Here is a 229,971-nt window from a genome sequence, read left to right on the forward strand (position 1 = left end):
CCGGCGCACTGCGCAACAGCACCAACCCCACCATGCTGGACGCCGGTTACAAGGTGAATGTCATCCCCGGCTCGGCCACGGCGCACATCGACGGCCGGCTGCTGCCCGGCACCGAGGAGGAGTTCGCCGCCACCCTGGACCGGCTCACCGGCCCCGACGTGGCCTGGGAGTACTACCACCACGAGCCGGCTCTGCAAGCCCCCGTGGACACCCCGGCGTTCGCCGTCCTGCGCGAGGCGCTGCTGCACTTCGACCCCGGCGCGCACGTCATCCCGTACTGCATGTACGGCGGCACCGACGCCAAGCAGTTCTCCCGGCTCGGCATCCAGGGCTACGGCTTCATGCCGCTGCGGCTGCCGGAAGGCTTCGACTACCAGGCGATGTTCCACGGCGTGGACGAGCGGGTCCCCGTCGACGCCCTGCACTTCGGCACCCGCGTCCTTGACCGTACGCTGCTCGCCCTCTAGGAGGCCGCACCATGGCGCACGACCGTTACGGAACCTGGCCCTCGCCCATCGACGCCGCCCTGGTCGCCGCCCATGACGGCAAGCCCGAGTATCTGGGCGCCGTCGGCGAGGAGCTGTGGTGGACGGCGCCGCGCCCCGCCGAGGGCGGCCGGCGGGCCCTGGTGCGGCTCCGCCCGGACAGTGGCGGGGTCACCGAGACGGTGCTGCCCGCGCCGTGGAACGCCCGCAACCGGGTCATCGAGTACGGCGGCCACCCGTGGGCCGGCATCGCCCGGCCCACCGGCGGGCCGCTGGTGGTCTTCACCGACTACGGCGACCAGCGGGTGTACGCGCTGGAACCGGACGCCCCCGGCGGGCCGGTGCCGCGCCCGCTGACCCCGGCGGGGGGCGCGGGAGGCGCCGGGCGTGAGCTGCGCTGGTGCGATCTGCGCCCGCACCCCGAGCGGGGCGAGGTGTGGGCGGTGCTGGAGGAGCACGGCGCGGACGGAGCGGACGGCGCGGTGCGCCGGGTGCCGGTCGCCATACCCCTGGACGGCTCGGCCGCCACCGACCCGGCCGCGCTGCGCGAACTCGCCCCGGCCGGACACCGTTTCCTCTCCTGCCCCCGGCTCTCCCCGGACGGCCGCCGCGCGGTGTGGCTGGCCTGGGACCACCCCCGGATGCCGTGGGAGGGCACCGAGCTGAAGATCGCCGACCTCGGCGCGGACGGGCGGCTGAGCGGGGTACGCACCCTGGCCGGCGGCCCCGACGAGGCCATCGCGCAGGCCGAATGGGCCCTGGACGGCACCCTGTTGGCCACCACCGACCGTACCGGCTGGTGGAATCTCCACCGCATCGACCCGGACACCGGGGCGGCCGATCACCTGTGCGCGCGGCAGGAGGAGTTCGCCGAGGGGCTGTGGCGGATCGGCTGGCGCTGGTTCGCCCCGCTGGACGGCGGGCTGATCGCCGTTCTGCACGGCAGGGGCGGGTTGCGTCTGGGCATCCTGGACCCGGCGAGCGGTGAACTCGCGGACGCCCCCGGTGCCTGGGGCGAATGGGCGCCGGCGCTGGCCGTGCAGGGCAGCCGGGTCACCGGCATCGCGGCCGGGCCGCACACCGGCTGGGAGATCGTGCAGTTGGACACCGCCACCGGACGCACCCGGGTGCTGGCCGAACGCCACCATGATGCCGTCGATCCCGGCTACTACCCGCGGCCGGCGGCCCGTACGTTCACCGGCCAGGACGGGCGGGAGATCCACGCCACCGTTTACCCGCCCACCCATCCGCACACCACCGCCCCGCCGCCGGACGAGGAACTGCCCCCGTACGTCATCTGGGCGCACGGCGGCCCCACCTCCCGCGCCCCGGTCGTCCTGGACCTGGAGATCGCCTACTTCACCTCGCGCGGCATCGGTGTGGCCGAGGTCAACTACGGCGGCTCCACCGGCTTCGGCCGCGCCTACCGCGAGCGGCTGCGCGAACAGTGGGGCGTGGTGGACGTGGCCGACTGCGCCGCCGTCGCCCGCGCGCTGGCGGCCGAGGGCAGCGCCGACCCGCGCCGGCTCGCCATCCGCGGCGGCAGCGCCGGCGGCTGGACCGCCGCCGCCTCCCTCACCTGCGCCGACACCGCCGGCCTGTACCGCTGCGGCACCATCAGCTATCCGATCCTGGACCTGGCGAGCTGGACCGGGCCCGGCACCCACGACTTCGAGTCCCGCTATCTCGACTCGCTCATCGGCCCGCTGGAGAAAGTCCCCGAGCGCTATCACGACCGCTCCCCGGTGCACCGGGCGGACCGGATCGCGGTGCCGTTCCTGCTGCTGCAAGGACTTGACGACGTGATCTGCCCGCCCGAACAGGCCGACCGGCTGCTGGCCGCGCTCGCCGAACGCGAGGGCCCCACCGTGCCGCACGCCTACCTCACCTTCCCCGGCGAGGGCCACGGCTTCCGCCGCGCGGACACGATCAGCCGCGCCGTCGAGTCCGAACTGGCCCTGTATCTGACGGCCTTCGACATCTCCCACCCGGCCGCCCCCGTACTGGAGCTGCGCTCATGACCCCCATACCGCCCCCCGAGGCACCCCAGGAGCCCGGGAAGCACCTGCGGGATCCGCGTGAATTGCTGCTCGGCTATCTCGACCACTACCGGGAGGTGGTGCCGGCGAAGGTGGCCGGGTTGCCGGAGGAGGAGATGCGCCGCTCCCGGCTGCCCTCGGGGTGGAGCCCGGTGGAGCTGATCTGGCATCTGGCGCATGTCGAGCGGCGCTGGCTGCGCTGGGGTTTCCTGGGGGAGGAGGTGGACCGGCCGTGGGCGGACTGGGGGCGCGGGCCGGGGGACGAGGAGGAGCGCTGGGCGGTGCCGGAGGGGGTGAGTACCGCCGAGGTACTGGAGACCTATCACCGGTATGTGGCCGATTCCCGGGCGATCACGGCGGACGCCGCGCTCAGTGATGTGGCGGTCGGCGGCGGGCGGTTCGGTCCGGCGAACGAGGCGCCGGCGCTGAGCTGGATCCTCTTCCACCTGCTCCAGGAGTACGCCCGGCACGCCGGTCACCTGGATGTCGTACGTGAGCTGGCGGACGGTGTCACGGGAGAGTAGCGAACCGGGACAAGTCGGACTACGGTGGAGGGAACGCCGCGATGGGCTCCGATCGCGTGCCCGCGTGGTGAGTACGCGAACGCGAATGCAAAGGAGTCCCCGCCATGACCACCGCCGCGGACATCATGAGCCAGGGTGCCCAGTGCATCCCCATGACCGAGACCCTGGACCGCGCCGCCCAGCTGATGCGCGAGCTGAAGGTCGGCGCGCTGCCGGTCTGCGACGCGGACGACCGGATGCAGGGCATCATCACCGACCGCGACATCGTCGTGAAGTGCATAGCCGCCGGCCACGACCCCTCCCGGGTACGGGCCGGTGATCTGTGCGAGGGCACCCCGCGCTGGATCTCCGCCGATGCCAGTGCCGAGGACGTGCTGAGCGAGATGGAGACCCACCAGATCCGCCGGCTGCCGGTCGTCGACGGCAGCAAGAATCTGGTGGGCATGATCAGCGAGGCCGATGTGGCCAGGACCCTGGACGACAGCCAGGTCGCCGGGTTCGCCGGCCGGGTCTACGCCGCCTCCTGAGCCCCCGGGCGCCCGCCCGCCGCCGTACCCCCGCCGCGCCGCTCGACGGGCGGGCGGCGGCGGGCGCCGCCATGCTGGGGCCATGGCATCCAGTTCGAAACCCCAGAAGGCCAGCGGCAGCACCCCGCTCGGGGACTTCTTCACCCCCGGCCGGATCCTCGCCCTGCTGGTCGCCGTGCTCGCGCTGGTCTTCATCTTCGAGAACACCCGCAAGACGAAGATCCGGCTGCTGATCCCCGAGGTCGTCATGCCGCTGTGGGTGGCCCTGCTGGCCACCGGCCTGATCGGGCTGTTCCTCGGCATGTATCTGGTGCACCGCAGAAGATAAACCCCCAGGGCCCTCTTTCACCCGACTGGGTGACCGTGTTCCATGGTCATCGCAGCGCCGGTCGCCCGGCCGGGGGTGAGGGGAGCGAGGGGACCCATGACAGGGACAGGAACCGGAAGCGCGGCCGGACCCGGCACCGGACCCGGGACCGGACCCGGGACCGGACCCGGGACCGGACCCGGCACCGGGAGCGCCACCACCATCCGCCGCGGCACGCTCACCCTCCCCGCCGCCCCGCTGGGCCCGCCCAACCCGCTGCCGCCGCTGTTCCCGCTGGACGAGACGCACCGCCTCGCCCCCGCCGAACTCGCCGCGCTGCCGCCCGACGCCGCCCGGCAGGCCACGTACGCGCCCCTCACCTCCGTGCTGCCCACCCCGCTGCACGACGGGTACGGCCGCACCCGGGCCACCACCGGGATCGCGACCCTCGTCATCGAGAACGACCGGCTGCGCGCCACCGTGCTGCCCGGCTGGGGCGGCCGTATCCACTCGCTGTTCCACAAGCCCACCGGCCGCGAACTCCTCTACACCAACCCGGTGCTGCAACCGGCCAACTTCGCCCTCAACGGCGCCTGGTTCTCCGGCGGCATCGAATGGAACATCGGCGCCACCGGCCACACCACCTTGTCCTGCGCCCCACTGCACGCCGCCGCCGTCCCCGCCCCCGACGGCGGGCAACTGCTGCGGCTGTGGGAGTGGGAGCGGCTGCGCGACACCCCCTTCCAGGTCGACCTGTGGCTGCCCGCCGACTCCGACTTCCTCTACGTCGCCGTTCGCATCCGCAACCCACAGGACACCGGCACGCCCATCTACTGGTGGTCCAACACCGCCGTCCCCGAACACCCCGGCACCCGGGTCCTGGTCCCCGCCGAGGAAGCCTGGCACTTCGGCTACGAGCGCCGGCTGCGCCGCGTCCCCGTCCCCGGCGCCCCGGACGGCCCCGACCGCACCCGCCCGGCCCACGGTGACCACCACCCCGCCGACTTCTTCTACGACGTGCCCGCCCCGGCCCGTAAATGGATCGCCGCCCTCGACGACGACGGCCACGGCCTCGTCCAGACCTCCACCGCCGCCCTCCGGGGCCGCAAGCTGTTCGTGTGGGGCACCGGCCCCGGCGGGCGCCGCTGGCAACGGTGGCTCACCGAGCCCGGCACCACCGGCTACGCCGAGATCCAGGCCGGCCTCGCCCGTACCCAGCTCGAACACCTCCCGCTCCCGCCCGGCGAGGACATCAGCTGGCTGGAGGCGTACGGCCCGCTCACCGCCGACCCCGCCCGCACCCACGGCGCCGACTGGGCCGCCGCCCGCGCCCACACCGAGCAGGCGCTGGCCGCCGCGCTGCCCGCCGCCACCCTCGACGCCGCCTACGCCGCCTGGCGCCCGCACGCCGACCTCGACCCCGCCGAGCCGCTGCACACCGGCAGCGGCTGGGGCGCCCTCGAAGTCGCCCGGGGTGGCTACGAACTGCCCGGCACCCCCTTCGACCCCGCCGCGCTCGGCCCCGAACAGCGCCCCTGGCTGGAGCTCCTGGACACCGGCCGGCTCCCCGGCCACGCGCTGCCCGCCGCCCCGCCCGGGCCCACCCTGGTCTCCCGCGCCTGGCGCGAGAAGCTCGAATGCGCCGCCCCCGGCGTGCCGCTGACCGACTACCACCTGGGCATCGCGCAGTGGCACGCCGGCGACCTGGCGCAGGCCGTCCGCAGCTGGGAACGCTCCCTGGCGGCCGGCCCCAGCCCCTGGCCGCTGCGCGCCCTCGCCGTCGCCGATGCCCGCGCCGGGCACCCCACCCGGGCCGCCGAACGGGCCCTGACCGCCGCCGAACTCGCCCTAGCCCTCGCCGCCGCCGAATCCGCGATCCCCGAGCCCGCGCTGGCCGCCCTCGCCACCGAAGCGGTCACCGCCCTGCTGACCGCCGGCCGCCCGGACGCCGCCCGCGCCCTGCTGGAACGCCTGCCCGCCCCCGTACGCGCCCGGGGCCGGCTGCGGCTGCTGGCCGCCCGCGCCGAACTCGCCCTCGGCCACCGCGACGCCGCCCGCGCCGTCTTCGCCGAGAACTTCGAGATCCCCGATCTGCGGGAGGGCGAGGAATCCCTGCACACCACCTGGGCCGCCCTCACCGACGAGCCGCTGCCCGCCCACTACGACTTCCGGATGCGCCCCGGGCAGTGACCCGCGAGCGGCCCGGGAAGCGACCCCAAGAGCCCTCCGCGGCCCGCCCGGATCACGCCTGAACGACCGTACGGGCACGGTCCGCCGGACCGTACGGGCCCGAAACGGGCACCACCCGCGCCCGTGCGGGCGTCCGCCCGGAGCACGGAAAGCGCTGTCCGCGCACGGCCCGAAGCAGACATCACCCTGATCGAACGGGCACAACCGGGCACGAAAACCCGAACACCTGGTCTGTTCCACGCCCCGTTCCCAACGGTAGAACTCTCCAAGCGGCCCGAACGGGCAGCAACAGCAGAGCAGCTGTGCGGGTAAGGAGCGTGGACGTCAATGACCGCTGAGGAACGCCAGCGCGCCATCGTCGGCGCGGCACGCCGCGCGGGCTCCGTCGAAGTGGGCGCCCTCGCCGAAGAACTCGGCGTCGCCAAGGAGACCGTACGCCGCGACCTGCGCGCCCTGGAGGCCCACGGACTGCTGCGCCGCACCCACGGCGGCGCCTACCCCGTGGAGAGCGCGGGCTTCGAGACCACCCTCGCCTTCCGCTCCACCATGCACGTCCCCGAGAAACGGCGCATCGCCGCAGCAGCCGCCGAACTCACCGGCGAGGCCGAGACCATCTTCATCGACGAGGGCTACACCCCCCAGCTCATCGCCGAATCCCTGCCCAGGGACCGCACCCTGACCGTCGTCACCGCCTCCCTGGCCATCGCCGGCACCCTCGCCACCGTGCCCGGCTTCAATGTCCTGCTGCTCGGCGGCCGGGTGCGCGGCGGCACCCTGGCCACCGTCGACCACTGGACCACCCGGATGCTGTCCGGCTTCGTCATCGACCTGGCGTTCATCGGCGCCAACGGCATCTCCCGCGAACACGGCCTCACCACCCCCGACCCGGCCGTCAGCGAAGTCAAACAGCAGGCCGTACGCGCCTCCCGGCGGCGGGTGTTCGCCGGCGTGCACACCAAGTTCGGTGCCGCCAGCTTCTGCCGCTTCGCGTCCGTCACCGATCTGGATGTGATCGTCACCAGCACCAGCCTGTCCACCGCCGAGGCCCACCGCTACACCCTCCTCGGCCCGCAGGTCATCCGCGTCTGAGCAAGCCCCTTTCTCTCGCCCCACGCCCCCCAGCGGGCGGTGCAACGCCGCACGCCCGGAACCACCAGGAGTACCGACCATGCGCCGCAGTCAGAGCCGACGCGCCATCCGTACCGCAGCCGCCGTCACCACGGCCGGCGCCCTCCTCGCCGCCTGCGCCGGAGCCGGGGGAGGCTCCGGCTCCGGCGGCGGCGAGAGCATCAACGTACTGATGGTCAACAACCCGCAGATGACCCAGCTGCAACGCCTCACCGCCGAGCACTTCACCAAGGACACCGGAATCACGGTGAACTTCACCGTTCTCCCGGAGAACGAGGTCCGCGACAAGATCAGCCAGGACTTCGCCAACCAGGCCGGCCAGTACGACGTCGCCACCATCAGCAACTACGAGACGTCCATCTACGCCCGCAACGGCTGGCTCCACGAGCTGGACCCCTACCTGCGCGACGACACCGACTACGACGTCCAGGACATCCTCACCCCCATCCAGCTCTCCCTCACCGGCGAGGACGGCAAGCTCTACGCCCAGCCCTTCTACGGCGAATCGTCCTTCCTGATGTACCGCACCGACGTCTTCGAGGAGCACGGGCTGACCATGCCCGAGCGCCCCACCTGGACCGAGGTCGCCGACCTCGCCGCCCAGGTCGACGAGGCCGAGGACTCCATGAAGGGCATCTGCCTGCGCGGCCTGCCCGGCTGGGGCGAGGTCATCGCCCCGCTCACCACCGTCGTCAACACCTTCGGCGGCACCTGGTTCACCGAGGACTGGCAGGCCCAGCTGGACTCGCCCGAGTTCACCGAGGCCACCCAGTTCTACGTCGATCTCGTCCGCAACCACGGCGAGGCCGGCGCCGCCCAGGCCGGCTACGCCGAGTGCCTGAACAACATGGTCCAGGGCAACACCGCCATGTGGTACGACGCCACCGCCGGCGCCGGCTCCCTGGAGGCCGACGACTCCCCGGTGGCCGGCAACATCGGCTATGTGCCCGCCCCCGTCGAGCAGACCGCCTCCTCCGGCTGGCTCTACACCTGGGCCTGGGGCATCCAGGCGGCCTCCAAGAAATCCGACACCGCCTGGGAGTTCATCTCCTGGGCATCCGGCAAGGAGTACGAGCAGCTCGTCGGCGAGACCGTCGGCTGGTCCGACGTCCCGGCCGGCAAGCGCGCCTCCACCTACGAGAACGCCGACTACCAGGAGCAGGCCGCCGCGTTCTACCAGGTGACCCACGACGCCATCGCCGAGGCCGACCCGGTCAACCCCGGTGTCCAGCCCCGCCCGGTGCCCGGCGTCCAGTTCGTCACCATCCCCGAGTTCGCCGACCTGGGCACCAAGGTCTCCCAGGAGATCAGCGCCGCGATCGCCGGCCGGCAGAGCGTCGAGGACGCCCTCGCCAAGTCCCAGAGCCTGGCCGACGCGGTCGCCGAGGAGTACCGCAACCGATGACCGACGCACCGACCGCCCAGCAGGCGGCGGTGGCGCCTTCGCCCGGGCCCAGCACCCGGGCGAAGGCATGGGCCACCCGCGCCCCGCTGCTGCCCGCCCTGATCTTCATGATCGTGGTCACCCAGCTGCCCTTCGTGGCCACGCTGGTGATCTCCCTGTTCGACTGGAACGCCCTCTACCCCGACGACCGTTCCTTCAACGGCCTCGGCAACTTCTCCACCGTGCTGTCCGACGACGCCCTGCGCTCATCGGTCACCACCACCGTGCTGCTCACCGCCTCCGTGGTGCTCATCAGCCTGCTGCTCGGGCTCGCCATCGCCCTGCTGCTGGACCGCAAGTTCCGCGGCCGGGGCCTGGTGCGCACCATGATGATCACCCCGTTCCTGCTGGTGCCGGTGGCCGCCGCCCTGATGTGGAAGCACGTCCTGTACAACCCGGAGTACGGGCTGCTCAACGGCACGCTGGCCTGGCTCGGCGACCTGCTGGGCTTCACCCCGCCGCAGCCCGACTGGATCTCGGAGATGCCGCTGCCGGCGGTGGCGGTGTCGCTGATCTGGCAGTGGACCCCGTTCATGACGCTGATCCTGCTGGCCGGCCTCCAGAGCCGCCCGCTGGAGCAGTACGAGGCGGCCCGCCTCGACGGCGCGAGCGGCTGGCAGCTCTTCCGCTATCTGACGCTGCCGCATCTGCGCCGCTATCTGGAGCTGGGGGCGCTGCTCGGCTCCATCTACATCGTCCAGAACTTCGACGCGGTGTTCACCATCACCCGGGGCGGCCTGGGCACGGCGAACCTGCCGTACGCGATCTACGAGGAGTTCTACCAGGCGCAGGACTACGGGGTGGCCTCGGCGGCCGGCGTGCTGGTGGTCATCGGCTCGCTGATCATCGCCATGTTCGCGCTGCGCGTGGTGTCCTCGCTCTTCCGCGAGGAGGGAAGCCGAGCATGAGCACGACGACAACCGCACCGACCCCGCCGACCACCGGCGGGCCCGTACGGAAGCCGGCGGCCACGACCGTACGCCGCCCCTCGCGGGTCCGGTCGGCGATCCCGGCGTTCCTGGCCTGGCTGGCCGGGCTGATCTTCTTCCTCCCGGTGGCCTGGATGGTGCTCACCTCCTTCCACTCGGAGTCGGACGCCGCCAGCAACCCGCCGGCGCTGACCGCGCCGCTGACGCTCGACAGCTACCGGGAGTTCTTCAGCTCGGAGGGCGCCAGCCCGTGGCCGCCGCTGATCAACTCGCTCACCGCGTCGGTCGCCTCCACGCTGCTGGTGCTGCTGCTGGCGCTGCCGGCTGCGTACGCGCTGTCGATCCGCCCCGTGAAGGGGTGGCGGGACGCGATGTTCTTCTTCCTGTCCACGAAGATGCTGCCGGCCATCGCCGGGCTGCTGCCGCTGTTCCTGTTCGCCAAGAACATCGGCTTCCTGGACAACATCTGGCTGCTGGTCCTGCTCTACACCTCGATGAACCTGCCGATCGCGGTGTGGATGCTCCAGTCCTTCCTCGCCGAGGTGCCGCCCTCGCTCATCGAGGCGGCGCAGATCGACGGCGCGCGACTGCCGGCCATCCTGCTGCGCGTGGTGGGCCCCGTGGTGCTGCCCGGTATCGCCGCCACCTCGCTGATCTGCTTCATCTTCAGCTGGAACGAGATGCTGTTCGCCCGGGTGCTCACCGGCGTCACCGCCCAGACCGCCCCGGTGTTCCTCACCAGCTTCATCACCAGTCAGGGCCTGTTCCTGGCCCAGGTGTCGGCCGCGTCCCTCGCCATCTCCCTGCCGGTGCTCGCCGCCGGTTTCGCCGCCCAGGACAAGCTGGTCCAGGGCCTGTCGCTAGGAGCAGTCAAGTGAAAGCCGCACTGATCGAGTCCGTGGGCAAGGTCTCCCTGACCACCATCCCCGACCCCACCCCGGGGCCGCGCGATGTGGTGGTGAAGGTCGCCGCCTGCGGGCTGTGCGGCACCGATCTGCACATTCTCCAGGGCGAGTTCGCCCCGACGCTGCCGATCGTGCCGGGGCACGAGTTCGCGGGCGAGGTCGTCGGCACCGGCAAGGACGTCACCGAGGTCGTCATCGGCGACCGGGTGGCGGTGGACCCCTCGCTGTACTGCTACGAGTGCCGCCCCTGCCGCAGCGGGCATGCCAACATGTGCGAGCGCTGGGGCGCCATCGGCGTGTCGGTGCCGGGCGGCGCGGCCGAGTACGCGGTGGCGCCGGTCGCCAACTGCGTCAAGCTGCCCGAACACGTCCGCACCCAGGACGCGGCGCTGATCGAGCCGCTGTCCTGCGCGGTGCGCGGCTACGACGTGATGAACTCGGTGCTCGGCGCCCGGGTGCTGATCTACGGCTCGGGCACCATGGGCCTGATGATGCTGGAGCTGGCCAAGCGGACGGGGGCGAGCGGCGTGGACATCGTCGACATCAACCCGGACCGGCTGGCCACCGCCCGCACCCTGGGCGTCAGCGCGGCGGCCGGTTCGGCGGACGAACTGGACCGGCCGCAGGGCTGGGAGATCGTCATCGACGCGACCGGCAACGCCGCCGCCATCCAGGACGGTCTGGGGCGGGTGGCGAAGGCCGGCACCTTCCTCCAGTTCGGCGTCGCGGACTACGCGACCAAGGTCACCATCGAGCCGTACAAGATCTACAACCAGGAGATCACCATCACCGGCTCGATGGCGGTACTGCACAGCTACGAGCGGGCCGCCGACCTGTTCGCGAGCGGCGTCCTGGACCCGGAGGTCTTCATCAGCGACCGGCTGCCGCTGGACCAGTACCCGCAGGCGCTGGACCAGTTCGCGAAGGGCATCGGCCGCAAGATCGTGGTGACCCCGTAGCCGGGTAACGGGCTGGACGCCGGAACATGGAGCCGCGACCCTCGGCCATGGAGGGGCGCGGCTCCGCGCGGTTGACTGACCGGCATGGCAATCCTGGCGGCGGCCCTGCTGGCCGCGACCCTGGTGCTGGCGGCCTGCGTGGCCGGCGTGTTCTTCGCCTTCTCGGTGGCGGTCATGCCCGGCCTGAACGCCCTCGACCCGGCCCAGTCGGTGGCGGCGATGCAGAGCGTCAACGAACGCATCCTCAACCCGCTCTTCCTGGGCGCCTTCGTGGGCGCCCCGTTGCTGGCCGCCCTCACCGGGGTGCTGCTGCTGACGATGGGGGAGCGGGGCGCGGCGCTGGCGCTGTTCGCGGCGACGGGGGCGTACGTGCTCGGCGCGTTCGCCCCCACCGCGATCGTCAACGTCCCCCTGAACGACGCCCTGGCGGCGGTCGGCACCCCCGCCTCGGCGGAGCAGGCGGCCCTGCTGTGGGCCGACTACGCCCCCCGCTGGACCACCTGGAACACCACCCGCGCCGCCTTCGCCGCCCTCACCGTGCTGCTGACGGCGCTCGGCCTGTATCTGTGGGCCCGCGCGCGCGGCAGGGGTTAGGACCGTCTGATGGATCCCGCCCGGCCCGCGATGCCTGGCACCGGAGGCGCCCCCCAGGCGCTCAAGGGCCTGGGGCGCCTCGCCTCGCTCTTGCCTTGGCCTGGGGGCGGTAGGGGCGGGTGCGTTTGTGGGCAATCCCTGCGGCGTGCAGTGTTCCGCGCCAGGCCGGCCCATCGCTTGGCGGTGGTGGGTGGGACCTGGAAGCGTTCGGCCGCGTGTCGTGGAGGCCGCCCGTCGCGCACCACGCGGCTTTCCGGTCCCGCCGGGAGGAACGCGGGGTTCGGCGGATCTCGGACGATGGAACACGAGACCCGCGAGCAGGCCGGCTTGGTGAGGACCGCGAGTGGGCGGGCCGAGGCCGGGCGAGGTGTGGTCAGGCTCCGGTGAGGGCACGGCAGGTGTCCATGAGTGCCTGGGTGGTCGCGGTGTCCAGGGCGATCGGCGCGCGCTGCTCGAAGCGGCCGGGCCTGCCCCAGTAGAGCGGGGACTGCCAGGTGTCGCTCCGGGTGGCTTCGACGACATTGTGCGCGGCGGTCTCGACGGAGTCGAACATGATCGGGCCGAGGACCTTGGCGCCGGCCCGCATGTACCAGGGTGCGGAGCGCATGATGTCGGTCTTGACGGCGCCCGCGTTGATCACCCCGGCCGCGAGGCCCGGTTCGGTGTGGGTGAGGTGGGCGGCGTAGTGGTGGTTGCCGAGCTGTACCGGCTTGCGGTCGCGGTTGAAGTTGAAGGCCGGGAACTCGGGGAAGCGGGCGAAGTCGGCCTCTTCGGTCGGCGCGACCGCGGCGGTCATCAGCAGCGCGAGGGGGCGCTCGGCACGGCGCAGCGCGGGCAGGAGGAGTTGGGTGAGGTGGTAGCGCGAGAGGTAGTTGATCGCGAAGAACGGGTGGAGCCCGTCGGCGGTGCGGCTCTCGGCCATGGTGAGCACGCCGGTGGTGTGGATGAGGGCATTGAGGTTCGCGTGTTTGTCGAGGATGCGGCGCGCGGCGTTGCGGACGCCGTCGTGCGTGGACAGATCTGCTGCGATGAATGACGCGCGGCTGGCGGCGGCGCCGAATGAGGCGAGAGCTGCTTCGCCCTTGCGCGGGTCGCGGCCGAGTATGACGAGGCGGTGGCCGTCGGCGAGGAGGGTGGCGGCGGCCTGGCGGCCGATGCCGCTGTTGCCGCCGGCGATGACGATGGTCTTCATGGTGCTCCGCAACAATTGGGGGCGGGCGGCCCCGGACCCGGCCGGCGCCGCCCGTGGTCGGTGAGACGGTCTCAGGCGCCGATGACGTGCTCGGCCTGGTCGCGGCTGGTGTGCAGGTTCCAGTAGTCGAGGGCGATCTCGTCGGGCGCACGGTGCGGAACACCCTCGGGGGCCTGGGCGCCGATCATGAGGTTGATGGCGACGTTGGCCACGTAAATGCCGTGCTCGGCAAGGGTGTTGTGGAGGTTGAGAGCCCAGTTGCGCTGTCCGGCCTGGGCGATGTTGGTGTCAGCGAGCATCGGATACGGGGTGATGGCGCCGCCGCCGGTGGTGAACAGCACGGTGCCGGAGCGGGCTTCGAGCATCCCGGGCAGCACGGCCTGTACGGCGGCGACGGCCCCGTACAGCAGACTGCCGATCTGCGGGCGCAGGGTGTCGAGGGTGACGTCCTTGGGCGCGGTCATGGTCAGGCCCGCGTGCGGCGAGAACTCCAGCACGTCGATCTTCCCGAACCGGGTCATCGCGCTCTGCAGCGCGCCGGCGAGCTGGGCCGGGTCGGCGACGTCGGCGGCGAAGCCCTCCGCGGCGACCCCGGTTTCGGCGAGCTCGGCTACCAGGGCGTCGAGCTTGTCTTTGCTGCGGGAGATCAGGGCGACGTCGTAGCCGTGGCCGCCGAAGACCTTGGCGATGGACAGACCGAGGCCGGGACCGGCACCGACGATGGCGATGGTGGGCATGGCAAAGCTCCTTGCGGTGGAGGCGGGACCCCGACCGGAGGGCCGGGTGAAAGTTCGGGGGTGCACGTGGGCGGGACTCAGTCCCGGTCCGCCCGCGGCGTGGCGCCGGGCGGCGCCCAGTCCGTGGGGCACGGCGCGTCGAGCGCGCCGAGGATGCGCTGGGAGACGGCGCCGAGCTGCCGCTGCTGCGCCTTGGTCAGTGGGTCGAAGACCAAGCGGCGCACCGCGTCGACATGACTGGGGGCGGCGACGGTGACTTTCTCCATGCCGTCGTCGGTGAGCGTGGCCAGAGTGGCACGCCCGTCGGACGGGTCGGGGCGGCGCCGCACCCAGCCACGCTTCTGCAACCGGATGACGACGTTGGAGAGCCGGGAGAGCGTGCTGCCCGCGTACTGGGCGAGTTCGCTCATCCGCAGGGTGCGCTCCGGTGCCATCGACAGGGCGGACAGCACCACGTACTCGAAGTGGGCGATGCCCGCGTCGTGCTGCATCCGTGCCTCAAGGGCGGCCGGGAGCTGGGTCAGCACGTAGGCGAACGCGTACCACTGCTGCTGCTCATCAGGGTCGAGCCAGCGCGGCTCGGAGGTGTCCGGTGCGTCTTCCATGCCGCCAATGTACTCCAAGCATGGAACAAAAGGCGAGCCGATTTACTCATAGCTTGAAGTGAATGTGCGATACGGTTGCTCCATGCTTGAAGTTACTGAATGGAGGGGCCAGACACGATGAACGTCTTCTTGTGGATCGTCGCGGGCCTGTTGGCCGTGGTGTTCCTGATGTCCGGGGCGATGAAGCTGAGCCGCTCGCCGCAGCAACTGGCCGCCTCCGGCCTCGGCTGGACAGCAGACTTCGCAGCCGCACCGGTCAAGGCCATCGGCGCCCTTGAGGTCCTCGCCGCCATCGGCCTGATCCTGCCGCCACTCGTCAACGTCGCGGAGGTCCTGGTGCCACTGGCGGCCACGGGCCTTGGCGTGCTGATGCTCGGCGCGGCCGTCACACACGGCCGCCGCAAGGAGCCCGGGATGATCACCGTCAACGTCGTCCTGCTGGCCCTCGCCGCCGTTCTCGCCTGGGGCCGCTTCGGCCCGCACGCCCTCTGACCCCTGCGCGATGACCACCGGCCCGCCCTGAACGCGGGCCGCGAACCGAAAAGGAACAGCAATGCTCTCCGAGGAGAACAACGGTGTCATCACCACCGACGCGCAGGTCGCCGCGTTGCAGGCCATCCTGGCGGCCCACGGCCAACCGGCCACGGATGTCCTGGCCGGTGCCGATGCGGGCCGCGAACCCGCCACGGGCGTCTCCCCGCAGACGACCGAGGGGCCCTACTACGTGTCCGCCGACGGCGAGGGGCGGCAGCGGGTGGACATCGCCGAGGGCCGCCCCGGTGTTCCGCTCCAGCTGAGGATCACCGTGGTCGACGCCGACCAGGGTGCACCGGTCCAGGGCGCCGAGGCCGACGTATGGCACTGCGACGCGCTCGGCTACTACTCCGGGCACCTCGCTCACGACCCGGACACGCTGCCGACCATGAACAAGTCCGGCCACGTCCCGCCTACCGACGCCTCACGCTTCCTGCGCGGCACCCAGCACACGGACACCGACGGAACAGCCGGCTTCGACACCATCTATCCGGGCTGGTACTTCACCCGCAGCATCCACATCCACCTCAAGGTCCGCATCGACGGCGGGGAGGTGTACACCGGGCAGCTGTACCTGCCGGAGGAGTACAACAAGGCCATTGAGGCGTTCCCGCCCTACAACCAGCACATCACGCTGGAGCGGCTGCCCAACGCCGATGACCTCGTCTACCGGTCCGCCGGCGGCAAGGACCTGCTCCTGCACGTACAACCGGTGGTACCTGGTCATCTGCAGGACGGACTCATCGCGTCATACAGCGTGACCGTCGCCTCTTTCTGAGAGTCTGCCGTGCCGCCCCGCTCTTGCCGGCGTGGCGGCACGGCCCGGCGGTAACCGCTCCTGACCTCTGTGCGCAGAACACCTAGCGCAGGAGCAGCCCCCGCAGCCGCCCGGCGATCTCGGCCGGGGCCTCCTCCGCCATGAAGTGCCCGAAGCCGACCGTCTCGTGCCGCAGATCCGCCGCCCAGGCGCCCCACAGCGCCGCCGCGTCGAAGCCCAGCGCCGCACCCCAGTCCTGCTGGAGCACGGTCACCGGCATCCGCAGCCGGTTCCCCGCCGCCAGGTCGGCCCGGTCGTGGTCGATGTCGGCGCCCGCGGAGGCCCGGTAGTCGGCCACGATGGAGTCCACCGAGGCACGGCAGGCACTGAGGTACGCGCCCCGTACCTCGTCCGGGATCGCCGCCGGATCATGCGCCCAGCTGTCGAGGAAATGCCCGAAGAACGCGTCCGGGGCGGCGCCGATCAGCCGCTCCGGCAGCCCCGGCGGCTGGGCCATCAAGAAGAGATGGAACCCGATCGCGGCCGTCACCCCGTGCATGACCTCCCACATGTCCAGGGTCGGCAGCACGTCCAGACAGGCCAGATGCGTGATGGCGCCGGGGTGATCGAGCCCGGCCCGGAAAGCGACCAGCGCGCCACGGTCGTGCCCCGCCAGCGCGAAGCGGTCATGGCCCAGCGCCCCGGCCAGGGCGACCACATCGGCGGCCATGGCGCGCTTGGCGTAGTCGCCGCCGGCCGGCTTGTCGCTGTCCCCGTACCCGCGCAGATCGGGGCAGATGACGGTGTGATCGGCCGCCAGATCGGCGGCGACATGCCGCCACATCAGATGCGTCTGCGGGAACCCGTGCAGCAGCACGATCGGCGGCCCCGAGCCGCCGGTGGCCACGTTCAGCGCCACCCCGTCCGCGACCGTCACCCGCCGGTACGCGAACCCCTCGATGACCACACCCGCCATGTCACTCACCGTCACTCACTCTTTCGCTGGGAAGGGAAGGAACCCGACGTCGCCACCCTCCCCCGCGCGAATGAGCAGCCGATGAGTACGGTGACAGGGTGCGGGTGGACTTCTCGGTACTGGGGCCGGTCACGGCCCGCGACGGCGCCGGGCACCCGATCGACCTCAAGGGGCCCGCGCACCGCGCCGTCCTCGCCCGGCTGATCGTCGCCCGCCGCCGCGTCGTTCCCGTCCCGCGCCTGGTGGCCGACCTGTGGGAGGAACCGCCGGCCGGCGCCGTCCCGGCCCTGCGGACCTTCGTGGCCGCCCTGCGCCGCGCCCTGGAGCCGGACCGCCCGCCCCGCACCCCGGCCCGGCTGCTGGTCACCGAGGGCCCCGGGTACGCGCTGCGCGCCGACCCCGAGTCCGTCGACGCCCGGCGCTTCGAGGCCGCCGTCGCCGCGGCCACCGGCCCGGCCGCCCTGACCCGGGCCCTCGACCTGTGGCACGGCCCCGCCTACGCCGACTTCGCCGACGCGCCCTGGGCCCGTGCCGAACGCTCCCGGCTCGGCGAACTGCGACTGCACACGATCGAACGCCGCGCCGGCCTGCTGCTGGACGCCGGACACGCCGCCGAGGCGATCCCCGACCTGGACGCCCACACCACCGAGCACCCCTGGCGCGAGGACGCCTGGCGGCTGCTGGCGCTCGCCCTCTACCGCACCGGCCGCCAGGGCGACGCGCTGGCCGTGCTGCGCCGCGCCCGTACGCTGCTGGTCGAGCAGTTGGGCGTGGACCCGGGCCCGGCGCTGCGCCGGCTGGAGGCGGACATCCTCGCCCAGGCCGGGCAGCTGGACGGGGCGGACCCGGTGGCAGAGGTGTGGGAACGGGCGGCGGCGGCGTACGACCGTACGGTGGCCGGCGGTTCCCGGGCCCGGCTGGAGTCGACGGTCGGGCTGCTGCGCGAGCTGGCGGTGACCGGGGGCGGCGGCCTGCGGGAAGCCCGCAGCCATCGGGTCGCGGCCATCGCGGCGGCGGAGGAACTGGGCGACCCGGAGCTGACGGCGCGGGTGATCGGCGCGTACGACGTCCCCGCGATCTGGACCCGCGTCGATGACCCGGAGCAGGCCGCCCAGGTGGTCGCGGCGGCCGAACGCACCCTGGCCGCCCTGCCGCCCGGCACGCATCCGGCGGCCCGGGCCCGGCTGCTGGCCACCGTCGCCGTAGAAGTGCGCGGCACGGCGGAGGAACGCGGCCGGCGCGCCGCCCGGGAATCGGTGGAGCTGGCGCGTGATCTGGGCGATGCCCGGCTGCTCGCCTTCGCCCTCAACGGCCGGTTCATGCAGACCTTTGAGCGGGCGGGCCTGGCCGCGCGGCGGGACGAGACCGGCGCCGAGCTGATCGCGCTCGCGCAACGCCACGGGCTGCCGAACGACGAGATCCTCGGCCGGCTGATCCGCCTGCAATCGGGGTGCGCGCGGGGCGACTTCGCGGCGGCCGACGAACACGCGGCGGCGGCCGACCGGCTGGCGGAACGCCATGACCGGCCGCTGGTCGGCGTGTTCACCCAGTGGTACGCGGCGCTGAAGCTGGCCGAGACCGGCCCCGTACCGGAGGCGGCGGCGGCCTACCGGGCGGCGGCGGCCCGGCTCCCCGGGGCCGGCATGCCCGGGCTGGCCCGGGGCCTGCTCCCGCTGGCCCTGCTGACCCTGCGCGTCCGGCACGGCCTGCCCCTGGACGCGGGGGAGGGGACGGACTGGGGCCCGTACGCACCGTGGACCCGCCCCCTGCTCCTGCTGGCCCGGGAGCGCCGCACCGAAGCCGCCGCCGCGCTCCGTACCCTCCCGCCGCCGCCCCGCGATCTGCTGTACGAGGCGATGTGGTGCCTGACGGCGACGGCCGCCGAGACACTCGGCGACCGCCCCACGCTCCACCGGGCCCGCCACGAACTCGCCCCCGCCGCCGGTGAACTGGCGGGCGCGGGCAGCGGGCTGCTCACCCTGGGCCCGGTGGCCGACTACCTCTGACCGGCCCGCCAGGCCGCGCTCTGGGTCCGCGCCAGGTCTACGAGGTCGCCGAGCGCAACATTGAAGTCGGCGACATGCAGTCCGGAGAAGGAGGTCCGGGCGGAGGCCGGGAAGTGCGACAGGTCGCCGCTGATCTGGAGCCATTCGGCGCTGCCGGACGCGTCACCGGTACGGGCGCAGGCCCCGCTGATCGCGTCCGGATGGTGGGCGAACCCGGTGGGCAGCCGCGGCAGATCGTACCCGGCCAGGGGAATGCCGAGATGCCCGTTGGGGAAGAGCAGGTTCCCGCCCACCAACTGCCGTGTGGGCATGAGGAGATCGAGCGGTACGGGCACGTCCTGGGCCCGGTCCTGGAGCAGCGCGGCCGGGTTGACGCACACCAGCCGGTGCCCGGGCTGAACACCCGCCGCGACGACGGCGGGTACGGTGCCGTCCGGCTGGGCGAAGGAGAGATAGGACACGACGCACCCCACGGGAACGGGCGCGCCGCTCGCCCGCTCGCACACCGGGATGGTGTCGAACGTGCCGCCGGTGGCCGCGCCCTGCGGAACCTGGACGCCACCGCCGAGCAGCATGGCACCGATCAGGTGGTCCCGTACCTCCGGCCGGTGGTCGAACTCCCGCTGGAGCAGATCGGTGGCGGCGGCGGTCCCCTGCGAGTGCCCCAGCAGGATCACCCCGCGCCGCTCCCCGGTGGCCGGGTCGGTGTTGTGGTGCTGCCAGTACTCGTCCCACGCCTGCCGGATGTCGAGGAAGCCGGTGGACAGATCGGCGCCGTCCGGGCTGAGGATCGCGCCGAGGGCGAGCTGCGGCAGGGCGACCTGCCGGTAGACGGGGACGAACATCCGGCACACCTCGGCGAACCTGGCCGCCTGGGTGAGGGTCACGGCCTGGTGCACGTCGCCGCGCACGGGCGGCAGGGAGCCGATCTGGAGCAGGGGGTTGGGCAGCAGATCAACGGTCGGATAGATGTAGAAGCAGTCCACGGCGGGTGCTTCGGTCACCTCGAACGGCTCCCGCCCGTCCGGGCCGGTGGCGTCCAGCAGCCGGGTCGCGCCGCTGGGATACCGCGTCACCAGTTCGGTGCCACCACCGGTCGGCGTCCCGTCCGCCGCCTGCCCGCAGGCGTTGGCGGGCATCCCCGGCAGACAGAGCCAGACTGTTGTGTTGAGCGGCTGTACGAGGCCGGCCGCACCGGCGTCCGCCCGAGCCCCGGGGGTGAGCGCCAGCAGCAGCACCCCGATGATCCCGGACACCCATAAGGCCGACCTCCGGCATATGCCAAAAAGCATGCGATTCCTCCCGATCGACGAAAGGCGTACCTTCCCGCCACCGGGACCGCATATCCCTGATGAACCGTCAGCGCACCTGTGATGGTGGGCGTCGGCTCACCACCATCAGGAGAACGGCGATCAGCAGCAGCACGCTGCCGGTCAGAGTCCCGAACTGGCGGAGGTCGGGATCGTCGGCCGCCAGCAGCAGGGCCGCCTGCGAGGCCAGGGCGAAAGCGGCCAGCAACTGCGCCCACCCGAAGAGCCGGGGCCGGAGGACCGGCCGCCGGTTCCCGGGAACGATCCACCCCCGGGTGATGGCCGCCACCCCCGAGGCGACGAAGAGCAGAGCCACCAGGCCCAGAGGTATGGCTATGTAGAGCTTCACGACTTCTCCCCGCACACCGGACCCACGCCGGACACCCGCGTGATCATGTCACCCCCGGATGACGACGGGCACCTGCCGTTGCCGCGCGGCCTCACATCCGGGATTTCAGCACGTCGACCTCACAGCCCGGCGCGAACGGGTCGAAGCCGTGCTCGACCAGCCAGCGAACCCCCAGCAGGCTTCGCAACGACCACCACGCTCGGATCACGTCGAGGTCGACGTCGATGCCGTAACCGGCGATGACGTCGTCAAGGTGCTCCTGGTGTCCGAGCGTCAAGGTGGCCAGGTCGAACAGGGCATCGCCCCGGCCCGCCTCGGACCAGTCGATGATGCCGGTGACCTCGTCGCCGTCGACGAAGACGTGATCGATCTGTAGGTCGCCGTGCGTGAACACCGGAGTCCACGACCGGAGCGCGGCCTCGGCGAGCCGGCGGTTGCGGGTGACCAGGTCAGCGGGCAGGACACCGTTCGTCACGAGCGACTCGCACTCGCCGTCGAGTTCCGCCACCAACTCGTCAGGACCCCGGCGGCGCCGGCCGGCCCAGGGCGGCAACGGCGCCTCGTGCAGCTTCCGGATGGCGGCACCCGCCGCGGCCCACGCCGCCGCCGACGCGGTCGACGGCTCACCGAGACGGCCGAGCGCGGTCCCCGGCACGGCGGCGATCGCCAGCACGGGCGGCTTGCGCCACAGCACCATCGGTGTCGGGACAGGCGCGAGAGACATCGCCTCGACCTCGACGTCGATGCGCGCCTGATCGGCGTCCACCTTCAGGAACACATCACCGACACGCAGAGTCGCACGCTCGGAATGGGCGACGACGACTTTGACCTCATCCATGGGTGACCAGTATCCCGGGAACGATCGCCGACATCGCCGGGTTTCCGCGTGCGATGACGCGGCTGACCGCGTCCCGCTACCCAGCAGCCTCCAGGTCAAGCCCACCACGTCCTCAGCCCGGGGCAACCACGGCCAGCCGACTGATGAACCCACCCCGACACAACCGCCCGAACGCCGCCCGTACGTCCTCCGGTACGGGCTGGCTGATGAGGAAGCCCTGTTCGGGATAGATCATCAGCCGCTGGAGGGTGCCCACCAGCATGTCGATGACCAGCCGTTCGTCGCCGATGGACGCCACGTAGGCGTCGTACGTCAAGGGCGCGGACGCGCTGACGAACTCGACCTCCGGCCAGATCTTCCGCGCGGTGGCGTACGCGCGCCGCTCCTCGTACGGCTTGCTGATCAGCAGCGCCGATGAGACGTTGATGCCGGCATCGACGAGTGCGGCCCGCGAGAAGGAGATGTTCTCCCCGGTGTTGGACGCACGGGGCTCCACGAGGATCGCCCCCTCCGGAACCCCGAGCTCGATCGCCCGCTCCCGGTAGTGCACGGCCTCCCCACGCGGCATGCGCGCCCGCGTGGTCGGACTGTTCCCCCCGGTGAACAACACCACTGACGCCAGCCCCCGCCGATACATCCCCGCAGCGACGTCCGCGACCCCGATGTCATGACTCCCGAGCCCGACAACCACATCACACGGCCGTGGCTCATGCCCTAAGCGGTGATACCCCCATACGAGCTGGGCATCAGCCCGATCCGCCACCGAGATCATCCGCTGCCTTTCGCTGCTCAGATCCGCCCGGCGCGGATGTCCGCGACGAACGCCGACCACTGGGCGGAGCCGAAGGTGATGGTCGCGCCGTGGGGGTTCTTGCTGTCCCGGACGGGCAGGACGCCGGGGTGGCCGTCCGACACCTCAAGGCAGTCGCCGCCGTCCTGGTTGCTGTAGCTGGAGCGGCGCCATGTCGCGGCGCGGAGCTTGTGGGTTCGCTGTGGTGTCGCCATCGCACCGATTGTGGCCCTCGACGTCGCTGAGGGCCACAGGCTCGCTGCGCTATCAGAAGCGTCCGGCGCGGATCTGAGCCACGAAGGCCATCCATTCGGTGTTCCCGAAGATGATGGCGGGGCCGTTGGGGTTCTTGCTGTCCCGGACAGGGAGGATGCCGAGCTGGCCGTCTGCCACCTCAACACACTGCCCGCCATCTTGGTTGCTGTAGCTGGACCTGCGCCAAGTCGCGAAGCTCAAGTCGATTCGGGGGGAACGCATGGGAAGTCCTCCAACAACTGCTCAATGAACGCCACTGATTCCCGTGGCGACCACGCTAGGTCTCGCAGGCGATCGTAGGCCAGCCGCAGATGCTCAACCTCCCGGGCATCTTCGATCATCTCGCCGGAGTATCCCGTTTCTGTGTAGGCCACCGATCGCCCATTGGGCAGCCACATCAACATGGTGTCCGTGTTGGTGAGCCCATGGAAGCCAACAGCCATCGGAAGTACCTGAATCACTACGTGAGGCAGTCGGGTCATGTCCAGCAGGTGGGAGAGCAGAACCCGCCAGTCCTCCGCGTCCCGCAATGGCCTCCGCAACACGGACTCGTCCAGGATGGTCCGGAAGTCGGTCGGGTCGTCCCGGCTCAGAATCTCCTGACGGCTCATCCGGGCCGCGACCTGCTCCTCCAGATCGCCCTGCTTCCGCGATCGCGCCGCGCGCAGCAAGTCACGTGCGTACGCTTCCGTCTGAAGCAACCCGGGCAGATTGCTGACCGCGTAGTGTCGCATCACCGTGGCCTTCGCCTCCAGCTGCATGTAGCGCTGGTACTTGTCCCGGAACGCGCTGTCCCGGGCCAGCTCCCGTAGTTGGGACAGGTGGGGGGCCGTGCCGTAGAGGTCGTCCAGGGCGCGGATGACCTCGGGGCTGCCGAGGGTCTTGCCCGTCTCCATCTCGTGCAGGTACGTGTGATCGAACCGCACCTTCTGGCTCAGCTCGCGGTAGGACCAGCCTCGGTCGGCGCGCAGCCGCGCCTGTTCCTCCGCCAGCATCCTGCTGGCGGACGGTTTCCCCTGGTGGCCTGAAAACTGCTTCCTCGGTGGCATGGAAGTGCTCACTTCCCGTCGATGATTGCCGACTCCCGACAGCGATTCCCTGGTCACGGTAGGTGTTGCGGCGGCAAGCTGATGCTCGTTCAGCCCAACTCCCCACGAAAGGGTCATCATTCATGACATCGGAATCGGTCACCTCGGGCCGTATGGCCACGGCTGATCTCAGAGCGTCACGGGAGGCCGCGCAGAGTGCTGTTGACGAGCTTCAGGACGCGCTTGCCGCGCGTGGGGTGACGTTGCCGTCGTTGCAGGTGGATCTGCATACGTTCACCGGGTCGTCGGTGCGGCCCCTGGTCAGTCTGGGGCGGTGCACGCCCGAGGTGGCGCGGGCGTTGGCCGCCGAGGTGCGGCGGGGGGCGTCGTGAGCCGGGAGGGGGAGCGGGTGGTGCGGCAGTTGCGGGAGTTGCTCGCGTTGCTGGATGTTCCGCCGGTGTCCGTACAGGAGGTCAAGATCGGGACAGCCCCGCCGGTGATCAACATCCTCGGGATGCGGATGGGGGCCGCGCGGCGGTTGGGGGGTCAGTTGCTCGCGGGGGCCGTCCGGCGGCCGATGCTGGCGGGGATGGTGCTGTGGAGTGACCGGCAGGACTGTGTGGGTGAGGTGATGTTCGCCGGCGCGTACGGGCTGACCCTGGACCTGCGGTCCATCGGTGATCCCGATTATCAGTGGCGGTCGGACACCGCCGACCTGCGGCCGGCCCGGTTGCACGAGATCGACCGGGCCCGGGGGTTGTCGTGACCACGACCCCGTGCCGGCATCCGAAGCTGGTGAGGTGCCCGGAGGGGCGGCGGTGCAAGATCTGCGGGCGGCTGGTCTACATGAAGGGGACGGCCACCCTGCTTCTGGCTGGCGGTGCTGGTCGGGTCGTTCGTGCTGCTGGTGGTGCGGACCGCCGGTGTCAGGTGAGTTGAGGGCCGGTCCCCGCGCGGGGACCGGCCCGTCCCTCACGTGAGGTGGCGGATCCGGCGCAGGGCCAGGAACACCAGCAGGGCGGTGAGGGCGAGGAAGAGGCCCGTTTCGATGGTCTGGAAGATCCAGAAGCGGTCACCGGGCTGGTACAGCACCCAGTTGTACGAGCCGGGGCCGAGCCCCTGGGACTCCAGGCCGCTCATGCAGGAGTCGAGTTCTCCCTCGGGGGCGCAGTTCACCGACAGGCCGTCCAGTACGAGGTTGCCGTCTGCGTCGCGCAGGCCCTGGCTGATGACCCAGTCGCCGGCGGCCGGGTTGGGTCCCTCGGTGCTAGCCAGGTCGAACGTGAGTGTCTTGGCCGGCATGAAGCGTTCGCGCAGCAGGGTCTCGACGCCGATGCGTACGGCGGCGAAGCCCGCCAGGGAGACGGCCATGGCGGGCAGCACCCGGCGGAAGAGCGTACCGGCGAAGATGCCCAGGGCCACCGCGAACAGGGTGTAGCCGATCGGCGCGATGCCCTGGACGTCGAACCAGATGTAGCCGAGCCGTCCGCCGCCGTTGGCGGCCAGCGGCTCGTGCCACCAGGACACTCCCAGCGCGTACGCCACCGCGAGGAGCGTGGTGACGGCGCCCACCAGCCCGAACTTGACGAGCGCCCAGCGCAGTCGGCTGACGCCCTGGGTCCAGACGAACCGGTGGGTGCCGTGCTCGATCTCGCGGGCGATCAGCGGCGCGCCGAAGAACAGACCCACCAGCAGCGGCAGGATGACGAAGAGGATGCCGACGAACGACAGAGAATTGAACTCGTTGTGGAACTGCATGCTCAGCGGACCGCAGCTCTCCGCCCGCGTGTTGGCGCCGGGCGAGTCGCTGCCCATGGCGGCGAGGCAGTCCGCCAGGCCGGAGTCGTGGAAGGCGTTGTGCATCCGCAGGCCGGTGGGGAGCATGATCGCGGCGAGTACGGCGAGCCCCGCCACGGCGTACAGGAACTGCTTGTGGTGCTGCTTCCAGGCGAGCCAGATCATGCGGTCGCTCCCGTCGCGATGTGGGCCAGGATCACGTCTTCGAGGGTGACCTCATGCTGGGTCCAGGCCGGATCGGCGATGGGGCCGGTACCGGGCCGGGTGCGGACGAGCATCGTGGACTGGCGGTCGGTGTGGCGGGCGTTGAGGACCTGTGCCACGCCGGGCGGGAGGGCGTCCGTCTCCGTACGGGGGCCGACCAGCGTGCGGTGCTGGTCGAGCAGGTCGTCGATGGCGCCGGTCAGTTGGACGTGCGCCTTGCGCAGCACGATCAGGTAGTCGCAGGTCCGTTCCAGGTCGGCGACCAGGTGCGAGGACAGCAGCACGGTGGTGTCGCTCTCGCTGACCACGCCCATCAGGGTCTGCATGAACTCGCGGCGGGCGAGCGGGTCCAGGGCGGCGACCGGTTCGTCGAGGAGCAGCAGCCGAGGGCGCTTGGCCAGGGCCAGCGCGAGGGCCACCTGGGCGCGCTGGCCGCCGGAGAGTTTGCCGACGGGGCGGCCGGGTGGGATGTCGAGTTGGGCGATGCGGTCGCGGGCGAAGGCGGCGTCCCAGCGGCGGGTGTTGAGTTTGCCGCCCAGTGTGATGAGATCGGTGGCGCTGAACTCGCGGTAGAGCGGGGTGTCCTGGGCGACGAAGCCGATGTCGGGCAGGACGTCGGCGTTCTGGTGCGGGGTGCGGCCGAAGACGCGTACCTCGCCGGCGTCGGGGCGCAGCAGGCCCACGGCCAGGTGCAGCAGGGTGGATTTGCCGGCCCCGTTCGGGCCGACCAGCCCGGCTATCCGGCCGGCCGGGAGCCGGACGGTGCAGTCCTCCAGCGCCCAGGCGCGTCGGTAGCGCTTCCCGAGGGCGCTGGTGGCCAGCGCGATGTCGTCGTCTGTCATGAGGCGGTGTCCTTGGGTGGCGATGGCGGCGGCGCCGTGTCGGGTGTCGCGCGCAGGGTGGTGTCGATGAGAGCGGCGATGTCGTCGTGGCCGAGGCCGGCGGCCCGCGCCTTGTGCAGCCAGCCGACCAGGTCCGCGCGCAGTTCGGCGTGGTGGGCCACGGAGGGGCCGGCCAGCGTACGGACGAGGAAGGTGCCCACGCCCGGGCGGCCTTCGGCCAGCCCCTCCAGTTCGAGTTCGCGGTACGCCTTCAAGACCGTGTTCGGGTTGATCGCCAGCGACTGGGCCACCTGCCGTACCCGGGGCAGCTGATCGCCGGGCTGGGCCATGCCGACCCGGAGCGCCTGCTTCACCTGCAACACCAGCTGCATGTAGGTGGCCACTCGCGAGCGGCCGTCGAGCACGAACTCGATCACGTCTTCTCCCATTGTCTTACGACAGTAAGACAGCATTCTCGTGACGGACTGATGTGTCAAGTCTGTATGTCCTACGACACTAAGACAGCTCGCGCGCCCCTGCGCGCCCCTGCGCACCCCGCGCACTCACACCCGGCACAGCGCCTCACCGTTGAGCACCGCGAACCAGCCGTCCGGCGCCCCGCCCCACTCGCGCCACGCCGCCGCGATCCGCTCCAGATCGGCCCGGGTGGCGTACCCGCCGGCGACGGCGCGGTCGGCGTACGAGGAGGCGGTGGTACGTTCCGCCCACAGCTCGCTCCACCAGGTACGCTCCTGCGCGGTCGCGAACGTCCAGGCCGTCGCCGAGGAACGGATGTCCCCGTCCGCGAAGCCCGCCCCCCGGGCCCAGGACAGCAGCCGGCGGCCCGCGTCCGGCTCGCCGCCGTTGGACCGCGCCACCCTCCGGTACAGCGCCAGCCACTCCTCCAGGCCCGGCACCCGCGGATACCAGGTCATCGCCGCGTAGTCGGCGTCCCGTACCGCCACCACCCCGCCCGGCCGGGTCACCCGGCGCATCTCGCGCAGCGCCGTCACCGGGTCCGGCAGATGCTGCAACACCTGGTGTGCGTGGACCACGTCGAAGGAGCCGTCCCCGTACCCCAGCCGCAGCGCGTCGCCCGTCTCGAAGCGGATGCCAGCCGCCACGCCGCGCGCCTCCGCCGCCGCCCGCGCCTGCTTCAGCACGCCGGCCGCCGCGTCCAGTCCGATCACCTCGCCGCCGCTGCCCGGTGTCGCCACCCGGGCCGCCAGATCGGCGGTGATGGTGCCGGGACCGCAGCCCACGTCCAGCAGCCGCTGGCCGGGCCGCAGCTCGGGCAGCAGATAGCCGGCCGAGTTCTCGGCGGTGCGCCAGCGGTGCGAGCGCAGGACGGAGTCGTGGTGGCCGTGGGTGTACGTCGCGTCGTTCGGCATCGTCATGGCGGCAGTCTGCTCGCCGTCTCGAATAGTGAGCAATATCCATCCGAAATGTGGACGAGGTGTCTGCCGCTTCACCATGACGGACCACCGGAATTGCCGTCCCCGGCCACCTCACCCTGTATGGAGACAGCACCCGGGAGGCCCCGTATGACCGAACCGCACGCCCCCGCCCAGCGCGCCCCGCGCCCGCTGGGCGAACGCCGCACCTGGCCGCGCAGCTTCACGGACCGGCTCACCAGCCCCCGCCCCGGGCTCACCGCCCTGCTGCGCGCCGCCCGGGCGAACGGAGGGCTGCGGCCGGGCCCCGACGCCCTGCGGCAGACCGCCGATCTGCCCTACGCCCCGGCACCGCTGCCCGAGGCCGACCCGGGCGCCCTCGCCGTCACCTGGGCCGGACACGCCAGCTGGGTGATCCGCATCGGCGGCCTCACCGTGCTCACCGACCCCGTGTGGTCGCGCAAGATCCTCGGCACCCCGGCCCGCGTCACCCCGCCCGGGGTGGCCTGGGAGGACCTGCCGCCCGTCGACGCCGTCGTCATCTCCCACAACCACTACGACCACCTCGACGCGCCCACCCTCAAGCGGCTGCCCCGCGCCACGCCCCTGTTTGTACCGGCCGCGCTCGCCCCCTGGTGCCGGCGGCGCGGATTCATCCGGGTCACCGAGCTGGACTGGTGGGAGGCCGCCGAACTGCCCGCGCCGGACGGCCGGGCCGCCGCCGTACGGTTCGACTTCGTCCCCGCGCACCACTGGTCGCGGCGCGGCCTGGCCGACACCTGCCGCACCCTGTGGGGCGGCTGGGTGCTCACCGCCCGCACCGGGCGGCGGGTGTACTTCGCGGGGGACACCGGCTACGGGCACTGGTTCACCGAGATCGGCGCCCGCTACCCGGGGATCGATCTGGCGCTGCTGCCCATCGGGGCGTACGCGCCGCGCCGGCTCCAGCAGCCCGTGCACACCGATCCGGAGGAGGCCGTCGCCGCCTGCCAGGACGTCGGTGCCACCCGGATGGCCCCCATGCACTGGGGCACCTTTCTGCTCTCCTCCGAGCCGCCGCTGGAGCCGCTGGACCGGGTGCGCGCCGCCTGGGCCGCGGCCGGCCGGCCACGCCAGGACCTGTGGGACCTCCCGATCGGCGCCTCCCGTGTCCTGGAGGAGGGCGCCCGGGAGGCGCGCGGTTTCTAGCCGACGCACTTACGGCCGGGGGGAGTTCGCTTCCGGCTCAGCTTCCGGCTGCGCTTCCGCGCCGCGTGCGACGTCCAGCAGGGATTCGGCCGCGGCGCGCATGCGGTGCTTGCGCAGGTCCAGGACCGGGGACCGGTTCGACAGGCCGTGGGCCGCCAGCAGGTTCATCAGGGACCAGATCACGTCGGGGCGTCCGGTCAGGGGGAGTTCGCGGCCGTCGGGGGTGATGACCTTGGCCTCGGAGGTTCCGGCGAGGAGGTTGGTACGGGGCCAGTCCACGATGTACGACCGGCTGCCCGGTTCGGCGTAGAGGACGACGTCCCGGGTGCGGTGCAGGACCGCGAGGTAGTTCAACGGCACCGTCAGCCGGCGGGCCGCGTCGAACGGGGGTGTGCCGTCGGCGGGATGGACGCGCAGCACGGTGTCGAGGACCGGGCCGTGGTCCTGGAAGGTGGTCCTGCCCCGCATCTGGAGGAACCGGCCGCGCACCAGCACGCCGCCGCGGCGCGACCAGCGGCGTCCGACCGAGCCGAACGCCGCCGCGTCGCCCGGGAGATCGTCGACGATCCACCGGGACTCCTCGCCCGGTTCGGTCACCGGCGCCCGGTCCTCGGGGAAGGACCGGTCCTGATCGGCGGCGGCGAGATAACCGGCGGCCGTACGGTCGTCCAGCCGGCGCAGGTCGATGGTGTCGCCGGTCATCTCGACGCCGCCGGCCGCCCGCGAGACCCGCATCTGGCGCAGCAGGCGGACGGGGCGCCGGGTCACATCGGCCGTCCGGCCTTCGAGGTCGATCACCCGCAGGGTACGGGTGCCCGCCAGCATGGCGCTGGAGGGCCACCGGTGGGTGATGGTGGCGGGGACGGTGGGGGAGACGAGGACGGCCAGCCGGCCCGCCGTGACGGCGGACAGGCACAGGGCCGGTACGCGCCACTCGCCGGTGGTCTCGAACTCACCCGCGCCGCCGGCCTCCTCGTGGTCGTACACGCGCAGCTTCATCCGGATCAGCGGCGTGAACTCGTCGGGGGTGTAGTCGCCGTAGTGGGTGGTGTAGGTGGCCTCGCCGTCGGGGCTGTAGTGCGCCAGGGACGCCTCCAGGACGTCCGCCCGCACCAGCCGTGCCTGCGGGTGGCTCTTGGGGGGCGTGGGTGCCCACATCACGAAGGTGTCGTCCCCGTAGGAGACGCCGTCGTCCGCCGCCCGGTCCCGGCGGGTGATCCGGGGGAACGCGCTCCGCGCGCTCTTGCGGGCCGAGAAGGGGATGACGGCCGTCCAGACCAGCCCGACGACGAGGGCGATCCAGGCCCAGTTCTCGCCCTCCTGCCAGGCGGTCCAGGCCACGGCCAGGGCGATCGGGCCCGGAATGCAGCAGATCGTGGCGAATATCAACTGTCCCGTCAGCACACTGGTATAGCTCCGCATGGCCCCCGCCTCATCCTCGTTCCGCCGGCGCGTCCGCCCGCCCGCTGAGCGAGAACATAACCCGCGCTGATCCCGATGGATACGGGTTGCCCGCCACCAGCCATCGGGATCACCGCCGGATGTGCCGCCGGGCGCGGCCGGGCGCGGCCGGCGCGCCGCCCGGGCTCAGCCGGCGCCGGTCTGCCGCGACCGCTCCCGCACTGTCACCCGGCCCCCCGCGATCCGGGCCACCCGCTCCGCCCCACGGGCGATCGCGCTGTCGTGAGTGACCATCACGAAGGTCAGTCCCAGCTCCCGCCACTGGGTCTCCAGCACCTCCATCACCTCGTCCCGGGTGGACTCGTCCAGATTGCCGGTCGGTTCGTCCGCCAGCAGGACGCGGGGACGCTTGGCCAGTGCCCGGGCGATCGCCACCCGCTGCTGCTGGCCGCCGGACAGCTCGCCGGGCAGATGCCCCATCCGTTCCGCCAGGCCCACCGACTCCAGGGCCTCGGCAGCCCGTTGCCGGCGCTCGGCGGCGCCGAGACCGAGCGGGGCCAGTGCCGTCTCCACGTTCTCCCGTGCCGAGAGGGTGGGGATCAGATTGAAGCTCTGGAAGACGAAGCCGATCTGCTCCGCTCGCAGCCGGGTCAGCTTCGCCTCGGACAGGCCGGTCAGATCGGTGCCGTCCAGCACCACCGACCCGCCGGTCGCCCGGTCGAGTCCGCCGAGCAGTTGGAGGAAGGTGGACTTGCCGCCTCCGGTGGGCCCCTGGACGACGAGCCTGCCGCCGGTGGGGACCGTCAGTGACACCCCGTCCAGGGCGGCGACGGTGGACTTGCCGCGCCGGTAGTGCTTGGTGACATCGGTGAGTTCGTACATGGTCGGGCCTCCGTCAGGCGCAGGGGTCGTCAGGCGATGCGCCGCAGCGCGTCGGCGGGGCGCAGCCGGGCGGCGCGCCAGGCGGCGAAGGCACCGGCGGTCAATCCGCCCGCCACCGCCAGGGTTACGGCCAGCAGCAGCATGGACAGGCTCACCGGGGCGGTCAGCCCGATGTCCAGGGATTGCGCTCCGGCGGCGGCGTCACCGCCGATGCCGCCGGGCCCCATCGGCCCGCCCGGGCCGCCCGGCATCCCGCCGCCGGCCCCACCGCCGGTACTGGTGATCTCCGCGGTGAGCCCCGGCCGGATCCAGGTGATGACGCGGGTGACGGCGAGGCCGAGGGCCAGGCCCAGGGCGCCTCCGGCCAGTCCGGTCACCAGGGACTCGCTCATCACCTGCCGGGTGACCCGGCCCCGGCTCCAGCCGAGCGCCTTGAGGGTGCCGATCTCCCGGATCCGCCGGTTGACGGCGGAGGTGGCCAGCATCCCGGCCACCAGGAACGCGGTGAGCAGCACCAGATACGACAGCCACCGGCCCACCCCCTCGGCGAGATCGGCGGAGGTGGCCAGCGAGCCGGACACCTGATCGGCCAGATCGTCGGCGGTGGTGACCTCGGTGCCCGTCACCTGTTCGCCGATGGCGGTACTGATGGCGTCCAGTTGCTGGGAGTCGGCGGCCTGGACGTAGACCTTGCTGACCACGTCCTCGTTGCCGGAGAGGGTCTGGGCGGTGGCCAGCGGCAGATAGACGTCGGCGGCCGGGTCCCCCGAGGGGGTGGTGAACAGGCCGATGACCTCGAAGTCGGTGCCCTTGACGGTGAGGGTGTCGCCGACGCCCAGTTCCTCCTGGGCGGCGTAGTCGGCGGTCAGCAGGACGGCCTGGGCGTCCGTCTCGTCCGCGGTGAACGTACGGCCCTCGGTGAGTTCGACGGTGCTGAGCGGCCCGATGCCGGGCTTGCCGACGTCGGCGCCGAAGAGCGTGTACTGGTTGAGCCCGAACGCCGCTCCGCCACCGCCGATCTCCGGCCGGTCCGAGCCGCCGTCGCCGGGCGGCCCGCCGGGGGTGGCCCCGGATGCGGCGCCGCCCTCAAGGAACTCGCCAGGTTCGAAGCTGCCGTTGATCCCGATCAGCCGCAGCCCGAGTCCGCCGGCCGCTTCCGACACGCCGTCGATGCCGGCGATCCGCGTCACGTCGTCGGCGGCCAGACCGTCCGTCATGCCGTCGAGGACCAGCAGATCGCTGCTCTGCTCCTCGCCGGCCGCGGCGTCGAACTCGAACCGGGGCATCCGGCCGCCGCCGTCCTCGCCGCGCTGCTGCGGATCGAAGGTCTTGCTCACGGTGATGTCGGTGCCGATGCCGTACAGCGAGGCCACTGCCTCGTCCTGGGCCTTGCGCATGCCGGCCGAGACCGAGTTGACGATGAGGACCAGGGCGATGCCCAGGGCAAGTCCCGAGGCGATGACGAGATGTACCTTGCCACGGCGCGTCATCTCGCGTCGGAGATACGTGAGGATCATGCCCGGCAAGCTAGGTACGACGCATGAGTCAGGTCTGAGGATTGTATGAGAGGAAGATGAGGAAGGGCGGGGGATCAGGCTCCCCGGCAGCGGTGGGGGTCAGCCGGTGGGTGGCGTCAGGCCCAGGGAGCGGATCAGATCCAGCATGTCCGCCCGGTACAGGGCGGCGGGCCGGTGGGAGACCGCGCGGAGATGGCCGTGGATCTCCAGCGCCACCAGGCCGTGCATCCGGCCCCACACGCGCAGCGCCAGCGCGGCGGCGGCGGGGGGCACTTCGCCGCTCTCGTCCTGGAGCTTCGCCAGGAACTCGGGCGGGAAGTCCGACCAGGTGACGTCGTCCGGCTGGAGGTGGCGGGCGTACGGCCAGGCGTCGGCCACCAGCCGGGTGAGCCCGCCGCAGATCCGCCGGGACGCCCGCTCCACGGGGCCGTCCTCGGGCGGTTGATAGCCGGGTACGGGGTCGCCGTAGAAGAGCCGGAACCCTTCGGGGTTGGCCAGCGCCCACTCGCGCATGGCCAGCGCCCAGGCGAGCAGCCGGCCGCCCGCGTCGCCGGGCGGCACCGCGTCGCGGGCGGCCTCCACGGTGTCGGCGAGGTCGCCGGCGATGCCGCCGGTGAGGTCGGTGATCAGGTCGTCGCGGGTGGCGAAGTAGCTGTAGATGGCCCGGGGGGTCATGCCCATCTCGCGGGCGATGCCGCGCAGCGAGATCGCCCCGGGGCCGCCCTCGGCCATCTGGGCCAGCGCGATCGTCTTGATCTCCCGGGTGGTGTCGGCCCGCAGCCGCTCCCGGCGGCTCATGGTCGTGGTCTGCTCGCTCACCTTGACAGGTTACAGCGGTGTATTAGTCTTCGGCGAAGTAAAAGTACACGCCGTGTAGTAAATGCCCAGCGAAGAGGTACGCCCATGCCCGCCTATGTGATCGTCGATGTCCAACTGCTGGACGACGAGCTGTCCCGGCAAGCAGCCCTCGCCTACAGCGAGGTGGCCATCCCCTCGATCCTCGACCACGGTGGCCGCTACCTCGTCGGCGGACCCACCCCCGAGGCCGTCGAGGGAACCTGGGACTCCTCCCGGCTGATCATCCTCGAATTCCCGGACCTGGACCGGATCAGGCAGTGGTACGACTCACCCGCCTACACCCGCGCCCGCGAGATCCGCAAGGACGCCATGCACCTGCGCGTCCTCTTCGCCGAAGGCGCCGGCCAACTCCCCGCTCCGCAGAGCCCCGAGCAGCGCGCAGCCGCCGCGACGGCCGCTGAACGGGAGTCCCGGGACCAGGCGCGAGAGCCGGACGAGCGGCCGGCGGCCGTCGACCCGAGCGGGCGCGATGGCCACCGGCAGAGACCCGATCCGGGCGCCGCCGCGTGGTGACCGGTGGCCGCGTGGCCGACGGTCGCCAACCGGCGCGGACCCCGAACCGGTCCGCCACCGGTACGACGGCACCACCGGTCACACCGCCGCGCCGGGTGAGCGGCGCCCGCCGGTATCAACGCCCCCGGGAAGCCGCCGCCCGCCGCCACAGCGGCGGCGTGATCGCGAACAGCAGCGCCAGCACCACCGCCGCCAGCACCCCCTGCCAGGCATGCGGGAACAGCGCCCCGCCCAGCAGACCGATCAGCTGATACGTCGCCGCCCACGCCAGCGCCGCCGGGAAACACCCGCGCAGATACGCCGCCAGCGGCATCCGCGCCAGCAGCGCCGCCAGCATCACCGGGATCCGCCCCGCCGGCACCAGCCGGGACACCACCAGCACCACCGTGCCGCGCTCCGCCAGCTGCCGCTGCGCCCGCCGCACCGCTCCCGGCGCGGCCTGCTCCCGGAGCCGACCCAGCCAGCGCGAGCCGCCCCGCCCCAGCGCGTACAGCAGCGTGTCCCCGCCGAACGCCGCCAGCGACGCCACCGCGAACACCAGCGCCGAGAACACCACCGGATCGCTGTGATGGAACGCCACCGCCCCCGCCGAGCTGACCAGCGCGCCCGTCGGTATCACCGGCACCAGCGACCCCACCAGAACCAGCAGAAACAGCGACGGCAGCCCGATCGCCTGCTCGGTGCTCTCCGGAGCCACCACCCCGGGCGTCGCCGCCAGCGGTATCAGCGGCATCAGCGGAGCCTGGCTCACTCCGCCCCCGCCACCCGCACCGGCACCCGTACCCGCTCCCCGTGCCCCAGCAGATGCACCCGCACCCCCGGCGCCAGCCGCGCCGCGTGCCGTACGAACTCGTCGCCCGGCGCGTGGAACTCATGCGGTCGCACCCCCGCGAGACCCAGCGGCCAGAACGTCCCGAAGTGCACCGGCACCGCGTGCCCGGGCCGCAGCCGGGCCAGCGCCCGCGCCGCCCGCTCCGCGTTCAGATGACCGTGCCCAAGACCCGGACCCCAGCCACCCACCGGCAGCAGCGCGGTGTCCACCGGACCCGTCTCCCGCGCCATCCCCTCGAAGAGCCCGGTGTCGCCCGCGTAGTACGTACGCGACTCGCCCTCCACCACATAGCCCAGCGCCGACACCCGGCGCGGCCCCACCGGCAGCCGCCGCCCGTCGTGCGCCGCCGGCACCGCCCGGATCGTCACCGGACCGAACGGCAGCGACTCACCCGGCGTCATCTCGTACACCGGCAGCCGCGCCGCCAGCCGCCGCAGCCCCGGCACCGCCCGCACCGCGCCGCGCGGCAGCACCAGCGGGGTGCCGTACGCCAGCCGCGCCAGCGACCGCAGATGCAGATGATCCGCGTGCAGATGCGACACCAGCACCACATCGGCCAGCAGCGCACCGGCAGGCGGCGCAGCCCCGCGCCGCCGCCACAGATGGGCGCAGCGCCGGGTCACCAGCGGATCGGTCAGCACCGCCACCCCGGAGTCCCGGATGGTGGCGGTGGCGTGGCCCCACCAGGTGATATCCACCGGCACAGGAACTCCTCCCACCCGTCCGGACGTACTTCCGTTACCGGAAGCCTACGTGTGTTTGCCCGGTGACGTCCGCCCGGTACGCACCGGCCACCCGGGCAGGATGGACGGCACGGAAGCGGTACGGAAGCGGCATCAGCGGCACGAGCGACGGGAGGGCCCGGAGGTGGCAGGGGTACGGAGCGGGGGCGCGGCGCTGCTGCGGGTGCTCGCGGTGTGGGCCGTCAGCGCCGCCACCATGGTGGTGCTCACTCTGATCCTGCCCGACTTCCGGCTCCAGTCCGCCGGCGGCGACAGCTTCACCCGCGTCGGCATCACCGCCTTCCTCGCCGCCGGCGCCTTCGGGCTGCTGTCCGCCCTGGTGTGGCCCTGGCTGGTCCGCGCCCTGCTGCTGGTGCCCGCCCTCGCGCTCGCCTCGCTGGTCTTCCTGCTCAACGGCTCGCTGCTGCTGTTCGCGCTCAGCCTCATCCCCGACGGGCGCGGCGAGGCCAGCCCGCAGACCGCCGTGATCGTGGCCGCCGCCATGTCGCTCACCTCCTCCGCCACCAGCACCTGGCTCGCCGTCCGCGACCAGGGCGCCCAACGCCGCCGGCTGCGCCGGATGGCGCCCTGGGGGCACCTCCCGGCCGGCGGCTGGGGGCGCGGACGGGCACCGGGCACCGGCACCGGCACCGGCACCGACGCCGGTGAGGGTGGCGGGAGCGGGCTGCCGCGTACGGCCGGCACCGTCTTCCTCCAACTGGACGGCATCGGCCACCCCCTGCTGCGCGAGGCGATCGCCGGCGACCGCCCCCTGATGCCGACCGTCGCCGCCCTGTGCGGCACCAGCCACCGGCTCACCCCCTGGCGCACCGACTGGTCAAGCCAGACCGGCGCCTCCCAACTGGGCATCCTGCACGGCAGCAACGAGGACGTGCCCGCCTTCCGCTGGTACGAGAAGGAGCGCGGCGAGGTCATCATCAGCAACCGCCCCTCCAGCGCCGCCGAACTCCAGCGCCGCGCCGTCGCCCGCCACGGCCACCCCGGACTGCTGGCGGCGGACGGCGCCAGCCGGGGCAACCTGTTCACCGGCGGCGCCGGGCAGGCCGCGCTGGTGGTCTCGATCGCCGCCCGGCGCGGCAAGGGCGAACGCTCCCGCGCCGGATACTTCGCCTACTTCTCCGACCCGGCGCACGCCGCCCGCACCGTGCTGTCGTTCACCGCAGAACTGGCCAGGGAGATCACCCAGTCACTGCGCGCCCGGCTGAACGGGACCACCCCCCGGGTGGCGCGCGGCGGCCTGTATCCGCTGATCCGGGCGTTCGCCACCGTCGTGGAGCGGGACGTGGTGACCGCGTCCGTCGTCGGCGACATCCTCACCGGGCGCACCGCCGTGTACGCCGACCTGGTCGCCTACGACGAGGTCGCGCACCACTCCGGGCCGCGCTCGCCGGACGTGCGGCAGGTGCTGGGCCGGCTCGACGACTGCGTGGCCACGATCCGGCAGGCCATCGCGTACGCGCCGCGCCCGTACCATCTGGTGCTGCTCTCCGACCATGGACAGAGCCACGGCGAGCCCTTCGGCAGCGCCTACGGGCACTCGCTGGAGGAACTGGTACGGATCGGCTGCGGCCGGCCGCTGGCGGGCGAGCCGCGCCGGGCCCGGCACAAACGGCGCGAACGGCGGGCGGAGAGCGGCGCCGAGGCGCGGGCGGCGGCCCGCTCCGCGCTGCACCGCCCCGAGGAGCCGCCGCAGCCGCCCCGGCCGCCGCAGGCGGGGCGGCGGGCGCCGGTGGTGCTGGGATCGGGGAATCTGGGTCTGGTGTCCTTCCCGGAGATCCCCGGCCGGGCGACGCGCTCGGAGATCACCTCGCGCTATCCGGCGCTGCTGTCGACGCTGGCCGAGCACCCGGGGATCGGCTTCGTGCTGGTGCGCGACGAGCGGCACGGGGCGGTGGTGCTGGGCGCGGGCGGCGGTGAACACCGGCTGGCCGACGGGGAGATCATCGGCCCGGACCCGCTGGCACCGTTCGGGCCGGGCGCGGCGGCGGCGGTGCTGCGTACCGATGGCTTCCCGCATGCCGCCGATCTGATGATCAACTCGGCGGTGAACCCCGCCACCGGGGCCATCCACGCCTTCGAGGACCAGATCGGCTCGCACGGCGGCCTGGGCGGCGAACAAAACCAGGCGTTCCTGCTCTCCCCGCACGCCCTGTCGGACCCGCTGTCCGTGGGCGGCGCGGAGGGCGGAGCGGTCGGGGGCACCGGCGTGGCCGGCGAGCTGGTCGGGGCCGAGGCGGTGCACCGCGTGCTGCGCCGCTGGCTGGCCGAGTCGGCCGCCGTCGCGGTACGGACCGACGCCCGGTCACCCGCATGACGCGGCGGGCCCGCCCCGGATCGGACCGGTGGCCGCACTAGGGTGACGAACGCCGTGACGAACGCCGTGGCGAATGCCGTGGCGACCGAAGCACCGACCGAAGCACCGACCGAAGCACCGGGTGAAGGGAGCGCGCCGATGGCGCCGCAGCCGCTGACCGATCTGGAGATCGCCGAGACGCTGAGCGGGCTGCCCGGCTGGCGGGCGGAGCGCGACCACCTGGTGCGCGACTACACCCTGCCGGGCCACCCGGCGGCGGTCGCGCTGCTGGTGCACATCTCGGTGGCGCAGGAGGAACTGAACCACCACGCCGAGCTGACCCTGGTCTACAACCGGCTCGCGGTGGCCCTCAACACCCACAGCGAGGGCGGCCGGATCACCGGCCTCGACGTGCAACTGGCCCGCCGGATCGAGGAGATCGCGGCGGGCCACGCTACAGGCTAGGGCGTCACTTATGACGGCATCAGCACGGTGTCGATGAGGTAGACCGTGGCGTTGGCCGTCTGCACATTGCCGCAGACCACGGCGGCATCGCCATTCACGGTGAACGCCTCGCCCGAACCGGAGGTGGTGACGGTGCCGCCCTGGAGCGTCTCGAAGGAGCCGTCCGCCAACTGCTCGGGCGACAGCCGCTCGCCCACCACGTGGTAGGTGAGGACAGCGGTCAGCATGTCCTGGTCGGCCAGCACCGCGTTCAGGTCCTCCTCGGGGATCGCGGCGAAGGCGTCGTTGACGGGCGCGAAGACGGTGATGCCGTCCGCGTCGTTCAGGGTGTCCACCAGGCCGGCCGCGTCCACCGCGCCCACCAGGGTGGTCAGCGCCTCGTTGTTGCTCGCGGCGGTGGCCACCGGGTCCAGCGCCATGCCGTCGAAGCTGCCGGGACCGTCCGCCGGGGTGGCGGCGCAGGCCGGGCCGAACGGCTGGGCGACGGCGTCCATGCTGTCCCGCCCGGCGTCGCCGGTGCCACTCTGGCTGTCCTCGGCCGAGCCCTGGTCGGCGGAGCTGTCGTTGGTGTCCTTGTCGTTGCCGTTGTCGTCCGAGGAACACGCGGCCAGGCTCAGCGGCAGCACGGCCGCCGCGGCGATGGCGACGGTGGTACGGCGGATGCGGGAGATACGGGAGACGCGCATGGTGAAGCTCCTTGTCGAGGATGAGAGGAATCAGAGGGGTAGAGAAGAGGGGCGAGAGAAGAGGGGGAGAGAAGAGGGGGAGAGGGGACCGGAGAAACGGACCCGGATCAGCTCACGTTGACCACCACCGCATGCCGTCCGGTCGCGCCGTCCGGCACCGTGCCCACCCGGTCGGCGGTCTGGGTGGCCCCGGACCGGTCCGTGGCCCGTACCTCGATGGAGTGCCGGCCCGGGGTGGCGTCCCATCGCCACACCCACTGCCGCCAGGTGTCGACGCTGTCCTCCACGGCGAGTTCGGCGTCCGACCAGGCACCCCCGTCCACCCGCACCTCCACCCGGTCGATGCCGGTGCGCTGCGCCCAGGCGACGCCCGCCACCGCCACCGGCCCGGCGGACAGCGCCGCCAGACCGCGCGGGGTGTCGATGCGCGACATGGTCTTGACGGGCGCCTGCCGGGCCCAGCCCCGCCGGACCCAGTACGCGTCGTGGTCGGCGAAGGTGGTCAGCTCCAGCTCCGTCAGCCACTTGCAGGCGGAGACGTATCCGTACAGCCCCGGGACCACCATGCGCACCGGGAATCCGTGCGCGAACGGCAGCGGTTCGCCGTTCATGCCGACCGCCAGCAGCGCGTCGCGGCCGTCCAGCACCGCCTCCACCGGGGAGCCCAGCGTCATGCCCTCCACCGACCGGGCGATCAGCTGATCGGCGGGCCCGCCCCGGGACGGCGGGCGGACCCCGGCCTCGGCCAGCAGATCGGCCAGCCGGACCCCGATCCAGCGGGCGTTGCCGGTGTACCGGCCGCCCACCGGATTGGAGACACAGGTGAGCGTGATGCGGCGTTCGATCAACTCCCGTTCCAGAAGGTCGGCGAAGCCGAGCTCCAGCGGCCGGCTCACCCCCAGCCCGTACACCTTCAGCCGCCAGCTGTCCGCGTCCACCCGGGGCACGGTCAGCGCGGTGTCGATGCGGTAGAAGTCGCGGTTGGGGGTGATGAACGGGCCGAGCCCGGGCACCGGGAGTTCGGCGCCGGCCGGCACCGTACCGGCGGCCGAGCGGGGAGCGGGCAGGCTCAGGGCCGCGCGGGAGGCCGCCGCCCGGGCGCGCCCTGCCGCGCCGAGGTGCCGGCCCAGCAGACCGGCTCCGGCGGAGGCGGCGGCCACCGCGCTCGCCGCCGCGACGAACCGCCGCCGTTCGAAGCCGGCCAGGGTACGCGCGGACCCCTCGTCCTCCCGCTCCCCGGGTCCCGGGGAGCCGGACACCATCCGCGGAGTCCGGCCCACCAGGACGTACAGCGCGCAGGCCCCGGCGATCGCCCCTGCCAGTGAGGGGATCGCGTCCGGCCCGGCGCCTTCGGGCCGCCCGGCGGCCACCAGGCCGCCGAACAGCCCGAAGCCGAGTACGGCGAGCGCCCCGGCGCGACGGAATCGCAGCGCCAGCACACCCACCGCCATGGCGAACAGCGCGAGCAGCACCAGAATCCCGAGTTGCAGCACCAGCTTGTCGTTGGTGCCGAAGTTCTCGATCGCCCAGTCCTTCACGGGGGCCGGGGTGCGGTCGATGACCGCCCCGCCCACCGCGTTCACCGGCCGGGCCTCCTCCCGGACCCCGGCGGCGGCCAGTTCGGCCACCGCCAGCGCGGTGCCGGCGGCCAGCAGCCCGGACACCGCACCGGTGATGGCGACCGCGGCCGGCGGAAGAATCTCCCGCAGCCGGGCCCGGCCGGTCGTCCCGTTCGCTGTCCGTTCGCTGCTCACACCTCCCATTCGGTGCGAGGGGGCTGGCGGATGGGTCCGGAGCGCGAAAAAGAAAAAGCGTCACCCTCCCGAGTGACATCCGCCGACCGGACCCGACCGGCCCGGCCCGCCGTCAGGGGCGGTGCCGCGCCGTCAGAAAACGGTCCCGGGAGCCCGCCAGATCCACCAGCGGCGCGGGATAGCCGGTGCCCCGCAGCACCCCGGGTTCCAGGCGCCACGGCTCGTGCACCAGCACCCCGTCCACCCCGGCCAGTTCCGGCACCCAGCGCCGCACATACGCACCGGCCGGGTCGTAACGGCGCCCCTGCGTCACCGGGTTGAGCACCCGGTTGGGGCGGGTGTCGGTGCCGGTGCCGGCCACCCACTGCCAGTTCAGCTGGTTGTTCGCCAGATCGCCGTCCACCAGCAGCCGCAGGAAGTGCCGCGCGCCCTCCCGCCAGTCGGCGTACAGCGTCTTGGTGAGGAAGCTCCCCACCAGCAGCCGCCCCCGGTTGTGCATCCAGCCCTCGTGCGCCAACTGCCGCATCGCGGCGTCCACCACGGGGTAGCCGGTGCGGCCCGCGCGCCAGGCGGCCAGCTTGCGCTCGTCGTGCCGCCACCGGTCGCCCCGGGGCCGGTAGTCGGCCCACGCCGCGTCGGTCCTGGCCGCCAGTACCTGATGGTGGAAGTCCCGCCAGGCCAACTGCCGTACGAACGCCTCCGCCCCGGCCCCGCCGTGCCGCAGCGCCCGGTGGGTCAGCTCGGCGGCCGACAGGCAGCCGAAGTGCAGATACGGCGAGAGCCGGGAGGTGGCGTCGCCCGCCAGGTCGTCGTGCCGCTCCTGGTACGCGTCCAGGCCCGTACGCAGCCAGGCCGCCATCCGGCGCCGGCCTTCGCGTTCGCCGCCCGGCGGCACGCCGGGGGAGACCCCGGCGACCCGGCGGCGGTCGGGCAGGTCCAGGCCCTGGGCGCTGTCCGGAACCGGGATCCGGCGCGGGGCGGGCAGCGGCGCCTCCCGTACGCTCTCCCGCCACTTGCGGTGGTACGGCGTGAACACCGCGAAGTGGTCACGCCCGGCGGGGACGAGCGCGCCGGGCGGCACCACCGTCACGGCCCCGTCGTGCACCCGCAGCGGGCAGCGCAGTTCCGCCAGCGCGGCCCGCAACCGCTCCTCGCGGCGCCGCGCGAAAGCGCTGACCCCGGCCGACAGGTGCACCTCGCCGGCCCCGGTCCGCCGTACGACCTCGCACACCTCCTCGGTCACCTCCCCCTCGCGCAGCACCAGCCGGCCGCCGCGCTCGCGCAGCCCCGCGTCCAGATCGGCGAGCGCGTCGGCCAGGAACGCCAGCCGGTTGGGCGCGGCGAAGCCGGCCAGGTCCACGCCCGGGTCGCGGACGAACAGCGGCACCACGGTGTCCGCGGCCCGCCGGGCGGCGTGCAGCGCGGGATGGTCGCGCAGCCGCAGATCACTGGTGAACACCACAACGGCGACGTCCATCGTCCGCGTACTCCTCGCTAGCCGGCCGGAAACTCCATGACGGCCAGCGGAGCTGATGTCGGCTGCGCGGAACCACCGGCGGGTTCGACCGTGATGCCCATGCCGCGGGCGCCGTCCAGCGCCCCTTCCATCAGCATGGCCTCATCCGGTGACCCGGGGTCCAGCAGCCCGGCGGGCCGCATCGCACCGTGATCGTCGAACCACAACTGGTACACCATGCCGTCCGGCGGGCTCGGCATTCCGGACGCCACGAACGCGGCGCGGTCGGTGTGCGCCGACACCACCACGGTGCCGGTGCCGCCGCCCGGCAACTCCCCCGCGCTCATCCGGGCGTCCGGCGCCGCGAGCACCTGGGCGAGCAGCGCCGACTGCGCCTGGGCCTGCCGCATCGTGTCGCGGGCGTCCTGGGCCTGCTGCCACTGCCACACGGTGGTGCCACCGAGTACGGCGGCGGCCAGCGCGGCGGCGAGCGCGAGCCCCGGCAGCAGGCGGGGGGTGCGGCGGCGCAGCCCGCCCCAGGCCCCCGGTGGCGGGTCCTGCCGCACCGTGGAGATGCGCCGCATGACCCCTTCCCGCAGGCGCGGCGGTGGGGGGACGGCGACCGCCCGGGCCAGCCGGGCGGCGGTCTCCGTCAGTTCGCCCACCTCCCGGGCGCAGGGCTCGCAGCGGCGCAGGTGCCGCGCGAACTCCTCGCGTTCGGCGGGGGGAAGCGCGTCCAGCGCGTAGGCCCCGCTGAGGGTGTGCACGTCCTCGACACTCATGCCGTCACTCCCAGGCAGTCGCGCAGCCGGATCAGTCCGTCGCGCAGCCGGGTCTTCACCGTGCCCAGCGGCAGCGACAGCACTTCGGCCACCTCGCGGTAGGTCAGTCCCCGGTAGTAGGCGAGGGTCACCGACTGCCTTTGGCGTTCGGTGAGTCCGCGCATGCAGCGGCGTACCTGCTCGTGCTCCAGGCGGGCCTCGACCTGTTCGGTCACCTCGTCGTACGCGGGGGTGTGGTTCAGCAGGGCCGCGCGGTGCTCGCGGTCGCCGGTGGCCTGTGCGGAGCGCACCCGGTCCACCGCCCTGCGGTGTGCCAGGGTCATGATCCAGGCCATCGCGGAACCGCGTTCCGGGGTGAAGGCGGCGGCCCGGCGCCAGATCTCCAGCAGCACCTCCTGGGCGACCTCCTCGGACTGCGCGGGGTCGCGCAGCACGCCGCGCACCAGACCCAGGACGGGGCCGGCGACCCGGTCGTACACGGCGCCGAAGGCGTCCTGGTCGCCGCGTGCCACCAGGGTGAGCAACTCGCCGAGTTCGGGGGCGGGCACCCCGGGTGGCACGGACCGGGGGGTGGGCACTGGCTTCATACGACGTCTCCGGTGGCGGGCGGACGAAACGGGCGGTACCCGCGCGCGGTGCGGCGCGGGGTACCACCCGTCATTCGGAGCCGGGGGCGCCCCGGATGGGTCCAGCCCGGGTGCGCTTTACCGGAAGGCGGCCGTCTCGGGGTCGGCACCGACCCGGGTGTCGGTGTCCAGCGCCGCGATCGCCGCGATGTCGTCGGCGTCCAGCTCGAAGCCGAAGACGTCGATGTTCTCCTTGATCCGGGCGGGGGTCACGGACTTGGGGATCACCACGTTGCCGAGCTGGAGGTGCCAGCGCAGCACGACCTGGGCGGGCGTCCTGCCGTACTTGGCGCCGATCTCCGCCAGCTTCGGGTCGTCCAGCAGGCCCTTGCCGGAGCCCAGCGGGGAGTACGCCTCGGTGGCGATGCCCAGCTCGGCGTGCACGGTGCGCGACTCGGCCTGCGGGAAGTTGGGGTGCAGCTCGATCTGGTTGATGGCCGGGACGATGTTCGTCTCGTCCAGCACCCGGCGCAGGTGCGCGGGCCGGAAGTTGGAGACGCCGATGGTCTTGGCCTTGCCCTCGGAGTAGATCTGCTCCATGGCCTTCCACGCCTCGATGTACTGGTCGTACATCGGGGTGGGCCAGTGGATCAGGTAGAGGTCGACGTACTCCAGGCCGAGCTTCTCCAGGGAGATGTCGATGGCGCGCAGCGCGTCGTCGTAGCCGTGGTCCGCGTTCCACAGCTTGGTGGTGACGAACAGCTCCTCGCGGGGCAGCCCCGAGGCGGCGAGCGCCTTGCCGGTGCCGACCTCGTTACGGTAGATCGCGGCCGTGTCGATGTGCCGGTAGCCCGCCTCCAGGGCCTGGGTCACGGCGTCGGTGGCCTGGTCGTCGGGGACCTGCCAGACGCCGAAGCCCAGCTGGGGGATCTCTTCACCGTTGTTCAGAGTGACATGGGGGACGCTGCTCACGTACGAATCAGTCCTTCATCTGATCGGAAGCCGATCGTTTGGTAGTGATCTGCCTATGGTCCATGATCCGGGCCGGTCGCGCACTCCCCGGTGACGAGCGGCACAATGGCCGCCGTGCGCGCATTGACCCGGTTCATCGACCCCTTCATCCTGCTGCTGATCGCAACCGTGGGGCTGGCCGCCCTGTTCCCGGTCGGCGGGGGAGCGGCGGAGGTGGTGGACGGGTCCGTCAAGGGCTTCATCGCGCTGCTGTTCTTCCTGTACGGGGCCCGGCTCTCGACCCAGGACGCGATAGCCGGGGTACGGCACTGGCGGCTGCACACCACCATCCTGTGCTGCACCTTCGTCGTCTTCCCGCTGCTGGGGCTGGCCGCCCGCGCCCTGGTGCCGTGGCTGATCACCGCCGACCTGTACACCGGCCTGCTGTTCCTGTGCCTGGTCCCCTCCACCGTGCAGTCCTCGATCGCCTTCACCTCCATCGCGCGCGGCAATGTGGCCGGGGCGATCGCCGCCGGGTCGTTCTCCTCGATCGCGGGCATCGTGCTCACCCCGCTGCTGGCCGCCGCGTTCATCGGCGCGAGCGCCGGCTTCAGCGCGGCGTCGCTGCTGACCATCGGCGCCCAACTGCTGCTGCCGTTCCTGGCCGGGCAACTGCTGCGGCGCTGGATCGGCGGCTTCATCACCCGGCACCGGCTGCTGGTGAAGATCGTCGACCGGGGCTCGATCCTGGTGGTCGTCTACGCCGCGTTCAGCGAGGGCATGAACGAGGGCATCTGGTCCCAGGCCAGCTGGGGCAGGCTGCTGGCGCTGCTCGCGGTGGAGGGGGTGCTGCTGACGATCATGCTGCTGCTGACCACGTACGGGGCCGGCCGGCTCGGCTTCGGGCGGGCCGACCGGATCGCCATCACCTTCGCCGGGTCGAAGAAGTCCCTGGCCGCCGGGCTGCCCATGGCCCAGGTGATCTTCCCCGAACAGGCGGCGCTGGCCGTGCTGCCGCTCATGCTCTTCCACCAGCTTCAGCTGCTGGTCTGCGCCTTCTTGGCCCGCCGCTGGTCTTCGGACCCGGACCCGGACCCGGACCCGGACGCGGACCCGGACCCGGACCCGGACCCGGACCCGGACCCGGACCCGGACGCGGACGCGGACCCGGACTCGGACCCGGACGCGGACGCGGACGCGGACTCGGACCCGGACTCGGACCCGGACCCGGGGGAGTCCGGGGGAAGCACCAGCCGCCCCGCACCGGCGTAGACATTCATCGAGGTGCCGCGCAGAAACCCGACCAGCGTCAGCCCGGCCTCGGCGGCCAGCTCCACGGCGAGCGCGGAGGGCGCCGACACCGCCGCCAGCGCCGGGATGCCGGCCATCACGGCCTTCTGCACCAGCTCGAAGGAGGCCCGCCCCGACACCAGCAGTACGGTGTCGGCCAGCGGCAGCAGCCCCGCCGTGAGCGCCCGGCCCACCACCTTGTCGACGGCGTTGTGCCGGCCCACGTCCTCCCGTACGTCCAGCAGTTCGCCGTCCCCGCCGAACAGCGCGGCGGCGTGCAGCCCGCCGGTCCGCTCGAACACCCGCTGGTGCTCGCGCAGTCGCTCGGGCAGCCCGGCCAGCAGCGCCGGGGTGAGCGCCGGCCCGCCGGTCAGCGGCAGCGGCCAGCGGGCGGTGGTCCGTACCGCGTCCAGCGACGCCTTGCCGCACAGCCCGCAGGAGGAGGTGGTGTACACCTTCCGCTCCAGCGAAGCGTCGGGCGGCGGGACGCCGTCCGCCAGCCGGACGTCGACCACGTTGTAGGTGTTGGAGCCGTCGGCGGTGGCGCCCGCGCAGTACATCACCCGGCTCACCTCGGCCGCCCGCGCCACCACCCCCTCGCTCACGAGAAAGCCGGTGGCCAGCGCGAAGTCGTCGCCCGGGGTGCGCATGGTGATGGCCAGCGGGCGGCCGTTCACCCGGATCTCCAGCGGCTCCTCCCCGACCAGGGTGTCCGACCGCTCGGAGACCACCCCGTCCCTGATGCGTACGATCCGGCGCCGTTCGGTGACCCGTCCCATGCCGGCCATCATGCCGTATCGGACACCACCCGCACGATGTGCTTGCCGCGTACCCCGCCGGCCTCCAGCGCGCGGTGCGCGTCGGCGATGCGGTCCAGGGGGTGGACGGTGTCGATGACCGGACGGATCTCCTCACGCTCCACGTACCTGGTGAGATCGGCGAACAGCTGGTGCCCAGGGTTGCCGCTGAAGGCCCGCACCCGGGGCGCGAGGAGGAGGTAACCGAGGGAGACCAGGGGGCGGCGGAAGTCGAAGGCGATGGCGACGTAACGGCCCTTGGGAGTGAGGCGTTCGCGGTAGCCGGGAACGCCGGTGCCGACCGTGTCGAGGATGGCGTCGAAGGGCGCCAGTTCGGCGGGCGAGGTGGTGCGGTAGTCGAACGCCTCGTCCGCGCCGAGACCGCGCACGAAGTCGAGGGCGCCGGCCCCCGCCAGCCCGGTGACATGCGCCCCGAGCGCCTTCCCCAGCTGTACGGCGACCGAGCCGACCCCGCCGGCCGCGCCGCGTACCAGCAGCCGTTCGCCGGGCCGCAGCGCCGCCTTGTCGCGCAGCGCGGTGATCGCCGTGGTGCCGCCGGCGGGCAGCGAAGCGGCCTCGGTGAACGAGAGGGCCACCGGGGCATGGGCCAACTGCCGGGGGTGGACCGCCACATACTCGGCCGCGCTGCCGAACGTGCCGCGCGGCAGCGCCCCCCACACCCGCCGGCCCTGGAGCGGCCCGGGGCTGACGGCCTCGCCGGCGAAGTCGATCCCGGTGCGCTGCGGGAACCGCCGCCCCGTCACCAGCTTCGCCCGCCCGGCCCGGCCGTGCACCTCGCCCCCGTTGACGCTGGCCGCGTGCACCCGTACCAGCACCTCGCCGGGCTTCGGCACCGGCACGGGCACGGTGCCCTCGTACAGCACCTCGGGCGGTCCGTAACGGTCGTACAGCGCGGCGCGCATCTCATCCATGCGGCCACGCTAGGACGCCAACCGGAGACCACCGTCCACTTAGCCCTAAAGTGAGAAGCATGCACGGTCGGCTCTCTCACAACACCCCACCGGACGGCCTGCGGGCCGACGCCCGGCTCAACCGCGAGCGGATCGTGAAGGCCGCCCGCGAGGTGTTCGCCGAGCGGGGGATCGACGTCCCGATGAGCGCGATCGCCCGCCGCGCGGGGGTCGGGATCGCCACCCTCTACCGCCGCTTCCCCACCCGTGACGCGCTGGTGGCGGAGGCGTTCGCCGAACAGCTCGCCGCCTGCCTGGCGTTGCTCGACGACGCCCTGGCGGACCCGGACCCCTGGCGCGGCCTGCGCACCTTCATCGAGAAGATGTTCGTCCTCCAGGCCGCCGACCGTGGCTTCACCGGCGCCTTCATGGCCCGCCACCCCGATGGTGCCGCCCTCGTCTGGCAGCACACCCGGATCGGGAGCGACCTGGCGGAACTGGTCCGCCGGGCCAAGGCGACCGGCTGGCTGCGCCCCGACCTCCGTCCCGAGGACGCCGTCCTGGCGCTGCGCGCGAACTGCGGCCTGATCGTGGCCGCTCCCACCGCCCACCCCGAGACATCTTCCCGCCGGCTGGCCGCTCTGCTGCTGGACTCCTTCCGCGCGACCCCGGCGGGCTGAAAATCTTTCAGCGTTCCCGCCCCCTTACCTTCCGGAAAGATCCCGGAAATTATCGGGTACATGACGAGCCGCCGTGCGTTTCTGAGTCTGCTCCCGCTGACCGCCGCCGCAGCGACCGCCGCCGTACCCGCCGCCCGGGCGGCCGACCGCCGTACCGGCACGTACATCGCCACCTCCTGGCAGCCCGGCGCCCTCACCCTGGCGGCCAGCGGCAAGGCCGCCCCGCTGGTGGTGAGCGCCGCCGACCACCCCGGCGTACTCCGGGTGGCCGGCGATCTGCGCGACGACATCGAACGGGTCACCGGCACCGCCCCCACCGTCCACCGCTCCGACCGCATCCCCACCGGAGCGGGCGCGGCGCGCGAGGTCGTCATCATCGGCACCATCGGGCACAGCCCGCTCATCGACCGGCTGATCGCCGGCGGCCGGCTCGACGTCAGCGGCATCCAGGGCCGCTGGGAGACCAGCCTCCAGCAGGTCATCCGCGACCCGGCACCCGGCATCGACCGCGCCCTGGTCCTCGCGGGCAGCGACCAGCGCGGCACCATCTACGGCGTGTACGAGACGTCCAAGCAGCTCGGCGTCTCCCCCTGGCACTGGTGGAACGACGTCCCCGCCCGGCGCCGCGACCGCGTGTACATCCTCCCCGGCCCGCACACTCAGGGCACCCCGGCCGTCAAGTACCGGGGCTTCTTCATCAACGACGAGAACCCGGCCCTGGGCACCTGGGCCCCCTCCCACTTCGGCCCCGGCCACGCGCCCGGCTACGACGGCGGCTTCACCAGCGCCTTCTACGCCAAGGTCTTCGAGGTGATGCTGCGGCTGAAGGCCAACTACCTGTGGCCGGCCGTGTGGGGCCGCGCCTTCGCCGAGGACGACCCGGCCAACCACGCCACTGCCAAGGAGTACGGCGTGGTCATGGGCACCTCCCACGAGGCGCCGATGATGCGCGGCATCGAGGAGTGGAACCGGCACGCGCGCGGCGGCGCCGACCCGTACGGGGGCAACGGGGAATGGAGCTTCCGCCGCAACGCGGACGCGGTGAAACGCTACTGGGCGGACGGCATCCGCCGGATGCGCGAGGAGGACTTCGAGGGCGTGATCACCCTCGGCATGCGCGGCAACGGGGACGTCAGCCTGCCGGACGGCGACGGCATCGACCTGATGGAGTCCATCCTGGCCGCCCAGCGCGACATCCTGGCGGCGGCCGGCGCGCGGGAACTGCCCCAGGTCCAAACCCTGTACAAGGAGGTGCAGCGCTACTGGGACCAGGGCCTGCGCCCGCCGGACGATGTCACGGTCGTCTTCTGCGACGACAACTGGGGCAACATGCGCAAGCTCCCCGACCAGAGCCTCCCGGAGCGGGCCGGCGGATACGGCCTCTACTACCACTTCGACTACGTCGGCGGCGGCCGGAACTACAAGTGGGTGGACACCGTCAACCTGGCCGCCACCTGGGAGCAGCTGCATCTGTCGTACCGGTACGGGATCGACCGCCTGTGGGTGGTCAACTGCGGCGACCTGAAGGCGGAGGAACTGCCCCTCCAATTCTTCCTCGACTACGCCTGGGACCCCGAACGCTGGCCGCTGGAACGCCTGGCGGAGTGGGAACGCGCCTACGCCGAACAGAACTTCGGCCCGCGCCAGGCGACGGAGATCGCCGAAGTCCTCCACACGTACGGCGTGTTGCAGTCCCGCCGCAAACCAGAACTGCTGAACCGGCGGATCACGCAGGACCCTCGGACGGGCGAGATCTCCTACGACGACAGGGCCACCCCGTACTCCCTGGAGAACTACCGCGAACTGGAACGCGTCACGGCCGAGTGGGAGCACCTGGACGACCGGGCGGAACGGATCGCGCACACCCTCCCGGCGGCCCAGCGGGACGCCTACTACCAGCTGGTCCAGTACCAGGTGGAGGCCACCGCCAACCTGTACGCCCTGCGCGCGGCCCAGTTCACCAGCCTGCACTACGCCACCCAGGGCCGGGCCGCCACCAACGCGCTCGCCGACGCGGCCGAGGCGCGGTTCGCCGACGACCGGGCGATGTCGGACTACTACAACAACACCCTGGCGGGCGGGAAGTGGCGCGGCTTCCAGACCCAGCCGAAGATCGGCTACGGCGACGTCGAACGATACGGCCCCGACGCCGGCTGGCAGCAGCCCCAGACCCCCGACCACCAAGCACTCCCCGACGCGATCCACCCGGCCCTGCGCCGCATCGAGCTGCCACAGGCGGCGGCGCTGGGCGTGGCGGTGGACGGCTCGCTCGCGTGGTGGCCACAGAGCACGGAACCCTTGGAACTCCCGGAGTTCTCCCCGTACCAGACGGCACCCGAGCAGTACATCGAGATCTTCAACAGAGGCCGGACGCCATTCCCCTACCGCGTGACGTCATCCGAGGACTGGCTGAAGGCCTCCCAACGGAGCGGAACGGTACGGGACCAGACCCGGGTCACGGTGACGGTCGACTGGTCGAAGGCCCCCAAGGGCCGGACGAGCGCCCGGATCACGGTGACCGGCCCGGACGGCACGACGGCCCAGCTGATGGCCCCGATCCACCACCCCGCCGCTGACCGACGCGAGTTGAGGGGCTTCATCGAGGCCGGCGGCTACATCGCGATGGAGGCCGACCACTACACCCGCGCGGTCGGAGCCGGAGGCGTCCGCTGGCAGCGCCTCCCCGACGCGGGCCGCACCGGGGCGGCGATGACCCCCTTCCCGGTGACGGCCGCCCGCTTCGCACCGGGCGCGGGCCCGTGCCTGGAGTACGAACTCACCGTCTTCCGGGCCGGGGAGGTCCGCCTGCTGACGTACCTCTCCCCGCGGAACAACGTGCTGCCCACGGACGGCCTGACCTTCGCGGTCTCCTTCGACGACCAGCCCCCGCACAGCGTCAACATCACCCGCACCACCGGCGCGGACGACACCACGATGAACCGGCAGTGGGAGCACCTGACCTCCGACAACATCACGGTGATCACCACCCGCCACGACCTCCCCACCTCCGGCCGCCACACCCTGAAACTGTGGATGGTGGACCCCACCGTCATGGTCCAGAAGCTCGTGGTGGACACGGGCGGCCTGCGCCCGAGTTACCTTGGCCCGCCCGAGAGCCTGCGCCTGCGCTGAATCAAGCGGCCCAGCGGCGCGGGATATCGGTGATCGTGGCCCACGTCCGGGTACCGATCCCGGACTCCAGCCCCATGTCACCACGATGCGGCCGGAGAATCCCCCGCACGCCCGCCAGTTCGTCCTGGCGCCGCTCGGGGCAGATGCCGCAGTTGTGCGGGTCGTACACGGCCAGGCTGAGTACCTTGCCCCGCTGCCGCAGGGTGAGATGCACCTCCTGGCCGTCACCGCTGAACCGGCAGGCATAGGCGACGAGTTCCGGCACCAGCTCCAACGCCGCCTCGGCCAGCACGTAACTCCGGTGCACGTCGAGAATGACCTCGGTCGCCTCCCGCGCGATCACGGGCGCGGCGGCACTCGCGGGCAGCGTGAACCCATACGCCAACTCCCCCTCCCGGGGCTCCACCCGATCCGCCCCCGAGGCGGGACAGACAACGGCGACCGGCACGAGCCCGCCCGGAGGGACGGGAACAAGACCATCGATCTGAGATTCGGACATGGCAACTCCGCTTGCTGGATGGCTGTTGGAAAGCGTGAGTCACTGCGACACCCGGCGGATCATTGCTCGTTCCCCACGGGCAGGGGGCCGCAGGCGGTTCTCGCTGTGTGCGAGCGCCGCACCACCCAAGGTAGGGCATGAGGTGTATCGATATCCACAGTGCAGGTGGAAAATGACCCAACATTCACCCTGTACAGTGATTAAGCGGAAGACTGACCAGCAGGTTCACGGGAAGGATGTCGATGCCTCCACGGACGATGCCCAGCCAGCGACAGAAGCGACTCGGCGCGGAGATCCGCAAGTTGCGCACCAACGCTGGCATGTCCGCCGAGTACGCGGCTGGTCTGCTCGGCACGGATCGGGCCAAGATCTCCAACATTGAGTCAGGAATCCGCAACATCAGCGCCGAACGGGTGCGCACCCTGGCCACCCACTGTGAGTGCACCGACGATGACTTCGTGACTGCCCTGACTGACCTCACCCAGTTGCCGCGCAAGAACTGGTGGGACGAGTACCGGGGAAAGCTCTCACTCGGACTGTTGGACATCGCCGAACTGGAGTGGCACTCGGTTGGCATCCAAACCGTTCAGACGGTGCATGTGCCGGGCCTGCTCCAGACCGAGGAGTACGCTCGCAGCATCTTCGCGTCAGGGCTTCCGGAGCTCTCGCGTCTGGACATCGAACTCCGCGTCGCCCACCGCATGGCGCGGCAGCAAGTACTGGATCGCGATCAGCCCATCACGTACGAGAGCTTCATACACGAGGCGGCATTGCGCATGCGCTTCGGCGGCCGGGAAGCGACGCGGGATCAGCTCAGCACTTTGCTCAAGGCGAGCGAGCGGGACAACATCACCGTCCGAGTGATCCCGGTGGATCGGGGGAGCTTCCCGGGCGCTGGACACGCCCTGCTCTACTCGGAAGGTCCGGTGCCACAACTGGACACGGCCCAGCTCGACTCAGCCCACGGCCCCGAGTTTCTCCATGCCGATTCCCACCTCGCCAAGTACCGCAAGCACTTGGAATGGATGGACCGGGAGACGCTGTCAGCTGACGCCTCGCGTAACTTCATCCACGGCCTCATCCGCGAACTCTAAGGAGCCCTCTTGACGAAGATCGCATGGGAAGACGCGTTCTGCGCGGAAGGCAACAACTGCTTCCGTTTGGGCACCGACGGCGAGGGCAACGCCTACATTGCGGTCGCCGGTCAGGAGGACGCGTACGTCATGGACAGCCGTGAAGCCCTCGCCACGATGATCCGGGACATCAAGGCCGGCAAGGCCGACCATTTGTTGTAGAGGCTGCGGGGCGGCAGCGGGCGCGCTGCCGCCGTCCTGACAGAGGAGACCCGTTGAGCGAGATCGTGTGGGAAGACGCATTCTGTGGAGAAGGCAACAACTGCTTCCGCCTGGGTACGGATGCCGACGGCAACGCCTACATTGCGGTCGCCGGTCAGGAGGACGCGTACGTCATGGACACCCGCGAAGCCCTCGCCACGATGATCCGCGACATCAAGGCCGGCAAGGCCGACCATCTGCTCTGAGGGTCGGCACGGACTGGTGCGCCGCCTTGTTGGGCGGCTCAATCATCGCTCCGCAGTTGGCTGGCCAGTTGCCGGAGGTCTTCCAGTCCTGTCGCCCCTATGCGCTTGAACGGACCCAGGCTCGGCGTCCGGGCCATGGCCGCTTCCGTGGCTCGCAGCCCCGCGCCCACCTTGGTGCGTTCCGCACCCGCTATCCGGGCGAGCCGTTCCACCTGGCCGAGGGCAGCCGGCTGCCGGAGACCTTCGATGGTCGCGATCAATGAGGAGGTTCCCCACACGACGAATCCGAACTGCCGCGTGGCCGTGAAGACCTCGATCTGTCGGGAGGGGCCTCGCGAGGTGTCCCGGATCTGCGTGATGACGGGCAGGAAGATACTCAACTGGCCCTCAAGGCGATTGGCCTGGTGCGCCCGGAAGATCAGCCGGTAGTCGGTCACGTACAGCCGCCCGCCGACGCCTTCCTTTCCACGTATGCCGAACAGAGCCGTCAACCGTCGTGACCCGAGCGGGTTCAGCCCCGCTTCCTGGATGCTGACCAGGGCGTTCGCATTTTTCGTGAGGTGCAGGCTCTCGCCGGACAGCAGGTCCTTCTCTGTCAGGGCCACGGACTTCTCCTCGGTCGACCTGGAGCCATGGGCCGACCCAGGAGCGGAACTGTTCGCCCTTCATCATCCAGCGGTTCCCGTGCATTGTCGCGGCCCCTACTGGGGGTGGTTGACGGGTGGGGGAGGGGGTGGTGGACTGGGGGGATGAGGCCTCGGTGGCGGTTGGTGATTCGGGGGCATATCGACTTCGGTCGGGTGTGGTCCGCGAACTGTTGCGTGTGCGGTTGAACCTCGGCCCGACTCGCCCCGCTCACCGCCTTGAGAGGCTTCCTTCACCATGCCCGTGGAATTCCTTGGCATCGCCGCGACCAACGACGGCTCCGAGACGTCCCCGCGTACCGGCGGCGCGTTCGATCCCGCGTACACCATCAAGCTGGCCCGCGCCCATGAGGATCACGGGTGGGACCAGGTGCTGTTCGCCTACGGCTCCGGATCGCCCGACCCCGCCACCGGGGCCGCGCTGCTCGCGAGCAGGCTGGACCGGCTCCAGATCCTGCTCGCCCACCGGCCGAACATCTCCTACCCGACCTACGCGGCCCGGGTGTTCGCCTCCCTCGACCAGCTCAGCGGCGGCCGGCTCACCGTGCACTTCATCACCGGCGGCAGCGACCACGAGCAGCGCCGCGAGGGCGACATCCTCACCAAGGACGAGCGGTACGCCCGTACCCGCGAGTACATCCAGCTCGTCAAGAAGATCTGGACCAGCCGCGAACCCTTCGACCACGAAGGGGAGTTCTACCGGTTCCAGGACTATGTGAGCGACGTCTTCCCGGTCCAGCAGCCCCGGCCGGGGGTGTCCTTCGGCGGGTCCTCGGCCGCCGCGTACGCCGCCGGGGGTGCCGAGGCCGACATCTACTGCCTGTGGGGCGAGCCGCTGGCCGAGACCGCCGAGCAGATCGAGTCCGTACGGCAGGCCGCTGCCGCCGCCGGCCGGAAGGAAGTGCCGCGCATCCAGGTCGCGTTCCGGCCGATCATCGCCCCCACCGAGGAGCTGGCCTGGGAGAAGGCGCACCGTACGGTCGGCGCCATCCGCACCGGCCCCCGTATCCCGCGCCGCAACCCGGAGAACACCGGCTCGCAGCGGCTGATCGCGCTCGCCGAGCGCGGCGAGCGCTACGACCGCGCGCTGTGGACGCCGACCGCCGCCGCCACCGGCGGGGCCGGCAACTCCAACGCACTGGTCGGCACTCCGGAGACGGTTGCCCAGGCCCTGCTGGATTACTACGACCTCGGAGTGGACATCATCTCGGCGCGGGGTTACGACCTGCTCGGCGACGCCATCGACTTCGGCCGCCATGTCATCCCGATCGTCCGGGAAGAAGTGGCCAAGCGCGACGCGCGGCTTGCCGAGGCCGTCCGTTGACGGACGATCCGAGGTCAGCTTCCTGATCCTGTGCCGGGCTGGTCCCGGCACAGGACCCGCACCGGCGAGGGGGGATGGCTCATGAACGGTGGTGGCCCGGGGGCCGGTTGTGCCGCCGTCGCCGGCACCGTCCGGCGCCCGCTGCCGTTGCCGCTGCTCACCTCCCGCCGGCACATCGACCTGCTGCGTACCTCCAGCGCGGCGTAGCACCTTTCACCAGCGGCCCCTCCCCGGGAGTGGCCGCTCCTTCGCATGCCCTCCCACCGTCCCGTGCGCCCCCGCCCCTGAGGAGAGTCATGTCCCACACGCCGCCGGAGTTCCGGGGCCGGATCTTTTCCGACGCCCGCCGTGGCTTCCACGCCGCCCCGCACCGCTACCATCTCCATCTCTCCCTCGCCTGTCCGAGCTGTCTGCGCATCGCCGTCACCCACGCGCTCCTGGGACTTGAGGACAGCGTTCCGCTCACCGAACTCCCCGCCGTGCCCGACGAGAGGGGCGGCGGGTACGCGGCGCTGCGCGGCGCGTACGAGGCCACCCGGCACGGTACGGACGGCCCGGCCGTCGCGCCCGTACTGCGTGACCGCTGGACGGGGCGGATCGTCAGCAACCACGCGCCGCACATCCTGCGCGATCTGGCCACCCACTTCCGCGCCCCGGACGCCCCCGAGCTGTATCCGTGCGGCGCGGACGAGGAGATCGCGGCGCTGGGGGAGCTGTTCGAGACGGGCATCGGCGCCGCCGCCCAGCGGGCCGGCGAGCGGCCGGACGACGCGGCGGCCCGCGACGAACTGCTGGCCGCGCTCGACGTGGTGGAGGAGCGGTTGTCGGCGCCCGGCGGCCCGTATCTGCTGGGGGAGGAGATCACCGCCGCCGACGTCCATCTGTGGGTGACGCTGGTGCAGTTGGACACGGTGCACCGCTGGCACCTGGGCGCGGACACCGTGCGGCGGATCGCCGGGCACCCGTGGCTGTGGGCGTACGCGCGCCGGCTTCTCGTACTGCCCGCGTTCCACGGCCACTTGCGGCCGGCGGACATCCACCGCCGGCACCACGCGCACTGCCGGGGGTCGGAGGCGGCGGGGGCGGCCGTACAGATCATCGACTGGACGGCCGTCGAACCCGCCGGGAGTTATGTGTAGAGGCGGGCGATGTCGCGCGCGTACGCCTTCGCCACCGCCGGGCGCCGCACCTTCAACGAGGGGGTGAGCAGGCCGTTCTCCTCGGTGAACTCGCCCTCGACGATGACGAAGGCGCGGATCGACTCGGCGGGGGAGACGGCGGCGTTGGCGTCGTCGACGGCGCGCTGGAGGTGGGCGCGCAGCGCGGGGTCCTCGCGCAGCCGCGCGAAGGGGAGGTCCGGCGGGTACGGGGGCCGCCGCATCCGCAGCCAGTGCGCGAGGGCCTCCGGGTCCAGGGCGATGAGCGCGGCGATGAACGGCCGGCGGTCGCCGATCACCAGGCACTGGCCGATGGGTGGATGGGTGCGTAGCCGGTCCTCCAGGAGGGCGGGGGAAACGTTCTTGCCGCCGCTGGTGACGATCAGATCCTTCTTGCGGCCGGTGACCGTCAGATAGCCGTCGTCGTCCAGCGCGCCGAGGTCACCGGTGGCCAGCCAGCCGGCCGCCTGCGCCGCGACGACGGTGGGGCCCTTGACGTGGATCTCGCCGTCGGCGGCGATCCTGATGGCCGTGCCGGGCAGCGGCTGCCCGACCGTGCCGGGGCGCGGGCCGAGCGGCGGTACGAGGGTGGCCGCCGCGCAGGTCTCCGTCAGCCCGTACCCCTCGTAGACGGCGATGCCGGCGCCGAGGAAGAAGTGGTTGAGGCGGGCGTCCAGCGGCGCGCCGCCGCTGAGCGCGTACCGTACGTGGCCGCCGAGCGCGGCCCGGATGCGGCGGTAGACGAGCAACTCGTACAGGGCGTGGGCCAGTCGCAGGCCGGGGCGCGGCGGCGGGCCGCCCAGGCCGTGCCGCAGGGTCTGCCGCCCGTAGGCGACGGCGACCCGGTCGGCGCGGTCGAAGGAGGCGGCGCGGCGCAGGCGTTCGGCGGTGGCCCGGGCGGTGGCGTGCACCCGCTCGAAGAGCAGCGGCACGCCGACGAGGAAGGTGGGGCGGAACGCGGCGAGTTCGGGGCGTAGTTCGGCGGGGCGCACGGTGGGGCAGTGGCCGATGACGACGCGCGCCGACAGGCAGGCGAGCTGGATCGTACGGCCCAGGATGTGTGCGAGGGGGAGGAAGAGGAGGGTGCTGGGCGGGCGGCGGCTGACCATGTCGAAGGCGGGCTTGAGGAGTTCGGTGAGATTGCCGGCCTCGGCGAGCAGATTGCGGTGGGTGAGGGCGCAGGGCTTGGGGCGGCCGGTGGTGCCGGAGGTGTAGACGATGGTGGCGGTGGAGTGCGGGGTGAGCGCGCCGCGCCGCCGGTGCACCTCGTCGTCGCTGATGGCGGCGCCGAGGCGGACGAGTTCGTCGAGCCGGCCGGCGTCCAGGTCCTTGTCGGTGATGACCAGTTGGGCGCCGCTGTCCGCCAGGATCCAGGCGGTTTGGTGGGCGGGGGCGGTGGTGTGGAGGGGTACGCTCAGGCCGCCGGCCGCCCAGATGGCGAAGTCGAGGACGGCCCACTCGTACCGGGGGCGCGCCTGGAGCGCGACCCGTCCGCCGGGATCGAGGCCGGCGGCGACCAGCCCCTTGGCGACGGCCAGCACCTGCGCGGCGAAAGCGGCGGCGCTCACCTCCACCCAACGCCCGCCGGTCTTGCGCCGGATGACGGTCGCGGCGGGCGCCTCGGCGGCGTTGACGAAGGGGATGTCGGCGGCGCTGCCCTGCTCGACCGGCGCGACGAGCGGCGCGGTCCGCGCCTCGCACACCCGCCCCGTACCGTCCTCCCGCACCACCTGAACCGCGGGCCCGCCCTGCCCCCGCGCCCGCGCCCGCCTGAGCGTCCGTCCCAGCCCCATCGTGCCCCGCCCGTCCTACCCCAACTCCGGAACAACGCAGGGTAGATCATCGCACCGCTGCCCGGTTGACCGCCCGATGACGCAGCGCGCCTGCCCGGGACGTTGCCCGTACGTCCTTCACCTGCTCGCAGGCGTTGATCAAAGCTCGAAGGGTACGGTTCCGGCCTCGCCGAGGGGACCACCCAGCGGTGCACGCTCACGACCGAGTGCCCGAGAAGGACGAGACACAGCCAGCCAATCAGCGAGGCCCGCGATCCGCCGAACGTGTCGAGGGCCCGCTCAACACCCGTCAGGTCCAGCGATTACAGCGCGGCGCCGGAAACGCCGCCGTGGCGCGACTGCTGTCGGCACAGCGGCCGGGCGCCGCCCGCCCCTCCGGCCAGGGCGCCGGGCCGCTCCCGGGCCCGGCGCCGCCCACCGCATTCGCCGCCGGTCCGGAGGGACAGCCGGAGGCGGTGAGCGGCGGCGCCCCGCCGGACCGGCGGACGGCCGCCCCCGGCCTCGCTCCGGCCGCCGCCCCGGGTGATCCGCCGGAAGGCGGCGCCGGCCCCCGGCCCCCCGGGGCACCGTCCATCAAGAAGGCCGGGGCGGAACAGCAGGCGGCGCGCCGGGTCCGGCCCCAGCAGGCCCCGCCCCCGGCCCCGCTACCCGAGCGACTGCCGGACGGCGCGGCCGCGGCGGCCTCCGCCGCCACGGCCGACCGGCAGGGCGAACTACGGGCCGGCCGGGAGCGGGAGCGGCCCGCGGCGTCGCTCCTCAAGGAACACCGCGCGGTAGTGGCGGCGAACGCGCCAGAACCCTCACCGCACTCCCGCACCGAACCGGCCGACAGACCCAGGCCCGGGACCGGCACCGCGCCCGCCGATGCCCAGCAGCGACAGCAGCAGCCGGGCGGCGGCTCCGCAGAGCCCGGCTTCACCGCACTGGATGTGGCGCCCCTGCTCCCCCCGCTGTGGGGCCAGTCCCCCGAGCAGCACGAGGAGGAGGTGCAGGACTATCAGCAGGGGCTGGCGGCCGACCGGGCGACGGGCGCCGAGAAGGTCGCCGCGTTCTCCGCCGGCCGGCGCGCCAGATCGGCCGAACTGACCGCCCTCGGCTCCCGGCTGACCCAGCAGGTTCGGACCGCCAGAGCGGCGGCGCTGGAACGGATCGGGTCCGCGGAGACATCGGGCACCTCGGCGGTACGGAGCGCGGTGCAGGCCGCGCGGTCAGAGCTGCGGGGGCAGGCGCAGGCCGCCCGGGGCCAGGTGGAGGCCGGATACGCGGCGGCCGTCGCGGCCATGAACACCGCCACCTCGGGCGCCCGTACCGGCATGGAGAGCGGGCTGCGCACCTCCGAACAGGATGTCACCGGCCGGCAGAACGCCCAACTGACCGCGCTCGAACCGCTGTACACCCGCACCGAACAACGGATGCGGGACGCCGCGAGCACGGCGGGAACGCTGGCGGTCGGCGCGGCCGCCGGGCGCGCCGAGCGCTTCCGGGCCGGAAGGATCAACCGGGACGACAGCTTCCTGGACGGCCCGCTGACCGACAACCGGTGCGAGGCACAGGCCGACGCGGCCGTGGCGGTCGGTGAGGCGTACCGGGAAGAACTGCCCAAGGCGGTCGACGACCCCGTCAAGGACCTGCACAAGGGCCGCTCGGACGCCGAGGGCGCGGTGAAGAAGGTCGCCGACGACGTCCGCAAAACCCTCAGGACGGTGCTGACACAGAGCAAGAGCGGACTGTCCGACGCACACACCCAGTCGCTTCAGAGCGCGGCGGCCGCAAGGTCGGGGGCGCTGGAGACGATCAGCCAGGCACTGAGCTCAGCCGAGGCGAGCCTGACCGAGGTGCAGTCCAGCAGGACGGCGGCCATCACGGCGCAGGCCGGGCAGCAGCGTACGGCGGCCGAGGGGAACGCGGCCCGGGCCACCGCCGCGATCGGCAAGGGCGTGGCCTCGGCGCGCAGCGGACTGGACGGCAGCCTGCGGGAGTTCGTACGGATCCTCGGTGAGGACGAGGCGCCCGACCCCGTACAGCTGGAGGAGGCGCTCCAGCAGACGGGCGCGCAGCTCGACGAACGCCTGGAGGAACTGACCCAGGGCCTGCGCACCCAGGCCGGGCAGGCGGCCGGCTCGCTCGCTGCGCTGGCGGAGCAGGCGGCGGGGGCGCTGGCACAGGCGGCCGAGGCGGCGTCGGAGTCGGCCCGGCAGACCGCGTCGTCCACGGGCGAGGGACTGATCAGCACCGCCGCGCAGACGGTCGGCGGGCTGCGGCAGGTGCAGCAGGGCCACGGCGAGGCGGCCCGCTCCATGCAGACCGGGCACCGGGACGCCAACCAGCAGGTGGTGGACGGGCTCGGCACCGCCTACACCACGCTCGCCGGGAACTTCCAGCAGGGGGCGGACTCCCAGGTTCAGGCCGTCGCGGAGGGCCTGAACAAGGCGGCCACCACCGACATCCACCCCACCATCGACAAAGAGGCGAAGGCGGCCTACGACCAGGTCAAGCCGCGCTGGAAGTCGGTCCTCGTCATTCTCATCGTGATCGTCGTCGTGATCGCGCTGACGCTGGTGCTCGGGCCGCTGGTGGTCGGCGCGGTGACGGCGGGGGCGGCGGCCCTGGGGGCGGGGGCCGCGGCGGCGACGATCGGGGTGATCGTCGGCGGCGCGGTGGTCGGGGCGGCGGCGGGGGCCGTGGGGGCCGTGGTCAGCAACGCGCTCAACGGCCAGCCCCTGCTGGACGGGGTGGGGCAGGCGGCCCTGTTCGGGGCGATCGGTGGGGCGATCGGCGGCGGGGTGTCCTCCGCCGTCGCCAGGACCGCCCTGGGAACGGGGGTCCGGGTCACGATCGAAATGGCCGTCGAGGTGGTGGTCGAGGTCGGACTCGGTGTGGCGGACGCCGCCCTCAACGGCACCGATTACACGTGGCAGGACGCGCTGCTGGGGATCGCCACATCGGTGGCGGTGTCCGGCGTGATGGCGCACCCGAGGGTCGAGGCGATGACCGGCCGGGTGTCGACCGCCGTGGAGACCGGCCTGGGCCGGCTCGGCATCAAACTCCCGTCGATGCCCGGCATTTCGCCGGACGGCCCCGGCCGGCCGGAGGTGCCGGCCGCCCCCGGGGCGGGCAAGGTCGACATCCCGGCCCCGGGCGCCGGCGGTGGCCCCCAACCCGGTCGCGGCCCGGACGGCGCCACCTCGTGGGACGCCTCCCGGATGGACCCGACCGGCGGCACGGGAAGCGCGGACGGCCCGGTACGGCCGCGCGACCAGGACGGCATCGAGACCGAACTGCGCACCGCGCTGGGCCCCTTGGGCGACCGGGTGGACGTCACGATCGACCCGAGCCTGCCCGGCCGAACCGTCCGGGTGAAGTACGACCTCGGCGAAGACGGCCTGATCACCAACGTCCGCATGACAGCGGGCCCGTCCGCCACCCCCACCGACATCGGCCTGCACGCCCCCACCGCACGCACGATGCTGCGCTACGGAGGCCTGTCCGGGAAGGTGCGCCAACTCCTGCGCCAGGCGGCCGAATGGGTGGGTGTCCACGGCCCTCCACCGGTCGGCACCCGGGCCTGGGAAGCCCGTCTGGAGTTGCGCAAACTCCCCGACATCATCGCCGACCGCGCCGACGCCTACGCAAAGGCGGACGCCGACCCGGCCCTCCGCGCCGAACTGGAAGCCGAACTCCACTCCCTGACCACCCAGTTCGAAACCCACGCCGCCACCCTGCGCGACTGGAACCTGGACCCGGGCCGCGGCTACGTCGCCGCGGACCGGCCGGAACTGGCGGCGGCCAAGGAGATGCTCCAGAAGTTTCCCGATCTGACCAAGGACTTGCCACCCGGAGGTCATTATCGCCTTGAATCGGACAGTTTGGAGTATCGCGCGGAGGTGGATGGCAATATTAGAGTTGTCAAACGGTGGGACATGAGCGCGGACCCGCCCATAGAAATGGAGATAGGCCAGCGAAAGGAGCCGGAGAAGTTCCCGGAGGGCACCGATCAGGCGACGGCGTTCCAGATCATGATGGACGAGAGCCCCGAGTTCAATGGATACATCAGGGCATTGAAAGAGCTGGGAGTCATCGAGAATGATTCTCAGTTCTATGAACTGATGCCGGAAAATCCGTCGGGAATGTATTACGACCGCGTCAGACACCCGGCAAAAGTTCATTTCAAAAATGACATGATAAAAGCGGTGGTCACCCATCGGCAGCTCATGGATATCAGCGCCATGCTCGGGCCGAAGGACAAGGGGAACCTGGGCGAGGATTGGTACAAGATGCGTGAGCTTTTGCAGAACGGGACCGATTCGCAGAACGGGACCGATGGGAAGGGCGGGGAGAAGAAGGACGGGGAGGACGGGGGTGATGAGAAGAAGATAGTCGAGCAGGTGGTGGTGAAGCCGGACGACGTTCCTGGGATCACCATGAAGCGCGTGATCGACTTCTATTCGAACGAGACCGCGACAATCATCGAGGTCAAGAATATCACTCGCTATGACTCCGATATCCGCCATCAGTTGGTGGATAATCTTCACCTGATCGGCAAAAATGTCCCGGGGCTCAATACCGTTCCCGAAAAAGTTGAGATAGTTTTTCTCGATCCCAGGGGGATGACGGAAAATCTGAGCTGGCTGCGGGGGCTGTTGGACGAATATGCGGATCGGCTGAATGTGCGAGTCTATAATTCGGCGGGAGAAAAATGGCCCGACCCGATCAAGGCCGGCGAACTGGACTTCCGGGACGGCGGCGGAGGAATATTAAATGATACGGCAAGAAAGTTGAGAGAATTTCTGAATCAATGATGGCCGATGGCCCTCATTTTCGTTCGGATCGTCGAACAGAGGAGAGCGAACCATGCTGGGAAGGATCACGATGGCGTTGGAAGGCCCCGATGTGGGTGCCATGGTCAACGCCCTGTGGGAGCGGAGACTCTGGGGGGGCGCCATTCCCCGCAGGGTGAGTGTGGACTCGCTTCCGGTGGACGTCTCGGCCGACTGGTTCGAACGCCACTTTCAGGCGGGGGTCAGGGTCTCGGCATTCTTCGACGCTCGGTCCCAGTCGGACCCGCGGGGTCGGTATTATCTGATTGCGAACCCTCGGAACCGGATCGTCAGGGCATCTTTTGACCTCAAGGGTGATCCCCGGAAGGTGCTCGAACTGCTGAGCGAGCTACCCTTTGCTGTGGCGTCGTTCGAGGCCCGGGACGAGAAATGGGCCATGGGCGAACCGCCCTTCACCGGGATTCCCAGCTTCGGCGGATTTCATTTCAGGCACGGATGGGCCTGCTCCTTCAAAGGTGAAGGCCACCGTCGTCTGGTGTCCCGACGGTGGTTGGAAAACGGTCCGTGGCGCGTCCTGAGCGGGGCGAACGACACCACGCTGGTGCAGTTCCACGACCTGGACCTCGACACGGAAATAGCATATGCCCAGGCTCGGCCCGGGCACCGGCTCATGGGCATCACCGATGAGGGCGGTTACATTCAGACGGAATACGTCTACCGGGGCGAGATTCCAGGTCTGTACCGGTCGGACAGCCGCACATTCGAAGTGGTTGTGAGCGGGCGGAACGTCTCTCCGAGAGAAATGCTGGATGCCTCCGCAGTGCGTTACTATCAGGCACTCGGCCCGCAACGGCCCATCGAGAACGTTGCCTTTGTCTTCATCGACCCCGACGATGCGATGGCTCATCTCCCCATCCTCTGGCGCTACGGGCTGGAGTGCTGGACCATCATCGACGAGGTCAAGACCCGGCTGGACAACGCGTCTCCGCCCGAGGGAGTTGGCGGCTGATATGGCATCCGACCGTACTGACGTGTCGACCCGTTTTCTCAACTCCCTGCGAGCACTGGCAGTCTCCGCCACCGCTCAAGGGCGTGATGCTCAGCGCCTCAGGGAGGAGGCTGCCGCGGCCATCGACCGCTGGGCCGATGGGAGCGGCAGCGCGGGCACCGGCGCCGGCGCCGGGGCCGATCTCTCGGACATCCTGCGGGGCATCACGGCCGAGGACCGGGCGTTGCTTCTGGAAGGGCTGCGGGTGATCGAGGAGTGGGTGCGGGAGCCAGGGGAGGGGAGTGGGAGGCGGGTTGATGAGGTCATCGGGCGGATGCGGCGGGAGTTGGGGCCGCTGATGGTGGGGGACCGGGCGGCCGCGGCGGCGGCCGATCGGGAGCGGTTGCGGGCCACGGTGCGCGGCTCGATCGCTCAGCGGCTGAGCGAGGCGCGGTCCCGGCAGCAGGAGGAATAGCGGCTACTGGTTCAGGGTGCCGGCGTGCAGGGGCCAGTGGGTGCCGGCCCAGAAGGCGGCCGTGATCGCCAGGACCGTGATCGCGATCAGTGCGGCGTCCCAGCGGTCGGCGCGCAGGTGGGCCAGTCTGATGCGGCGGCCGTCCTTGTGTTCCATCGCGTAGGTGAAGCCCTTGGTCTCCAGCGCCTCCACCGTCGTACGGGTGCGTTTGGCCGTGTTCAGCATCAGGGGATAGAACGCCGCCACCACGGTCCGGCCGGTGTGGAGTGCGATTCGCCAGCCCAGCAGGCCCTTGGACGGCAGTGGTGCCGAGCGCAGGCGGTGGCCGTCCACGATGGTGTGGAACTCGTCCATCAGGATCGGCAGCATCCGGTAGCCGTAGCTCACCCCGAAGCTGAGCAGGGGCGGCGCGTGCAGGCTCAGCAGGGCGTCGGAGAGCTTCTCCGGGTCGAGCGAGACGAACGCCGCCATGCTGGCCAGGCTGATCGTGCCCAGTTTCAGGGTCAGTTCGGCCAGCGCCAGCACCGTGGCGAGGCCGCCGCCGAAGAACGAGGCCGCGATCAGCAGGTACACCGCCTCCAGCACGAAGCCGATCACGAACAGGCCCAGCACCAGCGGCCCCACCCTGCTCAGCGCCACCGCGACGGTGGCCAGCGTGAACAGGCCGATCAGTACGGTGAGGTTGTGCGTGAACCACGGCACCACCGCGAAGATCAGATACCAGCCGATGACCACCCGCGGATCGCGCCGGGACAGCAGGCCGCCCCGGGTGGCGTACGCGGTACGCACCAGTTCCAGCTTGATCCACTCGACGGAGAGCCGATCGCGTTCCTTACGGGCCATCGGGGCTCGTCCTTTCCAGCCGGGCGAGGAGTTCGGGGACCGACAGCGGCGGGGGCGACATGCCCAGGCCGGCGCCGAGTTGGGTGATCTGCGGCGGCACCAGATGGATCAGCTTCAGCAGCTCCGGGTCGGCGAAGAGCGCTGCCGGACCGGTGTCGGCGACGATCCGGCCGCCGTCCAGGACCAGCACCCGGTCCGCCCATTCGGCCACCAGATGCATGTCGTGGGTGGCCACCACCGTGCACTCGATGGTGTCGGCCAGCGCCGCCAGCATCGCGATCACCGCGTCCCGGCTGCCGATGTCCAGGCTGGAGGTCGGCTCGTCGAGCAGCAGCAGGGAGGGGCGGGTCGCCAGCCCGATGGCCAGGGTCGCGCGGCGCTGCTGGCCGCCCGACAGCATCCGGCCGTCCCGGTCGGCGAGTTCGGTCAGCCGCATCCGCTCCAGGACGGTTTCGACCAGCTCCTCGGTGTCCGGCAGCCGGCGTTCGCCGGGGAACATCGCCACGTCATCGCGCACCGTGTCCTTCAAGAACATCTGTTCGGGGCGCTGGTAGAGGTAGCACACCCGGTCCGCGAGCTGCGCCGGGCCGGTTGTACGGGTGTCGGTGCCGCCGACCAGCACCGTACCCTCGCGGGGCACCCGGACCCCCGTCAGCAGCCGCAGCAAGGTGGACTTCCCGGCGCCGTTGCCGCCCACCAGCGCGACGCGCTCGCCCCGGCGCAGCGTCACCGACACCCCGTCGAGCACCACGGTCAGGTCGCCGCGTACATCGCGGTAGCCGTGGGTGACCGTGCGCAGTTCCGCCACCGGGGGCTCCGATCCGGGCGCGGGCGGTGGTGGGGCGGGCCGGCCCTTGTCCGGTCGCTGCTCCTGTTCCCGTTCCTGGATCCGTCCCGCGAGCCGGGTCACCGCTTCCGGGACCGTCAGGGGGATCGGGCCCGGCTCGCCCAAGGACTGGAAGGCCCGGACGATCTGCGGGGCCGGAATGCCGTGCGCGTCCAGTTCGGTGGTACGGCCCAGCGCCTGACGGGTCGGCAGATGCCACACCGGGGCGCCGTCCGCCATCAGGATCACCGATTTGGCGAACCGGGCGACATACTCGGCGTGATGCTCGATGACGATGACCGTCGTGCCCTGCCGCGCGTTGAGTTCGGCGAGGCGTTCGTAAATCCCCGCCGCCCGGGACGGGTCGAGTTCGGCGACCGGCTCGTCCACGATGATCACCTCGGGGCGCAGCGCCATCACACTGGCCAGCGCCACCAGATGCTGCTGGCCGCCCGACAACTGCCACACGAAGCGGTCCGCCAGGGCGGAGATGCCCAGCATCTCCATCGCCTCGTCGGTACGTTCCCGGTGATCGGCATGGCCGAAGTTGACCGGCGCGAACGAGATCTCGTCCCGCACCGTGGGCCGCACCAGCTGATTGCCGAAGTCCTGGTAGACGTAGCCGACCAGATGCGACAGCGCGGCCACCGACAACTCGGCGGTGTCCCGGCCCAGCACCCGTACCGATCCGGTGAACTCCCCCGACCAGTAGTGCGGTACCAGCCCGTTGAAGGTCTTGCACAATGTGGTCTTGCCGGACCCGTTGCCGCCGATCACCGCCACGAAGTCGCCGCGCTCGATCCGCAGATCCACCCCGCGCAGACTGTCCGCCGGGGCGCCGGGGTAACGGAACCCGAGCCCCGCCACCTCGATCGCCGGCGTCGGCGCAGGCGCCGTCACGAGGACCGCTCCTGACCGGCCCGGGCGCGCCGGGAACGGACCAGCGCCCGGGCGGCGATCACCACACCCGCCAGCGCGATCAGCGCCGCCGCCACCCCGATCCACAGGAACCGCTGCCCGTACTGATCGATGAACCCGGGCTCCCACACCCCGAAGTTGTCCACGATCTCCGAGGTGAAGGCCGCGATCGTCGCCACGAAGGCGAGGAACACCGCCAGCAGCAGGAACCGCGCGGAGCCGCGCTCCGACAGCGGGATCGGGCGGTCCGGGGTACGCGGCGCCAGGCCCAGCAGCGGCTCGATCTTGCCGTGCAGCCGGGGCGCCAGCGCCATCGCGGGCAGCGCGCCGAAGAGGATGCCGCTGATGACGAAGTCGGTGCTGAAACCGATGCCTTCGAGCACCAGGATCGATTCGGGCAGCCCGTCCACGTACTCCGCGTCGGCGACCCCGACCAGCACCTTCCCGATGTCCACGATGGCCGACAGCATCTTGTCGACGCACACGGTGACGGCGGCGGCCAGGAAGATCTGTGGGCGGCGGCGCGGGTCACGCACCAGGCAGCCGGCGATGTACAGGCCCAGGAACATCTGGAGGTACCCCTCCAGCTCCCCGATGCCGGAGAAGTCACCCATCAGCAGGTCGACGAACACGATCTCGCCGAGCGGGGCGCCGAGCGCCGCGTACCACGGGCTGAACAGCGAGACCATGACGACGGGCACGAACGCCAGGTAGGAGACGGACAGTTCGACCGGGCCTATCGCGATCTCCGGCAGCACCTCGGTGACGATGTTGGCGAGGCCGAAGAGGGTCATCGACAGGACGAAGACCATCAGGTTCTGGCTGTTGGACAGTTCACGGGAACGGGGTCTGGGGGGTGTGGTGGCGGGGTTCTTGGTGGTGGATGTCTGGGACATCGAGCTGCCCTTCCGGAGCGGGGTGGCGGGGTGGCGGGGTTCAGGGGGTCCACAGGGTGAGCAGGTCGGACAACTCGCCGATCACATGGGTGGGGCGCTCCTCGGCGGGGCCGGCCAGCGCCGCCTCGATCCCGGCGTCGTCCGTGGACCCGCCGCGTACGATCACCGTCGCGCCGATGCCGGCCCGCCGGCCGGCGGCCACATCGCGCCCGGGCTTGTCGCCCACGAACCAGCAGCCGGCCGGGTCCACGTCCAGCGCGGCCAGCGCCGCGCGTACCGTGGCCGGATCGGGCTTGCGGCGGCCGAGTTCGTCCGAGTAGACGTGGGCACCGATCCGCGCGCCGATGCCGAACCGGTCGTGCTCCTCGCGCACCGACCGCCCGCACACCGTGTTCGACACGATCGCGACCGGGATGGCGTGTTCGGCGCAGAACGCCAGCACCTCGGGGACACCCGTACGCATCCGGGCGTGGCTCTTGGCCCGCGCGTACTCCAGGGTCAGCTCGGCCGCCTCGGCGTGCAGCAGCGACTTCACCTGCGGCGACCAGTCGCGGCCGATCAGCTCGCACCACAGCTCGCCCGGGGTGATCTCCGGTACGGCGGCGGCGGAGGTGTGGCTCTTCTTCCACTCCCGGTACCGGGCCCGGCCGGTGGTGATCGCCGACAGCGCCTCTTCGGCGCCGATGCCGTGCCCGGCGCGCTCCAGGCGGGCGGCCAGCCGGACGGCGAACTCGCGCAGTGCGTCGGGGGTGGCGGTGGAGGTGGCGATCACTCCGCCGTTGTCCAGCAGCAGCGCTTCGGGGAGGGGGTGGTGAGGGGTCTTGGTCCGTGCCGGCGGCATGGACCCTCGTACGGTCCGCCGCTCCGGGGGTGCCGGGGCGGCGGCAGCGGCGCGCAGTGCCGGGATCAGGCCCTCGGGGGTGTCGAAGACCGCGTCGGCGGTGACCGTCACAGGGTAGGGCGGGGTGTCGGTGTGATGGTGCCGGGTCAGCAGCACCGCCGCGACGCCGGCCCGGCGTCCAGCGACCACGTCGCGGTCCTGGGTGTCGCCGACGTACCAGCAGCGTTCCGGCTCGGTGTCCAGGGCGCGGGCGGCCAGCGCGATGATCCCGGGGTGCGGCTTGCGGATGCCGACCTCGTCGGAGTAGACCTGCACCCCGAAGTACGTGTCGAGCCCGGCCGCGCGCAGCAGGGTGCGGTGCGAGCGCCCCGAGTGGGCGTTGGAGACCATGCCGACCCGTACGCCCAGCTCCCGCGCGGTGCGCAGCAGTTCGGGGATGCCGGGGCGCACCTCGTGCTCGGAGAGCAGCGGCGACATCTCCGCCAGCAGCCGGCCGGCGCTGCCCGCCAGCACCTCGCGGATGGGGGCGGGCAGATCCGAGGCGAGGAAGTCCGTCCAGATGGTGCGGTGGTCGAGTTCGCCGGGGGTCAGCCGGCGCCCCGCCGCGTTCTTCCAGTCCTTGAGCGCGGCGAGTCCGGCGTTGAGCGAGGCGAGCAGCGTGGCCTCGGGCACGTCGTGCCCGGCGCGCGCCAGGACCGCGCGCAGCTGCCGGGCGACGTCGGTGCGGCCCTCGGGGCGTTTGCGGGTCTGGAACACCACGCCGCCGAAGTCGAGGAGCAGCGCCTCGGGCCGGTGGCGCAGTGCGGGGGTGACAGGGGTGTCCAAGGTGGTCCTCGCTCGGTCGGAAGCATCGTCCGCCGAGGACGCTAAGGACGGGGAGGGGTGGTGGAGGGGCGGCGGAGTGAACCGTGGGAGAACGGGCCTGGAACGTTCCAGATTCCCATCGTCCGTACGCCCGGCGGCCGGTGCGGAGCGGCACAATGACGGGGTGGAAGGATCGAACACACCGCCCGCACCGGGCCCCCACCGCCCCCACCGCCTCAAGCGCCCCACGATCGTGGACATCGCGGCGGCGGCCGGCGTCTCCAAGTCCCTGGTGTCGGTGGCACTGCGCGGCGACGAGGGGGTCAGCGACGCCACCCGGGCCCGGATACTGACCGTGGCGGAGGAGCTGGGCTACCGCTCCAACACCCTGGCCCGTGGCCTGGTCCAGGGCCGCACCATGCTGCTCGGCGTGCTGCTCACCGACCTGGCCAACCCGTACCACACCGAGGTGGTCGCGGCCGTCGAGGAGACCGCCGACGCCCACGGCTTCACCATCCTGCTGGCGCACGGCCGCCGGGACCGGCGCCGGCTGGAGCGGCAGCTGGATGTGCTGCTCGGGCTCAACGTCGACGGGGTGGTGGTGATCAGCTCCTGGCCGGCGGCGGCAGCGCTGGCCGGCGCCGCCCGCCGCGCCCCCGTGGTGATGGTGGGGCGTCCGCCGGAGGTGCCGGCGGGGGTGGACACCGTGGCGAACGACGACGGCGCGGGCGCGGCGGCGGCCGTAGGCCATCTCGCGGAGCTGGGCCACCGGCGGATCGCGCATCTGGCCGGCAGTTCGCGGCCCGCCTCCCGGGCCCGGCGCGCGGGCTATCTGGCGGCCATGCGCCGCCTGGGACTGGCCGCTTACGCCGAGGTGTTCGACATCGGGGACGACACGGCGCGGCGGGCCGCGGAAGCCGGCCGGCTGCTCGACAGCGGTGGCCACGGCGGCGCGCCCACCGCCGTGTTCGCCGTCAACGACCTGGCGGCCCTTGAGGTGCTGGACCAGGCCCACGCGCGGGAGATGCCCGTCCCCGGACGGCTGTCCGTGGTCGGCTACGACAACACGGCCCTCGCCGAGACCGTCCGGCCCCGGCTCACCAGCGTGGACCAGCCGCGTACGGTGATGGGCCGGCTCGCGGTCGAGCTGCTGCTGGAGCGGCTGGGCGGCACCCGGAGCACCGACCGGCACGAGGTGCTGACCCCCAGCCTGACCATCCGCGACTCCACCGCCCCGCCGCCCCGGTGAGGAGTGGTAGACCTGTCGCATGTCCTCCAGCGATGATCTGCGGCTGCCCGGGATGGGCGCCGGTGCCGGTGCCGGTGGGGACCGGCCCCCCGTCTTCTGCCGCCTGTGCGGGCGGCCCCTCACCGGGCGTGAGGCCCGTACGTGGGGGCTGGGGCCGGAGTGCCGCGAGAAGCTGAGGCTTCGGCGGGCGCCCCGGCCCCCGGTGGGGGAGGTGGATCAGGACACGCTGCCCGGGGTGTGACCGCTCAGCCCGAGCCGGACGGCGCGTTCGACGGGGGAGTACGCGTCGTCCCCGCCGTCGCGGTCAAGGGTGAGCGGGCCGGTCGGCTCCAGGGGCGGCTGGGCCATGAACCGGGGGGCGGTGCCGCGATGGGACTGGCCGGAGTGGATCAGGAACGGGTGGCAGAGGTACACATCGCCGGCCCGTCCGGTGGCCAGCGCCTCCGGCCGGTCGGGGGCGTCGAGCCGGCCGGCGGCGTCCATGGCCCGGCAGAGGGTGAAGAACTCGACCCCGCGTTCACCGGCGGACTCCAGGAACGGCGGGACGTCCAGGTGCGAGCCCACCTTGATCCGGGTCGGGGCGTGATCGGCGTCGATGTCGGAGAACAGGAACAGCATCAGCAGCGCCCGGCCACGGGAACGGAGATTGACCCAGTACCCGCTCTCCCCCTCGGGGGCGTACCCGCCGGCGTCCAGGTGCCACCCGGTGTCACCGGGATCGTCGGGGTGCGGGAACCGGACCGGAAAGGTGCCCAGGCCGGCGCGCGGCAGCCATCGGCCCGCGCCGACCAGTTGGTCGAAGGCCGCGTGCAGACGCGGGGTGGTGGCCGCCCGTACGAACGGCTCCGTCGCGTACCCGCCGAGCCGGATGACCGGTTCGGTCCAGGTTTCGGGGGCGTCCGGGTCGAGCCCCGTCTCGCGCCACAGGAATGCCCGGCACTCCTCGGCCACCGAGCGGGGGAACGCCTCGGGGAGGTGGACGAAGCCGTCGGTGACGAACCGCTCGATCTGGTCCGCTGTCAGCACGTTCTGTCGCATGCCCGCGATTCTCAGCGGCCGGGGAGAGGCGGACAACCGATTTCGGCCCGGGCCCAGGCCCGGGCCCGGGCGCCGGCCAGCGTCAGCGCGGGGTGTGCGGTGCGTGGTTCCGGGCGGCGATGCGCTGGCGGGCGGCCTCGTACAGGACCACGGTCGTGGCGTTGGCCGCGTTCAGGGAACTCGCCGCGCCGGTCATCGGGATGCGCACCGTGTGGTCGCACAGCTCGCGCCAGACGGTGCTGAGCCCGGTGGTCTCGTTGCCGACCAGCAGCAGGAGCGGCTGGGTGAAGTCGAAGTCGAAGATCTCGCGGTCGCCGTGCTCGTCCGTCCCCACCAGCGCGACCGGTTGCCCGGCGGCGCGCCGGCCGGCGAGCCAGTCGGTCACCTCGCGGGGCGACGGCACCCGGACGGCGGGCAGGGCGAACAGCGAACCGGTGCTGGCCCGGACCGACTTGGGGTCGTAGACGTCGGCGGCGTGCCCGGTCACGATCAGGCCGTGCGCGCCCAGGGCGTCGGCGGAGCGGATGATGCTCCCGATGTTTCCCGGGCTGGTCGGCCGGTCGAACAGCACCCCGAGGAAGTCGTCCCCGGCCGGGACGCGGTCGAGGTCGTCGGCCGGCATGCCCACCACGGCGATCATCTCGGGGGCGGACTCGTTCTTCTCGCCCAGCTCCGCCAGCAGCTCCGGGGCCATGGCGAACTGCTCGGTCCGTACGCTCCCCAGCAGTTCCCGCGCCCACCGGGACAGGCTCCGGCTCCCGTCGAAGATCAGCGCCCGCACCGGCCAGCCGTACTCCACCGCGAGCGAGATGGGCCGTACGCCCTGCACCAGGAACTCACCCGCCCGCTGGCGCTTGCCGCGATTGGTGAGCAGCGCCTGCCACTGCTGGAACCGGGCGTTGCGAGAGGTGATCCGCTGGGGCACTGGTGCCTGTCTCCCAAGGTGTGATGCGTCCGGTGACGCACCGGCGCGGGACGCAGATTACCTGGTGGGGGCTATGCCAGTACCAGCCAGCCCAGCAGGGCGATCAGCGCCGCCAGGAACAGCACCAGGCCGATCGCCACCGGGGCGCCTCCGCCGCCCCGGCCGCCGCCACCTCCGCCGCCCCGGTTCGTCCGGCGCGCGGCCCGGGCGTAGTCGCGGTCGCGGTCGGCGTCGCGGCGGGACGCGCGGTCCAGGCGGCGTTCGCGTTCGTCCTCCCGGCGGCGTTCGCGGTCCAGCTCGCGGTCCAGGGAGCGGTCCGCGCGGCGCTCCTGCTCGCGGTCCCACCGCCGGTCGCGGTCCAGATCACGGCGGAGTTCGCGGTCCCGCCGCTGGTCCCGTTCGTGCTCGCGCCGCTCCCGGGCCGCCCGTGAGTGGTTGTCGTCGTTACGCCGGTTGTTTCCGCTCCCGCGCCCCCGCGCCATGCGATGGCCTCCCTTTTCCGTGTCCGCGTCCGTGTCCGCGGTCGTGTGCTTCCACGGTCGCTGGATTCCCCACCCCGTTACAAGAGTTGTTTTCGGACAGGGGCCCGACCCCGATTGCCCGTCTGAGCTGCCGCTTCGCGCAAATCGTACTCATGTTCGATGTCTGGTTTATGGTGGACCGGACGGGCAGACAGGAGGTGCGGAGAATGGCGACGAACGGCAGCGGCGGCTTCACCCAGCTGCGCGTCGTGTCCGGGTTCTCCGCCCGGTACGGGGCCTCCCATCCCGAACAGCTCGCCGAGCGCGCCGCCGAGCGCGGCATGGACGCCCTCGCCCTCACCGACCGGGACACCCTGGCCGGCGCCGTACGGTTCTCCAAAGCCTGCGGCCGGGCCGGGGTACGAGCGCTGTACGGCGTCGACCTGGCCGTCGTTCACCCGGACGCCGCCACCGCCGCCACCGCCACCGCTGCCGCCGCCCACGCGACGCCCGCCCGCCGCCGTACCCCCGTCCGGGGCGGCGCCTTCACCGACGAATCCACGCCCCGCGCCCTCTTCCTCGCCCGGGACGGCGCCGTCGGCTGGGCCCAGCTGTGCCGGCTCGTCACCGCCGCCCACGCCCAGGACCCCAAGCGGCCCTTCCTGCGCTGGGCCGACCTGACCGGGGCGGCGGCCGGCGACGGGCTGTTCGCCCTCCTCGGCGCCGACTCCGAGCCCGCCCGCGCCCTCGCCGCAGGCCGCCCCGACCGCGCCGCCCGCCTCCTCGCCCCCTGGCGGGACCGGTTCGGCACCGCGTCCCTCCGGCTCGAAGTCGACGCCTCGGGACCCACCCGGAACGCCGCCCGGGCGCTCGGCTTCGCCCTCGACCAGGGCATCGTCCCCGTCCTCAGCAACGCCGTCCGCTACGCCGACCCCGGCCAGGGCCCGGTCGCCGACGTCCTGGACTCCGCCCGCCGCCTGGTCCCCATCGACCCGCGCGGCGCCGGCCGCGACAACGGCGAACACTGGCTCAAGCCCCCGAACGCCATGGCCGACGCCGCCACCCGCATCGCCGAGGCCGCCGGCCTGCGCCGCGACGCCGCCCACCGGCTCCTCCAGCACACCGCCGACACCGCCGCCGCCTGCCGCGTCGACCCCGAGGACGACCTCGGCATCGGCTCCGTCCACTTCCCCGAACCCCACCTCGTCGGCGCCCACGCCCGCACCGCCGACCGCGTACTGCGCTCCCGCTGCGCCGCCGGCATGGTCATCCGCCGCCACGACCGGGACCGGACCCGCTGGGAACGCCTCGACCAGGAGCTGGCCATCATCGGCCGGCTCGGCTTCGCCTCCTACTTCCTCACCGTCGCCCAGGTCGTCGACGACATCCGCGACCTCGGCATCCGCGCCACCGCCCGCGGCTCCGGCGCCGGCTCCCTCGTCAACCACCTCCTGGGCATCTCCCTCGCCGACCCCGTCGAACACGGCCTGCTCATGGAACGCTTCCTCTCCACCCGCCGCGCCGTCCTCCCCGACATCGACATCGACGTCGAATCCGCCCGCCGCCTCGACGCCTACCGCGCCATCTTCGACCGCTTCGGCGAGGAGCGGGTGGCGACCGTCGCCATGCCCGAGACCTACCGGGTCCGGCACGCCATCCGCGACACCGGGCTGGCGCTCGGCATGGACCCGGCGGAGGTCGACCGGCTCGCCAAAGCCTTCCCGCACATCCGCGCCGGCGACGCCCGGGCCGCCCTCGCCGAGCTGCCCGAACTGCGCGGCATCGCCGCCGAGAAGCACGACCCGCGGCTGTGGGAGCTGGTGGAGGCCCTGGACGCCCTGCCGCGCGGCGTCGCCATGCACCCGTGCGGGGTGCTGCTCTCCGACCGCTCGCTGCGCGCCCGTACCCCCGTCGTCCCCACCAGCGGCGAGGGCTTCGCCATGTCGCAGTTCGACAAGGAGGACGTGGAGGACATGGGGCTGCTCAAGCTGGATGTGCTGGGGGTACGGATGCAGTCCGCCATGGCGTACGCGCTCACCGAGATCGAACGCGCCACCGGCGAACACGTCGACCTCGACGGCGCCGTCACCCAGGGCCCGCCGGACCCGGCCACGTACGAACTCATCCGCTCCGCCGAGACGCTCGGCTGCTTCCAGATCGAATCCCCCGGCCAGCGCGATCTGATCGGGCGGCTCCAGCCGAGCACCTTCCACGACCTGGTGGTGGACATCTCCCTCTTCCGGCCGGGGCCGGTCGCCGCCGACATGGTGCGGCCGTTCATCGCCGCCCGGCACGGGCGGCGGCCGGTGCGCTACCCGCACCGCGACCTGGAGCCGGTGTTGCGCGAGACGTACGGGGTGGTGGTCTTCCACGAGCAGATCATCGGCGTGCTGAGTGTCATGACCGGGTGCGACCGCGGCATGGCGGACGAGGGGCGGCGCGCGCTGTCCGACCCGCGGCGGCAGGGGCGGGTACGGGCGTGGTTCGCGCAGGAGGCCCGCAAACGGGGGTACGGGGCAGAGGTGATCGCCCGCACCTGGGAGATCGTGGAGGCGTTCGGCAGCTACGGCTTCTGCAAGGCGCACGCGGTGGCCTTCGCGGTGCCCACGTACCAGTCGGCGTGGCTGAAGACCCACCATCCGGCGGCTTTCTACGCCGGGCTGCTGGAGCACGATCCGGGGATGTACCCGAAGCGGCTGCTGCTGGCGGACGCGCGGCGGCGCGGGGTGCCGATCCTGCCGCTGGATGTGAACCGGTCGGACGCCGGCTATCGAATCGAACTGGAGTCCGAATCAGGTCGGTTGGGGGTGCGGCTCGCGCTGAGCGAGGTGCAGGGCATCACCGAGGCGGAGGCGGTACGGATCGCGGCGGGCCGGCCGTACGCCTCGCTGAGCGACCTGTACGTACGGGCCCGGCCCGCCAGGCCCACCGCCGAACGGCTCGCCCGCACCGGAGCGCTGGACGCCTTCGGCGCCGGGCGCCGCGATCTGCTGCTGCACATCGCCGAACTCCACCGGTCCCAGCAGGGCCGTACGGGCCGGGGAGGAGCGGAAGGCGCGCGGCAACTGCCCCTGGCCGACGCGGCGCGCACCGCTCCGGCCGGACTGCCGGACCTGGACGCGGAGGAGCGGTTGGAAGCCGAACTGGGGGTGCTGGGGATGGACGCCTCCGGGCATCTGATGGCAGCCCACCAGGACTTCCTGCGGGAGCTGGGGGTGACGGCGGCGCGGGAACTGCGGGACGCCGAACACGGCGCCACGGTGCTGGTCGCCGGCGCCAAGGCCGCCACCCAGACGCCGCCGATCCGGTCCGGCAAGCGGGTCATCTTCACCACGCTCGACGACCTGACCGGGCTGGTGGACCTGGCCTTCTTCGACGACAGCCACGAGGCGTGCGCGCACACCGTCTTCCACTCGTGGCTGCTGCTGGTACGCGGCACGGTCCAGCGGCGCGGGCCGCGCAGCCTGAGCGTGGTGGGGGAAGCAGCCTGGGACCTCGCCGAACTGGCCGGCCTGCGCCGCACCGGCGGTCTGGAGGCGGTGGCGGAACGCCTCGCCCTGCGACCAGCGACGGCTACGGCTACGGCTACGGCGACGGCGACGGCGACGCCGGCCGGAGAACCGGCGGGCGGTGGGGGCCGGACGATCCGGCTGGAGAACGGCTACGAACTCCATCCCTGGGCCGACCTGCGCCCCGCCGGGGACGGCTCCGGCTCCGGCGCCGCACCCCGCAAACTGTGGCACGCCAGCCCGGGCAGCGCCGGATGACCCCAACCGAACCCCACATCAAGCGCCACAAGGGCGCCACCCCCGGCCCACGGCGGCGCGGCCGACCGGCGGCGGTGCGGGGTTCCACGCTGCCCGCCGCCACCCTGGGCGGCGAGGCCGCGGCCGGCTTCGCCGGGCGGGACGAGCCGGTGGCGGGCGGTGGCGGCAACAAACCGGAGCCCGGCCCCGGTTCTGCCGCTGCCGGCCCCGCCGAACACACCCCGCCCGCCACGGACGACGCCCCGCACCCGACCCCTCCTGGAACGCCCGCCCCGCCCGGCCCCGTCCCTGGGCCGGCCGCCGCCGACGCTGCCGCCCTGGCACTCCGGGCAACCGCCGACTCCGTCCCCGGCTTCGGCCCGGGCCTCGTCTCCGGTCCGGGTCTCGGGCCAGTCGTTGGCGACGCGGTCCGCGTTGCTGTCTCCGCGTCCCGGTCCACCGCCGGTCCCGACCCCGACCCCGGTCCCGGTACCGGTCAGTGGGGGCGGGGGGTGCTTCATGTTTGGTTTCATGGGATTTTCGGCGGGGGCCGCTACGACGCCTTGCTCGATCTGTTGCACGACGTCAGTCCCGTCGTCCAGGCCCTGCCGCCCGATGCCGCGTTTGTCGATGTGACCGGGGCCCGCCGCTACTTCGGGCGGGAAGCCGGCTCGCTCGCCGAACTGATCCGGGTGCGGGCGCTCGCGCTGCACGGGGTCGATACCACCATCGGGGTCGCCGGCAATCCGCTGCTCGCCCGGATGGCAGCACGGCAGGGCGGCGGGCGCGGGGTGTGTCAGGTCACCGACGTCGCCCGGTTTCTCGATCCGCTGCCGCCCACCGCCCTGCACGGCATCGGCGCCGCTACCGCCCGTGCCCTCAGCAGCTACGGCCTGGACACCATCGGCAAGATCAACGCCGCCCCCGCCGCGACCCTCCAGCGCATCCTCGGCGCCGCGCCCGCCCGCCGGGTGCGGGAGCTGGCCCGGGGGATCGATCCCACCCCCGTCACCCCGGCCGCGCCGCCCCGTTCGCTGCGCGCCGACCACCGCTTCCCGCACGACGAACTCGACCCCGACCGCCGGCGCGCCGCCCTGCTCGGCCTCGCCGATGACCTCGGCTACCGGCTGCGCGGTACGGAGCAGACCGCCCGGGTCCTCACCCTGACCCTCCGCTACGCCGACCGTTCCACCACCACCCGCAGCCGTACCCTCCCCGAACCGACCGCCCACACCCCCGTACTGACGGCCGCCGCCTACGCGCTCCACGACGCGCTCGGCCTCCAGCGGGCCCGGGTGCGTACGCTCTCGCTGCGCGCCGATGACCTCGCCGGCGCGGAGCGCGCCCACCACCAGCTGACCATGGACCCGCGCGATGACCGCCGGCGGGCCGCCGAGGCGGCGGCCGACCGGGCGCGGCGCCGGTTCGGCCCGGATGCGGTCCGGCCGGCGGCCAGTGCCGCACCACCAGCCTGACGGTGACGGCCGCTCAGCCGTCCGCCGTCGCCGCCAGCAGGTCCGCCACGAAGGGGTTGCGGAAGACACCCGCCGGGTCGCGGGACAGGACCAGCCGCCGGAAGTCCGCGAAGCGCGGGTAGCTTCCGGTGATGGCCTCGGCCGGCAGCGTGGTCACCTTGCCCCAGTGCGGGCGGGCGCCCAGCGGCAGCAGCCGGGACTCAAGGTCCGCCACCACCGGCAGGACCGCCTCGGTGTCCAGGGTCCAGGTGAAGTGGAACGCCACCGAGTCCCGCCCGGTGGACGGCGACAGCCACAGCTCGTCGGCGGCGATGGTCCGTACTTCCGAGACCTGGAGCACCGGCGCCATCCGTTCGCCCAGTTCGCGCAGTACGGCGAACGCCTCGGGCGCGGCGGCGCGCGGCAGGAAGAGTTCGGACTGGAGTTCCTCGCCGTGGCTGGGGGAGTGGTCGGGCCGGAAGTGCGGCAGCCGCTCGTGCCAGGGGCCGGGTACGCCCAGCTGCTGGGTGGAGTGTTCGGTCGGTGCGCCGGGGATCGGGTGCCAGGGTGCGCCGGCCAGAGTGCCGTCCTGCCAGCCTTCGCCGGGGTGGGCGGCGCTCTCGCGGTCGAGCCGCCGCTTGAGGACGATCGTGCCGCGCCCGTCGTGCCAGCGGGTGAAGGTGGACACGCTGTAGGCGGCGCCGGTGATCTCGTCGAACCGCGTGGTGTCGAGGCCGTCCAGCGGGACGTTCTCGTACACCCACTGGGCGGCCTCGAAGGCGGGTTCGATCTCCAGCTCCATGGCGGTGATCACGCCCAGCGCGCCGAGCGAGACGACCGCGCCGGGGAAGACGCCGGGGTCGGTCTCGCGGTCGAGGCGGGCCGGTTCGCCGCCGGGGCCCACCAGTTCGATCGCGGTGACGGCGGAGGCCAGGCCCGGCTGCGTGTTGCCCGAGCCGTGGGTGCCGGTGGCGCAGGAGCCGGCCACCGAGATGTGCGGGAGGGAGGCGAGGTTGGCGAGCGCGAAGCCGGCGGTGTTCAGGGCGGCGGTCACTTCGGCGTACCGCTGGCCGGCGCCGATGGTGACCCGGCGGCGCGTGGCGTCGATCTCGGTACGGGGCGGCAGCCCGTCGACCCGGAGCAGGTCGCCGCTGGTGTCGGCGATGAGGTTGAAGGAGTGGCCGCTGCCCAGGACCCGCAGGTGTTCGGAGTCGGCGACGATGCGCCGCAGTTCGTCCAGGGAGGCCGGGCGGTGTATCCGCCGGGCGCCGAAGGTCACATTGCCTGCCCAGTTTCGCGCGGGCCCGTTGATCGTCACCATGCGCCGACCGTAATACGAAATGACCACAGAGGGCAGTTGGCCGGGCAACCTTCTTCCGGCGGGCGGCGACGCACAGGGTGATCAGGTGCGATCCCGCTCCGGAAGGACCACAGATGAAGCTCAGCACGACGGTCGGTGCGCTGCTCGGCGCGGCGGCCATGGTGCTCACGGCGACGGCCGTGCACGCCGCCCCCGCCCCAGCCCCCGCTCGCGCCCCCGCAGCCGCGTCCGCGTCGGCCGCCGCCCGGGCCGCGCTCGCCGATCCGACCATCGTGGTCGCCGTCAACGGCGACGACGGCGCGGCCGGTACGGTGGCCGCCCCGCTCCGTACCGTCCAGGCCGCCGTGGGGCGGGCCCGGCCCGGCGACGTCATCGCGGTGCGCGGCGGAACGTACCAGCTGACCACCAACATCCAGATCCTCACCTCCGGCACCGCCGCCGCCCCTATTACTCTGGGCCCCTACCAGGGCGAGCGGGTCATCATCGACGGCGATCCGCTGCCCGCCAGCCACACCCCCGTCGGCGGCAGCATCCCGCGCCCGCAGCGCGGCGCCATCCACCAGGAGGCGTCGTGGTGGCGGATCCACGGCCTGGAGCTGACCCGGGGCCCGTACGGCCTCTACTGCGACGGCTGCAACGACAACCGGTTCACGGATCTGATCACCCGTGACAACTACGAGACCGGCTTCCAGCTCCAGGGCAACTCCAGCCGCAATCTGATCGAGAATCTCGACAGTTACGACAACCACGACCCCCGCAAGAACGGGGAGAGCGCGGACGGCCTGGGCATCAAGGAAGGCCGGGGCGAGGGCAACCGGGTGGTCGGCGCCCGGCTGTGGCGCAACGCCGACGACGGATTCGACGCATGGCTGTTCGAGTCGGCGATCACCATCGAGAACTCCCTCGCCTGGGGCAACGGCTTCAACCACTGGAACTTCCCCGACTTCGGGGGCGACGGCAACGGCTTCAAGATGGGCGGCGGCAGCCCGGGCCCGGCAGCCCCCCACACCCTGACCAACTCCATCGCCTTCGACAACGCGGAGGACGGCATCACCGACAACGGCAACCCGGGCGCGCTCACCATCTCCCGCACCACCACCTTCCGCAACGGCGACACCGGCTACCAGGTCAACCGCTCCGCCTCCACCCTGACCGCCAACCTGTCCATCGCCGACGCCCGCGCCGTCAACCTGGGCAACTCCACCGCCACCGGCAACTCCTGGAACATCGGCGGCGACTGGGGCACCGGCTCCGTCCTGTCCACCAACACCGCGCTGGTGACCGGGGGCAGGGCGGCCGACGGGTCCATCCCCTCCAGCGACTTCCTGGTGCCGCGCGACGGGCGGGCCATCGGCGCCAGGTTCTGAAGCCGGGTCGGATCGGACGGGGCCGGGCCGGGCCGGGTCGGGCCGGACCGGATCGGGCCCGCCCTCAGCGGTGTTCGGGGTTCCCGGCGCCCGGCCGGCAGCCCGCCTCCCACTCGGTGCGCTGATTGCCGCGCGCCGGGACCCCGCCCGCCCGCTTGAGCAGCGCCGCCAGATGCATCAGATTCCACGCCATGAAGGCGGTGTTGCGATTGGTGAAGTCGTTCTCCGGGCCACCCGAGTCCGGATCCAGGTACGAGGGGCCCGGGCCCGCCTCCCCGACCCAACCGGCGTCCGCCTGCGGCGGGATGGTGTACCCCAGGTGCTGGAGGGAGTACAGGATGTTCATGGCGCAGTGCTTCACGCCGTCCTCGTTCCCGGTGAGCAGCGCGCCGCCCACCCGCCCGTAATAGGCGTACTGGCCCCGGTCGTTCAGCAGCGCCGAGCAGGAGTAGAGCCGCTCGATGACCCGCTTCATCACCGAACTGTTGTCGCCGAGCCAGATCGGTCCGGCCAGCACCAGGATGTCGGCGGCCAGCACCTTCTCGTACAGCGCCGGCCACGCGTCGCGCTCCCAGCCCTGCTCGGTCATGTCCGGCCATACCCCGGTGGCGATGTCGTGGTCGATCGCCCGGACCACCTCGGTGCTCACCCCCTGGGACTCCATCACGGCGCGGCTCATGCCGATCAGTCCGCCGGTGTTGCTGGTCTCGGGCGACCGTTTGAGGGTGCAGTTGAGATACAGCGCGCGCAGGTTGTCATACCGCAGTGGGTTTTCATCGCTCATGCTCCCCATGGGACGGGAGCACAGCCGCACCGGCCCGGCGGCGTACCGGCCGGGGGCGGGGGATTCACCCGTACGCGACGGGCGCCGGCGGGGTGGATGTGCCGGGCGGCGGGCGGCCCGCGCCGTAGAGTGCCCTGCATGAGCGACGCCACGATCCGTCTCGCACAGGAGCCGGCGGCCGACGCGCTGCTGGGCCGCAGCCCGCTCGCCGCCCTGGTGGGGATGCTGCTGGACCAGCAGGTGCCGATGGAGTGGGCCTTCGCCGGCCCCTACACGATCGCCACCCGGCTGGGCGGTGACGACCTGGACGCGCGGCAGATCGCCACGTACGACCCGGAGGAGTTCGCCGCCCTGCTGTCCGCCAAACCCGCCGTCCACCGCTACCCCGGATCGATGGCCGGGCGCGTCCAGCAGTTGTGCCGCTTCCTGGTGCAGCGGTACGACGGCGACGCCCAGGGGGTGTGGCGGGACGCGGCCAGCGGCGCCGAACTGCTCAAGCGGCTCACCGAACTGCCCGGCTTCGGCAAGCAGAAGTCCCAGATCTTCCTGGCGCTGCTCGGCAAGCAGTTCGGGGTACGGCCGCAGGGCTGGCGGGAGGCGGCGGGGGACTACGGGGCGGAGGGCGTCTACCGTTCGGTCGCCGACATCACCGGGCCCGAGACGCTGGACAAGGTCCGTTCCCACAAGCAGGAGATGAAGCAGGCCGCGAAGGCAGCCAAGGCCGCCGCGAAGAAGTAGCCACGACCGATCCGCGATCCGCGATCCGGGGCCGCCCCGCGCACGGGGCGGCCCCGGACCTTGTCGATCAGACGCCGAACGCCGCCGGATAACGGATCGTCCCGGCCGGCAGCGGGCGGTCCTCGGACAGGGCGAGCGCCATGATCGCCTCGTCGGGCACCTCGAACCCGGCCCGGATCCCGAACCCCGACGCCGGGGCGAACCCGAACCTCGGGTAGTACCCGGGGTGTCCGAGCACCGTCACCAGGTTCTCCTCACCCCGGGCCCGCGCCGCCGCCAGCACCGCCCGGATCGCCGCCGTCCCCGCGCCGCGCCGCTGGAAGTCCGGCCGCACCGCGCACGGGGCGAGCGTGAGCACCGGCTCGTCACCGACCCGGCCCCGGGTGAGCAGCGCATAGCCGGCGATCGTGCCGTCCGGGGCCTGCGCCACCACCGAAAGCTCCGGCAGCCACACACCCGGAGCCGCCCGCAGCGCGTCCACCAGGTCAGCCTCCAGCGGCGTCGGGAACGCCTCCAGCAGTACCTCGCGGATCACGGCCCGGTCGGCCGCGCCCTCGCTTCCGGGGCGTTCGGCGCGGGTGGTCCACATGGCGTTCTCCTTGGGGGTGGTGACGGCGGGGGACAGGACATAGCCCCGATAGCGGTAGTCGGCGCCGTGCTCGCGGCGCAGCGCGATCTCGGCCCGGGCGCCGGCGAGGGCTTCCGCCATACCGGGCAGCGCCGGATCGGCGGCGTCCGCGCGCCGGGCCAGCGGGTCGTAGTACTCCTCGAACCAGTCGCGGTCGGGGAGTTCGTACGTCCCCAGCACCCGGTAGCCGGCCGCCTCGGCGGTGGCCGTGTTCGCTTCCCCGGTACGCAGCGGGGCCGCCTGCGCCCAGAAGGCCGTGGCCTGTGGCCCCGGGGTGTCCGTGGTCCAATCGCACTCGGTGACCACCAGCACCCCACCGGGCGCCAGCAGCCGCCGCCAGCCGCGCAGCGCCGCCTCGAAGCCCAGCAGATAGGCCGATCCCTCGGCCCAGATCAGATCGAATCCACCGTCCGGGTAGGGGAGTTCGGCCATGGAGCGGCGCTCGGTACGGATCCGGTCGGCGAGACCGCGCGCGGCGGCGCGCGCCGTGAGTTCGTCCAGGAACGGCTGATGCAGATCGACGGCGGTCACGTGTGCCCCGGCCTCCGCCGCCAGCAGCAGCGCCGAACGCCCCGGGCCGCAGCCCAGATCGAGCGCGCGCGGCCGGTCCGGGAGCGGCTCGGCCAGCGCGAGCAGCCGGCGGGTGGTGGCATCGGAGCCGGGGCCCTGGCGCGGCAGCCCGTGGTGCAGTGTGAAAAACGCGTTCCGCAGTGCGCTGTTCCGTGCCCCGGTCACTTCTGCCGCCCGCCGTCCCGGCCGTAGACCGACCGCAGGTGGCGGCTGATGGCCTTCTGCCGATTGATGATCTCCTTGTGCAGCACCGCGCGCAGCCGGTCGTCGTGCCGTGCCGCCGCCCGGCGGCCCTCGCGTTGCAGCTTGCGGTAGCTGTCCAGCCGGCGCTCCGGCAGTTCGCCGTCCGCGATGGCTTGCCGGACGGCGCAGCCCGGCTCGCTGTCGTGCGCGCAGTCGGCGAACCGGCACTGCCGCGCCAACTCCTCGATCTCCGCGAACGTCTGCTGGAGCCCGGCGCCCGCCTCGTGCAGGCCCACCCCGCGCAGCCCGGGGGTGTCGATCAGGACCCGGCCCCCCGCGCCGGGCAGCGGCACCAGCTCCCGGCTGACGGTGGTGTGCCGGCCCTTGCCGTGCTGCTGTTCGCTCACCGCGCCGGTGCGCAGCACCTCCGCGCCCAGCAGCGCGTTGCCCAGGGTGGACTTGCCGGCGCCCGAGGTGCCGAGCAGCACGATGGTGCCCTCCAGCGCGCCGCGCAGTGCGTCAAGACCCGCGCCGGTGGTGGCGGCGACGGGGAACACCTCGACGCCGGGTGCCAGCGACTCGGCCTCCAGCCGGTCGGCCTCCGGGTCCGGGCTGAGGTCGGCCTTGGTGAGGGCGACCACCGGCCGGGCGCCGCTCTCCCAGGCCAGCGCGAGCAGCCGCTCCAGCCGGTCGCAGGAGATCGCGTCGGCCAGCGGCACGGTGATCACGATGGTGTCGACATTGGCGGCCAGCACCTGGCCCCGGGAGGTCCTGGCGGCGGCGGCCCTGACGATCGCGGTACGGCGCGGCAGCAGCGCCTCGATCCGGGTGCCGGCCAGCGCCGCCCAGTCGCCGGTGCACGGGGCGGTGACCGCCGTGGAGTCGGCGTGCAGTGGCCCGTCGGCGGTGATGACCTCGCAGCGCCCGCGGTCCACGCGGACGATACGGGCCGGGGTCAGGCCGGCGGCGCGGTGCGGGGTGAAGTCCTCTTCGAGTGACGCGTTCCAGCCGTGGCCGGACAGCGCGTCGGGAAAGTCGGGAAGGTCGGGAAAGCCGGGAAAGACGTCAGACAACGTTGGTAACCCTTGCGGACAAGGGGCCCCTGCGGTGTGAAAGCGCGTGGAATCAGACCGGGGCCCGGGATGTGAGGGTGGTCATGGTCCGGGCGTTGCGCAGCGCAACGGTCTCGTTCGCAGCCATCAACCTCACCTCCCTTTGCTCATCCGGGTGCGCGACCCACGTGTCGCGACCCGCACACCGTAGCACCGCGCCTGCCCCGCGGCCAGTGAGTTCAGCCGCGCGGCGGGGGCGGTGGCGGGGGCGGCGCGGTGCTCTGCCGGATCACCATGTGGGTGGGCACCAGCGTCGTACCGCGCTCGGGGGCGTGCCGCTCGCGGACCTTGCGCAGCACCCCCGCCACGCAGCGCCGCCCCACCTCGGCGAAGTCCTGGTGGACGGTGGTCAGCGGCGGCGGGAAGGAACCGGCTTCGGGGATGTCGTCGAAGCCGACGACGCTCACGTCGCCCGGCACGGACCTGCCTGCCTCGTGCAGGGCGCGCAGCAGCCCGAGCGCCATCTGGTCGTTGGCCGCGAACACGGCGGTGCACTCGGGGTTGCGGGCCAGCAGCAGCCCGGCCCGGTAGCCGGATTCGGCGCTCCAGTCGCCGGCCGCCATCGGCGGCACCGGGCGCCCGGCCTCTTCCAGGGTGGCGCGCCAGGCCAGGGCGCGGCGCTGGGCGGCGAAGGATTCGGCGGGGCCGCCGATGTGCCACACGGTGCGGTGCCCGAGGTCCAGCAGATGCCGTACCGCTTCGCGGCTGCCGCCGGCCTGGTCGGTGTCCACCACGCTGTAGCGGTCGCCGGCGTCGGAGTCGGCGACCACGACCTGGACGTGGGGCGGCAGCGGCAGCACCTCCACGCCGGTGAGGCTGACTTCCATGATCACGATGGCGGCGTCGACGGCGAGTTCGCCGAGCCGGGTGAAGGCGCCGCGTACCCCGTCCTGGGTGGGGGCGGTCACCGGGATCAGGGTGATCGCGTATCCCTCGGCCGCGGCGGAGGCGGCGATCGCCTCCAGGGTACGGACGTTGCCGGTGGTGGCGAGGGTGAACAGGATGACCCCGATGGTGCGGAACTCGCCGCGTTTCAGCGCGCGGGCCGCGCTGTTGGGGCGGTAGCCGAGCTGCTTCATGGCGGTGAGGACCTGGGCGCGGGTCTCCTCGCCCACGCCGGGGTGGCCGTTGGAGACCCGGGAGACGGTCTGCGAGGAGACGCCGGCGAGCCGGGCGACATGGGCCATCGACACCCGCTGGGTGCGGCGTGGCCCCGGCACCGCGCCGGGTTCCGGCGTCGTTGCCGGCTCCTGCTGTTCCTTGGCCACCTGAGCCTTCACGTTCCCCTCGTGCTCGTCCTGCTGCCCGGGCCCGGGCTGTGATCCCGGACCTCGACTCTTGACGGCGATCAGGCAGCAGTGTAAGCATCCAGCCATTGATGTTTACGTAAACATAATCCAACATGTTTACGTAAACATTCCGCACGACGGAACAAGGAATCGGCCATGACAACGTTGTCACCGCCCCTGGGAGCGGGACGTACCACCCCAGCCCGCCCACCCCGGCGGCAGCGCGACCGGCGCTCCTGGACCGGCTGGGGCTTCATCGGTCCGTTCATGGCCGTCTTCGCCCTGGTGTTCCTGGCACCCATCGGTTACTCGATCTACCTGAGCCTCTTCCGCGACCAACTGGTCGGCGGCACCACCTTCGTGGGGTTCGAGAACTACCGGCGCGCCTTCGAGGACCCGCAGTTCTGGTCCGCGCTCGGCCGGGTCAGCCTCTTCCTGGCCGTGCAGGTGCCGATCATGCTGTTCCTCGCGTTGCTGGTCGCCCTCGCCCTGGACAGCGGCCGGCTCTACGGCGCCAACTTCTTCCGGATCTCGATCTTCCTGCCGTACGCGGTCCCCGCCGTCGTCGCCACCATCATGTGGAGCTTCATGTACGGCTCCCGCTTCGGGCTGATCGGCAACATCAACGACACCTTCGGCGTCTCGATACCCGACCCGCTCTCCCCGGATCTGATCCTCGCCGCCATCGGCAACATCGTGACCTGGGAGTTCATCGGCTACAACATGCTGATCTTCTACTCGGCGCTGCGGGTCATCCCGCACTCCCTCTACGAGGCCGCCGAGATCGACGGCGCCGGACAGCTGCGGGTCATCACCGCCATCAAACTCCCCGCCATCCGCGGCGCCCTGGTCATCGCCACCATCTTCTCGATCATCGGCTCGTTCCAGCTGTTCAACGAGCCGTCCATCCTCCAGAAGCTGGCCCCCAACGCGATCACCACCTACTTCACGCCCAACCTCTACACCTACTCGCTGTCCTTCTCCGGCCAGCAGCACAACTACGCCGCCACGGTCGCGATCATCATGGGCGTCTTCACCATGATCATCGCCTACGCCGTGCAGCTGCGCGGCATGCGAAAGGAAGCGTGAGCCAAGCGATGGGAACCCCGGCTTCCGCCGTACGGCTGCGCACCCCGCGCCGCCCGCGCCCGCCCCACAGCGTCAACCGGCCGCGCCGCAGCCTCACCCTGACCCTGCTCACCGGCCTGGTCCTGGTGTACACCCTGGTCCCGCTGGTGTGGCTGTTCATCAACGCCACCAAGACCCAGGCGTCGCTCTTCGACTCCTTCGGCCTGTGGTTCAGCGGCGACTTCGCGCTGTTCGACAACATCGGCAAGACCCTCAGCTACAACGACGGCGCCTTCGTGCGCTGGCTCCTCAACACCCTGCTGTACGTGGTCGCCGGAGCCGGCGGGGCCACCCTGCTGGCGGTGCTCGGCGGCTACGCGCTCGCCAAGTTCACCTTCCCCGGCAAGCGCGGCGTGTTCGCCGTCATCATCGGCGCGGTCGCCGTGCCGGGTACGGCCCTGGCGATCCCCACCTTCCTGATGTTCAGCAAGATGGGGCTCACCAACACCCCCTGGGCCGTCATCATCCCCTCCCTCATCTCGCCGTTCGGCCTCTATCTGATGTGGGTCTTCGCCTCCGAGGCCATCCCCACCGAACTGCTGGAGGCCGCCCGCATCGACGGATCCAGCGAGATCGGCACCTTCTTCCGGGTCAGCCTGCCGCTGCTGGCCCCGGGCATCGTCACCGTCCTGCTCTTCACCATGGTCGCCACCTGGAACAACTACTTCCTGCCGCTGATCATGATCAAGGACCCCGACTGGTACCCGCTCACCGTCGGCCTCAACTCCTGGAAGGACCAGGCCGCCACCGCCGGCGGCGAGGCCATCTTCAACCTGGTGATCACCGGCTCGCTGCTGACGATCGTCCCGCTGGTCGTCGCCTTCCTGCTGCTCCAGCGCTACTGGCAGTCCGGCCTGGCCGCCGGAAGCGTCAAGGAGTAACAGCCACCCCCCCGACCCCTCCCGACCCCCCCAAGTCCCCCCGCCCCTTGTGAAATCTGACAAAGAAGTGAGATGGACACCATGAGCAACACCACTGTGCGCCGCGCGGTGCGCACCACGGCCGTGGTCAGCGCCCTGGCCCTGGGCCTGGCCGCCTGCGGCTCCTCCGACGACGGCAACGGCGGAGGCGGCGGGGGCGGCACCTCCTCCGGCCTCACCCCGGCCGATGTCGAGGCGGCCCTGGAGAAGGGCGGCACCCTCACCGTCTGGTCCTGGGAGACCACCCTGCCCGCCGCCGCCGAGGCGTTCATGGCCGAGCACTCCAACGTCAAGGTCAACATCGTCAACGCCGGCACCGGCCGGGACCAGTACACGGCCCTCCAGAACGCCATATCCGCCGGCTCCGGCGTCCCCGACGTCGCCCAGATCGAGTACTACGCGCTCGGCCAGTTCACCCTCTCCGGCTCCCTCACCGAACTGAACTCGATGGGCGCCGACCAGCTGGACGGCACCTTCTCGCCGGGCCCCTGGAACGCCGTCCACTCCGGCGACAGCATCTACGCGCTGCCCACCGACTCCGGGCCCATGGCGCTCTTCTACAACAAGACCGTCTTCGACGAGTACGGCATCGAGGTGCCCACCACCTGGGAGGAGTACGTGCAGGCCGCCCGGGATCTGAAGGCGGCCGACCCGGGCGCGTACATCACCAACGACACCGGCGAGCCGGGCTTCGCCACCAGCCTCATCTGGCAGGCCGGCGGACGCCCCTACTCCTCCGACGGCACCGACGTCACCATCGACTTCGACAACGAGGGCACCGCCGCCTACACCGACACCTGGCAGCAGCTCATCGACGAGGATCTGCTCGCCCCCATCAACAGCTGGACCGACGAGTGGTACCAGGGCCTGGGCGACGGCACCATCGCCACCCTCGCCACCGGTGCCTGGATGCCGCCCAACTTCGAGTCCGGCGTGCCGAACGCCGCCGGTGACTGGCGAGTCGCCCCGCTCCCGCAGTGGGAGGCCGGCGCCAATGTCTCCTCCGAGAACGGCGGCAGCTCCATGGCCATCCCCACGGCCGGCAAGAACCAGGCCCTCGCCTACGCCTTCGTCGAATACCTCAACGTCGGCGACGGCGTGCAGACCCGCACCGCCGCCGGAGCCTTCCCCTCCACCACCGCCGACCTGAACTCCGAGGAATTCCTCAACGTCGAGTTCGACTACTTCGGCGGCCAGAAGGCCAACGAGATCTTCGCCGAGTCCGCCGCCAACGTCGGCACCGGCTGGTCCTACCTGCCCTTCCAGGTCTACGCCAACTCCATCTTCAACGACACCGCCGGCCAGGCGTACGTCTCCAACACCACGCTGGCCGACGGCCTGCGCTCCTGGCAGGACGCCTCCATCAGCTACGGCAAGGAGCAGGGCTTCACGGTCAACAAGTGACCGCCCCACCTTCCTGACCCCGTGACCGGTACGGGCGCGGGCCCGCGCCCACCGCGCCCGCCCGCGCCCGTACCGGCGCCCGCCCTGCCCCGGCCCTCTCACCGCACCACCCCCGCGTACCAAGGAGCACGATGACCCGCGCCCCCGCCCCCGCACCCGCCGCCACCCACCGCTGGCCGCGCCTGCCCGGCATCGGCTACGGCGCCGACTACAACCCCGACCAGTGGCCCCGCGAGATCTGGGCCGAGGACATCGCCCTCATGCGCGAGGCCGGCGTCAACGTCGTCTCCCTCGCGATCTTCTCCTGGGCCCGCATCCAGCCCACCGAGAACAGCTGGGACTTCGGCTGGCTGGACGAGATCATGGATCTGCTGCACGCCGGCGGCATCAGCGTCGACCTCGCCACCGCCACCGCCTCCCCGCCGCCGTGGCTCACCGCCAAGCACCCCGAGATCCTGCCCGTCACCCGCACCGGCGAGATCCTGTCGCCCGGCGCCCGCCAGCACTGGCGCCCCACCTCACCGGTCTTCCGCGAGCACGCGCTGCGCCTGGTGGACGCCATGGCCAAGCGGTACGCCGACCACCCGGCCCTGGTCGCCTGGCACATCTCCAACGAACTGGGCTGCCACAACCTCTACGACTACTCCGACGACGCCGCCCGCGCCTTCCGCGCCTGGCTGCGCGGTCGCTACCAGAGCCTGGACGCCCTCAACCACGCCTGGGGCACCGCCTTCTGGTCCCAGCGCTACAGCGACTGGGAGCAGATCCTGCCGCCCCGGCTCGCCGCCTCGCACCCCAACCCCACCCAGCAGCTGGACTTCAAGCGGTTCTCCTCCGACGCGCTCAAGGACTATCTGCGCGCGGAACGCGAGCTGCTGCGCGGCATCACCCCCGACGTCCCGATCACCACCAACTTCATGGTGATGAACGAGACCAAGGGCATGAACTACGCCGACTGGGCCGCCGAGGTCGACTTCGTCTCCAACGACCACTACATCCTGCCCTCCCCGCAGGCCCAGGACGAGCTCTCGTTCTCCGCCAACCTCACCGGCAACATCGCCGGCGGCCGGCCCTGGTTCCTGATGGAACACTCCACCAGCGCCGTCAACTGGCAGCCCGTCAACCGCGCCAAGGGCGCCGGCGAACTCGCCCGCGACGCCCTGCTGCACGTCGCGCACGGCGCCGACGCGGTGTGCTACTTCCAGTGGCGGCAGTCCGCGGCGGGTGCCGAGAAGTACCACTCAGGGATGGTCCCGCACGCCGGCCGCGACAGCGAGGTCTTCCGCTCCGTCACCTCGCTGGGACAGCGGCTGAAGGACCTCGCCCCACTGGCCGGCGCCGACCGCGCCCCGGCCCGCGCCGCGATCCTCTTCGACTGGGAGTCCTGGTGGGCGAGCGAGCAGGACTCGCACCCCACCGAGCTGCTGCGCTACCGGGCCGAGGCGCTCGACTGGTACTCGGCGTTCCTGGCCCTGGGGGTACGGGCCGACGTGGTGCCCACCGGCACCGCACTGGCCGGCTACGACCTGGTCGTCGCCCCCGTGCTGCACATGGTGCCCGCCCCGCTCGCCAAGGAGCTGACCGATTACGTGGCGGGCGGCGGCCACCTGGTCACCACCTACTTCTCGGGCATCGTGGACGAGAACGACCACGCCCACCTCGGCGGTTACCCGGGCCCGCTGCGCGAACTGCTCGGCATCCGCATCGAGGAGTTCGCCCCGCTGCTGCCCGGCGAGTCCGTCGCGCTGGACGACGGCAGCACCGGCACCCTGTGGAGCGACCGTGTCGAGGTCACCGACCCGGAATCGGTCGAGGTCTGGGCCTCCTACCGCACCGGCGAGCTGGCCGGCCGCCCCGCCATCACCCGCCGCACCCCCGCCACCGGTACGGGATCGGCCGCCTATGTCTCCACCCGGCTCGGCCCCGACCAACTCCCGGCGGTGCTGGCCCGGCTGCTGGAAGGCGCCGGCATCGCGGCCGAACTGCCCGCGCCGGTACGCGGCAAGATCGAGCTGACCGTGCGGGCCCACGAGGGCCACGCGTACTGGTTCCTCATCAACCGCACCGAGGAGCCCGTCGACCTCAGCGGCATCGAGGGCGAACTCCTCACCGGCGAGACCTCCCCGCTGCCCGCCCGTGGCGTCGCCGTACTCCGCCGCGACCTCCCCTGAACCATCCCCGCTTTTCCCATCGCAACGACGCGAGCTGAGAAGAGGTTCACACCGGACATGAACAGCCCACTCCGCAAGAGGAAGCCGGCCGCCGCGCTGGGCGTGCTGGCGCTGGCCACCGGCACCCTGGTCGCCGCCGGACCGGCCACCGCGACCGCCGCCGCGTACACCGTCACCCCCGACCCCTCCTATCAGGGACAGGAGTTCGAAGGCTGGGGCACCAGCCTGGTCTGGTTCGCCAACGCGACCGGCGACTACCCCGACGAGATCCGCGAGCGTCTGGCCGACCTGCTCTTCGGCGACGACGGACTGGCGCTGAACATCGCCCGCTACAACGTGGGCGGCGGCAACGCCCCCGATGTCACCGACTATCTGCGGGCCGGCGGCGCCGTCGAGGGCTGGTGGCAGGCACCGGCGGGCACCACCCGCGAGGACACCGACTGGTGGCAGGCCGACAATCCCACCCACTGGAACGACAACGCGGACGCCACCCAGCGCTGGTGGGTGGACCGGATCAAGGACGACATCGACCACTGGGAGGCGTTCAGCAACTCCCCGCCCTGGTTCCAGACCGTCAGCGGCTATGTCTCGGGCGGCTTCAACGCCACCGACGAGCAGCTGCGCCCGGACCGGGTGGACGACTTCGCGGCCTACCTGGTGGGCGCGGTGGACCGGATCGAGGCCGCGCACGGCATCGAGTTCGCCACCATCGACCCGTTCAACGAACCCAACACCAACTACTGGAGCACCCGGCTGGGCCCGGACGGCAAGCCGGTCGGCGGCCGGCAGGAGGGCGCCCACATCGGCCCGCGCGCGCAGCAGGACGTCATCCGGGCGCTGGCCGCCCGGCTCGCCGACGAGGCCACCGGCACCGACGCGGTGATCTCGGCGATGGACGAGACCAACCCGACCACCTTCGCCCGCAACTGGGAGAGTTACCCGGCGCAGGTGCGCGAGCTGGTGGACCAGCTCAATGTGCACACGTACGGCACCGGCGGCCGTACCACGGTGCGGGACATCGCCAAGGGCGAGGACAAGCCGCTGTGGATGAGCGAGGTCGAGGGCGACTGGGGCAACGGCCAGGACTTCGAGTCGATGGCCCCGGGACTTGGCCTGGCCGAGCGGATCACCAGCGATCTGCGTGAACTGGAGCCCACCGCCTGGGTGTTCTGGCAGCCGGTGGAGGACTACGACAACATGAAGCCGGGCGGTGAGTCCGAGCGCGGCGGCAACTGGGGCAGCATCCAGCTGCCGTTCAACTGCACCGAGGGCGACACCCTGGAGTCCTGCCCGATCTACACCAACCAGAAGTTCAACACCGCCCGGAACTTCACCCATTACATCAAGCCCGGCGACCATCTGATCGGCACCGCCGACACCGCCAGCGTCGCGGCCCTGTCGTCGGCAGGCGGCGCCACGGTGGTGCACACCAACCAGAGCGCGGAGCGGCGCGACATCACCCTGGACCTGTCCAAGTTCAAGAAGATCGACAAGAACGCCACCGTGACCCCGGTGGTGACGAGCGCGGCCGGCGCGCTGGTGACCGGCGAGCCGGTACGGGTCCGGGACGGCCGCGCCGTGCTGACCGTCCCCGCCCAGTCGGTGACCACCTTCCTGATCGACGGCGTCTCGGGGGTCGCCAACGACGCGGCACTGGTGCAGCCGGGGCACACCTACCGGTTGACGGGTGTGCAGAGCGGCAAGCCGCTGACCGCGGCGGCCGACGGCTCGGGCGCGGTGATCAGCACGCCGGTGGCCGGCGACCGGGCCCAGATCTGGACGCTGACCCCGTACACCAAGGGCCATGACAACCGGCAGCAGTACACCCTCGGCAGCCGGTCCGGCAATCAGCGGATCGCGGTACGGGACGGGGCGGCCGTGCTGGAGAAGGACCGGGGCCGGCCCGACGCGGCGGCCCGCTGGATCCTGTCCACGACCGGCGACGGCACGTACACCCTGGTGAACGCCGCCACCGGCCGCCTTCTTGAGGTGGGCGGCCAGGCCACCCACGACGGCGCCCCGGTCACCGTGTGGACCCCCAACTCGGGCGCCAACCAGCGCTGGACGATCACCGATCTGAAGCACTGACCCGCAGCACCCGCGTTTCGGACGCCGTGCCGCCATGAGCCCCCGACCTCATGGCGGTGCGGCGTCGCTGTTCTAGGATGGGGCGGCCGTCCGTGTCGAATCGAGCGAGGAGTTCCCGTGGGTGAGCCGCGCTATGCCGCGATCGCCGACGATCTTCTGCGGCGGATCTCCTCGGGGCGCTGGGCGGTGGGTGAACTGCTGCCCGCCGAGCCGGATCTGGCGGCCGAGTACGGGGTCTCCCGGGAGACGCTGCGGCGCGCGCTGCGGCGGCTGGAAACCGCCGGTCTGATCTCGCGCCGCAAGGGCACCGGCACCCGGCTTGAGCGGACCACGCCGCGCACGGAGTTCACCACGAAGCTGGGCAGCGTCGAGGAGCTGACCCAGTACGGGCGGGCCGCCGTGCGGCAGGTGCTGTCGGTGGAGCCGGTCACGGTGGACGCGGCGCTGGCCTCGGTCACCGGGCTGCCGGCCGGCGAGCCGGCGGTGTGCATCACCTCGGTGCGGCGCGATCCGGAGCGGGAGCGGGCCGCTCTGTCGTGGGCGCGGGTGTATGTGTCCCCGGCCGACGCGGAGGCGATCACCGGGGAGCTGGGTGACAGCACCCGGCTGATCGCGGATCTGATCGAGGCCCGTACCGGGCGCGCCGTGGAGCGGGTGGTGCAGCGGGTGCGGGCGGTTCCGGTGCCGGACGGGGCGGCCCGGCTGCTGGGCGTGGAGCGTGGCAGTCCGGGGCTTGAGTTCGTCCGGCGCTACTACGACGCGGCCGGCGCGCTGTTCGAGGTGACGGTGAGCGTGCACGCGGGTGACCATTTCGTCTACGAGACGGAGCTGTCCCGCCGCTGAGCCCGGTTCTGTCCTCCCTTTTTTGACCCACCCCTTGACAGGGGGATTTTTTTGGCCACTCTATGTCTAGACACATTTCATGTCTAGACAAGGATGACTACGCATGAGGTCACAGGAAGAACTGCTGGACGCGGCCTCCCCACCGCCCGGCACCGGCCGCCGCCGACGCTGGTACCGGGGACTGGGCGCCCAGGTCGTCGTCGCGATGATCCTCGGGATCGTCGTCGGCTTCGCCTTCCCCGGCACCGCCGCCCAGCTCAAGATCGTCGGGGACCTGTTCCTCGCCCTGGTCAAGGCCGGCGTGGCGCCCCTGGTCTTCTTTACCATCGTGATGGGCATCGCCTCCGCCGGAGACCTCAGGAAGGCCAGCCGGATCGGCTTCCTGGCGCTGATCTACTTCGAGGTCGTCTCCACCGTCGCCCTGCTGCTCGGCCTGCTGGCCGCCAATGTGTTCGGCGTCGGCAAGGGCGCGGGCGCCCTGCCCGAAGACGCGGCGGCACCGGCGGCCCAGGAGGGCGACCACGGCTTCACCGCCTTCCTCAAGGACATCGTCCCCGACAACTTCGTCGGCGCCTTCTCCTCCGGACAGCTCCTCCAGGTCGTCGTGCTGGCCGTCATCTTCGGTGCCGGACTCCTCGCCCTCAAGCCCCACATGCAGCAGCGGATCAACGCCGGCCTCGACGTCATCTCCGAAACCTTCTTCGGCTTCGTCAACATCGTCATGAAGCTCGCCCCCATCGGAGCCTTCGGCGCCATCGCCTACTCCGTGGGCGTCAACGGCAGCGGCATGCTGCTCGCCCTCACCGAACTCGTCCTCCAGTACTGGCTGGTCATCGCCGTCTTCGTGTTCGGCGTGCTCGGCCTCATCTGCCTGACCGCCGGCTTCAACATCTGGCGGATCCTCCAGTACGTCCGGGTCGAGATGACCCTCGTGCTCGGCACCGCCTCCTCGGAGGCCGCCCTGCCCGGACTGCTGAAGAAGCTCAACCGGATCGGCTGCTCCAAGCAGACCGTCGGCCTGGTGCTGCCCACCGGCTATGCCTTCAACCTCGACGGCACCTCGATCTACATGTCCATCTGCACGCTGTTCGTGGCCAATGTGTACGGCATCCCCATGGGGCTGACCGAACAGCTGGGCCTGCTGCTGATCATGCTGCTCACCTCCAAGGGCGCGGCCACCGTCTCCGGCGGCACCTTCGTGGTCTTCACCTCCACCGTCGCCGCCACCGGCTATCTGCCGGTCGAGGGCGTCGCCGTGCTCTTCGGCGTCTACCGCTTCATGTCCATGGCCACCGCCTTCTGCAACACCTTCGGCAATGTCGTCGCCACCTTCGTCCTCGCCAAGTGGTGCAACGAGATGGACACCGAGAAGGTCAAGCGGGCTCTCGCCGACCCCAAGGCGTTTCTCGCCGAGACGGAACCCGAGGAGGCCGAGCGGGCCGAGCGGGCCGGCCGCGACCACCCCGCTCCCACCGAACGCGACCCCCATCCCACCACCCTCGCGAAGTGAGAAGACCCGCATGAGCAGCACCGTGTACGACTCCCTGCTGTTCCGCGACATGTTCGGCACCGCCGACATGCGCGCGACCTTCAGCGACACCGCCTACGTAGAGCGCATCATCGACACCGAGACCGCGCTGGCCCGCGCCCAGGCCCGGGTCGGGATCATCCCGGCCGAGGCCGCCGAAGCCATCACCGCCCAGGCCGGCTTCGCCGGCCTGGACCTGGAACGGCTGCGTGCCGAGACCGAGATCGTCGGCTACCCCGTGCTTCCCGTCATCAAGCAGCTCGCCGGCCAGTGCGGCGACGCCGGCCGCTATCTGCACTGGGGCGCCACCACCCAGGACATCATGGACACCGCCGTGATGCTCCAGTGCAAGGAGGGCATCGCCCTCCTCCAGCGGCAACTCGACGGGGTCCGGCGCGCCCTGGAGCAGCTCGCCGAGCGGCACAAGCACACCGTCACCGCCGGCCGCACCCACCTCCAGCACGCCCTGCCCGTCACCTTCGGCTACCGCTGCGCCGTGTGGCTGGCCGCCCTGGACCGGCACGCGCAGCGCCTCGAACAGGCCCGCGATCGTACGCTGCTGGTGCAGTTCGGCGGGGCCGCCGGCACCCTCGCCTCGCTGGGGGAGGGGCCGCAAGGGCTGGCCACCCGCGCCGAGCTCGCCGCCGAACTGGGGCTGCGTGACCCGGAGATCACCTGGCATGTGAGCCGGGACGGGCTGGTGGAGCTGGTCACCCTGTTCGCCGCGATCGGCGGCTCCCTGGGCAAGATCGCCTGGGACGTGATGATGATGTGCTCCTCCGAATTCGGTGAGCTGGCGGAGCCGTTCGTCCCCGGCCGGGGCGCCAGCTCCACCATGCCGCAGAAGCGCAACCCCATCTCCAGCGAACTCATGTTCGCCGCCGCCAAGCTGCTGCGCGAGAAGGCCGGCACCGTACTGGACGCCCTCATGCAGGACTTCGAGCGGGCCACCGGACCCTGGCACCTGGAGTGGGCGGCCGTCCCCGAGGCGTTCCTGCTGCTGTCCGGTTCGCTGCACCAGGCCGAGTTCATGCTGTCGGGTCTTGAGGTCAACGCCGAGCGGATGCGGGAGAACATCCATCTCACCGGCGGCCTCATCGTCGCCGAGGCTGTGATGATGGCCGTGGCGCCGGTGCTGGGCCGGCAGCAGGCGCACGATGTGGTGTACGAGGCGTGCCGGACCGCCATTGAGACCGGCGGCACCCTGGAGTCCGAACTGCTGCGCCACGACGAGTTGGTCGGCCATCTCGGTGCCGACCGCATCGCGCGGCTGTGCGACCCGGCCGGCTATCTGGGCAGCGCCGCCGCGATGACGGACCAGGTGCTCCGCTCGGCCGGGCGCGGTGGGGGGCTGCCCGGCTGAGCCACGGCGGCTGGGCGTGGGACGCGGTTGGGCTTGGCAACGGCATCAAGACGCCGGCGCGCGGAGGGGCACCGTGGGCGACCCGGGTGCGCCCGGGGGCCAGGGCCGCGCACGGTCCTGGCCCCCGGGCATCGGCGTTACGCCTCGTCGTCGTGCACGGTGATGTACGCCGTGTGCTTGCCGGTGACGGCGTTCGACGGGTGACCGATCACCACCTGGTAGGCGGTGTCGGCGCTCGCGTCGACCACCGAGTTGTCCAGCACCGGAACGCTGACGGTGACGCTGGTGCGTCCGGCCGGGATGACCACGCGCTGGGCGGCGGCCGTGATGTGCGTGCCGGAGCCCGCCATCGCCTGGAGGTGCACCGTCACGGGAACGGTGCTCGCCCGGGACAGCGATACGGTGACGGATGCCGGGCCGGCGTTCTCGTTCACCGTGGTGTCGGCGACCGACAGCTGCGGCAGCGCGGTCGGCGCCCCGGTGCCCACGGCGGCGGTGCTGAACCCGAGATCGGACAGCAGCACCCCGCCGGTGGCGGTCGCCGTCGAGATCCGGATCGACCGGATGTCGGTGGTGTTCACGCCGGTCAGCTGGGAGACCGGCCACCGGACCGTGCTCAGCCAGGTCTTCGGCAGCACGTCCCGGTTCCCGGGCAGCACCGACAGCGCGCCGCTCAGCGCCGAGACGGTGGTGGACTGCTCACGCCCGGCACCGTCCACGACGGTGACCTTCAGGTCCCCGGAGGTGGCCGTTCCGTCCAGGGCCGCCCGCAGCGTCAGCGCGCCGAACCCGCTCACATCGCGCTGACCGGCCGGCAGGGTGGCGGTCAGCGCGCCCGAGCCGGTCCAGGTCAGATGCAGCATCTCGGCGGCCGGCACATTCGGGGTGTGGGTGACCGGGGTGAAGGACGGGAAGCGGCTGGTGAGGGCCGAGTCGCTGCACGAGGGCACCCCGCTCTGCGGGGAACGCCCGGCGACGCTCGCGCAGTACTGGCCGTTCACCGCCCCGGAGAAGGTCACATTCGCGGCCGGGTTGCTCAGCGGCGCGACATCCCGCCGCTGGGCGGCGGGGGAGTGGCCGGCCTGGAGCACGGTCGCGGCGCCCACCTGGACGGCGCTGCCCGCGTCGCTCTGGAACATCGGCAGGAACTGGTTCTCCCCGCCGAGGGTCAGCCGGAAGAAGCCCGCCGTGTAGGCGACGCCCGCCGCCCGCTGCTCGGCGGCGGTCAGCCGGGTGTTGCCGGCCGGGGTGGTGCCGCAGGCCGGGTCGTCGGCGTCGACGTACGCGTCCCAGTCGTCGCCGTAGATGCCGGTCCACAGCTCGTTGAAGTAGTTGTGGTTGGCGCCCATCATCAGCAGCGACGACTTGAGCGCGGTGTCCGCGCCGTTGGCGTACCGGGAGTCCTCGTAGAAGTGCTGGCCCTCCAGGTTGGACACATCGCCGTCGCAGTAGGGCAGCACCACGGCCAGCGGCGCGTCGGGCAGGGCGGGCCGGGTACGGTTGACCGGCGCGATCGCCAGCACCCCTTCGATGCCGTACGGGCTGGTCCTGGCCGCGTTGAGGAGCGCGGCGCGCACCGCGCCGTCGCCGCCCCGGGAGTGGCCCATCAGGCCCACGGTGTCCAGGTCGAGCCGGCCCTTGAGCGCGGAGCTCATCCCCGGCGCCGTACCGGCGTTGGCCTTGGCCAGCAGGTCGAGGTGGGCCATCACCAGCTGGCCCCGGGCCAGGGCACCCCGGTCGGGGGCCCGGGTCTGGTCGTACACGCCGATCGCGTCCGCGCTGATCGACACCACGGCGTAGCCCTGGCCGGCCAGCGTTTCGGCGGACTCGGCGTATCCGGTGTGGCTGGGCACCGGCTGGAATCCGCTGGGGCAGGGCCAGGTGGTGTTGTCGAGGGCGCCGCTCGCCGGGTTGCGGCAGGCGTCCGCCCGGCCGTGCAGGAAGATCACGACGGGGCGCTCGCCGGAGGCGCCCACGGGCAGCCATACGGCCGCCCGCTGCTCGACCGGCAGGTCGCTCACGCCGGAGAGGTTGAGCGCGGTGTCACCGAAGTCGTAGTCGGCCCGGGTGACCTGGTAGCTGCCGGGCGCGGCGGGCTCCGAGGTGAGGGGCAGCCCGGTGGGTACGTCAGCCCCCGCGACTGACGCGGACCGTGGCGTGTCGGTCCCGGGCACCACTCCGTTCCACGCCAGTCGCACCGAATCCGGGTGTGCGGCGGCGGGGTCCGTGGTGATGAGGGTGAGGGTGCTGCCGTCCTCCGACTGGATGGCGGCGCCGAGCGACCGGCCGTCGACGGCCAGTTCCGGTGCGGCGTCGCGGGTCGGGAGCGGTTGGTCGAGTTCGAGGGATATCCGGTAGCCGTCGCCGACCGGGGTGACGGACCAGGAGCCGTCGGCCGACCGGCTGTCCGACGCGGAAGCGGTCGAGAGCGGCAGTAACGCCAGCCCCAGCGCAAGTGCCGTACCGATGACGGCAGGTCTCCACTGCGTGCGCATCTACTCCACCTCATAGGTAGATCCGTTGATACGAATTTCGCAACAACGTTGGGGATCTTAGACCCGATCAGCGGCGCGGTGGACCATGCCTCTCTGGCGCCCCTTGACTGCGGATTGTGCGCAGACATGGGGGTTGGGTCGGAATTCTTGCGCGCATCGCGCGAAATGTATTGCGCAGTTCGCGCAGTCGTGTCACGGTGACCGACACAGAACCGCCGACCCGCCCGGGTCCGCCGCATCGCTCTCCCCTGACCACCGCGAGGTCAACGATGACCCCACCCACCACCGCTCCCCGCCCCAGCCGCCGCGCCCTGCTGATGCTCGGTGCCGGGGCCGGCGCCGGGCTCGCCCTCGGCCCGCTCACCGGTTGCGTCGGCCCCACCGGCACCCCGGGCCCCGGCGCCATCTCCCTCGGGCTGAACCGCTCCCTCGTCAGCCTCGACAACAAGCTCAACCAGTTCGACGCCGCCGTCACCGTGCAGCGCGGCGTCCGCCAGGCGCTCACCGGCGTCGGCGAGAACCTGCGGCTGAACCTGGTGCTCGCCGAGAGCTTCGAACTGACCGCCCCCACCCGCTGGACCGTGCGGCTGCGCCGCGGCGCCCGCTACTCCGACGGCAGCCCCGTACAAGTCGCCGACGTGGACACCGCACTGCGGATGTACGCCCAGGTCAACGGCTCCTTCATCGTCGGGCTCTTCCCCGAACTGCCCACCGTCGAGGCGATCGACGAACGCACCTTCCAGCTCCACACCCAACGGCCCGTCCCGGTGCTGGACTATCTGATGGCCAACATCCTCATCACCCCCGCCGCCGACAACGCCCCCGAGGAACTGTCCGGCGGACTCGGCTCCGGCCCCTACATCGTGACCCGCGCCAACCCCGGCACCGGCGAATACCGGCTCGCCGTCAATGAGCGCTACTGGGGCCCCAGGCCCGCCGTCACCGACGTCCGGGTCCGCTTCGTCCCCGAGGAATCCAGCCGGGTCGTCGCCCTGCGCAGCGGCGAACTCGACGTGATCGACTCCATCACCCCCGACTCCGCCGACCAACTGGAAGGGCTGCGGGGCGTCACCCTCCAGCGGGTCCCCGGCACCCGCATCAACCAGCTCTTCTACAACTTCCGCAAGCCCGCCGGCCACCCGCTGGCCGACGCCCGGGTCCGCGAAGCCCTCAGCCACGCCATCGACGGCGAGGCCCTGGTCCGCGACGTGCTCACCGGCTCCGCCCGGCAGGCCGAAGGCGTCGTCCCGCTCGCCCTGGAGGGCGCCGAACGGACCGGCGCGTACACCTACGACCCGGCCCGCGCCCGCCAACTCCTCGATCAGCTCGGCGTCCGCGACCTGAAACTGAGGATCATCTGGGAGACCGGGGAATTCGCCGCCGACACCTCCGTGATGGAAGCCGTCCAGGAGATGCTGCGCGCCATCGGCGTCCGCGCCACCCTCCAGCAGTTCGAACCCGGCGGCGACATCCTCACCTGGCGGCAGGGCCGCGGCGGCGACTGGGACCTCCTCGGCAACGGCTACCCCGGCCCCACCGGGCAGGCGATCACCACCCTCCAGGGCATGTTCGCCGGCACCGCCGAGAAGGAACGCACCCGCGACACCTACCAGGGCTACGTCGTCCCCGCCGTCGCCGAGGCCATCGCCGACGCCTCCGCCGAGACCGACACCGCCGAACGGCTGCGCCGGCTGGCCGCCGTCCAGCACGACATCTGGGACACCTGGCCCTGCCTGTGGGCCTTCGTCCCCGACGTGGTGCTCGCCCACCGCGACCGGGTGCTGGGCACCGGCCTCCAGCCCATCAACTCCTACGACCTCGCCGCCGTGCGCCTGGAGGGCTGAGCCATGCCGCGCTACCTCGCCCGCCGGCTCGGCCAGAGCCTGCTGACGGTCTTCCTCACCATCACCACCGTCTTCGTCCTGGTCCGGATGGCCCCCGGCGACCCGGCCGCCGCCTACGCCGGGCCCACCGCCACCACCGAGGACCTGGCCGCCATCCGCGCCCAGTTCGGCCTGGACCGCTCCCTCCTCGTCCAGTACGGCATCTTCCTGCGCGACCTGTGCACCGGAGACCTCGGCATGAGCTACTCCTTCCGGGCCCCCGCCCTCGACGTGGTACTGGACCGGCTGCCGTACAGCATCACCCTGGCGGTCGCCGCGATCACCGTCACCGCCCTCGTCGCCGTACCGCTCGGCGTGTGGATGGCCCGCCGGGCCGACACCAAGCGCGAACTGGGCGCCGGCATCCTCACCATCGCCGGGCAGTCCATGCCCGACTTCTGGACCGGCGTGATGCTGCTGACCGTCTTCGCCGTGCTCTTCCCCGTACTGCCCGCCTCCGGGTTCACCACCTGGGGGGGACTGATCCTGCCGACCCTCACCGTCGCCATCCTCCAGATGGCGCTCATCTCCCGGCTGGTACGGCGCGAGATGGCCACCGCGCTCGCCGCCCCGTACAGCACCGTCGCCCGCTCCCGGGGCGTCAGCCGCCGCACCCTCATCTGGCGGTACGGCATGGGCAACTCCGCGATCCCGGTGCTGACCGCGCTCGGCACCCGGTTCGCCGCCATGCTCAACGGCGTCGTGGTCGTCGAGGTCGTCTTCGGCTGGCCCGGCGTCGGCTCACTCGTCGTCCGCGCCCTGGAGACCCGCGACTACCCCCTCATCCAGGCCACCGTCCTGGTCACCGCCGCGCTGGCCATCCTCGTCCAACTCCTCGTCGACCTCGCCTACCCGCTGCTCGATCCGCGGGTGCGTCTCGGAAAGGCGGCCTGAGCCATGAGCACCGCCACCCCCTCCTCCGCCACCCCGGCCGCACCGGCACGGCCCTCCGCCGTCACCGCGAAACACCTGGCCGCCGCCCCGGCCACCCGCCGGCGGCGCGGCGCCCGCCTCAAACTGTGGATCGGCGCCCTGTGCACGGCGGTTGTCGTACTGCCCATCACGCTGGCCGCCCTGCTGCCGCTGCCAGGACCCGACGAACAGGACCTCTCCCGCCGCCGGCTGCCCCCGTTCAGCGAGGGGCATCTGCTCGGCACCGACCAGCTCGGCCGCGACCTGCTCTCCCGCATCCTGCACGGCGGCCAGGTCTCCCTCACCATCGGGCTGCTGGCCGTCGTCGTCTCCGGCGTCATCGGCATCGTGGCCGGCGCCGCCGCCGGATACTTCGGCGGCTGGGTGGACGCCACCGTCTCCCGGCTGCTCGAAGCCCAGCTGTCCCTGCCGCTGCTGATGATGCTGCTGCTGGTCGTCGCCCTCTTCGAACCCTCGATACCCGTGATCACCACCGTGATCGCCATCGCCCAATGGCCCGAAGTCGCCCGGCTCACCCGCTCCCTGGTGCTCGTCGAGCGCGAGAAACCGTACGTCGCCGCCGCCCGGATGCTGGGCCTGCGCCGCCCGGAGATCCTGCTGGCCCACATCATCCCCAACATCATCCGGCAGGCCACCCTCGTCGTGCTGCTGCTGCTCGCCCAGGCCGTGCTGCTGGAGAGCGCGCTCAGCTACCTCGGCGCCGGCCCGCAGCGGCCGTTCGCCACCTGGGGACGGATCATCTCCGACGGCCAGGACTACATCACCACCTCCTGGTGGCTGGTCACCCTCCCCGGCCTGACCATCGCCCTGCTGGTCATCGGCGTCAATCTGCTCGGCGACGGACTGCGTGACCGCGGCCGGCGCCGCCCCAAGGAGGCCGCGCTGTGAACGGCACACCACTGCTGGAGGTCGACGGCCTCCAGATCGAACTGATCACCGAGTACGGAGTGGTACGCGCCGTCGACGGCGTCAGCTTCCGCGTCGAGCGCGGCGAAACCGTCACCCTCATCGGGGAGTCCGGCTCCGGCAAGTCCACCACCGCGCTCGGCCTGCTGGGGCTGCTGCCCGACGGGCTCGCCGTCCTCTCCGGCGCCGCCCGCATCAGCGGCACCGACGTGATCGCCGAGCCGCGCGCCCTCAGCCGGGTCCTGGGCCGCCAGGTCTCCCTCGTCCCCCAGGACCCGATGACCGCGCTCAGCCCCGTGCACACCGTGGGCCGGCAACTCGGCGAGGCGCTGCGGCTGCGCCACCCCCGGCTGCACCGCGCCGAGGCCCGCGAACGCGGCATCGCCCTGCTGGCACAGGTCCGCATCCCCCGCCCCGAAGAACGCTGGGACGCCTACCCGCACCAGCTGTCCGGCGGCATGCTCCAGCGTGTCCTCATCGCCATCGCGCTGGCCGCCGAACCCGCCCTGCTGGTCGCCGACGAACCCACCTCCGCGCTGGACGTCACCGTCCAGGCAGGCATCCTCGATCTGCTGATGGAACTCCAGGAACGCACCGGCATCGGCATCCTGATGATCACTCACGACCTGGGCGTCGCCCGGCTGGTCTCCGACCGCATCCATGTGATGCGCGAGGGCCGGTTCGTCGAATCCGGCACCGCCGAGGACATCGTCGACCGCCCCGCCGACCCCTACACCCGCGCCCTGCTGGCCGCCGTCCCCGTCCTCGGCCCCTGGGACGAGGACGAGGACGAGGACCGGGACAACGAGGGGCAACCGCACCAGGAGGCGCACCGATGAGCGGCGAGCAGACCCCCTTCCTGTCCGTACGGGACCTCCGCGTCGAATACCCGGTGCGCAACGGCACCTTCCGCGCCGTCGACGGCGTCGGCTTCGACGTACCACGCGGCGGCTCACTGGCTGTCGTCGGCGAATCCGGCTGCGGCAAATCCACCCTCGCCCGCAGCCTGGTCCGGCTGCTGCGCCCCACCGCCGGCCGCATCCTGCTGGACGGCACCGACCTGGTCCCGCTCACCGAACGCCTGCTGCGCCCGCTGCGGCACCGCGTCCAGATGGTGTTCCAGGACCCCTACGGCTCCCTCGACCCACGCCAGAGCGCCCAGGAGATCATCGCCGAACCCCTGCGCCGCCGGGGCGTGCGCGACCGCACCGAACGCGACCGGCGCGCCGCCGCCCTCATCGACCGGGTGGGCCTGCCGGCCGGCGCCCGGGACCGCCGCCCCGCCGAATTCTCCGGCGGCCAGCGGCAGCGCATCGGCATCGCCCGCGCGCTCGCCGCCGGCCCCGAACTGCTGGTCTGCGACGAGGCCACCTCCGCCCTCGATGTCTCCGTCCAGGCCCAGGTCCTCGACCTGCTGCGGGACCTCCAGCGCGAGACCGCGCTGACCTTCGTGATCATCTCCCACAACCTGGGCGTGGTACGGGAGATCAGCGACACCATCGTCGTCATGCGCGAGGGCCGCGTCGTGGAGAGCGGCCCCACCGCCGCCGTACTGGCCGCCCCCGCCGACCCGTACACCCGCGCCCTGCGCCGGGCCGCCCTCGACCCCAAGGCCATCACCGGACGCAAACCGCGCTCCGTGGTCAGCCCCCGCCCCACCACCACCGCCCGCCAGGGAGCCGCATGAACACCCAGCCGGCCGCCGCGCCGCCGCCACAGCAGCCGCCCGTCATGGACGGCGTACTGCGGCCACACCCGGTCGAACCCGGCCGCACCGACGCCTTTCTGCCGCCGCCCGCGGCCCAGTGCCACGCCGCCTCGCTCACCTTCCTGCCGGGCGGCGACCTCGGCTGCGTCTGGTTCGCCGGCACCCAGGAGGGCGTCCCCGACATCTCGGTGTGGTTCGCCCGGCTGGCACCCGGCGCCGAGACCTGGAGCACCCCGGTACGGCTCACCGGCGACGCCTCGCGCTCCGAGCAGAACCCGCTGCTGTTCCCCACCCCCGGCGGCGAACTGTGGCTGCTGTACACCGCGCAGCACGCCGGCGACCAGGACACCGCCGAGGTACGGCGAAGGATCTCCCGCGACGGCGGCGACACGTGGGAGCCGCCCGGCACCCTGTTCCCGGCCGATGAACGCGGCGGCGTCTTCATCCGGCAGCCCGTCACCGTGCTGCCCTCCGGCCGCTGGCTGCTGCCCGTCTTCCACTGTGTGGCCACCCCGGGCCGCAAGTGGGTCGGCGACCACGACACCAGCGCGGTCATGATCAGCGAGGACCAGGGGCACAGCTGGCGGGAGACCGCGGTCCCCGGCAGCGAGGGCTGCGTCCACATGAACATCCACCCGCTGCCGGACGGCACCCTGCTGGCGCTCTTCCGCAGCCGCCGCGCCGACCGGATACACCGCTCGTACTCCCGGGACGGCGGCGAGAGCTGGAGCGTGCCGGAGCCCACCGAACTGCCCAACAACAACTCCTCCCTCCAATACACGCCGCTCGCCGACGGCCGGCTGGCACTGGTGTACAACCACGCCGGCCGCACGGACGCCACCGGCCGGCGGGTCTCGCTGTACGACGAGATCGACGACAGCGGACTGGCCGGCGAGGGCCCGGCGCCGGCCGCCGCCCCGGCCCCGGAGGAGGACGACGGGCGCGGCGCGTTCTGGGGTGCCCCGCGCGCCCCGCTGACCCTGGCGTACTCGGCGGACGGCGGGCGTACCTGGACCGATCGCCGGGACCTGGCCACCGGGGACGGCCACTGCCTCACCAACAACTCCCGGGACCGGCTCAACCGCGAACTGTCCTACCCCACCATCACCCGGGGACCGGACGGTGCCCTGCACATCGCGTTCACCTACTGGCGGCAGACCATCCAGTACGTGCGGCTCGCCCCGGGCGGAGCCGGCGATGCCTGAGCCGGGCCCGGAACGGCGGCCCCACGCGGTGGTCACCGGCGCCAGCTCCGGCATCGGCGAGGCCATCACCCGCCGGCTGCTCGCGGACGGCTGGCGGATCACCGCGCTGTGCCGCAGCGCGCCACCGGCCTCGCCCGCGCTGCGCTGGATCCCGTGCGATCTGAGCCGGCCGGAGGAACTGCCCGGCGTGCTGGGCGAGCCGGGCCCGGTACGGGCGGTGGTGCACGCCGCCGGGCTGCAACGCACCGCGCCGCTGGGCGCGCTGTCGCCGGCCGACGGCGAACTCATGTGGCGGGTCCATGTGCAGGCCGCGACCGTCCTGCTGGACACCCTGGCGGACCGGCTGGTGGACGGCGGCCGGGTGGTCCTGCTGGGCAGCCGCACCATGACGGGGGTGCCGGGCAAGAGCCAGTACGCGGCGACCAAGGCCGCGCTGGCGGCGCTCGCCCGCTCCTGGGCCGCCGAGCTGGCACCACGCGCGGTGACCGTCAACGTGGTGGCGCCCGGCCCCACCGACACCCCGATGCTGCGCGACCCGGGGCGCGCCGCCACCCCGGTGGTCGCCCCGCCGCTTGGCCGGCTGGTCCGCCCGGCGGAGGTGGCCGGGCTGACGGCCTTTCTGCTGGGCGAGGAGGGCGGCGCGGTCACCGGCCAGACGTGGGTGATGTGCGCGGGTGCCTCGCTGTGAGACCGGCCCCCGGGGCCCCTTTCACGAACGGCGCCGGTCGGGCCGGTGGCGGTCGGCGCGGTGCCGGTCCGGCAGGCGTCAGGCGGGATCCGCTCGGACGGGCCGCCGGTCCGCGGGCGCCGCGTACCAGCGCCACTGTGTGAGCCGGGGGCGGCCGGGGAGGGTGCCCCGGCCGGTGGCCCACAGCAGGGTCGGCCAGGGGGCCGTGTCGCGCGGCGCGTCCGGGAACAGCCGGTGCAGCGTCCGGGCGCAGATGTCGGCCGGCGGCTGCCAGTCGAGGCCGAGCCCTGCGGCCAGATCATGGGTGTGCGCCAGGGCCTCGACGATGCCCATCGCCGCGTAGCCCTCCGGGTCCGCGACGCCCATCGGGTGGTACGCGCGCAGGCCGGGGTGGGCGGTGCGCACCATGGCGACCAGCAGCGCGCCGCTGGCCTCCAGCACCTGGAGCAGCCCGGCGGGACCGGCCGCCCGGTCCGCGTAGATGCTCTGGAACGGGGCACCGGGCCGGGCCCGGGTCCCGGCGAACGGCACATAGCCCTCCTGCGGAGGCGCGGCCGGACCCAGTTGGGCGGCGTAGGCGAAGAAGTCGTCGGCCAGATGCTCGACGGTCTCCCAGCAGTCCCACTCCAGGTCGCCGGCCGTCCGCTCCCAGGCGTCGGCGGGCGCCGCGCGCAGCGTGTGGACGGCGAGCCGGACGACTCGTTCCAGATCGTCGGCCGTGACCGGCGAGGGAGAGGGAGAGGGAGAGGGAGAGGGAGAGGGCGCGGCGCTCATGCGGTTCAGCCTACGGGGGCGTGTACGTCCCGTAATGCGCTGGGGAGCGCCGCCTTCCGCAGAGCGTGGCGGGGCGTCACCATGGAGGTGGCAACGCGTACAAACTGGGGGCACACATGGGAAAGCATGCGAAGCCACAGCCCGACCTCGGCACGGGGAAGCCGCCGGCCGGGAATCAGCAGGAGCAGACACCTCCGCCGCCGCCCACCGGAAAACACCGGAAGAAGTGAGCTGACGACCGACCGGGGGGAGGAAGGCGGAGCCGGCGCGGGCACGGTCAGGGAACCCGCGCCGGCTCCGCCCGCATCGGCGGTCCCCGGGTCATCCACCCTCGGTCGGTGACCCTCCTCGGCACCCCGGCGTGACGTCGGCCCGGTCCGCGCTTCCAGCACCAGGACGGACACATCGGCCCGGTGGATCGCCCGAGGCCATTCCGGCCGCGGCCGGCCCCCAAGGGGACGCGATCGCCGCCCGGGACGCCTGCCCCCAGGGGCTGCGCACGTTCGCCGACGGGCTGCTCGCGTCGGCCGCCGCCCGCTGAGCCGGCACTACCCCTCCAGCGCCCGCCGGACCTCCGCCGCCGCGCGTTCACCCGAGCGAACCGCGCCCTCCATGAAGCCCGACCAGTGCTCCGCCGTCTCCGTGCCCGCCCAGTGCAGCGGGCCCACCGGGCGGGCCAGCCACGGCCCGTACGCGCTCCAGGCCCCCGGCGGTACGGCGGCGGTGGGCCCGCCGCCGCTGAACCGCTCGCCGCCCCAGGAGTGATCGGCGTACGCGAGGGGTCGGGCGGCGCGCGGTCCGAAGAGCGCGGCGAAGGAGCCGAGGGCGGCCCGGCGCCGCTCCGCGGCGGGCAGCGGGTCGAAGGCGCGCGCGTAATCTCCCCCGATGAAGCCCAGCAGCACCCCGGGGCCGTCCGCCGACGGGCTCACATCGAAGGTGATGAACACCGGCCCGGTGTCCGACAGCGCCTGCCCCGAGCGCCCGTCCGCCCGCCAGAACGGCGTCTCGTACACCCCGTACGCCTTGCCCAGCACCCCCTGCGGCCAGCGCTGCGCGAGCTGCCCGTACGCCGCCGGCAGCTCCGGGGCGAAGCCGATGCCGCGCCGCAGCGCGGGCGGCACGGCGAGGATCACCCGGCGGGCGCGCACCGTCCCGCCGTCGTCCGCCAGGTGCAGCACCGCCCCCGCGCCGCTGCCGTCGTCGTTCCATGCCACGCGGGCGACCGGGGCGTTGAGCAGCAACCGGCCGCCCAGGCCGGCCGCCAGCCGCTCGGCGAGGGTGTGCGCCCCGGTGGTGAAGTGCTCCTGCTGCGCCCCGCCCGCCACATCGAGCATCGGCCGCAGCCCGCCGCAGCCGCGTACATAGTGCAGCGCGTGCAGCAGCGACAGCTCACCGGGCTCGCAGCCCCAGGTGGTACGGGCCACGATCGCGAGCATGGCGCGGGTGGTGCCGGTGGCGCCCACGGCCCGCAGCCATGAGCCCAGGGTGTGCGCGTCCAGCCGGCCGGCCCGGGCCGCGCGCCACGGCGCGCCGAGCGGCACGGTGCGCATGAGGCGTTCGAACTGCCGCATCACCCGGTCGAGATCGAGCAGTGCGGCGGGCGGCAGCCGGGGGATGGTGCCGGCGTACGTACGCACCCGGCCGCGCCGCAGCAGCAGATGGTGACCGCTGTCGTACGTGGGCCGGGTCGGCACCCCGAGCCGCGCCGCCAGCGCGGTGACCCGCCGCTGGGCCGGGCCGATGAAGGTGCCGCCCAACTCGACATTGACCCCGCCCAGCCGCAGCCCGGCGAGCCGTCCGCCGACCCGGGCCCGGGCCTCGGCGACCAGCACGTCGTGGCCGGCCGCCGCGAGTCCGGTGGCCGCCACCAGACCGGCGAGGCCGGCCCCGATGACGGCCACCTCGGTGTCCGTGGTCCCGCGCCGCTGCTCCATGCCGTCTCTATCCCGCCGCCCGGCGAGGCTGTCAAGAGCGGGCGCGGGACGTGCCGGTGGCATCTGATCGTGATGCGTTGCTCACAGTCGCTCACATGAGGAACGCGTTACATACGCAGTATGATGACCTTCTGTTAACCTTTGCGCTAGGAACGCATGGCCCGCCGGCCCCCACCGACAGCGGCGAAGCCCGCCGCCCGCCCCTGGCTGGAGCCGGGAAAGGGCCGTGGTCCGGCTTCGGCCGTACCGTCGCACCGCCGCGCCGGGGGTGCACCGGCGCCTGCTGTATTTCCCTTCCAGCCCGGGTCTGTTGTTCACCAACGACTTCCCGGTCGGAAGGAAGCCGCGATGCTTAACGCAGCACAGAAGAAAACGGCAGCGACGCCACCGTCACCACCACCGGTGGTGACCGTGGTCATGGCGGTCTACAACGCCATGCCGTACCTCACCGAGGCGATGGAGTCCCTGGAAAGACAGACCATCGGCCTGCACCGGATGGAGATCATCGCCGTCAACGACGGCTCGACGGACGACAGCGGAGCCGAACTCGACCGCTGGGCCGTCCGCCTCCCGCAACTGCGCGTCATCCACCAGGAGAACACCGGGGGCCCCAGCCAGCCCCGCAATCTCGGCATCGACCTGGCCCGTGGCCGCTACGTCTTCATCGCGGACGCCGACGACGTCCTCGGCGACGAGGCCCTGGCCCGCCTGGTGACCATGGCCGAGGACAACAGCAGCGACGTCGTCTACGGCCGCATGGCCGGCCTGGGCGGGCGCGGCGTCTCCGTTCTCGCCTTCAAGCACGCCGCCCGCGCCGACCTCTTCCGGTCCGAGATCTATCGCTCCCTCAGCCCGCAGAAACTCTTCCGGCGCGCCCTGCTCAACGACCACGCCATCCGGTTCCCGCTCGACCTGTGGCTGGGCGAGGACCAGGTCTTCTGCACCGAGGCCCTGCTGGCCGCCAAGACCATCTCCGTCGTCGGCGACTACGACTGCTACTACGCCCGGCGGCGCGACGACGGCCAGCACCTGACCCTGCGCGACAAGACCGCCTGGGAACGGGTCGCCCACGTCAAACGGGTCATGGACCTGGTCGCCGAACGGGTGACCGACACCGACAACCGGCGCCGGCTGCTCGGCCGGCACTTCCGGCAGATCGTCGGCAAGACCCTGCTGCCGATCGCCGCCCAGGACGAATTCGCCGGCGAGTTCCGCGACGACACCTACCGCTTCGTCCGCGAACTGTGCGACACCTACTGGGAGCCGGAGATCGTCACGCATCTCCCCGCGCTCACCTGGCTGCGGCTGCACTGCTTCCTCGAAGGCCGCTACGAGCAGCTGGGGGTCCTGTGCCGGTTCGCGGACCACACCCAGCCGCCCGAACTCGTCGAGGACGGCCGGGTGTACCGCCCGTACCCCTTCTTCCGCGACCCGGCAGCCGGCATCCCCGACGAGATCTACGAGGTCACCGACCGGCTCAAGGCCCGGCACACCGTCACCGGCGCCCGGTGGACCGGCGGCACGCTGACCATCAGCGGCCACGCCCACATCGACGCCATCGACACCAAGGATGTGCGCACCCGCATCGAACTGCGCAGCCGCACCGGCCGCCGCTCCCACCACCTGCCCACCCGGCACACCGCCACCCCGCTGCTCACCGAACAGCACGGCAAGCGGGGCCGGTACGACTTCGGGCTGGCCGGCTGGGAGGCGACCCTCGACCCCGACACGGCGGCCGACGGCGGGCCGCCGGCGCACGGCGTGTGGGACCTGTGGGCCGTCGTCGACATCCAGGGCATCCGGCGCGAGATACGGCTGAACGCGCCGGCCGAACCCGCCGGCAGCTGGACCATGCCGGCCGGCCGCCCCCGTACCACCGGCGGTGACCCGGTCGTCCCGTACCGCACCAAGGGCAACAAGTTCGCCATCGACATCGGCGGCGGAGTGCGCGGGATCGCCGCGCAGGGCATGATCACGGACCAGCGCTGGGGCGGGGAGGCCCTGCGCTTGACCGGAGCCGGCTGGATCGACACCGTGCCGGGCACGGAGGTCGAACCGCAGCTGATCCTGCGCTGCCGGCAGTCCGGGCTCCACATCGAGGTGCCCACCCGGCGCGCGGACGTACCCCGTACCGAACTGGACGCCGCGCCCGCCCACGGTGTGCCCGCCGAGGTGGGCTTCGCCGCGGATCTCGACCCGCTGACCGCCGACGGCGGCAGCCCGCTGCCGCCCGGCGTGTGGGACCTGCACCTGCGGCTGACCGCCCCCGGCGTCACCCAGGAGGTACGGCTGCGTGCCGTCACCGGACTGGCCACCGAACAGCTGTGGCGGGTACGGACCCTGACCGACCGGGACGGGCAACTGCGGATGGTCACCCCGTACATGACCAAGAGCGGCAATATCGCGATCGACTCCGGCGGCGTCTACTTCACCCCCGAGAACCAGCTGCTGGTCGCCGAGGGGGGCCGCGATCCGGAGTCGAAGCGGGAGTTCGTGATACGCGGGCGGGTCGGCGTGTACGGCGTACGGTCCGAGGACCTGAGCCTGCGGGTCACGGTCGGGGACGGCCTGCCGCAGACCATGGCCGTCGTACTGGCCGCGCCGCGGCCACAGGACCCGGCGCCCAAGGCGATCGGCCCGGAGCGCAACGCGGGCGACTGGCCGGCGTTCACCGTGCGGATTCCGGTCAGCGGCGGCGGGCCGTTCCGCCGGCCGGTGATCACCGCCCAGCTGGAGCTGGCCACCGGGGGAGAGGTGTTCGCCTCGCAGCCGCACAAGACGCGCTGACGGCGGCGGCCGGGGCCCGGGGCCCGGTGGCGCACCACCGGGCCCCGATCCGGGATCAGTCGATCTCGGTCCAGGTGAACGCCACCCGGTCGCCGTCCGACACCAGGAACTGGCAGCCGCCGACCGGGGTCGCGGCGCCGTTCACCGAGATGAGCCAGAACTCGTCGGCGGTCTGGGAGATCCCGGCGATCTGCGTCACCAGATAGTCGTCGAAGGACGCGTACCACACCCCGTCCCAGCTGAAGCCGTTCTGCTGGGCGGCGTCGTCGAGCGCGGCGGTCGGGGTGGCGCCCGGCTCCGGGTTGGCACCCAGGTTGGTGCCGTCGCACAGCCGGGCCCCGCCGGTCAGCGGCGTCACGGTGTGGCCGGTGGTGGTCACCTCGTCGGAGAACACCGTCCCGGCCGGGCCGGTGACGGTCAGCTGTACGGTCACCGGGTCGGCTGCTGCGGTGGTGCTCGTGACGGGCGCCGGGGCCGCCCCGACCAGGGCCAGTACGGCGGCGGCGGTGAGCGTGACGGTAGCGGTACGGATCATGGCTCTCCCTAGAACGGAATGGCTGGGGGGACGCGTGACGGGGCTTGGCCGGGCTTGTCCGGGCTTGGCGGGTCAGACGGTGCCGCGCCGGCGCTGCCGGGCGAGCAGATACACGCCCGCGCCGGCCGCCAGCAGCATCGCGGCGGCGGAGATCATCGGCACGGCGTTCGAACCGGTGCCGGCCAGCCCGCCGTCCGGGGTCAGCCCACCGGTGGCGGCCGTGCCGCTGTCGCCCGAGACGGCGGTGGTCGTACCGGCGGTGCCGGCGGTGCCGGAGCCGGCATCGGAAGCGCCGCCGGACACGGCATCGCCGGAACCACCGGCGTCCGTACCGGAGTCGGCGCCGCCATCGGCGCCGCCGGCGATGCCGTCCGTACCGCCGGCGTCGGTGCCGCCCCCGTCCGTACCTCCGGTATCCGCGCCGCCCGCGTCCGTACCGCCCGCGTCCGTACCGCCGGCGTCGGTGCCGCCCGCGTCCGTACCGGCGTCCGCGCCGCCGGCGTCGGTGCCGCCCCCGTCCGTACCACCGCTCCCGCCGCCGGGCGCGCAGGCGATCGGAGCCGGCAGCGCGGTGCCGCCCGCGCCGTCGATGTCGCCCAGTGTCACCCCGGCCAGCGCCGGGATCACCTGCGCGGTCGCCCGCAGCGCCATCCCGTCCGCCTTCGGCTCCGAATAGCCGACCGCACCCCGGTCGGCCTCGGCCCCCGAGCAGCCGACCTGCACACTGCGCAGCCAGGCCGTGCCGCGTGCCGCTGCGGCGTCCCGGCCGCCGCCGATCAGCGCCTGGACGGCCAGGGCGGTGGAGTTGGAGTTCGGCGCACTGGCGGCGTTGTACCCCCAGCCACCGCCCGCCTGCTGCTGGTTCTCCAGCCAGTCGAGCGCCGGCGTGACATCGGCGGTCCGGCCGACCGCGAGCAGCGCCTGAACGGCCATGCCGGTGCTGTCGGTGTCGGCGTTGCAGTTGTCCGGGTTACGGCGCAGCGACAGCGGATAGCCGCCGCTCGCGCAGCGGGTGGAGGCCAGGAACTCCACCGTGCTCCCGGGCGCTCCGTCGGCGGTACGGGCCAGCGCGAGCACCCCCAGCGACTGGGTGAACTGGTTGGACATGTCCCCGGACGGCCCGGAGTCCGAGAACCGGCCGGTGTCCTGCACCCGGCCCCGCAGCAGCCCGGTCAGATCGTGGCCGCCGAAGTCGGACGGGTCCCGGTGCTCGATTCCGGCGACCAGCGCGAGCTTGGCGGTGCCACCCGCGTTGACCGCGTCCGGGTTGCCGCCCCGGTGGATGTAGTCGCCGGCGTTCATGGCCAGCCAGTCGGTGGCCCGCTCGGCGGTGTCCCCGGCGGTGCCGGTGGCGGCCAGCGCCATCACGATGTCGGCGGTCAGCCCGTGATCGGCCGAGGCGTGGGTGGCGTCGGTGAGCTTGCCGACCGCCCAGGTGGCGGCGGCCTCGGCGGGGGAGACCAGCTCAAGCGGCGCGTCATCGGCCCGGGCGGTGGCCCCCGGCAGGGCCAGCGCGGTCGCTATCAGCGCGGCGGGCAGTACGGCGGACGCGCGTCTGCGCAGGGTCTTCATCGGGTGGTCGCTCCTTGGTCGGTGGATGCGGCGGAAGCGGAAGCGGAAGCGGCGGCGGTGGCGGTGGCGGTGGCGGTCGCCGTCGCGAAGGTGACCGGTACGTCGAAGGCGGCGCGGCGCGCGGCCCGGCGCAGCGTGGCCAGCACGGCCGGCCCCAGGACGCACAGCGCGACGGCGTTGGTCACCGCCCGGCCGGTGTCCCAGCCGAAGGTGGAGGTGGCCAGGGTGTAGAGGAAAAAGGTGTGCAGGTTCTCCAGCGGGCCGGCCTCCGGGTCGAAGGACAGCTGGGTGCCGGCGCCCAGCGCGAACGGCCAGAACCACAGATTCATCAGAAAGCCGAAGACATAGGCCGCCACCACCCCGTACCCGGCCAGCAGCGCGATCTCGGCGCGTCCGGTGAGGCGGCGCGGCAGCAGCCCGGCGCCGAGCCCCACCCAGCCGGCGGCCATCATCTGGAACGGCAGCCACGGGCCGACCCCGGCCGTCAGCAGCGCCGACGCGAACAGCGAGATGGTGCCCAGCGCGTACCCGAACCCGGGCCCGAAGACCCGGCCGGCCAGGATCAGCAGGAAGAACACCGTCTCGATCCCGGCGGTGCCCGCGCCGAGCGGTCGCAGTGCCGCGTTGACGGCGGCGAGCACCCCCAGCAGGGCGAGGGTTTTGGGGTCGATGCCGCCCTCGGAGATCTCCGCGAGCACGACGGCGAGAATCACCGGCAGCAGCAGCACGAACATCAGCGGCGCCTGCCCGGCGTGCGCCACGGCCTGCGGCTGTGGTGGCGACAGCAGCGGCCAGCAGAACATGCCCAGGCCGATGACCGAGGCCAGGACGAGGACGGCGGCGGCCCGTGGCCCGACCCGCAGCGCGGTCACCCGGTCACCGGGTCGGCGCCGAGCCCGCGCCGGTGCCGGTGCCGGCGGGTCCTCGCCCGCGCCGGGCACGGGCCGGGCCCGCGCCTCCTCGCGCGGCCCGCTCATCGGGCGCTCTCCTGGGCCGCCGCACTCGGCGCGAGCGCCGCCCCGACCTGGTCCGGGGTCAGCCAGCGGGCCGGCTTGAGGACTTTCGCGACCTGCGGCGCGAACGACGGCGAGGCACAGATCACCTCGGCGGTCGGGCCGTCCGCCACGATCTCGCCCTCCGCCATCACCGTCACCCGGTCCGCCGTGGCCGCCACGAACTCCACGTCGTGGGTGGCGATCATCACCGCCCGGCCGTCCGCCGCCAGATCCCGCACCACCTGCCCGAAGTGCCGCTTGGCGTGGTAGTCCAGGCCCCGGGTCGGTTCGTCCAGCAGCACCACATCCGGCGCCGCCGTCAACTGCACGGCCAGCACCAGCGCGAGGCGCTGCCCCTCCGACAGATCGCGCGGATGCCGCTCCCCGGGGATGCCCGGGGTCAGCCGGTCCAGCAGCGCCCGGCAGGTGCCGGGCGCGGCCTCCGACTCGGCGTCGGCCTGGGCGCATTCGCCGTCCACCGTCTGGAGGTACAGCAGATCGGCCGCGGTCTGCGGCACCAGGCCCACCAGCGCCCGCGCCCGGCGTGCCGACACCTGGCCCGGGTCGGTGCCTGCTGCCGCCACCGCGACCTCGCCGGAGCGGCGCGGGCCCGAGCCCTGGAGGGCCCACAGCAGCGAGGACTTCCCTGACCCGTTGCGGCCCATCAGCGCGATGACCTCCCCGCCGTGTACGTCGAGGTCCACCTCGCGGACCGCGACCCGCTCCCCGTAGGTGACGGTGACCTTCCGCGCCGTCAGCGCCACCTCCCCGGCGGCGGCCGGCGGGGAGGGCGGTCGCAGCCCGGCCAGCCGCTCGCGCAGCCCGGCCGCGTGCCGGCGGGCGTCCCGTACCGACAGCGGCAGCGGATCCCAGCCCGCGATCCGCCCCAGATGGACGATCGGCGGCGCGATGTCGGCCTCCGCGATCAACTCGGCGGGCGGCCCGGACCGTACGGTGCCGTCCCCCGGCAGATACAGCAGCCGGTCCGCGTACTGGAGCACCCGCTCCATGCGGTGCTCGGCGATCACCACCGTCGTGCCCAGGTCGTGCACCAGCCGCAGGATGGCGGCCAGCACCTCCTCGGCGGCCGTCGGATCGAGCGCCGAGGTCGGCTCGTCCAGCACCAGTACGGCGGGGTGCGCGGTGAGTACCGCGCCGATCGCCACCCGCTGCTGCTGGCCGCCGGAGAGCGTACGCAGCGGGCGGTGCCGCAGCTCGGCGATGCCCAGCAGATCCAGGGTCTCCTCCACCCGCTTGCGCATCGTCTCGGGGCCGATCGCCAGCTGCTCCATGCCGTAGGCGAGTTCCTCCTCGACGGTGTCCGTGACGAAGCCGGCCAGCGGGTCCTGGCCGACCACGCCCACCAGATGGGCGAACTCCTGCGGCGGCCTGGAGCGCGTACTCTGCCCGGCGACGGTCACCGTGCCGCGCAGTTCGCCGCCGGTGAACCGGGGCACCAGGCCGTTGACCGCGCCCAGCAGCGTGGACTTTCCCGAGCCGGTGCGCCCGGCGATCAGGCACAGCTCGCCCTCGTCCACCCGCAGCCCGACCCCCTCCAGGGTGGGACGGGCCGCGCCGTCGTAGCGGAAGCTCACCGAGTCGAAAACGATCATGCGCGGGTCTCCTGGAGGGCCGGGGCGTCCTGCGGCGCGGCGGCCGGCGGCGGGGGTGGGGGAGTGAGGACGGCGGGCAGCAGGCCGGCCAGTACGGCGAGGACCGGCAGCGCGGCCACCTCGGGCCAGCTGAGCGGGGAGAGGGAGGGGTAGAGGTTGGCCGGGTCCACCCGGGTGCTCACATACATCAGGGCGCCGGCCGCCAGCCCGCTCGCGGCGGTGAGGAGTTCGGCCGTACGCCACCGGTCGGGGCGGTAACTGCTGCGCCGCACCCGGCGCCCGCCCAGCACAAAGCCGGCCACGGCGAGGGCGGCGCCGCCCACCAGCAGCGGCAGCCCCAACAGCCGGGACGCGGACGGGTCGAGCGTCCCGTACAGGCCCGCGCACACGCCCAGCAGGCCGCCGATCACCAGCAGTCCGGTGAGCAGCCGGGCGCGCGGCGCGGTGGCGCCGAGCCGGCCGTAGCCCCGGGAGGCCATCGCGGCGGCGAGCGCGAGGGAGCGGCTGAGGGCGTCCTCCAGGACCGGGATGATGATGCCGCGCAGGGCGCGGCGGCCCTTGCCGGCCGCGCCGCGCAGCCGGCGGGCGCGGCGTACCCGCTGCACGCTCTCGATCAGCTGCGGGGCCACGGTGAGCGCCACGACGACGGAGGTGCCGATCTCGTACAGCGCGCCGGGCAGGGATTTGAGGAGCCGTTTGGGGTTGGCGAGGGCGTTGGCGGCGCCGACGCAGATGACCATGGCGGCGAGCTGGAGGCCGTCGTAGACGCCGCCCAGCAGTTGTTCGGCGGCGACCGGGCCCAGCAGCCGGATGCCGGCCGCGGCCTCGGGCAGCGGGATCTCGGGGAGGGTGAACAGGATGGTGGAGCCCTGGCCGCCACCGAAGATGATGCGGAACACGACGCGCATCACCACGATGAACGCGCCGAAGAGCAGATACATCCGGAAGGACAGCGCCCAGGGCGCGTCGCTGCGGCGGCTGACGACGACATAGCCGGCCACGGCGATGACCAGCAGGAGCAGCACCGGGTTGGTGGTGCGGCTGGCGGCGACGGCCAGGCCGAGCGCCCACAGCCACCAGGCGCCGGGGTGCAGGGCGCGGGGGAGCGGTGTGATCACCGGTCGCCGGCCTGATCGGTGGGGGCGGTGGGGGCGGTGGCGCCGGCACCGGCACCGGTCGCGGTGGAGCGGCGGCGCCAGGCGGTGAGGCCGGCGCCGGCCGCCAGAGCGGTGGCCAGCCCGATGGCGGCGAGGGTGCCGGTGGGCGGGCCGCCGGAGCCGGACCGGTCGTTGGCGGTGAGGTCGTGGGAGTCGTCCTGGCCGCTCCACTCGGCCGCCTCGGTGGGCGCGGGGGCGGGCTCGGTCGGCTCGTCCGGGGAAACCTCCGCCGCCTCGTCCTGGTCGGCGTCCGCTTCCTTGTCCTCCTGCTCCGGGTCCTCGGCCCGGTCCGGGTCCGCGGTCCGCTCGGCGTCCGGGGTCGGCGCGCCGGGGTCCGGGTCCTGGGGCCGGGGTTCGCCGGGGGCACCGGCGGCCGTACCGTCCTGGCCACCGGTGGCGGCACCGCCACCGGAGCCGCCGGTCGAGCCGCCCGACGCGGCGGAGCCGCCGCCGGACGGACTTCCGCCCGAGCCGCCCCCGCTGCCGCTCCCCCCACCGAGCCCGCCGGAGCCGCCGCCGGCTGCGCCGCCGCCGCCACCGCCACCGCCGCCGTTGTCCGCCGGGCGCTGCGGGGCGACGCCTGGCGGCGTGGCCAACTCGTCCTCGTCGGCGGTCAGCGCGAAGGACCAGCCCTCGATGCTGCCCTCGGGCGGCGTGCGGTACGTGGCGCCGCGCTGGCTGTACGTCCAGTCGCCGCCGTTGGGCGCGTGCCAGTACGACCAGTACGCGGTGGCGGGCGGGGTGTCCACACAGCTCTCGGTGTCCGCCCCGGGGCGGCCGTTGATGCGGCAGATGAACGCGTCGCCCCAGCGGGTGGTGCCGCCGACCTCGAAGCCGGCGTTGCGCAGCGCCGCCAGGCCGTCCGCCTGCGGCCCCGGCGCGCACCGTACGACCCGGCCGCCGCCCAGCCGCTGGAAGTCGACCACCACGGTGACCCCGCTGCTGTCCGGGCAGAACCCGGGGGTGCCGGCGACCGCCGCGCGGCCGGCCTGCGCCGTGGCCTGCGCCGTACCGGCGGCCGGCCCGCAGAGCGCGAGCGCGGCGAGCAGGGCCGGCAGCAGGCAGGCGACCATGGCGCGGACGCGGACGCGGGCGCGGGCGACGGGCATCGGATGCCTTTCCATCGGACCGACGCGGTGCGCGCCCAGGGCCCGTGCATCCGCCCACACGAGAAGACCCCTGGCGCGCGTTTCGGTGAAGAAAGCGGCAGGGGCCGACCAGCCGGGACGGCTGAGGGCTCCACGCTGCGGACCGTGACAGTGAGAAGCGGGTGTTCACGCCGGCGAGCCGAGTGATCCGACTCGCGACGCGGAACGCCGCACACGGTTGCAGGTCAGTGCCGGATTCGCACCGGCTTCCCTCGGTCGTCAACGCATGAAGTTATCCATCCCCCGAAAGGCGGAATCCGACCCAGAATAGGCCGCTCACCTCGGATTTGACCAGACCTTTATCTGCGGACCGATGTGCTGGATCATGCACGCATACCCGCCCGGGCGATCACCGGCCGGCCGCCGGAGTGCGACCGCCCGGGGCAACAAGGGGGAGAGGGCACACATGACCAGCGCACCACGGGATGCCCAATACCAGGGCCCCGAACTGGAGTTCACCGACGACGACGCGCCCGACGCGGTACGGGCACTGCTGCGCGCGGCCCGGGAGTTCCCCGCCGCGGGAGTCGTCACCATCACGCCGGACGGAACGTCAAGCACACTCCAGACCTATCCCGAATTGTTATCACGGGCCCGGCGTCTGCTCGCCGGACTGCGCGACCACGGCGTCGGACCCGGCGACCCCGTGGTGTTGTGCGGGCTGCCGCTCGACGAGTTCTTCCCGGCGTTCTGGGCCTGCCTCCTCGGCGGCGCCCGGCCGGTGGCGATCGCCGCCCGCGCCGAGGAAGGCGCCCCCGCCCTGACCCGGCTGCGCCAGGTCTGCGCCCTGCTGGACGGGCCGCTGGTGCTCACCGACGGACCGGCGGCGGCCGGCCTGGCCCGTACCGACCCGGACCTGCGGGTCGCGGTCGCCGCGGACTGCACGGCCGACGACATGGACCCCGCCACCACCGCCGCTGCCACCGCCACCGTCGAACCGGACGGCGCCGACATCGCGCTGCTGATGCTCTCCTCGGGCAGCACCGGAGCACCCAAGGCGGCGCAGCTCACCCACCACGGACTGGCCCTGTTCGCCGCGAGCAGCCGCCGAATCCTGGACCTCGGCCCGGACGACACCACCGTCAACTGGCTGCCGGTGGACCACAGCGGCGCCTTCCTCCTCTACCACCTGCTCGCCGTCTTCGCCGGGGCGACCAACGTGCACGCGACAACGGATCTGGTGCTGGCAGATCCGCTGCGCTGGCTCGACCTCCTCGACGAACACCGGGCCACCCACAGCTGGTCCCCGGCCTTCGGCCTCGCACTGGTCTCCGACGCGGTGGCGGCCGTCGACGGGCGGCGCGGCGGCTGGGACCTGAGCCGGATGCGCTCGCTCCTCAGCGGCGGCGAACGGATCACCGAATACGTGGCGCGCCGCTTCCTCACCGCGACCGGCCCCTTCGGCCTGCGGGAGGAACACCTCGTGCCCGCCTGGGGCATGGCCGAGACCGTCACCGCCATCACCTTCGGCCGGCTGGACCGGCCCGGCACCGTACAGCGCGTCCTGCGCGACAGCCTGGCGGGGCAGGTCCGCCCGGCACCGCCGGACGCCCCCGAGAGCGACGTGCTCACCCTGGTCGCCGCCGGCAGCCCGGCGCACCGCTCGACGATCCGGGTGGTCGGTGAGGACGGCCGGCTGCTCCCCGAACGCCACATCGGGCGGCTCCAGATCTCCTCGCCGCGCGTCATCCCCGGGTACGCGCACGACCCGGCGGCGGACGCCATCGCCTTCCCCGACGGCACCCGCTGGCTGGAGACCGGCGACCAGGCGTATCTGGCGGAGGGTCAGCTGGTGATGACCGGCCGCCGCAAGGACGTGATCATCCTCAACGGCCTGAATGTGCTGTGCCAGGAGATCGAGGAGGCCGCCGCCTCGGTCGACGGGGTACGGGCCGGCGCCGTCGCCGCCTGCGGGGTGCCGGTGGAGCGCGGCGGCAGCGAGACGCTCGCGGTGTTCTTCGTCGCCGGGGCGGATCGGGCCGTGGACGCCCGGACCGCCCAGCAGATCCGGGCCGCCCTGTTCGCGCGGCTCCGGCTCACGGCGGACCGGGTCATCCCGGTCCCGGAGGCCGGATTCCCCCGCACCCCGGCCGGCAAGATCCGCCGCGCCGAACTGCTGGAACGGCTGCTGGCCGGCGAGTTCGACGCCGACCCGCCGCCGCCGGTACGGGAGGTGGTGGCGCGAGAGGTGCGGGCCGTCCTGGGGCGGCCGGTGACCGGCGCCGAGGACACCCCGTTCTACGAACTCGGCCTGGACTCCATACGGCTGGTGCGGCTGCGCGCCCGGCTGGCGGAGGCCCTGGGCCGGCCGGTGCCGCAGACCGCCCTGTTCGAACACCCCACGGTGACGGCGCTGGCCGCCGTGCTGACGGCCGACGACGACCGGCCCGCACCGCCCGCCACCGCACCCGTGGCGGAGCGGACGGAAGCCCCCGACCGGCGCATCGCCATCATCGGGATGGCCGCACGTTTCCCCGGCGCCGAGGACATCGACGCGTACTGGCGCAATCTGCACGACGGCGTCGACAGTGTCCGTACCTTCGCCGCCGGCCCGGCCGGGGAGCGAATCCCCGTCATCGGCGCGCTCGACGGCATCGACGCGTTCGACGCGGACGCCTTCGGCATCACCCCGCGCGAGGCGGAACACACCCACCCGGCACACCGGCTGTTCCTGGAGGTCTGCGGGCGCGCGCTGGAGCACAGCGGCTACGCGGGCGGCGAACACGGCCACCGGACGGGAGTGTTCGCGGGCAGCGGCATGCAGTTGTACGGCCACCAGGACTCCGGCGCCGAGGGGAACGCGGCGGCCGACCCGGTGGAGGCCATGCAGCGGGCCACGGGCCGCCAACCGGACTTCCTGGCCACCCGCGTCGCCTACCGGCTCGGGCTCACCGGACCGGCCATCGGCGTACAGACCGCCTGCTCCACCTCCCTGGTCGCCGTCCACCTCGCCGCCCAGGCCCTGCTCAGCGGCGACGCCGACCTGGCGCTGGCCGGCGCCGCCGCCGTCCACCCCGCACAGGACAGCGGCTACCGCACCCACCCGGGGTCGATCCTGTCGCCCACCGGCCACTGCCGCCCCTTCGACGCGGAAGCCAACGGCACCGTCGGCGGCAACGGGGTCGCCGCCGTGGTCCTCAAACGCCTCGACCGGGCGCTCGCCGACGGGGACACGGTGCACGCCGTCATCCTGGGCTCGGCCGTCAACAACGACGGCGCCGGCAAGATCGGGTTCAGCGCCCCCGGAGTGACCGGCCAGGTCGCGGTGGTCCGCGACGCCCTGCGGGCGGCCGGCATCGCGGGCGAGACCGTCTCGTACATCGAGGCCCACGGCACCGGTACGGCGCTGGGCGACCCCGTGGAGTTCGAGGCCCTTGCCCGCGCACTGGGGGAAGGGACGGACCGCACCGGCTTCTGCGCCATCGGCTCGGTGAAGTCGAGCATCGGCCACCTCGACACCTGCGCCGGGATGGCCGGACTGATCAAAACCGTGCTGATGCTGCGGCACCGCACCCTGCTGCCCACCCTGCACCTCAGCACCCCGCACCCCGCGCTGCCCCTGGAAGGCAGCCCACTGACCCTGGCCACCCAGCGGCAGCCCTGGCAGCCGGCAGCGGGCATCCCGCGCCGCGCCGGGGTCAGCGCCCTGGGCGTGGGCGGCACCAACGCCCACGTGGTGCTGGAAGAAGCCCCACCCGCGGCGGCCACCGGGGAACGGACGGCGGTGCCGGTCCTGATCCCCCTGTCCGCACGCGACCCGGCGGCCCTCACCGAGCTGAGCGCGGCACTCGCCGCGCATCTGCGCCAACACCCCCGGTCGGCCCCGGCGGACGTGGCGGCGACCCTGGCCCTGGGCCGTACCCACCACCGGGCCGCCCGCCGGGCCGTGACCGGTGAGACCGTCGAGGAGCTGGTCACGGCACTGGAGGCCACGGCCACGGCCCCCGCTCCCGCGCCGGAACGCGGCCCGCTCGCCTTCGCCTTCTCCGGCCAGGGCGCGCCCCCCGGCACACTGGAGAAGCTGGCCGCCGAACTGTCCCTGGACCTGAGCGGGGACGCGGCGGAACCGCAACCCGCCCTGTTCGGGGTACAGATGGCCCTGGTGGAACGCTGGGCGGCGCTCGGCGTACGGCCCGAGGTGGTACTGGCGCACAGCCTGGGCGAATACGCGGCGCTGTGCGCGGCCGGCGGGCTCAGCGCGGCGGACGGGCAGTGGCTCACCACCGAACGGGGCCGGCTGATGCGCCGGCTCGCCCCGCCCGGCGGCGCGGTGGCGCTCCGCGCCGACCTGGCCACCGCCCAACGGATCGCCGGGGCGGGCGGCGTGGAGGTGGCGGCGGTCAACGGGCCCCGCTCCCTGGTGCTGTCAGGACCGGAAGCCGCGCTGGCCGAGACCCGGCGGCTGCTGGACGCGGAAGGCATCCGCTGGCAGGCGCTGCCGGTGGACCGGGCGTTCCACTCGGCGACCCTCGACGAGGCGCTGGACGCATTCCGCGAACGGGCCGCGACCATCACGTACACCCCCCTGCGGGTGCCGCTGATCAGCGGTCTGGACGGGGAGATCCGGCCGGTGGGCTGGACCCCGGACGCCGACCATCTCATCCGGCACGCCCGCCAGCCGGTCCGCTTCGACCTCGCGATGGCCACCGCCACCCGCGAGGGCCGCGCGGACTTCCTGGAGATCGGCCCCGGGGCGACCCTGACCGGCCTGGGCCGGCACTGCGCCCCCGACAGCCGCTGGCTGTCCGGCCTGCTGCCGGCCCTGGCCGAGCTGTACGCCTGCGGCCATCCCCTGAACCTGCGGGCCTGGCCCACCAACGGCTCCCGCATCCCCCTGCCCGGCCCCCCTGCCCGGCCCCGCACCTTCCCGGCCTGGCCGACCGGCCGCCGGGCCACCGAGCCGACGCCCACGCGGAGCACCCCGGCCGAGACGAACGCGGACGACACCGGAGCGGGAACGCGGAGGTCCGCCGCCGCCCCCGCCGCACCCGCCGGACATCCGGTCGGACACCACCACACCACCACCGCCGCCCCCCGGCCGGCCGCGGGCGGCAGCACGGCCGAGGGGACCTTCGCGAGCGGCGGCGCGGGGGCGGAGCCGGGGCCGTCCGCCGTTTCGCACGCCGGACGCCCGGTCGAGCGCCACGCCACCGCCACTCCCCAGCCGGGCGCGGCTGGTGGCGCTGTCGCCGGGACGCTCCCGGAACCGCCGGTGACGCCCGGCGGAGCCGGGGCCGGGAGTCGGCTGCCTGCGGGCCCGCGGCCCGGCGAGCCGGCCCGGGCGGCGGACGCTCCGGCGCCGGCCGGTTCGGCCGCCGGTAGAGCCGCCACCCGGCTGAACGCCCTGCCGGGCCAGGGCCGGCCGGCCCTGGCGTCCGGGCTGACGGGTTACCTCGCCCCGTCATGGAGCCCGCGTCACGTGGATGGACGATCGACCCAGGAGCTGCGCGTGCCACCGTCCCCTCCGGCGGAAACGCCGCCCCCTGCGGCCTCACCCTCCGCCGAGGACCCCGTCCTGGTGGAAGTACGCGAACTGACGGCGCGCAAGCTCGGCGTGGAGCCGGCGGAGGTACGCCCGGACTCCTCGTTCTTCGCCCTGGGCGCGGACTCACTCGCCCTCATGGGCATGACCGCCGAACTGGAGCAACGGCACGGCATACGCATCCCGGTACGCGAACTCTTCTCCGACGCGGACACCCCCCAACGGCTCGCCACCCTGATCACCACCCGAGCCGGAACCGGATCACCACCCATGACCGCTGCCGCAGCGGGCGCCGTGGCTCCCCCCACGGGCGGTGCGTTCACCGGCTCACCGCCGCCGGCCGCGCAGCGGACCCGGCCGGTGGTGGGGTCCGGCGGGGCGGCAGATGCCGCCGGGCGGGTGATCGGCGGGCCGCCGTCCTCCATGGCGTCGCGGCCGGTGCCGGCCGCGGTCACGGGCGATACACCGGGGTCGGGGTCGGGGTCGGCGTCCGCCGGGGCGGCGGAGGCGATGCCGGGAAGCCCCACCGCCGCCCCCGCCGCCGAGTCGCCCGCCTCCGGGCCCGACGCGCGGCCGACGTCGCCGGTGGTCGCGGACCTGGTCGCCGAACAACTGCGCACGACACATCACCTGATCGACCAGGTCACCCAGCTGATGTCCCGCCAGCTCGACCTGCTGGCACCCGGCCGCGCCGCCGGACCATCGGGCCAGGCGCCGCCCGCCGTGCCGCCCGCCGATCGGCGGTCCCCAGCGTCCGGCCCGTCCGAAGCGGCGTCCCCGGCCGCCGGGTTCTCCCGGGCGGAACCTCCGGGTGAGCCGGCGGCTGCCCCCGGGCCCGCCGCCACCGGTTCCCGGACCCACTCGCTGGTCCCCCTCGGGAGATTCGTCCCGCAGGCCGCCTCCGGTACACCCACCGTGGTGTTCCAGGCTCCTCCGGTACCGGCCGCGTCCGGTATCTTCCCGACGCCCGGGGCAGGCCCGGACGCCGCTGCCGCTGCCGCTGCCGCTCCTGCGACCGCATCGCCTCCGGTGGCGGTGTCGGCCGCCGCCGCACCGGCCCCGCTCGCGTTCCCGTCGGCTCCTGATTCCAGCGGGCCCGACTTCAGCCTGTACTTCTTCGGGGACTATCCCGAGGAGCAGCAGCGCGACAAGTACGACCTGATCATGGCCGCCGGCGAGTTCGCCGACCGGCACGGCTTCCATGCGCTCTGGTTCCCCGAGCGGCACTTCGACTCCTTCGGGGCGCTGTTCCCCAACCCCTCGGTGCTGGCCGCCGCGCTCGCCGCCAGGACCCGGCGGGTCCGGCTGCACGCCGGGTCGGTGGTGCTCCCGCTGCACCATCCGGCGCGGGTCGCCGAGGAGTGGTCCGTCGTGGACAACATCTCCGGCGGCCGGGCCGGGATCTGTGTCGCCAGCGGCTGGCACGCCCGGGACTTCGCCCTCGCGCCGCAGAACTACGGCCGGCACCGCGAGCTGATGTACGAGCAGCTGAACACCGTACGGCAGCTGTGGGCCGGCGATCCCGTCGAGGTGATCGCCGGCGACGGCAAGCCCACCGAGATCCGGCTCCAGCCGCGCCCGCTCCAGGAGCAGCCGCCGCTGTTCGTCGCCGTCGTGGGCAACCCGGACAGCTATCGCCGGGCCGCCGCCGAGGATCTCGGCGTGGTCACCAACCTGATGGCGCAGACCGTCGAACAACTCGCCGACAACATCGCCCTCTACCGCCGCACCCGCGCCGAACACGGCCTCGACCCGGCGGCCGGCCGCGTCGTGGTGCTGGTGCACACCTTCCTCGGGGCGGACGCCGCCACCGCCAAGGCCGAGGCGTACCAGCCCTTCCTCTCCTATCTGCGGTCCTCGCTCGCCCTGTTCAACCAGGTCACCAACAGCCTCGGCATCGACGTCGATCTGGAGCACACCCACCCCGAGGACGTCGAGTTCCTTCTCGGCCGCGCCTACGAGCGGTACTGCGCCTCCCGCGCCCTGATCGGCGACGAGGAGAGCGCGGCCCGGATCGTCCGGTCACTCGTGGACGCCGGCGCCGACGAGATTGCCTGCTTCGTCGACTTCGGGGTCCCACCGCGACGGGTGCTCGACGCCCTGCCGCTGCTCGACCGGCTGCGCCGCGCCGTCCCCACCCGGCACCTGGAGCCGACCGCTGCCCAGCGGCGGATCTGGGTGCAGGAGCAGCTTCAGCCCGGCACCCGCATGTATCACGAGCCCAAGGCGATCCGGCTGGACGGCCCGCTGGACCCGGCGGCGGTACGCGGCGCCCTGCACCGCGTCATCGCCCGGCAGCCGGCGCTGCGCACCGTCTTCCCCCAGTTCAACGGTGTCCCCCACCGGGAGGTACGGGACCGGATCACCATCGAGCTGCCCGTCGACGACCACACCGGCGCCACCGAGGAGGAGGCGCTGCGGGCCACCCTCACCGCCACCGCAGGCGAACGGCTCGACCTGGAGCGCGGGCCGCTGCTCTCCGCCCGGCTGCTGCGGCTGGCGCCGGACCGGCACCTGCTGTTCCTGGTCGCCCACCATCTGATCGTCGACTCCGCCTCCACCGCCGTGCTGGCCAGCGAGCTGACCGCTCACCTTCACGCCTGGCCGGACGCCGCCGCCGATCTGCCGCCGCTGCCCGCCACGACGGCGGCCCCGCCGCCACCGGACCCCGAACGCGTCGCCGCCGACCTGGAGTTCTGGCGGGACGAACTCGGCGGCGTCCCCGACCTGGCGCTGCCCACCGATCACCCGCGCCCCGCCGTACGCACCGGCGCCGGGGCCGCGCTGCGCCACGAGCTGAGCGGCGCGCTCATGGACCGGCTCGCCCGGTACTGCGCCGATCAGCGGGCCACCGTGTTCATGGCCCTGACCGCCGCCATCGGCGCCGTGCTCGGCCGGTTCGGCGGGGCCACCGATCTCGTACTCGGCACGGCGGTCGACGCCCGCCCGCCGGAGGCCGCGCACGAGATCGGACTGTTCCTCGACACCGTCGCGCTGCGCGTCGATCTCGCCGGCGACCCGGACTTCGGCACCCTCCTGCACCGGGTACGGGACCGCAGCACCGCCGCCTTCGAACACCGCCAGGTGCCCTTCGACGACCTGGTCCGCACCCTCAACCCGCAGCGCGACCCGGGCCGCAATCCGCTCTTCCAGGTGATGGTGGAGTACGAGCGGCAGTCCGGGTCCGAACTGCTCGATGTCCCCAGCGACCGTGCCCCGTTCGACCTGAGCTTCTATCTCACCCACCACCGCGACGGGCTGCGGTTCATGGCCGAGTACGACACCGCGCTCTTCACCGAGCGCACCGTACGCCGGCTGATCGACTCCGTGGAAGTGGTGCTGGGCCGCGTCCTGGACACCCCGCGGGCACCGCTGTCCGCACTCACCGCGCTCAGCGACGCCGACCGGGCCGACCTGCTCACCCGGCACTCCCCGGAGCCGCCCGCCCGGGCCGGCGCCGACGACACGCTGCACGCACTGTTCGAGGCGCAGGTCCTGCGTACCCCGGACGCCCCCGCGCTGCGGGTGGCGGCCGACGGCTCCGCCGTGACGTACCGGGAGCTGGGCGACCGGGCCCGCGCGCTCGCCCACCTGCTGCGGGCGCGCGGCGCGCGGCGCGGCGAGCGGGTCGCCGTGCTGCTGCCGCGCGGCCCGGAGCTGATCACCGCGCTGCTCGCGGTGCTGGGCAGCGGCGCCGCCTATCTGCCGCTCGATCCCACCCTGCCCACCGCCCGGCTCGCCGGCCTGGTGCGGGACGGGGCGCCGGTGCTGCTGTTCAGCAGCGCGGCGGCGCTGGCCGGGCACGCCGCCCTGAAGGAGGAGAACGCCGCTGTCCTGTTCGCCCCGGAGTCGCGCGATGCGGACGCCGAGGCCGACGCCGGGGCGCCGGAGGATCCCGCCGGGCCCGATGATCCGGCGTACTGCCTCTACACCTCCGGCTCCACCGGCCGGCCCAAGGGCGTGATCGTCCCGCACCGGGGCCCGGCCACGCTGATCCGCGGGCAACTGGCGGCCCACCCCGCGCTGCGTACCCTCCAGTGGACCTCGCCGGCCTTCGACGTCAGCGTGCAGGAGATCTTCACCACCCTGGCGGCGGGCGCCGAACTCGTCCTGATCGACGACGAGGTGCGGCACGACCCCGCCGCCGTGGCCGCGGCGGTGCGCGAGCACGGGGTGGAGCGGATGTTCATGCCGTGCACCCCGCTGCGCTATCTGATGGAGACCGAGCCCCATCTGCCGTCCCTGCGCGAACTGTTCTCGGCCGGCGAGGCGCTGGAACTCACCCCCGCCTTCCGGCGGTTCCGCGCCGCGCATCCGCAGTGCGCGCTGTTCAACCAGTACGGGCCCACCGAGGCGTCGATCGTGGTCACCTCGCACCGGGTGGCGGAGGACCGACCGCCGATCGGCCGGCCGCTGCCGGGGGTACGGATCCGGCTGCTGGACGAGCACGGAGCCGAGGTGCCGGTCGGCGCGGTCGGCGAGATCGAGATCAGCGGCCCGGCGGTGGCGCACGGCTACCACGGCCGGCCGGACGAGACGGCCGCGGTCTTCGGCACCGGGCCGGCCGGCGAGCGGTCCTACCGTACGGGGGATCTGGGCCGCTGGCGGGCCGATGGCACCCTCGGTTATCTGGGACGCACCGATGACCAGGTGAAGATCCGTGGGCACCGGGTGGAGCCGGCCGAGGTGCGGGCCGCGCTGACCCGGCTGCCCGGGGTGCGGGAGGCCGCGGTGCTGGCCCGCCGCGACGGGCGCGGTGAGGCCGAGCTGGTCGCGTACGTGGTGCCGGCCGATCCGGCGGCGCCGGAGGTGATCGGGGTGCTGCGGGCGGCGCTCGCCGCCGAACTGCCGGACCATCTGGTGCCCCGGCACTGGGCGGTGCTGGAGCGGCTGCCGGTGAACGCCTCGGGCAAGCTCGACCGTGAGCGGCTGCCGGACCCGGTCCGGGAAGTGGCCGCGGACGCCGGCAGCGGCGACGCCGACGAGCCCCGTACTCCGCTGGAGAAGGCGCTGCACGATGTGTGGTGCGACGAACTGGGGCTGCCCGGCCCGCTGTCCGTCACCCGGTCCTTCTTCCAGCTCGGCGGGCACTCGCTGGGGGCCATCCGGCTGGTGAACCGGATGGCGCGGGAGTACGGCCGGCCGCCGGCGATGGCCGACTTCTTCGCGGCGCCCACGATCCGGGGCTGCGCCGCGCACTTCGAGGCGGAGGGCGAGGGCGAGGCCGAGGCGGTCGCCGAGGTCCTCCCCCTGCTGTCCGCGCCGAGGCGGCTGGCACAGCGGCACCGGGAGCACCCCGATCCCGGCGTCTACAACGTGGCGCACCGGCTGGAGCTGACCGGCGATCTCGACCCGGCCGCCCTGGCCGGCGCGCTGCGCGCCCTCGTGGCACGGCACTCCGCGCTGCGGGCCCGGGTCGGCGCCGAGCGGGTCGAGATCCTGGCGGAGGTCCCCGTGGACGTCCCCACGACCGACCTGTCCGGCGAGACCCCCGGGGCCGTCGACCTCTGGTGCCTGGACACGGCCCGGCAGCCGTTCGACCTGGCGCGGGCCCCGCTGTTCCGCTTCCGGCTCGGGAGGCTCTCGGCCGACCGCTGGCTGCTGGTGGTGGTGCTGCACCACGCCGTCTGCGACGGCTGGTCGATGGGCATCCTGTGGCGCGAGCTGTCCGATCTGTACGCGGGCCGGGCGCTGCCCCGGCCCGCCGCCGGCTACCCGGACTACGCCCGCTGGGCGGACGAGCAGCTGAGCGGGGAGCGGCGTGCCGCGCTGGAGCGGTTCTGGCGCACCGAGCTGGCCGGGGCGCCGCTGCGGCCGGCGCTGCCGTACGACCGTCCGCGCCCCGAGACGCTGTCCGGTCGGGGCGCGCTGCACGAGTTCACGGTCGGCGGTGCGGTGCCGGCCCGGGTGCGGGAGGTCGCCGCGCGGCTGGGCACCACCCCGTACACCGTGCTGGCCGGGGCCTTCGCCGTCTGGCTGGCCGAGCTGACCGCCGCCGAGGAGGTGGTGCTGGCGGCGTCCAGTGCCAACCGGGCGGCGCGCCGGGAGCACGAGGAGGTGTTCGGGCTGCTGGGCGAGGCGGTCGCGCTGCGCGCCCGGCTGCCGGAGGCGGACACCTTCGCCGAGCTGGTGGCCCGGCTGGGGCCGGCGCTGTTCGCGGCGATGGACCAGCAGGCGCTGCCGCTGGCGGAGGTGGTGCGTCTGGTGGCGCCGGAGTACGGGGCCGGGCTGTTTCCGACCGTGCTGTTCACGGTGGTGACGACCGAGCCGCCGGCCGTGGAGCTGCCGGGGGTACGTACGACGGTCCGGTCGCTGCCGGTCATCGGCACGGCGCGCACCGAGCTGTATGTGGTGCTGACGCCCGGGGTGGACTCCCTCGCCGTGACGATGGAGTACTCCACGGATCTGTTCGAGCCCGCCACGATCGCGGCCTGGGGAGGTGACTTCACCGGCGTGCTGACGAATCTGATCGCCGATCCGGACGCCCCGCTGCGCGGGTAGTGTCGGGCGGCGACAGCCGCCGCCAGTGGCAGTGGCAGTGGCAGTGGATGAGGGGCGGGACGGGGTCATGGCACGGGGGAGCGGCAGAGCGGACACCTGGCTGATCGTGCTCGGGCAGAGCAGCCAGGCGCTGGGGATGGGCGGCATCTCGCTGTTCCTGCCGCTCATCCGTGCCGATCTGGGGCTGTCCTTCGCCCAGGCCGGGCAGCTCGCCGCCGTCGCGACCCTGGTCTACGCTCTGATGCAGGTGCCGGCCGGCTGGCTGACGGACCGCTACTCGCCGAAGAAGCTGTTCTGCGTGGGGGTGGTGGGCACCAACGCGATGGCGCTGGCGTTCGCCGTCGTCCATCCGTACGGCTGGCTGCTGGCGGTGCAGGCGGTCTCGGGGTTCTTCCGCTCCCTGATCTTCGCCCCGGGGATGATGCTGATCAGGGAGCGGTTCCCGGCCGACCGCAAGGCCACCGCGATGGGCCTGTACGTGGCCGGCGGCTTCGCTTCCAGCGTGCTGCTGAACACCCTGGGGCCGGTCGTGGTCGGCCCGCTCGGCTGGCGCTGGCTGTTTGTGATCTTCGGCGGGACCGGGGTGCTGTGGGCGGTGCTCTACCACCGGGTGGGCACCGATCCGCACCGCGAGCCGGGGGCCTTCCCGCGCCGCGCGGAGATCCGGGCGCTGTTCGGTCATCCGGCGCTGTGGCTGATCGGGGTCATCCAGTTCGCCCGGCTGGCCACCGCGCAGGGGCTGGCGTTCTGGCTGCCCAGCTATCTGGTGGCCGAGCACGGGATGTCGCTGTCGGGGGCGGGGGCGATCGCGGCCACCGGTGCGCTGATCACCGCGCCGTCCAATCTGCTCGGTGGCTGGCTCTCCGACCGGCTGGGCCGCCCGCTGCTGGTCATCGCGATCGCGCTGACGGCGCTGGGGGTCTCGCTGGCCGTGCTGCCGCTGGTGGCCGGGGTGGGGCCGCTGCTGCTGGTGATCGGGGTGAACGCCCTGTTCGTCCAGCTGTACTTCGGCCCGCTGTTCGGGGTCGGGCTGCACTTTCTCGGGCAGCGCACGGCCGGCTTCAGCTCCGGGTTCGGAAATTTCTGCGCCAACGCCGGTGGCTTCGCGGCCATTTCCGCGCTGGGCACGATCAAGGACAGCACCGGTTCGTTCACCCTCGGCTTTCAGCTGCTCGCCGGGCTGTACGGGGCGGCGTTGCTCGCCGTCATGGTGCTGAGCCGGACCACCCCGTTGAGCGAGCGGCCCGCCGCACCGGCCGTGGACGACGGCGCCGGCGCCGCCCTCCCGGCCGCCGGCCGGTAACCCGCGCCGGACCCGCGTCCGCCCCCGCCTTCCCGCCCCGTACCTCAGTGCCGCTGAGGTACGGGGCGGCGCCTTTCATGTGACCCGCATCACTCTTGACCGGCCGATCGGCCACTGTCATAGTTTCGGCCAGATGGACAGTCGGTCAAATGGTCTGACCAAGCTCAGTGGTCGACACACCGGCTGGCACGCCAAAGGAGCCGTAGCCGCATGAACCTGCACACCCTGCTCACCCAGCGCACCGAGGAGTCGGGACCCATCCGGGTCGGGGTCATCGGCGCCGGCAAGTTCTCCTCCATGTTCCTCACCCAGGCCGTCGGCACCCCCGGCATCCACGTCGTCGGCGTCGCCGACCTCAGCGTGGAGCGCGCCCGCGCCGCCCTGGACCGTACCGGCTGGCCCGCCGAGCGCTACGCCGCCGCCTCCTTCGAGGAGGCGCTGCGCACCGGCGGCACCCATGTCACCGACAGCGCGGACGACCTCATCGACGTACCCGGCCTGGAAGTGATCCTGGAGATCACCGGCAACCCGCTGGCCGGCGCCCACCACGCCGAGCGCGCCATCGACGCCGGCCGGCACGTCGTCATGGTCAACGTCGAGGCCGACTGCATGGTCGGCCCCGTGCTGGCCGAAAAGGCCCGCAAGGCCGGCGTCGTCTACACCATGGCCTACGGCGACCAGCCCGCCCTCATCAGCGAACTCGTCGACTGGTGCCGCACCGTCGGCTTCGACGTCGTCGCCGCGGGCAAGGGCACCAAGTACCTCCCGGAGTACAACCACTCCACCCCCGACACCGTCTGGGACCACTACGGCTTCACCGACGAGCAGCTCGCCACCGGCGACTTCAACCCGAAGATGTTCAACTCCTTCCTCGACGGCACCAAGTCCGCCATCGAGATGGCCGCCGTCGCCAACGCCACCGGCCTGCGCCCCCAGGACGAGGGGCTGTTCTTCCCGCCCGTCGACGTGGACCAGCTCTCCACCCTGCTGCGACCCAGGGAACTGGGCGGCACCCTCACCCGCAAGGGCACCGTCGAGGTCATCTCCTCCCTCAACCGGGACGGCACCGAACTCGCCCGCGACCTGCGCTGGGGCGTCTACATCACCTTCGAGGCCCGCACCGACTACGCGGTGCAGTGCTTCGCCGAGTACGGCGTGAGGACCGACCCCACCGGCCGCTACGGATCGCTGTACCGCCCGTACCACATGATCGGCCTGGAGCTCGGCGTCTCCGTCGCCTCCGCCGTGCTGCGCGGCGAGGCCACCGGAGCGGCCCGCGACTTCCACGGCGATGTCGTCTCCGTCGCCAAGCGCGACCTCAAGGCCGGCGAAATCCTCGACGGCGAAGGCGGCTACATGGTCTTCGGCAAGCTCGCCCCGGCCGCCGCCTCCCTCGCCTCCCGCGCCCTGCCCATGGGCCTGGCGCACGGCAACACCCTCATCCGCGATGTGCCGGCCGGCGCCGTGGTCAGCTACGACGACGTGACGGTCGACGAGACCGGCACCGCCGTACGACTGCGCCGCGCGCTGGAGGCCACCGCCCGGACCACGGCCTCGGCGTAAGGAGCCCCCGCATGAACGGCAAGTCACGCGACGGCCCCGTCTAGGGTGGATCACGCCCGGCACCATCGCGTCTGTGAGGGACAACAGTGAACGATTCGCACCAGGAGCCCTGGGAACCGGTCCGCAAGGTCCGCACCTACGAACAGGTGATGGCCCAGATCGAGAAGCGGATCACCGACGGCTATCTGCGGCCGGGCGACCGGCTGCCGAGCGAACGCGAGTTCTCCCAACTGCTCGGCGTCAGCCGCCCCTCGCTGCGCGAAGCCCTGCGCGTCCTGCAAGCCCTCGGCATCGTCGAGGTCCGCACCGGCGGCGGCCCCGAAGGCGGCTCCGTCTTCATCGGCCACCCCGGCTCCGGCTTCGCCGACCTGCTGCGGCTGCAACTCGCCCTCGGACACTTCAGCGACACCGACGTGCTCCAGACCCGGCTCGCCCTGGAGGTCTGGGTCGCCGCCGAGGCCGCCCGGCACGCCACCACCGAAGACACCGACCGGCTACGGGCGATCCTCGACCGGATGGACGACCCGGAGCTGACCGCCCGGGACTTCAACCGCCTCGACGCCGAATTCCACGTCATCATCGCGGAATCGGCCGGCAACGCCCTCACCGCCCACCTCATGGGATCACTGCGCACCGCGATCCAGCGCCGCATGATCGACGCCTACGAACGACTGGACGACTGGCGCCGGACCGCCACCACCGTCCGCAAGGAACACCGGGCCATTCTCGACGCGATCGAACGCCACGACACCGAGGCCGCCGTCGCCACCGTCCGCGCCCACATCACTGACTTCTACCAGGACATCTACGGAATCGGTAACGTCGCCGGACCCCGTACCAGCACCACCCCCTGACCGCCCACCGCTCGCACGCGGCGGCAGCGGGGGCGGGGCGGACACGCGGCCGGAGGGCGCACCGGAACACCGGAGCACCACCACCGGCCGGAGTCCCCCCGGCCCGCACCATCAGGAGCCGCACCATGAGCACCGCCACCACCCCCGCCGCCCCCGCCGGCAGACCCGACGGATCCCCCGACAAACTGCGCGTCGCCCTCGGCAGCGCGGTCGGCACCACCGTCGAGAACTACGACTTCCTCGCCTACGGCACCGCCGCCGCCCTCTACTTCGACGACGTCTTCTTCCCCGGCCACTCCAGCTTCGCCGCCACCCTCGCCTCCTTCGCCACCCTCGGCGTCGGCTTCGCGATGCGCCCCATCGGCGGCATCATCGGCGGGCACCTCGGCGACCGCATCGGCCGCAAGCCCGTCCTGGTCGGCGCCCTGATCCTGATGGGCGTCGCCACCACCCTCATCGGCTTCCTGCCCACCTACGAGCAGGTCGGCATCCTCGCCCCCGCCCTGCTGGTGCTGCTGCGCCTCATCCAGGGCATCGGCTTCGGCGCCGAATGGGGCGGCGCCATCCTCATGACGTACGAACACGCCCCGCTGCGCAGCAAGGGCCGCTACTCCGCCATCCCCCAGGCGGGCGTCCCCCTCGGCCTGCTGCTCGCCAACGTCGCCTTCCTGATCGCCTCGCAGTTCGACAGCCACCTCGCCTGGCGCATCCCCTTCATCCTGTCCGCGCTGCTGATCGCCGCCGGCATGATCATCCGGCTCAAGATCTCCGAGTCCCCCGAGTTCGAGGAGATGCAGGCCACCGACAACGTCGCCAAGAGCCCCGTCCTCGAAGTGCTGCGGGACGACTGGCGCACCGTGCTGCGCGTCATCGGGCTGCGGCTCGCCGAGACCGGCGGCTTCTACGTCATCGTCACCTACCTGCTCAGCTACATGAAGGACGAGGGCATCGCCACCCGCGCCGTGCACCTCACCGCGCTGATCACCGCCGCCCTGCTCGGCGTCGGCGCCACCGTCCTCTTCGGCCACCTCGCCGACCGCTTCGGCCGCCGCCCCGTCTACCTCACCGGCACGATCCTCACCCTGCTGTACGGCTTCCCGCTGTTCTGGCTGGTCAACACCGCCCACCCGGCGCTCATCGTGGTCGCCTTCATCCTGGGCCTGACCCTGTGCCACGACATGCTGGCCGGCACCCAGGGCGCCTGGTTCTCCGAACTCTTCAGCGCCAGGGTCCGCACCTCCGGGGCCTCCATCGGCTACCAGTTCTCCGCCGCCATCTCCGGCTTCATCCCCTTCATCGCCGCGATGCTGGCAGGGGCGTGGGATTGGCGGGGAGTGGCTGTGCTGTACTGCACCGTGGGTCTTATCGGACTGATCGCTGTTTCGCGCACCAAGGAGACCAGCCCGGCCCATACGGCCCAACCCCGGCAGCCGGAACTCGTCCACGATTCCCGCTGACCGGCCCGTACCCCTGCCCGCCGCACCCAGCACGCAGTAAGCACGAGGAACGATGCACGCTCAGCTCACCGAGATAGCCGCCGAACGCCGCGCGGCGGGTGCCGCACTACCCGCCTTCACCTGCTACGACCTGGCCACGGCAGGGGCAGTGGTGACCGCCGCCGAGCAGGCCGGCTCCCCGCTGGCCCTGCTGGTCTCGCCGAAGACCGCCGCCGCCCGGGGCGGCCTGGAGCTGATCCGGGCACTGCGTACCCTCGCCGATCACGCGGCGGTACCGGCCTGCGTCCAACTCGACCACGCCACCGACATCACGCTGATCGTGGCGGCGGTCGAGGCCGGCGCCGACTCGGTGCTCGCCGACGGCTCGCGCGGCGGCTTCGACGCCAACGCCGGTTTCGTGGCGGCGGTACGGGCCGAACTGGCCGCCGTCCGTACCGCCGCCCCGGTCGCCGTCGAGGCCGAACTCGGCCGGATCGAGGGCGACGAGGACATCGCCGTGGTCGCCGCCCAGGTCGCGGCAGGCGCCCTCACCGACCCCAGCACCGTCCCCGCCTTCCTGGAGCGCTCCGGCGCCGACCTGCTCGCCGTCTCCATCGGCAACATCCACGGCCGCTACCCCACCGAACCCCAACTCGACTGGGAACGGCTCGCCGCCGTACGCGAGCACACCGACATCCCGCTCGTCCTGCACGGCGCCTCCGGGCTGCCCCCGGCCGATCTGTCGCTCGCCATCGGCCAGGGCATCGCCAAGGTCAACGTCAACACCGAACTGCGGCAGGCCGTCTTCGACACCCTCGCCGAGGACGTCCCCCGGCTGCGCGCGGCCGGCCTCGACCTGGACGGCCTGCTCGCCGGCTGGCGCACCGCCGTCACCGACCGCGCCACCACCATCATCCACGCCCTGACCGCGAGCGGAGCCACCCGATGAAGACCATCGTCCTCGACGACGACCCCACCGGAACCCAGTCGGCCACCGGCGTTCCCGTCCTGCTGGCCCCCGAGGAGCCGGACCTCACCGAGCGGCTGACCGAACTGCTGCGCGCCGACCACGCCGGCTACGTCCTCACCAACAGCCGCGCCATCGACCGCGCCGCCGCCGTGGCCCTGGTCAGCCGCATCCGGGAGGCCGGCGAGGCCGCCGCGAAGGCGCTGGGCGAGGACGGGGTGCGCTTCGTGCTGCGCGGCGACTCCACGCTGCGCGGCCATGTCTTCCCCGAGAGCGACGCGTTCGCCACCGCCGACTCGGTGCTGCTGTTCCTGCCGGCGTTCCCGGCCGGTGGCCGCACCACGCGCGAGGGCGTGCACTACGTACGGGTGGGGGAGCGGGACGTCCCGGCCGCCGAGACGGAGTACGCGCACGACCCGGTCTTCGGCTTCGGCGCCAGCGAGCTGACCGCCTATGTCGCCGAACAGGGCGGCGGCCGGCCGGCGGTGACCGTACCGCTGGACGCCGTCCGGGCGAGCGGCGGCGCCGCCGTCGCCGACGCCCTGCTGGCGGCGGCACCCGGCACCGTCATCGCCCCCGACGCGGTCACCGACGCCGACATCGACCTGGTGCACCACGGCCTGGAGCAGGCGTGGGCGGCCGGCCGCACCGTGGTCGTACGCTGCGCCGCGCCGCTGGCCGCCCGGTGCGCGGACGCGGTGAGCCCCGGGCTGCTGCCCGCCCCGCTTCAGCGGCCCGCCGGCGCCGTGCTGATCGTGTGCGGCTCGCACACCTCGGGCGCCACCGCGCAGCTGGCGGTGCTGGAGCGCGAGCGCGGCATCCACCCACTCCTGCTGGACACGGCGGCGGCGCTGACCGACCCGGCGGCGGCCGGGCGCGCCCTGGCGGCGGCGGCCGGCCCCGAACTGGGCGAGCACGGCGTGGTGGTGATCGCCAGCGAGCGGCAGCGGTCGACGGCCAACAACACCCTGGACCACGGTGAGCGGGTGATGACCGCCCTCACCACCGCCGTACGGGAGCTGGCCCCGCTCGCCGCGGCGGTGATCGCCAAGGGCGGCATCACCTCGGCCGAGGTGGCCCGTACCGGCCTCGGCACGGGTACGGCCCGGGTCCGTGGTCAGGTGCTGCCCGGGGTCAGCGTCTGGGACCTGAACACGGCGGCGGGCACCGTCCCGTACGTGGTGGTCCCGGGCAATGTGGGCGACGAGCGCACCCTGGCGGAGGCCCTGGAACGACTCGGCGGATAGCCCGACCGTTCGCCGCGTGTCGTAAATGTTCCTTTCGATCCCGGCCGGGGATGATCGCTCGTGATCTCAACCGGCCGGGAAGGAACACCATGTCCACGTTCTTGTTCCGCATCGGAAGGTGGTCCTTCCGGCACCGCCGGATCGTCCTGGCCATCTGGGTGCTGGTCGCCGTCGTCGCCATCGGCGCCGCCACCGCCAGCGGCGGCAAGACCAATGAAAACTTCACCATCCCCGGCACCGAGTCCCAGCGCGCCACCAATCTGCTCTCCGAACGCGTCCCGGATCTGAGCGGCGGTCAGACTCAGCTCGTCTTCGCCGCCGAGGGCAACGGCCGCATCGTCGACACCCGGCAGCGCGACGCCATCGAAGAGGCCGTCAAGAACCTCAAGGGCGTGAACCAGGTCGCCGAGGTCACCGACCCCTTCAACGGCGGGGCCATCTCCTCGGACGGGAAGATCGGGCTCGGCTCCATCCAGTACACGGTCCAGCCCGGCGACGTGAAGGCCGCGACGCTGGACGACGTGAAGACGGCGGTCCGGCCGGCCGAATCGGCGGGAGTGCATGTCGCCTACTCCGGCAGCGTCTTCCCCGGCTGGAACACCACACCCTCCGAGACACCGGAGATCGTCGGCATCATCGTCGCGCTGATCATCCTGCTGATCACCTTCGGCGCCCTGGTGGCGGCCGGCATGCCCATCATCACCGCCGTCCTGGGCGTCCTCATCACCATCATGACGGTGACCGCCTTCGCGGCCGTGGTCAACGTCGCCACCGCCTCCACCACCGTGGCCATCATGCTCGGCCTGTCCTGCGGCATCGACTACGGCCTCTTCGTGCTCTACCGGCACCGCAACCACGTGCTGCGCGGCATGGACGTGGAGGACTCGGCCGCCCTGTCGGTGGGCACCGCCGGCAGCGCCGTGGTCTTCGCCGCGCTCACCGTCATCATCGCGCTGTGCGGCCTGTCCGTGGTCGGCATCCCCTTCCTGGCCGTCATGGGTGTGTCGGCGGCCGGGGCCGTCCTGGTCGCCATGCTCATCGCGCTCACCCTGCTGCCCGCCATGCTGGGCTTCGCCGGGCCGAAGATCGTGGCGTTCCTGCGCCGCCCGCGCCGGTTCCACGACCGCCTGGAGCGCACCGCGCGCACCGCCGCCACCGCCCCGGAGGAGCACCGGGGCGCCCGCTGGGGCGCCTTCGTGGTACGCCACCGGGTGCCGATGCTGATTCTGGGGGTGCTCTTCCTCGGCGTGCTGGCACTGCCCGCCACCCATATGCGGCTCGGACTGCCCAGCGGGGCGTCCCAGCCGACCTCCAACACCCAGCGCCAGGCGTACGACCTGATCACGGAGGGCTTCGGGGTCGGCTCGAACGGCCCGCTGCTGATCGTCGCCGACCATGTGACGCAGAAGAGCCAGACCGATCAACTGGTCGCGGCCCTGGGCAAACTGCCGGACGTGGCCGCCGTACAGCCGCTGACCATGGCCAACGACGTGTCGGTCATCCAGGTCACCCCGGGCAGCGGGCCGAACGACACGGCGACCACCGACCTGGTGCACCGCATCCGCAACGACCGGGCCGCCATCGAGGGCAACACCGGCGCCACCATCCTGGTGGGCGGCAACACCGCCTCCAACATCGATGTCTCCGCCAAGCTCTCCTCCGCCCTGCCGATCTTCCTGATCGTCGTCATCGGCCTGGCGCTCGTGCTGCTGACGTTCGCCTTCCGCACCTTCTTCGTCCCGCTGAAGTCGGTGCTCGGCTTCCTGCTGTCGATCCTGGCCGCCTTCGGCGCCCAGGTGGCGATCTTCCAGTGGGGCTGGGGGCGGCACGTGTTCAACATCGTGCCGGCCGAGACCGTCAGCTTCCTGCCCATCATCATGCTGGCGATCATCTTCGGGCTCTCCAGCGACTACGAGGTCTTCGTCGTCTCCCGGATCAAGGAGGACTACTCCCACACCGGCGACGCGCGCGGCGCGGTGGTACGCGGCATGTCCCACTCGGCGCGGGTGGTGACCGCCGCCGCGCTCATCATGTTCTCCATCTTCGTCGCCTTCATGTTCACCAGCGACCCCACCATCAAGGCGATCGGCTTCAGCTTCGCCATCGGCGTACTGCTGGACGCCTTCGTGGTACGGCTCACCCTGGTACCGGCGGTGATGGCCATCGTCGGGCACCGCATCTGGTCCCACCCCCGCTGGTTCCGCCACCTCCCCGACCCCGACATCGAGGGCAAGCAACTGGAACGCACCCACGGTTCCTGACCGCGGCGGCCGGCACCACCGGCCGCCGCCGACGTGCCGACCGCACTGAGCGATCGCCCGCCCGGTGTCATGTCACCCCTGGTCGCGGTGCGTTGGACGCCGGGGAACCCCGCCGGGCGGGCCGCGCGGTCACCAGATGGCCTCGACCCACTCCGGGTGGTCGATGAACGGATTGCGGTTGTTCTGGTAGTCCTCGAAGATCACCTCGTTGCGGCGCCGCTCGGCGGCGTCCGGCGGGTCCTGCTCGTGCCACTCCTTCAGTACGGACAGCCGGCCCAGGTAGGGCACGCTGCCGTTCCCGGCGATGTTGTTGACCTCCAGGTCGGCGAACCCGTCACCGCCCTCGTACCGCACCGCCATGTAGAACACCATCCGGGCGATGTCACCCTTGACCGCGTCCCGGGGTTCCCAGGAGTCCGCGTCGGTGTAGTTGCCGGGCGCACCGGAGACCGCACTGCCGCCGTTGTCGAAGTCCTTGTTCCCGCGCGTGCTGTTGACCTGGACGTCCTCGGGCCGCAGATGGTGCAGATCCGTCCCGGGCCCGGGCGCGGTGCCGAAGTTGCCGTGCGACTGGGGCCAGATGTGCTCGCGGTTCCACTGCCCCACATTCCCGCCGTTGTTGGTGGCGCTGCGGGAGATGCCGCTGTAGATCAGCACCACATTGCCCGGCCGGTTCGGATCGGCGTCGGTGACCTTGAGGGCCTCCCACACCTGGGCGTAGGTCAGCTTGGTGGTGTCCTCGCTGATGATGTCGTGCAGCGCGTCCTTCAACTGCTCGCCGGTCTTGCCCAGCGCGTCCCGGTAGTAGACGTCGTCGGCCGCCGTGGCCTGCGGCAACGGGGCGACGAACACCGCCGCCAGCGCGGCGAGCGCGGCGGGCAGCAGGATCCGCCGGGTGCGTATGGCGGTGGGTGTGGGCTGAGGCATGTGGGGGACCTCTCGGGGCGACGGTCCGCGCGGGGCGGCGGACACACCTGATGTTGACGTGATCCTGCCACCATCCTGGCCGGACTACGCGCGTCCAGCACGTCAGTTCGGTCAAGAACACATGTCCGGTGGACGACCGGCCCGGTAACGTGAGGCTGTTCCCGCAACCCGAGCCGGAACGGGAGGGCGACATGGAGCTGTTCACCGGGCAGATCATCACCACCCTGGCCACCGCCATGGTCACCAGCGCCGGAGAGGACATCGGCCGGGCCGGCACCGGCATCGTCGGCGCACTGCTCGGCCGGCTGGGCGTAAGGGCCCGGCGCGGCCGGCGCGCACCGCGCGCCATGAGCCAGGACGAGGCCCTGGGACTCGCCGAACGCGTCATCGAACGCGCCCGCCAGGACACCGAAGTCGAAGCCCTGCTGCGCACGTTCGTCCTCGAACACACCCAGCAGCCACTGGCCGCCTTCCCCGTCCCCTACGCCCGCTTCCACGACCGCACCGAACCACTGGCCCGCATCCGGCAACTGGTGCTCGACACCACCGACCGGCCCCTGCTCATCGTGCTCATGGGCGAACCCGGCAGCGGCACCAGCGCCCTCGCCCGCCGACTGTGCACCGAACTCGCCCCACTGCTCCCCGGCTACCAACTACTGGCCGAACTGCGCGGCGAGGGCCCCGACCGGGCCGCCACCCCCAGCCAAGCGGCCCATCAGCTGGCGGAACAGCTCAAGCTGTACCGGCTCCCCGCCCGCCCCGACGAGCAGTTCGCCGCGCTGCGCCGCGAACTGGCCGGCCACCGCGGCCTGCTGGTACTGGACAACGCCCGCTCCGCCGAGCAGGTCATCCCCCTGCTGATCGGCGCCCCCGGCTCCCTCACCGTCGTCACCACCAGCCACCGGATGCCCAGCCTCCTCGCCCACCACGGCGCCGAACTGGTCGTGCTCGGCCCCATCCCGGAACCGGACGCCGAAGAACTCGTCGCCGCCATCGTCGGACAGGAGCGGTACGCGGCCGGTGGCGCCGCGGCCCGCGAAGCGGTCCGCCGCTGCGCCGGCCACGCCGGCCGGCTGACCGCCATCGGCGCCCGGGCCGCCTTCGAAACCGGCGACCGCCACTGGCACACCCTCAGCCTGCTGCCGGAGGATCCCGAGACCGCCCTCACCGAACGCCACTACCACGAGCTGGCCCCCGACCTGGCCCGTACCGTACGGCTGCTCGCCCGCCTGCCGCGCATCGCCCTGCCCCCGGCGGCCGTCGCCGCCCTGACCGGCCACGACGTACCGCAAGCCGCCGGCCACCTCACCGAACTGGCCCGGCTCCGACTGGTGGCCACCGAAGACCCCCGGGACGGCGGCGCCACCCCCCGCCACCGGCTCACCCCACCCGCCGCACGGTACGCCCTCGCCCACTCGGAGCCGGCGGCGGAGACCGCAATCACCGACTGGCTCACCTGGTGCCTGGACACCGCTGCCCGGGCAGCGGTCGGCGTCATCCCGGACCGCTGGCAGCTCGGCGGGACCGCCCAGGACCTGCCCCGGCCCCGGGAGCCGCGACCCACCGCCCTGGGCGAACTGCGCGCCGAACGCGCCGTCCTGGTCTCCGCCGTCCAACTCGCCTTCGAGCACGGGGCGTACGAGATCGTGTGGCAGCTCTGCGAGGCCATGTGGCCGCTGCATCTGAAGATCGGCTACCACGAGGACGCCCTGACCACCCACCAGTTGGGCCGCGAGGCCGCCCGACTGACCGGCAACCACCGCGCCGAGGCCCGGATGCTGGTGCAGCAGGGCTTCTCCCTCATGCAACTGGGCCAGGACGAGGAGGCCGAGGCCAACTACCGGCAGGCCGGCGACCTCGAACCCGCCGACCACCCGCGCGGCAAGGCCACCGCCCTGGAACTGCTCGGCCTGCTCCGCCTGCGGCAGGGCCGGCCCGCCGACGCGGCCGAACTCTTCCGGGCGGCGATGCCGTACGCCCGCGAGGCCACCGAGCCGCGCGCCCTCGCCCTGCTGGACCACCACCTCGGCCGCGCCCTGCGCGACCAGGGGAACTTCGACGCGGCGCTCGCCCAGCTCGACCGGGCGCTCGCGTACTTCACCGCGCCGGACACCCGCGACCGCTACAACGAGGGCCGGGTGCTCACCAGCCTCGGCGAGACCCACCTCGCCGCCGGCACCCCCGAGGCCGCCCGAGAGCCGCTGGAACACGCCCTGCTCATCATGGCCGAGGACGGTGCCCTGCCCCAGGAAGCCCTGGTCGCCGAACTGACCGCCCGCTGCGAACCCGCCCCCCGACGCCGCCGCGAACTCCGCCGGCACGCCCAAGCCCTCTACGAGGCCACCGGCGACGAGCGAGCCGCGGAACGGATCCGCCGCCTCCTCGTGGCGGAGTAGCCCTTGATCGATCGGCGGCGAAGGGGTGGGTGTGCGGTCAGGATGTGAAGGGTGCCGAGGCCGCCGCGCTGTCAGCCTCACCGCATGGGCAGCGACGGCGTGCACGGCGAGGTGTTACGGCTTCGTGATCGGCGCGAACGCCTCCACCCCGCCTCGATCATCGCCGAACCACCCGGCGACGAACCCACCATCCGCGGCAAGGCCGCCGACCGCCGGGCCTGCGCCTGGCACTCCCGTTCTCCGGGGAAAAGCGTCACCGGAGGTTGAGAAGCTCGATCATTGTTCAGCTCAGGGGCGTGAGCCCTGGGCCATTAAGTGCGTGACAAGTGTCGCGGAAATCCTGACCGGCCTCGCGCCGAAGCCGGCCCACGTGTGCCGTGGTGCTTGCCGTCTTCCGTGTCGAGGACGGCAAGTGGACCACCTCAGAGCGACATGGCGAAGCGGCGGCAGACGTGAACGCGGGCGAACTCTCCTCTTAGCCGCTCTTCATCGAAGAGCTGGGCGTGCGCAAAGATCATGAGAGGTCGCAGACCAGGCCGGGCCTCCGAGAGAGCCCTGGCGGGCTCTGCCGGGTCGCGGTCATGGCTGGCGTAGACGTGCAGGTAATGATCGCTCTCGGTGAAGCCCATCGCTCGGTACCAGCTCAAGGTTTCCGGGTCGTCCCGGGTCCAGGCATCCAGGGTTTCCGCGCCGAGATTGCGGGCCTGGTTGCGAGTTCGTTCCAGTAGTTCGCGGGCGAGGCCGCGGCGCTGGTGGTCCGGGTGAATGGCGACTGTGTCGATCGTCGCCAAGTCACCCTCGATGCTGGTGTCCATGATCCCGACGACGCTGCCGGCTGCGTCGGCAACCACCAGGTCCATGTCGGGGGCCGCTGTAGTGGGCTTGGCGCGTGAGACATCGTCGAAGTACGCGGTGTGGAGGAAAGCCAGTACCCGGCAGCGGAGCCAGGCGGTCTCGTCAGCGGGGACGAACGCGCGGATGGAATAGCTCAAGGTTGTGATCCTCTGCAGGCGTGGTGGTGTGCGGTCGGCAACTGCAGAGTTGAGGGATCACAGCGCAGATCCTGACGGTCCCGTGGGCCTTCTGGCAAGCGATTTGACCAGCACGGCGTTGGTTCGGTACCGCCCCGCAGTCCACTTCGCCCCAGGACCGGGCCCCGTGACCTGCTGCCCACCTGCTGCGCCTCAGCGACGCCCGGCAAGCCGACCTCGGGCTCGACTCCCTCGCTGGCCTAGAGGACCCCTATGCGCAGGCGGTTCCAGCATGAGCCGTACCGCCCACGGGCCGCACCTGAATTCACTCACCTCGGCCGGTGACGACTGGTACCGCGGCTGCCCGGACTGTCGACTGCTCATCCAGGGCGGGCGGGCCGGCCTCGCCGGGTTCAACGAGTCGACACGGGTCGGGGCCGCCTGACCCGGTCGGTGTCCTTGCTCTACCACGGTCGGCCGGCCGGGATCGGGGCTGGTACCGCCGTGACGGACACCCGGTGCCGTACGCCGCCGGTCAGCACCGTCAGGCCGGCGGCGAGCAGATCGCCGAGCGGCTTGCCGTGGCTCAGCCAGGCGTAGAGCGCGCAGCCGTACGCGGCCGGGTCGTGGAGGGTGGGGTGACCGTCGGCGGCGGGGGCGGCGCGCAGTCGGAGCAGGTCGCCGGCCCGGGTCCGTACGGTACAGCGGCCCGGGCCGTCGACGTACGCCGCCAGCGCGGCGTACGGATGGCGGCGCATGACCTCTGTCGCCCAGACCCCGGCCGGGCCCAGCCGTGGGTCGTCCGGGCGGCCGTACCGCACGATCACCGAGGCCAGGGAGAGCCGGGACGGGTCCTGGCACTCCTCGTTGACCACCAGGTGGGTGTCATGCACCGGGTAGCCGTCCGGTGCCGGGTCACCGGCGAGGCGGGCCACCTCGATCTCCGGCGGTTCGCCGGGGGCCGCGCCCAGCAGCCGGGTGAAGGCGCGCAGCGGTGCGGTGCGGACCGGCGGCCGGTACGCCGGCAGCGGCAGCGGATCCAGCAGTGCGGGGCGGTCGATGGGCTCGGGCAGGCCCAGCAACTGGTAGAAGGTGGTGCGCAGCAGGCCGGCGGAGGCCCCCGGTACGGAGGTCACCTGGGCGGCGAACCCCGCGTAACGGTCCCGGACATGGCCCTCGATGACCGCCCGCAGCTGGGGCAGCAGCGGCCGTTCGGGGCGCAGCGCGGGGGCGGTGCGGCCGAAGGCCGCGACCGGGGAGTCGGCGGCGAGGTGCTGTTGGCCGGTGGCGCCGAGCAGGACGGGGGTGCCGAGGGCGGCGGCGTAGTAGGTGACGGATCCGAAGTCGCCGAGCACGGCGTCGGCGGCGATGACGGCCTGGTGCCAGCCGTCGAGCGGATCGATGAGCGTCAACCCGGCGGCCTGGGCCCGCTCGCACCAGGCGCGCACCTGGCCGGGGCCGTGCCCGTGCCAGATGTTGGGGTGCAGTACGGCGGCGGTCCGGTACTCGTCGGCGGGGAGTTCGGCGGCCAGCCGGGGGAGCAGGGCGGGAAGGATGTCGTCGCCTCCGTCGCCGAAGAGGGAGGCGGGGTTCCAGGTGGAGTTCAGGACGACGAGGCGCTGGCCGTCCGCCACGCCGAGCGCGCGGCGGAACCGGTCGCGGTGCGGGGCGGCCGACAGCAGCCGGTCGTAGCAGGGGTCACCGGCGATGACGGCGGTCGGGGCCGCCGGGGGACAGGCGGCGCGCAGCCGGTCGAGCTGCTCCGGGTGGGAGAGGACGGTCACGTCCGCGACCGGACGCCCCTCGTGCAGCAGCCACTCGGGCGCCATCCCGAACACGGGCGCCGGCGAGGGCCCGTTCCCGGCTTCCGGCTTCCGGCTTCCGGCTTCCGGCTTCCGGCTTCCGGCTTCCGGCTTCCGGCTTCCGGCTTCCGGCTTCCGGCTTCCGGCAGTGAGAGCGTCTTATTATATCCGATACCATGTGAAAGTACCATCAACGGCCCCCGCACCGCATGCAGTTCACCGCCGTAGCTGGCGCTGATCGCCAGCTCCACCGGAGTCTCTTTCGCCTGCTCCCACGGCAGCACCGGCAGTCCGAGATCCGCCAGCAGCTCCCGTACCCCCGCCTGGAACGGCGACGACCCGGTGCAGGTGGCCAGCAGTTGCACCCGCAGGTCGTCCCGGAACAGCGGCAGGATCTCCAGCAGCCGGGTGGCCGAGGTGACGTTGTGGACGATCAGCAGCACCCGGTGGCAGTCTCCCCGGGTCACCCACCGCGCCGCGTCCTCGCCCACCGGGACCCGTATCGCCCGTATCCCACCGTTCTCACCCATCGGACCAACATAGATCACCGGCCGGTGGGGACGCAGTCGCACCGCGTCCCCACCGGCCCGGGGGCCCGCGCTACACCGCGCCCGTCGGCAGGTCCTCGCGCACCTCACGCGCCGCCGCCACCAGGTTCTCCAGCGCCGCGCGTACCTCCGGCCAGCCCCGGGTCTTCAGCCCGCAGTCCGGGTTGACCCACAGCCGCTCCGCCGGGATCGCCGCCAGGCCCTTGCGCAGCAGCGCCGCCGCCTCCGCCACATCGGGCACCCGGGGCGAGTGGATGTCGTACACCCCGGGCCCGACCTCGCGCGGATAGCCGGCCGCGCCCAGCTCATCGGCCACCCGCATGTGGGAGCGGGCCGCCTCCAGCGAGATCACGTCCGCGTCGAGATCGTCGATCGCCCGCAGGATGTCACCGAACTCGGCGTAGCACATGTGGGTGTGGATCTGGGTGTCGGGCCGCACCCCGGCCGTCGTCAGCCGGAACGCCTCCGTCGCCCACCCCAGATACTCCGCGCGCTCCGCGGCCCGCAGCGGCAGCGTCTCGCGCAGCGCCGGCTCGTCCACCTGGATCACCGACGTACCGGCCGCCTCCAGATCCCGCACCTCGTCGCGCAGCGCCAGCGCCATCTGCCGGGCGGTCTCCGCCCGGGGCTGGTCGTCCCGTACGAAGGACCAGGCCAGCATCGTCACCGGGCCGGTCAGCATGCCCTTTACCGGACGGTCGGTCAGCGACTGCGCGTGCCGCGTCCAGCGCACCGTCATCGGCTCGGGCCGCGCGATGTCCCCGGCCAGGATCGGCGGCCGGACGTACCGGGTGCCGTACGACTGCACCCAGCCGTGCCGGGTGGTCAGCGCCCCGGTCAGCTGCTCGGCGAAGTACTGCACCATGTCGTTGCGTTCCGGCTCACCGTGCACCAGCACATCGAGCCCGGCCCGCTCCTGGAAGCCGATCACCTCCTGGATCTCGGTGGCGATCCGCTCCTCGTACACCGCCTCCCCGATCCGCCCCGCGCGCAGATCGGCGCGCGCGGTGCGCAGTTCGCCGGTCTGCGGGAAGGACCCGATGGTGGTGACCGGCAGCAGCGGCAGCCCCAGCCGGTCGTGCTGGGCGGCGGCCCGCTCGGGGTACGCGGCGGAGCGCCGGGCGTCGGCACCGGTCACGGCGGCGGTACGGGCCCGGACCGCCGGGTTGTGGGCGAGCGGTGAGCCGGCCCGGGAGGCCAGGTCGGCGCGGTTGGCGGCCAGCCGTGCCGTGATCGCGCCGGTGCCCTCGCTCAGGCCGCGCGCCAGGGTGACGATCTCCTCCGTCTTCTGCCGGGCGAACGCCAGCCAGCGGGCGAGCTGCGGATCCAGCTCCCGCTCGGCGGTGGCGTCCAGCGGAACGTGCAGCAGCGAGCAGGAGGCCGCCACATCCACCCGGTCGGCGAGGCCGAGCAGGGTGCCCAAGGTGCTCAGCGAGGCGCCCAGATCGTTGATCCACACATTGCGGCCGTTGACCACCCCGGCCACCAGCCGCTTGCCGGGCAGTCCGCCGGCGGCGGCCAGCTCCGGCAGGTTCGCGGCGGCCGGTCCGGTGAAGTCCAGCGCCAGCCCCTCGACGGGGGCCTTCGCCAGCACCGGTAGCGCCTCGCCGAGCCGGTCGAAGTACGAGGCGACCAGCAGCTGCGGCCGGTCGGTCAGCCCGCCCAGTTCGCGGTACGCGCGGGCGGTGGCGCTCAGTTCGGCGGGGGTGCGGTCGGCGACCAGGGCCGGCTCGTCCAGCTGCACCCACTGCGCGCCGGCCGCCCGCAGCGCGGCCAGCACCTCGGCGTACACCGGCAGCAGCCGGTCCAGCAGCGTGAGCGGCTCGAAGTCGTCGGCCACCCCGGGGGCGGGCTTGGCCAGCAGCAGGAAGGTGAGCGGGCCGACCAGCACCGGGCGCGCGGTGTGGCCCAGCGCCAGCGCCTCCGTCAGCTGCCCCACCTGGGCGGCCGGGTCGGCGCGGAAGACGGTGTCCGGGCCCAGCTCCGGGACGAGATAGTGGTAGTTGGTGTCGAACCACTTCGTCATCTCCAGCGGCGCCACCTCCTGGGTGCCGCGCGCCATGGCGAAGTAGCCGTCCAGCGGATCGGCGGCGACGGCCGCCCGGTGCCGCTCGGGGATCGCGCCGACCATGACGGCGGTGTCCAGGACGTGGTCGTAGTACGAGAAGTCCCCGGTGGGCACCTCGTGGACGCCGGCGTCGGCCAGCCGGCGCCAGTTGTCGCGGCGCAGATCGGCGGCGGTGCGGTGCAGGGCGGCGGCGTCGGCGCGGCCCTTCCAGTACCCCTCGATCGCCCTCTTCAGCTCCCGGTCGGGGCCCTGCCTGGGGACGCCGTACACGGTGGCCCGTGCTGCCGCGGCTGCGGACTGTGCGGTCACGGAACTCTCCTTCGCGAGTGTCATTTCCGTTGTCCGGCGGACCGGTACGGGGGCGCGAAGGGGCGAACGCACGGGCGGGCGGGATGCGCGGGCGGTGAAGGCCCGCGGGCAGCCTGCCGCGTGACGCCGTCCGACCCGCCCTCGAAGGTCACCGGGGCCGCGCGCGGGGTGCGCGCGGGCAGTGGCAGGTCTTCGGACTCGCGGGCGTTTCTCGCCGGATGACGAGGCGTCCTAGTGGCCGTCGCTTCCCAGAGCCGGGAGTCGGCTCCAGTGCGTATGACGGCGGTCGTTCCCGCTCACCGCTGCGGGGCAGTCCCGGATTCCCACCGGGTTCCCTCTTACGACGCGCCTGCCTGGCGGGCAGGGCGAACCAGCTGCGTCAGCCACCCTAAGCGCTCCGGGCGGCCCCCGGGCCACCCGTTCGCATGCCGGACGTGTGGGGCAGGGCGGGCCCGGCCCACGCTCCGCCCGACCGGAGGAAGAGATCTGCGTCACATTGTCGGTGCTGCCGTGTCACACTCCGGGACCCGGTTCTCTCTTAGGGGGGAGCGCGGGAGGAGGAGACATGGTGAGCATCGCTGCGCGGAGACGGCCTGACGGGTCGGTACGTACCTGGTGGTGGGCTCATGGCCCCGCGCTCCGGGACGCGGCGGACCACGGTTCGGGTGCCCCCCGTCGCCGGGCCGGGTGCGCCGCGGTACGCCCCGTCCGCCGTTCGGTTCACCGGGAGGATCCCCCGCCTCCGGTGAGCGAGCGGCGGACGGGGGATCGCGGCGGCGACGGCCGGTCAGTTCTCCCGTGGGGTGTGGTCCAGCGGTGTTTCCATCAGTTCCATGAGTTCGTCGAGGTCGTACTCGGCGCGTCCGGGGCTGCCGTAGCGGGTGAGCTTTCCGCGGCTGGCCCATTTGCGGATGGTGGCCCGGGAGACTCCTACGGCCATGGCGGCGAGGTCCGTGGGGATGAGACGTGGGCCGTGCCGCGAGGGCCGGCTCACCTGTCGCCCCTGGCCGGGTTCGCCGTGGCCGGGCCGCGTCCGCGCCGGCGCAGTTGCCGGGACAGCTGGAGCCATTCGTGCGGCTGCCAGCGGTGGCCGTCGGCGCAGCCGACCTCGGGTACGCCGGGCCCGTCCTCCGTGGGGGTGGAGGTGTTCATGGGGGTCGTGCAGCCCGGGTGGACGCACTGCCCGAGGTTCATGCGCGGCTTGGCCGGCTGGTACGCCGTGCGGCGGGCGCGGTTGGTGACCCGGGAGATCTCCTCGGCGAACTCGGCGGCGGCCGGATGGGTCGTCAGCCAGTCCAGGTGGGCGAGGAGGAAGCAGGTGAGGACTGCCGGCTGGCGCCGGGACGGTCGGGCGGTGGTCCGCTCGTCCACGACCAGCGCGGACCAGGAGGTGAGAAAGCCGAGGATGTCGGCCCTGGCCGAGATGGCTTCCTTGCTCAGGTGTACCCCCGTGTGCCGGCGTCCCCCGCTGATCCGCTGGCCGGTCGGGGCGGGCCGGGAGATTTCGGCGCTCGCTTGGCAGTCAGCGTAGATCTGCGGGAGCTCGATGAGGTTCTTCTTGATTTCTCGACAGCATACAGTGCAAAGGTTGAGCGCTGAGCCCGAACGGTGGTCCAGATGAGTCACCGGCGACTGGCGGCCACATTTTCTTCCCACATGCTGTGTTGTCTTCATTTCGCCACCTTGATGGTCAGTCATGAAGCAGTGCGGATATCTAAGAATCACGCTTGGAACACCCGTAACTGCGGGCTGTATTGATGTCTCAAGGGGTTGCGGGACGTTGTGGATCGGCGCCGCGGAGGCCGATCTCCGTCGGGTCGTACTGATCCTGTCCATCGGCGTCATTGCCGGTGTTATGGATGTCCCATCAGTGTGGGGAAGAGATCGGAACCGGTTGTGCGCGGATCGCGGAGATCCACGGATCGTACTGTCCGGCAACGAGTTCGCGAGTCCATGCGGCGCCGACACCCCCGATTTGCGCGTCTGCCCTGAGATTTGAAGACAATACATACAAACCAAGATGGCGTCCATACCTGTCAGCACGAGGACTTCGACATATGAACCACGGCCGAGATCCCCGGGCAGGAGAACTATTTTTCGAGCGCACTCCCAATCGCCGATGAACCGCACTTTGAGCATTTGCGTTAGAGAACGCAACTGGTTACTCCGGCCGTTTGTGCGGGGCCAGTGACCGCCCGCGGGCCCTCAAGGAGGCGCTGACCGAGGGGCATTGACAGGCTCCGGGGGCGGTGTCACGCTGTCCACGGCGGCAGAGCTGTGCCCGCATCCGGGCAGCACCGCACTCCGGCGAACGGTGGCCCGACAGGGGTTGACACGTTCCGCGCGGCGGTGTCACGCTCTTCCCGCCGCTTTGGTGTGCCCATTTCCGGCCACATCACCGCGAGCCCTCTTCCCCCGGTGCCCCGACGCACCGCCGCTCTCCCCGCACACCCATCGCGCCCCGCGCGGTCCTGCCCTCTTCCGGGCGGGAGCTGGCCCCGTCATGCCAACCGGCGACCCGGGCCCCGCCACGGCGCGCACACCCGTCCCGGCACTTCGCCCGGTGTACCCGGCTCCGGGAACACCGGTCCGATCCTGCCCGGATCGCACACCCCGTGTCAGCAAAGGAGATGTCCGATGCACAGCACATTGATCGTGGCGCGGATGAACCCGGAAGCCCATGGTGACGTAGCCCGGATATTCGGGAAGTTCGACAAAACTCACCTGCCCGAGCTGATGGGCACCACACGGCGCCAGTTGTTCTCCTTCCGCGGCCTCTATTTCCACCTCCAGGACTTCGATTCGGACGACGGCGGAGCCGCTATCGAGAAGGCGGCCACCCACCCGCTGTTCGTCCAGGTCAGCGACGATCTCAAGCCGCACATCGCTGCCTACGACCCGGCGACCTGGCGATCTCCCAAGGACGCCCTGGCCACCCGCTTCTACCAGTGGAACCGGTCCTCGTGATGGCGGGCACCCCGAAGAGAACGGCACTCATGTGACCAGGCGCGTGGTGATCACCGGAATGGGAGTCGTGGCGCCCGGCGGAATCGGTGTCAAGAACTTCTGGTCCCTGCTGAGCGAGGGCAGAACCGCCACCCGGGGCATCTCCATCTTCGACCCCACCCCGTTCCGCTCCCGGGTGGCGGCCGAAGTGGACTTCGACCCGCGGCAGTACGGCCTGGGGCCGCAGGAAATCCGCCGCATGGACCGCGCCGCCCAGTTCGCCGTGGTCTGCGCCGCCGAGGCCCTCGCCGACAGCGGCCTCCAGGACGACACACGAGAACCGCACCGCACCGGCGTGGTCATCGGCAGCGCGGTCGGCGCCACCACCGGACTCGACCGCGAGTACCGCGTCGTCAGCGACGACGGCCGGCTGGAACTCGTCGACCACACCTATGCCGTACCGCATCTGTACGACTGCTTCGTCCCCAGTTCCTTCGCCAGGGAAGTGGCCTGGTCCACCGGAGCCGAAGGGCCGGCAACCGTCGTCTCCACCGGCTGCACCTCCGGCATCGACGCCATGGGGCACGCGGCCGACCTGATCCGCGACGGCAGCGCCGATGTGATGATCGCCGGCGCCACGGACACCCCCATCTCCCCGATCACCGTTGCCTGCTTCGACGCCATCAAGGCGACCACCCCCCGCAACGACGCACCCGAGTGCGCCTCCCGACCCTTCGACCGCTCCCGCAACGGCTTCGTCCTCGGCGAAGGCGCCGCCGTGTTCGTGCTGGAGGAGTACACCCGGGCCAGACGGCGCGGGGGGCGCGTCTACGCGGAGATCGCCGGCTACGCCTCCCGCTGCAACGCCTTCCACATGACCGGCCTGCGCACGGACGGCCGGGAAATGGCCGAGGCGATCCGCAGCGCGCTGGCCGAGGCCCGTACCCCCGCCGAGGCCGTCGACTACATCAACGCGCACGGCTCGGGCACCCGGCAGAACGACCGGCACGAGACCGCGGCCTTCAAACGCAGCCTGGGCGAACACGCCCGCGCCGTCCCCATCAGCTCCATCAAGTCGATGATCGGTCACTCCCTGGGCGCCATCGGCTCCCTGGAGATCGCCGCCTGCGCACTCGCCATGGAACACGGGCTCGTGCCACCCACCGCCAATCTCCACGCCCCCGACCCCGAGTGCGACCTGGACTATGTGCCGCTCACCGCCCGGGAATGGCAGACCGACACCGCCCTGACCGTGGGCAGCGGATTCGGTGGCTTCCAAAGCGCCATGGTGCTGCGGAGAGCGGCATGAACGCGACCGTCGTGACCGGCGTGGGCATCACCGCGCCCAACGGCCTGGGCACGGATGCCTACTGGTCCGCCACCTGCGCCGGCAGCAGCGGCATCGGCCCGCTGAGGCGGTTCGACGCGACCCGCTATCCGTCCCTGCTCGCCGGCGAGGTGCCCGGCTTCCACGCCGCGGACCATCTGCCGGGCCGGCTGCTGCCACAGACCGACCGGATGACTCAGCTCTCCCTCGTCACCACCGGTCTGGCCCTCGACGACGCGGGCGTCGACCCCGGTCAGTGGCCCGACTACGACCTGGGTGTGGTCACCGCGAGCTCGGCCGGCGGCTTCGAATTCGGGCAGAACGAACTGCGCAACCTGTGGAGCAAGGGCGGCCAGTACGTCAGCGCCTACCAGTCGTTCGCCTGGTTCTACGCCGTCAACACCGGCCAGATCTCCATCCGCAACGGACTGCGCGGCCCCGGCGGCGTCCTGGTCTCCGACCAGGCCGGCGGGCTCGATGCCCTCGCCCAGGCCCGGCGGCTGCTGCGCAAGGGCACCCGGGGCGTCGTCTGCGGTGCGGTGGACGGCTCGCTGTGCTCCTGGGGCTGGGTCGCCCAGCTCTCCGGCGGCCGGTTGAGCACCAGCGCCGACCCGGACCGCGCCTACCTTCCCTTCGACCCGGCGGCCGGCGGCCATGTCCCCGGCGAGGGCGGCGCCCTGCTGGTGACGGAGCAGGCCGAATCCGCGCGGCGCCGAGGCGCCCACATCTACGGTGAGATCGCTGGTTACGGGGCGACCATCGACCCCCGGCCCGGCAGCGGACGCCCGCCGGGGTTGCGCCGGGCCATCGAGCTCGCCCTGGCCGACGCGGGGGAACCCCCCCGAACCATCGACGTCGTCTTCGCCGACGCGGCGGCCCTGCCCGGGGCCGACGACGAGGAGGCCCGGGCCATCACCGGGCTGTTCGGCCCGTACGGCGTGCCGGTCACCGCCCCCAAGACCATGACCGGACGGCTGCTGTCCGGCGCCGGCCCCCTCGATGTGGCCGCCGCCCTCCTCACCATCAGGGACAACCGGATTCCGCCGACCATCAACACCGTCCCGGACCCCCGGCACCGGATCGACCTGGTGGTGGACGGGCCAAGGGAGACCGACGTCAACACGGCCCTGGTGCTCGCCCGGGGCGTCGGCGGCTTCAACTCCGCCCTCGTCCTGCGCCGCTTCGGCCGGTCATGGGCCCCGCGGGGCGTCACCACCGCACTGTGCCGGGCACCGGGCCCCCCGTCCTTCCGCACCGGGACGAGTGGGAGCCCACACCCGCGGCCATCTCCGGCACCCCGAACCCGAACCGGGCCCGGGGAGAGAGGGAACCCCATGACCCGCACCACCGATGTCCTCGTGGCCGGCGCCGGCCCGGTGGGACTCGCCCTGGCCGCCGAGCTGCGCCTCGGTGGCGCCACCGTCACCGTCCTGGAGCGGCTCCCCGCCCCCACCACCGAATCCCGGGCCTCCACCCTGCACGCCCGCACCGTCGAACTGCTCGACCGGCGCGGGCTGCTGGACGCGCTGGGGCCCCTGCCCCGGGAACGCATGGGCCATTACGGCGGCCTGCCGATCGACCTCGGCGAGCAGCCCACCCGGTACGCCGGCCTGTGGAAACTTCCGCAGACCCGCCTCGAAGCACGGCTCACCGAGTGGGCCATCGAGCTCGGGGCCGACATCCGGCGCGCCCACGAGGTACGAGGCGTACGCGCCGGCCCCGACCGGGTCGAGGTCGTCGCCGCCACCCCCCGGGGCCCGGCCCGGTTCACCGCGTCCCATCTCGTCGGATGCGACGGTGAGCACAGCACCGTAAGACGGCTCGCCGGCATCCCTTTCCCGGGCACCGCGGCCACCCGCGAGCTACTGCGCGCCGACGTGCACGGCCTCGACATCCCCGACCGCCGCTTCCAGCGCTTGCCCAGGGGCCTGGCCGTGGCCGCCACCCGGGACGGGATCACCCGGGTCATGGTGCACGTCCTGGGACAGTCGCCCCGAACCCGGGAGACCGCGCCGTCCTTCACCGAGATCGCCGCTGCCTGGGCTACGGTCACCGGCGAGGACATCAGCGACGGCACCCCGCTGTGGCGGAACGCGTTCGACGACACCTGCCGCCAGGCCGCGCAGTACCGGCGGGGCCGGATTCTGCTGGCCGGCGATGCCGCCCACCAGCAGCTTCCGGTGGGCGGCATCGCCATCAACCTGGGACTCCAGGACGCGCTGGACCTCGGCCCGAAACTCGCCGCCGAGGTGACCGGACGCGCCCCGGAGGGACTGCTCGACAGCTACGACCGGCAGCGCCGCCCGGCCGGCGCCCGAACCCTGGCACATATCCGGGCGCAGGGCGTACTGCTGCTCGGCGGCCCCGGCACCGAGGACGTGCGGGACCTCATGGCACAGCTGCTCGACCTCCCCCCGGTACGGCAGCGGCTGGGCCGCGTCATCAGCGGCCTGGACAACCCACCGGAGGCCGGCGCCGCGCACGCCGCGCCGGAAGGCGAACGCAACTCCCCGACAGCGCGTACCACCACGGAGAAAGGCGGACCGATGGCCAGCAGGATCAAGGCGACGACCAAGGCTCCCCAGGCACGCCCGGCCCGGCAGTGCGATGTGCTGATTCTGGGCTCGGGCCTGGCCGGTTCGGTGGCGGGCGCCTGTCTTGCCCGCCAGGGGGCGAGCGTGGTGCTGGTGGATGCCGGCCAGCACCCGCGGTTCGCCATCGGCGAGTCGATGACACCGCAGCTCATCGAATGGCTGCACATTCTGCGGGCCCGCTTCGATGTGCCCGAGCTCGGCCATCTGCTCGATGTGAAGGCCGTGACCAAGAACATCGGTCCGCATCACGGGAAGAAGCAGAGCTTCGGATTCATCCGGCAGGTGCCCGGTCAGGAGCCGGATCCGGAAGAGGCGACGATGTTCGTCATTCCGAAGCTGCTCACCGAGGCCAGCCATCTGTTCCGGCAGGAGACGGATCAGTACTACTTCAATGTGGCGGCCCGGTACGGGTGTCTGACGCGGCAGAACTGGCGGGCGAGGGATCTGGACTTCGACGACGACGGGGTGACGGTCACCGGCCAGAACGGCGAGGTCTTCCGGGCGCGCTATCTGATCGATGCGAGCGGGTTCCGCTCCCCGCTGGCGGAGAAGTTCGATCTGCGCGAGCAGCCCGCCCGCTTCAAGCACCACTCGCGCTCGCTGTTCACCCACTACATCGGGATCAAGCCCTTCGACGACGTCTCCCACCACCCGCATGAACTGCGTCCACCGGCACCCTGGCACGGCGGCACCCTGCACCACATGATCGAACGCGGCTGGTTCTGGATCATCCCGTTCGACAATCACAAGGACTCGACGAACCCCATGTGCAGCGTGGGGTTGACCTTCGACGAGCGGGTCTACCCCAAGCCGGCCGACCTGACACCGGAGGAGGAGTTCCAGCACTACCTGGACAAGTATCCGGCCGTGAAGCGCCAGTTCGCCGGTGCCAGGCGGGTACGGGAGTGGGTGTCCACCGACCGGCTCCAGTACTCCTCCAAGCAGTCCATCGGTCCCCGCTGGTGTCTGATGTCGCACGCGGCCGGGTTCATCGACCCGCTGTTCTCGCGCGGCCTGTCCAACACCTTCGAAGTCGTCTACTCGCTGTGCACCCGCATCCTGGACTCCCTCCAGGACGACGACTGGTCGGTGGAGCGGTACGCCTACGTCGAGCAGTTGGAGCGCGGACTGCTCCAGTACAACGACGACCTGGTCAACAGCTCCTTCATCGCCTTCTCGCACTTCCGGCTGTGGAACGCCGTCTTCCGGGTGTGGGGCGGATTCCTCACCCCCGGGGTGATGCGGCTGACCCGGGCCCGCGTCAACTACGAGCTGACCGGGGACGAGAGCCATCTGCGCGACCTCGAAGCGGCCCCCTACCCCGGTCTGTGGTTCGCGGAGAGCACCGCCTTCAAGAAACTGCTCGAACTGACCGCGGAGACCTGCGAGAAGTACGAGGCGGGGCAGATCGACGGGGACAAGGCCGCCGACACGATCTTTGCGGCGCTGGGCGACTGCGAGAGCCTCAACCCGGTCTTCGGCTGGAAGGACCCGGAATCCACCCGCTTCGTCCATCCCGACGCGCCGATGATGGCCCGGTTCATGTACTGGGCCATCCGCGAGGCACCCGCCGGTGAGATGCGCGATCTCGGCCGTGCCATGGCCGGCGGCATCATCCGTGCCGGTCTCAGAGGAAAGAAGCTGCTCTGACACCCGCGCCCCGCCCGGCCCGCACACCCCCGCAACCCCTGACGAGAAAGGGAATATGTCCATGCCCGCAGCCACGACCCCACCACCGGTCGAGCCGGTCGGCGACCCCGCCTCCCAGCTCCGGCATACGGACGCACTGACCTCGTGGTCCACCACCCGGCCCGAGCTGAACGCGAGCCCGCTGCTGAAGGCGTTCGTCCGGTTCAACGTCTATCTCTACTCGAAGCCGCCCTCGAAGCTCCGCCGCTCCGTGAACAAGTTCTTTCTGCGGATGAACATCGCCGTCTACCGGGGCAGCCGTGGCCGGTTCATGGGGAAGTTCGGCGATCTGGAAGCCCTGCTGATCACCACCCTCGGCAGAAGGACGGGGATAGCCCGCACCAATCCCATCGCCTACAAGTATGTGCGCGGACGGTTCCATGTGGTGGCCGTACCCGGGCACTTCGACATCCCCGGCGGCCCCCGGAGCACCCATCCCGCCTGGTACCTCAATCTGACCGCCACCCCGCGCGCCTCCATCCACATCGGCCCCGAACAGATCGAGGTCACCGCCCGGGAACTCACGGGCGGCGAACGGGACACGGCCTGGCGCAACTTCACCGACGCCTATCCGTTCATCGGCGAATTCCAGAACCGGGCCAGCCGGCTCATCCCCGTCATGGAACTGACCCCGGTCGATCTGGAGACCGGGCAGCCCTGATCGCGCAACGATGGAGGACATCCCATGAAGGGAAACGCCCCCGCCGGTCCGCCGCGAACCCACGCGGACCCCCTGGCGGCGCACCGGACCGAAACCATCGACGGACGCCAACTGCGCACGGTCTGCGGACTCTTCGTCACCGGAGTCACCGTGATCACCACCGGCCGTGACGGCCAGGAGGCCGGAACCACCGTCAACTCCTTCACCTCGGTCTCGCTCGACCCGCCCCTGGTCCTGTTCTGTCTGCACAAGAACTCCCGGCTGACCGGCGTGCTGCACGAGAGCGCCGCGTACGTGGTGAACTTCCTCGCCGGCGACCAGGAACAGCTCGCCCGGGACTTCGCCGGCCGGCACACGGCGGCGATCCACGGCGTGCAGCGGAGATCCTCGGCCACCGGGGTGCCGGTGCTCGGCGACGCCCTGGGCTTTCTCTCCTGCCGCCTGGTCGACACCGTCGACGCCGGCGATCACACCATCTTCCTGGGCCGGGTCGTGGAACTCGGTCTCCCCGGCGACCACCAGGACCCCCTCATCTTCTACCGGGGGGTGCTCGGCGCGCTGGAGGAGGAACCCGCCGGCGTTCACCCCATCTTCGACGGCTGAACCGCCGTCGACGCCCACCCACCCACGGCCACACCCCACACCCCACACCCACACCCACGCCCGCGAAGGCAGGACACACCCATGGTCTGCATCAAACACCTGGACCCCTCCACCCCGTTCGAGCAGCAGCTCCGCGAGACGACCGGCCCCATCAGCATGATCGAGACGATCCTCGTCCCGGAGGAGCTGACCGAGCACTTCCTGAAGGTCTGGCAGGACGACGCCGCGTACATGAAGGCTCAGCCCGGCTTCATCTCCACCCAGCTGCACCGGGGCACCGCGGGCAGCCGGCTGCTGGTCAACGTGGCCGTCTGGGAATCGACCCAGGCGCTGCTGGCCGCGTACGCCTCACCCGGGTTCCAGTCGAAGGCCGCCCAGTACTCCGACGACATCGTCGGCTATCCGCACATCTTCGAGCGGATCGCCGTCGAAGGCGTCTGCGTCGCCTGACAACCGCAGCTCACAGGAGCGCACACCCGAGCAGAACAGGAGAGCACCACATGAAGACTCTGACAGGCAGGACCGCGCTGGTCACCGGAGCGAGCCGGGGGATCGGCCGGGGCATCGCCCAGCGGCTGGGCCGGGAGGGCGCCCGGGTCGGGGTGCACTACCGCACCAACGAGACGGCCGCCAAGGAGGTGGTCGCCGAGATCGAACGGCTCGGCGGCACCGCCTTCACCCTCCAGGCCGAACTGGGCGTCGAGGGCGACGCCGAGACCCTGTGGGCGGCCTTCGACCAGCACGCCGACGGCGTGGACATCCTGGTCAACAACGCCGCCGGCGAGCCCGCCGAGAAGGGCATCGCCGCGACCACCCCGCAGGGCTTCGACACCGTCCTCGCCCTCGATCTCAAGGCCCCGTTCTTCGTCATCAAGCACGCCCTGGACCGGATGCGCGACGGCGGGCGGATCGTCAACATCTCCTCGGCCATCACCCAAAGCCCCGGCGACGAACCGGACCTGATCGCGTACACCATGGCCAAGAGCGGTCTGGACGCGGCCACCGCCGCCCTGGCCAAGCAGCTGGCGCCGCGGGGCATCACCGTCAACACCGTGGCACCCGGCTTCGTCGAGACGGAGGCCGCCGCCCGCTTCCTGGCCCATGAGGAGACCCGGCGTTATGTGGCCTCGATGGCCGCGCTGGGCCGGATCGGACAGCCGGACGACATCGCCGCCGCCGTAGCCTTCCTCGTCTCTGACGACGGCCGCTGGGTCACCGGCCACTGGCTGGACGCCTCGGGCGGAACTCTGCTGTGAGCCGGCTCCTGGAAGCAGGGGAACTGCGGCGCGGGGCACGGGCGTTGGCGGACCTGGCCGCGCTGACCACGGGCATGGCGGGGCTCGCCGGCAAGATGAGGCGGGCCCAGGGCTCCAACGATCTTCTGGACCACGCCGATGTCATCGCCGGCTGTACGTCCCTGCTGGTGCTGCTCGTGAGAAGACGCCGGGCGCGCCGGGGAGGCCGCTCCTGACCGGTGCCGCCGGCCGATGTGAGCTGCGTCTCACCCCGATGGCTCGATGTCACATCTCCCGCGCCCGGGCTCTCTTGGGGGCAGCAGTCGAACCGTGAGCGATGCGGACGCGCACGGTGAAGGAGGAATCGTGTTGAAGAAATGGCAGGGAAACCCGTGGGCGATCCTGACGATCCTGTGTCTCGGGTTCTTCATGACATTGCTCGACCTCACCATTGTCAATATCGCCATCCCCGATATGACGGACGATCTGGGCGCCTCACTCGATCAGATTCTGTGGGTCGTCAACGCGTACACCCTCGTCCTGGCCACCCTGATCATCACCGCCGGCCGCCTCGGTGACCTGCGCGGGAAACGGAATCTTTTTCTGGCTGGTGTCACCGTCTTCACCCTGGGGTCGCTCGCCTGTGGCCTCGCCCAGGACCCGGGGCAGCTGATCGCCTTCCGGGCCCTGCAAGGGGTGGGGGCGGCGCTGCTCATGCCGCAGACCCTGGCGATCATCGCCGATGTGTTCCCGCCGGCCAAGCGCGGCGCCGCGCTCGGGATCTGGGGCGCGGTGGCCGGAGTCTCGGGGGCGATCGGCCCCACCCTCGGCGGGCTGCTGGTCACCCACCTGGACTGGCGGTGGATCTTCTACGTGAACGTCCCGATCGGAGCGCTCACCCTGCTGCTGGCCGTGCCGATCATGCCCAAGACCGGGGAGCAGGTCCGGCACAGCTTCGACCCGGTGGGTGTGTTCCTGGTGTCGGCCGCGCTCTTCTGCCTGGCCTTCGGGCTCACCGAGGGCGAACGGTACGAGTGGAACACCGTGATCTGGTCGCTGCTCGCGCTGTCGGCCGTCCTGCTGGCGGCCTTCCTCGCCTACGAGAGGGGACAGCAGAACGACGAACCGCTGCTGCCGTTCTCCCTCTTCAAGGACCGCAACTTCTCCCTGGTCAACTTTGTCGGCTTCGCCGTGTCCTTCGGGGTCATCGGGCTCTTCCTCCCCACGACCATCTATCTCCAGTCGGTCCTGGGATTCAGCGCCGTGAAGACCGGCATGGTCATCCTGCCGCTGGCGATCGGCACCATGATCACCGCCGGGCCGGCCGGAGTGCTGTCCGAGAAGTACGGCGGCAAGTACATCCTGACCGTCGGCCTGCTGGCCTTCGGCAGCGGCATCTCCTGGATCCTGCTGACCGTGGAGACCGACTCCGGATGGGGAACGGTCGCCTGGCCGCTGCTCCTGGTCGGCCTTGGCGCCGGCTGCACCTTCGCCCCCATGGGGTCCGAGGTGATGCGCAATGTGCCCGCACGCCTGACCGGGGCGGCCTCCGGCGTGAACAACGCGCTGCGGCAGGTCGGTTCGGTGCTGGCCGGCGCGGTCATCGGAGCGGTGCTCCAGGCACAGCTCGCCGCCGCACTGCGGGACCACGCCGGCACCACCGCGGCGACGCTGCCCGAGGAGTACCGGGAGGGCTTCGTCGCGGGATTCTCCGACGCCGGCTCCCAGGGCCTGAACGTGGGCACCGACCAGTCCTCGGGGGTGGCGCTCGGGGACGGCGTACCGGAGGAGACCGCCCGTGCCCTCACGGACGCCGCCCACCAGGTCTTCGGCAACGGCTTCGTGGACGCCGTGCCGCCGACCATGCTCGTCTCCGTCGGGGTGCTGCTCGTCGGCGCTCTGGCCTGTCTCGCCCTGCGCGGCGGGGCCAACCCCGGCGGCGCCTCGCACGGCCTGCCCGTGGACGGGGCCGAGCCGCACGCCGAGGACCAACTGCACGTCGGCGCGGCCGGGGAGAGCGCACCGCCCGCCTGACCGCAGGGGACCGCATCGGGGCCGTGACCGGGAGATCCGGTCACGGCCCCGCGCCGTGCGCCCACCGCACCACGACACACCGCACAGCACGACCGACGAATGGACATGCTCCGCTGAAGAGAAGGACACACGATGCCCAGCAAGGCCAAACCGAACCCGAAGACCGCCGGACAACCCGAGCAGGCCCAGCACGTCGACGTGGTCGTGCTCGGCTCGGGCCTGGCCGGCTCGGTGAGCGCGATGTGCCTGGCCCGCCAGGGAGTGACCGTCGCCCTCGTCGATGCCGGCCAGCACCCGCGGTTCGCCATCGGCGAGTCGATGACGCCCCAGCTCATCGAATGGCTCCAGATTCTGCGGGCCCGCTTCGACGTACCCGAACTTGAGCACCTCTTCGACATCAAGGCGACGACCCGTCATATCGGCCCGCATCACGGGAAGAAGCAGAGCTTCGGCTTCATCCGCCAGGTGCCGGGTCAGGAGCCCGATCCGGAAGAGGCGACGATGTTCGTCATTCCGAAGCTGCTCACCGAGGCCAGCCACCTGTACCGGCAGGAGACGGACCAGTACTACTTCAATGTGGCGGCCCGGTACGGGTGCGTGACCCGGCAGAACTGGCGGGCCGGGGAGCTGGACTTCGACGACGACGGGGTGACCGTCACCGGCCAGAACGGCGAGGTGTTCCGCGCCCGGTACCTCATCGACGCGAGCGGGTTCCGCTCGCCGCTGGCGGAGAAGTTCGACCTGCGCGAGCAGCCCGCCCGCTTCAAACACCACTCACGCTCACTGTTCACCCACTACATCGGCATCAAGCCCTTCGACGACGTCTCCCACCACCCGCGCAGCCTCCGCCCACCGGCGCCCTGGCACGGCGGCACCCTGCACCACATGATCGAACGCGGCTGGTTCTGGATCATCCCGTTCGACAACTACAAGGACTCCACCAACCCGCTGACCAGCGTCGGCCTGCAACTGGACCCGCGCCGCTACCCCAAGCCCACCGACCTGACACCGGAGCAGGAGTTCCAGTCCTTCCTCGACCGGTACCCCTCGGTCAAGCGCCAGTTCGCCGGCGCCAGACGGGTACGGGAGTGGGTGTCCACCGACCGGCTCCAGTACTCCTCCAAGCAGTCGATCGGCCCCCGCTGGTGTCTGATGTCGCACGCCGCCGGGTTCATCGACCCGCTGTTCTCGCGCGGCCTGTCCAACACCTTCGAAGTCGTCTACGCCCTCGTCAGCCGGCTCACCGAGGCGCTGCGGGACGACGACTTCTCCGCGGAGCGGTTCGCGTACGTCGAGGAGTTGGAGCGCGGACTGCTCCGGTACAACGACGACCTGGTCAACAGCTCCTTCATCGCCTTTGAGCACTTCCGGCTGTGGAACGCCGTCTTCCGGGTGTGGGGCGCCTTCCTCACCCCTGGCGTGATGCGGCTGACCCGGGCCCGCGTCAACTACCAGCTGACCGGCGAGACCCGGCATCTCGACGAACTGGAGCACACCGGCCGGCCGGGGCTGTGGTGGCCGGAGAGCGCCACCTTCCGGCAGATGCTGGAGACCACCGCCGAACTGTGCGAGAAGTACGAGGCCGGCGACATCGACGCCGACAAGGCAGCCGATCTGATCTTCGCCATGATGCGCGAGTCCGACCTGGTCAACTCCGTCTTCGGCTGGAAGGACGACGAGAACACCCGGTTCATCCTGCCCACCACCGCCCTCATGGGCCGGTTCATGTACTGGTCCGCCTTCCGCTCCCCGCCGGAGATGCGGACCCTGGGCCGGGCGCTCACCTCCGGGATCGTCCGCTCCGCGATCAAGGGCCGGAAGCTGCTGTGACCCACGCCCTGCCCATGGAAGCCGTCGTGCTGGCGGACATCGCGATCGTGCTGCTCGCGGGCATGGCCATGGTCCGCCTCAGCAGACGGCTGCGCCAACCGCCGGTGGTCGCCGAGATCGCCACCGGAGTGCTGCTCGGCCCCAGCGTGCTGGGCCTGCTGCCCGGCGATCTGCCCGCGCAGATCTTTCCGGACGGCGGCCGTCCCATGCTCTCCGCCATCGCCCAGGTCGGCCTGATGCTCTTCATGTTCCTGGCCGGCTGGGAACTCGACCTCGGCGGCCTGCGCAACTCCGCCCGCTCCGTGGGCGGCACCGCCCTCTCCTCGATGGCGATCCCCTTCGCCCTGGGGGCCGGCGTCGCGGTCATCCTCTTCGGCCGGCACGCCGGCCCCGACACGGGCACCGGCACCTTCGTCCTGTACGTGGCCACCGCCTTCTCCATCACCGCCTTCCCGGTGCTGGCCCGCATCATCCGGGACGGGGGGCTCTCCCGTACCCGGGTCGGCACGCTGGCCATGGCCTGCGCCGCCATCGGCGATGTGGCGGCCTGGTGCGTGCTGGTCCTGGTGGTGGCCCTCGCCGACGCCTCGGGGGCGGGCCAGTTCGTGCTGGTCCTCGCCCTGACCGCCGGCTACGGATGTCTGATGGCCGGCATCGTCCGGCCGCTGCTGCACCGGGCGGTACGGGCCCTGGCCCGGCGCGCCGACCACGGATCGCTGCTGGTGCTGACCGTCTCCGGGGTCTTCCTGTCCGCGTACGCCACCAGCTGGATCGGCATCCACGCCATCTTCGGCGCCTTCGCCTTCGGACTGATCATGCCCCGGCAGCTCGTCCGGGAGGCGCTCGACCAGATCGGCGCACCGCTGGAGAAGGTCGCCGCCCTGCTGCTGCCGGTCTTCTTCATCATCACCGGGCTCTCGGTGGACATCGGGGCGCTCGGCTGGAGCGGTCTGCTGTCCCTGCTGCTCATCGTGGGTGCGGCGGTGACCGGCAAGTTCTGCGGGGCCGCGCTGCCCGCCCGGATGTCGGGCATGGGCTGGCGGGAGTCGGGCGCGTTCGCCGCCCTGATGAACACCCGGGGCCTCACCGAGATCGTGATGCTCGACATCGGGCGGGAGCTGGGACTCATCGACGGCGAGATGTTCACCATGATGGTGCTGATGGCCCTGCTGACCACCGCCATGGCCGGACCGCTGCTGACGCTCCTGCGCACCGGACCGCGCGCCCTCACCAACCCGCCGCCGGCCCCGCACCACCGGGCCCGCACCCCGGCCGCCATCAACACGAACACGAACACACTGACCGAAGGAAGGTGATCCCACCATGCCCGAGATCGCGCACCTGGACCCCGCCACCCCGATGCACGCCCAGTTCCGGGAGAACGACGGCCCCATCACCCTGGTGAACATATTCTTCGTCCCCAGGGAGAGGACCGAGGAGTTCCTCACCCTGTGGCGCGAGGACGCCGCCTACATGAAGAGCCGGCCCGGCTTCATCTCCACCCAGATGTACCGGGGCACCGCGGGCAGCCAACTGCTGGTGAACATCGGCATCTGGGAGTCCTCGGCCGCACTCGCCCGGGCCCACGCCGACCCGGCCTTCCGGGCCCTGACCGCCAAGCTGCCCGAGGGTGTGGTGGCGCACCCGCACATCCACCAGAAGATCGCGGTCGAGGGTGTCTGTGTCGCCTAGCCGCCACCCCGCCACCCGGCCACCACAGGAGACACGGATGTCCGTCCAGAGACGACTGGCCCGCTTCAACCGGGTGTTCGCCAACCGCCTGGTGGGGCGGGTGATCCCGCTGCTGCCCGGCTTCGGGGCCGTCCACCATCGCGGCCGGCGGTCGGGCCGCCCGTACCGTACGCCGGTGAAGGTGTTCCGCGACGGGGAGAGCTATGTGCTGTCGCTCCCCTACGGCCGGGACTCCGACTGGGTGCGCAATGTGCTGGCGGCCGGCGGCTGCGAGCTGCGCACCGCCCGGCGCCGGGTGGTCCTGGTGGCCCCCAGGCTGTACGAGGACCGGGAGCAGCGCCGCATCCCCGCCCCGGTCCGGGTCGTCCTCAAACGGCTCGGGGCCTGGGACTTCATCGAGCTGAGCCCCGCAGGACGGGGTCCTGAGCGGCCCGGGAGGTGAGGGGGGGATGGTGGTGATCAACCGTGGCGCCCGGCGGGCGCGGCGGGCGCCCGCCGCCGAGGCGCCACCGCCCCCTCGGCGGCGGATCGTGCTCGATCAGGACTGCCCGCAGCGGTCCGTGGTCGCGCTGTTCACCGGGGGCGCCGCCGGTGCCCCCGGTGAAGGGGGCGGCCGGCGCCGCCGCGTCCCGCTGCCCGGCCGGCCGGGTCAGGACTCGCCCTGACCCGGCCGGCCGGCGGACGGTGCCGCTTCTCCCGGGACGGCACCGTCCGGCTCCTCGCGCCCGGCGTCCTCCTCCGCGGTCAGCCGGGCGCCGGTCAGCTTGTCCGGGTTGGTGACCGCGTACACGCCCCGCACCTGATCGCCCTGCGGGTTGAGATCCATGACGATGACCGCGTACGGGGAGTCCCCGGTGAAGACCACGGCCGAGGGATCCCCGTTGACATGCCGGTAGTGCACGTCAAGGGCGTGGTCCTGGCTGGCCGCGTAACTCGCCATCAGCCGGATGACCTTGTCCCGGCCCTTGACCGGGCGCAGCGCGGCGGAGCGGATCTTGCCGCCGCCGTCCGTCCACATGGTCACATCGGGCGCCAGCATCTCCATCAGGGCGGTGATGTCACCGCCGAGCGCGGCGGTGATGAACCGTTCGGTCACCTGCTTCTGGACATCCGGGTCGGCCTGGTGGCGCGGACGGCGGGCGTGGACATGGCCACGGGCCCGGTGGGCGAGCTGCCGGATCGCCGAGGGGCTGCGGTCCAGGATGGCCGCGATCTCGGTGTGCTGGTAGGCGAACACCTCGTGCAGTACGAACACCGCCCGCTCCAACGGGCTCAGTGTCTCCAGCACCACGAGCAGGGCCATGGACACCGACTCGGCGCGCAGCGCGTCCTCGGCGGTGTCGGGGACGGCGGGGTGCTGCGACACCAGGGGTTCCGGCAGCCACGGTCCGACGTAGGTCTCGCGGCGGCGGCTGATCGAGGCGGCCCTGGCCAGGGCCTGGTTGACCGCGATCCGGACCAGATAGGCGCGCGGATTGTCGACCTCCGCCCTCGTGTTCTGCTCATTCTTGCGCGCCCAGGACAGCCAGGTCTCCTGGAGCACGTCCTCGGTGTCGGACACACAGCCCAGCAGGTTGTACACGATCGAGAACAGCAGTTCGCGATGGTCGACGAATAACTCTGTCGCCTCGTCGTGCGACCTCGCGGACCGTTCCCTCGTCGATCCCTCGGACATGTACGGATCTCCTCCTCCAGTCGTCCGCGCTTGCCACCAAGAGAGCCGACGACCCCCGAGTGTGACATCCCCTCCCCGGATGTGACCCATCTCTCACCAGGAGCACGCCAGATGACCACCCAGGAATTCACCCTCAACGACCTCATCCGCATCCTGCGCGCCGGCGCGGGGAGCGACGAGAACATCGACCTCGACGGCGACATCGCCGACACCGGCTTCGGCGACCTGGGATACGAATCCCTCGCCCTGCTGGAGACCGCCGGACGGATCGAGCGCGAGTACGGCATCGCCCTGCGGGACGACACCTTCTCGGTGGACGACACCCCGCGCACCGTACTGCTGGCCGTCAACGACCTGCTGACCGAAGCCCGCCGGGCCGGGTGAGCCCCATGACGCCACCGGAACAGCGTGTCGCCCTGGTCACCGGGGCCACCAGCGGTATCGGGCTGGCGGTGGCCCGGCTGCTGGGCGGTACCGGCCACCGGATCTTCATCGGGGCCAGAACCACCGACCACGTGACCGCGACCGTGCGGGAACTGTCCGGCCAGGGCATCGACATCGCCGGCCGCACCGTGGACGTCACCTCCGCGCCCGCTGTCACCGCCTTCGTCCGGGCCGCGGTCCAGCGCTACGGCCCCATCGACATCCTGGTCAACAACGCCGGCCGCAGCGGCGGCGGCACCACCGCCGACCTCACCGACGAACTGTGGGACGACGTCGTCGCCACCAATCTCACCAGTGTCTTCCGGATGACCCGGGAAGCGCTGACGGCCGGCGGCATGCGCGCGAAGGAGCACGGCCGGATCATCAACATCGCCTCCACCGCCGGCAAACAGGGCGTCGTCCTCGGCGCCCCCTACTCCGCCTCCAAACACGGCGTGGTCGGCTTCACGAAAGCGCTCGGCAAGGAACTCGCTCCCACCGGTATCACCGTCAACGCGGTGTGCCCCGGCTATGTCGAGACACCCATGGCCGAACGGGTCCGGCAGGGCTACGCCGCCGCCCACCGGACCACCGAGGCCGCCATTCACCAGGCGTTCGTGGCCAAGATCCCGCTCGGCCGCTACTCCACCCCCGAAGAGGTCGCCGGCCTGGTCGGCTATCTGGCCTCCGACAGCGCCGCCTCCATCACCGCTCAGGCACTCAACGTCTGCGGCGGACTGGGCAACTTCTGAGTGAGGACACCAACATGCCCCGGCACACACCGCGCCAGGCGGAGCACTCCATCACCATCGACGCCCCCGCCGAGACCATCTACCGGCTGATCGCCGACGTGACCCAGTGGCCACGGATCTTCCCGCCCACCCTGTACACCGACCAGCTGGAACGCTCCGGGTCCACCGAACGGATCCGGATCTGGGCCACCGCCGGCGGTGAGGTCAAGAAGTGGACCTCGCGCCGTACTCTGGACGCCGCCGCCCGCCGCATCACCTTCCGCCAGGATGTCACCGCACCCCCGGTGGCCGCCATGGGCGGAACCTGGATCATCGAACCGCACCCCACGGGCGGCTCCCTGGTTCGCCTGCTCCACGACTACCGCGCCGTCGACGACGACCCGGACGCGCTGGAGTGGATCGACACGGCCGTGGACCGGAACTCACAGGCCGAACTGGCCTCCCTGAAGTCCCAGGTGGAGGCCGCCGGTGCCGCCGAGGCCGCCACCTTCTCCTTCACCGACACCATCAGCCTCGGCGGCCGGGCCAAGGACGCCTTCGACTTCATCAACGACGCCGGCCGGTGGGCCGAGCGGCTGCCGCACGTCGCCGCCGTCGACCTGCGCGAGAACACCCCGGGGGTGCAGACCCTGGACATGGAGACCCGCGCCAAGGACGGCTCCACCCACCGCACCACCTCATTCCGGGTCACCTTCCCGCATCACAAGATCGTCTACAAGCAGGTCACCCTGCCCGCACTGCTGAGCCTGCACACCGGCTGCTGGACCTTCACCGACCGCCGGGACGGCGCCACCGTCTCCTCCCAGCACACCGTGGTCCTCAACACCGACCGTGTCACCGAGGTACTGGGCGCCGGCACGACCGTGGAAGAGGCCGCCTCCTACGTACGCGACGCCCTGTCGGCCAACAGCCGGGCCACGCTCACGCACGCCAGGAGCCACGCCGAGCGACTCCGCTGACCACCCCCCGACAGGACCGAAGGAAGGAGCGACACCTCATGGACACGGACACGGACACGGATGTGATCGTGATCGGCGCCGGGCCGACCGGGCTCATGCTCGCCGGCGAACTGCGCCTGGGCGGAGCCCAGGTCATCGTGCTGGAACAACTGGACCGGCCCACCGGGCAATCACGCGGCCTCGGCTTCACCGCCCGGGCCATGGAAACCCTCGACCAGCGCGGACTGCTGCCCCGCTTCGGCAGCACGGTGGAGACCAGCCCGCTGGGCCACTTCGGCGGAATCCGGTTCGACTTCGGGGTGCTGGAGGACGCGCACTTCGGCGCCCGTGGCATCCCGCAGGCGCGGACCGAGGCCGTACTGGAGGAGTGGGCCCGCGAACGCGGCGCCGACATCCGGCGCGGCTGGGAGTTCACCGCACTGCATCAGGACGAGCACGGGGTGGCGATCACCGCCCGCACGCCAGGGGGCACCCGGCGGCTGCGGGCCCGCTATCTGGTGGGCTGCGACGGTGGACACAGCGCGGTCCGCAAGGCCGCCGGGATCGGCTTTCCCGGCACCCCCGCCACCCGGCTGATGTACCTCGCCGACATCGGGGGCCACGACGTCGTCCCCCGCCCGCTGGGGGAGCGGCTGCCGCACGGCATGGTGATGGCCGCCCCCCTGGGGGAAGGCGTGCACCGGATCATCGTCTGCCCCCGGGACACCCCGGCCGGGGACGAGCACCGCGATCGGGTCGAGTACGCCGAAGTGGCCGACGCCTGGCGGCACATCACCGGAGAGGACATTTCCGCCGGTACGCCGCACTGGGTCAGCTCGTTCACCGACGCCACCCGGCAGGCCGTCCAGTACCGCAGCGGCCGGGTCCTGCTCGCAGGCGACGCCGCCCACATCCATCTCCCGGCCGGCGGACAGGGCATGAGCGTCGGCATCCAGGATGCCGTCAACCTCGGCTGGAAGCTGGCTGCCCGGGCCACCGGCCGGGTGCCCGACGCCGTGCTCGACAGCTACCACGACGAACGCCACCCCGTGGGGGTCCGGCTGCTCACCAACACCCGCGCCCAGGGCATGGTGTTCCTCGGCGGTGAGGAATCCGATCCGCTGCGCGCCCTGTTCGCCGAACTCCTGGATGACGACGAGGTCAAGCGGCATCTCGCCGGCGCCATCAGCCATCTCGACATCCGCTACGACCTGGGTCCCGGCAGCCACCCCCTGCTCGGCCGGCGGCTGCCCCGCCGCCCCCTGCGCGCCTCCACCGGGCCCGCCGTGACCACCGAACTGCTGCACCCGGCCCAGGGCGTGCTGCTGGACCTCGCGGACGACCCCGGGTTGCGCGCGGCGGCCGAGGGCTGGAAGGAGCGGGTGATCACCGTCACCGCCCGCCCGGACCCGGGGTCCCCGGGGGCCGAAGTCTTCGCCGGGGCCACCGCGGTACTGGTCCGCCCGGACGGGCATGTTGCCTGGACCGCCGAGGACGGGACGGACCCGGCCGCCGCTCTGCACCGCTGGTTCGGGCCGCCCGCGACCGCCGGCTGATGCCGTACCGGCTCCGTACCCCCCGTACGACCCCCCGCGCCCACCACCCCGCCGAAAGGGACCCCATGACACCGACCGCCGACACCACCGACACCGCCGGGGCACCGGCGGACCTGAACGACCGCACCGCCATCATCGAGGTCTGCGACCGGTATGTGCACCACCTCGATCACAGCCGGGACCACGACGACTGGTTCGGAACGGTCTTCACCGAGGACGCCCATCTGACGTTCCCGATGGGCGAATACCGGGGCTGGGAAGGGCTTGCCGGCTTCCAGCGGATGGCCCGGGACGCGGTGGAGCGCACCCACCACACCGCCACCAACCACACCGTGGAGATCGAGGGAGACCGTGCGCTGGTACGGGCCGGACTGAGCGCCGTGCATGTGCCCGACAGCAGCGACCCGGCCACCCACTTCGGCATCGGGGGACACTTCACCGCTGTCGTGGTGCGGGCTCCGGCGGGCTGGCGCATCCGCCGATTCGTCTTCGAACTGGTGTGGAGCACGGGCCGGCCGCCCCAGGACCTGCCGGGCTGAGGCGACGGGCGACGGGCGACGGGGCGCGGGCCGCCGGGTGCACGGGCCGCGCCCGGTCGCTCCCCGAAACGCCCTGTCGAGTGGGTTCGGCGAGCGGTAGAGTCCCGCTGGAAAGCGCTTACTGCGCTTGCTGTGGACTGCTGAGACCCTGCCCAGGTTCGGAGGAACCTCCCGCATGGCAACGCCCGAAGGGCCGCTCGACCACCACTACCGTGGCGAACACCCCGTACGCACCCTCGCCTACCTCTTCCGCGGCAGCCGCCCCCAGATCGCCGGCGCCCTCCTCGTCTTCGTCGTCAAGCACAGCCCCGTCTGGCTGCTGCCCCTGGTCACCGCCGCCATCGTCGACACCGTCGTCCAGCATCTGCCCATCAGCAATCTGTGGAGCAGTGCCGGCGTCGTCATGGTGATCCTGATCATCAACCCGCCGCTGCATCTGCTCTACGTCCGGCTGCTGTACGGCAGCATCCGCCGGGTCGGCACCGCGCTGCGCTCCGCGCTGTGCACCCGCATGCAGCAGCTGTCCATCGGCTACCACTCCCGGGTCAGCGCCGGCGTGCTCCAGGCCAAGGTGGTGCGGGACGTGGAGACCATCGAGCAGATGGTGCAGCAGTCATCGGACACCGGGCTCGGCGCCATCACCGTGCTCATCGGCGGGCTGGTCATCATCGGCGTGCGCACCCCCGAGTTCCTGCCCGTCTTCCTCCTCGTGGTGCCGGTCGCCGCCCTGCTGGTGATGCGGCTGCGCACCCGGCTGCGCACCCACAACGAGGAGTTCCGGCACGAGGTGGAGAACCTCTCCTCCCGGGTCACCGAGATGACCCGGCTGATCTCCGTCACCCGCGCCCACGGCCTGGAGCCCAGCGCGCTGCGCCGCATGGACCACACCCTGGGCAATGTGCTGCGCTCCGGGCTGCGCCTGGACCTGCTCAACGGCCGGTTCGCGTCGCTCGCCTGGGTGTTCCTCAACGCCCTGGGCGTGCTCTTCCTCACCGGCTCCGCCCTCATCGCCTACTACGAGGTGTGGGACCTGAGCGCCGGCGACGTGGTGATGCTCAGCGCGTTCCTGACCACCCTCACCAACTCCACCACCACCTTGATGGGTCTGGCCCCGGTGATCACCAAGGGCCTGGAGTCGGTACGGTCGGTCGGCGAGGTGCTTCAGGCACCGGCCCTGGAGGAGAACGAGGGCAAGACCGCGATGACCGCGCTGCGCGGCGCCATCGAGTTCGAGCACACCGGCTACCACTACGAGGACGCCGAACGGCCCTCGGTGCGCGACTTCACGCTCTCCGTCCGGCCGGGCGAGACCATCGCCCTGGTCGGCGCCTCCGGTGCGGGCAAGTCCACGGTGCTCAACCTCGTCATCGGCTTCATCCGGCCCACCGGCGGCCGGCTGCTGCTGGACGGCGCCGACATGAACACCCTGGATCTGCGCACCTACCGGCGCTTCGTGTCGGTGGTGCCCCAGGAGTCGATCCTCTTCGAGGGCACCATCCGAGAGAACGTCGCGTACGGCATGGACGACGCCGATGACGCCGCCGTGCACCAGGCGCTGCGCGACGCCAACGCCCTGGAGTTCGTGGAGCGGATGCCCGGCGGGCTCGACGCCGTGGTGGGGGAGAGCGGCGGCCGGCTGTCCGGCGGTCAGCGGCAGCGCCTGGCGATTGCCCGCGCCCTGATCCGCGACCCCCGGGTCCTCATCCTGGACGAGGCCACCTCCGCGCTGGACACCCGCTCCGAGGCGCTGGTCCAGGAAGCGCTGGGCCGCCTCGTCGCGGGCCGCACCACCTTTGTGGTGGCGCACCGGCTGTCCACGGTGCGCGGCGCCGATCGCATCGTGGTGATGCGGGACGGCGGCATCGCCGAGATCGGCACCCATGAGGAACTGCTGGCCCGGGGTGGGGCGTACGCGGTCCTGCAACGCGGCCAGCTCACCTAGGCGGTTTCGTTTGGATCATCGGGCGGACCAGAGGAAGATGCCTGCGATGTGGAGTCCGGCCAGGTAGATGGTGGCGGTCTTCTCGTAGCGGGTGGCGATGCCTCGTCACTGCTTCAGGCGGTTGATGCAGCGTTCGATGGTGTTGCGCTGTTTGTAGGTCTCGCGGTCGGATGCCGGTGGCCTGCCGCCTCGGCCGCCTCGACGGAGCCGGTGGCTGCGCTGGTCTGCGGGGACGGGGATTACGGCTTGGATGCCGCGTTTGCGCAGGTGCGCGCAGGTGCGCGCGGGAGGAGTACGCCTTGTCGGCCAGGACCACGTCCGGCCTGGTGCGGGGCCGGCCGCGCGGACGGGGAACGCGCAGGCGGGCCATGACCTCGGTGAAGGCGGGTGCATCACCGGCCCGGCCCGCGGTGAGGACGAACGCGAGGGGCCGGCAGCGGGCATCGGCGGCGAGATGGATCTTTGTGGTCAGTCCACCGCGGGAGCGGCCGATGGCACGGTCGGGCGGCTCGCCTGCCGGAGCCCCTTCTTACGGGCTCCGGCCGCGTGCTGGTCGGCCCGCACGATCGTGGAATCGACCGGGACGGCCCAGTTGAGGTCCTCGTCCGCGTCGGCCTGCGCCACCAAAGCGGTGAACACCCGCTCCCACGTGCCGTCGACGGCCCACATCCGCAGCCGGTTGCAGACCCCTCGCCAGTTACCGTACTTCTCCGGCAGGTGGACCCACTGCGTGCCGGTCCGGAACTTGAAGGCGATCGCGTCGATCACCTCACGACGGTCACGCCAGCGGCCACCCCGCTTCGGCGTCCGGCCCGGGAGCAACGGCTCGATCCGCGCCCACTGCGCATCAGTCAACGGCGCACCCGGACCAACGACCGACTGATCCAAACGAAACTGCCTAGGCGTGGTGTCCCGCAGCGTTGTTCACGCGCCCTCCGGGCCTCCGTGCCTCCGGGCCCCCGCCGTGCGCCGCCCCCGTACGGTCAGCCGGCGCTGTCCGGTGCGCGCCGGTAGCGGATGCCGGGCCGGCCGTCGATGTCGATGTCCGCCACCGCCGTGAACCCGTTGTGGCCCAGCACCGCCCGCGATGCCGGATTGTCGAGGGTGGTGACGGCGGTGAGCGAGGTCAGCCCGTACCCGGTGGCCGCCAGCCGGCACAGTTCGCCCACCGCCGCCTTGGCGACGCCGCGCCCCGCGGCTCGTTCCGCGATCCGGTAGCCCAGCTCGGCCGTGCCCGCCGCCGGGTCCACGTCCACCAGGTTGACCCGGCCGATCAGCTCACCGTCCGTGTCGATGAGCACATGGAAGTGGATCGCCCCGGTGGCCTGTTCGGCCAGCAGAGCCCGGTGCCGGGCGGCGAACTCCGCGAAGTACGCGTCGCCCCGGTCCGGGATCGAGCGGGCGAAGAAGGCGCGGTTCGCCCGCTCGAAGGCCAGCAGCGCGGGCGCGTGATCCTCGCGCAGCCGTTCCAAGGTGAACATGCCGGACAGTGTACGGAGCCGGTCAGTCCTCCAGCAGCGTCAGTTCCATCCCCACCAGCCGCACCGGATCGCTCACCGTCTCCATGACGGTGATCCGGCCGTCCTCGACCGTGAACATCGCCGCCGCCACCGCGCGGCCCCCTGCCCGGGTGACCGACCCGATCCGGCCGTCCACCAGCGCGAGCCGCGCCGTTCCGTACATCCGGGCGAACCGCGAGGCGCCCCGCGCCAGCCGCTCCGCCCCCCGCACCAGCTCCCCGGCGTCCGAGCGCAGCACCACATCCGGGTGCAGCACCGTGACCAGTCCGTCCAGATCCCCCTCCCGGGCGGCGGCCAGGAACGCCGTCACCACCGCCCGCCGCCGGGTGTCCGCCGCCCCGCCGCCGGGCACCACACCCGGGCCGGCGCCCCGCACCCGCCGCCGCGCCCGGGACGCCAGCTGCCGGGTCGCCGCCTCCGTGCGGCCCACGATCGGGGCGATCTCCTCGTACGGCACGGCGAACAGGTCGTGCAGCACGAACGCCAGCCGCTCCGCCGGGCCCAGCGTCTCCAGCACCACCACCAGCGCGGCCCCCACCGAGTCGGCCAGCAGCGCCGCCCGCTCCGGATCGGCGGCGGCGTCCGGCTCCGCGGCGGCGCCCGGCTCGTACCCCTGGGGCAGCGGCTCCTCGTGCCGCGTCCCCCGCGAACGCAACAGATTCAGGCACACCCGCCCGGTGATCGTGGTCAGCCAGCCGCCCGGATTGGCGACCCCGGCGTCCCCCGCCCGGGAGGCGCGCAGCCACACCTCCTGCACGGCGTCCTCGGCCTCGGCCGTCGAGCCGAGCATCCGGTGCGCCATCGCCCGCAGCCGTGGCCGGTGCTCCTCGAACCGCGCCGCCAGGGCCTCCCGCTCGTGCTCGTCCATCGATTCACTCCTCGCCCGTTCCCGCTGTCACCTGGATGACCCGCGCGAGGGCTGATTCGTGACGCGTGCTCAACCCGTTACCCGCCGGTACTGCCGAAGTTATTGACGGTTCACTGCCACAACCCTAGGTTGACCGGGCGGTTGACCGGAGGACGTGGGCAAAGGGGGGTTTCCCGGCCACCGTCCCCGGCTGTCGTACATCGTCGTGCGCGCCTGCCCTCGGGAGACAAACCATGCGAAGAAGCACCTGGATTCTGTCCGGTACGGCCGCCGTACTGGTCGCCGCGTCGGCCGTGACCCGGTTCGCCGTGTATCCGGAGGTGCACCAGCTGCCCTCCGACACCGACAGCCTCTTCGCGTACACCGGCACCGCCTCGCTGCTGAACGCCGAAGCCCTGGAGCAGGGCGATGTGGCCAATGCCTTCCTCACCGACATACCGGTGTCGGTGGAGCGCCACGTCAAGGTGGTGGACACCGACGGCGGTACGGCCGTGGTCACCGACGACGTGACCGTCATGGGCCCGGACGGCTCCGCACTGTCCGCCACCGCGCACCGCTGGGCCGTGGACCGCACCGAGCTGACCGACCGCCCGGCGCCCGAGGGCAGCGAGGCCGAGGAGCACCAGGGCCTGGTGATCTCCTGGCCGCTGGAGCCCAAGGAGGACGATTACACCTTCTGGGACCCGACCACCGCCACCGAGGCCCCCGCCGTCTACGACCGCACCGAGGACCTGCAGGGCCGTACCGCCTATGTGTACGTGATCGACGCCGCCGGTCCGCTCGGCGACCCGGCCATCAGCGAGCGGCTGCCGCAGGCCCTGCCCAGGGACCTCATCGCGGGCATCGCCCAGACCCTGCCCGCCGAGCAGCTGCCGCCCGCCGAGGCCCTTGCCGCGCTCCCCGAGCTGGTGCCGCTGACCTACGCGGCCACCGTGCAGCGCACGGCGTGGATCGACTCCGAGACCGGCATCGTGCTGGACGGCGCGCTCCAGCAGACCATCGTGGCCCAGACGGCGGGCCCCGACGGCCAGCCGGTGACCCTCGCCCCGGTCAACTCCATGGCGATCCAGGGCACCGAGGACGGGATCGCCGAGCGCGCCGACGACGCGGCCGACGCGGCCCGGATGCTGTGGCTGATCAGCGTGCTGGCCCCGCTCGGCCTGGCCGGGGTGGCCGTGGTGCTGCTCGCCGTGGCCGCCACCCTTGAGGTACGGTCCCGGCGCCGCCCGGCGACCGACTGACCGCCGGGACCGCCCGTCCGGCTGCCGGCTCCCTCCAGTGTCGCGGGGAGCCGGCGGCCGGTCAGGCCCTTCCGTGCGCCGCGCGGGACCGGCGGGCCGCCGAGTCCAGCGCCACCGCCAGCGCCAGCACCAGACCGGTGATGATGAACCGGAACGACGAGTCCAGATCCAGCAGCGTCAGCCCGCTGGAGATCGACTGGATCACCAGAATCCCCAGCAGCGCCGAGAACGCGCTGCCCCGGCCGCCGAACAGCGACGTCCCGCCGATCACCGCCGCCGCGATCGCGTTCAGGTTGACGTCCCCGGCCCCGCTCGCCTGATTCGCCGCCGCCAGCCGGGCCGCCGCCAGCACCCCGCCCAGCGCCGCCAGCGACGCGCACAGCACGAACACCGAGGTGTACGTGCGCCGTACGTTGATCCCCGCCCGCCGCGCCGCCTCCGCGTTGCCGCCGACCGCGAACACCGAGCGGCCCCATCCGGTGCGGGTCAAGGCGTAGTTCAGCACCAGCACCAGCGCCACGAAGGCGACGAACATCCACCCCACCCCCCGGCCCTGGTTCAGATACCAGACCGCGAAGCCGCCACCCGCCAGCACCAGCGCGCTGCGCGCCACCAGCAGCGTGCCGGAGCGGGCCGACAGACCGGCCGCCCGCCGGGTACGGGCCAGCGCGCGGCCGGAGCCGAACAGCGCCAGCGCACCGGCCGCCACCAGCACGTACGACAGCCACGCCGGGACGAACGCCAGCTGCGCGAAGCGCACCAGACCCGAGTCGTAGGGCAGATTGATGGCCCCGGTGGAGCCCAGCAGATACAGCTGCACCCCCAGGAAGCTGAGCAGCCCGGCCAGCGTCGCCACAAAGCTGGGCACCCCGAGCCGGGTGACCAGTTGCGCGTACAGCCAGCCGATCGCCGCGCCGGCCCCGATCGCCGCCGCCAGCGAGAGCGGCAGCGGCCAGCCGGAGTTGACGAAGGTGACGGCGGTCAGCGCGGCGGACAGGCCGCTGACCGAGCCGACCGACAGATCGATCTGACCCACCAGCAGCACACACACCACACCGAGCGCGATCACCCCGACCGCGACGGACTCCATGAGGAGATTGACCAGATTGGCGCTGGAGAGAAACACCGGGTTGAGGAACTGGAACACCGTCCAGATGACCGCCAGACCGGCGATGATCGGCAGCGGACCGACATCCCCGGCGCGCAGCCGCTCCCAGCCGGCCCGTGACACCTCCCGCCAGCCGCCGCTGCCGCCGTGCCGCAGCCGTTCGTCCAGCAGATCCAGCGGGGCGGCGGCTTCGGTCTCACTCATCGTCCTGGCCCTCCGGTACCGGCACCGCGCCGACGATCGCCGCGATGATGTCCTGCTCGGACACGGCGGCGGCGTCGAAGAGCCCGTTGTTGCGGCCGAGGCGCAGCACGGCCACCCGGTCGGCCACCGCCCGGACGTCCGCCATGTTGTGACTGATCATGATCACGCCAAGGCCGCGGTCCCGCAGCCGCCCGATCAGCGCCAGCACCTCCGCGGTCTGGGCCACGCCCAGCGCGGCGGTCGGCTCGTCCAGCACGATCACCTTCGGATCGCCGAGCAGCGACCGCGCGATCGCCACCGTCTGCCGCTGACCGCCCGACAGCGAGGCCACCGGGACCCGTACCGTGGGGATCTTCGCCGACAACTGCCGCAGCAGCTCCCAGGACCGCAGCTCCATGGTCACCTCGTCCAGCCGGCCGCGCCGCAGCTCCCGGCCCAGAAACAGGTTCTCGACCACATTGAGGTTCTCGCACAGCGCCAGATCCTGGAACACCGTGGCGATGCCCAGCGCCTGGGCGCCGGCCGGCGAACCGATCGTCACCCGCCGGCCCTCGAAGGTGATCGTTCCGCTGTCCGCGCGGTGCACCCCCGCCAGCACCTTCACCAGCGTGGACTTGCCCGCCCCGTTGTCGCCGACGACCGCGACCACCTCACCGGCCGCCACCTCCAGATCGACCCCGCTGAGCGCCGCCACCGCGCCGAAGTTCTTGGCCATGCCGCGCAGCGAAAGCACCACCGACATCCCCGCCCCCTCAGCCCGCGTCCGCCGCGATGCCCAGCGCCTCGCACGCCGCCGCGTACTGCGCGGTGCACACCTGCGCGACGGTCAGCTGATCGGAGCCGGTCACCACCTCGGCGAGATTGGCCGCCGTCACCACCGTCGGCTCGAAGAGCTGCGCCGGGGTGTCGAAGAGGGTGGTCTCACCGGCCGGTTCCTCGCCCTGGATGAACCGGTACGTCACCTCCGCCGCCGCCTCGGCCACGATCTTGATCGGCTTGGAGATGGTGTTGAACTGGTCGCCCGCCGCGATCCGCTGCGCCGCCGCTACCTCGAAGTCATTGCCGGTGACGGGCGGAACCGGCACCCCGGCCGCCTTGAACGCGGCGATCGCCCCGCCGCCCGTACCGTCGTTGGCGGCCACCACCCCGGCGATCCCGTCACCGAAGCGGGTGATCTGACCGCTCACCCACTCCTGGGCCTTGGCCGGCTGCCAGTCGGGGGTGTCGAACTCGGCCAGCAGCTCGAAGCCGCTGTCGTCGATCGCGTTGTGGATGCCCTGCCTGATGAGCCCGGCGGCGGCGTCGGTGGGGGAGCCGTTGACCTGGAGCAGCCCGCCCTGCGCGCCGGAGGCCCGCAGCTCCTCGACGAGGGAGGCGCCGATGGACTCGCCGATCTTCTCGTTGTCGAACGATATGTAGTAGTCGGGCGCGGTGCCCAGGACCGGCCGGTCGTAGGCGATCACCGGGACGCCCTCGGCGCGGGCGGCCTGGACGATGCCGGCCGCCGCGTTGGAGTCGACCGGGTCGATGACGATGGCGCTCACGCCCTGCGCGAGGGCGGAGTTGGCCTGCTGCTGCTGGCGGGAGGCGTCGGCGTTCGCGTTGTTGTAGATGACCTCGCAATCGCCGCACAGCTCCTTCATCCGCGCCTCGAACAGCGGGCTGTCGTACAACTCGTAGCGGGGCGAGGCGATGTCCGGCATGAGGAACGCGATCTTGTCGCCCCCGCCCCCCGACTTGTCGTCGGACCCCTCCTGAGCGGCACAGCCGGTGGCCGCGACGGCGGTGGTCAGGGCGGTCAGAGCGGCGGCGGTGAGCGTGAGGAGTCGGTGTCTGCGCACGGCGGTTGTCCTTTCACAGCGGGGCACGGCAGGTCACGACGGGACGGGACGGTTGAGGCAGAGCAGCGCGGCGGGTCCACAGGCGTCGGCGGGCAGCGCGATTTCGGTGACGGCCACGTTCTCCAGCCGGGGGAGGATGCGCCGGTAGTCGGCGAGCGGCAGCCCCAGCAATTGGCACAGGGCGAGCCGCAGTACGGTGCTGTGCGCGACGACCAGCACGGTGCGGTCCAGGTGGGCGGCGCCGATCGCCCGCAGGGCTGCGGCGGCCCGCGCGGCGGCCTCGGCGGGCGGCTCGGCGCCGGGGAACGGATGCGCCACCGGATCGGCCACGAAGGCCCGCACCAGCTCCGGATCGGCCTCGGCGCGGGTACGCCCCTCCAGGGTGCCGAAGTCCGCCTCGCGCAGGCGGGGTTCCAGCTCGACAGCGGTGCCGACCGCGTCGGCGGCCGGCCGGGCGGTCCGTACGGCCCGCCCCAGCGGCGAACTGACCACCACCTCCACCCCCTCGGCCACGGCGACCTGGGCCAGCGCCGCCGCCTGCCGGTCCCCGGCCGCCGTCAGCGCCGGATCGGTCCGCGCCCCGGCGTACCGGTTCTCCCGGTGCCACACGGTCTCCCCGTGCCGTACCAGCAACAGCCGTCCACCGCGCCCCATCCCGCTCACCACCCCTCCCGGAGCACCGGTCCCGGCCCACCCGTACGACACGCCGCACGACCGCGACGCCGCCGCCCGCCGCTGCCGCCGGTCCGGGCCGCGGCCGGGCTCCGTGGCGCGGCCCGGCGACCGCACCGGGGAACGCCGCCCGCACGCCCGCCCCCCGACACGGCGACACACCACCGGTCCGCCGGCCGGCCCACGCGCCTGGCACCCGCCGGGCCGCCGACGCCGACTCCCGGACCGCCCCCCGACACCAGCCCGCCCCGGCCGGACGCCACCACGGTGGCCCGGCCCGCACCGCGCGGACACCGGCTCCCCGGCCATCCACCAGCGGCCGTTGAGCGTCCGGCCGGTCCGGCGCCGGCGCGGTCGGGCGGCGCCGTGGCGGTGCGAGGTGTGCGATCCGGTGCGGGCCCGGCGCGGTCGGGCATCTCCGTGGTGATGCGGGGCGTCCGTTTCCGGCCGCGAGCGGTCCGTTGCCCGCCGCCGGTCGTCGGGCGCCCGGCCCGGGCGGGCTCGGCACGGGTCGGTGGCCGCGGTGTCATTCGGTGGGTTTCCGCATCGCCCCCGCCGGCCGGCCGGCTCCCGCCGGACCTCCGGGCGGCCTCGTGGCCGGTCATGAGCCGCCGCCGTTCGCCCGGTGGCACAGCGGTTCGCCCCGGCGCCAGCGGTCGGCTTCCGCAGCCACCATCGTGGCGGCCCGTTCCGCCACCGCGCGGCTCGCTCCCGCCAGATGCGGGGTCAGGACCAGGTTCGGCGCGCCGCGCAGCGGGTGGTCGTCCGGCAGCGGCTCCACGTCGTAGACGTCCAGCGCCGCGGCGAACAGCCGGCCGTCGTGCAGGGCGGCTGCCAGCGCGCCGTAGTCCAGCAGACCGCCGCGTGCGCAGTTCACCAGCACCGCGCCGCGCGGCAGCGCGGCCAGTTCGGCGGCGCCGATCAGGCCCGCCGTCTGCGGCGTCAGCCGCGCGTGCAGCGACAGCACCGTGCTGGCCGCCAGCAGTTCCGGCAACTCCACCACCCGTACCCCCTCCGGCAGTGCCGCCGGGTCCGCGTACGGGTCGGCGACCAGCACCCGCGCGCCCATCGCGGCCAGCGCCGCCGCCACCCGCCCGCCGACCGCCCCGGCCCCCACCAGCCCCACCGTGGCGCCCGCGATCTCCAGCCCCGTCGCCTCGTACGCGAACTGCCCGCCGTCCCAGCGCCCGGCCAGCACCCCGGCGTGCGCCTGCGGAATGCGCCGCATCGCCGCCAGCATGAGGGCGATGGTGTGCTCGGCCGTCGACGCCGCGTTGCGGCCCGGCGCGTACGTCACCGCCACCCCGTACTCGGCCGCCGCCGCCAGATTGGCGTTCACCGGGCCGCCGCGCGACACCGCGAACAGTTCAAGATCCGGGCAGGCCGCCAGCACCCGCCGGGTCAGCGGCGCCATCTGCGTGAGGCACACCCGTACCCCCGCCAGCGCCTCGATCAGCTGATCCTCGGTCCCCGACGCCTCCATCACCTCCCCGACCGGCCCGAACGGCACCTGCGGCCAGGGCAGTTCCAGCTCCCGCACCCGCCACGCCGACGGCCCGCCGCCCGCCGCCCGCAGCGCCGCGACCAGCAGCCGGTTGAGTACGAATCGGTCACCGGCGGCCAGCACCGGGATCGGTTCCTCCACGGTCGTCGTCCCTTTCTCTCGGAACTCGCGGTCAGCCCAGCCAGCCGCGCTCGGCGAGCGCGGCGACCAACGCCTCGTAGCCGGGGGTGAGCCGGGCGGTACGGTCCGGGTCAGGCTCCAGCGTGCGGCGCACCCGCACCAGCCGCCGCGCCGCCGCCGGGATGTCGCCGCGCACCGCGCCCGCGGCCAGCACGGCCATGCCCAGCGCCGGTTCGGGGTTCTCCGGCAGCCGCACCGGCACTCCGAGCATGTCGCAGCGCAGCTGGTTCCACCACGGGTTGCGCGCCGCCCCGCCGGTGAACGTCACCGGGCCGCCCACATCGGCGCCCGACGCCGCCAGCACCCCGAACGCCAGCCGCTCGATGTGCGCCACCCCCGTGCACACCGCCGCGAAGTCCCGCGCCGCGTCCCCGGTGCGGACGGCGAGCGGTCCGTCCCCGAGAAAGCCCCGCGCCCCCGAGGCCACGAACGGAAACCGCTCCCCGTGCCCGACCAGCGGGTAGCACACCGGCAGCGCCGCCAGGTCCACCCCGGCCGCCGCCCGCGCGGTCAGCGCCCGCAGATCGGCGCCCGGGAACAGCGCCCGTACCGCCCCGGCCCCCGTACTCGACGCCCCGCCCGGCAGCCACCGCCCGTCGTACGGAGCCCGGTGCGAGTACACCGCGCCGGCCGGGTCGCGCGGCAGCGCCGCGCTCACCCCCTTGAGTGTCAGCGTCGTCCCCAGCACCGCGTTCCACTCGCCGACCTCAAGCGCCCCCGCGCCCAGCTGGGCCGCGCACCCATCGGTCATCCCGGCGATCACCGGCGTGCCGTACGGCAGTCCGGTACGGGCCGCCGCCGCCCGGCACACCTCGCCGAGCACGCTGCCGGGGCGTACCACCTCCGGCAGCAGCCCCGGGTCGATGCGAAGCCGACCCAGCACCCCGGCCGGCCAGCGGTCGCCGAGCAGGTCGTAGCCGGTCTTCAGGGCGTGCGAGGTGTCGGCGGCCACCGGGTGCCCGACCAGCGCGGCGGCCACCACATCCGGCTGGTGCGCCAGCCGCACCGCCCCGTCACCATCCGTCAGCAGCCCGGCGTCCCGCCACCACAGCAGCTTCGGCAGCGCCCAGGCCGGCTGCATCCGGTAGCCCAGCTCCTCCCACAGCCCGCCCCCCGCCTCCTGCGCCTCGGCGGCCAGCGCGCCCGCGCGGGCGTCGTCGTACATCAGTCCCGGGGTACGCGGCACCCCGTCGCGGCCGGTGAGCAGCACGGTTCCGGAGGTGGCGCACACCGCGAGCGCGCCGACCGGTCGCCCGCGCAGCGCCGCCGACAACTCGGCGAGCGCGTCGGCGCTGTGCCGCCACCAGGACGCCGGGTCCTGTTCGTGCCGCGCCCCGTCGCGCCGGCCGCGCAGCGGGCGGGCGGTGGCCGCCACGGTACGGCCCCGGTCGTCGACGGCCAGCGCGCGGACGCTCTGGGTGCCGAGGTCGACCCCGATCCACACCGGCTCAGACATCGGACCGCCACCCCTGCCAGCGGGTCGCGGCCAGTTCCCTGGTGGCGAGGAACTCGGCGTGTTCGCGGTCGTGGAAGTCACGCAGCTCCGGGGAGGGTTCGTAGCGGTGCCCGGGGTGCACGAGCGCGTCGGCGGCGGCCGTCAGATCGGGGTAGGCGCCGAGTGCGGTGAGCCCGGACAGCAGGGCGCCCTTCGCGCCGACCTGGCTGTCCCGGGAGGAGAGCGCCGGCACCCCGGTGATGTCGGCGATCAGGGCGCACCACAGCGCGCTGGCCGCGCCGCCGCCGCACAGCGCCAGCTCGGTGGGGTGGTGCGGGGCGGCCTCCAGACAGTCCCTGATGACGTGCGCCAGGCCCTCCAGCACGGCGCGCGCCACATGCTCGCGGCGGTGGTGGAACAGCGTTCCGGTGATCAGCCCGCTGGCCGCCGGGTCCAGGAACGGGGCGCGTTCTCCGGCCGGCGACAGGTACGGCAGCACGCGCAGCCCGGCGGCGCCCGGCGGAACCCGGGCGGCCAGTTCGGACAGTTCGCGGTGGTCGCGCAGCCCGAGCAGTTCCACCGCCCAGTCGAGGACGCCGGTGCCGGCCAGGGTGGGGAAGGCTCGCATGAACAGCCCGGGCGTGCCGAAGTCCAGGGTCAGGCCGGCGGGTTCGCCCTCGTGCGGCGCCGCCGCCTCGATGAGGACTTCGGTGCACAAGGTGGTGCCCAGCACGCAGGTGGCCTGCCCGGCGGTGGTGGTGCCGGTGCCCAGGGCGGTCGCCACCACGTCGTACGGGGCGAGCACCACCGGGGTGCCGGAGGGCAGCCCGAGCTGCCCGGCGGCCGGGGCGGTGAGGGGGGCGACCAGCTCACCTTCGGTCAGCAGCGGCGGCAGGAGCGTACGGTGTGCGGTCAGCCCGTACCACTCGATCAGCCGCTCGGAGTAGGAGCGGGTGCGGATGTCCAGCCAGGGCGCGGACGCCTCGGAGGGGTGCAGGCCGAGTACCCCGGTCAGCCGCAGGTAGAGCCAGCTGCCGCAGGTGAGTACGGCGTGGGCGGCGCGCAGGGCGTGCGGCTCGCGGTCGGCGAGCACCCGCAGGATGGCGTTGGGCAGCCCGGCGTTGGTCAGTGAGGCGTTGTCGCGGTAGGCGCGTTCCAGGATGCCGTCGGTGCGCCAGTGGCGGACGACGTCGGCGGCGCGGGCGTCGTTCCACAGCACGGCGGGGCGTACCGGGCGGTGCCGGGCATCCACCAGCCAGGCGCCGTCGCCCTGGGCGGTGAGCGCCAGCAGGCTCACGGGGCGGGCCACCTCGGCGACCGCCTCGCGGATCGCGGCGGCCACCGCGGACCAGACCTCGTCCATGTCCTGTTCGGCGGTGCCGGGTGTGGGGTGGCGGACCTCGGTGTCGCGGCGGCTGACCGTCAGTTCCCGTCCGGCGGAGTCGAACACCACCGCCTTGATCACGGTGGTGCCGGCGTCCACGCACACCGCGACTTCCGTATCCCGCCTCGCCGCCATCTTGCCGCACCTCTTTCCGGCCGACCCCGATGTGACGCGTATTACACGCAGGCTCCCGCTATTTCGCAACTTTTAACATCGATCTTGGCGGCGCGCGTCGCGCGGCACGGCGAAACGGCAGTTGAGAGCAGTCATGGGCATGTCGAGTCCGCCCCGTCAACCGGGTGAACTTCACATCACGTAGCAGAACTGAACGGCCGTCAGCCGCCCTCCAGCACATCGATCCGGGCACCCCGCGCCCGCAGCTCGCGCACCGTGCGCGGCGCCGTACCGCCGTCCACCACCACCCGGTCGAACTCCGCCAGCGCCGCCAGCCGGTGCGGCGCCCGGCGGTCGAACTTGGAGTGGTCGATCAGCGCCACCGTCCGGGACGCCGCGGCCACCAGCGCCCGCCGGGTGATCGCGGTGCGCAGCGACTGGAGGTAACACACCCCGTCCGCCACCGCCGTGGTCGACACGAACAGCAGGTCGGGCCGGATGCCGGCCGCCGCGTCCGCCGTGTCCTGCCCCAGGAAGGAGTCGTACGCCGCGTCGTACCGGCCGCCGAGCCCCACCAGCTCGATGCCCGGCTGCGCCGCCAGCGCCCGGATCACCGGCAGGAAGTGCGTCACCACCGTGAGCGGCGCCCGCTCCGGCAGCATGCGGGCCAGCACCAGCGACGTCGTGCTGTCGTCCAGCGCCACCACCTGCCCGGATTCCACCTCGGTGGCCAGCACCTCCCGCGCGATCGCGGCCTTCGCCGCCACCTGGGCCTGCATCCGGTGCTCCAGATCCCCGTGGAAGGTGGTGGTGGGCGCGCTGGTCGCGCCACCGCGCACCTTGTGCAGAAACCCGCGCCGGGCCAGCTCGTCCAGATCCCGGTGCACCGTCATGATGCTCACGCCGTAGTCGCGGGCCAGCGCGTCCACCCGTACGAACCCGGCCTCGGCCACCTGGCGCCGCATGGCCACCCGCCGCAACTCCGGATTCCGCCGTGCCCCGTCCGCCGCCATGGGATCACCCGCCATCCGCCCAGCATCGCACGCGCGGGGCGTGGTCAGCCGGTGAGACGGGTCTTGTGAAGGCGGCGCGACAGTCGCTAGTTTCTGCCGCCCCAACCCCAACCAACGGATCAGGAGCCTCAGTTGAGACTTCCCGTCGCCGCTGCCGCCGCTGCCGCGTTACTCGTGGTGGGCGCCGTACTCCCCGCCGGGGCCAGCGCCAGCTCCGCCAGCGCCACGACCGCCACGACCGAACCCACCGTCCCCGCCGCCCCCGACCTGGCGGACGACCGTACCGCCGGCGCCTATCTGCGCGACGACGGCGCCCTGGTGGTGACCGTCACCGACGAGGCCGCCGCGCGGGAGGTCACCGAGGCCGGGGCCGTACCCGAGCGGGTGACGCGGAGCGCCGCCGATCTCACCGCCGTCACCGACGACCTCGCCGCCCGGGCCGCGATCCCCGGCACCGCCTGGGGCATCGACCCCGTGGCCAACCAGGTGCGGGTCACCCACGACGAGAGCGTCACCGGAGCCGACCTGGCCCGGCTGCGCGCCGCCGTCGCCGACCACGGCGCCGCCGCCCGGCTGGAGGCGGCCGGGGGCACTCTCGCTCCCACCATCGCCGGAGGTGATGCCATCTGGGCGAACGGCTACCCGTGTTCGCTCGGCTTCCAGGTCACCGACGGCACCGACGAATATTTCCTGACGGTCGGTCACTGCACCAACTACTTCCCGAACTGGTACGCCGACGCCGCCGAGACCGTACCGCTGGGGACGGTCGTGGCCGGCAGCTTCCCCGGTGCCGACTACGGCATCGTCAAGTACACCAACCCGGACATCGCCAAGGACCGCGCCGTCAACACCTACGACGGCGGCGCACAGCCCATCACCGCGCTCGCAGACCCCGTCGTCGGCCAGCGCATCGCCCGCAGCGGCCGTACCACCGGGGTCCACACCGGCAACGTCACCGCGCTGGATGTCACCGTCAACTACGCCCAGGGCACCGTCACCGGACTGATCCAGACGGACGCCTGCGCGATGGCCGGCGACAGCGGCGGACCGCTTTACGCGGGCAGCACCGGGTACGGACTGCTGTCGGGCAGCACCGCCTCCTGCTCCATCCCCAACCCGGTCAGCTTCTACCAGCCGGTGACCGGGCTGCTGGACACCTACGGGCTCTCGCTGAACTGAGCCGACGGCGTACGGAGTCGGCGCCGAGTGGCGTGGGAGCGCTTCCAAGTAGGGCGTGTCCATGCCACTATCCGAGGGCGCGACCTACTCCACCTGACGCATCCGCCCCCGTGCGGACACGAAGGGACCAAGGTGAAGAACCCCGGAGTTCGCCCGGCGGGACGCCGGCTCCGTACCGTACTCGCCACCCTCCTCGGCGCCCTCGCGCCCCTCCTCGCGGCCACCCTCCTCACCGCGCCACCGGCCGCCGCCGCCCAGCTCACCGAAGTCACCGGCTTCGGCAACAACCCCAGCAACCTGCGGATGCACCTGTACGTGCCCGACAGCGTCCAGCAGCGCCCCGCCGTCCTGGTGGCCGTGCACTACTGCACCGGCACCGGCCCGGCCTTCTACTCGGGCACCGAATTCGCCTCGCTCGCCGACCGCTACGGCTTCATCGTCATCTACCCCTCCGCCACCCGCAGCGGCCAGTGCTTCGACGTCTCCTCACCGCAGGCGCTGCGCCGGGACGGCGGCAGCGACCCGGTCGGCATCCGCTCGATGGTCGACTATGTGCAGCGCACCCACGGCAGCGACCCGGAACGGGTGTACGCGACCGGCGCGTCCTCCGGCGCGATGATGACCAATGTGCTGCTCGGGGTGTACCCCGATGTGTTCAAGGCGGGCGCGGCGTTCGCCGGGGTGCCGTTCGGCTGCTTCGCCACCACCGACGGCTCCGGCTGGAACAGTGCCTGCGCCCAGGGGCAGATCAGCCGCACGCCGCAACAGTGGGGCGACCTCGTACGGGCCGCCTACCCCGGCTACAGCGGGCCCCGGCCGCGCATGCAGATCTGGCACGGCACCGAGGACGACGTGCTGCGCTACCCGAACTACGGCGAGCAGATCAAACAGTGGACGCAGGTGCTCGGCGTCAGCCAGACGCCCGCGTACAGCGACCAGCCGCAGGCCAACTGGAACCGCACCCGGTACGGCGGCACCGGCGCCCAGGCGCCGGTGGAGGCGATCAGCCTCCAGGGCACCGGTCACAACGTGCCGGGCGGTGGCATGGCGGCGCGGGTGATCACGTTCTTCGGACTCGACCAGGGCGGCGGCGACCCGGGCCCGGGTCCTGGCCCCGACCCCCAGCCGGGCGCCTGCCGGGTGGGAGTCACCACCAACGCCTGGAACACCGGGCTCACGGCGGAGGTGACCCTCACCAACACCGGCTCGGCGGCGGTGACCGGCTGGTCACTGACCTTCGCCCTGCCGGCCGGCCAGGCCATCACCTCCGGCTGGAACGCCGGTTACACCACCTCCGGCGGCACCGTGACGGCGACCCCGGTCGCCCACAACGCGACCATCGCCCCGGGCGCGTCCGCCGCCTTCGGCTACCAGGCCACCCACACCGGCAACAGCGGCCCCCCGACCGCCTTCACCCTCAACGGCGCGACCTGCACGAGGGCCTGACCCGAGGCCCAACCGCTGTCCCCAGCACCGGGAGGCAAGCCGGCACCACGCGCCCTCCGGGCCCGCCGACGCTTCGGCCACGGCGGCGCCGGCCCGCCGCGCATTACGGCTCCTGCGCCGCGCCTCCCCGGGCCGCCACCCCCGCGCGGTCCGGGGAGGCGCCGGGCGCTCCCGGCGGAAGGGAGGTCGTACGCTCCTCCGCGCGGCCCGGCCCTTCGCCGGGACGGGTCTCCTGGTCGGACACCGTGTCCCGGTCGGACCCGGTCGGACCCGGTCAGACCCGGTACGGGCCCGGCCTTCCGGCCGGCCGTGGCGGTCTCGTCCCGGGGGCGGGTCCGCCCGCCCCTTCGGACGGCCGTCGGGCCGGGTGGGTCCGGCGCCTCGGCGCGGCCCGCCGGTTGGCACCGGGCGGGACGGTGCGCACGGGACAGCTGGTGCGGTGGCGGGAGCGCGGCCCGGGCGGGCCCGGCGTCGGGGTCGGTTGGCTGCCGGCCATCCCGTGTGGTCCGGGGGGGCTCGGCGCCGTGGGGGGCGGTGATGCCCGGACGTTCGGCGCGGTTCCTGCCCGGGGCGGACGCGACTGGGACCCCGCCCCGGTGGTGGGCCGGGCTTGGGGACAGGTAGGCCACCCTCGCCTTGGGGCGGGGGAGGAGTCGTGTCAGGATGCAGTGGTGTCCGACGGTTCACCTTTGATAGTCAGCCTCACCGCGGCGGTCGCGGCAGCTCCGGATGATCTGCCGCTCCGGCTGCATCTGGCCCGGCTGCTGCTGGACGGCGGTCGCCAGGCGGAGGCGATCGGCCAGCTGGCCGCCGCCCTCCAGCGGGAGCCCGGTCATCCCGAGGCCCAGCGCATGATGGCCGAGGCGGTCGCCCCGCCGGCGGCACCGGCTCCGGCGTTGCCGCAGCCGGCGCCCGCCGTGCCCGCCGCGTCGCCCGCCGCGCCCGGTACCCCCGGTACGCCGACTGCCGCGCCCGGTACGCCGGCCGCCGGTTTCGACTGGCACAACGCCGAGGAGCAGCTGGCCGGCACCGTGCCGCCGAAGTTCGTCGAGTCCTCCCCGCCGGACGCCGACACCGACACCGACACCGACACCGAGGCGGACCCGGCCGAGCCCCCGCGCGAGGAAGCACAGCGCCACGACGGCGGCCCCGCCGACCCCGTCGTGGACGTCCAGCCGGCCGGCCAGCTGCGGCTGGCCGACGTCGGCGGCATGCGGGAGGTCAAGGACCGGCTGGAGGCCGCCTTCCTCGCCCCGCTGCGCAACCCCGAACTGCGCAAGCTGTACGCGAAGAACCTGCGCGGCGGCCTGCTGCTGTACGGCCCGCCCGGCTGCGGCAAGACGTTCATCGCCCGTGCCGTCGCCGGCGAACTCGGCGCCCGGTTCCTCCCGGTCAAGATCAGCGACATCCTCGACCAGTACATCGGCAACTCCGAGCGCAACATCACCCGCCTGTTCAACGAGGCCCGCCGCAACGCACCCTGCGTGCTGTTCTTCGACGAACTGGACGCGCTCGGCGCCAAGCGCAGCCGCATGCAGCACAACGGCATGCGCAACGCCGTCAACCAGCTCCTCACCGAGCTGGACGGCGTCGACGGTGCCGCCAACGACGGCGTGTTCGTGCTCGCCGCCACCAACCACCCCTGGGACGTGGACTCCGCGCTGCTGCGCCCCGGCCGCATGGACCGGCTCGTCCTGGTCGCCCCGCCCGACCGCCCCGCGCGCGAGGCGATCCTGCGCTACCACTTGAAGGACCGGCCCGTCGCGGGCGTCGATCTCGGCAAGCTCGCCAAGCGCACCGAGGGGTTCTCCGGCGCCGACCTCGCCTACCTCTGCGAGAGCGCCGCCGAGCAGGCCCTGCTGGACTCCGTGCGCCGCGGCGAGCCCCGCCTGATGGGCATGCCCGACCTGCTGTCCGCCGCCGGTGAGCTGAGCCCGTCCACCGAGGCGTGGTTCGCCACCGCCACCACGGTCGTCACCTTCTCGCCCGACCGCAGCAGCTACCGCGAGCTGCGCGACTACCTCAAGCGCACCAAGAGGCTGTGAGACCGCGATGAGCGAAACCGCATCCCCCGGGGCCGACCCGGAGGCGCTGGCGCTGGTGAAGGACATCAACACCGCGCGCCGGATGGTCGACTCCGACCGGTACGCGGAGGCCGCCGCCATCCTCGCCCCCCTCGTCGGGCGCCGCCCCGACTTCGGCTTCGCCTGGTCCCTGCTGGCGGTCTGCAAGATCCAGCTGGGCGACGGGCCCGGCGCGCTGCTCGCCAGCGACCAGGCCATGGCCATCCCGGAGGGCCGCGACTACGCCTGGCACGTGCGGGCCATCGTCATGCTCAAGCTGGGCCGCCCCCACGAGGCGCTGGCCGCCGCCGAGGAGCTGATCCGGCTGACTCCGGACGGCTGGCGGGGGCACGAAATGCGGGCCCGCGCCCTGCTGGCCGGCGCCCCGGGCGGCAGCGAACTGGCGGTGCCCGCCGCCGAGCAGGCCGTGGCACTGGCCCCGGAGGAGACCGAGGCGCACTACACGCTGGGCCGGGCGGCGTACCAGGCGGGCCGGTTCGACCTGGCCGAGCACGCCTTCTCCGCCGTGCTCCGCATCGACCCCGGACACGCCGACGCCCACCAGTCGCTGGGTGTGGTGCGCTCCCGCGTCCCCGACTCGGCGCGGCGGGGCATCGCCCCGATGGCGACCGGCTACGCCGACGCGCTCGCGGTCGATCCCGGGGACGGTGAGGCCCGGGCCCGCCTGGGCGGGCTGCTCATGATGCTGCTGGCGAAGGCGCGCTGGTTCGGCTGGTTCTGTCTGCTGGTCACCATGGTCCTGATCGGTGCCGCCGAAGAGGCGGCCGGGAACGGCTGGGGGTTCCGGGCGGCGGCGCTGGTGGTCACCGCGCTGGTGTGGGTGCTGTGGGGGTGGCGGGTCCGTTCCGCGCTGCCGGCCCGTACCCGTGATCCGCTGCTGTCCTTCGTCCGCGCCGGCCGCCCGCTGCGGCTGCTGGCGGGCGCGGCGGCGGCCCCGGTCCTGGCGGCGGTCGTCCTGGCCGCCGTCCCGCTGCCCCTCGGCGCCCCGCTGATCGCCGCCGCCGCGGCCGTCCTCGCCACGGCGACCCTGTCCCGCCTCGCCCGCCGCGCCGCCGGCGTGCGCTGAGCGGCGGCAGCCGCACCCGCTCCGCTCCACCCGCAGTTCGTCCGGCGCCGCGTTCCGGTCCGGACGTGCCGCCGGGTACGGTCAGGCGTCCTTCCGGTCGTACTCCTCGCGCGCGCCGTGCACCTCGGCCATGTGCTCCTGGGCCCACGTGTTGAGGTGGCGCATGGTGTCCAGCAGGGACAGGCCGAGCGGTGTGAGTTCGTAGTCGACGCGGACGGGCACCGACGGCGTCACGGTGCGGGTCAGCAGCCCGTCGCGCTCCAGCGCCCGCACGGTCTGGGTCAGCATCTTCTGGCTCACCCCGGCGATCCGCGCGGAGAGTTCGGAGTAGCGCATCCGCCCCTGGGTGCCCAGCGCGACGATCACCAGGCTCGCCCACTTGTTGCCGATCGCGTCGAGGAGCTGCCGGCTGGGGCAGTGCGCGTCGAACACATCGAATCGGGGGGCCCGCGCGTCAGCGGCGGTCGCGTCGGCCACATCCATGGCTTACCTCCGGGTACCTACACCACTTCAAAGTGCCTACTTCCCAAAGGAGAGTAAGTCTCGGATGGTTGTGCCGTCCATCCCTTCGAAGGAGATCTCTCATGACGCTCGCCCTCGTATCCAGGAACGACGACTCCGCGCCCGCCCTCGAAGAGGTCACGCTGCCCCCGCTGGGCCCCGGCGACCTGCGGGTCCGCGTCACGGCCGCCTCGGTCGACCCCGTCGACACCCTCTTCGCCGGCGGCCCGGGCCGGGCGATCTTCGGCCTCAGCGGGACCGTCGGGGTCGGCTGGTCCCTCACCGGAGTCGTCACCGCGACCGGTACCGAGGTCACCGGCTTCGCGGTCGGCGACCCGGTCGCCGCCGTACACCGCGACGTCACCGCCCCGGTCCGCGCCCACGCCGAGGAGACGGTGGTGCCCGCGACGGCCGCAGCGCCGCTGCCCGCCGGTCTCGACCCGGTGCACGCCGCGTCCCTCCCGCTCAACGCCTCCACCGCCGCGCAGCTGGTGGACCGGCTCGGCCCGGCCGACGGGCGGACCCTGCTGGTCACCGGAGCCGCCGGCTCGGTGGGCGGCTACGCCGTCGCGCTGGCCGCGCGGGCCGGCTGGACCGTCACCGCACTGGCGCGCGCGGCCGACCGCGACTTCGTGCTGCGAGCGGGGGCCGGTGAACTCCTCACCGAAGTGCCGGGACCCTCCTTCGACGCGGTCCTCGACGCCGCCGTCCTGCACGCGGTGGCCGTTGCCGCGATCCGGGACGGCGGGACGTTCGCCGGCGTGACGTCGAGGACGCCCGCGACACCGGAGCGTGGCATCGAGATTGGCATCGTGAATGTCGAGCCCGACAGCGCGAAGCTCGCCGGACTGCTGGCCCTCGCCGACTCCGGAGTCCTTGAGCTGCGCGTGGCCGGCCAGGTGCCGCTGGCCGAGTACGCGGCGGCCTACGACAAGGTCGCCGCCGGCGGCGGGCGGGGCCGGTGGCTGCTGGTCCCCTGACCCACGCCGCCGGGTCCCGCTCCCATCAGGCCGGATTGGCTCTTGGCGGGAACAACGCGCCGTCCGCAGCAGCGTCTTGGGAGCGCTTCCATGAGACGCTGGCGCGTGTTCCCGGCCGGCCGGTCACCAGAACACTGTTCGGTCCGCCGGCCGTGTCCCCCCGCGAATGAAGGAGCGGATGGTGTTATCGCGCAGATCAAGGTTCTGGCGACGGGCTGTGGTCGCAGTGGCGGCTGCGACCATGGTGGCGGTAGGGATCGGGCCCGCCACCGCCGGCGAGCCGTCGGCGGCGGACGTCCAGGCCGCGGCCAAAACGGTCTATCTCCCCGCCCGCTGGCTCACCACGGGCGAAGTGCCCTGGAGCGCGGACCGGACCCGGGAGTCGGACAACTTCATCCTGCTGTGGGGGGAGAAGTCCGGCACCAACCCGCTGACCGCCCCCAGCGAGTTCCGGTTCGATCCGGCCAATATCCTGAGCCAGCTGGAGAGCCTGTACTCGTTCTACATCAATGACATGCGGTTCACCCCGGAGACCGGTCTGCTCGCCGAGCACAAGATCGTGGTCATCGTCACCCGGACCTGGAACCGCACCGCGCTCGACGCCTGGGCCACCGGCGGATCGGTCGACGGCCGGGTCGGCGTCATCAACATCGCCCCCGCCGCCGCCCAGCCCGGCTCCTGGGGCCTGGCCCACGAACTCGGCCATGTCTTCCAGAACTACACCTTCCTCGGCAAGGGCGGCGGCCTCGGCTTCACCCACGCCTCCGCCGGCTCGTTCTGGGAGACCAGCGCCGAGTTCATGGCCATGCAGGTGTACCCGAGGGGCGGCGCCGGCGACCTCACCCGCTTCCTGCGCACCGAGAACCTGGCGTACTCCTCCAGCCGCCACCACTACGGCAACTGGATGCTGCTCCAGCACCTGGTCGACAACTACGGCGGCATCCAGACCTTCAACAACCTCTGGAACCAGGCCCGCAACACCGAACACCCGCTGGAGGCGTACCGGCGCATCAACAACCTGACACAGACTCAGCTCAACACCCGCATCGGCGAGTACGCCCAGCGCCAGGTCACCTACGACTACTCCAACCGCGCCAACTTCATGCCGTTCATCACCACCATGTACGGCGCCGGCTTCATCAACGCCTACAACGGCGTCCCGGTGGAGGCGATCGACCAGGCGGCCGGCCGCTACGCCATCTCGGAGCGGATCGCCCCCTCCGACTACGGCTACAACAAGATCAAGCTGGTGCCCAGCACCGACGGCGGCCTGATCCGGCTGAACTTCCAGGGCCGGGTCAACGCGGCGGCCGGCTCCGGCTGGACGTACGGCTTCGTCGCGCTGCGCAACGGCGTGCCGCGCTACGGCCCGCTGCACAACAGCCCCAGCGGTGAGATCACCTTCCAGACCCAGCCCGGCGAGAACGAGGTCTACCTCGTCGTCACCGGCACCCCGGACACCGTGCACCGCTACGCCTTCCTCGACGGGTACACCAAGAACTACCGCTACCCGTACGAGTTCCGGGTGCAGGGCGCCATCCCCTCCGGCCACGAGCCCGGCTACCAGAAGCCGGCCGCGACCGGCGGCGGGCACTGGCACTCCAACGGCGGCGGCTGGGTCGACAACCGCGCCAATGTCGCCGCCACCGCCTACGTCGGCCCCCGCGCCGCCGTCTACGGCAACTCCACGGTCACCGGCAACGCCCGGATCGAGGGTCTGGCCTGGGTGAACTCCGGCGCCACCATCAGCGGCAACGCCGTGGTCAAGGACAACGCCATCATCCAGGGCGGCGCCAACCTCTCCGGCAGCATCGTGGTGGGCGGCGACGCCGAGCTGTGGATCACCTGCTCCTCCGGCACCTATCTGCTGTTCAACCCGGATCGCGGCTGCGACGGCCGCGCCGGGGAGACCGACATCAACCCGTGAGCCGCGCGGGCCGGGGCCGGGGTGCATGGACCCCGGCCCCGGCCCGCCGCGTCCCGTCGGGCGCTCACTCGTACACGGTGACCACCGCCGTCGCCGTGATGTCGGTGCCCGGCACGGTCCCGGAGACGGTGAACGTGCCCGGGCGCGCGTACCGGTCCGCCGGCACCGCTGCCCACACCACCGGGGTACGGCTGTCCCGCGAGCCGTCGTTGAAGGTGGCGGTCACCGTGTCCGGCAGGCCGGGCGGGACGCCGGCCCGGGTGCGTACCGGCTCCTCGGCGATGCTGGTGATCGCCACCGACCCGGTGACCCGCACCCACACCACCGCCTCCACCGGCTGCGCGGTCAGCTCCGTCAGCCCGGTGACCCGCACGCTGGTGCCGCCCTCGCGCACCTGCTCCTCGGTGAGCGCCGGCCACACCGCGCGGGCGGGCAGCGCGGCCCCGTCCGCGTACACCAGGGTGACCTCGCCCGGCAGTTGCGGCACCGTGCCGGCCAGGGTCGGCACCTGCACCTCCCGCACCCGCTCCGGCGGCTCCGCGTACACCTTCCACTCCTGTACGCCCAGCGCCAGATTCGGCTGTCCGGTGAGCCGGGCGCGCAGCCGGGTCGTGGTCACCGGGGCGAACTCGGTGGGGTTGTACGCGTCGGCCGCCGTGCCGTAGCCGCTGGGGTCCGCGACCGGGAGCCAGCCGGTGCCGTCCCACCACTCGATCAGCCAGGACGCCGGCACCCCGACCCCGTCGGCGGCGCCCGGCTGCGCGTCGCGGAAGAAGTACAGGTCGGAGCCGGTCACCCGGACCGGGTCCGGCCAGGTGTACTGCACCCACTGGGTGCCCTTCTGCGGCCAGCTGCCCCAGCGCGGCGCGTCACCGGATGAGGCCGGCTCGCGGCCGTCGTTGATCGCCTCGATGGACTCCCAGCCGGAGGTGTAGGAGGCGGTGGGGGTGGCCTGCGGGGCGATGTTGACGCGCCCGGCCGCCGGGCCCTCGGTGCCGACGGTGACCTCACGCGCCGTGCTGAGCGCGCCGTCGCTCGCGGTGAGCCGCAGCGTGTATGTGCCGGCGGCGGTGAACCGTGCGACGGTGGTCGGCGCGGTCGGGTCCTCGAACAGGGCCGCGCCCCCGTCAGGCCCTGCCACCAGCTCCCAGCGCGCGGACAGTTCGCCGCCGGGCAGCCCGTCGTCCTTGACGCTGCCGATCAGCCGGGCCTGCCCCGCCCGGTGGAACGCCGGGTCCGGCCAGGCCCTCACCTGCGGAGGTTCATTGGCCCCGGCGCCGCCGCCCGCGCCGGTACGGAACGCCTGGATCTCCTTCAACCCGCCGCTGTGCCCGCGCTGATGGGTCAGCTCCACGCGCAGCGCGGTGGTGGTGACCTCCTCGAACCGCACCTGGTTGGCGTTGGCGCGCGGCACCCGTGGCTCTTTGAGCTGCCCGGTGACAGCGCGCCACGGTCCGTGCTCGCCGTCCCGGTAGCGCACGGTGTACAGGGCGGGTTCGGCACAGCCACCCGGCCGTTTGTCGGCGGCGAAGAACAGCCGTACGTCGTCCACCGCGACCGGCTCGCCGAAGTCCAGCTCCAGCCAGTCGGTGGCGTTGCCGGAGCCGGCCGTGCCCCAGTACGGCTCATTGATGGTGAACCCGTCCACCGCGCCCGCCACCCCGCGGCCCGGCGCCTGGTAGGAGGCGGTCACCGTGGCGTCCGCCGCGAGATTCGGCAACTCGCCCGCCCCCGGGCGCAGATCACGCCCGGCCCGGTCGAACACCTCGACGACCCGGGAGTCCTCGGCGAAGACGACATCCTGCGGGGCGAGCAGCGCGGCCGGCCGGGAGGTGACCACCTGTCCGCCGCCCTCCGGGAAGGTGACAGCACCGGTGGCCGGGTCGTAGACGAGGTGCGTGAGCGCGTCCACGGTGAACGCCAACGCGCCGTCCAGATACACCGAGTACCCCTCGGGGACATCCGCCCCGTAGGGCCGCCGGCCGTCGCCCGGCGCGTCCCAGATCACCGCCACGTCCGTGCCCCGGTAGTTGAGGTCGGTCACCGCGAAGTGCGGCCAGCCGATGTCGATCGGCCACAGCTCGATCTTGTCGTCGGTGCGCGGCCGGAACCCCATCGCGTCCTCGATCACCGTGAAGTTGGTGGTGCCGAGGATGGTGTGGTGGATCCACGAGCGGTAGCCGATGCGCTGCGGATCGGCGCTGCCCTCGGCCCAGAACTCGTTCTGGTCGGGCCAGTTGTTGTTGCCGCCGATGTAGTGCGCCCAGGCGTTCCAGGACAGCAGTTTGGCGTACCAGTCGGCGTCCAGATATGCGCTGGGGTAGGCGCGCAGCACCGAGGCGAGAAAGCGGAAGGTGACGGTGGAGTTGATGACGGAGAAGTTGTTGCTGCCCGGATGGCCGGCCCGGGCCGCCTCCGCCTTGTCGGCCTGGTTGGCGGTGAAGAAGGGAAAGACCGGATACTGACCGGCGTCCGCCCACAGCCGCAGCGCCTCGACATACTGCGGATCCTCGTCGGGGGTCGGCATGAGCCCGACGCTGAACGGATAGTAGTTGTTGATCTCCTTCCACGGCACCAGGTCTCCGCTGGCCACATGACGGTGTTTCAGCAACCGGTCATCGGAATCCCACAGATGATCGAGCACCGCCTGCCGGGTGCGCTCCGCGAGGGCCCGCAGCTCCGCTTCCTTGCCGCGCTCGCCGAGCAGCGCGTACGCCTCGGCGGCGGCCAGCGCGTTGCTGTACACATACGCCGACTCGGTACGGTCCAGCTGCCCCGGGCGCCAGTGGAAGGACACGGCGTCCGCGTCGTTGCCGGTCATCGCGCCCCAGTCGTACTCGATCAGACCGTTGCCGTCGTGGTCGTACGCCGCCAGCTGGCCCCGTACGTCGCGCTCCGCGTAGTGCGCCAGATTCCGCACCACCCCGGGCGGGCCGCCGTGCACCTGGTAGGAGGACCAGGCCGCCTCCGACAGATACTGCGTGTAGCTGTTGGACCAGTTCTCCGGATCCCCGGGATTGTCGGTGTACTTGTCGCTGCGCGACACCTCGCCCGCCGACACCCACGGCCCGTACGCGTACACCGGGTCGCGCAGGTATTTGAGATCGTCGATGAACATCCCGGTGGTCAGCACAATGGCGTTGTTGTACCCGAGCACCCCTTCCATGGAGGTGGGGAACTGATAGTCGCTGCCCGGGATGTCGGCGTCCAGATAGTTGTAACGCAGCAGCCACCAGCGGTAGTACACCGTTTTCTCGATATTGTCGTCCGGCAGATCGGTGTACGGCAGATTCTCGGCCCACCAGCGGTTGTACTCCTGGACATGCTCCCGGAACGCGTCCTGCGGTCCGGCCGCCCGCACCGCCTCGTAGCCGGGCCCCGAGGCGGTGATCTCGTCGGTGACAAAGCCCAGTTGCACCTTGGTGTCGGCGGCGCCGCCGGCCGGCACCGTCACCGTGCCGGTGAGCGCCCCGTCCTCCGGCGCCAGACTGTCCCCGGACAGCCGCGGGTAGAGGGTGGTGAGGTTGTTGCGGGCCGCCACCGTCCCGGTCAGCTCGCCGCCCTCCACCACCGAGGTGTACGGGGAGAGGGCCCGCAGCCCGATCTGCCGTGCCGCCCCGGAGGAGTTGGCGATCCGCAGCCGGGTCACCGCCACATTGGCGTCCGTGATGAACTTCGTCTGCGTCACCCGCAGCGCACCATCACCCGAGGTGAACTCGCTGCGCCAGTAACTCGGCGTCTGGACACGGGCGGTGACGTCCTCGCGCAGCGTCACCGGCTGCCCGCCCGCCTCCAGCGTGACGGTGTACGCGGCCCGGTTGTCGATGCTCTCCCAGTACGCCACGATGCCCGCGAAGCCCAGCCGGGACGGATCGTGCGTCTTCATGAACACCGCGCGGCCCCGGGAGAACAGCCAGTCACCCGCCGGGTCGGCGCCGCGCCGCGCCAGCATCCGGTCCATCCAGAAGCTGGTGCCGTCCCCGGCCGCCCGGTCCGCGTCGTACTGCGCCCGCATCGTGCCGCGCACCGAGAACCCGGCCGGGAGCGGTGGCACCGGCTCGGCCGACCCGGAGAACACCGGGAAGCCGATCGCGGCGTTGTCGGCCGCCGCCGGGGTGGCGGCGGTCAGGGAGGCCAGCAGCGCCGTCACCAGCGCCCCGGCCGCGATCCGCAAACGCATCACCGCACCTCCTCGGTGGTCCCGGTCGTCGGCAGCCACACCCGCATGGTGGACGGGCCCCGGTTGGCCCAGGAGTGATAGGGGATCAGCTCGATGTCGGCGGGGCTCGCGGTGCCGCCTCCGGCTCCGGCTCCGGCCTCGGCACCGGCCGCCGGGGGAGTGGCGTACGGCCAGCCCGCGCCCGCCCCCGCCCCCGCCGGCGGATCGGTCAGCGTGCCGGAGACCCGTACGGTCCCGCCCTCGGCGCGCGGCGGCCCGGCCGCCGGATCCACCCGCACCGCGTCGACCTCCCGCCCGGCCGGCAGATCCACCGACTCCGCGCACAGCACCAGCGGCCCCCGCTCGGCGGCCACCGTGCCCCGTACCGCGTCGATCCGCGGATCGGGCACCACCCAGCGCGGCGCCATCGGCAGCAGCAGCCGCACCTCGTCGCCGGCCCGGAAGGTACGGGTCAGCTCCGCCGTACCCGCCGTGACCGGCCGCGCCACCCCCCGCGGATCCACCAGCCGGGCCCCGGCCCCCGCCCAGCCGGGCACCCGCAGCGACAGCGTCCACGGCCGGGCTGCGCTCTCGGTGATCCGCACCGTGACCGCGCCGTCCGCCGGATAGCCGGTCCGCACCCGCAGGCCCACCGGCCGCCCGTCCGGCAGCGCGGTGGCGACCGTGGCGTCCGCGTACTGATGCAGCTGTACGCCGTCCTCGTCCGCCGTCGCCACCAGGGAGGCCAGCGAGGCCAGCGTGCGGGCCACATTCGTGGGACAGCAGGACACCGCGAACCACGGCGCCCGCAGCCCGGACGCGGCGCGCGGCGAAGGCGCGTCGGCGGCCGGCGGGGCGGAACGCTCCCGGTGGTGCAGGGTGTTGGTGTAGAAGAACGACCGCCCGTCCGCCGCCGGGGAGGCCGCCACCACGTTGAACAGGGTGCGCTCGGCCAGATCCGCGAACCGCGCCTCGCCGGTGGCCAGCAGCAGCCGCCAGCTCAGCATCACCGAGGCGACCCCGGCACAGCTCTCCGCGTAGGCGCGGTCCGGCGGCAGCACGAAGTCCGCGCCGAACGCCTCGTCCTGGTGGTGCGACCCCATCCCCCCGGTCACATAGGTGCGGCGGGCCACCGCCGCCTCCCACTGCGCGACCACCGCCGCCAGCAGCTCCGCGTCCCCGGTCTCCACCGCCACATCCACCGCGCCACAGGCCAGATACAGGGCGCGCACCGCGTGCCCGCGCAGCACCCGGGCCTTGCGCACCGGTACGTCGTCCAGGTGGTAGGCCGCCCCGAACTCCCCCTGCCGCAGCGAGCGATGGCCGCGCCGCGCCACGAACACCGCGGCCTGCTCCAGATAGCGCTGCTCACCGGTCAGCCGGGCCAGCTCCACCAGCGCCATCTCGATTCCCGGATGGCCGCAGATCCCCTCGACGCCACCGGCCTTGAACGTGTCGCAGACATGGTCGGCCGCCCCGCGGGCCAGCCGGGTCAGCTCGCCGCCGTCGCCCAGCGCGCGGGCCTGCGCGATCCCGGCCTGGAGCAGATGACCGGCGCAGTACAGCTCATGGCCCCACTCCAGATCGCTGTACCGGGGCCGCTGCCCGGCCCTGCCGAACGCCGAGTTGAGATAGCCGTCCTCGTGCGCGGCGGCGGCCAGCAGCGTGCCGGTGCGCTCCAGCGTCGCGCCGCGCCACGCGTCCGGACCCGCCCAGGCCAGCGCCTCCAGCAGCTTGTACACCTCGGAGTCGGCGAACTCCCGCCCCTGCCGCGCCGCCACCGGCGCGGCGAAGTTGCCGATCCAGCCCAGCCGTTCCATCCAGCCGTAGCAGTGCGGAAGAGTCGCGGCGGTGTTGACCTCCTGCCGAGCCCCCCAGAAGCCGCCGGTGATCCGCACCTCCGCCAGCGACAGCGGTCGCAGCCGCCCGCGCCCCGGCGCCACCGGCAGCGCGCCCCTCGCACCCGTCGTTCCCTCGCCCATCCACGTCATCCCTTCAGCGCTCCCGACATGAAGCCCCGCATGTAGTGGCGTTGCAGCAGCACGAACAGCAACAGGCAGGGCACGGCCAGCACGACCACCCCTGCCTCGGTCACCCCGTAGTCGACGGCGCCCATGCTCTGCTGGCGCAGCGTGGCGATCGCCAGCGGCAGCGGGGCCCGGTCGGCGTCGCTGATCAGGATCAGCGGCGCGATGAAGTCGTTCCAGGCGGCCAGGAACGCGAACAGGCCCACCGTGATCAGCCCCGGCAGCACCGCGGGCAGCATGATCCGGCGCAGCGCGCCCAGCGTGCCGCAACCGTCGATCAGCGCCGACTCCTCCAGTTCCCTGGGCACCGCCTCGAAGGAGATCCGCATCATGAAGGTGGCGAACGGAAGCTGATACACCGTCAGTACGAGCGCGAGCCCCAGCAGCGAATTCTGCAACCCCAGATCGCCCAGCAGCACATACAGCGGGATCAGCAGCGTCGCGTACGGCACCATCAAGATCGCCAGCACCAGCAGAAACAGCAGATCGCGTCCCGGGAAGCCGAACCGGGCGAAGGCGTACCCACCCAGCAGCGACACCCCCAGGGTCAGCGCCACCGTGAGCAGCGACACCACGGCGCTGTTCGCCAGATACCGCCACAGACCCGCGTCGTACTCCAGCAGCGCCCGGTAGTTGCCGAGCCCGATGCCCGAGGACTGCGCGGTGCCGGGCGCGCCGCTCACCGACGCCCAGGCGGTCCACACCAGCGGGAAGAGGAAGATGATCGCGAGCCCGCCGGCGAGCACGTAGTACGGGGTGCGCCCCAGCAGTTGCCGTGCCGTTCCGGTCGGGATGGCCACGGTTCACTCCCCTTCCGGACGGCGCAACACACGGAACTGGAGGGCGTTGAGCACCAGCAGTACCACCAGCACCAGCATCGACAGGGCTGCGGCGGTCCCCAGATTCAGCTGCTGGAACGCCTCCCGGTAGATCAACTGGACAATGGTCACGGTGCTGTTGTCCGGCCCGCCCTTGGTGAGGATGAAGAACTGGTCGAAGGCCAGCAGCGACCCGGTGACGCACAGGATCAGCGTCAGCGCCAGCGAGGGCCGCAGCAGCGGGAGCGTGATGCGCCGGAAGATCTGGCCACGGCCCGCACCGTCCATCCGGGCCGCCTCGTACACCTCGGGCGGGATCCGGCGCAGCCCCACCAGCAGAATCAGCATGTAGAAACCGGCGAACTTCCACACCACCAGGAAGACGGTCGACAGCAGCGCCGAGGTGGGGCTGCCCAGGAACGACACCGGCCCGTCCGTCAGCCCCAGACGCTCAAGCAGCGGGGAGAGCGGGCCGATCGCCGGGCTGTACAGGCCCCAGAACAGCAGCGCGGCCGAGGCGAGCCCGAGCACACTGGGCAGGAAGTACGCGGTGCGCAACAGCCCCACGCCGGGGCGGGCCTCCTGCACCAGCAGCGCCAGACCCAGCGCGATCCCCAGCAGCAGCACGGTGACGATCACCGTGTAGAGGAGGGTGAACCGCACGGCCGGCCACAGCAGCGGACCGTCCGCGACGGCCGTGTAGTTGGCGGGCAGATTCAGCCCCCGGTCACCCGTCAGCAGCGGCCAGTCACTGGCGGACATCCGGGCCACCAGCAGCAGCGGCAGCACGAAGAACACGGCGACAAAGGCGGCGGTGGGCGCCGCGTACGCCATGCCCTGCGCGGAGCGCGAGCGCATCACGGGGCGGCCAGCGCGGCACTGACGGCCCGGTTGGCCGCCGCCACCTCATCCGGCCCTCCGTCGCCGAAGACCGCGGTGCGCATCAGGCTCAGCCAGGGCCCGTTGGGGTCGTTGAAGGTCTGCCCGAAGGCCAGCGAGTACGGGGTACGGCCCTCCGCCACCAGCTGATTGATCGTCACCAGCCGCGGGTCGGAAGCCGAGTACGGATTGTCGGCGAGATCGGTACGGGCCACCACGTCGTGATGCGCGGCCACCACTTCCGTCTGCGCCTCCTCGCCCAGCGACCAGCGCAGGAAGTGCCACGCCTGGTCGGGGACATCGCTGGTGGCGGCGATCCCGATGGCGTCGCCGCCGACAAAGGTGGAACGCCCCCCGTCCGGGCCCGGGATGGGCGCCACCCCGAAATCGAGATCATCGGGCATCAGGCCGAGCGTGGTGGACGGCATCGGCATCACCCCGATGTTTCCCTCCGGGAACAACCCGGTCCAGGTGGTGCCGGTCTCGTCCCGGGCACCGGGCGCGATGATGCCGTCCGCCGCCCAGCCCCGGTAGGCGGCGTACACCTCCTGGGCCGCCGCCGAGTCCAGGTAGGCCTCGGTGCCGTCCTCGTTCATCACCTCCTCGCCGGCCGCCCAGATGGAGGGCCACCAGGTGAACACCCCGCAGCCACCGCAGTTTCCGCCGAAGAACGTGCCGCTCACCCCGCCGCCGAGCGCGTCGACGGCGCGGGCCTGCGCGTCCCACTCGGCGAGCGTGGCCGGCGGCCGGTCCGGGTCGAGCCCGGCCCGCTCGTACAGCGCGCGGTTGTAGAAGAGCACGGACAGATCCAGCGTGTGCGGCACGGTGTAGCGGCGCCCCTCGTACGTACCCGCCTCGATGTGCGAAGGCGCCAGCGCCTCCGCGAACGGCTGGGCGCCGATCCGGTCGGTGAGATCGGCATACAGGCCGCTTGAGGTGTAGCGCGGCACGAACACCACATCGGCGGCGAACAGATCGGGCAGCGCCCCGGAGCCGGCCGCCGCCCCGACCTTGGCCTGGTAGTCGTCGGTGGGCACCACGCTCAGCTCGACCTGGTTCTCGTGCTCCGCGTTGTACGCCGCCACCAGCGCCTCGCTCTGCGCGCGGGTTGCGGCCCGGGTCCACATGGTGAGGGTGGCGCCGTCGTCGACCCCCTCCGGCACCCCGGTCCCGGCCGCGCCGCCCCCACCGGCCCCGCCGCCACCACCACAGCCCGCCAGCAGCAGCCCCGCCAGCGCGAGCGCCGCGCATTTCCGTACCGTCATGACCGTACTCCTCGCGTCCTCCCGAAATGCTTTTCGGCGCAAGGTAGAAGAGCCCTGAAAGAGCGTCAATCCCTGCGGCACAACCCCAACAAGGGCAGCCCGAAAAGGATTTCGTAAACTTTCGACAACCAGCTCATGACACCCCATCAGGAGGCAAGCCAGTGCCGGAAGAAGCGCCCCCACCACCCCGCCCCCGGGCCACCACGCTGAGCGATGTGGCCCGGCTGGCACAGGTGTCCGTCGCCACCGCCTCCAAAGCCCTCAACGGCCGCAGCCAGGTGCGCGCCGAGACCCGGCAACGCGTCCTGGACGCCGCCGCCCGGCTCTCCTTCCGCCCCAACCCGCTCGCCCGCGGCCTGCTGGCCGGCCGCACCGGCACCGTCGGACTGCTCACCAGCGACCTGGAGGGCCGGTTCAGCCTCCCCATCCTGATGGGCGCCGAGGACGCCTTCGGCGTCGGCCGGGCCGCCGTCTTCCTGTGCGACGCGCGCGGCGACGCCATCCGCGAACAGCACCATCTGCACGCCCTGCTCAGCCGCCGCGTCGACGGACTGATCGTGGTCGGCAGCCGCACCGACCCGCGCCCCTCACTGGGGCGCGGGCTGCCGGTACCCGTGGTGTACGCGTACGCCCCGTCACAGGACCCGGCCGATGTGTCGATCGTCCCCGACAACGTCGGCGCCGGGCGGCTGGCCGTGCGCCATCTGCTGGAGTGCGGGCGCACCAGGATCGCCCAGATCTCCGGCGACCCCGGCTACGCCGCCGCCCGGGACCGCGACGAGGGCGCCCGGCAGGCCATGGCCGAGGCGGGGCTGACCCCGTACGGCGACACCCTGTACGGCACCTGGTCCGAAGCCTGGGGCCGGGCCGCCGCCGCCCTGCTGCTGGACCGCCACCGCGACCTGGACGCCATCCTGTGCGGCAACGACCAACTCGCCCGGGGCGCCCTCGACACCCTGCGCGAGCGCGGCCGTACCGTCCCCACCGAGATCTCGGTGCTGGGCTTCGACAACTGGGAGATCATGACCGCGGGCGCCCGCCCGCAACTCACCAGCGTCGACCCCGCCCTGGAACAACTGGGCCGGGCCGCCGCCCAGGCCCTCCTCGACGCGATCGAGGGCCGCCCGCACACCGGCGTACGCACCCTCCCCGGCCGACTGGCCCTGCGCGGCTCGACGGTGGCCACGCCCTGACCGGCCGGCCGGGGGAGGGGTCACGCGTTGACGCAGGCGGCCCCACTGAGCGTGAAACTCACCGGGGAGGCATTGGCGCCGCCCTTGCTGCCCAGGAACCCGACCGTCACAGCCCCGCCGGCCGGGATGGTGGCGGTGTACGGGGCCGGCACCACGCTCACACTCCCACCGCTCTGGGTGGCGGTACCACCCCACATGCTGGTGACGGTCTGCCCACTGGGAAAGACGAAGGCGAGAGTCCAGGACGAAATATCAGCACGTCCCGTGTTGCGAATGAGGATCTCCCCCTGAAAACCGTCCCCCCACTCACCGACGACGCGATACCCGACCGCGCACCCGGTGCCCGGCTCCGGACCCGGACCGGGCCCCGGGCCACCGCCGCCGCCGAAGATGGTGGCTTCCCGGGAGGTCTGGCCGATGCCGTTGACCCCGTGGAAGATGCGCTGACCCCAGGAGCTGAGGCGGCCGGGGTCGAACGCGATCGCCAGATCGAGGATGGGATCGGTGTTGCCGCTCCAGGACCAGGCCAGATACCCCAGCCGGAACCGCTCGGCCGCCGCCAGAATGGCGTCCTCGTCCGGATCGCCCCACTCGTCGGGCGGCCCACCGAACTCACCGATGACCAGCGGCAGCCCGGCCTGCACGAACGACTGGAGATAGTCGGTGATCTTCTGCGCCGTGTCGTAGACGCTGTACATGTGGATGGAGAAGATCAGATTGCCGGTGGTGTCGGCGCGGTAGACCGACTGGGCATTGGCGCGCATGACGCCTTCCCAGTCCTGGCCCCAGTTGGGCGCGTCCACCATGATCGTGTGCTGGAACCCGGCGCCGCGCAACTTCTGGATCGCGGCGATGGTGGGCGCGGTCCACCCGGCCGGATTGGCGTTGCCCCAGGGCTCGTTGCCGATGTTGATGATGATGTAGTCCTCTTCACCGTCGAGGACACTCTTGAGCTTGATCCAGTAGTTGGCGGCCCCGTCCAGGGTGTCCGCCGCCCCGTCCTCGCCGTAACCGGTGGTGTCATGCACCTCCAGCACACAGATGAGCCGGTTGGCCTTGCACTGCCCGATGACGGAGGCGACATCGGCGGCGCTGTTCTCACTCCACCGATAGCCGTTGGACAGCACGACCCGGACGGTGTTGGACCCCAGCGCCTTCACATCGGCCAGCGACCGGGTCTGCTGCGGATACCAGGTATGGGCGTGATTGACGCCCCGCATGATGAAGTCATTGCCGTTGCTCTCGACCAGCCGGCCATTACTGATGCGCAGCCCGGTGGCGAGCGCGTCCTGCTGCGCCTGCGCGGCGGCCGGCCCGGGTCCACCGAGTACGACCGCCCCGATCATCCCGACCAGGGCGGCCAGCAGGGCGGTCCAGGGACGTTTCCGTGGGGTGGTGCTTGCAGTTCTCATCCGCGACTCCAGAGAGTGAGCACAACGATACTTGGGAGCGCTCCCATAAACCCACCACCCCCGTGCGTCGTCAAGACATCGCGCGGAACACCGCCGAATCCCACCCAAGTCACCACGCCATCACGGAGAGCAATGGGTCCCGACCACCCGGCAGACCTTGGTATCGTTGTCGTCGTCACAGCGACACACCCCGTCCGGGTGGCGGAATGGCAGACGCGCTAGCTTGAGGTGCTAGTGCCCTCTTATGGGCGTGGGGGTTCAAGTCCCCCCTCGGACACAAACCATTACCCCACGGTCCCCTGCGGATCGTGGGGTTTTGTCGTACGGCTGCCCCGGGGTAGCGGTGACATGGACGGTCGCGGCGGCCATGTCGTACCTGAGGGTGATGTTCAGCAGTTTGTACAGCTCGGCCCGGTCGGCGGCCGAAGCATTCTGGATGGCTGCCACGGCCGTGCTGGTATCCCGGACGAGGACGGCGATGTCTTCCCGGTTCATCGGATGGGAACCGTTTCCGCCGGATGAGGTGGCTGCGGCGAGGTCGCGTTCTGCTGCGGTGCGCTGCTGGCGCGTCTGATTCATCCATTCAGTGACCAGGACAGGGTCGGCCCCGGCTTCCAGGGCCGCCCGGTGGCGCTTGAGTTTCAGATCACAGTCGGCGATCAATGCCTGTGCCTCGATGGCGCGCCGGTTCTGTTCGGTGTCAGGTTCGGCGCTGGCGAGGGTCATCAGGTCGATGGTCTCGTCGAGGCGGTGTGGGGAGAAGAGAGTTCCGATCCAGGTGTCTAGGGGTGGGGTGATCCAGCTTTCGCGCAGGTAGACGTTGCGGGGGTGGTGGATGCGTTGGGCGAGTGCGTATTCCTCGGGGAAGCGGCAGCGGTAGTAGGCGTCGTTGTGGGACTTCTGGCCCTGCATCCGCCGCTCGCAGAAACCGCAGGTGATGCGCCCCCGTAGCGGGTAGATGTGGCGGGTGCGGTGTTCGACGTGCCGGGTCTGGCCCTTGCTGCCCCGGATCCGCAGTGTGTCCTGGGCGCGGGCGAAGGTGTCGTCGTCGATGAGCGGGGTGTGGACGATGCGCTGGGAGATGATCCATTTGTCTTCGGTGTTCCAGCGCATGGCGGTGGTGTAGCCGAGGGTGACGTCCTCGATGTCCAGCAGGCATTCGTGTTTGGCCTGCCGGTTCCATACCTGCCGTCCGGTGTAGCGGGGGTTGAGCAGGATCGACCGGACGGCGCTCTTGCTCCAGGCCCGGCCGTCGCGGTGGGGGTTGCGGGCGCGGTCGTGGGCGGAGGGGCTGGGGATGCCGTCGCGGGTCAGTCCTTCGGCGATGGCGAAGATCCCCAGGCCGGACAGGAACTCGGTAAAGATCCGCACCACCACCCACGCGGTGTCCGGATCAGGTTCGAGGCCGCGCAGGCGCTTGCCGTCCGCCGCCTTGCCGGGGTTCGGGTGTGGCCCCAGATCCACCAGCCGGTACCCGTACGGGGGGCGTCCGCCGAGATAGCGGCCTTCCATCAGGGCCTGGGATGCCATGGCGGAGTGAACCCGGACCTTGATGCGGTTCCGCTCGCCCTTCGACATGCCGCCGAACACCGACATGATCAGATCATGGGCCTCGTTGTCCGGATCGATCGGCCCGCCGACCTCCGGCACCCACAACGGCACCCCGTAGTGGACGAACAGCGGGAAGGTGTTGCCAAACTGACCGCCGTAGAAGGCGCGCTGCGGCTCACCGATCACCACCGCGTCGAACCCCCGGGCCGGGTCGGCGAGCGCCGCCAGCAGGGCGGCGGCCTGCGGCCTGCGCTTCCACGGCAGGGCCCGGCTCTGCCCCACGTCGAAGAACTCCGCCGTGACCCGGCCGCCCGCCGGTTTGATGAGGGCTTCCGCGCGTTCCAGCTGCCACCGCCGGGAAGCTTCCGGATCCTGCTGGTCCTCGGTGGACACCCGCCCCTTGAACGCGAACCGCAACCCTTCGCGTGGGAACTTCTCTACCGGCTGAGCGGGCTGCCGGCCCAGGTGCGCCCGCCAGGGAAGAACTGCGGAATCGGAAGTCGTCATCGGCTATTCCTTCGCGCGAGATCGCCTGCGACTGATGACCTGTCTGTCAGGTTTCATCAAGGCTTATCTCGATATCCGAAAGAGGGCCAATCTGCTCTTTATCCCCCCTTTTCTCTTTGTGTGCGTGCTGTTGGAGGATACGCAGCAGAACGGCGGCGGCGCCGGTGGTCAGGTGAGGTTCGTCCAGGTGGAAGGTGACGGTGAAGCCGCAGGGCGGCGGCCGGTGACCGCCGCCCTGCGGCTTCTCAGTCCCGCTCACTGCGGGGCGCCTGCTTTGCGGAAGATGAGGACATCCTCGTGCGCGATCAGACACTGCGGGATGCCCTGCCGGCGGGCGTCGCCGATGTTCTTCGCCTGGAAGAAGGAGGGGCGCAGGACCAGGTGGTCGTCGCGGATGCCGGCCAAGAGCGCGGCGCAGCGCGCGGTGGGGGTGAGGCCGGCCTGGCGGCCGGCGGCGAGGATGGCGGTGGGGAGGTCGATGAGTTCCCCGTGGTGGCGCCACGGTCGGGCGGTGACGACGAGGGTTCCGCCCGGGGCGAGAAGGCGGTGGGTGTGGGCGAAGATCCGGGTCACGGAGTTCAGCAGCCGGTCGGTGCTGGTGTAGGCGAGGTTGCGGGGGTCTCGGCTGTACCGGTTGTTCCATTTGACGACGCCGGGTTCACGTGTCTCTTTGGTGGCTCGGACTCTGCCGTGCGCGGAGTTTCCGTACGGCGGTGAGGTCACGGCCAGGTCGATCTTGCCGTGGTATTCCGGCGGTACCAGATCCGGAAGGTTCCGGGCGTCGCCCTGGATCACCTCTCCGGCGCCGTGCACCATGTGCTGGATGGCCTTGACGGTGTTGGCCCGGGCCAAGCGGGCCCAGCGGGGCTCGTACTCGACACCGATCGCCCTCCGGCCCAGATGGATACCCTCGACGAGGGTGGTGCCGATCCCGCACATCGGGTCCAGCACCAGGTCCCCGGGCCGGGTGTAGCGCTGGATGGCGTGGGCGGCGATGGCGGGCAGCATCTTCCCCGGATTTGCGCTGACCGACACATAACGTCCCAAACGCTGAGAGGGCGCGGACGTGGGAGCGGTGTTCCACACCGTGTGACTCAACAAAACCTCCAATTCAGGCCGTGGTGAACAGCAGCAGATCGGTGTGGACCGGCTGATGCCGGCCCCGATCAGCCGGCGGAACATCCGGGGTTGGATGGAGGCGATTACCGTGCGCGGCGGCGTGCACGATCAGGATGTGCTGCACGTACACCAACCCGGCCGACCGCGCACACGCGATCAGCCCACCGCAGGGATCGACCAGTTCGCCGCCCTCCCGGTGCTGTTGACGGCACGCCACCAGCAGCCGCCTCTCCGACTGCAGAAGCCGCTAGGCCCGGTAGAAGAAACCCGACAGCCCCTCATCCATCGCACTGGTCACCGGCGAGGCAGCCTCGGCGCCGTGCACGAGATGAGCGGGCAACTGCGCGAGGACCACCATCGGAACGGTGGTCGCGACGGACCGGCGGTGATCCTCGGGGCCCAGGAGCCGGGGCCCGGGCGCCCATGCCTTCGTCGAGATCACCGAGGTCGATGTGCAGCAGCGGAAGGGAAGACTTGCCCGGGCGGTAGGCGAACTCGGTGCGAATCCGGGTCACCGCCCACTCCGGCACCACACCCTCCACCCCAGGCGACGGGCAAACGGGGACGGCTGACGAACGGGAGGGGCTCAACCACACCGAAGCGGGGAGCGTGATGTTTGCGACGGGGGGACGGGAAGAGGTTGCGGCCATGAGCGGCAGCGCGAGGAGCCAGGAACAGCTTGTGCTGACACCCGTATAGAGAAGAACTCACCCCCGCAGTGCCATCAAACAGACCGCTGTCCCTCGAACAGAGCCAGTACTGGGCCTGCCGAAGCCGCTGGTCACACGTCTATCTACCACTGCCTTGCCATGAGCTACGCATAGAACTGCCGGTGGGGTCATTGAGCTGCGATGGACCTCCTGTTGGCCAAAGGGGTCACTTTCGGTCAACCTCTTGACCTCCCCATGACAGGGACAGGTCAGCTATGCCTAAGGTGTGACCCGGCGTAGTCATCCGGCTGCGCATGGGTCAATTGGGTGGGGTAAATGCGAAGTAGATTGAGATCCGTTCTTGTTGCCGTCACCGCATGTCTGCTGCTCGGAAGTTCGCTCGGAGCGCAGGCGCTGGAGAACGACGCGGCGGTTCGGCAGGATGGCGCCATCGTCACTGGCCTAGTGGTAAGCGGGGGGACAGGGGGTATCGGGGAGAACTCGCAGACGGAGAAGACCAGGTTCGAGGACCGGTCGCTTCTCATCCCCGAGGAGGGGCCGGAGGAGGTGGCTGCTCGCATCGAACTTGCTGAGCGCATGACTCAAGGGCACAGTGAGGTCGACGCTGCCGGTGAAGGCTTCCGCACATCAGACGTCATTGCGTGCAAGGAGAGCGAGTTAGCTCGCCGAGAAGCTGGCGTCGTCTTGAGCCATATGACCTGGTGCAGCGTCAGGGAAATGATCGCATACGAGGCCGAATGCGGCTCCAGTGGCTGCACTGAGCGAGCTGCGGCACACTTCGTGGCTGTCACGCTTGGGCAGGCAGGTGACCGCGTGCGGGACCCTTCAGATGCTGACGTCGATAGCGTCAGATTCGCGACTGTCCTGGAGGACATCCGCCTCACTGGCAACGCCGCCATAGCCGCTGAAATAGAATTTGGCCTCAAAATGGAATGCGTAGGCTATTTTGGCGCAGTCTGTAGGGCCGGTGGCAATAATGGCCGAACTGCCAAGATTTCCCAGTGGATGACCTCCCCCAGCACATATTTCGGATTCAGCTCTCCCGAGTCGAGCGATTCGAATGTGGATAGTGTCAGCTTCTACAATTTCACGGGCAAAGCTTCTGCTCAGGGTGAGGTTCATGCCTTCACTGAGAACGGCTTTCGATGCGATTCCGCGTCCTACCTCAGAGGGCAATCCGGTTGTGTCTTTGACCTCGTAATCGAGATCTTCGACAAGCTCAGCATATCGGATCCCACTGTCACCCAGGCGGCTTCCCATATCCGCATAGCCCAATATTCGCCGGAGCTCACCCTTCCGCCGAAGCGTGGCACCATTCCTGGCGCACCTGAAAGCCTTCAGCCCCTCACGCGGGCCTACCACGATAATTCCTTGCGGAATAGAAACCGTGCTGTCGCTGTAGAGCTCTGTGCGGCGCTCTACGGTCGGGACTATGGTCAGCGGGGACTTGACTGCGATGAATACCCATTCGCTGCCACATACCAGGGGGCGTCGGTTGCGAATGGGCTTTTCTCCGTGCAGGTCATCGACAGTTCAGACAACCAGCTGGCCGGTAGTCGGCTTGGGGCGTGGTACACCCAGCAGCGCATACTGGACAGTGACCCTTACTGGGTCATTATTGGAGACTAACTGAACGACCAAGGGGCTGCCCAGTCATGACTGGGCAGCCCTCGGAGAGGCACGAATGCGTCACCGTCAATCGGTTCTGCTGTCGGACGTAGAGGTTGAGCCGGAGATTTCCTTCCGGACCTTCATCCTCGACGATCTGGAAGGCTCAACAGCCATGGGCACCCCGGTGCCCGAAGGCCAGATCGCCGTCGCCGGACCCGCAGGGGGAGCACTGTTCATCACCGGGGGGAACGACTTCTACCCCACGGTCCGAGTGGAGGTCTGGAGCGGCAAACCACTTCCGGAGCCAGCCAGCGCCTGGGAAACTGGCACAGGCATCGTCATCGGCTCTATCGGAGGCGTACTCCGTTTGCGAGACCTCAACGGGACCTGCTACGGCGCCCCCATCACCCTCGGCCCGCCGGGTACGTACCACCTCGCCGCGTACAGCCGCGGACGTACCCGTGCCCGCGACGCCCAAGAACTCTTCTTCCGGGGCATCGAAGAATGGCTCCTTCGCATCTGGCCCGCGGAGATCGTCTGACGGGACGCCTCCGTCCCATAGTCCTCGGCCAGGTGGGCCTGGACCTCCCCGGTCGTGGGTCCCTTCGCGGACAGCGAGGTGACCATCTCGTCCACCCCGGCCAGGCGCTTCTGCCGCTTCCCGTCGGCTGCAAGCCCTCGGACTGGGCACAGCGACCGAAATTAAGGAATGGGCCGGAATGCACGACGCAAGCCGTCGTGGTCTGCCAAGGTCACGACCGATCCAAATATCCTCTGGCGCGCCAACGTCTGTGGGGTGAATTCCCCAGCCAGCGGCGGCCCCCGCAGCGCGCTGACGGGGAGCTAGCAGTCAGTCAATTCCTCTCACCTCTGGCGAGGCGTCGACGCCAGGATCAGCAGCCAACCGAGTCAACAGATTAAGGCCTTGGCTCAAATGACTGCGGAAACAAGGAATGGCAAATGGAGTAGATTCGGAAAGCAATGATAGAGAGATGGATAAGTTGGAGAAAGTGCAGGTTCCGATTATCCACCGAAAGGCAAGTGGCGGCGAGGGCTGGCCTCGCCGCTGGGTTGGATCGAGATACTTACTTGCCCCGATATACAGTCGGCCCTCGCCGCAGGTGCCAAACGGGGCGCTGACCTGCTTCGTCTCATTCCTGGGGGCGATCTCATGAAAATGGGATCACTGATACGACTGCCAGTTCAGGGTCACCTAAAGGATCACCGATTGGTCAGCCCAACCCATTGATCTTGGGCACCTCCCGGATCACCTCCGGAACCGACCAGCGCGGCAGGACTCGTGAGGGTTGGCACAACTGCTGCTGCCGACCACAATGCGATGGGCAGGACGCGTCGCGGCCGGCGCCCCGCATGGCAGCGGCGCCGCACTGCCGCCCGGGCTGATCGACGCCCATGTCCACCCCGCCCGGGGTCCCTGGCGCTGGCCCTGCGGTTCGGGGTGACCACCGTACTGGAGATGCAGGGGATGAACACCCGGGAGAACCCGGGCCGGCCCCAGCGCCAATAACGGTTCCATTGAGAACACCGTTGGCAGGGACAGCAAGTAAGGTGGACGATTCAGAAACGGATGGATGCGCTGGCGACGTGAGTTAGACTGTTGGGCCGTCGTGCGCATCTGAACGTCCTTCGCGCCATCACTCATACTGCCATGACGCTCGCTCAAGCTTTGCTCTCACGCGAGGGGCAATTAGGCGATAAGGGATATTATGCACGAATCTGGCAATTTGAACGATGGCAACCTGATGAAATCCTATGCAATCAATAATCAATTTCTTGTGACAAGATTTCCCTTGTGATGAACAAGGGCGCTGATAACTCCGTCGAACCGTCTCAAGTCTTGGTGCAGATGAAGCGGTTCGACCCACATAGTGACTACTATGCACTGACCTTGGGGGCAAACCGAAGGGGGAACCCTTACTGGTCACGGCAGTCTCATTGGGTAAGCCAGTCTTCGCGAAATCCTGGGTGGGAGATTCGTGCTGCAAGTTTGATGGACCCCCAGCGAATGACCGACGCATGGACCACGATTGGACGAGGCTGGGTATCGGTAATCGACGATATCCAACTTTCCGTCTACCTGCGGATTGGTGGCAATGCAATTGTCGAGAGAGGGCTCGCTACTTCTCGTCTACCTGAAGTGATTAGACCGTTCGAATGCGTTCGTGATGGCTCTGCCGAGGCTGGCGGATTCGGATACCTGGCAACTGGTCACCTTGCCGACGAGGCTGTGGAGCGTCGAGCACCCACTCGGAAGCTGCGCATGCAGGTTCTCAAGCGTGATAGCTTCCGCTGCACTATTTGCGGCCGCAGGGCAACTGATCATACGGATATCGAACTTCACGTACACCACCTCATCCCTTGGCGAATGAATGGCCCAACGGCCGAGGAGAATCTGGTCACACTTTGTGGGACATGCCATAAGGGGCTTGATCCAGATTTCGAGCCAGCGCTGCGTGAGCTGGCGGGTTTGCCTGGGCCAGCTGCTTGTTTGGATCCGGATAATTCTGAGTTCAACTCGGAAGTGGTGCGCTATCGAGATTATGTCCGCAAGGTGTTGCAAAAGGGCTAGGGTTGTGACCGGGAACGAACTTTGCCAGAGCCTCGCATGCTTTGGCCGTCAGCCCATCGGCTAGGCTCTTGCCCGCAAGGGTGCCCCGGAAGGCAAGTCCGCGTTGTATCCGGCGTCCGCCACCGGCACCGGCACCGCCAACCGCAAATCGACCGCAACTCGAGGGCGTCGTGCCTGTCCAGTGTGGCCGCCACTGGGTGGGCCAAACCGGAACGACGAAGCATCAGGGCGGTCTCCGCCGGCCCAGCCTGTCCCCGTGACCTGTCGACTCACCGAGCGTGGCGTGCCTCGGGCCCGCCAAGGACGCCCTTCGGACGCAAGGCGGGGAATCGGTCGTTGCTCGGGGAAACTGATTCCGCACGCCGATGCAGGACTGGTTTCGGCGCGGAGCAGACTGGACTGACTTCCCGGCACGTCCGAACCCGGCCTTGAGATCAGCGGCCCAGCAGTTCCAGCTCCGTGGTCAAGGGCCGGATGCGTGGGGTATTGGTTGCAGTCCCCCCTCGGACACCAACCAACCATTACCCCACGGTCCCCTGCGGACCGTGGGGTTTTGTCGGTTCCGGCGCCGGCGAGGGTCATCGGGTCGATGGTCTCGTCGAGGCGGTGCGGTGTTCGACGCGCCGGGTCCGGCCCTTGCGGCCCTGGATGCGCAGCGTGTTCTGGGTGCGGTCGTGGGCGGAGGGGCTGGGATCGCGTCGCGGGGCAGTCCTTCGGCGATGGCGAAGATCCCCAGCCCGGGCAGCAACCCGGTAAAGATCCGCACCACCACCCACGCGGTGTCCGGGTCCGGTTCGGGGCCGCGCAGCCGCCTGCCGTCCTCAACGCGCTGCCGGAGCGGGTCGGATGACCGACACCGTGCGGATCGGCGTGCCCGGCTGCGCGGACATCGCGGTCCGGCGCAGGCTGCCCGCCTTCGCCGCCCGTCCCGGCACCGTGGTCGCGGCCGTCGCCGGCCGGGACGCGGACAAGGCCCGGCGCACCGCCCAGCGGTTCGGCGGCACTCCCGTCACCGGCTACGCCGAACTCCTCGCCCGCGAGAGCGTCGGCGGGTTGCCGCCGATGACCGGCGCGCAGCCGGAGGAGACCTGTACCGCGCCCTGCGGTCCGCCCAGCCTGATCCCCGCCGGGGGCGGGCGGGCCCCGGGTCCGGCGCGCTGTCGGGGGCCGTCCCCTGGCGCCCATGTACGTTGTCTACCCTCTGATACGTTGTACACAAGCGCGTCGGAAGGAGCCCAGCGATGCTTGCCCAGGAAGGAAAGCCCCAGAACGAGGACGGGGACCGCGTCTCCCTGTGGGAACGGCTCGACCGCCCGGCCCCCGCCCCCCGCGTGACGCTCACCCCCGAGCGGATCGCCACGGCCGCGGTCGGGATCGCCGACGCCGAGGGCATCGACGCCGTCACCATGCGACGCCTGGCCACCGAGTTGGGCGTCGCTCCCATGGCCGCGTACCGCTACGTCTCGGGGAAGGACGAGCTCCTGGAGCTCATGGTCGACTTCGTCTACGGGGAGTTGGAACTCCCGGACGGCGACGCCGACTGGCGGGAGACCATGCGGACGCTCGCCCTGCGCATCCGTGGGGTGCTCCTGGCGCACCCCTGGGTGGCCCGGGTGAGCTGGGGCGCGCCGACCCCCAACCAACTGGCGGTGCCGGAGAGCGCCCTCGCCGCGCTCGACGGCGTCGGTCTCGACGCCGATACGGCGATGGCCGTCTGTAGCACCGTCACCGCGTACGTGCACGGCGCCGTCGACCTGGAGATCGGCCTGACGCGGATGCTGCGCGTACGGGGCTGGTCAAGCCGTGAGGAGGCCCGCTCGGGACTGGCGTCCCAGATGACCTGGCTCATGAACACCGGCCGCTATCCGAAGTACCACCGCTACATCGGCGAGGCCACCCGCAAGGACGACCTGCGGTGGCAGTTCGAGACAGGTCTGGACTGCGTCCTCGACGGCATCGCGGCGCGTCTGGGCGTCTGACGCCCCCGGGCGCCGGGCACCGCATCGACCACCGCGCCGGGGGCGGTCGCGCCACGCCCCGTCCCCGGTGCCACACGACATCCGGAGGGCCCATGGCCAGCAGCAACCCCGCCGTTACCCACACCGCCCAGGGCCGACGCGGGCTGCCCGCCTGGCAGGCCGTGGCCGGCGCCGCGGTCATCGCCGCGGTCGTCAACGTCATCGTCCTGCTCATCGGCGATGCCGCGGGAGCCTCGCTGGTCGTGGAGCTCAACGGCAAGCCGGACGAGATCGGCACGGCCGACGTGATCATCGTGTCCGTGCTCGCGCCGGCGGTGGGGGTCACCGCCGCCGCCCTGCTCGCACGGTGGAAGCCCGGCTTCCTGAGGGTGGCCCAGATCCTGGCCGCCGCCACGACGCTGATCAGCCTCGTCGGTCCGCTGACGCTGGAGACCGACGGCGGCACCGCGATCACGATCGCAGTGATGCACCTGCTCGTCGGCGGCACCGCGATCGTAGCCCTGGAGGCGGTCCGCCGTTCGCGGGCCTGAGCCGGCGCAGCCGAGCCCGACGGCCCTTCCGGACCCGGTCCGGAAGGGCCGTCGTCGTACGGGAGGGGCCCCGGGACACCGCCCGCAGGACGAGGACGTCGCCCCCTCCGGAAGACCCGGGGACGGTCCCGGCCGGGCACGCACCGCTTACCGCGAGAAGAGGACGGCTGACCCGCATGGTGAAGCGGGCCGAGTGGGACGCCACCGTCGTCGGCAGCGGCATGGGCGGCCTGGTGTGCGCCGGCTGTCCGGCCGCCTTCCTGACCATTCGGCACCCCATGTCATCCGGTGGGCGAGATGGGCGGCGGTGGAGATTCGCCCGGCTCACGTCCCGGGTGATGAAGGGGCAACGGGGCTGCTGAGCCTGCTTGCCCAGTCCTCACGGGCAGATCCAGTACCGTCGTCAGGGGGCGGATGTGTGGATGTTGGTTGCGGTTCCCCCCTCGGGCCCCCGCAGAGACCCCAGTTGATCTGAGGCTTTTCTGTTGTCCGGGGCACTCGGAGGCCCCGTATGAACAACCGCGTGGCCAACGGAAGTGATCTTGCTCCGTCGGGCGGCGACCGAGGACGATCCGATCCGAACCGGGGTGGCCCGGACAGGGGGAGGACTCCCGGCCGGAGGAGACCGACCGGTACGACGACGCCGCGCGGCCGTGGGCCGCAGGCGGGAACCGCACCGGCGCAGCACTCGTCTTTCCCGCCATGATCTCCAGCGAGCGCCAAGAGCACGTGATGTCCGTCCGGCTGGCCCCGCCGTCGGCGGTGGATGTGGATCAGCCGACGGTCAACGACTACAACAGCTTCGCCAAGGCGTACTCGGCCGTGAACGAAACCAACCTGGTGAATGCCTACTACGAGCGTCCGGCGATGCTGGCCCTGGCCGGGGATGTGGCCGGGCGGCGGATTCTCGACGCCGGCTGCGGATCGGGGCTCCTGTTCGCCGCGCTGCGCGACCGTGGCGCCATTGTGAGTGGCTTCGATTCGAGCGCCGAGATGCTGGAGCTGGCCCGGCAGCGGCTCGGCGACGGTGCTGACCTGAAGGTGACGGACCTGGCCCGCCCGCTTCCTTACCCCGACGACACGTTCGACGATGTCGTCGCATCCCTGGTGCTGCACTACCTGGAGGACTGGGGGCCCGCTCTGGCCGAGCTGCGACGCATACTCAAGCCCGGCGGTCGGCTGATCGCTTCCGTCGACCATCCCTTTGCCGTCAACCTCATACACCGTGAGGTCGGCCGCGAGGCCGAATGCAACTACTTCGACACCACCAACTGGACCACAGAGTGGACCATAGGCGACCAGAGCGCCCTGGTGAGTCGCTGGCACAGGCCGCTGCACGCGACGATCGAGGCCTTCACCGGGGCCGGTTTCCACATCTCGGTCATCAGCGAGCCGGCTCCTGACCCCGCAGCCCACGAAATGTTTCCCGAGGCTATCGCGGCCATGCCGCGCTTCCTGTCCTTCCTGTTCTTCGTCCTGCGGTCCGAGTAGCGAGCGCTCAGCTGTCCTCGTCGTCGGCCGCCAGATGAAGGAGTCCGCTGTCTGTGCCGGCCGCGACCATGATGAAAGGGTGTCCGTTGGTTCGTGTGCGACCCGCGGCACTGTACGTGTTCATCGACGACCGTGTGGCGCCTTCCCGCCGGATCGGGCGACCTCCGAAACCGACGGACGCCGAACTGCTGTGCTGGGCCATCGCCCGGTCCCGCTGGGTTCTCGTCGACCCGGCACTGGATCCGCTTCGCCCACGCACGGCTGCCACATCCGTGCCGCTACCTGCCCAGCGAGTAATGATCCATAGCCGCGCATCAGTTGCACTCGCTCAGGCGGCGATACGTGTCCGTCCTTCTTCCGGACGGGCCCCTTGCGGCCGGTCGGTGCGGGGGCGGATGCCTGTGCGAGGATCGCGGCGTGAACGACCTGCGCTTCCGTCTCGCCGACGACGCCGATCTTGCCGCTGTCGTACGTCTGCGCGACGACGCGGCCCGCTGGATGCTTGCCCGAGGCGTCACTGGTCAGTGGCAGCCCGGTGAGCTGGGCGGGGACCACTTCCGTCGGATCATGAAGACTGGGGAGGTATGGCTCGCGGAGGCTGCCGGTCGTGTGGTCGGGGCCTGGGAGCTCTGGTGGCAGGACGAGGACGCCTGGGGGCCGCAGCCGCCGACGGCCGGCTATGTGCACCGGCTGATGGTGGACCACAGAAGTGTCCCGCCCGGGACGGGGCAGCGGCTTCTGCGAGTCGCGGAGCGCCGCGTGGCCGAGGCGGGCCGGCCGTTGGTTCGTCTGGACTGCCTGGCCACCAACGCACGCCTGAGTGCGTACTACCTCAGCGCCGGCTACCGGGTGGTGGGACGCAAAGAGGGTAAGCCGCAGCCGGGCGGTACGCCCAAGTCGTTCACCCTCCTCGAAAAGTCCGTACGGGATGAGTTGCGGTAGGGGATGACCTGCTCCTGCCCGTCAGCGCAGGTTACAAAGTCGCACTCACCGCCCACCTCACCAACTCCGGGCAGCCGCCCCGGCCATGTCGCCTGCCTCCTCACCTGCCACTGGAGCCCCCTGGACACCGGCGCCCTCGCCGCCGGTCGGCCTTCTCCGCCTGGGGATCCCCGACTCCCCGCCGGCCACCGGCCTTGACCTGTGCCACGCACGACGAAACCGTCAACGGCGGTGCCGGCCGGACGACTCATGTCAGCAACCCACCAACCACCGCCCCACGGTCCCCTGCGGACCATGGGGTTCTGTCCTACGGCCGTCCCGGCAGGTGGTGGCCGCGACGGGGGCACCGTCGCAGGTCTCGCGGGGCGGCGGACGCGCGGGGGTGAGTTCGCTCCGTCCGGGTCCCGGCGGGGCAGAGGCGCGGTCGGTCGGGCAGCGGACGGGACCTCTCCGGACCGCCGGAAGTACACCCGCATCACCTTGTCCGGACCCACCGGGCCGGTTTTGATGGTGGAGTCCGCCGGGCACCCCGTGCACCCGCACCGCCGGGGTGCCGCTCCCCGTTTCCTGAACTTCCAGGCAGGAGAAGGCCCATGGCTCATGACGCGTCGGGACCACCCCGTCGTTCCCTGTTGAAGGCTTCCGTGCTGGCCGCGACGGCGCTGCCGGCGGTCGGCGCGCTCCAGGGCGCCGCCACGGCGGCGCCCGCCACGGACCTCGGACGCGCCGCCGCGCCGACCTTTCTCAACGGGGCCGACCCGAGCGTGATCCGGGTGGGCAGCACGTACTACGCGGTCAAGGTGACCGGCGGCGGCATCTCGGTGCGCCAGGCGTCCACCCTGGTCGGTCTCTTCGATGTGCCGCCCCGGCAGATCTGGCTCGACCCGGGAATGGGCGAGATCTGGGCGCCGAAGATCACCCGCATCAATGGCCGCTACTACGTGTACTTCTCGGGCGGGGTGAGCGCGGCGCACCGGATGTATGTGATCAGCTCGGACTCGCCGGACAGCGGGTACGGGGCGGAGCGGAAACTGGCGCTGCCCGACGACAAATGGGCCATCGACGGCTCGGCCTTCACCTTCAACAACCAGCTGTGGTTCGTGTGGTCCGGCTGGTCGGGCGACACCAACATCGAGCAGAACCTCTACCTGTGCCGGATGAGCAACCCCACCACGCCCACCGGGTCGCGGTACCTCATCTCGCAGCCACGGGAGAGCTGGGAGCGGGTGGTCGGCCAGCCGTACATCAACGAGGCGCCCCTGCCGATCATGGACCCGCACGGCCAACTGCACATCGTCTACTCGGCCAACGGCTCCTGGAGCGACCAGTACCTTCTGGCCGACCTGCGGCTGCGGGCCGGCGGAGACCCCACCTATGTGTGGGACTGGTACAAGTCCAACGGCGCGGTGTTCGGCTCCAACCCGGCGACGATGATGCAGGGGTGGGACCCCACCATCCATGTCAACGGCCCCGGCAGCCACACCTTCGCGCTGACCCACGGCGACATCGCCCACAGCCCCCCGTCCGGGCCGCGCGCCCCCTTCATGTACCACGCCGTACCGAAGGGCACGCCCTACAGCTGGTCCAACCGGCAGTGGCGTACCGGCACGTTCGTGTGGTGGGGGAACACCACCTACCGGCGTGCCAATGTCCCGGGGGACAACACCAACACCGGCGCCAGTCTGAAGTTCTTCGAGTAGGAGGCCGCTGCCGGCGCCGCCCGGACCTGGGGGTGCCGGCCGCGGCCCCCGGACACCGTACGAACCCATGACCCACGGTCCGGTGCGGACCGTGGGTCATGTCGGTGGTGGACGGTCAGGAGGTGACGGAGACGGCCTCGAAGGTGGTGGCCGTGGTGGCGGTCACGCCCGCGTGGATCACGGCGGTCATCGGAAGAGACACGGTGGCGAGCTTCTGCCAGTTGCTGCCGTCGGCGGACACCAGCGCGGTGATGTCGTGGGTGCCCGCGTCGCGGACGAGCCGCAGGTGGGGGTGGGCGGTGGCGTCGTACCCCTCCAGCGCGCTGGTCACCGGGCTGCGGGTGGGGCCACCCGAGGTGCCCTGGCCCGGGGTGCCGGCGCCGATGTCCTCGCGGGTGTCCAGGGAGCGGTGGCGCAGTACCAGGGAGCCGTCGGTGTCCGCGCCGAGGTAGACGTAGCGGGCGACAGCCGCGGTGCTGTCGCGCAGGATGACGCCGCCGGTGGCGTTGTCGGTGAGGGTGGCGGTGACGGTGGTGTCGCCGTGGGCGAGCCGGCTGGCCATGAGGAGCGAGTCGGCCGCGTAACGGCGGTAGATGTGGTGATCCGCCCCGGCGCCGAACCCCTCGCCCCGCACCCGGGCGAGGGTGACACGCCGCCCGCTGACGGTCGTGACGCCGCCGGATCCGGCCCCGATGGCGTCGTCGCGCCAGCCTCCGGAGGTGCTGAGCGAGGGGGTGTGCGCGGGCGCCACCTCGGCGGCGACGGCGTGGGAACTCCGGCCCTCACCATGGCTGTTGACCGGCGTCACCCGGTAGTACCAGGTGCCGGCGGCCCGTGCCGTACCGTCCACGTACGAGGTGCCGGTGACCCCTCGCACGACGGTACGGAACGGGCCGCCGACGCCGGAGGAGCGGGCGATGGTGTAACTGCCGGCCCCGGCCGCCGGCCGCCAGGTCAGGCCCACCCCCAGGGAGCCCGGCGTGGTGACCACGATGTCGACGGCGGCGGGCGTCTCACGGCCCGTCTCTTCGGTACCGAGATCGAGGACGGCGGCGGTGAACGGCTCCAGACTCACCGCGCCGTCCCGCACGCGCAGCTCCCGGCCCGACACGAGATCCGCCACCGTGCCCCGCCCCCGGACCGCGGGCGGCAGCGCCACCGCGTGAGGGGTGGCGTTGCCGTGAGCGGGGCGGGTGGTGTTGATGGCGATGAGATAGCGGCCGTAGCGGGCGGTGAGGAGATCGGGGTAACCGGCGTAGGGGGTGTCCAGCTCGTTGTTGTCCCGGTGGGTCCTGCCCACCCCGGGCTGGTGGGCGACCGGCAGCAGTTCACCGGTCATCGCGAGCCTGACCGAGCCGTCGGAGTAACGGTCGTGGACGGTGGGGTCCTCCACGGTGTTCTGGCGCAGCGCGTACTCGCGGTGGGTGAGCACACCCTGGGTCGCGAGCTGGCACAACTGCTCGTCACCCTCCCGCTGTACGTGGACGCGCCCGTTGCCCATGCAGCCCGCGTTGCGCTCGACCAGAGAGCCGAAGAGGTGGGTGTCGCCGTCGCGGAGGGAGACGAAGGCGTTGTCGATGTCCACCCAGGCGAAGCGCTCGTGCTCCCGCGCGCGCGTCCGGTCGACGCCGAGCCGGGCCAGTTCGGCGTCGGTGTAGCGCCGCAGGTCGGTGTGGGGCAGCAGCACCCCCGCCGCCACCTGTCCGCCGAACCGCGGGTAGCGCGCGCGGGTCCGGGTGAGATACGCGTACGTCTCGGCGAACCGCAGGTCGTACTTGTGGTGGGGCAGGACGTATGAGTCGAAGTAGCGGAAGAGCTGATTGTCGGCGAGCTGCTGCTGGGCGAAGCCCACCGCCTCCCGGGCATACCCCCAGTACGTCTGCCACGCGGCGCCGGCGTAGCGCTCCGGGTGGTCGGCCATGTGGTGTTCGATCGAGGCGAAGGTGAGCGTCCTGGGGCCGCTGTTGACGTCGGCGGTGTACGCGACGCGCCCGGGGTAGGCCGAGCTGCGCGCGTCCAGGACCTGCTCCATCATCATCACCCGGTTGCCCGCCTCGTCCTCGCCCTGGTAGCGGGTGAGGCCGCGGGCGTGGACGGTGCGCAGCGCCAGCCGCACGATGTCGTCGTTCAGCTCCTCGTCCCCGGCATGGTCCCAGGTGCGGTGGAACCATGAGGCAAGGTAGTTGACGGACTCGCCGTAGGTGCCCACGTAGTGGTTCTCGCGGGACAGCCCGGCGGCGGTGATGCCGGTGTAGTGCTTGCCGTACGGCAGCCGGCGCACCACCTCGCCCGCCCCGTCCAGCTTGCTCCGCGCCAGCCCGCGCATCACGACCTGGAGGTAGTCCTCGGTGTAGACGGCGTTCTTGTCGTGCTGGAAGAGCGAGTGGTACAGGTCGAGTTCGCGCCCGTCCGGGCCGAGCAGCACCTCCTCGCCGAGGAACGGCGCGAAGCCCAGCGCCTCGCCGGCGATGCGGTGGCTGCGCGGGCGGCCCTCGTAGTGCCCCGAGCCGATCACCCGAAGACCCTCGTGGGCCTTCCACGCGCCCTCGTACGTGTACATCACCTGGTTGTAGATGTAGGAGAGCCGGGAGCGGGCGAAGTCGAAGGTGGCCTTCAGCACCCGCTCCCAGGCCGCTCCCCGGGTGAGGGGACCGCCGTCGTGGTCCACCCCGGCGATGCTGTTGGGGCCGTCCGTGGTGCCGGTCTCGAAGGGTTCGGCGAGGAAGGACCGGAAGCGTTCGCGGCCGTGGACGTCCTCGTCGTCGATCAGGTTCTCGACGATGTACAGGGCCTCGCCCAGCGCGCTGTAGTAGCCGCCCCAGTCGGACTGGTGGCCGCCGTCGCCCAGGCTCCGCACATCGGCGTAGTAGCGGCGGGTGCAGCCGTCGATGGTCCGGAAGATCCGGCCCAGGGCGGCGGCCTTCTCCTGCGGGGTGCGGGCCGGGCACCAGTCGACGAGGAGCGCCTCGGCGTAGAACCGCAGCTCGTCCTTGTAGCGTTCGATCGACATGGCTGCGCCCGGATCTGCGTCGGCGCGGGCCGTAAGGGTGGTGAAGAGGTCGGTCTGGGTCCGCCGGTAGCGGTCCACCAGGGCCTGCTCCTCGGCGGCCGTCAGCCCCGGCGCGGCCTGGGCGGCGGGGGTGTGGCCGGTGCTGTCCCCGGGGGCGGGGGCCAGGCGGGGGTCGGTGTGGGAGTACGCCTCGTAGCAGCGGCGCGAGTCCTGGGTCGCGGTGCCCGTATAGCTGTCGTGGTAGGTGCGCAGCGTGATCTCGACCGTCGTACGGCCCTGGGTGGCGGCGAGCGGCAGCATGGCGGTGGAGAAGAAGAACCGGCCGGGCAGGCCGCCGCGGGTGCCCGGGTTGATCGCCTCGTAGTCGCCGTGCGTGCGGTAGCCGGCCTGGCGGCCGTCGATGAGGACCACGGTCTTGTAGGCCGAGCTGTCCTCGCCCCAGAACCTGAGGGTCAGGTAGTTCTGCCGGTGCGGATCGACGGCGAGGGTGAAGACCAGGTCGGCGAGCCGGTTTCCGGCCGGTTCCAGTGGGTGGGCGACCCGGGCGGTCCGGCCGCCGGCTCCGGTCACCGTACTGGTCCCCGGTCCGGTGAGCCGGTGGGCCCGCTCCGAGGCGGGGTCGCCGAAGGTCAGGACATCGGTGAAGCGGCTCGCGGGCCCGGTGGCTTCGGCGGCCCGGGCGGTGCCGCCCGGCCACCACGAGGCATTGCCGAGCGCAGCCGTGCCCGCCACGGCGATGGCGGATCCCAGTATCGTCCGGCGGCTGACGGTGTGGCGGTGCGGATGATGAGCGTGCATGGCCCGGGATCCTCCTGTGTAACCGGTTACATCCTTGGGCCGTCACCATCGGGGCGGCGGGTGCCGGTGTCAATCGGCCGGGTGGAAAAGCGAAACTTTCCGCTGTTACGGGGGCGGGCCGCCGGCGGGTACGGTTTCCTCGTGACCGGGGAAGCGCCCATCAGGGGCGGCAGCACCATGCGGGAGGTGGCCCAGCACGCCGGGGTCTCGGTCGCGACGGTCTCCCGCGTGCTGAACGGCGGCGAGCGGGTGGCTCCCGTGACCCGGGAGCGGGTGCTGCGGTCGGTGGCCGAACTGGACTACGTGCCCAACGAGAACGCCCGCGCGCTGTCCGTCGGCGGGGCCCGCACCATGGCCTTCGTGGTCGAGGAGATGGTCGGCCCGTCCTTCGCCCAACTCGCCTGCGGGGTGGAGGAGGTGGCCAGCCGCTTCGGCCGGCTGTGCATGGTGTGCACCACGCACGGCGACCCCGCGCGCGAGGAGGCGGTGATCGACCTCATGCGCGCACAGCGCGCCGCCGCGGTCATCCTGGTCGGCGGTGCCGTCGCGGACGACGCGCGGCGGGAGCGGATCGCGCGCTTCGCCCGCGTACTGCGCCCGGCCGGGACCCGTCTGGTGCTGTGCGGCCACCCGGGCCCGGCGGACGGTGAGTTGGTGCGTGCGGTCTCCTACGACAACCACGGTGGCGCCGTCGCCGCGACCGGGCATCTGCTGGCGGCGGGGCACCGGCGCATCCTCTACCTGGGCGACCAGCCGGTGAACACCGCGCGGGAACGGGTGGCCGGCCACCGCGCGGCGCTGCGGGCCCATGGCGTCGCACCGGACGAGCGGTTGATCGTCCCGGCGGCCTTCTCCGACAGCGGCGGATACCGGGCCACCCGCCGCGCGCTCGCCGGAGGCCCGGCATTCACCGCCGTCTGCGCCGTCACCGACACGGTCGCCATCGGCGCGCTGCGGGCCCTGCGCGAGGCGGGCCTTCGGGTGCCGCGCGATGTGTCGCTCGTCGGCTTCGACGACATCCCGCTGGTCGCCGACCTGACCCCGGCCCTCACCACCGTCCATGTGCCGTACGAGGAGGTGGGCAGGGCCGCGGCGCTGGCCGGCCTGGACGCCCCACGGGAGCGTTGGTCGCGGCGGATCGCGACCGAGCTGACCGTCCGTGGTTCGGTGACCGCGCCCTCCCGGACCGGCTCCGGGGATCGCTAACCCCCGCCGGATTCCGCGTCGCGCAGCGCCGTCAGTGTCTCGGTGAGCGGGCCGGGTGGCACGAAGTGGCCGAAGGTGTCGTTGGCGAAGAACGACACGCCGTCCACCAGCGCCGCGTGTTGAGCCAGCACCTCGCGCTGGAAGAGGTAGGTGCGCCGGTCGTCCAGGTGGGTGCGGTACCAGTACCAGGGATCGACGAAGTCCAGCCCCAGCAGCGTGCGCGGGCCCCTCCCGGCATGGCGCAGGGCCGCCTTGGAGCGCAGGTTGGGCACCACCTGGGTGCGCTCGACGAGTACGGCGAAGGTGGACACGAGGATGGCGTCCAGTTGCTGGTAGCAGTCCTCGCTCATGCCCCAGGAGTCCCGCTCGACCGCGGCCGGCCAGTAGGTGTCCATCCAGTACACCAGGTGTTCGCCGAGTTCCGCCCGCAGCCGGTCGAAGAACCGGGCGATGCCCGCCCGCCGTTCGGCGGTGTTCTCGGGCGCGTTGTCGGGGTGCCAGAAGCCGACCAGGCCGAACTGGTTGCCCAGCAGTACGCCGTCCAGGGCGAAGTCCCGGACATAGGCGGCGCTCTGGGCGGCGACGAAGTCACCGGCCGGCAGTCCGGCGGGGAATCCGTGGGGGTACGCGGCGTACGTGGCGGTGTCGGCGGCCAGCGGCAGCGTGACGTCGATGACGCCCGGCACCTGGTGGCCCCCGGCGTCGGCGGTGGCCGCCGCCACCTCGGGGTGGCGCCGGGTCTTCCACTGCGAGCGGCAGAATTCGGGGCCGGGTTCCAGGTATTCCAGCAGGGTGACGGTCAGCCCGCGCGCCGTCGCCTCGGCGCGGATCGCGGCGTAGCAGGCGGTCAGCCGGCGGTAGTCCAGGTGCTGCTCGGACAGGACC

General features: G+C 72.1%; 186 protein-coding genes, 1 tRNA gene, 7 pseudogenes and 1 riboswitch (2 of these 195 cut by a window edge). Of the genes and pseudogenes, 107 read left to right on the forward strand and 87 right to left on the reverse strand.

What is annotated here, in order from left to right; all coding sequences use genetic code 11:
- The 12 genes from AC5WRL_RS12965 to AC5WRL_RS13020 all read left to right on the forward strand — a co-directional run.
- On the forward strand, positions 1-467 hold the final stretch of the coding sequence (locus tag AC5WRL_RS12965; RefSeq protein ID WP_496088610.1) for a M20/M25/M40 family metallo-hydrolase. The gene continues 898 nt to the left of window position 1, outside the view; only the last 467 of its 1,365 coding nucleotides appear in the window; the start codon falls outside the window, past its left edge; it ends in the stop codon at positions 465-467.
- Positions 468-478: 11 nt separating this feature from the next.
- Positions 479-2,506: a prolyl oligopeptidase family serine peptidase gene (locus tag AC5WRL_RS12970; protein ID WP_496088611.1), complete on the forward strand. Its 2,028-nt coding sequence runs from the start codon at positions 479-481 to the stop codon at positions 2,504-2,506.
- On the forward strand, positions 2,503-3,048 hold the full coding sequence (locus tag AC5WRL_RS12975) for a DinB family protein (protein WP_496088612.1): 546 nt from the start codon (positions 2,503-2,505) through the stop codon (positions 3,046-3,048). The genes AC5WRL_RS12970 and AC5WRL_RS12975 overlap by 4 nt, the downstream gene beginning before the upstream one ends.
- A gap of 104 nt (positions 3,049-3,152) precedes the next feature.
- Positions 3,153-3,575 (forward strand): CBS domain-containing protein, encoded by a 423-nt coding sequence (locus tag AC5WRL_RS12980; RefSeq protein WP_496088613.1) that lies wholly within the window; start codon positions 3,153-3,155, stop codon positions 3,573-3,575.
- Between the two features lie 82 nt (positions 3,576-3,657).
- Positions 3,658-3,903 carry a hypothetical protein gene (locus tag AC5WRL_RS12985; protein ID WP_496088614.1) on the forward strand — a complete coding sequence of 82 codons (246 nt, stop codon included), beginning with the start codon at positions 3,658-3,660 and terminating at the stop codon, positions 3,901-3,903.
- Between the two features lie 96 nt (positions 3,904-3,999).
- On the forward strand, positions 4,000-6,072 hold the full coding sequence (locus AC5WRL_RS12990) for a DUF5107 domain-containing protein (RefSeq protein ID WP_496088615.1): 2,073 nt from the start codon (positions 4,000-4,002) through the stop codon (positions 6,070-6,072).
- A gap of 327 nt (positions 6,073-6,399) precedes the next feature.
- Positions 6,400-7,161, forward strand: a complete 762-nt coding sequence (locus AC5WRL_RS12995; RefSeq protein WP_496088616.1) for a DeoR/GlpR family DNA-binding transcription regulator — start codon at positions 6,400-6,402, stop codon at positions 7,159-7,161.
- Between the two features lie 79 nt (positions 7,162-7,240).
- Positions 7,241-8,605 (forward strand): ABC transporter substrate-binding protein, encoded by a 1,365-nt coding sequence (locus tag AC5WRL_RS13000; protein ID WP_496088617.1) that lies wholly within the window; start codon positions 7,241-7,243, stop codon positions 8,603-8,605.
- Positions 8,602-9,552, forward strand: coding sequence for a carbohydrate ABC transporter permease (locus AC5WRL_RS13005; protein WP_496088618.1), 951 nt, complete (start codon positions 8,602-8,604; stop codon positions 9,550-9,552). The genes AC5WRL_RS13000 and AC5WRL_RS13005 overlap by 4 nt, the downstream gene beginning before the upstream one ends.
- Positions 9,549-10,451 carry a carbohydrate ABC transporter permease gene (locus AC5WRL_RS13010; RefSeq protein WP_496088619.1) on the forward strand — a complete coding sequence of 301 codons (903 nt, stop codon included), beginning with the start codon at positions 9,549-9,551 and terminating at the stop codon, positions 10,449-10,451. Before AC5WRL_RS13005 ends, AC5WRL_RS13010 begins: the two co-directional genes overlap by 4 nt.
- The gene (locus AC5WRL_RS13015; RefSeq protein ID WP_496088620.1) at positions 10,448-11,437 is read left to right on the forward strand and encodes a zinc-dependent alcohol dehydrogenase family protein; all 990 of its coding nucleotides are present in this window, start codon (positions 10,448-10,450) and stop codon (positions 11,435-11,437) included. The genes AC5WRL_RS13010 and AC5WRL_RS13015 overlap by 4 nt, the downstream gene beginning before the upstream one ends.
- 84 nt (positions 11,438-11,521) lie before the next feature.
- Positions 11,522-12,031, forward strand: coding sequence for an anthrone oxygenase family protein (locus tag AC5WRL_RS13020; protein ID WP_496088621.1), 510 nt, complete (start codon positions 11,522-11,524; stop codon positions 12,029-12,031).
- A 373-nt stretch (positions 12,032-12,404) separates the two neighbouring features.
- On the opposite strand, the gene AC5WRL_RS13025 is transcribed toward AC5WRL_RS13020, so the two are convergent.
- From AC5WRL_RS13025 to AC5WRL_RS13035, 3 genes are all read right to left on the reverse strand, one after another.
- The gene (locus tag AC5WRL_RS13025; RefSeq protein WP_496088622.1) at positions 12,405-13,223 is read right to left on the reverse strand and encodes an SDR family NAD(P)-dependent oxidoreductase; all 819 of its coding nucleotides are present in this window, start codon (positions 13,221-13,223) and stop codon (positions 12,405-12,407) included.
- Between the two features lie 71 nt (positions 13,224-13,294).
- On the reverse strand, positions 13,295-13,960 hold the full coding sequence (locus tag AC5WRL_RS13030) for an SDR family NAD(P)-dependent oxidoreductase (RefSeq protein ID WP_496088623.1): 666 nt from the start codon (positions 13,958-13,960) through the stop codon (positions 13,295-13,297).
- A gap of 77 nt (positions 13,961-14,037) precedes the next feature.
- On the reverse strand, positions 14,038-14,565 hold the full coding sequence (locus AC5WRL_RS13035) for a MarR family winged helix-turn-helix transcriptional regulator (protein ID WP_496088624.1): 528 nt from the start codon (positions 14,563-14,565) through the stop codon (positions 14,038-14,040).
- A 117-nt stretch (positions 14,566-14,682) separates the two neighbouring features.
- On the opposite strand from AC5WRL_RS13035, the gene AC5WRL_RS13040 reads away from it, so the two are divergent.
- On the forward strand, positions 14,683-15,057 hold the full coding sequence (locus AC5WRL_RS13040; RefSeq protein WP_496088625.1) for a DoxX family protein: 375 nt from the start codon (positions 14,683-14,685) through the stop codon (positions 15,055-15,057).
- 61 nt (positions 15,058-15,118) lie between these two features.
- Positions 15,119-15,877 (forward strand): dioxygenase family protein, encoded by a 759-nt coding sequence (locus tag AC5WRL_RS13045; protein ID WP_496088626.1) that lies wholly within the window; start codon positions 15,119-15,121, stop codon positions 15,875-15,877.
- Between the two features lie 82 nt (positions 15,878-15,959).
- Here the strand turns inward: AC5WRL_RS13045 and AC5WRL_RS13050 are convergent, their stop codons facing one another.
- A complete protein-coding gene (locus AC5WRL_RS13050) occupies positions 15,960-16,832 on the reverse strand; it encodes an alpha/beta fold hydrolase (protein ID WP_496088822.1) in 873 nt (290 codons plus the stop codon).
- A 98-nt stretch (positions 16,833-16,930) separates the two neighbouring features.
- Between AC5WRL_RS13050 and AC5WRL_RS13055 the strand changes: the two genes are divergently transcribed.
- Positions 16,931-18,838, forward strand: coding sequence for an AfsR/SARP family transcriptional regulator (locus AC5WRL_RS13055; protein WP_496088627.1), 1,908 nt, complete (start codon positions 16,931-16,933; stop codon positions 18,836-18,838).
- Here the strand turns inward: AC5WRL_RS13055 and AC5WRL_RS13060 are convergent.
- From AC5WRL_RS13060 to AC5WRL_RS13090, 7 genes are all read right to left on the reverse strand, one after another.
- Positions 18,829-20,094, reverse strand: coding sequence for a DUF3089 domain-containing protein (locus AC5WRL_RS13060; protein WP_496088628.1), 1,266 nt, complete (start codon positions 20,092-20,094; stop codon positions 18,829-18,831). The genes AC5WRL_RS13055 and AC5WRL_RS13060 overlap by 10 nt on opposite strands.
- A 103-nt stretch (positions 20,095-20,197) precedes the next feature.
- Complete coding sequence (locus tag AC5WRL_RS13065) at positions 20,198-20,497, reverse strand: hypothetical protein (protein WP_496088629.1); 300 nt, start codon at positions 20,495-20,497, stop codon at positions 20,198-20,200.
- Between the two features lie 91 nt (positions 20,498-20,588).
- Positions 20,589-21,335 (reverse strand): phosphotransferase family protein, encoded by a 747-nt coding sequence (locus AC5WRL_RS13070; protein WP_496088630.1) that lies wholly within the window; start codon positions 21,333-21,335, stop codon positions 20,589-20,591.
- Positions 21,336-21,447: 112 nt separating this feature from the next.
- The gene (locus AC5WRL_RS13075) at positions 21,448-22,107 is read right to left on the reverse strand and encodes a YdcF family protein (protein ID WP_496088631.1); all 660 of its coding nucleotides are present in this window, start codon (positions 22,105-22,107) and stop codon (positions 21,448-21,450) included.
- A gap of 17 nt (positions 22,108-22,124) precedes the next feature.
- The gene (locus AC5WRL_RS13080) at positions 22,125-22,340 is read right to left on the reverse strand and encodes a DUF397 domain-containing protein (RefSeq protein WP_496088632.1); all 216 of its coding nucleotides are present in this window, start codon (positions 22,338-22,340) and stop codon (positions 22,125-22,127) included.
- 52 nt (positions 22,341-22,392) lie between these two features.
- Positions 22,393-22,602 (reverse strand): DUF397 domain-containing protein, encoded by a 210-nt coding sequence (locus tag AC5WRL_RS13085; protein WP_496088633.1) that lies wholly within the window; start codon positions 22,600-22,602, stop codon positions 22,393-22,395.
- The gene (locus tag AC5WRL_RS13090) at positions 22,578-23,549 is read right to left on the reverse strand and encodes a helix-turn-helix domain-containing protein (protein ID WP_496088634.1); all 972 of its coding nucleotides are present in this window, start codon (positions 23,547-23,549) and stop codon (positions 22,578-22,580) included. Before AC5WRL_RS13090 ends, AC5WRL_RS13085 begins: the two co-directional genes overlap by 25 nt.
- Positions 23,550-23,551: 2 nt before the next feature.
- Between AC5WRL_RS13090 and AC5WRL_RS13095 the strand changes: the two genes are divergently transcribed.
- Both AC5WRL_RS13095 and AC5WRL_RS13100 read left to right on the forward strand, forming a co-directional pair.
- A complete protein-coding gene (locus AC5WRL_RS13095; protein ID WP_496088635.1) occupies positions 23,552-23,800 on the forward strand; it encodes a hypothetical protein in 249 nt (82 codons plus the stop codon).
- Positions 23,797-24,174 carry a hypothetical protein gene (locus tag AC5WRL_RS13100; protein ID WP_496088636.1) on the forward strand — a complete coding sequence of 126 codons (378 nt, stop codon included), beginning with the start codon at positions 23,797-23,799 and terminating at the stop codon, positions 24,172-24,174. Before AC5WRL_RS13095 ends, AC5WRL_RS13100 begins: the two co-directional genes overlap by 4 nt.
- A 206-nt stretch (positions 24,175-24,380) precedes the next feature.
- On the opposite strand, the gene AC5WRL_RS13105 is transcribed toward AC5WRL_RS13100, so the two are convergent.
- The 4 genes from AC5WRL_RS13105 to AC5WRL_RS13120 all read right to left on the reverse strand — a co-directional run bounded on the left by AC5WRL_RS13105 (position 24,381) and on the right by AC5WRL_RS13120 (position 27,621).
- A complete protein-coding gene (locus AC5WRL_RS13105) occupies positions 24,381-25,370 on the reverse strand; it encodes an ABC transporter permease (protein WP_496088637.1) in 990 nt (329 codons plus the stop codon).
- A complete protein-coding gene (locus tag AC5WRL_RS13110) occupies positions 25,367-26,251 on the reverse strand; it encodes an ABC transporter ATP-binding protein (protein WP_496088638.1) in 885 nt (294 codons plus the stop codon). Before AC5WRL_RS13110 ends, AC5WRL_RS13105 begins: the two co-directional genes overlap by 4 nt.
- A complete protein-coding gene (locus AC5WRL_RS13115; protein WP_496088639.1) occupies positions 26,248-26,679 on the reverse strand; it encodes a GntR family transcriptional regulator in 432 nt (143 codons plus the stop codon). The genes AC5WRL_RS13110 and AC5WRL_RS13115 overlap by 4 nt, the downstream gene beginning before the upstream one ends.
- 114 nt (positions 26,680-26,793) lie before the next feature.
- Positions 26,794-27,621 carry a methyltransferase domain-containing protein gene (locus AC5WRL_RS13120; RefSeq protein WP_496088823.1) on the reverse strand — a complete coding sequence of 276 codons (828 nt, stop codon included), beginning with the start codon at positions 27,619-27,621 and terminating at the stop codon, positions 26,794-26,796.
- Positions 27,622-27,747: 126 nt separating this feature from the next.
- On the opposite strand from AC5WRL_RS13120, the gene AC5WRL_RS13125 reads away from it, so the two are divergent.
- Positions 27,748-28,812 carry an MBL fold metallo-hydrolase gene (locus tag AC5WRL_RS13125; protein ID WP_496088640.1) on the forward strand — a complete coding sequence of 355 codons (1,065 nt, stop codon included), beginning with the start codon at positions 27,748-27,750 and terminating at the stop codon, positions 28,810-28,812.
- A 9-nt stretch (positions 28,813-28,821) separates the two neighbouring features.
- Here the strand turns inward: AC5WRL_RS13125 and AC5WRL_RS13130 are convergent, their stop codons facing one another.
- The 4 genes from AC5WRL_RS13130 to AC5WRL_RS13145 all read right to left on the reverse strand — a co-directional run bounded on the left by AC5WRL_RS13130 (position 28,822) and on the right by AC5WRL_RS13145 (position 33,431).
- Positions 28,822-30,234, reverse strand: a complete 1,413-nt coding sequence (locus AC5WRL_RS13130) for a CD225/dispanin family protein (RefSeq protein ID WP_496088641.1) — start codon at positions 30,232-30,234, stop codon at positions 28,822-28,824.
- A 165-nt stretch (positions 30,235-30,399) separates the two neighbouring features.
- A complete protein-coding gene (locus AC5WRL_RS13135; RefSeq protein ID WP_496088642.1) occupies positions 30,400-31,095 on the reverse strand; it encodes an ABC transporter ATP-binding protein in 696 nt (231 codons plus the stop codon).
- Between the two features lie 29 nt (positions 31,096-31,124).
- Positions 31,125-32,612, reverse strand: a complete 1,488-nt coding sequence (locus AC5WRL_RS13140; protein WP_496088643.1) for an ABC transporter permease — start codon at positions 32,610-32,612, stop codon at positions 31,125-31,127.
- A 99-nt stretch (positions 32,613-32,711) separates the two neighbouring features.
- Positions 32,712-33,431, reverse strand: coding sequence for a TetR/AcrR family transcriptional regulator (locus AC5WRL_RS13145; protein ID WP_496088644.1), 720 nt, complete (start codon positions 33,429-33,431; stop codon positions 32,712-32,714).
- A gap of 84 nt (positions 33,432-33,515) precedes the next feature.
- Here AC5WRL_RS13145 and AC5WRL_RS13150 point away from each other — a divergent pair, with 84 nt between their 5' ends.
- Positions 33,516-33,983, forward strand: coding sequence for a DUF1330 domain-containing protein (locus tag AC5WRL_RS13150; RefSeq protein WP_496088645.1), 468 nt, complete (start codon positions 33,516-33,518; stop codon positions 33,981-33,983).
- Positions 33,984-34,098: 115 nt separating this feature from the next.
- Here AC5WRL_RS13150 and AC5WRL_RS13155 read toward each other — a convergent pair whose 3' ends face one another.
- Both AC5WRL_RS13155 and AC5WRL_RS13160 read right to left on the reverse strand, forming a co-directional pair.
- Positions 34,099-34,716 (reverse strand): DedA family protein, encoded by a 618-nt coding sequence (locus AC5WRL_RS13155; protein WP_496088646.1) that lies wholly within the window; start codon positions 34,714-34,716, stop codon positions 34,099-34,101.
- A gap of 14 nt (positions 34,717-34,730) precedes the next feature.
- A complete protein-coding gene (locus AC5WRL_RS13160; RefSeq protein WP_496088647.1) occupies positions 34,731-35,519 on the reverse strand; it encodes an MBL fold metallo-hydrolase in 789 nt (262 codons plus the stop codon).
- 235 nt (positions 35,520-35,754) lie between these two features.
- Here AC5WRL_RS13160 and AC5WRL_RS13165 point away from each other — a divergent pair, with 235 nt between their 5' ends.
- Together AC5WRL_RS13165 and AC5WRL_RS13170 are read left to right on the forward strand one after the other, a co-directional pair.
- Positions 35,755-37,872 carry a phage holin family protein gene (locus AC5WRL_RS13165; protein ID WP_496088824.1) on the forward strand — a complete coding sequence of 706 codons (2,118 nt, stop codon included), beginning with the start codon at positions 35,755-35,757 and terminating at the stop codon, positions 37,870-37,872.
- 138 nt (positions 37,873-38,010) lie between these two features.
- A complete protein-coding gene (locus tag AC5WRL_RS13170; RefSeq protein WP_496088648.1) occupies positions 38,011-38,316 on the forward strand; it encodes a 4a-hydroxytetrahydrobiopterin dehydratase in 306 nt (101 codons plus the stop codon).
- 8 nt (positions 38,317-38,324) lie between these two features.
- On the opposite strand, the gene AC5WRL_RS13175 is transcribed toward AC5WRL_RS13170, so the two are convergent.
- The 6 genes from AC5WRL_RS13175 to AC5WRL_RS13200 all read right to left on the reverse strand — a co-directional run bounded on the left by AC5WRL_RS13175 (position 38,325) and on the right by AC5WRL_RS13200 (position 44,532).
- On the reverse strand, positions 38,325-39,002 hold the full coding sequence (locus tag AC5WRL_RS13175; RefSeq protein WP_496088649.1) for a fasciclin domain-containing protein: 678 nt from the start codon (positions 39,000-39,002) through the stop codon (positions 38,325-38,327).
- Between the two features lie 107 nt (positions 39,003-39,109).
- Positions 39,110-40,765 carry a molybdopterin-dependent oxidoreductase gene (locus AC5WRL_RS13180; RefSeq protein WP_496088650.1) on the reverse strand — a complete coding sequence of 552 codons (1,656 nt, stop codon included), beginning with the start codon at positions 40,763-40,765 and terminating at the stop codon, positions 39,110-39,112.
- Between the two features lie 103 nt (positions 40,766-40,868).
- Positions 40,869-42,233 (reverse strand): cryptochrome/photolyase family protein, encoded by a 1,365-nt coding sequence (locus tag AC5WRL_RS13185; protein WP_496088651.1) that lies wholly within the window; start codon positions 42,231-42,233, stop codon positions 40,869-40,871.
- Positions 42,234-42,250: 17 nt separating this feature from the next.
- Positions 42,251-42,994 (reverse strand): anti-sigma factor, encoded by a 744-nt coding sequence (locus AC5WRL_RS13190; protein WP_496088652.1) that lies wholly within the window; start codon positions 42,992-42,994, stop codon positions 42,251-42,253.
- Positions 42,991-43,581, reverse strand: coding sequence for a sigma-70 family RNA polymerase sigma factor (locus AC5WRL_RS13195; RefSeq protein ID WP_496088653.1), 591 nt, complete (start codon positions 43,579-43,581; stop codon positions 42,991-42,993). The genes AC5WRL_RS13190 and AC5WRL_RS13195 overlap by 4 nt, the downstream gene beginning before the upstream one ends.
- A gap of 117 nt (positions 43,582-43,698) precedes the next feature.
- Complete coding sequence (locus AC5WRL_RS13200) at positions 43,699-44,532, reverse strand: aldo/keto reductase (RefSeq protein ID WP_496088654.1); 834 nt, start codon at positions 44,530-44,532, stop codon at positions 43,699-43,701.
- 105 nt (positions 44,533-44,637) lie between these two features.
- On the opposite strand from AC5WRL_RS13200, the gene AC5WRL_RS13205 reads away from it, so the two are divergent.
- A complete protein-coding gene (locus tag AC5WRL_RS13205; RefSeq protein WP_496088655.1) occupies positions 44,638-45,783 on the forward strand; it encodes a bile acid:sodium symporter family protein in 1,146 nt (381 codons plus the stop codon).
- Here the strand turns inward: AC5WRL_RS13205 and fdhD are convergent.
- Positions 45,741-46,580: pseudogene (gene fdhD, locus AC5WRL_RS13210) on the reverse strand (formate dehydrogenase accessory sulfurtransferase FdhD); the annotation flags it as partial. The gene AC5WRL_RS13205 and the pseudogene fdhD overlap by 43 nt on opposite strands.
- An 8-nt stretch (positions 46,581-46,588) precedes the next feature.
- Entirely contained in the window at positions 46,589-47,530 is a 942-nt protein-coding gene (locus AC5WRL_RS13215; protein WP_496088656.1) for an NAD(P)-dependent alcohol dehydrogenase, read from the reverse strand.
- 59 nt (positions 47,531-47,589) lie between these two features.
- Between AC5WRL_RS13215 and AC5WRL_RS13220 the strand changes: the two genes are divergently transcribed.
- Positions 47,590-48,189: a TetR/AcrR family transcriptional regulator gene (locus AC5WRL_RS13220; RefSeq protein WP_496088657.1), complete on the forward strand. Its 600-nt coding sequence runs from the start codon at positions 47,590-47,592 to the stop codon at positions 48,187-48,189.
- A gap of 60 nt (positions 48,190-48,249) precedes the next feature.
- Entirely contained in the window at positions 48,250-51,321 is a 3,072-nt protein-coding gene (locus AC5WRL_RS13225; protein ID WP_496088658.1) for a glycosyl hydrolase 115 family protein, read from the forward strand.
- 1 nt (position 51,322) lies between these two features.
- Here AC5WRL_RS13225 and AC5WRL_RS13230 read toward each other — a convergent pair whose 3' ends face one another.
- Positions 51,323-51,820, reverse strand: coding sequence for an ATP-binding protein (locus AC5WRL_RS13230; RefSeq protein ID WP_496088659.1), 498 nt, complete (start codon positions 51,818-51,820; stop codon positions 51,323-51,325).
- 242 nt (positions 51,821-52,062) lie between these two features.
- Here AC5WRL_RS13230 and AC5WRL_RS13235 point away from each other — a divergent pair, with 242 nt between their 5' ends.
- The 3 genes from AC5WRL_RS13235 to AC5WRL_RS13245 are packed head-to-tail and all read left to right on the forward strand — an operon-like array spanning position 52,063 to position 53,360.
- Positions 52,063-52,914, forward strand: coding sequence for a helix-turn-helix domain-containing protein (locus AC5WRL_RS13235; RefSeq protein WP_496088660.1), 852 nt, complete (start codon positions 52,063-52,065; stop codon positions 52,912-52,914).
- A 9-nt stretch (positions 52,915-52,923) separates the two neighbouring features.
- Entirely contained in the window at positions 52,924-53,115 is a 192-nt protein-coding gene (locus AC5WRL_RS13240; protein ID WP_496088661.1) for a hypothetical protein, read from the forward strand.
- Positions 53,116-53,168: 53 nt separating this feature from the next.
- Positions 53,169-53,360, forward strand: coding sequence for a hypothetical protein (locus AC5WRL_RS13245; protein ID WP_496088662.1), 192 nt, complete (start codon positions 53,169-53,171; stop codon positions 53,358-53,360).
- A gap of 38 nt (positions 53,361-53,398) precedes the next feature.
- On the opposite strand, the gene AC5WRL_RS13250 is transcribed toward AC5WRL_RS13245, so the two are convergent.
- Entirely contained in the window at positions 53,399-53,965 is a 567-nt protein-coding gene (locus AC5WRL_RS13250) for a PH domain-containing protein (RefSeq protein ID WP_496088663.1), read from the reverse strand.
- Positions 53,966-54,242: 277 nt separating this feature from the next.
- Between AC5WRL_RS13250 and AC5WRL_RS13255 the strand changes: the two genes are divergently transcribed.
- The 3 genes from AC5WRL_RS13255 to AC5WRL_RS13265 all read left to right on the forward strand — a co-directional run bounded on the left by AC5WRL_RS13255 (position 54,243) and on the right by AC5WRL_RS13265 (position 56,467).
- Complete coding sequence (locus tag AC5WRL_RS13255; RefSeq protein WP_496088664.1) at positions 54,243-55,328, forward strand: LLM class flavin-dependent oxidoreductase; 1,086 nt, start codon at positions 54,243-54,245, stop codon at positions 55,326-55,328.
- A gap of 81 nt (positions 55,329-55,409) precedes the next feature.
- On the forward strand, positions 55,410-55,535 hold the full coding sequence (locus AC5WRL_RS13260; RefSeq protein WP_496088665.1) for a putative leader peptide: 126 nt from the start codon (positions 55,410-55,412) through the stop codon (positions 55,533-55,535).
- A gap of 89 nt (positions 55,536-55,624) precedes the next feature.
- A complete protein-coding gene (locus tag AC5WRL_RS13265) occupies positions 55,625-56,467 on the forward strand; it encodes a glutathione S-transferase C-terminal domain-containing protein (RefSeq protein ID WP_496088666.1) in 843 nt (280 codons plus the stop codon).
- Here the strand turns inward: AC5WRL_RS13265 and AC5WRL_RS13270 are convergent.
- Positions 56,458-58,278 carry an AMP-dependent synthetase/ligase gene (locus AC5WRL_RS13270; protein ID WP_496088667.1) on the reverse strand — a complete coding sequence of 607 codons (1,821 nt, stop codon included), beginning with the start codon at positions 58,276-58,278 and terminating at the stop codon, positions 56,458-56,460. The genes AC5WRL_RS13265 and AC5WRL_RS13270 overlap by 10 nt on opposite strands.
- Before the next feature lie 329 nt (positions 58,279-58,607).
- Here AC5WRL_RS13270 and AC5WRL_RS13275 point away from each other — a divergent pair, with 329 nt between their 5' ends.
- From AC5WRL_RS13275 to AC5WRL_RS13285, 3 genes are read left to right on the forward strand one after another with little or no spacing between them, the layout of a single operon-like run.
- The gene (locus AC5WRL_RS13275) at positions 58,608-63,077 is read left to right on the forward strand and encodes a hypothetical protein (protein ID WP_496088668.1); all 4,470 of its coding nucleotides are present in this window, start codon (positions 58,608-58,610) and stop codon (positions 63,075-63,077) included.
- Positions 63,078-63,129: 52 nt separating this feature from the next.
- Complete coding sequence (locus AC5WRL_RS13280; protein WP_496088669.1) at positions 63,130-64,065, forward strand: hypothetical protein; 936 nt, start codon at positions 63,130-63,132, stop codon at positions 64,063-64,065.
- A gap of 22 nt (positions 64,066-64,087) precedes the next feature.
- Positions 64,088-64,519: a hypothetical protein gene (locus AC5WRL_RS13285; protein ID WP_496088670.1), complete on the forward strand. Its 432-nt coding sequence runs from the start codon at positions 64,088-64,090 to the stop codon at positions 64,517-64,519.
- Between the two features lie 3 nt (positions 64,520-64,522).
- Here AC5WRL_RS13285 and AC5WRL_RS13290 read toward each other — a convergent pair whose 3' ends face one another.
- Genes AC5WRL_RS13290 through AC5WRL_RS13305 form a run of 4 tightly spaced genes read right to left on the reverse strand, consistent with a single transcriptional unit; the run spans position 64,523 to position 69,668 of the window.
- Positions 64,523-65,362, reverse strand: coding sequence for an energy-coupling factor transporter transmembrane component T family protein (locus AC5WRL_RS13290; protein ID WP_496088671.1), 840 nt, complete (start codon positions 65,360-65,362; stop codon positions 64,523-64,525).
- A complete protein-coding gene (locus tag AC5WRL_RS13295) occupies positions 65,352-67,088 on the reverse strand; it encodes an ABC transporter ATP-binding protein (RefSeq protein WP_496088672.1) in 1,737 nt (578 codons plus the stop codon). The genes AC5WRL_RS13290 and AC5WRL_RS13295 overlap by 11 nt, the downstream gene beginning before the upstream one ends.
- Positions 67,085-68,002, reverse strand: a complete 918-nt coding sequence (locus tag AC5WRL_RS13300) for a DUF8171 family membrane protein (protein WP_496088673.1) — start codon at positions 68,000-68,002, stop codon at positions 67,085-67,087. The genes AC5WRL_RS13295 and AC5WRL_RS13300 overlap by 4 nt, the downstream gene beginning before the upstream one ends.
- 40 nt (positions 68,003-68,042) lie before the next feature.
- The gene (locus tag AC5WRL_RS13305; RefSeq protein ID WP_496088674.1) at positions 68,043-69,668 is read right to left on the reverse strand and encodes an HAD family hydrolase; all 1,626 of its coding nucleotides are present in this window, start codon (positions 69,666-69,668) and stop codon (positions 68,043-68,045) included.
- Positions 69,669-69,831: 163 nt separating this feature from the next.
- On the opposite strand from AC5WRL_RS13305, the gene AC5WRL_RS13310 reads away from it, so the two are divergent.
- Both AC5WRL_RS13310 and AC5WRL_RS13315 read left to right on the forward strand, forming a co-directional pair.
- A complete protein-coding gene (locus tag AC5WRL_RS13310) occupies positions 69,832-70,896 on the forward strand; it encodes a LacI family DNA-binding transcriptional regulator (RefSeq protein ID WP_496088675.1) in 1,065 nt (354 codons plus the stop codon).
- Positions 70,897-70,915: 19 nt separating this feature from the next.
- Entirely contained in the window at positions 70,916-71,137 is a 222-nt protein-coding gene (locus tag AC5WRL_RS13315) for a DUF6011 domain-containing protein (protein ID WP_496088676.1), read from the forward strand.
- Here AC5WRL_RS13315 and AC5WRL_RS13320 read toward each other — a convergent pair.
- From AC5WRL_RS13320 to AC5WRL_RS13330, 3 genes are all read right to left on the reverse strand, one after another.
- A complete protein-coding gene (locus AC5WRL_RS13320) occupies positions 71,113-71,934 on the reverse strand; it encodes a phytanoyl-CoA dioxygenase family protein (protein WP_496088677.1) in 822 nt (273 codons plus the stop codon). The genes AC5WRL_RS13315 and AC5WRL_RS13320 overlap by 25 nt on opposite strands.
- Positions 71,935-72,016: 82 nt before the next feature.
- Positions 72,017-72,859 carry an RNA methyltransferase gene (locus tag AC5WRL_RS13325; RefSeq protein ID WP_496088678.1) on the reverse strand — a complete coding sequence of 281 codons (843 nt, stop codon included), beginning with the start codon at positions 72,857-72,859 and terminating at the stop codon, positions 72,017-72,019.
- Positions 72,860-72,930: 71 nt separating this feature from the next.
- Entirely contained in the window at positions 72,931-73,341 is a 411-nt protein-coding gene (locus AC5WRL_RS13330) for a hypothetical protein (RefSeq protein ID WP_496088679.1), read from the reverse strand.
- A gap of 206 nt (positions 73,342-73,547) precedes the next feature.
- Between AC5WRL_RS13330 and AC5WRL_RS13335 the strand changes: the two genes are divergently transcribed.
- A complete protein-coding gene (locus AC5WRL_RS13335) occupies positions 73,548-77,087 on the forward strand; it encodes a DNA polymerase III subunit alpha (protein ID WP_496088680.1) in 3,540 nt (1,179 codons plus the stop codon).
- A gap of 554 nt (positions 77,088-77,641) precedes the next feature.
- Positions 77,642-78,541: a DNA polymerase Y family protein gene (locus AC5WRL_RS13340; RefSeq protein ID WP_496088681.1), complete on the forward strand. Its 900-nt coding sequence runs from the start codon at positions 77,642-77,644 to the stop codon at positions 78,539-78,541.
- A 13-nt stretch (positions 78,542-78,554) separates the two neighbouring features.
- Here the strand turns inward: AC5WRL_RS13340 and AC5WRL_RS13345 are convergent, their stop codons facing one another.
- Positions 78,555-79,841, reverse strand: a complete 1,287-nt coding sequence (locus tag AC5WRL_RS13345) for an FAD-binding protein (protein WP_496088682.1) — start codon at positions 79,839-79,841, stop codon at positions 78,555-78,557.
- A gap of 113 nt (positions 79,842-79,954) precedes the next feature.
- Between AC5WRL_RS13345 and AC5WRL_RS13350 the strand changes: the two genes are divergently transcribed.
- Positions 79,955-81,208 carry a right-handed parallel beta-helix repeat-containing protein gene (locus AC5WRL_RS13350; RefSeq protein WP_496088683.1) on the forward strand — a complete coding sequence of 418 codons (1,254 nt, stop codon included), beginning with the start codon at positions 79,955-79,957 and terminating at the stop codon, positions 81,206-81,208.
- 64 nt (positions 81,209-81,272) lie between these two features.
- On the opposite strand, the gene AC5WRL_RS13355 is transcribed toward AC5WRL_RS13350, so the two are convergent.
- Positions 81,273-81,992 carry a flavodoxin family protein gene (locus tag AC5WRL_RS13355; protein WP_496088684.1) on the reverse strand — a complete coding sequence of 240 codons (720 nt, stop codon included), beginning with the start codon at positions 81,990-81,992 and terminating at the stop codon, positions 81,273-81,275.
- A gap of 138 nt (positions 81,993-82,130) precedes the next feature.
- Here AC5WRL_RS13355 and AC5WRL_RS13360 point away from each other — a divergent pair, with 138 nt between their 5' ends.
- Positions 82,131-82,730, forward strand: a complete 600-nt coding sequence (locus tag AC5WRL_RS13360) for an HhH-GPD-type base excision DNA repair protein (RefSeq protein WP_496088685.1) — start codon at positions 82,131-82,133, stop codon at positions 82,728-82,730.
- A gap of 67 nt (positions 82,731-82,797) precedes the next feature.
- Here the strand turns inward: AC5WRL_RS13360 and AC5WRL_RS13365 are convergent, their stop codons facing one another.
- From AC5WRL_RS13365 to AC5WRL_RS13375, 3 genes are all read right to left on the reverse strand, one after another.
- Positions 82,798-84,093 carry a GNAT family N-acetyltransferase gene (locus tag AC5WRL_RS13365; RefSeq protein WP_496088686.1) on the reverse strand — a complete coding sequence of 432 codons (1,296 nt, stop codon included), beginning with the start codon at positions 84,091-84,093 and terminating at the stop codon, positions 82,798-82,800.
- On the reverse strand, positions 84,090-85,184 hold the full coding sequence (gene rsgA, locus AC5WRL_RS13370) for a ribosome small subunit-dependent GTPase A (RefSeq protein ID WP_496088687.1): 1,095 nt from the start codon (positions 85,182-85,184) through the stop codon (positions 84,090-84,092). Before rsgA ends, AC5WRL_RS13365 begins: the two co-directional genes overlap by 4 nt.
- 218 nt (positions 85,185-85,402) lie before the next feature.
- Positions 85,403-86,410, reverse strand: a complete 1,008-nt coding sequence (locus AC5WRL_RS13375) for a LacI family DNA-binding transcriptional regulator (protein WP_496088825.1) — start codon at positions 86,408-86,410, stop codon at positions 85,403-85,405.
- 258 nt (positions 86,411-86,668) lie between these two features.
- Here AC5WRL_RS13375 and AC5WRL_RS13380 point away from each other — a divergent pair, with 258 nt between their 5' ends.
- The 8 genes from AC5WRL_RS13380 (at position 86,669) to AC5WRL_RS13415 (ending at position 97,957) form a co-directional block, all read left to right on the forward strand.
- A complete protein-coding gene (locus tag AC5WRL_RS13380; protein WP_496088688.1) occupies positions 86,669-87,601 on the forward strand; it encodes a carbohydrate ABC transporter permease in 933 nt (310 codons plus the stop codon).
- 8 nt (positions 87,602-87,609) lie between these two features.
- Positions 87,610-88,521 carry a carbohydrate ABC transporter permease gene (locus AC5WRL_RS13385; protein WP_496088689.1) on the forward strand — a complete coding sequence of 304 codons (912 nt, stop codon included), beginning with the start codon at positions 87,610-87,612 and terminating at the stop codon, positions 88,519-88,521.
- Positions 88,522-88,593: 72 nt separating this feature from the next.
- Positions 88,594-89,964, forward strand: a complete 1,371-nt coding sequence (locus AC5WRL_RS13390) for an ABC transporter substrate-binding protein (protein WP_496088690.1) — start codon at positions 88,594-88,596, stop codon at positions 89,962-89,964.
- Between the two features lie 131 nt (positions 89,965-90,095).
- Positions 90,096-92,135 carry a beta-galactosidase gene (locus AC5WRL_RS13395; RefSeq protein WP_496088691.1) on the forward strand — a complete coding sequence of 680 codons (2,040 nt, stop codon included), beginning with the start codon at positions 90,096-90,098 and terminating at the stop codon, positions 92,133-92,135.
- Between the two features lie 57 nt (positions 92,136-92,192).
- Positions 92,193-94,223: an RICIN domain-containing protein gene (locus AC5WRL_RS13400; RefSeq protein ID WP_496088692.1), complete on the forward strand. Its 2,031-nt coding sequence runs from the start codon at positions 92,193-92,195 to the stop codon at positions 94,221-94,223.
- A gap of 117 nt (positions 94,224-94,340) precedes the next feature.
- Complete coding sequence (locus tag AC5WRL_RS13405) at positions 94,341-95,066, forward strand: GntR family transcriptional regulator (RefSeq protein WP_496088693.1); 726 nt, start codon at positions 94,341-94,343, stop codon at positions 95,064-95,066.
- Between the two features lie 103 nt (positions 95,067-95,169).
- Positions 95,170-96,576, forward strand: coding sequence for a cation:dicarboxylate symporter family transporter (locus AC5WRL_RS13410; RefSeq protein WP_496088694.1), 1,407 nt, complete (start codon positions 95,170-95,172; stop codon positions 96,574-96,576).
- A gap of 10 nt (positions 96,577-96,586) precedes the next feature.
- The gene (locus AC5WRL_RS13415) at positions 96,587-97,957 is read left to right on the forward strand and encodes a class-II fumarase/aspartase family protein (RefSeq protein WP_496088695.1); all 1,371 of its coding nucleotides are present in this window, start codon (positions 96,587-96,589) and stop codon (positions 97,955-97,957) included.
- A gap of 137 nt (positions 97,958-98,094) precedes the next feature.
- On the opposite strand, the gene AC5WRL_RS13420 is transcribed toward AC5WRL_RS13415, so the two are convergent.
- A complete protein-coding gene (locus tag AC5WRL_RS13420; protein ID WP_496088696.1) occupies positions 98,095-100,452 on the reverse strand; it encodes a hypothetical protein in 2,358 nt (785 codons plus the stop codon).
- A 269-nt stretch (positions 100,453-100,721) separates the two neighbouring features.
- Between AC5WRL_RS13420 and AC5WRL_RS13425 the strand changes: the two genes are divergently transcribed.
- The 7 genes from AC5WRL_RS13425 to AC5WRL_RS13455 are packed head-to-tail and all read left to right on the forward strand — an operon-like array spanning position 100,722 to position 107,775.
- Entirely contained in the window at positions 100,722-102,296 is a 1,575-nt protein-coding gene (locus AC5WRL_RS13425) for an ABC transporter substrate-binding protein (protein WP_496088697.1), read from the forward strand.
- A 3-nt stretch (positions 102,297-102,299) separates the two neighbouring features.
- The gene (locus tag AC5WRL_RS13430) at positions 102,300-103,229 is read left to right on the forward strand and encodes an ABC transporter permease (RefSeq protein ID WP_496088698.1); all 930 of its coding nucleotides are present in this window, start codon (positions 102,300-102,302) and stop codon (positions 103,227-103,229) included.
- A gap of 3 nt (positions 103,230-103,232) precedes the next feature.
- On the forward strand, positions 103,233-104,156 hold the full coding sequence (locus AC5WRL_RS13435) for an ABC transporter permease (RefSeq protein WP_496088699.1): 924 nt from the start codon (positions 103,233-103,235) through the stop codon (positions 104,154-104,156).
- A complete protein-coding gene (locus AC5WRL_RS13440) occupies positions 104,153-105,013 on the forward strand; it encodes an ABC transporter ATP-binding protein (RefSeq protein ID WP_496088700.1) in 861 nt (286 codons plus the stop codon). Before AC5WRL_RS13435 ends, AC5WRL_RS13440 begins: the two co-directional genes overlap by 4 nt.
- Positions 105,010-105,861 (forward strand): ATP-binding cassette domain-containing protein, encoded by an 852-nt coding sequence (locus tag AC5WRL_RS13445; protein ID WP_496088701.1) that lies wholly within the window; start codon positions 105,010-105,012, stop codon positions 105,859-105,861. Before AC5WRL_RS13440 ends, AC5WRL_RS13445 begins: the two co-directional genes overlap by 4 nt.
- Positions 105,858-107,087 (forward strand): sialidase family protein, encoded by a 1,230-nt coding sequence (locus AC5WRL_RS13450; protein WP_496088702.1) that lies wholly within the window; start codon positions 105,858-105,860, stop codon positions 107,085-107,087. The genes AC5WRL_RS13445 and AC5WRL_RS13450 overlap by 4 nt, the downstream gene beginning before the upstream one ends.
- Complete coding sequence (locus AC5WRL_RS13455) at positions 107,080-107,775, forward strand: SDR family NAD(P)-dependent oxidoreductase (RefSeq protein ID WP_496088703.1); 696 nt, start codon at positions 107,080-107,082, stop codon at positions 107,773-107,775. Before AC5WRL_RS13450 ends, AC5WRL_RS13455 begins: the two co-directional genes overlap by 8 nt.
- Before the next feature lie 78 nt (positions 107,776-107,853).
- On the opposite strand, the gene AC5WRL_RS13460 is transcribed toward AC5WRL_RS13455, so the two are convergent.
- Both AC5WRL_RS13460 and AC5WRL_RS13465 read right to left on the reverse strand, forming a co-directional pair.
- On the reverse strand, positions 107,854-108,549 hold the full coding sequence (locus AC5WRL_RS13460; RefSeq protein ID WP_496088704.1) for a hypothetical protein: 696 nt from the start codon (positions 108,547-108,549) through the stop codon (positions 107,854-107,856).
- A 548-nt stretch (positions 108,550-109,097) separates the two neighbouring features.
- On the reverse strand, positions 109,098-110,483 hold the full coding sequence (locus tag AC5WRL_RS13465) for a flavin monoamine oxidase family protein (protein ID WP_496088705.1): 1,386 nt from the start codon (positions 110,481-110,483) through the stop codon (positions 109,098-109,100).
- 348 nt (positions 110,484-110,831) lie between these two features.
- On the opposite strand from AC5WRL_RS13465, the gene AC5WRL_RS13470 reads away from it, so the two are divergent.
- Positions 110,832-113,270, forward strand: a complete 2,439-nt coding sequence (locus AC5WRL_RS13470; RefSeq protein ID WP_496088706.1) for a glycosyltransferase — start codon at positions 110,832-110,834, stop codon at positions 113,268-113,270.
- Positions 113,271-113,325: 55 nt separating this feature from the next.
- On the opposite strand, the gene AC5WRL_RS13475 is transcribed toward AC5WRL_RS13470, so the two are convergent.
- The 6 genes from AC5WRL_RS13475 to AC5WRL_RS13500 all read right to left on the reverse strand — a co-directional run bounded on the left by AC5WRL_RS13475 (position 113,326) and on the right by AC5WRL_RS13500 (position 120,251).
- Positions 113,326-113,805: a DUF4430 domain-containing protein gene (locus AC5WRL_RS13475; RefSeq protein WP_496088707.1), complete on the reverse strand. Its 480-nt coding sequence runs from the start codon at positions 113,803-113,805 to the stop codon at positions 113,326-113,328.
- A 72-nt stretch (positions 113,806-113,877) separates the two neighbouring features.
- Positions 113,878-115,377 carry a hypothetical protein gene (locus AC5WRL_RS13480; protein ID WP_496088708.1) on the reverse strand — a complete coding sequence of 500 codons (1,500 nt, stop codon included), beginning with the start codon at positions 115,375-115,377 and terminating at the stop codon, positions 113,878-113,880.
- Positions 115,374-116,354: an ECF transporter S component gene (locus AC5WRL_RS13485; RefSeq protein WP_496088709.1), complete on the reverse strand. Its 981-nt coding sequence runs from the start codon at positions 116,352-116,354 to the stop codon at positions 115,374-115,376. Before AC5WRL_RS13485 ends, AC5WRL_RS13480 begins: the two co-directional genes overlap by 4 nt.
- Positions 116,351-117,985 (reverse strand): ABC transporter ATP-binding protein, encoded by a 1,635-nt coding sequence (locus AC5WRL_RS13490; RefSeq protein ID WP_496088710.1) that lies wholly within the window; start codon positions 117,983-117,985, stop codon positions 116,351-116,353. Before AC5WRL_RS13490 ends, AC5WRL_RS13485 begins: the two co-directional genes overlap by 4 nt.
- On the reverse strand, positions 117,982-119,103 hold the full coding sequence (locus AC5WRL_RS13495; protein ID WP_496088711.1) for a CbiQ family ECF transporter T component: 1,122 nt from the start codon (positions 119,101-119,103) through the stop codon (positions 117,982-117,984). The genes AC5WRL_RS13490 and AC5WRL_RS13495 overlap by 4 nt, the downstream gene beginning before the upstream one ends.
- Positions 119,100-120,251 (reverse strand): SCO2322-related protein, encoded by a 1,152-nt coding sequence (locus tag AC5WRL_RS13500; protein ID WP_496088712.1) that lies wholly within the window; start codon positions 120,249-120,251, stop codon positions 119,100-119,102. Before AC5WRL_RS13500 ends, AC5WRL_RS13495 begins: the two co-directional genes overlap by 4 nt.
- A gap of 445 nt (positions 120,252-120,696) precedes the next feature.
- Between AC5WRL_RS13500 and AC5WRL_RS13505 the strand changes: the two genes are divergently transcribed.
- From AC5WRL_RS13505 to AC5WRL_RS13540, 8 genes are all read left to right on the forward strand, one after another.
- A complete protein-coding gene (locus AC5WRL_RS13505) occupies positions 120,697-132,273 on the forward strand; it encodes an amino acid adenylation domain-containing protein (RefSeq protein ID WP_496088713.1) in 11,577 nt (3,858 codons plus the stop codon).
- Positions 132,274-132,340: 67 nt separating this feature from the next.
- A complete protein-coding gene (locus tag AC5WRL_RS13510; RefSeq protein WP_496088714.1) occupies positions 132,341-133,576 on the forward strand; it encodes an MFS transporter in 1,236 nt (411 codons plus the stop codon).
- A 210-nt stretch (positions 133,577-133,786) separates the two neighbouring features.
- Positions 133,787-135,139: an NAD(P)H-dependent oxidoreductase gene (locus tag AC5WRL_RS13515; RefSeq protein ID WP_496088715.1), complete on the forward strand. Its 1,353-nt coding sequence runs from the start codon at positions 133,787-133,789 to the stop codon at positions 135,137-135,139.
- Between the two features lie 86 nt (positions 135,140-135,225).
- Positions 135,226-135,993: a FadR/GntR family transcriptional regulator gene (locus tag AC5WRL_RS13520; protein WP_496088716.1), complete on the forward strand. Its 768-nt coding sequence runs from the start codon at positions 135,226-135,228 to the stop codon at positions 135,991-135,993.
- Positions 135,994-136,118: 125 nt separating this feature from the next.
- On the forward strand, positions 136,119-137,450 hold the full coding sequence (locus tag AC5WRL_RS13525; RefSeq protein WP_496088717.1) for an MFS transporter: 1,332 nt from the start codon (positions 136,119-136,121) through the stop codon (positions 137,448-137,450).
- Positions 137,451-137,502: 52 nt separating this feature from the next.
- Positions 137,503-138,378 carry a class II fructose-bisphosphate aldolase gene (locus tag AC5WRL_RS13530; protein WP_496088718.1) on the forward strand — a complete coding sequence of 292 codons (876 nt, stop codon included), beginning with the start codon at positions 137,503-137,505 and terminating at the stop codon, positions 138,376-138,378.
- Complete coding sequence (locus AC5WRL_RS13535; protein ID WP_496088719.1) at positions 138,375-139,643, forward strand: four-carbon acid sugar kinase family protein; 1,269 nt, start codon at positions 138,375-138,377, stop codon at positions 139,641-139,643. The genes AC5WRL_RS13530 and AC5WRL_RS13535 overlap by 4 nt, the downstream gene beginning before the upstream one ends.
- 89 nt (positions 139,644-139,732) lie before the next feature.
- Positions 139,733-141,904 carry an MMPL family transporter gene (locus AC5WRL_RS13540; RefSeq protein ID WP_496088720.1) on the forward strand — a complete coding sequence of 724 codons (2,172 nt, stop codon included), beginning with the start codon at positions 139,733-139,735 and terminating at the stop codon, positions 141,902-141,904.
- A gap of 129 nt (positions 141,905-142,033) precedes the next feature.
- Here the strand turns inward: AC5WRL_RS13540 and AC5WRL_RS13545 are convergent, their stop codons facing one another.
- Positions 142,034-142,831 (reverse strand): endonuclease I family protein, encoded by a 798-nt coding sequence (locus tag AC5WRL_RS13545; protein ID WP_496088721.1) that lies wholly within the window; start codon positions 142,829-142,831, stop codon positions 142,034-142,036.
- Between the two features lie 191 nt (positions 142,832-143,022).
- Between AC5WRL_RS13545 and AC5WRL_RS13550 the strand changes: the two genes are divergently transcribed.
- Positions 143,023-145,227, forward strand: a complete 2,205-nt coding sequence (locus tag AC5WRL_RS13550; protein ID WP_496088722.1) for a tetratricopeptide repeat protein — start codon at positions 143,023-143,025, stop codon at positions 145,225-145,227.
- Between the two features lie 84 nt (positions 145,228-145,311).
- The gene (locus AC5WRL_RS13555; protein WP_496088723.1) at positions 145,312-145,494 is read left to right on the forward strand and encodes a hypothetical protein; all 183 of its coding nucleotides are present in this window, start codon (positions 145,312-145,314) and stop codon (positions 145,492-145,494) included.
- Positions 145,495-145,649: 155 nt separating this feature from the next.
- Here the strand turns inward: AC5WRL_RS13555 and AC5WRL_RS13560 are convergent, their stop codons facing one another.
- The gene (locus AC5WRL_RS13560; protein ID WP_496088724.1) at positions 145,650-146,219 is read right to left on the reverse strand and encodes a GNAT family N-acetyltransferase; all 570 of its coding nucleotides are present in this window, start codon (positions 146,217-146,219) and stop codon (positions 145,650-145,652) included.
- A 271-nt stretch (positions 146,220-146,490) separates the two neighbouring features.
- Between AC5WRL_RS13560 and AC5WRL_RS13565 the strand changes: the two genes are divergently transcribed.
- The gene (locus AC5WRL_RS13565) at positions 146,491-146,643 is read left to right on the forward strand and encodes a hypothetical protein (RefSeq protein ID WP_496088725.1); all 153 of its coding nucleotides are present in this window, start codon (positions 146,491-146,493) and stop codon (positions 146,641-146,643) included.
- Positions 146,644-146,662: 19 nt separating this feature from the next.
- On the opposite strand, the gene AC5WRL_RS13570 is transcribed toward AC5WRL_RS13565, so the two are convergent.
- The 5 genes from AC5WRL_RS13570 to AC5WRL_RS13590 all read right to left on the reverse strand — a co-directional run bounded on the left by AC5WRL_RS13570 (position 146,663) and on the right by AC5WRL_RS13590 (position 152,551).
- Positions 146,663-148,027: a hypothetical protein gene (locus AC5WRL_RS13570; RefSeq protein WP_496088726.1), complete on the reverse strand. Its 1,365-nt coding sequence runs from the start codon at positions 148,025-148,027 to the stop codon at positions 146,663-146,665.
- On the reverse strand, positions 147,979-148,443 hold the full coding sequence (locus AC5WRL_RS13575) for a hypothetical protein (RefSeq protein WP_496088727.1): 465 nt from the start codon (positions 148,441-148,443) through the stop codon (positions 147,979-147,981). Before AC5WRL_RS13575 ends, AC5WRL_RS13570 begins: the two co-directional genes overlap by 49 nt.
- Positions 148,444-148,600: 157 nt before the next feature.
- Positions 148,601-150,925 carry a 5-methyltetrahydropteroyltriglutamate--homocysteine S-methyltransferase gene (gene metE, locus AC5WRL_RS13580; protein WP_496088728.1) on the reverse strand — a complete coding sequence of 775 codons (2,325 nt, stop codon included), beginning with the start codon at positions 150,923-150,925 and terminating at the stop codon, positions 148,601-148,603.
- A 182-nt stretch (positions 150,926-151,107) separates the two neighbouring features.
- Positions 151,108-151,298: riboswitch (cobalamin riboswitch) on the reverse strand.
- Positions 151,299-151,712: 414 nt separating this feature from the next.
- Positions 151,713-151,865 (reverse strand): helix-turn-helix domain-containing protein, encoded by a 153-nt coding sequence (locus AC5WRL_RS13585; RefSeq protein ID WP_496088729.1) that lies wholly within the window; start codon positions 151,863-151,865, stop codon positions 151,713-151,715.
- Positions 151,866-151,915: 50 nt separating this feature from the next.
- Positions 151,916-152,551 (reverse strand): hypothetical protein, encoded by a 636-nt coding sequence (locus tag AC5WRL_RS13590; RefSeq protein WP_496088730.1) that lies wholly within the window; start codon positions 152,549-152,551, stop codon positions 151,916-151,918.
- Positions 152,552-153,562: 1,011 nt separating this feature from the next.
- Between AC5WRL_RS13590 and AC5WRL_RS13595 the strand changes: the two genes are divergently transcribed.
- From AC5WRL_RS13595 to AC5WRL_RS13665, 15 genes and pseudogenes are all read left to right on the forward strand, one after another.
- On the forward strand, positions 153,563-153,892 hold the full coding sequence (locus tag AC5WRL_RS13595; RefSeq protein WP_496088731.1) for a TcmI family type II polyketide cyclase: 330 nt from the start codon (positions 153,563-153,565) through the stop codon (positions 153,890-153,892).
- A gap of 31 nt (positions 153,893-153,923) precedes the next feature.
- The gene (locus AC5WRL_RS13600; protein WP_496088732.1) at positions 153,924-155,180 is read left to right on the forward strand and encodes a beta-ketoacyl-[acyl-carrier-protein] synthase family protein; all 1,257 of its coding nucleotides are present in this window, start codon (positions 153,924-153,926) and stop codon (positions 155,178-155,180) included.
- Positions 155,177-156,385 (forward strand): annotated as a pseudogene (locus tag AC5WRL_RS13605) (ketosynthase chain-length factor); the annotation flags it as partial. The gene AC5WRL_RS13600 and the pseudogene AC5WRL_RS13605, both read left to right, overlap by 4 nt.
- A 171-nt stretch (positions 156,386-156,556) precedes the next feature.
- A pseudogene (locus AC5WRL_RS13610) lies at positions 156,557-159,442 on the forward strand (FAD-dependent monooxygenase); the annotation flags it as partial.
- Between the two features lie 61 nt (positions 159,443-159,503).
- Positions 159,504-160,142 (forward strand): nitroreductase/quinone reductase family protein, encoded by a 639-nt coding sequence (locus AC5WRL_RS13615; RefSeq protein WP_496088733.1) that lies wholly within the window; start codon positions 159,504-159,506, stop codon positions 160,140-160,142.
- A 24-nt stretch (positions 160,143-160,166) separates the two neighbouring features.
- Positions 160,167-160,745, forward strand: coding sequence for a flavin reductase family protein (locus AC5WRL_RS13620; RefSeq protein ID WP_496088734.1), 579 nt, complete (start codon positions 160,167-160,169; stop codon positions 160,743-160,745).
- A gap of 81 nt (positions 160,746-160,826) precedes the next feature.
- Complete coding sequence (locus AC5WRL_RS13625; RefSeq protein WP_496088735.1) at positions 160,827-161,195, forward strand: antibiotic biosynthesis monooxygenase family protein; 369 nt, start codon at positions 160,827-160,829, stop codon at positions 161,193-161,195.
- A gap of 50 nt (positions 161,196-161,245) precedes the next feature.
- Positions 161,246-162,001, forward strand: a complete 756-nt coding sequence (locus AC5WRL_RS13630) for an SDR family NAD(P)-dependent oxidoreductase (RefSeq protein WP_496088736.1) — start codon at positions 161,246-161,248, stop codon at positions 161,999-162,001.
- Positions 161,998-162,216: a hypothetical protein gene (locus AC5WRL_RS13635; protein WP_496088737.1), complete on the forward strand. Its 219-nt coding sequence runs from the start codon at positions 161,998-162,000 to the stop codon at positions 162,214-162,216. Before AC5WRL_RS13630 ends, AC5WRL_RS13635 begins: the two co-directional genes overlap by 4 nt.
- 130 nt (positions 162,217-162,346) lie before the next feature.
- Entirely contained in the window at positions 162,347-164,014 is a 1,668-nt protein-coding gene (locus AC5WRL_RS13640) for an MFS transporter (protein ID WP_496088738.1), read from the forward strand.
- Between the two features lie 132 nt (positions 164,015-164,146).
- The gene (locus AC5WRL_RS13645; protein WP_496088739.1) at positions 164,147-165,844 is read left to right on the forward strand and encodes an NAD(P)/FAD-dependent oxidoreductase; all 1,698 of its coding nucleotides are present in this window, start codon (positions 164,147-164,149) and stop codon (positions 165,842-165,844) included.
- On the forward strand, positions 165,841-167,160 hold the full coding sequence (locus tag AC5WRL_RS13650; protein WP_496088740.1) for a cation:proton antiporter: 1,320 nt from the start codon (positions 165,841-165,843) through the stop codon (positions 167,158-167,160). The genes AC5WRL_RS13645 and AC5WRL_RS13650 overlap by 4 nt, the downstream gene beginning before the upstream one ends.
- Before the next feature lie 7 nt (positions 167,161-167,167).
- Positions 167,168-167,536, forward strand: a complete 369-nt coding sequence (locus AC5WRL_RS13655) for an antibiotic biosynthesis monooxygenase family protein (RefSeq protein WP_496088741.1) — start codon at positions 167,168-167,170, stop codon at positions 167,534-167,536.
- A gap of 37 nt (positions 167,537-167,573) precedes the next feature.
- Positions 167,574-167,978, forward strand: coding sequence for a nitroreductase family deazaflavin-dependent oxidoreductase (locus AC5WRL_RS13660; protein ID WP_496088742.1), 405 nt, complete (start codon positions 167,574-167,576; stop codon positions 167,976-167,978).
- A gap of 7 nt (positions 167,979-167,985) precedes the next feature.
- Complete coding sequence (locus tag AC5WRL_RS13665) at positions 167,986-168,201, forward strand: hypothetical protein (protein WP_496088743.1); 216 nt, start codon at positions 167,986-167,988, stop codon at positions 168,199-168,201.
- Here the strand turns inward: AC5WRL_RS13665 and sigJ are convergent.
- Positions 168,186-169,211 (reverse strand): RNA polymerase sigma factor SigJ, encoded by a 1,026-nt coding sequence (gene sigJ / locus AC5WRL_RS13670; protein ID WP_496088744.1) that lies wholly within the window; start codon positions 169,209-169,211, stop codon positions 168,186-168,188. The genes AC5WRL_RS13665 and sigJ overlap by 16 nt on opposite strands.
- Positions 169,212-169,322: 111 nt before the next feature.
- On the opposite strand from sigJ, the gene AC5WRL_RS13675 reads away from it, so the two are divergent.
- The 6 genes from AC5WRL_RS13675 to AC5WRL_RS13700 all read left to right on the forward strand — a co-directional run bounded on the left by AC5WRL_RS13675 (position 169,323) and on the right by AC5WRL_RS13700 (position 175,361).
- Entirely contained in the window at positions 169,323-169,595 is a 273-nt protein-coding gene (locus tag AC5WRL_RS13675; RefSeq protein ID WP_496088745.1) for an acyl carrier protein, read from the forward strand.
- A 5-nt stretch (positions 169,596-169,600) separates the two neighbouring features.
- Complete coding sequence (gene fabG / locus AC5WRL_RS13680; protein WP_496088746.1) at positions 169,601-170,386, forward strand: 3-oxoacyl-ACP reductase FabG; 786 nt, start codon at positions 169,601-169,603, stop codon at positions 170,384-170,386.
- A gap of 14 nt (positions 170,387-170,400) precedes the next feature.
- A complete protein-coding gene (locus AC5WRL_RS13685; protein ID WP_496088747.1) occupies positions 170,401-171,345 on the forward strand; it encodes an aromatase/cyclase in 945 nt (314 codons plus the stop codon).
- Positions 171,346-171,383: 38 nt separating this feature from the next.
- Entirely contained in the window at positions 171,384-172,880 is a 1,497-nt protein-coding gene (locus tag AC5WRL_RS13690; protein ID WP_496088748.1) for an FAD-dependent monooxygenase, read from the forward strand.
- 65 nt (positions 172,881-172,945) lie between these two features.
- Positions 172,946-173,419 carry a nuclear transport factor 2 family protein gene (locus tag AC5WRL_RS13695; RefSeq protein ID WP_496088749.1) on the forward strand — a complete coding sequence of 158 codons (474 nt, stop codon included), beginning with the start codon at positions 172,946-172,948 and terminating at the stop codon, positions 173,417-173,419.
- 175 nt (positions 173,420-173,594) lie between these two features.
- Positions 173,595-175,361, forward strand: coding sequence for an ABC transporter ATP-binding protein (locus AC5WRL_RS13700; protein ID WP_496088750.1), 1,767 nt, complete (start codon positions 173,595-173,597; stop codon positions 175,359-175,361).
- 15 nt (positions 175,362-175,376) lie between these two features.
- Here the strand turns inward: AC5WRL_RS13700 and AC5WRL_RS13705 are convergent.
- From AC5WRL_RS13705 to AC5WRL_RS13715, 3 genes and pseudogenes are all read right to left on the reverse strand, one after another.
- A pseudogene (locus AC5WRL_RS13705) lies at positions 175,377-176,249 on the reverse strand (IS5 family transposase).
- A 95-nt stretch (positions 176,250-176,344) separates the two neighbouring features.
- Positions 176,345-176,842, reverse strand: a complete 498-nt coding sequence (locus tag AC5WRL_RS13710) for a GNAT family N-acetyltransferase (RefSeq protein ID WP_496088751.1) — start codon at positions 176,840-176,842, stop codon at positions 176,345-176,347.
- A gap of 22 nt (positions 176,843-176,864) precedes the next feature.
- Positions 176,865-177,749 carry a sigma-70 family RNA polymerase sigma factor gene (locus AC5WRL_RS13715; RefSeq protein WP_496088752.1) on the reverse strand — a complete coding sequence of 295 codons (885 nt, stop codon included), beginning with the start codon at positions 177,747-177,749 and terminating at the stop codon, positions 176,865-176,867.
- Between the two features lie 233 nt (positions 177,750-177,982).
- Between AC5WRL_RS13715 and AC5WRL_RS13720 the strand changes: the two genes are divergently transcribed.
- A complete protein-coding gene (locus AC5WRL_RS13720) occupies positions 177,983-178,990 on the forward strand; it encodes a porin PorA family protein (protein WP_496088753.1) in 1,008 nt (335 codons plus the stop codon).
- A gap of 61 nt (positions 178,991-179,051) precedes the next feature.
- Here AC5WRL_RS13720 and AC5WRL_RS13725 read toward each other — a convergent pair whose 3' ends face one another.
- The 8 genes from AC5WRL_RS13725 to AC5WRL_RS13760 all read right to left on the reverse strand — a co-directional run bounded on the left by AC5WRL_RS13725 (position 179,052) and on the right by AC5WRL_RS13760 (position 188,460).
- On the reverse strand, positions 179,052-180,302 hold the full coding sequence (locus tag AC5WRL_RS13725; RefSeq protein ID WP_496088754.1) for a sugar ABC transporter permease: 1,251 nt from the start codon (positions 180,300-180,302) through the stop codon (positions 179,052-179,054).
- Positions 180,295-181,044, reverse strand: a complete 750-nt coding sequence (locus AC5WRL_RS13730; RefSeq protein ID WP_496088755.1) for an ATP-binding cassette domain-containing protein — start codon at positions 181,042-181,044, stop codon at positions 180,295-180,297. Before AC5WRL_RS13730 ends, AC5WRL_RS13725 begins: the two co-directional genes overlap by 8 nt.
- A 10-nt stretch (positions 181,045-181,054) precedes the next feature.
- The gene (locus AC5WRL_RS13735; RefSeq protein ID WP_496088756.1) at positions 181,055-182,143 is read right to left on the reverse strand and encodes an ABC transporter substrate-binding protein; all 1,089 of its coding nucleotides are present in this window, start codon (positions 182,141-182,143) and stop codon (positions 181,055-181,057) included.
- A 33-nt stretch (positions 182,144-182,176) separates the two neighbouring features.
- The gene (locus AC5WRL_RS13740; protein WP_496088757.1) at positions 182,177-182,797 is read right to left on the reverse strand and encodes a histidine phosphatase family protein; all 621 of its coding nucleotides are present in this window, start codon (positions 182,795-182,797) and stop codon (positions 182,177-182,179) included.
- A gap of 619 nt (positions 182,798-183,416) precedes the next feature.
- On the reverse strand, positions 183,417-184,460 hold the full coding sequence (locus AC5WRL_RS13745; RefSeq protein ID WP_496088758.1) for an NAD(P)-dependent oxidoreductase: 1,044 nt from the start codon (positions 184,458-184,460) through the stop codon (positions 183,417-183,419).
- A 31-nt stretch (positions 184,461-184,491) separates the two neighbouring features.
- Complete coding sequence (locus AC5WRL_RS13750) at positions 184,492-185,955, reverse strand: FGGY-family carbohydrate kinase (protein WP_496088759.1); 1,464 nt, start codon at positions 185,953-185,955, stop codon at positions 184,492-184,494.
- Positions 185,948-187,453 carry an FGGY family carbohydrate kinase gene (locus AC5WRL_RS13755; RefSeq protein WP_496088760.1) on the reverse strand — a complete coding sequence of 502 codons (1,506 nt, stop codon included), beginning with the start codon at positions 187,451-187,453 and terminating at the stop codon, positions 185,948-185,950. Before AC5WRL_RS13755 ends, AC5WRL_RS13750 begins: the two co-directional genes overlap by 8 nt.
- 200 nt (positions 187,454-187,653) lie before the next feature.
- Positions 187,654-188,460, reverse strand: coding sequence for a DeoR/GlpR family DNA-binding transcription regulator (locus tag AC5WRL_RS13760; RefSeq protein ID WP_496088761.1), 807 nt, complete (start codon positions 188,458-188,460; stop codon positions 187,654-187,656).
- Between the two features lie 117 nt (positions 188,461-188,577).
- Between AC5WRL_RS13760 and AC5WRL_RS13765 the strand changes: the two genes are divergently transcribed.
- From AC5WRL_RS13765 to AC5WRL_RS13780, 4 genes are all read left to right on the forward strand, one after another.
- Positions 188,578-189,624 carry a S1 family peptidase gene (locus AC5WRL_RS13765; RefSeq protein WP_496088762.1) on the forward strand — a complete coding sequence of 349 codons (1,047 nt, stop codon included), beginning with the start codon at positions 188,578-188,580 and terminating at the stop codon, positions 189,622-189,624.
- Between the two features lie 132 nt (positions 189,625-189,756).
- Complete coding sequence (locus AC5WRL_RS13770; RefSeq protein ID WP_496088763.1) at positions 189,757-191,070, forward strand: extracellular catalytic domain type 1 short-chain-length polyhydroxyalkanoate depolymerase; 1,314 nt, start codon at positions 189,757-189,759, stop codon at positions 191,068-191,070.
- Positions 191,071-191,759: 689 nt separating this feature from the next.
- Complete coding sequence (locus tag AC5WRL_RS13775) at positions 191,760-193,115, forward strand: ATP-binding protein (RefSeq protein ID WP_496088764.1); 1,356 nt, start codon at positions 191,760-191,762, stop codon at positions 193,113-193,115.
- 7 nt (positions 193,116-193,122) lie between these two features.
- Positions 193,123-194,220: a tetratricopeptide repeat protein gene (locus tag AC5WRL_RS13780; RefSeq protein ID WP_496088765.1), complete on the forward strand. Its 1,098-nt coding sequence runs from the start codon at positions 193,123-193,125 to the stop codon at positions 194,218-194,220.
- An 81-nt stretch (positions 194,221-194,301) separates the two neighbouring features.
- Here AC5WRL_RS13780 and AC5WRL_RS13785 read toward each other — a convergent pair whose 3' ends face one another.
- The gene (locus AC5WRL_RS13785) at positions 194,302-194,697 is read right to left on the reverse strand and encodes a winged helix-turn-helix transcriptional regulator (RefSeq protein ID WP_496088826.1); all 396 of its coding nucleotides are present in this window, start codon (positions 194,695-194,697) and stop codon (positions 194,302-194,304) included.
- Between the two features lie 107 nt (positions 194,698-194,804).
- Here AC5WRL_RS13785 and AC5WRL_RS13790 point away from each other — a divergent pair, with 107 nt between their 5' ends.
- Together AC5WRL_RS13790 and AC5WRL_RS13795 are read left to right on the forward strand one after the other, a co-directional pair.
- Positions 194,805-195,701 carry an alcohol dehydrogenase catalytic domain-containing protein gene (locus AC5WRL_RS13790; RefSeq protein ID WP_496088766.1) on the forward strand — a complete coding sequence of 299 codons (897 nt, stop codon included), beginning with the start codon at positions 194,805-194,807 and terminating at the stop codon, positions 195,699-195,701.
- 241 nt (positions 195,702-195,942) lie between these two features.
- The gene (locus AC5WRL_RS13795; RefSeq protein WP_496088767.1) at positions 195,943-197,628 is read left to right on the forward strand and encodes a DUF6055 domain-containing protein; all 1,686 of its coding nucleotides are present in this window, start codon (positions 195,943-195,945) and stop codon (positions 197,626-197,628) included.
- Positions 197,629-197,692: 64 nt separating this feature from the next.
- Here the strand turns inward: AC5WRL_RS13795 and AC5WRL_RS13800 are convergent, their stop codons facing one another.
- From AC5WRL_RS13800 to AC5WRL_RS13820, 5 genes are read right to left on the reverse strand one after another with little or no spacing between them, the layout of a single operon-like run.
- Positions 197,693-201,808: an Ig-like domain-containing protein gene (locus tag AC5WRL_RS13800; protein WP_496088768.1), complete on the reverse strand. Its 4,116-nt coding sequence runs from the start codon at positions 201,806-201,808 to the stop codon at positions 197,693-197,695.
- Positions 201,808-203,769, reverse strand: a complete 1,962-nt coding sequence (locus tag AC5WRL_RS13805; RefSeq protein ID WP_496088769.1) for a glycoside hydrolase family 127 protein — start codon at positions 203,767-203,769, stop codon at positions 201,808-201,810. Before AC5WRL_RS13805 ends, AC5WRL_RS13800 begins: the two co-directional genes overlap by 1 nt.
- Positions 203,770-203,774: 5 nt before the next feature.
- Positions 203,775-204,614: a carbohydrate ABC transporter permease gene (locus tag AC5WRL_RS13810; RefSeq protein ID WP_496088770.1), complete on the reverse strand. Its 840-nt coding sequence runs from the start codon at positions 204,612-204,614 to the stop codon at positions 203,775-203,777.
- Positions 204,615-204,617: 3 nt separating this feature from the next.
- Positions 204,618-205,490, reverse strand: coding sequence for a carbohydrate ABC transporter permease (locus AC5WRL_RS13815; RefSeq protein WP_496088771.1), 873 nt, complete (start codon positions 205,488-205,490; stop codon positions 204,618-204,620).
- The gene (locus AC5WRL_RS13820; RefSeq protein WP_496088772.1) at positions 205,490-206,776 is read right to left on the reverse strand and encodes an ABC transporter substrate-binding protein; all 1,287 of its coding nucleotides are present in this window, start codon (positions 206,774-206,776) and stop codon (positions 205,490-205,492) included. The genes AC5WRL_RS13815 and AC5WRL_RS13820 overlap by 1 nt, the downstream gene beginning before the upstream one ends.
- A 161-nt stretch (positions 206,777-206,937) precedes the next feature.
- On the opposite strand from AC5WRL_RS13820, the gene AC5WRL_RS13825 reads away from it, so the two are divergent.
- The gene (locus AC5WRL_RS13825) at positions 206,938-207,969 is read left to right on the forward strand and encodes a LacI family DNA-binding transcriptional regulator (protein ID WP_496088773.1); all 1,032 of its coding nucleotides are present in this window, start codon (positions 206,938-206,940) and stop codon (positions 207,967-207,969) included.
- A 20-nt stretch (positions 207,970-207,989) separates the two neighbouring features.
- Here AC5WRL_RS13825 and AC5WRL_RS13830 read toward each other — a convergent pair whose 3' ends face one another.
- Entirely contained in the window at positions 207,990-209,381 is a 1,392-nt protein-coding gene (locus tag AC5WRL_RS13830; protein WP_496088774.1) for a cellulase family glycosylhydrolase, read from the reverse strand.
- Positions 209,382-209,573: 192 nt separating this feature from the next.
- Between AC5WRL_RS13830 and AC5WRL_RS13835 the strand changes: the two genes are divergently transcribed.
- Positions 209,574-209,658: transfer RNA gene (locus AC5WRL_RS13835), tRNA-Leu, on the forward strand.
- Here AC5WRL_RS13835 and AC5WRL_RS13840 read toward each other — a convergent pair.
- The 5 genes from AC5WRL_RS13840 to AC5WRL_RS13860 form a co-directional block, all read right to left on the reverse strand.
- Positions 209,640-211,439, reverse strand: a complete 1,800-nt coding sequence (locus tag AC5WRL_RS13840; protein WP_496088775.1) for a recombinase family protein — start codon at positions 211,437-211,439, stop codon at positions 209,640-209,642. The genes AC5WRL_RS13835 and AC5WRL_RS13840 overlap by 19 nt on opposite strands.
- A 46-nt stretch (positions 211,440-211,485) precedes the next feature.
- Positions 211,486-211,698 (reverse strand): hypothetical protein, encoded by a 213-nt coding sequence (locus AC5WRL_RS13845; RefSeq protein WP_496088776.1) that lies wholly within the window; start codon positions 211,696-211,698, stop codon positions 211,486-211,488.
- Positions 211,695-212,474 (reverse strand): TRM11 family SAM-dependent methyltransferase, encoded by a 780-nt coding sequence (locus AC5WRL_RS13850; protein ID WP_496088777.1) that lies wholly within the window; start codon positions 212,472-212,474, stop codon positions 211,695-211,697. Before AC5WRL_RS13850 ends, AC5WRL_RS13845 begins: the two co-directional genes overlap by 4 nt.
- Positions 212,475-212,550: 76 nt before the next feature.
- Positions 212,551-212,775 carry a hypothetical protein gene (locus tag AC5WRL_RS13855; protein WP_496088778.1) on the reverse strand — a complete coding sequence of 75 codons (225 nt, stop codon included), beginning with the start codon at positions 212,773-212,775 and terminating at the stop codon, positions 212,551-212,553.
- Between the two features lie 30 nt (positions 212,776-212,805).
- A complete protein-coding gene (locus AC5WRL_RS13860; RefSeq protein ID WP_496088779.1) occupies positions 212,806-213,000 on the reverse strand; it encodes a hypothetical protein in 195 nt (64 codons plus the stop codon).
- Between the two features lie 775 nt (positions 213,001-213,775).
- Here AC5WRL_RS13860 and AC5WRL_RS13865 point away from each other — a divergent pair.
- A complete protein-coding gene (locus AC5WRL_RS13865; RefSeq protein ID WP_496088780.1) occupies positions 213,776-214,858 on the forward strand; it encodes a NucA/NucB deoxyribonuclease domain-containing protein in 1,083 nt (360 codons plus the stop codon).
- Between the two features lie 55 nt (positions 214,859-214,913).
- The gene (locus AC5WRL_RS13870) at positions 214,914-215,381 is read left to right on the forward strand and encodes a hypothetical protein (protein ID WP_496088781.1); all 468 of its coding nucleotides are present in this window, start codon (positions 214,914-214,916) and stop codon (positions 215,379-215,381) included.
- Here AC5WRL_RS13870 and AC5WRL_RS13875 read toward each other — a convergent pair.
- Positions 215,369-215,500: pseudogene (locus AC5WRL_RS13875) on the reverse strand (IS256 family transposase); the annotation flags it as partial. The gene AC5WRL_RS13870 and the pseudogene AC5WRL_RS13875 overlap by 13 nt on opposite strands.
- A gap of 713 nt (positions 215,501-216,213) precedes the next feature.
- Between AC5WRL_RS13875 and AC5WRL_RS13880 the strand changes: the two are divergent.
- The 8 genes and pseudogenes from AC5WRL_RS13880 to AC5WRL_RS13915 form a co-directional block, all read left to right on the forward strand.
- Positions 216,214-216,350 (forward strand): annotated as a pseudogene (locus tag AC5WRL_RS13880) (amidohydrolase family protein); the annotation flags it as partial.
- Between the two features lie 516 nt (positions 216,351-216,866).
- Positions 216,867-217,430: an HNH endonuclease gene (locus AC5WRL_RS13885; protein WP_496088782.1), complete on the forward strand. Its 564-nt coding sequence runs from the start codon at positions 216,867-216,869 to the stop codon at positions 217,428-217,430.
- A 1,241-nt stretch (positions 217,431-218,671) separates the two neighbouring features.
- The gene (locus AC5WRL_RS13890; RefSeq protein ID WP_496088783.1) at positions 218,672-219,409 is read left to right on the forward strand and encodes a TetR/AcrR family transcriptional regulator; all 738 of its coding nucleotides are present in this window, start codon (positions 218,672-218,674) and stop codon (positions 219,407-219,409) included.
- A 92-nt stretch (positions 219,410-219,501) separates the two neighbouring features.
- The gene (locus AC5WRL_RS13895) at positions 219,502-219,939 is read left to right on the forward strand and encodes a DUF6069 family protein (RefSeq protein ID WP_496088784.1); all 438 of its coding nucleotides are present in this window, start codon (positions 219,502-219,504) and stop codon (positions 219,937-219,939) included.
- A 702-nt stretch (positions 219,940-220,641) separates the two neighbouring features.
- Positions 220,642-221,430, forward strand: a complete 789-nt coding sequence (locus AC5WRL_RS13900) for a class I SAM-dependent methyltransferase (protein WP_496088785.1) — start codon at positions 220,642-220,644, stop codon at positions 221,428-221,430.
- Between the two features lie 71 nt (positions 221,431-221,501).
- Positions 221,502-221,724 (forward strand): annotated as a pseudogene (locus tag AC5WRL_RS13905) (hypothetical protein); the annotation flags it as partial.
- Positions 221,725-221,847: 123 nt separating this feature from the next.
- Positions 221,848-222,372: a GNAT family N-acetyltransferase gene (locus tag AC5WRL_RS13910; protein ID WP_496088786.1), complete on the forward strand. Its 525-nt coding sequence runs from the start codon at positions 221,848-221,850 to the stop codon at positions 222,370-222,372.
- Positions 222,373-222,965: 593 nt separating this feature from the next.
- Entirely contained in the window at positions 222,966-224,072 is a 1,107-nt protein-coding gene (locus AC5WRL_RS13915; protein WP_496088787.1) for a glycoside hydrolase family 43 protein, read from the forward strand.
- Between the two features lie 115 nt (positions 224,073-224,187).
- Here AC5WRL_RS13915 and AC5WRL_RS13920 read toward each other — a convergent pair whose 3' ends face one another.
- Positions 224,188-227,880, reverse strand: a complete 3,693-nt coding sequence (locus tag AC5WRL_RS13920) for a Tat pathway signal protein (protein ID WP_496088788.1) — start codon at positions 227,878-227,880, stop codon at positions 224,188-224,190.
- A 141-nt stretch (positions 227,881-228,021) separates the two neighbouring features.
- Here AC5WRL_RS13920 and AC5WRL_RS13925 point away from each other — a divergent pair, with 141 nt between their 5' ends.
- Positions 228,022-229,086, forward strand: a complete 1,065-nt coding sequence (locus AC5WRL_RS13925; protein ID WP_496088789.1) for a LacI family DNA-binding transcriptional regulator — start codon at positions 228,022-228,024, stop codon at positions 229,084-229,086.
- Here AC5WRL_RS13925 and AC5WRL_RS13930 read toward each other — a convergent pair.
- A protein-coding gene (locus tag AC5WRL_RS13930; RefSeq protein ID WP_496088790.1) for a hypothetical protein crosses the window boundary here: on the reverse strand, positions 229,083-229,971 show its 3' portion. 374 nt of this gene lie beyond the right edge of the window; only the last 889 of its 1,263 coding nucleotides appear in the window; its start codon lies off the right edge, out of view; the stop codon is at positions 229,083-229,085. The two genes, AC5WRL_RS13925 and AC5WRL_RS13930, sit on opposite strands and share 4 nt — an antisense overlap.

Source organism: Streptomyces sp. NTD107, assembly GCF_059510435.1.

Bases quoted from the DNA above. Each gene is read 5' to 3' on its own strand.
- AC5WRL_RS12970 (WP_496088611.1), top strand. From the start codon at position 479: ATGGCGCACGACCGTTACGGAACCTGGCCCTCGCCCATCGACGCCGCC.
- AC5WRL_RS12975 (WP_496088612.1), top strand. From the start codon at position 2,503: ATGACCCCCATACCGCCCCCCGAGGCACCCCAGGAGCCCGGGAAGCAC.
- AC5WRL_RS12980 (WP_496088613.1), top strand. From the start codon at position 3,153: ATGACCACCGCCGCGGACATCATGAGCCAGGGTGCCCAGTGCATCCCC.
- AC5WRL_RS12985 (WP_496088614.1), top strand. From the start codon at position 3,658: ATGGCATCCAGTTCGAAACCCCAGAAGGCCAGCGGCAGCACCCCGCTC.
- AC5WRL_RS12990 (WP_496088615.1), top strand. From the start codon at position 4,000: ATGACAGGGACAGGAACCGGAAGCGCGGCCGGACCCGGCACCGGACCC.
- AC5WRL_RS12995 (WP_496088616.1), top strand. From the start codon at position 6,400: ATGACCGCTGAGGAACGCCAGCGCGCCATCGTCGGCGCGGCACGCCGC.
- AC5WRL_RS13000 (WP_496088617.1), top strand. From the start codon at position 7,241: ATGCGCCGCAGTCAGAGCCGACGCGCCATCCGTACCGCAGCCGCCGTC.
- AC5WRL_RS13005 (WP_496088618.1), top strand. From the start codon at position 8,602: ATGACCGACGCACCGACCGCCCAGCAGGCGGCGGTGGCGCCTTCGCCC.
- AC5WRL_RS13010 (WP_496088619.1), top strand. From the start codon at position 9,549: ATGAGCACGACGACAACCGCACCGACCCCGCCGACCACCGGCGGGCCC.
- AC5WRL_RS13020 (WP_496088621.1), top strand. From the start codon at position 11,522: ATGGCAATCCTGGCGGCGGCCCTGCTGGCCGCGACCCTGGTGCTGGCG.
- AC5WRL_RS13025 (WP_496088622.1), bottom strand. From the start codon at position 13,223: ATGAAGACCATCGTCATCGCCGGCGGCAACAGCGGCATCGGCCGCCAG.
- AC5WRL_RS13030 (WP_496088623.1), bottom strand. From the start codon at position 13,960: ATGCCCACCATCGCCATCGTCGGTGCCGGTCCCGGCCTCGGTCTGTCC.
- AC5WRL_RS13035 (WP_496088624.1), bottom strand. From the start codon at position 14,565: ATGGAAGACGCACCGGACACCTCCGAGCCGCGCTGGCTCGACCCTGAT.
- AC5WRL_RS13040 (WP_496088625.1), top strand. From the start codon at position 14,683: ATGAACGTCTTCTTGTGGATCGTCGCGGGCCTGTTGGCCGTGGTGTTC.
- AC5WRL_RS13045 (WP_496088626.1), top strand. From the start codon at position 15,119: ATGCTCTCCGAGGAGAACAACGGTGTCATCACCACCGACGCGCAGGTC.
- AC5WRL_RS13050 (WP_496088822.1), bottom strand. From the start codon at position 16,832: ATGGCGGGTGTGGTCATCGAGGGGTTCGCGTACCGGCGGGTGACGGTC.
- AC5WRL_RS13070 (WP_496088630.1), bottom strand. From the start codon at position 21,335: ATGGATGAGGTCAAAGTCGTCGTCGCCCATTCCGAGCGTGCGACTCTG.
- AC5WRL_RS13075 (WP_496088631.1), bottom strand. From the start codon at position 22,107: ATGATCTCGGTGGCGGATCGGGCTGATGCCCAGCTCGTATGGGGGTAT.
- AC5WRL_RS13080 (WP_496088632.1), bottom strand. From the start codon at position 22,340: ATGGCGACACCACAGCGAACCCACAAGCTCCGCGCCGCGACATGGCGC.
- AC5WRL_RS13085 (WP_496088633.1), bottom strand. From the start codon at position 22,602: ATGCGTTCCCCCCGAATCGACTTGAGCTTCGCGACTTGGCGCAGGTCC.
- AC5WRL_RS13090 (WP_496088634.1), bottom strand. From the start codon at position 23,549: ATGATGACCCTTTCGTGGGGAGTTGGGCTGAACGAGCATCAGCTTGCC.
- AC5WRL_RS13095 (WP_496088635.1), top strand. From the start codon at position 23,552: ATGACATCGGAATCGGTCACCTCGGGCCGTATGGCCACGGCTGATCTC.
- AC5WRL_RS13105 (WP_496088637.1), bottom strand. From the start codon at position 25,370: ATGATCTGGCTCGCCTGGAAGCAGCACCACAAGCAGTTCCTGTACGCC.
- AC5WRL_RS13110 (WP_496088638.1), bottom strand. From the start codon at position 26,251: ATGACAGACGACGACATCGCGCTGGCCACCAGCGCCCTCGGGAAGCGC.
- AC5WRL_RS13115 (WP_496088639.1), bottom strand. From the start codon at position 26,679: ATGGGAGAAGACGTGATCGAGTTCGTGCTCGACGGCCGCTCGCGAGTG.
- AC5WRL_RS13120 (WP_496088823.1), bottom strand. From the start codon at position 27,621: ATGCCGAACGACGCGACGTACACCCACGGCCACCACGACTCCGTCCTG.
- AC5WRL_RS13125 (WP_496088640.1), top strand. From the start codon at position 27,748: ATGGAGACAGCACCCGGGAGGCCCCGTATGACCGAACCGCACGCCCCC.
- AC5WRL_RS13130 (WP_496088641.1), bottom strand. From the start codon at position 30,234: ATGCGGAGCTATACCAGTGTGCTGACGGGACAGTTGATATTCGCCACG.
- AC5WRL_RS13135 (WP_496088642.1), bottom strand. From the start codon at position 31,095: ATGTACGAACTCACCGATGTCACCAAGCACTACCGGCGCGGCAAGTCC.
- AC5WRL_RS13140 (WP_496088643.1), bottom strand. From the start codon at position 32,612: ATGATCCTCACGTATCTCCGACGCGAGATGACGCGCCGTGGCAAGGTA.
- AC5WRL_RS13150 (WP_496088645.1), top strand. From the start codon at position 33,516: ATGCCCGCCTATGTGATCGTCGATGTCCAACTGCTGGACGACGAGCTG.
- AC5WRL_RS13155 (WP_496088646.1), bottom strand. From the start codon at position 34,716: ATGCCGCTGATACCGCTGGCGGCGACGCCCGGGGTGGTGGCTCCGGAG.
- AC5WRL_RS13165 (WP_496088824.1), top strand. From the start codon at position 35,755: ATGGTGGTGCTCACTCTGATCCTGCCCGACTTCCGGCTCCAGTCCGCC.
- AC5WRL_RS13170 (WP_496088648.1), top strand. From the start codon at position 38,011: ATGGCGCCGCAGCCGCTGACCGATCTGGAGATCGCCGAGACGCTGAGC.
- AC5WRL_RS13175 (WP_496088649.1), bottom strand. From the start codon at position 39,002: ATGCGCGTCTCCCGTATCTCCCGCATCCGCCGTACCACCGTCGCCATC.
- AC5WRL_RS13180 (WP_496088650.1), bottom strand. From the start codon at position 40,765: ATGGGAGGTGTGAGCAGCGAACGGACAGCGAACGGGACGACCGGCCGG.
- AC5WRL_RS13185 (WP_496088651.1), bottom strand. From the start codon at position 42,233: ATGGACGTCGCCGTTGTGGTGTTCACCAGTGATCTGCGGCTGCGCGAC.
- AC5WRL_RS13190 (WP_496088652.1), bottom strand. From the start codon at position 42,994: ATGAGTGTCGAGGACGTGCACACCCTCAGCGGGGCCTACGCGCTGGAC.
- AC5WRL_RS13195 (WP_496088653.1), bottom strand. From the start codon at position 43,581: ATGAAGCCAGTGCCCACCCCCCGGTCCGTGCCACCCGGGGTGCCCGCC.
- AC5WRL_RS13205 (WP_496088655.1), top strand. From the start codon at position 44,638: ATGGCCGCCGTGCGCGCATTGACCCGGTTCATCGACCCCTTCATCCTG.
- AC5WRL_RS13215 (WP_496088656.1), bottom strand. From the start codon at position 47,530: ATGGATGAGATGCGCGCCGCGCTGTACGACCGTTACGGACCGCCCGAG.
- AC5WRL_RS13220 (WP_496088657.1), top strand. From the start codon at position 47,590: ATGCACGGTCGGCTCTCTCACAACACCCCACCGGACGGCCTGCGGGCC.
- AC5WRL_RS13225 (WP_496088658.1), top strand. From the start codon at position 48,250: ATGACGAGCCGCCGTGCGTTTCTGAGTCTGCTCCCGCTGACCGCCGCC.
- AC5WRL_RS13230 (WP_496088659.1), bottom strand. From the start codon at position 51,820: ATGTCCGAATCTCAGATCGATGGTCTTGTTCCCGTCCCTCCGGGCGGG.
- AC5WRL_RS13235 (WP_496088660.1), top strand. From the start codon at position 52,063: ATGCCTCCACGGACGATGCCCAGCCAGCGACAGAAGCGACTCGGCGCG.
- AC5WRL_RS13255 (WP_496088664.1), top strand. From the start codon at position 54,243: ATGCCCGTGGAATTCCTTGGCATCGCCGCGACCAACGACGGCTCCGAG.
- AC5WRL_RS13260 (WP_496088665.1), top strand. From the start codon at position 55,410: ATGAACGGTGGTGGCCCGGGGGCCGGTTGTGCCGCCGTCGCCGGCACC.
- AC5WRL_RS13265 (WP_496088666.1), top strand. From the start codon at position 55,625: ATGTCCCACACGCCGCCGGAGTTCCGGGGCCGGATCTTTTCCGACGCC.
- AC5WRL_RS13270 (WP_496088667.1), bottom strand. From the start codon at position 58,278: ATGGGGCTGGGACGGACGCTCAGGCGGGCGCGGGCGCGGGGGCAGGGC.
- AC5WRL_RS13280 (WP_496088669.1), top strand. From the start codon at position 63,130: ATGCTGGGAAGGATCACGATGGCGTTGGAAGGCCCCGATGTGGGTGCC.
- AC5WRL_RS13290 (WP_496088671.1), bottom strand. From the start codon at position 65,362: ATGGCCCGTAAGGAACGCGATCGGCTCTCCGTCGAGTGGATCAAGCTG.
- AC5WRL_RS13300 (WP_496088673.1), bottom strand. From the start codon at position 68,002: ATGTCCCAGACATCCACCACCAAGAACCCCGCCACCACACCCCCCAGA.
- AC5WRL_RS13315 (WP_496088676.1), top strand. From the start codon at position 70,916: ATGTCCTCCAGCGATGATCTGCGGCTGCCCGGGATGGGCGCCGGTGCC.
- AC5WRL_RS13320 (WP_496088677.1), bottom strand. From the start codon at position 71,934: ATGCGACAGAACGTGCTGACAGCGGACCAGATCGAGCGGTTCGTCACC.
- AC5WRL_RS13330 (WP_496088679.1), bottom strand. From the start codon at position 73,341: ATGGCGCGGGGGCGCGGGAGCGGAAACAACCGGCGTAACGACGACAAC.
- AC5WRL_RS13335 (WP_496088680.1), top strand. From the start codon at position 73,548: ATGGCGACGAACGGCAGCGGCGGCTTCACCCAGCTGCGCGTCGTGTCC.
- AC5WRL_RS13345 (WP_496088682.1), bottom strand. From the start codon at position 79,841: ATGGTGACGATCAACGGGCCCGCGCGAAACTGGGCAGGCAATGTGACC.
- AC5WRL_RS13350 (WP_496088683.1), top strand. From the start codon at position 79,955: ATGAAGCTCAGCACGACGGTCGGTGCGCTGCTCGGCGCGGCGGCCATG.
- AC5WRL_RS13355 (WP_496088684.1), bottom strand. From the start codon at position 81,992: ATGAGCGATGAAAACCCACTGCGGTATGACAACCTGCGCGCGCTGTAT.
- AC5WRL_RS13360 (WP_496088685.1), top strand. From the start codon at position 82,131: ATGAGCGACGCCACGATCCGTCTCGCACAGGAGCCGGCGGCCGACGCG.
- AC5WRL_RS13375 (WP_496088825.1), bottom strand. From the start codon at position 86,410: ATGGCCCATGTCGCCCGGCTCGCCGGCGTCTCCTCGCAGACCGTCTCC.
- AC5WRL_RS13380 (WP_496088688.1), top strand. From the start codon at position 86,669: ATGACAACGTTGTCACCGCCCCTGGGAGCGGGACGTACCACCCCAGCC.
- AC5WRL_RS13385 (WP_496088689.1), top strand. From the start codon at position 87,610: ATGGGAACCCCGGCTTCCGCCGTACGGCTGCGCACCCCGCGCCGCCCG.
- AC5WRL_RS13390 (WP_496088690.1), top strand. From the start codon at position 88,594: ATGGACACCATGAGCAACACCACTGTGCGCCGCGCGGTGCGCACCACG.
- AC5WRL_RS13395 (WP_496088691.1), top strand. From the start codon at position 90,096: ATGACCCGCGCCCCCGCCCCCGCACCCGCCGCCACCCACCGCTGGCCG.
- AC5WRL_RS13400 (WP_496088692.1), top strand. From the start codon at position 92,193: ATGAACAGCCCACTCCGCAAGAGGAAGCCGGCCGCCGCGCTGGGCGTG.
- AC5WRL_RS13410 (WP_496088694.1), top strand. From the start codon at position 95,170: ATGAGGTCACAGGAAGAACTGCTGGACGCGGCCTCCCCACCGCCCGGC.
- AC5WRL_RS13415 (WP_496088695.1), top strand. From the start codon at position 96,587: ATGAGCAGCACCGTGTACGACTCCCTGCTGTTCCGCGACATGTTCGGC.
- AC5WRL_RS13420 (WP_496088696.1), bottom strand. From the start codon at position 100,452: ATGCGCACGCAGTGGAGACCTGCCGTCATCGGTACGGCACTTGCGCTG.
- AC5WRL_RS13425 (WP_496088697.1), top strand. From the start codon at position 100,722: ATGACCCCACCCACCACCGCTCCCCGCCCCAGCCGCCGCGCCCTGCTG.
- AC5WRL_RS13430 (WP_496088698.1), top strand. From the start codon at position 102,300: ATGCCGCGCTACCTCGCCCGCCGGCTCGGCCAGAGCCTGCTGACGGTC.
- AC5WRL_RS13435 (WP_496088699.1), top strand. From the start codon at position 103,233: ATGAGCACCGCCACCCCCTCCTCCGCCACCCCGGCCGCACCGGCACGG.
- AC5WRL_RS13445 (WP_496088701.1), top strand. From the start codon at position 105,010: ATGAGCGGCGAGCAGACCCCCTTCCTGTCCGTACGGGACCTCCGCGTC.
- AC5WRL_RS13450 (WP_496088702.1), top strand. From the start codon at position 105,858: ATGAACACCCAGCCGGCCGCCGCGCCGCCGCCACAGCAGCCGCCCGTC.
- AC5WRL_RS13455 (WP_496088703.1), top strand. From the start codon at position 107,080: ATGCCTGAGCCGGGCCCGGAACGGCGGCCCCACGCGGTGGTCACCGGC.
- AC5WRL_RS13460 (WP_496088704.1), bottom strand. From the start codon at position 108,549: ATGAGCGCCGCGCCCTCTCCCTCTCCCTCTCCCTCTCCCTCTCCCTCG.
- AC5WRL_RS13465 (WP_496088705.1), bottom strand. From the start codon at position 110,483: ATGGAGCAGCGGCGCGGGACCACGGACACCGAGGTGGCCGTCATCGGG.
- AC5WRL_RS13470 (WP_496088706.1), top strand. From the start codon at position 110,832: ATGCTTAACGCAGCACAGAAGAAAACGGCAGCGACGCCACCGTCACCA.
- AC5WRL_RS13475 (WP_496088707.1), bottom strand. From the start codon at position 113,805: ATGATCCGTACCGCTACCGTCACGCTCACCGCCGCCGCCGTACTGGCC.
- AC5WRL_RS13480 (WP_496088708.1), bottom strand. From the start codon at position 115,377: ATGAAGACCCTGCGCAGACGCGCGTCCGCCGTACTGCCCGCCGCGCTG.
- AC5WRL_RS13485 (WP_496088709.1), bottom strand. From the start codon at position 116,354: ATGAGCGGGCCGCGCGAGGAGGCGCGGGCCCGGCCCGTGCCCGGCGCG.
- AC5WRL_RS13490 (WP_496088710.1), bottom strand. From the start codon at position 117,985: ATGATCGTTTTCGACTCGGTGAGCTTCCGCTACGACGGCGCGGCCCGT.
- AC5WRL_RS13500 (WP_496088712.1), bottom strand. From the start codon at position 120,251: ATGCCCGTCGCCCGCGCCCGCGTCCGCGTCCGCGCCATGGTCGCCTGC.
- AC5WRL_RS13505 (WP_496088713.1), top strand. From the start codon at position 120,697: ATGACCAGCGCACCACGGGATGCCCAATACCAGGGCCCCGAACTGGAG.
- AC5WRL_RS13510 (WP_496088714.1), top strand. From the start codon at position 132,341: ATGGCACGGGGGAGCGGCAGAGCGGACACCTGGCTGATCGTGCTCGGG.
- AC5WRL_RS13515 (WP_496088715.1), top strand. From the start codon at position 133,787: ATGAACCTGCACACCCTGCTCACCCAGCGCACCGAGGAGTCGGGACCC.
- AC5WRL_RS13525 (WP_496088717.1), top strand. From the start codon at position 136,119: ATGAGCACCGCCACCACCCCCGCCGCCCCCGCCGGCAGACCCGACGGA.
- AC5WRL_RS13530 (WP_496088718.1), top strand. From the start codon at position 137,503: ATGCACGCTCAGCTCACCGAGATAGCCGCCGAACGCCGCGCGGCGGGT.
- AC5WRL_RS13535 (WP_496088719.1), top strand. From the start codon at position 138,375: ATGAAGACCATCGTCCTCGACGACGACCCCACCGGAACCCAGTCGGCC.
- AC5WRL_RS13540 (WP_496088720.1), top strand. From the start codon at position 139,733: ATGTCCACGTTCTTGTTCCGCATCGGAAGGTGGTCCTTCCGGCACCGC.
- AC5WRL_RS13545 (WP_496088721.1), bottom strand. From the start codon at position 142,831: ATGCCTCAGCCCACACCCACCGCCATACGCACCCGGCGGATCCTGCTG.
- AC5WRL_RS13550 (WP_496088722.1), top strand. From the start codon at position 143,023: ATGGAGCTGTTCACCGGGCAGATCATCACCACCCTGGCCACCGCCATG.
- AC5WRL_RS13555 (WP_496088723.1), top strand. From the start codon at position 145,312: ATGGGCAGCGACGGCGTGCACGGCGAGGTGTTACGGCTTCGTGATCGG.
- AC5WRL_RS13565 (WP_496088725.1), top strand. From the start codon at position 146,491: ATGAGCCGTACCGCCCACGGGCCGCACCTGAATTCACTCACCTCGGCC.
- AC5WRL_RS13570 (WP_496088726.1), bottom strand. From the start codon at position 148,027: ATGGCGCCCGAGTGGCTGCTGCACGAGGGGCGTCCGGTCGCGGACGTG.
- AC5WRL_RS13585 (WP_496088729.1), bottom strand. From the start codon at position 151,865: ATGGCCGTAGGAGTCTCCCGGGCCACCATCCGCAAATGGGCCAGCCGC.
- AC5WRL_RS13595 (WP_496088731.1), top strand. From the start codon at position 153,563: ATGCACAGCACATTGATCGTGGCGCGGATGAACCCGGAAGCCCATGGT.
- AC5WRL_RS13615 (WP_496088733.1), top strand. From the start codon at position 159,504: ATGCCCGCAGCCACGACCCCACCACCGGTCGAGCCGGTCGGCGACCCC.
- AC5WRL_RS13620 (WP_496088734.1), top strand. From the start codon at position 160,167: ATGAAGGGAAACGCCCCCGCCGGTCCGCCGCGAACCCACGCGGACCCC.
- AC5WRL_RS13625 (WP_496088735.1), top strand. From the start codon at position 160,827: ATGGTCTGCATCAAACACCTGGACCCCTCCACCCCGTTCGAGCAGCAG.
- AC5WRL_RS13630 (WP_496088736.1), top strand. From the start codon at position 161,246: ATGAAGACTCTGACAGGCAGGACCGCGCTGGTCACCGGAGCGAGCCGG.
- AC5WRL_RS13645 (WP_496088739.1), top strand. From the start codon at position 164,147: ATGCCCAGCAAGGCCAAACCGAACCCGAAGACCGCCGGACAACCCGAG.
- AC5WRL_RS13655 (WP_496088741.1), top strand. From the start codon at position 167,168: ATGCCCGAGATCGCGCACCTGGACCCCGCCACCCCGATGCACGCCCAG.
- AC5WRL_RS13660 (WP_496088742.1), top strand. From the start codon at position 167,574: ATGTCCGTCCAGAGACGACTGGCCCGCTTCAACCGGGTGTTCGCCAAC.
- AC5WRL_RS13665 (WP_496088743.1), top strand. From the start codon at position 167,986: ATGGTGGTGATCAACCGTGGCGCCCGGCGGGCGCGGCGGGCGCCCGCC.
- sigJ (WP_496088744.1), bottom strand. From the start codon at position 169,211: ATGTCCGAGGGATCGACGAGGGAACGGTCCGCGAGGTCGCACGACGAG.
- AC5WRL_RS13675 (WP_496088745.1), top strand. From the start codon at position 169,323: ATGACCACCCAGGAATTCACCCTCAACGACCTCATCCGCATCCTGCGC.
- fabG (WP_496088746.1), top strand. From the start codon at position 169,601: ATGACGCCACCGGAACAGCGTGTCGCCCTGGTCACCGGGGCCACCAGC.
- AC5WRL_RS13685 (WP_496088747.1), top strand. From the start codon at position 170,401: ATGCCCCGGCACACACCGCGCCAGGCGGAGCACTCCATCACCATCGAC.
- AC5WRL_RS13690 (WP_496088748.1), top strand. From the start codon at position 171,384: ATGGACACGGACACGGACACGGATGTGATCGTGATCGGCGCCGGGCCG.
- AC5WRL_RS13695 (WP_496088749.1), top strand. From the start codon at position 172,946: ATGACACCGACCGCCGACACCACCGACACCGCCGGGGCACCGGCGGAC.
- AC5WRL_RS13700 (WP_496088750.1), top strand. From the start codon at position 173,595: ATGGCAACGCCCGAAGGGCCGCTCGACCACCACTACCGTGGCGAACAC.
- AC5WRL_RS13710 (WP_496088751.1), bottom strand. From the start codon at position 176,842: ATGTTCACCTTGGAACGGCTGCGCGAGGATCACGCGCCCGCGCTGCTG.
- AC5WRL_RS13715 (WP_496088752.1), bottom strand. From the start codon at position 177,749: ATGGACGAGCACGAGCGGGAGGCCCTGGCGGCGCGGTTCGAGGAGCAC.
- AC5WRL_RS13720 (WP_496088753.1), top strand. From the start codon at position 177,983: ATGCGAAGAAGCACCTGGATTCTGTCCGGTACGGCCGCCGTACTGGTC.
- AC5WRL_RS13725 (WP_496088754.1), bottom strand. From the start codon at position 180,302: ATGAGTGAGACCGAAGCCGCCGCCCCGCTGGATCTGCTGGACGAACGG.
- AC5WRL_RS13730 (WP_496088755.1), bottom strand. From the start codon at position 181,044: ATGTCGGTGGTGCTTTCGCTGCGCGGCATGGCCAAGAACTTCGGCGCG.
- AC5WRL_RS13740 (WP_496088757.1), bottom strand. From the start codon at position 182,797: ATGGGGCGCGGTGGACGGCTGTTGCTGGTACGGCACGGGGAGACCGTG.
- AC5WRL_RS13750 (WP_496088759.1), bottom strand. From the start codon at position 185,955: ATGTCTGAGCCGGTGTGGATCGGGGTCGACCTCGGCACCCAGAGCGTC.
- AC5WRL_RS13755 (WP_496088760.1), bottom strand. From the start codon at position 187,453: ATGGCGGCGAGGCGGGATACGGAAGTCGCGGTGTGCGTGGACGCCGGC.
- AC5WRL_RS13760 (WP_496088761.1), bottom strand. From the start codon at position 188,460: ATGGCGGGTGATCCCATGGCGGCGGACGGGGCACGGCGGAATCCGGAG.
- AC5WRL_RS13780 (WP_496088765.1), top strand. From the start codon at position 193,123: ATGAGCGAAACCGCATCCCCCGGGGCCGACCCGGAGGCGCTGGCGCTG.
- AC5WRL_RS13790 (WP_496088766.1), top strand. From the start codon at position 194,805: ATGACGCTCGCCCTCGTATCCAGGAACGACGACTCCGCGCCCGCCCTC.
- AC5WRL_RS13795 (WP_496088767.1), top strand. From the start codon at position 195,943: ATGGTGGCGGTAGGGATCGGGCCCGCCACCGCCGGCGAGCCGTCGGCG.
- AC5WRL_RS13800 (WP_496088768.1), bottom strand. From the start codon at position 201,808: ATGCGTTTGCGGATCGCGGCCGGGGCGCTGGTGACGGCGCTGCTGGCC.
- AC5WRL_RS13805 (WP_496088769.1), bottom strand. From the start codon at position 203,769: ATGGGCGAGGGAACGACGGGTGCGAGGGGCGCGCTGCCGGTGGCGCCG.
- AC5WRL_RS13815 (WP_496088771.1), bottom strand. From the start codon at position 205,490: ATGCGCTCGCGCTCCGCGCAGGGCATGGCGTACGCGGCGCCCACCGCC.
- AC5WRL_RS13820 (WP_496088772.1), bottom strand. From the start codon at position 206,776: ATGACGGTACGGAAATGCGCGGCGCTCGCGCTGGCGGGGCTGCTGCTG.
- AC5WRL_RS13830 (WP_496088774.1), bottom strand. From the start codon at position 209,381: ATGAGAACTGCAAGCACCACCCCACGGAAACGTCCCTGGACCGCCCTG.
- AC5WRL_RS13840 (WP_496088775.1), bottom strand. From the start codon at position 211,439: ATGACGACTTCCGATTCCGCAGTTCTTCCCTGGCGGGCGCACCTGGGC.
- AC5WRL_RS13870 (WP_496088781.1), top strand. From the start codon at position 214,914: ATGCGTCACCGTCAATCGGTTCTGCTGTCGGACGTAGAGGTTGAGCCG.
- AC5WRL_RS13885 (WP_496088782.1), top strand. From the start codon at position 216,867: ATGACCGACGCATGGACCACGATTGGACGAGGCTGGGTATCGGTAATC.
- AC5WRL_RS13890 (WP_496088783.1), top strand. From the start codon at position 218,672: ATGCTTGCCCAGGAAGGAAAGCCCCAGAACGAGGACGGGGACCGCGTC.
- AC5WRL_RS13895 (WP_496088784.1), top strand. From the start codon at position 219,502: ATGGCCAGCAGCAACCCCGCCGTTACCCACACCGCCCAGGGCCGACGC.
- AC5WRL_RS13900 (WP_496088785.1), top strand. From the start codon at position 220,642: ATGATCTCCAGCGAGCGCCAAGAGCACGTGATGTCCGTCCGGCTGGCC.
- AC5WRL_RS13915 (WP_496088787.1), top strand. From the start codon at position 222,966: ATGGCTCATGACGCGTCGGGACCACCCCGTCGTTCCCTGTTGAAGGCT.
- AC5WRL_RS13920 (WP_496088788.1), bottom strand. From the start codon at position 227,880: ATGCACGCTCATCATCCGCACCGCCACACCGTCAGCCGCCGGACGATA.